General features: G+C 45.6%; 265 protein-coding genes, 7 tRNA genes and 49 pseudogenes (1 of these 321 running past the window's edge). 162 read left to right on the forward strand and 159 right to left on the reverse strand.

The features are described from left to right. A pseudogene (locus JCM11217_RS02265) lies at window positions 1-353 on the reverse strand (aldehyde ferredoxin oxidoreductase); it reaches 1535 nt to the left of the window's first position. Between the two features lie 132 nt (window positions 354-485). On the opposite strand from JCM11217_RS02265, the gene JCM11217_RS02270 reads away from it, so the two are divergent. Further along, entirely contained in the window at window positions 486-872 is a 387-nt protein-coding gene (locus tag JCM11217_RS02270; RefSeq protein WP_054842067.1) for a CBS domain-containing protein, read from the forward strand. 142 nt (window positions 873-1014) lie between these two features. Here the strand turns inward: JCM11217_RS02270 and JCM11217_RS02275 are convergent, their stop codons facing one another. Further along, window positions 1015-1200, reverse strand: coding sequence for a hypothetical protein (locus JCM11217_RS02275; RefSeq protein ID WP_054841934.1), 186 nt, complete (start codon window positions 1198-1200; stop codon window positions 1015-1017). Window positions 1201-1485: 285 nt separating this feature from the next. Here JCM11217_RS02275 and JCM11217_RS02280 point away from each other — a divergent pair, with 285 nt between their 5' ends. The 4 genes and pseudogenes from JCM11217_RS02280 (at window position 1486) to JCM11217_RS02295 (ending at window position 3371) form a co-directional block, all read left to right on the forward strand. Continuing rightward, on the forward strand, window positions 1486-1899 hold the full coding sequence (locus tag JCM11217_RS02280) for an MBL fold metallo-hydrolase (RefSeq protein ID WP_054841935.1): 414 nt from the start codon (window positions 1486-1488) through the stop codon (window positions 1897-1899). Beyond that, entirely contained in the window at window positions 1883-2131 is a 249-nt protein-coding gene (locus JCM11217_RS02285) for a hypothetical protein (protein WP_054841936.1), read from the forward strand. Before JCM11217_RS02280 ends, JCM11217_RS02285 begins: the two co-directional genes overlap by 17 nt. Before the next feature lie 11 nt (window positions 2132-2142). Then, window positions 2143-2505: a hypothetical protein gene (locus tag JCM11217_RS02290; RefSeq protein ID WP_243678082.1), complete on the forward strand. Its 363-nt coding sequence runs from the start codon at window positions 2143-2145 to the stop codon at window positions 2503-2505. A 46-nt stretch (window positions 2506-2551) separates the two neighbouring features. Further along, a pseudogene (locus JCM11217_RS02295) lies at window positions 2552-3371 on the forward strand (SAM-dependent chlorinase/fluorinase). Here the strand turns inward: JCM11217_RS02295 and JCM11217_RS12940 are convergent. After that, window positions 3364-3600, reverse strand: a complete 237-nt coding sequence (locus tag JCM11217_RS12940) for an MGMT family protein (RefSeq protein WP_243678083.1) — start codon at window positions 3598-3600, stop codon at window positions 3364-3366. The pseudogene JCM11217_RS02295 and the gene JCM11217_RS12940 sit on opposite strands and share 8 nt — an antisense overlap. Continuing rightward, window positions 3501-3914: an MGMT family protein gene (locus JCM11217_RS02300; protein WP_243678235.1), complete on the reverse strand. Its 414-nt coding sequence runs from the start codon at window positions 3912-3914 to the stop codon at window positions 3501-3503. The genes JCM11217_RS12940 and JCM11217_RS02300 overlap by 100 nt, the downstream gene beginning before the upstream one ends. Before the next feature lie 51 nt (window positions 3915-3965). Here JCM11217_RS02300 and JCM11217_RS02305 point away from each other — a divergent pair, with 51 nt between their 5' ends. The 16 genes and pseudogenes from JCM11217_RS02305 (at window position 3966) to JCM11217_RS02380 (ending at window position 17227) form a co-directional block, all read left to right on the forward strand. After that, window positions 3966-4247, forward strand: coding sequence for a MoaD/ThiS family protein (locus JCM11217_RS02305; RefSeq protein ID WP_054841938.1), 282 nt, complete (start codon window positions 3966-3968; stop codon window positions 4245-4247). 5 nt (window positions 4248-4252) lie between these two features. After that, the gene (locus JCM11217_RS02310; protein WP_054841939.1) at window positions 4253-4495 is read left to right on the forward strand and encodes a hypothetical protein; all 243 of its coding nucleotides are present in this window, start codon (window positions 4253-4255) and stop codon (window positions 4493-4495) included. 28 nt (window positions 4496-4523) lie between these two features. Further along, entirely contained in the window at window positions 4524-4778 is a 255-nt protein-coding gene (locus JCM11217_RS02315) for a hypothetical protein (RefSeq protein ID WP_054841940.1), read from the forward strand. A 61-nt stretch (window positions 4779-4839) separates the two neighbouring features. Then, a pseudogene (locus JCM11217_RS02320) lies at window positions 4840-6052 on the forward strand (nicotinate phosphoribosyltransferase). A 388-nt stretch (window positions 6053-6440) separates the two neighbouring features. Continuing rightward, on the forward strand, window positions 6441-6980 hold the full coding sequence (locus JCM11217_RS02325; RefSeq protein ID WP_054842068.1) for a THUMP domain-containing protein: 540 nt from the start codon (window positions 6441-6443) through the stop codon (window positions 6978-6980). A gap of 53 nt (window positions 6981-7033) precedes the next feature. Continuing rightward, the gene (locus tag JCM11217_RS02330; protein ID WP_054841941.1) at window positions 7034-7867 is read left to right on the forward strand and encodes an NAD(P)-dependent oxidoreductase; all 834 of its coding nucleotides are present in this window, start codon (window positions 7034-7036) and stop codon (window positions 7865-7867) included. A 32-nt stretch (window positions 7868-7899) separates the two neighbouring features. Beyond that, a complete protein-coding gene (locus tag JCM11217_RS02335; protein ID WP_013337627.1) occupies window positions 7900-8208 on the forward strand; it encodes a 50S ribosomal protein L31e in 309 nt (102 codons plus the stop codon). A 66-nt stretch (window positions 8209-8274) separates the two neighbouring features. Further along, complete coding sequence (locus JCM11217_RS02340; protein ID WP_054841942.1) at window positions 8275-10935, forward strand: AAA family ATPase; 2661 nt, start codon at window positions 8275-8277, stop codon at window positions 10933-10935. 261 nt (window positions 10936-11196) lie between these two features. Beyond that, on the forward strand, window positions 11197-11850 hold the full coding sequence (locus JCM11217_RS02345) for a hypothetical protein (RefSeq protein WP_243678084.1): 654 nt from the start codon (window positions 11197-11199) through the stop codon (window positions 11848-11850). Then, on the forward strand, window positions 11850-12779 hold the full coding sequence (locus JCM11217_RS02350; protein ID WP_054841943.1) for a hypothetical protein: 930 nt from the start codon (window positions 11850-11852) through the stop codon (window positions 12777-12779). Before JCM11217_RS02345 ends, JCM11217_RS02350 begins: the two co-directional genes overlap by 1 nt. Before the next feature lie 53 nt (window positions 12780-12832). Beyond that, complete coding sequence (gene ribC, locus JCM11217_RS02355) at window positions 12833-13297, forward strand: riboflavin synthase (protein ID WP_243678085.1); 465 nt, start codon at window positions 12833-12835, stop codon at window positions 13295-13297. Window positions 13298-13315: 18 nt separating this feature from the next. Then, window positions 13316-13876: a hypothetical protein gene (locus tag JCM11217_RS02360; RefSeq protein ID WP_243678086.1), complete on the forward strand. Its 561-nt coding sequence runs from the start codon at window positions 13316-13318 to the stop codon at window positions 13874-13876. A gap of 6 nt (window positions 13877-13882) precedes the next feature. Beyond that, window positions 13883-15118 (forward strand): glycoside hydrolase family 57 protein, encoded by a 1236-nt coding sequence (locus JCM11217_RS02365; RefSeq protein WP_054842071.1) that lies wholly within the window; start codon window positions 13883-13885, stop codon window positions 15116-15118. Between the two features lie 9 nt (window positions 15119-15127). Further along, the gene (locus tag JCM11217_RS02370) at window positions 15128-15556 is read left to right on the forward strand and encodes a THUMP domain-containing protein (RefSeq protein WP_243678087.1); all 429 of its coding nucleotides are present in this window, start codon (window positions 15128-15130) and stop codon (window positions 15554-15556) included. A 156-nt stretch (window positions 15557-15712) separates the two neighbouring features. Further along, the gene (locus JCM11217_RS02375) at window positions 15713-16900 is read left to right on the forward strand and encodes an ORC1-type DNA replication protein (RefSeq protein ID WP_243678088.1); all 1188 of its coding nucleotides are present in this window, start codon (window positions 15713-15715) and stop codon (window positions 16898-16900) included. A gap of 15 nt (window positions 16901-16915) precedes the next feature. After that, entirely contained in the window at window positions 16916-17227 is a 312-nt protein-coding gene (locus tag JCM11217_RS02380; protein WP_054841944.1) for a winged helix-turn-helix domain-containing protein, read from the forward strand. On the opposite strand, the gene JCM11217_RS02385 is transcribed toward JCM11217_RS02380, so the two are convergent. The 5 genes from JCM11217_RS02385 to JCM11217_RS12960 form a co-directional block, all read right to left on the reverse strand. After that, on the reverse strand, window positions 17190-17777 hold the full coding sequence (locus JCM11217_RS02385) for a CoA ester lyase (RefSeq protein ID WP_243678089.1): 588 nt from the start codon (window positions 17775-17777) through the stop codon (window positions 17190-17192). The genes JCM11217_RS02380 and JCM11217_RS02385 overlap by 38 nt on opposite strands. Further along, entirely contained in the window at window positions 17744-18028 is a 285-nt protein-coding gene (locus tag JCM11217_RS12945) for an aldolase/citrate lyase family protein (RefSeq protein ID WP_243678090.1), read from the reverse strand. The genes JCM11217_RS02385 and JCM11217_RS12945 overlap by 34 nt, the downstream gene beginning before the upstream one ends. A gap of 39 nt (window positions 18029-18067) precedes the next feature. Continuing rightward, complete coding sequence (locus JCM11217_RS12950) at window positions 18068-18313, reverse strand: hypothetical protein (RefSeq protein ID WP_243678091.1); 246 nt, start codon at window positions 18311-18313, stop codon at window positions 18068-18070. Next, window positions 18307-18660 (reverse strand): hypothetical protein, encoded by a 354-nt coding sequence (locus tag JCM11217_RS12955; protein WP_243678092.1) that lies wholly within the window; start codon window positions 18658-18660, stop codon window positions 18307-18309. Before JCM11217_RS12955 ends, JCM11217_RS12950 begins: the two co-directional genes overlap by 7 nt. 94 nt (window positions 18661-18754) lie before the next feature. Further along, entirely contained in the window at window positions 18755-18928 is a 174-nt protein-coding gene (locus JCM11217_RS12960; protein ID WP_243678222.1) for an alcohol dehydrogenase catalytic domain-containing protein, read from the reverse strand. 231 nt (window positions 18929-19159) lie between these two features. On the opposite strand from JCM11217_RS12960, the gene JCM11217_RS12965 reads away from it, so the two are divergent. Genes JCM11217_RS12965 through JCM11217_RS12990 form a run of 6 tightly spaced genes read left to right on the forward strand, consistent with a single transcriptional unit; the run spans window position 19160 to window position 21330 of the window. Beyond that, window positions 19160-19606: a glycosyltransferase gene (locus JCM11217_RS12965; RefSeq protein WP_243678093.1), complete on the forward strand. Its 447-nt coding sequence runs from the start codon at window positions 19160-19162 to the stop codon at window positions 19604-19606. Then, the gene (locus JCM11217_RS12970; protein WP_243678094.1) at window positions 19599-19943 is read left to right on the forward strand and encodes a hypothetical protein; all 345 of its coding nucleotides are present in this window, start codon (window positions 19599-19601) and stop codon (window positions 19941-19943) included. The genes JCM11217_RS12965 and JCM11217_RS12970 overlap by 8 nt, the downstream gene beginning before the upstream one ends. Window positions 19944-19956: 13 nt before the next feature. Then, a complete protein-coding gene (locus JCM11217_RS12975; RefSeq protein ID WP_243678095.1) occupies window positions 19957-20223 on the forward strand; it encodes a hypothetical protein in 267 nt (88 codons plus the stop codon). A 45-nt stretch (window positions 20224-20268) separates the two neighbouring features. Continuing rightward, window positions 20269-20889, forward strand: a complete 621-nt coding sequence (locus JCM11217_RS12980) for a hypothetical protein (RefSeq protein WP_243678096.1) — start codon at window positions 20269-20271, stop codon at window positions 20887-20889. Between the two features lie 23 nt (window positions 20890-20912). Then, window positions 20913-21152, forward strand: a complete 240-nt coding sequence (locus JCM11217_RS12985) for a hypothetical protein (protein ID WP_243678223.1) — start codon at window positions 20913-20915, stop codon at window positions 21150-21152. Next, window positions 21136-21330, forward strand: a complete 195-nt coding sequence (locus JCM11217_RS12990; RefSeq protein ID WP_243678097.1) for a hypothetical protein — start codon at window positions 21136-21138, stop codon at window positions 21328-21330. Before JCM11217_RS12985 ends, JCM11217_RS12990 begins: the two co-directional genes overlap by 17 nt. Window positions 21331-21359: 29 nt before the next feature. Here JCM11217_RS12990 and JCM11217_RS12995 read toward each other — a convergent pair whose 3' ends face one another. The 8 genes from JCM11217_RS12995 to JCM11217_RS02435 form a co-directional block, all read right to left on the reverse strand. Further along, window positions 21360-21578, reverse strand: a complete 219-nt coding sequence (locus JCM11217_RS12995) for a DUF2192 domain-containing protein (protein WP_243678098.1) — start codon at window positions 21576-21578, stop codon at window positions 21360-21362. Next, window positions 21521-22144, reverse strand: a complete 624-nt coding sequence (locus JCM11217_RS02405) for a DUF2192 domain-containing protein (protein WP_243678099.1) — start codon at window positions 22142-22144, stop codon at window positions 21521-21523. Before JCM11217_RS02405 ends, JCM11217_RS12995 begins: the two co-directional genes overlap by 58 nt. Before the next feature lie 65 nt (window positions 22145-22209). Continuing rightward, window positions 22210-22758: a 50S ribosomal protein L16 gene (locus tag JCM11217_RS02410; RefSeq protein WP_054841945.1), complete on the reverse strand. Its 549-nt coding sequence runs from the start codon at window positions 22756-22758 to the stop codon at window positions 22210-22212. Between the two features lie 50 nt (window positions 22759-22808). After that, window positions 22809-23087: a winged helix-turn-helix domain-containing protein gene (locus tag JCM11217_RS02415; RefSeq protein ID WP_243678100.1), complete on the reverse strand. Its 279-nt coding sequence runs from the start codon at window positions 23085-23087 to the stop codon at window positions 22809-22811. A gap of 24 nt (window positions 23088-23111) precedes the next feature. Further along, window positions 23112-23735 (reverse strand): hypothetical protein, encoded by a 624-nt coding sequence (locus JCM11217_RS02420; protein WP_243678101.1) that lies wholly within the window; start codon window positions 23733-23735, stop codon window positions 23112-23114. After that, entirely contained in the window at window positions 23732-24334 is a 603-nt protein-coding gene (locus tag JCM11217_RS02425; RefSeq protein ID WP_054841946.1) for a hypothetical protein, read from the reverse strand. Before JCM11217_RS02425 ends, JCM11217_RS02420 begins: the two co-directional genes overlap by 4 nt. 58 nt (window positions 24335-24392) lie before the next feature. Next, window positions 24393-24842 carry a nascent polypeptide-associated complex protein gene (locus JCM11217_RS02430; RefSeq protein ID WP_054841947.1) on the reverse strand — a complete coding sequence of 150 codons (450 nt, stop codon included), beginning with the start codon at window positions 24840-24842 and terminating at the stop codon, window positions 24393-24395. Between the two features lie 6 nt (window positions 24843-24848). Further along, window positions 24849-25829 carry a thioredoxin domain-containing protein gene (locus JCM11217_RS02435; protein WP_054841948.1) on the reverse strand — a complete coding sequence of 327 codons (981 nt, stop codon included), beginning with the start codon at window positions 25827-25829 and terminating at the stop codon, window positions 24849-24851. A gap of 133 nt (window positions 25830-25962) precedes the next feature. Between JCM11217_RS02435 and JCM11217_RS02440 the strand changes: the two genes are divergently transcribed. Next, window positions 25963-26349 carry a hypothetical protein gene (locus tag JCM11217_RS02440; RefSeq protein WP_243678102.1) on the forward strand — a complete coding sequence of 129 codons (387 nt, stop codon included), beginning with the start codon at window positions 25963-25965 and terminating at the stop codon, window positions 26347-26349. On the opposite strand, the pseudogene alaS reads toward JCM11217_RS02440, so the two are convergent. The 12 genes and pseudogenes from alaS to rpl18a form a co-directional block, all read right to left on the reverse strand. Further along, window positions 26333-29090, reverse strand: a pseudogene (gene alaS / locus JCM11217_RS02445) (alanine--tRNA ligase). The gene JCM11217_RS02440 and the pseudogene alaS sit on opposite strands and share 17 nt — an antisense overlap. Before the next feature lie 109 nt (window positions 29091-29199). Further along, a complete protein-coding gene (locus JCM11217_RS13000; protein WP_243678103.1) occupies window positions 29200-29475 on the reverse strand; it encodes a hypothetical protein in 276 nt (91 codons plus the stop codon). Window position 29476: 1 nt separating this feature from the next. Beyond that, window positions 29477-30076, reverse strand: coding sequence for an MBL fold metallo-hydrolase (locus JCM11217_RS02450; protein ID WP_243678104.1), 600 nt, complete (start codon window positions 30074-30076; stop codon window positions 29477-29479). Between the two features lie 85 nt (window positions 30077-30161). Next, window positions 30162-31222: pseudogene (locus tag JCM11217_RS02455) on the reverse strand (50S ribosomal protein L10). A 134-nt stretch (window positions 31223-31356) separates the two neighbouring features. Then, entirely contained in the window at window positions 31357-32019 is a 663-nt protein-coding gene (locus JCM11217_RS02460; protein WP_054841950.1) for a 50S ribosomal protein L1, read from the reverse strand. A 79-nt stretch (window positions 32020-32098) separates the two neighbouring features. After that, window positions 32099-32617, reverse strand: coding sequence for a hypothetical protein (locus JCM11217_RS02465; RefSeq protein WP_054841951.1), 519 nt, complete (start codon window positions 32615-32617; stop codon window positions 32099-32101). A gap of 86 nt (window positions 32618-32703) precedes the next feature. Then, on the reverse strand, window positions 32704-33141 hold the full coding sequence (locus JCM11217_RS02470) for a transcription elongation factor Spt5 (protein WP_243678105.1): 438 nt from the start codon (window positions 33139-33141) through the stop codon (window positions 32704-32706). Between the two features lie 63 nt (window positions 33142-33204). Further along, window positions 33205-33510: a hypothetical protein gene (locus JCM11217_RS02475; protein ID WP_054841952.1), complete on the reverse strand. Its 306-nt coding sequence runs from the start codon at window positions 33508-33510 to the stop codon at window positions 33205-33207. 48 nt (window positions 33511-33558) lie between these two features. Beyond that, the gene (ftsY, locus tag JCM11217_RS02480) at window positions 33559-34488 is read right to left on the reverse strand and encodes a signal recognition particle-docking protein FtsY (protein WP_054841953.1); all 930 of its coding nucleotides are present in this window, start codon (window positions 34486-34488) and stop codon (window positions 33559-33561) included. Window positions 34489-34499: 11 nt separating this feature from the next. Beyond that, window positions 34500-34706, reverse strand: a complete 207-nt coding sequence (locus JCM11217_RS13005; protein ID WP_243678106.1) for a hypothetical protein — start codon at window positions 34704-34706, stop codon at window positions 34500-34502. Next, window positions 34703-34966: a hypothetical protein gene (locus JCM11217_RS13010; RefSeq protein WP_243678107.1), complete on the reverse strand. Its 264-nt coding sequence runs from the start codon at window positions 34964-34966 to the stop codon at window positions 34703-34705. Before JCM11217_RS13010 ends, JCM11217_RS13005 begins: the two co-directional genes overlap by 4 nt. A gap of 8 nt (window positions 34967-34974) precedes the next feature. After that, window positions 34975-35223 carry a 50S ribosomal protein L18Ae gene (gene rpl18a, locus JCM11217_RS02490; RefSeq protein WP_054841954.1) on the reverse strand — a complete coding sequence of 83 codons (249 nt, stop codon included), beginning with the start codon at window positions 35221-35223 and terminating at the stop codon, window positions 34975-34977. Window positions 35224-35306: 83 nt separating this feature from the next. Here rpl18a and JCM11217_RS02495 point away from each other — a divergent pair, with 83 nt between their 5' ends. The 3 genes and pseudogenes from JCM11217_RS02495 to JCM11217_RS13015 all read left to right on the forward strand — a co-directional run bounded on the left by JCM11217_RS02495 (window position 35307) and on the right by JCM11217_RS13015 (window position 37488). After that, entirely contained in the window at window positions 35307-35849 is a 543-nt protein-coding gene (locus tag JCM11217_RS02495; protein ID WP_054842073.1) for a multiprotein bridging factor aMBF1, read from the forward strand. A gap of 57 nt (window positions 35850-35906) precedes the next feature. Beyond that, window positions 35907-36949, forward strand: a pseudogene (gene hflX, locus JCM11217_RS02505) (GTPase HflX). A gap of 203 nt (window positions 36950-37152) precedes the next feature. Then, a complete protein-coding gene (locus tag JCM11217_RS13015; protein ID WP_243678108.1) occupies window positions 37153-37488 on the forward strand; it encodes a hypothetical protein in 336 nt (111 codons plus the stop codon). A 160-nt stretch (window positions 37489-37648) separates the two neighbouring features. Here the strand turns inward: JCM11217_RS13015 and JCM11217_RS13020 are convergent, their stop codons facing one another. From JCM11217_RS13020 to JCM11217_RS02520, 4 genes and pseudogenes are all read right to left on the reverse strand, one after another. Then, window positions 37649-37900: a hypothetical protein gene (locus JCM11217_RS13020; protein WP_243678109.1), complete on the reverse strand. Its 252-nt coding sequence runs from the start codon at window positions 37898-37900 to the stop codon at window positions 37649-37651. Beyond that, window positions 37828-38822 (reverse strand): annotated as a pseudogene (locus tag JCM11217_RS02515) (FAD-dependent oxidoreductase). The gene JCM11217_RS13020 and the pseudogene JCM11217_RS02515 overlap by 73 nt, the downstream one beginning before the upstream one ends. A 38-nt stretch (window positions 38823-38860) precedes the next feature. Then, window positions 38861-38977 carry an NAD(P)-binding protein gene (locus JCM11217_RS13025; protein WP_243678110.1) on the reverse strand — a complete coding sequence of 39 codons (117 nt, stop codon included), beginning with the start codon at window positions 38975-38977 and terminating at the stop codon, window positions 38861-38863. Window positions 38978-39016: 39 nt separating this feature from the next. Then, window positions 39017-39805 carry a hypothetical protein gene (locus JCM11217_RS02520; RefSeq protein WP_243678111.1) on the reverse strand — a complete coding sequence of 263 codons (789 nt, stop codon included), beginning with the start codon at window positions 39803-39805 and terminating at the stop codon, window positions 39017-39019. 347 nt (window positions 39806-40152) lie between these two features. Between JCM11217_RS02520 and JCM11217_RS02525 the strand changes: the two are divergent. The 14 genes and pseudogenes from JCM11217_RS02525 to JCM11217_RS02580 all read left to right on the forward strand — a co-directional run bounded on the left by JCM11217_RS02525 (window position 40153) and on the right by JCM11217_RS02580 (window position 52968). Then, a pseudogene (locus JCM11217_RS02525) lies at window positions 40153-41386 on the forward strand (gamma-glutamyltransferase family protein). 16 nt (window positions 41387-41402) lie between these two features. Beyond that, window positions 41403-41615, forward strand: coding sequence for a hypothetical protein (locus tag JCM11217_RS13030; RefSeq protein WP_243678112.1), 213 nt, complete (start codon window positions 41403-41405; stop codon window positions 41613-41615). Window positions 41616-41690: 75 nt separating this feature from the next. Further along, window positions 41691-42692, forward strand: a complete 1002-nt coding sequence (locus JCM11217_RS02530; protein WP_243678113.1) for an ABC transporter substrate-binding protein — start codon at window positions 41691-41693, stop codon at window positions 42690-42692. Window positions 42693-42776: 84 nt separating this feature from the next. Continuing rightward, window positions 42777-43765: pseudogene (locus JCM11217_RS13035) on the forward strand (iron ABC transporter permease). 11 nt (window positions 43766-43776) lie between these two features. After that, window positions 43777-44201, forward strand: a pseudogene (locus JCM11217_RS13040) (ABC transporter ATP-binding protein); the annotation flags it as partial. A 15-nt stretch (window positions 44202-44216) separates the two neighbouring features. After that, the gene (locus tag JCM11217_RS13045; protein WP_243678224.1) at window positions 44217-44546 is read left to right on the forward strand and encodes an ABC transporter ATP-binding protein; all 330 of its coding nucleotides are present in this window, start codon (window positions 44217-44219) and stop codon (window positions 44544-44546) included. 68 nt (window positions 44547-44614) lie between these two features. Further along, a pseudogene (locus JCM11217_RS02550) lies at window positions 44615-46471 on the forward strand (aldehyde ferredoxin oxidoreductase family protein). Window positions 46472-46520: 49 nt separating this feature from the next. Further along, the gene (locus JCM11217_RS02555; protein WP_054842075.1) at window positions 46521-47129 is read left to right on the forward strand and encodes a cobalamin adenosyltransferase; all 609 of its coding nucleotides are present in this window, start codon (window positions 46521-46523) and stop codon (window positions 47127-47129) included. 39 nt (window positions 47130-47168) lie between these two features. After that, window positions 47169-48843 (forward strand): annotated as a pseudogene (locus JCM11217_RS02560) (methylmalonyl-CoA mutase family protein). Between the two features lie 41 nt (window positions 48844-48884). Beyond that, window positions 48885-49283, forward strand: coding sequence for a cobalamin B12-binding domain-containing protein (locus JCM11217_RS02565; protein WP_054841959.1), 399 nt, complete (start codon window positions 48885-48887; stop codon window positions 49281-49283). Continuing rightward, window positions 49283-50605, forward strand: coding sequence for a methylmalonyl Co-A mutase-associated GTPase MeaB (gene meaB / locus JCM11217_RS02570; protein ID WP_054841960.1), 1323 nt, complete (start codon window positions 49283-49285; stop codon window positions 50603-50605). The genes JCM11217_RS02565 and meaB overlap by 1 nt, the downstream gene beginning before the upstream one ends. Window positions 50606-50640: 35 nt before the next feature. Then, window positions 50641-51090: a hypothetical protein gene (locus JCM11217_RS13050; RefSeq protein ID WP_243678114.1), complete on the forward strand. Its 450-nt coding sequence runs from the start codon at window positions 50641-50643 to the stop codon at window positions 51088-51090. A gap of 23 nt (window positions 51091-51113) precedes the next feature. Further along, window positions 51114-52436, forward strand: a complete 1323-nt coding sequence (locus JCM11217_RS02575; protein ID WP_243678115.1) for a DUF2070 family protein — start codon at window positions 51114-51116, stop codon at window positions 52434-52436. A 58-nt stretch (window positions 52437-52494) separates the two neighbouring features. Then, complete coding sequence (locus JCM11217_RS02580; protein ID WP_054841961.1) at window positions 52495-52968, forward strand: DUF2153 family protein; 474 nt, start codon at window positions 52495-52497, stop codon at window positions 52966-52968. A 20-nt stretch (window positions 52969-52988) separates the two neighbouring features. On the opposite strand, the gene JCM11217_RS02585 is transcribed toward JCM11217_RS02580, so the two are convergent. Then, complete coding sequence (locus JCM11217_RS02585) at window positions 52989-53369, reverse strand: BlaI/MecI/CopY family transcriptional regulator (protein ID WP_243678116.1); 381 nt, start codon at window positions 53367-53369, stop codon at window positions 52989-52991. 41 nt (window positions 53370-53410) lie between these two features. Next, window positions 53411-54258: pseudogene (locus JCM11217_RS02590) on the reverse strand (class I SAM-dependent methyltransferase family protein). A gap of 97 nt (window positions 54259-54355) precedes the next feature. Here JCM11217_RS02590 and JCM11217_RS02595 point away from each other — a divergent pair. From JCM11217_RS02595 to JCM11217_RS02610, 4 genes and pseudogenes are all read left to right on the forward strand, one after another. Then, a pseudogene (locus JCM11217_RS02595) lies at window positions 54356-55795 on the forward strand (V-type ATP synthase subunit B). Window positions 55796-55894: 99 nt separating this feature from the next. Further along, window positions 55895-56108 (forward strand): annotated as a pseudogene (locus JCM11217_RS02600) (ribbon-helix-helix domain-containing protein). A 150-nt stretch (window positions 56109-56258) separates the two neighbouring features. Continuing rightward, a pseudogene (locus JCM11217_RS02605) lies at window positions 56259-56839 on the forward strand (UbiX family flavin prenyltransferase). A 46-nt stretch (window positions 56840-56885) separates the two neighbouring features. Further along, window positions 56886-58028 (forward strand): TIGR00269 family protein, encoded by a 1143-nt coding sequence (locus JCM11217_RS02610; RefSeq protein ID WP_243678117.1) that lies wholly within the window; start codon window positions 56886-56888, stop codon window positions 58026-58028. A gap of 340 nt (window positions 58029-58368) precedes the next feature. On the opposite strand, the pseudogene JCM11217_RS13055 reads toward JCM11217_RS02610, so the two are convergent. Continuing rightward, a pseudogene (locus JCM11217_RS13055) lies at window positions 58369-58530 on the reverse strand (ACT domain-containing protein); the annotation flags it as partial. Between the two features lie 261 nt (window positions 58531-58791). Here JCM11217_RS13055 and JCM11217_RS02620 point away from each other — a divergent pair. Together JCM11217_RS02620 and JCM11217_RS13060 are read left to right on the forward strand one after the other, a co-directional pair. Then, a pseudogene (locus tag JCM11217_RS02620) lies at window positions 58792-60382 on the forward strand (class I tRNA ligase family protein); the annotation flags it as partial. A gap of 180 nt (window positions 60383-60562) precedes the next feature. After that, window positions 60563-61144, forward strand: a complete 582-nt coding sequence (locus JCM11217_RS13060) for a class I tRNA ligase family protein (RefSeq protein ID WP_243678225.1) — start codon at window positions 60563-60565, stop codon at window positions 61142-61144. Window positions 61145-61327: 183 nt separating this feature from the next. Here JCM11217_RS13060 and JCM11217_RS13065 read toward each other — a convergent pair whose 3' ends face one another. Genes JCM11217_RS13065 through JCM11217_RS13070 form a run of 3 tightly spaced genes read right to left on the reverse strand, consistent with a single transcriptional unit; the run spans window position 61328 to window position 62238 of the window. Continuing rightward, the gene (locus JCM11217_RS13065; RefSeq protein WP_243678118.1) at window positions 61328-61501 is read right to left on the reverse strand and encodes a hypothetical protein; all 174 of its coding nucleotides are present in this window, start codon (window positions 61499-61501) and stop codon (window positions 61328-61330) included. After that, the gene (locus tag JCM11217_RS02625) at window positions 61491-62105 is read right to left on the reverse strand and encodes an MFS transporter (RefSeq protein WP_054841964.1); all 615 of its coding nucleotides are present in this window, start codon (window positions 62103-62105) and stop codon (window positions 61491-61493) included. The genes JCM11217_RS13065 and JCM11217_RS02625 overlap by 11 nt, the downstream gene beginning before the upstream one ends. Beyond that, window positions 62059-62238 (reverse strand): hypothetical protein, encoded by a 180-nt coding sequence (locus JCM11217_RS13070; protein WP_243678119.1) that lies wholly within the window; start codon window positions 62236-62238, stop codon window positions 62059-62061. The genes JCM11217_RS02625 and JCM11217_RS13070 overlap by 47 nt, the downstream gene beginning before the upstream one ends. A gap of 78 nt (window positions 62239-62316) precedes the next feature. Here JCM11217_RS13070 and JCM11217_RS02630 point away from each other — a divergent pair, with 78 nt between their 5' ends. From JCM11217_RS02630 to JCM11217_RS02700, 21 genes and pseudogenes are all read left to right on the forward strand, one after another. Next, complete coding sequence (locus JCM11217_RS02630; protein ID WP_054841965.1) at window positions 62317-62595, forward strand: elongation factor 1-beta; 279 nt, start codon at window positions 62317-62319, stop codon at window positions 62593-62595. A gap of 80 nt (window positions 62596-62675) precedes the next feature. Beyond that, a pseudogene (locus JCM11217_RS02635) lies at window positions 62676-64897 on the forward strand (CDC48 family AAA ATPase). A gap of 51 nt (window positions 64898-64948) precedes the next feature. After that, window positions 64949-65176: a hypothetical protein gene (locus tag JCM11217_RS02640; RefSeq protein WP_054841966.1), complete on the forward strand. Its 228-nt coding sequence runs from the start codon at window positions 64949-64951 to the stop codon at window positions 65174-65176. Between the two features lie 50 nt (window positions 65177-65226). Further along, window positions 65227-66283 (forward strand): annotated as a pseudogene (fen, locus tag JCM11217_RS02645) (flap endonuclease-1). Between the two features lie 57 nt (window positions 66284-66340). Further along, window positions 66341-67532: pseudogene (nuoH, locus tag JCM11217_RS02650) on the forward strand (NADH-quinone oxidoreductase subunit NuoH). 162 nt (window positions 67533-67694) lie between these two features. Next, window positions 67695-67901 (forward strand): hypothetical protein, encoded by a 207-nt coding sequence (locus tag JCM11217_RS02655; RefSeq protein WP_054841967.1) that lies wholly within the window; start codon window positions 67695-67697, stop codon window positions 67899-67901. A gap of 69 nt (window positions 67902-67970) precedes the next feature. Next, a complete protein-coding gene (locus JCM11217_RS02660) occupies window positions 67971-68345 on the forward strand; it encodes a hypothetical protein (protein WP_054841968.1) in 375 nt (124 codons plus the stop codon). After that, complete coding sequence (locus JCM11217_RS02665; RefSeq protein ID WP_054841969.1) at window positions 68338-68736, forward strand: hypothetical protein; 399 nt, start codon at window positions 68338-68340, stop codon at window positions 68734-68736. The genes JCM11217_RS02660 and JCM11217_RS02665 overlap by 8 nt, the downstream gene beginning before the upstream one ends. Window positions 68737-68749: 13 nt before the next feature. Then, window positions 68750-68827, forward strand: a tRNA-Glu gene (locus tag JCM11217_RS02670). 162 nt (window positions 68828-68989) lie between these two features. Further along, window positions 68990-69541 carry an NAD(P)-binding domain-containing protein gene (locus JCM11217_RS13075; RefSeq protein WP_243678120.1) on the forward strand — a complete coding sequence of 184 codons (552 nt, stop codon included), beginning with the start codon at window positions 68990-68992 and terminating at the stop codon, window positions 69539-69541. Continuing rightward, entirely contained in the window at window positions 69504-70100 is a 597-nt protein-coding gene (locus JCM11217_RS13080; RefSeq protein WP_243678121.1) for a saccharopine dehydrogenase C-terminal domain-containing protein, read from the forward strand. Before JCM11217_RS13075 ends, JCM11217_RS13080 begins: the two co-directional genes overlap by 38 nt. Window positions 70101-70216: 116 nt before the next feature. Beyond that, window positions 70217-71080 carry an APC family permease gene (locus tag JCM11217_RS13085; RefSeq protein ID WP_243678122.1) on the forward strand — a complete coding sequence of 288 codons (864 nt, stop codon included), beginning with the start codon at window positions 70217-70219 and terminating at the stop codon, window positions 71078-71080. Beyond that, window positions 71056-71253, forward strand: a complete 198-nt coding sequence (locus JCM11217_RS13090) for a hypothetical protein (RefSeq protein WP_243678123.1) — start codon at window positions 71056-71058, stop codon at window positions 71251-71253. Before JCM11217_RS13085 ends, JCM11217_RS13090 begins: the two co-directional genes overlap by 25 nt. 26 nt (window positions 71254-71279) lie before the next feature. Continuing rightward, complete coding sequence (locus JCM11217_RS13095; protein ID WP_243678124.1) at window positions 71280-71975, forward strand: hypothetical protein; 696 nt, start codon at window positions 71280-71282, stop codon at window positions 71973-71975. Window positions 71976-72361: 386 nt separating this feature from the next. Beyond that, complete coding sequence (locus tag JCM11217_RS13100) at window positions 72362-73015, forward strand: APC family permease (protein WP_243678125.1); 654 nt, start codon at window positions 72362-72364, stop codon at window positions 73013-73015. Between the two features lie 469 nt (window positions 73016-73484). Next, window positions 73485-74249, forward strand: coding sequence for a hypothetical protein (locus tag JCM11217_RS13105; protein ID WP_243678126.1), 765 nt, complete (start codon window positions 73485-73487; stop codon window positions 74247-74249). Between the two features lie 84 nt (window positions 74250-74333). Then, a pseudogene (locus JCM11217_RS02690) lies at window positions 74334-75319 on the forward strand (FAD-dependent oxidoreductase); the annotation flags it as partial. A 159-nt stretch (window positions 75320-75478) separates the two neighbouring features. Continuing rightward, window positions 75479-75790: a hypothetical protein gene (locus tag JCM11217_RS13110; protein ID WP_243678226.1), complete on the forward strand. Its 312-nt coding sequence runs from the start codon at window positions 75479-75481 to the stop codon at window positions 75788-75790. A 106-nt stretch (window positions 75791-75896) separates the two neighbouring features. Next, window positions 75897-76226 (forward strand): DUF2175 domain-containing protein, encoded by a 330-nt coding sequence (locus JCM11217_RS02695; protein ID WP_054841970.1) that lies wholly within the window; start codon window positions 75897-75899, stop codon window positions 76224-76226. 54 nt (window positions 76227-76280) lie between these two features. Then, window positions 76281-76463: a hypothetical protein gene (locus JCM11217_RS13115; RefSeq protein WP_243678127.1), complete on the forward strand. Its 183-nt coding sequence runs from the start codon at window positions 76281-76283 to the stop codon at window positions 76461-76463. After that, entirely contained in the window at window positions 76403-77419 is a 1017-nt protein-coding gene (locus JCM11217_RS02700) for an AAA family ATPase (RefSeq protein WP_243678128.1), read from the forward strand. The genes JCM11217_RS13115 and JCM11217_RS02700 overlap by 61 nt, the downstream gene beginning before the upstream one ends. A 7-nt stretch (window positions 77420-77426) precedes the next feature. Here the strand turns inward: JCM11217_RS02700 and JCM11217_RS02705 are convergent, their stop codons facing one another. The 4 genes from JCM11217_RS02705 to JCM11217_RS02715 are packed head-to-tail and all read right to left on the reverse strand — an operon-like array spanning window position 77427 to window position 79918. Then, the gene (locus tag JCM11217_RS02705; protein ID WP_054841971.1) at window positions 77427-77789 is read right to left on the reverse strand and encodes a hypothetical protein; all 363 of its coding nucleotides are present in this window, start codon (window positions 77787-77789) and stop codon (window positions 77427-77429) included. A gap of 46 nt (window positions 77790-77835) precedes the next feature. Next, window positions 77836-78351, reverse strand: a complete 516-nt coding sequence (locus JCM11217_RS13120) for a hypothetical protein (protein WP_243678129.1) — start codon at window positions 78349-78351, stop codon at window positions 77836-77838. Continuing rightward, entirely contained in the window at window positions 78344-78997 is a 654-nt protein-coding gene (locus JCM11217_RS13125; RefSeq protein WP_243678130.1) for a glycosyltransferase, read from the reverse strand. The genes JCM11217_RS13120 and JCM11217_RS13125 overlap by 8 nt, the downstream gene beginning before the upstream one ends. A 33-nt stretch (window positions 78998-79030) precedes the next feature. After that, window positions 79031-79918 carry an NAD(P)-dependent oxidoreductase gene (locus JCM11217_RS02715; RefSeq protein WP_054841972.1) on the reverse strand — a complete coding sequence of 296 codons (888 nt, stop codon included), beginning with the start codon at window positions 79916-79918 and terminating at the stop codon, window positions 79031-79033. Between the two features lie 163 nt (window positions 79919-80081). On the opposite strand from JCM11217_RS02715, the pseudogene JCM11217_RS02720 reads away from it, so the two are divergent. The 5 genes and pseudogenes from JCM11217_RS02720 (at window position 80082) to JCM11217_RS13130 (ending at window position 84046) form a co-directional block, all read left to right on the forward strand. Further along, window positions 80082-81511, forward strand: a pseudogene (locus tag JCM11217_RS02720) (MFS transporter). A gap of 255 nt (window positions 81512-81766) precedes the next feature. Beyond that, a tRNA-Val gene (locus JCM11217_RS02725) sits at window positions 81767-81844 on the forward strand. 144 nt (window positions 81845-81988) lie between these two features. After that, window positions 81989-83188: a Sip1-related alpha-galactosidase gene (locus tag JCM11217_RS02730; RefSeq protein WP_054841973.1), complete on the forward strand. Its 1200-nt coding sequence runs from the start codon at window positions 81989-81991 to the stop codon at window positions 83186-83188. Next, window positions 83124-83864: a Sip1-related alpha-galactosidase gene (locus JCM11217_RS02735; protein ID WP_243678131.1), complete on the forward strand. Its 741-nt coding sequence runs from the start codon at window positions 83124-83126 to the stop codon at window positions 83862-83864. The genes JCM11217_RS02730 and JCM11217_RS02735 overlap by 65 nt, the downstream gene beginning before the upstream one ends. Before the next feature lie 17 nt (window positions 83865-83881). Continuing rightward, entirely contained in the window at window positions 83882-84046 is a 165-nt protein-coding gene (locus JCM11217_RS13130; RefSeq protein WP_243678132.1) for a hypothetical protein, read from the forward strand. Window positions 84047-84099: 53 nt separating this feature from the next. On the opposite strand, the gene JCM11217_RS13135 is transcribed toward JCM11217_RS13130, so the two are convergent. After that, window positions 84100-84200: transfer RNA gene (locus JCM11217_RS13135), tRNA-Ile, on the reverse strand. 97 nt (window positions 84201-84297) lie between these two features. Between JCM11217_RS13135 and JCM11217_RS02740 the strand changes: the two genes are divergently transcribed. Continuing rightward, window positions 84298-85230, forward strand: coding sequence for a mechanosensitive ion channel family protein (locus JCM11217_RS02740; protein ID WP_054841975.1), 933 nt, complete (start codon window positions 84298-84300; stop codon window positions 85228-85230). Between the two features lie 36 nt (window positions 85231-85266). Here the strand turns inward: JCM11217_RS02740 and JCM11217_RS02745 are convergent. Beyond that, window positions 85267-87146, reverse strand: a pseudogene (locus JCM11217_RS02745) (aldehyde ferredoxin oxidoreductase family protein). Between the two features lie 190 nt (window positions 87147-87336). On the opposite strand from JCM11217_RS02745, the gene JCM11217_RS13140 reads away from it, so the two are divergent. Both JCM11217_RS13140 and JCM11217_RS13145 read left to right on the forward strand, forming a co-directional pair. Then, window positions 87337-87615 carry a hypothetical protein gene (locus tag JCM11217_RS13140; RefSeq protein ID WP_243678133.1) on the forward strand — a complete coding sequence of 93 codons (279 nt, stop codon included), beginning with the start codon at window positions 87337-87339 and terminating at the stop codon, window positions 87613-87615. After that, window positions 87615-87836, forward strand: coding sequence for a dual specificity protein phosphatase (locus JCM11217_RS13145; RefSeq protein ID WP_243678134.1), 222 nt, complete (start codon window positions 87615-87617; stop codon window positions 87834-87836). Before JCM11217_RS13140 ends, JCM11217_RS13145 begins: the two co-directional genes overlap by 1 nt. Here JCM11217_RS13145 and JCM11217_RS13150 read toward each other — a convergent pair. From JCM11217_RS13150 to JCM11217_RS13160, 3 genes are read right to left on the reverse strand one after another with little or no spacing between them, the layout of a single operon-like run. Further along, window positions 87823-88086, reverse strand: coding sequence for a hypothetical protein (locus JCM11217_RS13150; RefSeq protein ID WP_243678135.1), 264 nt, complete (start codon window positions 88084-88086; stop codon window positions 87823-87825). The two genes, JCM11217_RS13145 and JCM11217_RS13150, sit on opposite strands and share 14 nt — an antisense overlap. Before the next feature lie 29 nt (window positions 88087-88115). Next, entirely contained in the window at window positions 88116-88538 is a 423-nt protein-coding gene (locus JCM11217_RS13155) for a hypothetical protein (protein WP_243678136.1), read from the reverse strand. Then, window positions 88507-89139: an MFS transporter gene (locus tag JCM11217_RS13160; protein WP_243678137.1), complete on the reverse strand. Its 633-nt coding sequence runs from the start codon at window positions 89137-89139 to the stop codon at window positions 88507-88509. Before JCM11217_RS13160 ends, JCM11217_RS13155 begins: the two co-directional genes overlap by 32 nt. Before the next feature lie 98 nt (window positions 89140-89237). On the opposite strand from JCM11217_RS13160, the gene JCM11217_RS13165 reads away from it, so the two are divergent. Genes JCM11217_RS13165 through JCM11217_RS13185 form a run of 5 tightly spaced genes read left to right on the forward strand, consistent with a single transcriptional unit; the run spans window position 89238 to window position 92260 of the window. Beyond that, on the forward strand, window positions 89238-89735 hold the full coding sequence (locus tag JCM11217_RS13165) for a hypothetical protein (RefSeq protein WP_243678138.1): 498 nt from the start codon (window positions 89238-89240) through the stop codon (window positions 89733-89735). A gap of 20 nt (window positions 89736-89755) precedes the next feature. Next, a complete protein-coding gene (locus tag JCM11217_RS13170) occupies window positions 89756-90238 on the forward strand; it encodes an RIO1 family regulatory kinase/ATPase (protein ID WP_243678227.1) in 483 nt (160 codons plus the stop codon). 54 nt (window positions 90239-90292) lie between these two features. Beyond that, complete coding sequence (locus JCM11217_RS13175) at window positions 90293-90910, forward strand: hypothetical protein (protein ID WP_243678139.1); 618 nt, start codon at window positions 90293-90295, stop codon at window positions 90908-90910. Continuing rightward, a complete protein-coding gene (locus JCM11217_RS13180) occupies window positions 90888-91367 on the forward strand; it encodes a DUF460 domain-containing protein (RefSeq protein WP_243678140.1) in 480 nt (159 codons plus the stop codon). Before JCM11217_RS13175 ends, JCM11217_RS13180 begins: the two co-directional genes overlap by 23 nt. Beyond that, complete coding sequence (locus JCM11217_RS13185) at window positions 91364-92260, forward strand: hypothetical protein (protein ID WP_243678141.1); 897 nt, start codon at window positions 91364-91366, stop codon at window positions 92258-92260. The genes JCM11217_RS13180 and JCM11217_RS13185 overlap by 4 nt, the downstream gene beginning before the upstream one ends. Here JCM11217_RS13185 and JCM11217_RS02770 read toward each other — a convergent pair. The 9 genes and pseudogenes from JCM11217_RS02770 to JCM11217_RS02810 form a co-directional block, all read right to left on the reverse strand. Next, window positions 92252-93490 (reverse strand): methionine adenosyltransferase, encoded by a 1239-nt coding sequence (locus tag JCM11217_RS02770; protein WP_054841976.1) that lies wholly within the window; start codon window positions 93488-93490, stop codon window positions 92252-92254. The genes JCM11217_RS13185 and JCM11217_RS02770 overlap by 9 nt on opposite strands. After that, entirely contained in the window at window positions 93490-93744 is a 255-nt protein-coding gene (locus JCM11217_RS02775) for a small nuclear ribonucleoprotein (Sm) (protein ID WP_054841977.1), read from the reverse strand. The genes JCM11217_RS02770 and JCM11217_RS02775 overlap by 1 nt, the downstream gene beginning before the upstream one ends. Window positions 93745-93840: 96 nt before the next feature. After that, complete coding sequence (locus JCM11217_RS02780; protein ID WP_054841978.1) at window positions 93841-94047, reverse strand: DNA-directed RNA polymerase subunit N; 207 nt, start codon at window positions 94045-94047, stop codon at window positions 93841-93843. A 73-nt stretch (window positions 94048-94120) separates the two neighbouring features. Then, window positions 94121-94608, reverse strand: a pseudogene (locus JCM11217_RS02785) (30S ribosomal protein S9). Beyond that, window positions 94605-95181, reverse strand: a pseudogene (locus tag JCM11217_RS02790) (50S ribosomal protein L13). The pseudogenes JCM11217_RS02785 and JCM11217_RS02790 overlap by 4 nt, the downstream one beginning before the upstream one ends. A gap of 10 nt (window positions 95182-95191) precedes the next feature. After that, on the reverse strand, window positions 95192-95566 hold the full coding sequence (locus JCM11217_RS02795; protein WP_054841980.1) for a 50S ribosomal protein L18e: 375 nt from the start codon (window positions 95564-95566) through the stop codon (window positions 95192-95194). Window positions 95567-95623: 57 nt separating this feature from the next. Next, entirely contained in the window at window positions 95624-96532 is a 909-nt protein-coding gene (locus tag JCM11217_RS02800; protein ID WP_054842077.1) for a DNA-directed RNA polymerase subunit D, read from the reverse strand. A 125-nt stretch (window positions 96533-96657) separates the two neighbouring features. Beyond that, window positions 96658-98115 carry a sodium:solute symporter gene (locus JCM11217_RS02805; protein WP_243678142.1) on the reverse strand — a complete coding sequence of 486 codons (1458 nt, stop codon included), beginning with the start codon at window positions 98113-98115 and terminating at the stop codon, window positions 96658-96660. Further along, on the reverse strand, window positions 98115-98345 hold the full coding sequence (locus tag JCM11217_RS02810; protein WP_243678143.1) for a DUF3311 domain-containing protein: 231 nt from the start codon (window positions 98343-98345) through the stop codon (window positions 98115-98117). Before JCM11217_RS02810 ends, JCM11217_RS02805 begins: the two co-directional genes overlap by 1 nt. Before the next feature lie 82 nt (window positions 98346-98427). Here JCM11217_RS02810 and JCM11217_RS13190 point away from each other — a divergent pair, with 82 nt between their 5' ends. Next, window positions 98428-98703: a metallophosphoesterase family protein gene (locus JCM11217_RS13190; RefSeq protein WP_243678144.1), complete on the forward strand. Its 276-nt coding sequence runs from the start codon at window positions 98428-98430 to the stop codon at window positions 98701-98703. After that, the gene (locus JCM11217_RS13195) at window positions 98660-99001 is read left to right on the forward strand and encodes a hypothetical protein (RefSeq protein ID WP_243678145.1); all 342 of its coding nucleotides are present in this window, start codon (window positions 98660-98662) and stop codon (window positions 98999-99001) included. The genes JCM11217_RS13190 and JCM11217_RS13195 overlap by 44 nt, the downstream gene beginning before the upstream one ends. A gap of 93 nt (window positions 99002-99094) precedes the next feature. On the opposite strand, the gene JCM11217_RS02820 is transcribed toward JCM11217_RS13195, so the two are convergent. Together JCM11217_RS02820 and JCM11217_RS02825 are read right to left on the reverse strand one after the other, a co-directional pair. After that, window positions 99095-99367 (reverse strand): hypothetical protein, encoded by a 273-nt coding sequence (locus tag JCM11217_RS02820; RefSeq protein ID WP_054841981.1) that lies wholly within the window; start codon window positions 99365-99367, stop codon window positions 99095-99097. Beyond that, the gene (locus tag JCM11217_RS02825; RefSeq protein WP_054841982.1) at window positions 99364-100374 is read right to left on the reverse strand and encodes a hypothetical protein; all 1011 of its coding nucleotides are present in this window, start codon (window positions 100372-100374) and stop codon (window positions 99364-99366) included. Before JCM11217_RS02825 ends, JCM11217_RS02820 begins: the two co-directional genes overlap by 4 nt. 108 nt (window positions 100375-100482) lie before the next feature. Between JCM11217_RS02825 and JCM11217_RS02830 the strand changes: the two are divergent. Further along, a pseudogene (locus JCM11217_RS02830) lies at window positions 100483-101276 on the forward strand (SDR family oxidoreductase). 42 nt (window positions 101277-101318) lie between these two features. Here the strand turns inward: JCM11217_RS02830 and JCM11217_RS02835 are convergent. From JCM11217_RS02835 to JCM11217_RS13205, 4 genes are read right to left on the reverse strand one after another with little or no spacing between them, the layout of a single operon-like run. Beyond that, window positions 101319-102134, reverse strand: a complete 816-nt coding sequence (locus JCM11217_RS02835; RefSeq protein ID WP_054841983.1) for a PAC2 family protein — start codon at window positions 102132-102134, stop codon at window positions 101319-101321. A 26-nt stretch (window positions 102135-102160) separates the two neighbouring features. Continuing rightward, on the reverse strand, window positions 102161-103591 hold the full coding sequence (locus JCM11217_RS02840; RefSeq protein ID WP_243678228.1) for a xanthine dehydrogenase family protein molybdopterin-binding subunit: 1431 nt from the start codon (window positions 103589-103591) through the stop codon (window positions 102161-102163). A 14-nt stretch (window positions 103592-103605) separates the two neighbouring features. Then, window positions 103606-104013 carry a hypothetical protein gene (locus JCM11217_RS13200; protein WP_243678146.1) on the reverse strand — a complete coding sequence of 136 codons (408 nt, stop codon included), beginning with the start codon at window positions 104011-104013 and terminating at the stop codon, window positions 103606-103608. Then, window positions 104013-104300 (reverse strand): hypothetical protein, encoded by a 288-nt coding sequence (locus JCM11217_RS13205; protein WP_243678147.1) that lies wholly within the window; start codon window positions 104298-104300, stop codon window positions 104013-104015. The genes JCM11217_RS13200 and JCM11217_RS13205 overlap by 1 nt, the downstream gene beginning before the upstream one ends. Window positions 104301-104401: 101 nt before the next feature. Here JCM11217_RS13205 and JCM11217_RS02845 point away from each other — a divergent pair, with 101 nt between their 5' ends. The 5 genes from JCM11217_RS02845 (at window position 104402) to JCM11217_RS13220 (ending at window position 107450) form a co-directional block, all read left to right on the forward strand. Continuing rightward, complete coding sequence (locus JCM11217_RS02845; protein ID WP_054841984.1) at window positions 104402-104932, forward strand: gamma carbonic anhydrase family protein; 531 nt, start codon at window positions 104402-104404, stop codon at window positions 104930-104932. A gap of 2 nt (window positions 104933-104934) precedes the next feature. Continuing rightward, window positions 104935-105843, forward strand: coding sequence for a glycosyl transferase family 1 (locus JCM11217_RS02850; RefSeq protein WP_243678148.1), 909 nt, complete (start codon window positions 104935-104937; stop codon window positions 105841-105843). Continuing rightward, window positions 105833-106057 (forward strand): hypothetical protein, encoded by a 225-nt coding sequence (locus tag JCM11217_RS13210; RefSeq protein WP_243678149.1) that lies wholly within the window; start codon window positions 105833-105835, stop codon window positions 106055-106057. The genes JCM11217_RS02850 and JCM11217_RS13210 overlap by 11 nt, the downstream gene beginning before the upstream one ends. A gap of 8 nt (window positions 106058-106065) precedes the next feature. Continuing rightward, window positions 106066-106461 carry a hypothetical protein gene (locus JCM11217_RS13215; protein ID WP_243678150.1) on the forward strand — a complete coding sequence of 132 codons (396 nt, stop codon included), beginning with the start codon at window positions 106066-106068 and terminating at the stop codon, window positions 106459-106461. Between the two features lie 128 nt (window positions 106462-106589). After that, window positions 106590-107450, forward strand: coding sequence for a hypothetical protein (locus JCM11217_RS13220; protein WP_243678151.1), 861 nt, complete (start codon window positions 106590-106592; stop codon window positions 107448-107450). Window positions 107451-107504: 54 nt separating this feature from the next. On the opposite strand, the pseudogene JCM11217_RS02860 reads toward JCM11217_RS13220, so the two are convergent. From JCM11217_RS02860 to JCM11217_RS13230, 5 genes and pseudogenes are all read right to left on the reverse strand, one after another. Continuing rightward, window positions 107505-108432 (reverse strand): annotated as a pseudogene (locus tag JCM11217_RS02860) (M20/M25/M40 family metallo-hydrolase). A 242-nt stretch (window positions 108433-108674) separates the two neighbouring features. Continuing rightward, on the reverse strand, window positions 108675-110738 hold the full coding sequence (locus JCM11217_RS02865) for a M1 family aminopeptidase (protein WP_243678152.1): 2064 nt from the start codon (window positions 110736-110738) through the stop codon (window positions 108675-108677). Then, window positions 110735-111043, reverse strand: a complete 309-nt coding sequence (locus JCM11217_RS13225; protein WP_243678153.1) for a hypothetical protein — start codon at window positions 111041-111043, stop codon at window positions 110735-110737. Before JCM11217_RS13225 ends, JCM11217_RS02865 begins: the two co-directional genes overlap by 4 nt. Before the next feature lie 129 nt (window positions 111044-111172). Continuing rightward, window positions 111173-112066 carry a hypothetical protein gene (locus tag JCM11217_RS02870; protein WP_054841985.1) on the reverse strand — a complete coding sequence of 298 codons (894 nt, stop codon included), beginning with the start codon at window positions 112064-112066 and terminating at the stop codon, window positions 111173-111175. 90 nt (window positions 112067-112156) lie between these two features. Then, window positions 112157-112259: transfer RNA gene (locus JCM11217_RS13230), tRNA-Ser, on the reverse strand. A 104-nt stretch (window positions 112260-112363) separates the two neighbouring features. Here JCM11217_RS13230 and JCM11217_RS02875 point away from each other — a divergent pair. After that, window positions 112364-112630, forward strand: a complete 267-nt coding sequence (locus JCM11217_RS02875; RefSeq protein WP_243678154.1) for an ATPase — start codon at window positions 112364-112366, stop codon at window positions 112628-112630. A 107-nt stretch (window positions 112631-112737) separates the two neighbouring features. Here JCM11217_RS02875 and JCM11217_RS02880 read toward each other — a convergent pair whose 3' ends face one another. The 10 genes from JCM11217_RS02880 to JCM11217_RS02925 form a co-directional block, all read right to left on the reverse strand. Further along, window positions 112738-114075 carry a M20/M25/M40 family metallo-hydrolase gene (locus tag JCM11217_RS02880; RefSeq protein ID WP_243678155.1) on the reverse strand — a complete coding sequence of 446 codons (1338 nt, stop codon included), beginning with the start codon at window positions 114073-114075 and terminating at the stop codon, window positions 112738-112740. A gap of 3 nt (window positions 114076-114078) precedes the next feature. Next, a complete protein-coding gene (locus tag JCM11217_RS02885; protein ID WP_243678156.1) occupies window positions 114079-114834 on the reverse strand; it encodes an RAD55 family ATPase in 756 nt (251 codons plus the stop codon). Between the two features lie 92 nt (window positions 114835-114926). Then, window positions 114927-115027 (reverse strand) — tRNA-Ile (locus JCM11217_RS02890). 137 nt (window positions 115028-115164) lie between these two features. Next, window positions 115165-115350: a hypothetical protein gene (locus JCM11217_RS02895; RefSeq protein ID WP_054841987.1), complete on the reverse strand. Its 186-nt coding sequence runs from the start codon at window positions 115348-115350 to the stop codon at window positions 115165-115167. A 285-nt stretch (window positions 115351-115635) separates the two neighbouring features. After that, window positions 115636-115965, reverse strand: coding sequence for a hypothetical protein (locus JCM11217_RS02900; protein ID WP_054841988.1), 330 nt, complete (start codon window positions 115963-115965; stop codon window positions 115636-115638). Window positions 115966-116075: 110 nt separating this feature from the next. Beyond that, window positions 116076-117125 carry a hypothetical protein gene (locus JCM11217_RS02905; protein WP_054841989.1) on the reverse strand — a complete coding sequence of 350 codons (1050 nt, stop codon included), beginning with the start codon at window positions 117123-117125 and terminating at the stop codon, window positions 116076-116078. Next, the gene (locus tag JCM11217_RS02910; protein WP_054841990.1) at window positions 117110-117457 is read right to left on the reverse strand and encodes a hypothetical protein; all 348 of its coding nucleotides are present in this window, start codon (window positions 117455-117457) and stop codon (window positions 117110-117112) included. Before JCM11217_RS02910 ends, JCM11217_RS02905 begins: the two co-directional genes overlap by 16 nt. After that, the gene (locus JCM11217_RS02915; RefSeq protein WP_054841991.1) at window positions 117415-118164 is read right to left on the reverse strand and encodes a hypothetical protein; all 750 of its coding nucleotides are present in this window, start codon (window positions 118162-118164) and stop codon (window positions 117415-117417) included. The genes JCM11217_RS02910 and JCM11217_RS02915 overlap by 43 nt, the downstream gene beginning before the upstream one ends. 6 nt (window positions 118165-118170) lie before the next feature. Continuing rightward, window positions 118171-118575: a hypothetical protein gene (locus JCM11217_RS02920; RefSeq protein ID WP_054841992.1), complete on the reverse strand. Its 405-nt coding sequence runs from the start codon at window positions 118573-118575 to the stop codon at window positions 118171-118173. A 20-nt stretch (window positions 118576-118595) separates the two neighbouring features. Then, window positions 118596-118991 (reverse strand): hypothetical protein, encoded by a 396-nt coding sequence (locus JCM11217_RS02925; protein ID WP_054841993.1) that lies wholly within the window; start codon window positions 118989-118991, stop codon window positions 118596-118598. Between the two features lie 114 nt (window positions 118992-119105). Here JCM11217_RS02925 and JCM11217_RS02930 point away from each other — a divergent pair, with 114 nt between their 5' ends. Genes JCM11217_RS02930 through JCM11217_RS02940 form a run of 3 tightly spaced genes read left to right on the forward strand, consistent with a single transcriptional unit; the run spans window position 119106 to window position 121214 of the window. After that, window positions 119106-119438 (forward strand): hypothetical protein, encoded by a 333-nt coding sequence (locus JCM11217_RS02930; protein WP_243678157.1) that lies wholly within the window; start codon window positions 119106-119108, stop codon window positions 119436-119438. Beyond that, entirely contained in the window at window positions 119410-120078 is a 669-nt protein-coding gene (locus tag JCM11217_RS02935; protein ID WP_054841995.1) for a hypothetical protein, read from the forward strand. The genes JCM11217_RS02930 and JCM11217_RS02935 overlap by 29 nt, the downstream gene beginning before the upstream one ends. Continuing rightward, entirely contained in the window at window positions 120078-121214 is a 1137-nt protein-coding gene (locus JCM11217_RS02940) for a hypothetical protein (RefSeq protein WP_054841996.1), read from the forward strand. Before JCM11217_RS02935 ends, JCM11217_RS02940 begins: the two co-directional genes overlap by 1 nt. 64 nt (window positions 121215-121278) lie before the next feature. Here the strand turns inward: JCM11217_RS02940 and JCM11217_RS02945 are convergent, their stop codons facing one another. Genes JCM11217_RS02945 through JCM11217_RS02955 form a run of 3 tightly spaced genes read right to left on the reverse strand, consistent with a single transcriptional unit; the run spans window position 121279 to window position 123111 of the window. Then, window positions 121279-122316 (reverse strand): hypothetical protein, encoded by a 1038-nt coding sequence (locus JCM11217_RS02945; RefSeq protein ID WP_054841997.1) that lies wholly within the window; start codon window positions 122314-122316, stop codon window positions 121279-121281. 31 nt (window positions 122317-122347) lie between these two features. Further along, the gene (locus tag JCM11217_RS02950) at window positions 122348-122749 is read right to left on the reverse strand and encodes a DUF86 domain-containing protein (protein ID WP_054841998.1); all 402 of its coding nucleotides are present in this window, start codon (window positions 122747-122749) and stop codon (window positions 122348-122350) included. Further along, complete coding sequence (locus tag JCM11217_RS02955; RefSeq protein WP_054841999.1) at window positions 122737-123111, reverse strand: nucleotidyltransferase domain-containing protein; 375 nt, start codon at window positions 123109-123111, stop codon at window positions 122737-122739. Before JCM11217_RS02955 ends, JCM11217_RS02950 begins: the two co-directional genes overlap by 13 nt. Window positions 123112-123168: 57 nt before the next feature. Here JCM11217_RS02955 and JCM11217_RS02960 point away from each other — a divergent pair, with 57 nt between their 5' ends. Genes JCM11217_RS02960 through JCM11217_RS02970 form a run of 3 tightly spaced genes read left to right on the forward strand, consistent with a single transcriptional unit; the run spans window position 123169 to window position 124402 of the window. Then, window positions 123169-123414 (forward strand): hypothetical protein, encoded by a 246-nt coding sequence (locus tag JCM11217_RS02960; RefSeq protein ID WP_054842000.1) that lies wholly within the window; start codon window positions 123169-123171, stop codon window positions 123412-123414. Continuing rightward, on the forward strand, window positions 123414-123923 hold the full coding sequence (locus tag JCM11217_RS02965) for a hypothetical protein (RefSeq protein ID WP_054842001.1): 510 nt from the start codon (window positions 123414-123416) through the stop codon (window positions 123921-123923). The genes JCM11217_RS02960 and JCM11217_RS02965 overlap by 1 nt, the downstream gene beginning before the upstream one ends. Then, entirely contained in the window at window positions 123857-124402 is a 546-nt protein-coding gene (locus JCM11217_RS02970) for a hypothetical protein (RefSeq protein ID WP_243678158.1), read from the forward strand. Before JCM11217_RS02965 ends, JCM11217_RS02970 begins: the two co-directional genes overlap by 67 nt. 6 nt (window positions 124403-124408) lie before the next feature. Here JCM11217_RS02970 and JCM11217_RS02975 read toward each other — a convergent pair whose 3' ends face one another. Then, window positions 124409-125092, reverse strand: a complete 684-nt coding sequence (locus JCM11217_RS02975) for a TIGR00266 family protein (RefSeq protein ID WP_054842080.1) — start codon at window positions 125090-125092, stop codon at window positions 124409-124411. Window positions 125093-125196: 104 nt separating this feature from the next. Here JCM11217_RS02975 and JCM11217_RS02980 point away from each other — a divergent pair, with 104 nt between their 5' ends. The 3 genes and pseudogenes from JCM11217_RS02980 (at window position 125197) to JCM11217_RS02995 (ending at window position 126789) form a co-directional block, all read left to right on the forward strand. After that, window positions 125197-125607: a hypothetical protein gene (locus tag JCM11217_RS02980; protein ID WP_054842003.1), complete on the forward strand. Its 411-nt coding sequence runs from the start codon at window positions 125197-125199 to the stop codon at window positions 125605-125607. A gap of 26 nt (window positions 125608-125633) precedes the next feature. Next, window positions 125634-126387, forward strand: a pseudogene (locus tag JCM11217_RS02985) (thermopsin). Between the two features lie 42 nt (window positions 126388-126429). After that, window positions 126430-126789: a hypothetical protein gene (locus JCM11217_RS02995; protein WP_054842006.1), complete on the forward strand. Its 360-nt coding sequence runs from the start codon at window positions 126430-126432 to the stop codon at window positions 126787-126789. Here JCM11217_RS02995 and JCM11217_RS03000 read toward each other — a convergent pair. The 3 genes from JCM11217_RS03000 to JCM11217_RS03005 form a co-directional block, all read right to left on the reverse strand. After that, complete coding sequence (locus JCM11217_RS03000; RefSeq protein ID WP_054842007.1) at window positions 126786-127178, reverse strand: hypothetical protein; 393 nt, start codon at window positions 127176-127178, stop codon at window positions 126786-126788. The two genes, JCM11217_RS02995 and JCM11217_RS03000, sit on opposite strands and share 4 nt — an antisense overlap. A gap of 149 nt (window positions 127179-127327) precedes the next feature. Continuing rightward, window positions 127328-127543: a hypothetical protein gene (locus JCM11217_RS13235; protein WP_243678159.1), complete on the reverse strand. Its 216-nt coding sequence runs from the start codon at window positions 127541-127543 to the stop codon at window positions 127328-127330. Further along, window positions 127515-127979 carry a hypothetical protein gene (locus JCM11217_RS03005; RefSeq protein WP_243678160.1) on the reverse strand — a complete coding sequence of 155 codons (465 nt, stop codon included), beginning with the start codon at window positions 127977-127979 and terminating at the stop codon, window positions 127515-127517. The genes JCM11217_RS13235 and JCM11217_RS03005 overlap by 29 nt, the downstream gene beginning before the upstream one ends. Before the next feature lie 73 nt (window positions 127980-128052). On the opposite strand from JCM11217_RS03005, the gene JCM11217_RS03010 reads away from it, so the two are divergent. Beyond that, entirely contained in the window at window positions 128053-128937 is an 885-nt protein-coding gene (locus tag JCM11217_RS03010) for a hypothetical protein (RefSeq protein ID WP_054842008.1), read from the forward strand. A 30-nt stretch (window positions 128938-128967) separates the two neighbouring features. Here the strand turns inward: JCM11217_RS03010 and JCM11217_RS03015 are convergent. Beyond that, a pseudogene (locus tag JCM11217_RS03015) lies at window positions 128968-130953 on the reverse strand (hydantoinase/oxoprolinase family protein). 72 nt (window positions 130954-131025) lie between these two features. On the opposite strand from JCM11217_RS03015, the gene JCM11217_RS03020 reads away from it, so the two are divergent. Continuing rightward, window positions 131026-131727 (forward strand): MBL fold metallo-hydrolase, encoded by a 702-nt coding sequence (locus JCM11217_RS03020; protein ID WP_054842009.1) that lies wholly within the window; start codon window positions 131026-131028, stop codon window positions 131725-131727. Between the two features lie 24 nt (window positions 131728-131751). On the opposite strand, the gene JCM11217_RS03025 is transcribed toward JCM11217_RS03020, so the two are convergent. Then, window positions 131752-132477, reverse strand: a complete 726-nt coding sequence (locus JCM11217_RS03025) for an aspartate/glutamate racemase family protein (RefSeq protein WP_054842010.1) — start codon at window positions 132475-132477, stop codon at window positions 131752-131754. A gap of 119 nt (window positions 132478-132596) precedes the next feature. Between JCM11217_RS03025 and JCM11217_RS13240 the strand changes: the two genes are divergently transcribed. The 3 genes from JCM11217_RS13240 (at window position 132597) to JCM11217_RS03035 (ending at window position 134857) form a co-directional block, all read left to right on the forward strand. Continuing rightward, a complete protein-coding gene (locus JCM11217_RS13240; RefSeq protein ID WP_243678161.1) occupies window positions 132597-132929 on the forward strand; it encodes a hypothetical protein in 333 nt (110 codons plus the stop codon). A gap of 11 nt (window positions 132930-132940) precedes the next feature. Then, complete coding sequence (locus JCM11217_RS03030) at window positions 132941-133915, forward strand: MFS transporter (RefSeq protein WP_243678162.1); 975 nt, start codon at window positions 132941-132943, stop codon at window positions 133913-133915. A 99-nt stretch (window positions 133916-134014) separates the two neighbouring features. Then, window positions 134015-134857, forward strand: coding sequence for a DUF6282 family protein (locus JCM11217_RS03035; protein ID WP_243678163.1), 843 nt, complete (start codon window positions 134015-134017; stop codon window positions 134855-134857). Window positions 134858-135068: 211 nt separating this feature from the next. On the opposite strand, the gene JCM11217_RS03040 is transcribed toward JCM11217_RS03035, so the two are convergent. Then, window positions 135069-136064, reverse strand: a complete 996-nt coding sequence (locus JCM11217_RS03040; RefSeq protein ID WP_243678164.1) for a thiolase domain-containing protein — start codon at window positions 136062-136064, stop codon at window positions 135069-135071. Window positions 136065-136102: 38 nt separating this feature from the next. Continuing rightward, window positions 136103-137269: a thiolase domain-containing protein gene (locus JCM11217_RS03045; protein ID WP_054842011.1), complete on the reverse strand. Its 1167-nt coding sequence runs from the start codon at window positions 137267-137269 to the stop codon at window positions 136103-136105. 109 nt (window positions 137270-137378) lie between these two features. Between JCM11217_RS03045 and JCM11217_RS13245 the strand changes: the two genes are divergently transcribed. From JCM11217_RS13245 to JCM11217_RS13265, 6 genes and pseudogenes are all read left to right on the forward strand, one after another. After that, window positions 137379-137681 carry an A24 family peptidase gene (locus JCM11217_RS13245; RefSeq protein ID WP_243678165.1) on the forward strand — a complete coding sequence of 101 codons (303 nt, stop codon included), beginning with the start codon at window positions 137379-137381 and terminating at the stop codon, window positions 137679-137681. Continuing rightward, entirely contained in the window at window positions 137678-137845 is a 168-nt protein-coding gene (locus JCM11217_RS13250; RefSeq protein WP_243678166.1) for a hypothetical protein, read from the forward strand. The genes JCM11217_RS13245 and JCM11217_RS13250 overlap by 4 nt, the downstream gene beginning before the upstream one ends. Window positions 137846-137862: 17 nt before the next feature. Beyond that, complete coding sequence (locus tag JCM11217_RS13255) at window positions 137863-138141, forward strand: A24 family peptidase C-terminal domain-containing protein (protein WP_243678167.1); 279 nt, start codon at window positions 137863-137865, stop codon at window positions 138139-138141. Window positions 138142-138179: 38 nt separating this feature from the next. Beyond that, window positions 138180-139492, forward strand: a pseudogene (gene hisS / locus JCM11217_RS03055) (histidine--tRNA ligase). A 35-nt stretch (window positions 139493-139527) separates the two neighbouring features. Further along, window positions 139528-139713 (forward strand): hypothetical protein, encoded by a 186-nt coding sequence (locus tag JCM11217_RS13260; RefSeq protein WP_243678168.1) that lies wholly within the window; start codon window positions 139528-139530, stop codon window positions 139711-139713. Between the two features lie 44 nt (window positions 139714-139757). Further along, window positions 139758-140024: a DUF151 domain-containing protein gene (locus tag JCM11217_RS13265; RefSeq protein ID WP_243678229.1), complete on the forward strand. Its 267-nt coding sequence runs from the start codon at window positions 139758-139760 to the stop codon at window positions 140022-140024. A gap of 5 nt (window positions 140025-140029) precedes the next feature. On the opposite strand, the pseudogene JCM11217_RS03065 reads toward JCM11217_RS13265, so the two are convergent. The 4 genes and pseudogenes from JCM11217_RS03065 to JCM11217_RS03075 all read right to left on the reverse strand — a co-directional run bounded on the left by JCM11217_RS03065 (window position 140030) and on the right by JCM11217_RS03075 (window position 141525). Continuing rightward, window positions 140030-140439 (reverse strand): annotated as a pseudogene (locus tag JCM11217_RS03065) (secondary thiamine-phosphate synthase enzyme YjbQ). 54 nt (window positions 140440-140493) lie between these two features. After that, complete coding sequence (locus tag JCM11217_RS03070; RefSeq protein ID WP_054842081.1) at window positions 140494-140868, reverse strand: roadblock/LC7 domain-containing protein; 375 nt, start codon at window positions 140866-140868, stop codon at window positions 140494-140496. 46 nt (window positions 140869-140914) lie between these two features. Further along, entirely contained in the window at window positions 140915-141052 is a 138-nt protein-coding gene (locus tag JCM11217_RS13270) for a hypothetical protein (protein ID WP_243678169.1), read from the reverse strand. Then, entirely contained in the window at window positions 141025-141525 is a 501-nt protein-coding gene (locus JCM11217_RS03075) for an ArsR family transcriptional regulator (protein ID WP_243678170.1), read from the reverse strand. The genes JCM11217_RS13270 and JCM11217_RS03075 overlap by 28 nt, the downstream gene beginning before the upstream one ends. Window positions 141526-141632: 107 nt before the next feature. Here JCM11217_RS03075 and rfbC point away from each other — a divergent pair. Continuing rightward, window positions 141633-142302 (forward strand): annotated as a pseudogene (gene rfbC, locus JCM11217_RS03080) (dTDP-4-dehydrorhamnose 3,5-epimerase). A gap of 41 nt (window positions 142303-142343) precedes the next feature. Here the strand turns inward: rfbC and JCM11217_RS03085 are convergent. Beyond that, window positions 142344-142898, reverse strand: coding sequence for a hypothetical protein (locus tag JCM11217_RS03085; protein ID WP_054842012.1), 555 nt, complete (start codon window positions 142896-142898; stop codon window positions 142344-142346). A 54-nt stretch (window positions 142899-142952) separates the two neighbouring features. On the opposite strand from JCM11217_RS03085, the gene JCM11217_RS03090 reads away from it, so the two are divergent. Then, the gene (locus JCM11217_RS03090; protein WP_054842013.1) at window positions 142953-144209 is read left to right on the forward strand and encodes a tRNA pseudouridine(54/55) synthase Pus10; all 1257 of its coding nucleotides are present in this window, start codon (window positions 142953-142955) and stop codon (window positions 144207-144209) included. Window positions 144210-144219: 10 nt separating this feature from the next. Here the strand turns inward: JCM11217_RS03090 and JCM11217_RS03095 are convergent, their stop codons facing one another. Next, a complete protein-coding gene (locus JCM11217_RS03095) occupies window positions 144220-144561 on the reverse strand; it encodes a 50S ribosomal protein L21e (protein WP_243678171.1) in 342 nt (113 codons plus the stop codon). Window positions 144562-144644: 83 nt separating this feature from the next. On the opposite strand from JCM11217_RS03095, the gene JCM11217_RS03100 reads away from it, so the two are divergent. Beyond that, window positions 144645-144995: an RNA polymerase Rpb4 family protein gene (locus tag JCM11217_RS03100; RefSeq protein ID WP_054842014.1), complete on the forward strand. Its 351-nt coding sequence runs from the start codon at window positions 144645-144647 to the stop codon at window positions 144993-144995. 14 nt (window positions 144996-145009) lie between these two features. Then, window positions 145010-145576, forward strand: a complete 567-nt coding sequence (locus JCM11217_RS03105; protein ID WP_054842015.1) for a DUF655 domain-containing protein — start codon at window positions 145010-145012, stop codon at window positions 145574-145576. A gap of 7 nt (window positions 145577-145583) precedes the next feature. Here the strand turns inward: JCM11217_RS03105 and JCM11217_RS03110 are convergent, their stop codons facing one another. Next, window positions 145584-145985 (reverse strand): translation initiation factor IF-5A, encoded by a 402-nt coding sequence (locus JCM11217_RS03110; RefSeq protein ID WP_054842016.1) that lies wholly within the window; start codon window positions 145983-145985, stop codon window positions 145584-145586. A 100-nt stretch (window positions 145986-146085) separates the two neighbouring features. Here JCM11217_RS03110 and JCM11217_RS03115 point away from each other — a divergent pair, with 100 nt between their 5' ends. Continuing rightward, the gene (locus JCM11217_RS03115; RefSeq protein ID WP_054842017.1) at window positions 146086-146904 is read left to right on the forward strand and encodes an NAD(+)/NADH kinase; all 819 of its coding nucleotides are present in this window, start codon (window positions 146086-146088) and stop codon (window positions 146902-146904) included. Continuing rightward, entirely contained in the window at window positions 146901-147275 is a 375-nt protein-coding gene (locus JCM11217_RS03120; protein ID WP_054842018.1) for a hypothetical protein, read from the forward strand. The genes JCM11217_RS03115 and JCM11217_RS03120 overlap by 4 nt, the downstream gene beginning before the upstream one ends. Here JCM11217_RS03120 and JCM11217_RS03125 read toward each other — a convergent pair. From JCM11217_RS03125 to JCM11217_RS03215, 30 genes and pseudogenes are all read right to left on the reverse strand, one after another. Further along, window positions 147269-147824 (reverse strand): annotated as a pseudogene (locus tag JCM11217_RS03125) (50S ribosomal protein L22). The gene JCM11217_RS03120 and the pseudogene JCM11217_RS03125 overlap by 7 nt on opposite strands. Before the next feature lie 65 nt (window positions 147825-147889). Further along, window positions 147890-149052, reverse strand: a pseudogene (locus JCM11217_RS03130) (M20 family metallopeptidase). Between the two features lie 19 nt (window positions 149053-149071). Beyond that, window positions 149072-149458 (reverse strand): glycosyltransferase family 4 protein, encoded by a 387-nt coding sequence (locus JCM11217_RS13275; protein WP_243678230.1) that lies wholly within the window; start codon window positions 149456-149458, stop codon window positions 149072-149074. Then, window positions 149446-149697 (reverse strand): hypothetical protein, encoded by a 252-nt coding sequence (locus JCM11217_RS13280; RefSeq protein ID WP_243678172.1) that lies wholly within the window; start codon window positions 149695-149697, stop codon window positions 149446-149448. The genes JCM11217_RS13275 and JCM11217_RS13280 overlap by 13 nt, the downstream gene beginning before the upstream one ends. Window positions 149698-149803: 106 nt before the next feature. After that, the gene (locus JCM11217_RS13285; RefSeq protein ID WP_243678173.1) at window positions 149804-150091 is read right to left on the reverse strand and encodes a hypothetical protein; all 288 of its coding nucleotides are present in this window, start codon (window positions 150089-150091) and stop codon (window positions 149804-149806) included. A 42-nt stretch (window positions 150092-150133) separates the two neighbouring features. After that, a complete protein-coding gene (locus tag JCM11217_RS03140; RefSeq protein ID WP_054842020.1) occupies window positions 150134-150916 on the reverse strand; it encodes a sugar phosphate nucleotidyltransferase in 783 nt (260 codons plus the stop codon). Between the two features lie 49 nt (window positions 150917-150965). Then, a pseudogene (locus JCM11217_RS03145) lies at window positions 150966-153263 on the reverse strand (DEAD/DEAH box helicase). A 54-nt stretch (window positions 153264-153317) separates the two neighbouring features. Continuing rightward, window positions 153318-153722 carry a hypothetical protein gene (locus tag JCM11217_RS03150; RefSeq protein WP_054842021.1) on the reverse strand — a complete coding sequence of 135 codons (405 nt, stop codon included), beginning with the start codon at window positions 153720-153722 and terminating at the stop codon, window positions 153318-153320. A 150-nt stretch (window positions 153723-153872) separates the two neighbouring features. Beyond that, on the reverse strand, window positions 153873-154448 hold the full coding sequence (locus tag JCM11217_RS03155; protein WP_054842022.1) for a hypothetical protein: 576 nt from the start codon (window positions 154446-154448) through the stop codon (window positions 153873-153875). A gap of 25 nt (window positions 154449-154473) precedes the next feature. Next, on the reverse strand, window positions 154474-155271 hold the full coding sequence (locus tag JCM11217_RS03160; protein WP_054842023.1) for a homoserine kinase: 798 nt from the start codon (window positions 155269-155271) through the stop codon (window positions 154474-154476). Between the two features lie 207 nt (window positions 155272-155478). Beyond that, complete coding sequence (locus JCM11217_RS13290) at window positions 155479-155889, reverse strand: (Fe-S)-binding protein (protein ID WP_243678231.1); 411 nt, start codon at window positions 155887-155889, stop codon at window positions 155479-155481. Continuing rightward, complete coding sequence (locus JCM11217_RS03165; RefSeq protein ID WP_243678174.1) at window positions 155870-156784, reverse strand: (Fe-S)-binding protein; 915 nt, start codon at window positions 156782-156784, stop codon at window positions 155870-155872. Before JCM11217_RS03165 ends, JCM11217_RS13290 begins: the two co-directional genes overlap by 20 nt. Before the next feature lie 67 nt (window positions 156785-156851). Beyond that, window positions 156852-157985: an FAD-binding oxidoreductase gene (locus tag JCM11217_RS03170; protein WP_243678175.1), complete on the reverse strand. Its 1134-nt coding sequence runs from the start codon at window positions 157983-157985 to the stop codon at window positions 156852-156854. A 4-nt stretch (window positions 157986-157989) separates the two neighbouring features. Next, the gene (locus JCM11217_RS13295) at window positions 157990-158385 is read right to left on the reverse strand and encodes an FAD-linked oxidase C-terminal domain-containing protein (protein ID WP_243678176.1); all 396 of its coding nucleotides are present in this window, start codon (window positions 158383-158385) and stop codon (window positions 157990-157992) included. 150 nt (window positions 158386-158535) lie between these two features. Further along, window positions 158536-158769, reverse strand: a complete 234-nt coding sequence (locus tag JCM11217_RS13300; protein ID WP_243678177.1) for an FAD-linked oxidase C-terminal domain-containing protein — start codon at window positions 158767-158769, stop codon at window positions 158536-158538. Between the two features lie 17 nt (window positions 158770-158786). Beyond that, a pseudogene (locus tag JCM11217_RS13305) lies at window positions 158787-159401 on the reverse strand (FAD-binding oxidoreductase). A 159-nt stretch (window positions 159402-159560) separates the two neighbouring features. Next, window positions 159561-159833, reverse strand: coding sequence for a hypothetical protein (locus JCM11217_RS13310; protein WP_243678178.1), 273 nt, complete (start codon window positions 159831-159833; stop codon window positions 159561-159563). After that, complete coding sequence (locus tag JCM11217_RS13315; protein WP_243678179.1) at window positions 159821-159961, reverse strand: hypothetical protein; 141 nt, start codon at window positions 159959-159961, stop codon at window positions 159821-159823. Before JCM11217_RS13315 ends, JCM11217_RS13310 begins: the two co-directional genes overlap by 13 nt. Window positions 159962-159966: 5 nt before the next feature. Further along, window positions 159967-160410 carry a hypothetical protein gene (locus JCM11217_RS13320; protein WP_243678180.1) on the reverse strand — a complete coding sequence of 148 codons (444 nt, stop codon included), beginning with the start codon at window positions 160408-160410 and terminating at the stop codon, window positions 159967-159969. Then, window positions 160359-160838, reverse strand: coding sequence for a hypothetical protein (locus JCM11217_RS13325; protein ID WP_243678181.1), 480 nt, complete (start codon window positions 160836-160838; stop codon window positions 160359-160361). The genes JCM11217_RS13320 and JCM11217_RS13325 overlap by 52 nt, the downstream gene beginning before the upstream one ends. Window positions 160839-161085: 247 nt before the next feature. Then, window positions 161086-161397, reverse strand: coding sequence for a hypothetical protein (locus tag JCM11217_RS13330; RefSeq protein ID WP_243678182.1), 312 nt, complete (start codon window positions 161395-161397; stop codon window positions 161086-161088). Continuing rightward, on the reverse strand, window positions 161375-162112 hold the full coding sequence (locus JCM11217_RS03185; protein ID WP_243678232.1) for a thiamine pyrophosphate-dependent enzyme: 738 nt from the start codon (window positions 162110-162112) through the stop codon (window positions 161375-161377). The genes JCM11217_RS13330 and JCM11217_RS03185 overlap by 23 nt, the downstream gene beginning before the upstream one ends. A gap of 51 nt (window positions 162113-162163) precedes the next feature. Next, on the reverse strand, window positions 162164-163411 hold the full coding sequence (locus tag JCM11217_RS03190; RefSeq protein WP_054842083.1) for a pyruvate ferredoxin oxidoreductase: 1248 nt from the start codon (window positions 163409-163411) through the stop codon (window positions 162164-162166). A 5-nt stretch (window positions 163412-163416) separates the two neighbouring features. After that, complete coding sequence (locus JCM11217_RS03195; RefSeq protein WP_243678183.1) at window positions 163417-164154, reverse strand: 4Fe-4S binding protein; 738 nt, start codon at window positions 164152-164154, stop codon at window positions 163417-163419. A 2-nt stretch (window positions 164155-164156) separates the two neighbouring features. Then, complete coding sequence (locus JCM11217_RS13335) at window positions 164157-164453, reverse strand: hypothetical protein (protein WP_243678184.1); 297 nt, start codon at window positions 164451-164453, stop codon at window positions 164157-164159. Window positions 164454-164648: 195 nt separating this feature from the next. Then, window positions 164649-165023, reverse strand: a complete 375-nt coding sequence (locus JCM11217_RS03200) for a hypothetical protein (RefSeq protein ID WP_054842084.1) — start codon at window positions 165021-165023, stop codon at window positions 164649-164651. Window positions 165024-165079: 56 nt separating this feature from the next. Then, window positions 165080-167145: pseudogene (locus JCM11217_RS03205) on the reverse strand (minichromosome maintenance protein MCM). Continuing rightward, window positions 167142-167648, reverse strand: coding sequence for a hypothetical protein (locus JCM11217_RS03210; protein ID WP_054842024.1), 507 nt, complete (start codon window positions 167646-167648; stop codon window positions 167142-167144). Before JCM11217_RS03210 ends, JCM11217_RS03205 begins: the two are co-directional and overlap by 4 nt. 68 nt (window positions 167649-167716) lie before the next feature. Next, window positions 167717-167860, reverse strand: a complete 144-nt coding sequence (locus tag JCM11217_RS13340) for a hypothetical protein (RefSeq protein WP_243678185.1) — start codon at window positions 167858-167860, stop codon at window positions 167717-167719. Between the two features lie 137 nt (window positions 167861-167997). Beyond that, complete coding sequence (locus JCM11217_RS03215; protein ID WP_243678186.1) at window positions 167998-168300, reverse strand: hypothetical protein; 303 nt, start codon at window positions 168298-168300, stop codon at window positions 167998-168000. A 937-nt stretch (window positions 168301-169237) separates the two neighbouring features. Between JCM11217_RS03215 and JCM11217_RS03220 the strand changes: the two genes are divergently transcribed. After that, on the forward strand, window positions 169238-169792 hold the full coding sequence (locus JCM11217_RS03220) for a hypothetical protein (RefSeq protein WP_054842025.1): 555 nt from the start codon (window positions 169238-169240) through the stop codon (window positions 169790-169792). 47 nt (window positions 169793-169839) lie between these two features. Then, window positions 169840-170064: a hypothetical protein gene (locus JCM11217_RS03225; RefSeq protein WP_054842026.1), complete on the forward strand. Its 225-nt coding sequence runs from the start codon at window positions 169840-169842 to the stop codon at window positions 170062-170064. Between the two features lie 734 nt (window positions 170065-170798). On the opposite strand, the gene JCM11217_RS13345 is transcribed toward JCM11217_RS03225, so the two are convergent. Genes JCM11217_RS13345 through JCM11217_RS03235 form a run of 3 tightly spaced genes read right to left on the reverse strand, consistent with a single transcriptional unit; the run spans window position 170799 to window position 172131 of the window. Next, on the reverse strand, window positions 170799-170960 hold the full coding sequence (locus JCM11217_RS13345; RefSeq protein ID WP_243678187.1) for a hypothetical protein: 162 nt from the start codon (window positions 170958-170960) through the stop codon (window positions 170799-170801). A 2-nt stretch (window positions 170961-170962) separates the two neighbouring features. Then, window positions 170963-171289, reverse strand: coding sequence for a hypothetical protein (locus JCM11217_RS03230; RefSeq protein ID WP_054842027.1), 327 nt, complete (start codon window positions 171287-171289; stop codon window positions 170963-170965). Then, a complete protein-coding gene (locus JCM11217_RS03235; protein ID WP_243678188.1) occupies window positions 171286-172131 on the reverse strand; it encodes a hypothetical protein in 846 nt (281 codons plus the stop codon). Before JCM11217_RS03235 ends, JCM11217_RS03230 begins: the two co-directional genes overlap by 4 nt. A 403-nt stretch (window positions 172132-172534) precedes the next feature. On the opposite strand from JCM11217_RS03235, the gene JCM11217_RS13350 reads away from it, so the two are divergent. Then, on the forward strand, window positions 172535-172693 hold the full coding sequence (locus tag JCM11217_RS13350) for a 30S ribosomal protein S30e (protein WP_243678233.1): 159 nt from the start codon (window positions 172535-172537) through the stop codon (window positions 172691-172693). 9 nt (window positions 172694-172702) lie between these two features. On the opposite strand, the gene JCM11217_RS13355 is transcribed toward JCM11217_RS13350, so the two are convergent. Both JCM11217_RS13355 and JCM11217_RS03240 read right to left on the reverse strand, forming a co-directional pair. Next, complete coding sequence (locus JCM11217_RS13355) at window positions 172703-173164, reverse strand: hypothetical protein (protein WP_243678189.1); 462 nt, start codon at window positions 173162-173164, stop codon at window positions 172703-172705. Next, on the reverse strand, window positions 173107-174168 hold the full coding sequence (locus tag JCM11217_RS03240) for a hypothetical protein (RefSeq protein WP_054842029.1): 1062 nt from the start codon (window positions 174166-174168) through the stop codon (window positions 173107-173109). Before JCM11217_RS03240 ends, JCM11217_RS13355 begins: the two co-directional genes overlap by 58 nt. A 228-nt stretch (window positions 174169-174396) precedes the next feature. Here JCM11217_RS03240 and JCM11217_RS03245 point away from each other — a divergent pair, with 228 nt between their 5' ends. Next, entirely contained in the window at window positions 174397-174858 is a 462-nt protein-coding gene (locus JCM11217_RS03245) for a nucleotidyltransferase domain-containing protein (protein WP_054842030.1), read from the forward strand. Next, a complete protein-coding gene (locus JCM11217_RS03250; protein WP_054842031.1) occupies window positions 174833-175273 on the forward strand; it encodes a DUF86 domain-containing protein in 441 nt (146 codons plus the stop codon). The genes JCM11217_RS03245 and JCM11217_RS03250 overlap by 26 nt, the downstream gene beginning before the upstream one ends. 1 nt (window position 175274) lies before the next feature. Here the strand turns inward: JCM11217_RS03250 and JCM11217_RS03255 are convergent, their stop codons facing one another. The 3 genes from JCM11217_RS03255 to JCM11217_RS03260 all read right to left on the reverse strand — a co-directional run bounded on the left by JCM11217_RS03255 (window position 175275) and on the right by JCM11217_RS03260 (window position 176944). Beyond that, window positions 175275-175664: a hypothetical protein gene (locus JCM11217_RS03255; protein ID WP_054842032.1), complete on the reverse strand. Its 390-nt coding sequence runs from the start codon at window positions 175662-175664 to the stop codon at window positions 175275-175277. Window positions 175665-175837: 173 nt separating this feature from the next. After that, a complete protein-coding gene (locus tag JCM11217_RS13360) occupies window positions 175838-175987 on the reverse strand; it encodes a hypothetical protein (protein ID WP_243678190.1) in 150 nt (49 codons plus the stop codon). 192 nt (window positions 175988-176179) lie between these two features. Next, on the reverse strand, window positions 176180-176944 hold the full coding sequence (locus JCM11217_RS03260; RefSeq protein ID WP_054842033.1) for a hypothetical protein: 765 nt from the start codon (window positions 176942-176944) through the stop codon (window positions 176180-176182). Window positions 176945-177105: 161 nt separating this feature from the next. Here JCM11217_RS03260 and JCM11217_RS03265 point away from each other — a divergent pair, with 161 nt between their 5' ends. Next, window positions 177106-177972 (forward strand): class I SAM-dependent methyltransferase, encoded by an 867-nt coding sequence (locus JCM11217_RS03265; protein ID WP_054842034.1) that lies wholly within the window; start codon window positions 177106-177108, stop codon window positions 177970-177972. Between the two features lie 56 nt (window positions 177973-178028). Here the strand turns inward: JCM11217_RS03265 and JCM11217_RS13365 are convergent, their stop codons facing one another. The 4 genes from JCM11217_RS13365 to speE form a co-directional block, all read right to left on the reverse strand. Beyond that, entirely contained in the window at window positions 178029-178544 is a 516-nt protein-coding gene (locus JCM11217_RS13365; RefSeq protein ID WP_243678191.1) for an aminotransferase class III-fold pyridoxal phosphate-dependent enzyme, read from the reverse strand. 10 nt (window positions 178545-178554) lie between these two features. Continuing rightward, window positions 178555-178755 carry an aminotransferase class III-fold pyridoxal phosphate-dependent enzyme gene (locus JCM11217_RS13370; RefSeq protein ID WP_243678192.1) on the reverse strand — a complete coding sequence of 67 codons (201 nt, stop codon included), beginning with the start codon at window positions 178753-178755 and terminating at the stop codon, window positions 178555-178557. Window positions 178756-178950: 195 nt separating this feature from the next. Beyond that, the gene (locus JCM11217_RS13375) at window positions 178951-179316 is read right to left on the reverse strand and encodes an aminotransferase class III-fold pyridoxal phosphate-dependent enzyme (protein ID WP_243678193.1); all 366 of its coding nucleotides are present in this window, start codon (window positions 179314-179316) and stop codon (window positions 178951-178953) included. A 113-nt stretch (window positions 179317-179429) separates the two neighbouring features. Next, window positions 179430-180383, reverse strand: coding sequence for a polyamine aminopropyltransferase (gene speE / locus JCM11217_RS03275; protein WP_243678194.1), 954 nt, complete (start codon window positions 180381-180383; stop codon window positions 179430-179432). Window positions 180384-180607: 224 nt separating this feature from the next. Here speE and JCM11217_RS03280 point away from each other — a divergent pair, with 224 nt between their 5' ends. From JCM11217_RS03280 to JCM11217_RS03295, 5 genes are all read left to right on the forward strand, one after another. After that, on the forward strand, window positions 180608-180802 hold the full coding sequence (locus JCM11217_RS03280) for a hypothetical protein (protein WP_054842035.1): 195 nt from the start codon (window positions 180608-180610) through the stop codon (window positions 180800-180802). Between the two features lie 7 nt (window positions 180803-180809). Further along, a complete protein-coding gene (locus JCM11217_RS13380; RefSeq protein WP_243678195.1) occupies window positions 180810-180983 on the forward strand; it encodes a hypothetical protein in 174 nt (57 codons plus the stop codon). Continuing rightward, a complete protein-coding gene (locus tag JCM11217_RS03285) occupies window positions 180980-181570 on the forward strand; it encodes a phospholipase D-like domain-containing protein (protein WP_054842036.1) in 591 nt (196 codons plus the stop codon). The genes JCM11217_RS13380 and JCM11217_RS03285 overlap by 4 nt, the downstream gene beginning before the upstream one ends. A 23-nt stretch (window positions 181571-181593) precedes the next feature. Then, a complete protein-coding gene (locus JCM11217_RS03290) occupies window positions 181594-181899 on the forward strand; it encodes a hypothetical protein (protein ID WP_054842037.1) in 306 nt (101 codons plus the stop codon). Between the two features lie 109 nt (window positions 181900-182008). After that, window positions 182009-182299 carry a hypothetical protein gene (locus JCM11217_RS03295; protein WP_054842038.1) on the forward strand — a complete coding sequence of 97 codons (291 nt, stop codon included), beginning with the start codon at window positions 182009-182011 and terminating at the stop codon, window positions 182297-182299. An 86-nt stretch (window positions 182300-182385) separates the two neighbouring features. Here JCM11217_RS03295 and JCM11217_RS03300 read toward each other — a convergent pair. Both JCM11217_RS03300 and JCM11217_RS03305 read right to left on the reverse strand, forming a co-directional pair. Continuing rightward, a tRNA-Leu gene (locus JCM11217_RS03300) sits at window positions 182386-182491 on the reverse strand. 57 nt (window positions 182492-182548) lie between these two features. Next, window positions 182549-183418: an amidohydrolase family protein gene (locus JCM11217_RS03305; RefSeq protein WP_054842039.1), complete on the reverse strand. Its 870-nt coding sequence runs from the start codon at window positions 183416-183418 to the stop codon at window positions 182549-182551. Between the two features lie 86 nt (window positions 183419-183504). On the opposite strand from JCM11217_RS03305, the gene JCM11217_RS03310 reads away from it, so the two are divergent. Continuing rightward, a complete protein-coding gene (locus JCM11217_RS03310; RefSeq protein ID WP_054842040.1) occupies window positions 183505-184083 on the forward strand; it encodes a class II aldolase/adducin family protein in 579 nt (192 codons plus the stop codon). Window positions 184084-184087: 4 nt separating this feature from the next. Here JCM11217_RS03310 and JCM11217_RS03315 read toward each other — a convergent pair whose 3' ends face one another. The 4 genes and pseudogenes from JCM11217_RS03315 to JCM11217_RS03330 form a co-directional block, all read right to left on the reverse strand. Further along, window positions 184088-184783 carry a CTP-dependent riboflavin kinase gene (locus tag JCM11217_RS03315; RefSeq protein WP_243678196.1) on the reverse strand — a complete coding sequence of 232 codons (696 nt, stop codon included), beginning with the start codon at window positions 184781-184783 and terminating at the stop codon, window positions 184088-184090. Window positions 184784-184972: 189 nt separating this feature from the next. Next, a complete protein-coding gene (locus tag JCM11217_RS03320) occupies window positions 184973-185272 on the reverse strand; it encodes a winged helix-turn-helix transcriptional regulator (RefSeq protein ID WP_054842042.1) in 300 nt (99 codons plus the stop codon). Between the two features lie 54 nt (window positions 185273-185326). Then, window positions 185327-186386, reverse strand: a pseudogene (locus tag JCM11217_RS03325) (hydroxymethylglutaryl-CoA synthase). Window positions 186387-186416: 30 nt separating this feature from the next. Then, window positions 186417-187964 carry a hypothetical protein gene (locus JCM11217_RS03330; protein ID WP_243678197.1) on the reverse strand — a complete coding sequence of 516 codons (1548 nt, stop codon included), beginning with the start codon at window positions 187962-187964 and terminating at the stop codon, window positions 186417-186419. 216 nt (window positions 187965-188180) lie between these two features. Between JCM11217_RS03330 and JCM11217_RS03335 the strand changes: the two are divergent. Then, window positions 188181-190442 (forward strand): annotated as a pseudogene (locus JCM11217_RS03335) (CDC48 family AAA ATPase). Here JCM11217_RS03335 and JCM11217_RS03340 read toward each other — a convergent pair. Continuing rightward, window positions 190425-191158, reverse strand: a pseudogene (locus tag JCM11217_RS03340) (N-acetyltransferase). The pseudogenes JCM11217_RS03335 and JCM11217_RS03340 overlap by 18 nt on opposite strands. Before the next feature lie 129 nt (window positions 191159-191287). Here JCM11217_RS03340 and JCM11217_RS03345 point away from each other — a divergent pair. The 5 genes from JCM11217_RS03345 (at window position 191288) to JCM11217_RS03360 (ending at window position 193342) form a co-directional block, all read left to right on the forward strand. After that, entirely contained in the window at window positions 191288-191800 is a 513-nt protein-coding gene (locus JCM11217_RS03345) for a hypothetical protein (protein ID WP_243678198.1), read from the forward strand. Window positions 191801-191887: 87 nt separating this feature from the next. Beyond that, a complete protein-coding gene (locus JCM11217_RS03350; RefSeq protein WP_054842044.1) occupies window positions 191888-192361 on the forward strand; it encodes a hypothetical protein in 474 nt (157 codons plus the stop codon). An 8-nt stretch (window positions 192362-192369) separates the two neighbouring features. Continuing rightward, a complete protein-coding gene (locus JCM11217_RS03355; protein WP_243678199.1) occupies window positions 192370-192861 on the forward strand; it encodes a hypothetical protein in 492 nt (163 codons plus the stop codon). After that, window positions 192816-192965, forward strand: a complete 150-nt coding sequence (locus JCM11217_RS13385; protein WP_243678200.1) for a hypothetical protein — start codon at window positions 192816-192818, stop codon at window positions 192963-192965. The genes JCM11217_RS03355 and JCM11217_RS13385 overlap by 46 nt, the downstream gene beginning before the upstream one ends. A 41-nt stretch (window positions 192966-193006) precedes the next feature. Beyond that, entirely contained in the window at window positions 193007-193342 is a 336-nt protein-coding gene (locus tag JCM11217_RS03360; RefSeq protein ID WP_054842046.1) for a hypothetical protein, read from the forward strand. A 39-nt stretch (window positions 193343-193381) separates the two neighbouring features. On the opposite strand, the gene JCM11217_RS03365 is transcribed toward JCM11217_RS03360, so the two are convergent. The 4 genes and pseudogenes from JCM11217_RS03365 to JCM11217_RS03380 form a co-directional block, all read right to left on the reverse strand. Further along, window positions 193382-193699, reverse strand: coding sequence for a hypothetical protein (locus JCM11217_RS03365; RefSeq protein WP_054842086.1), 318 nt, complete (start codon window positions 193697-193699; stop codon window positions 193382-193384). Between the two features lie 5 nt (window positions 193700-193704). Beyond that, window positions 193705-195338, reverse strand: a pseudogene (gene lysS, locus JCM11217_RS03370) (lysine--tRNA ligase). Between the two features lie 77 nt (window positions 195339-195415). Then, entirely contained in the window at window positions 195416-195706 is a 291-nt protein-coding gene (locus JCM11217_RS03375) for a MoaD family protein (protein WP_054842047.1), read from the reverse strand. 84 nt (window positions 195707-195790) lie between these two features. After that, window positions 195791-195880, reverse strand: a tRNA-Glu gene (locus JCM11217_RS03380). 97 nt (window positions 195881-195977) lie between these two features. Here JCM11217_RS03380 and JCM11217_RS13390 point away from each other — a divergent pair. From JCM11217_RS13390 to JCM11217_RS13410, 8 genes and pseudogenes are all read left to right on the forward strand, one after another. After that, the gene (locus JCM11217_RS13390) at window positions 195978-196172 is read left to right on the forward strand and encodes a hypothetical protein (RefSeq protein ID WP_243678201.1); all 195 of its coding nucleotides are present in this window, start codon (window positions 195978-195980) and stop codon (window positions 196170-196172) included. 11 nt (window positions 196173-196183) lie between these two features. Further along, window positions 196184-196534, forward strand: coding sequence for an alpha-amylase family glycosyl hydrolase (locus JCM11217_RS13395; RefSeq protein WP_243678202.1), 351 nt, complete (start codon window positions 196184-196186; stop codon window positions 196532-196534). Window positions 196535-196669: 135 nt separating this feature from the next. Further along, on the forward strand, window positions 196670-197407 hold the full coding sequence (locus tag JCM11217_RS13400; protein WP_243678203.1) for an alpha-amylase family glycosyl hydrolase: 738 nt from the start codon (window positions 196670-196672) through the stop codon (window positions 197405-197407). A gap of 177 nt (window positions 197408-197584) precedes the next feature. Next, window positions 197585-198808, forward strand: a complete 1224-nt coding sequence (locus JCM11217_RS03390) for an extracellular solute-binding protein (protein ID WP_243678204.1) — start codon at window positions 197585-197587, stop codon at window positions 198806-198808. An 8-nt stretch (window positions 198809-198816) separates the two neighbouring features. After that, a complete protein-coding gene (locus tag JCM11217_RS13405) occupies window positions 198817-199002 on the forward strand; it encodes a hypothetical protein (RefSeq protein WP_243678205.1) in 186 nt (61 codons plus the stop codon). 15 nt (window positions 199003-199017) lie between these two features. Continuing rightward, window positions 199018-199917: a sugar ABC transporter permease gene (locus JCM11217_RS03395; RefSeq protein WP_054842048.1), complete on the forward strand. Its 900-nt coding sequence runs from the start codon at window positions 199018-199020 to the stop codon at window positions 199915-199917. Further along, window positions 199914-200792: an ABC transporter permease subunit gene (locus tag JCM11217_RS03400; RefSeq protein ID WP_054842049.1), complete on the forward strand. Its 879-nt coding sequence runs from the start codon at window positions 199914-199916 to the stop codon at window positions 200790-200792. Before JCM11217_RS03395 ends, JCM11217_RS03400 begins: the two co-directional genes overlap by 4 nt. Window positions 200793-202213: 1421 nt before the next feature. Then, window positions 202214-203652, forward strand: a pseudogene (locus JCM11217_RS13410) (hypothetical protein). 39 nt (window positions 203653-203691) lie between these two features. Here JCM11217_RS13410 and JCM11217_RS03410 read toward each other — a convergent pair. Further along, window positions 203692-203895 (reverse strand): hypothetical protein, encoded by a 204-nt coding sequence (locus JCM11217_RS03410; protein ID WP_054842050.1) that lies wholly within the window; start codon window positions 203893-203895, stop codon window positions 203692-203694. Window positions 203896-203901: 6 nt separating this feature from the next. Next, window positions 203902-204081 carry a TRASH domain-containing protein gene (locus JCM11217_RS03415; RefSeq protein ID WP_054842051.1) on the reverse strand — a complete coding sequence of 60 codons (180 nt, stop codon included), beginning with the start codon at window positions 204079-204081 and terminating at the stop codon, window positions 203902-203904. 55 nt (window positions 204082-204136) lie between these two features. Here JCM11217_RS03415 and JCM11217_RS03420 point away from each other — a divergent pair, with 55 nt between their 5' ends. From JCM11217_RS03420 to serS, 7 genes and pseudogenes are all read left to right on the forward strand, one after another. Beyond that, window positions 204137-204433, forward strand: a complete 297-nt coding sequence (locus JCM11217_RS03420; protein WP_054842052.1) for an MTH1187 family thiamine-binding protein — start codon at window positions 204137-204139, stop codon at window positions 204431-204433. Between the two features lie 8 nt (window positions 204434-204441). Beyond that, window positions 204442-204900 carry a YkgJ family cysteine cluster protein gene (locus JCM11217_RS03425; protein ID WP_054842087.1) on the forward strand — a complete coding sequence of 153 codons (459 nt, stop codon included), beginning with the start codon at window positions 204442-204444 and terminating at the stop codon, window positions 204898-204900. 244 nt (window positions 204901-205144) lie between these two features. Beyond that, on the forward strand, window positions 205145-205576 hold the full coding sequence (locus JCM11217_RS03430; protein WP_243678206.1) for a 2-oxoacid:acceptor oxidoreductase family protein: 432 nt from the start codon (window positions 205145-205147) through the stop codon (window positions 205574-205576). A gap of 126 nt (window positions 205577-205702) precedes the next feature. Further along, window positions 205703-205983 (forward strand): annotated as a pseudogene (locus JCM11217_RS03435) (4Fe-4S binding protein). After that, window positions 205984-207204, forward strand: coding sequence for a pyruvate ferredoxin oxidoreductase (locus JCM11217_RS03440; protein WP_054842053.1), 1221 nt, complete (start codon window positions 205984-205986; stop codon window positions 207202-207204). A 5-nt stretch (window positions 207205-207209) separates the two neighbouring features. After that, window positions 207210-208115 carry a 3-methyl-2-oxobutanoate dehydrogenase subunit beta gene (locus JCM11217_RS03445; protein ID WP_054842088.1) on the forward strand — a complete coding sequence of 302 codons (906 nt, stop codon included), beginning with the start codon at window positions 207210-207212 and terminating at the stop codon, window positions 208113-208115. Window positions 208116-208160: 45 nt separating this feature from the next. Then, window positions 208161-209618: a serine--tRNA ligase gene (gene serS, locus JCM11217_RS03450; RefSeq protein ID WP_243678207.1), complete on the forward strand. Its 1458-nt coding sequence runs from the start codon at window positions 208161-208163 to the stop codon at window positions 209616-209618. Here serS and JCM11217_RS03455 read toward each other — a convergent pair. Beyond that, window positions 209573-210328, reverse strand: a complete 756-nt coding sequence (locus tag JCM11217_RS03455) for a helix-turn-helix domain-containing protein (protein WP_054842054.1) — start codon at window positions 210326-210328, stop codon at window positions 209573-209575. The two genes, serS and JCM11217_RS03455, sit on opposite strands and share 46 nt — an antisense overlap. Window positions 210329-210395: 67 nt before the next feature. Here JCM11217_RS03455 and JCM11217_RS03460 point away from each other — a divergent pair. The 4 genes and pseudogenes from JCM11217_RS03460 to JCM11217_RS03475 all read left to right on the forward strand — a co-directional run bounded on the left by JCM11217_RS03460 (window position 210396) and on the right by JCM11217_RS03475 (window position 214338). After that, window positions 210396-212121, forward strand: a pseudogene (locus JCM11217_RS03460) (radical SAM protein). Window positions 212122-212205: 84 nt separating this feature from the next. Next, complete coding sequence (locus JCM11217_RS03465) at window positions 212206-213357, forward strand: hypothetical protein (RefSeq protein ID WP_054842055.1); 1152 nt, start codon at window positions 212206-212208, stop codon at window positions 213355-213357. A gap of 4 nt (window positions 213358-213361) precedes the next feature. Further along, window positions 213362-213628 (forward strand): KEOPS complex subunit Pcc1, encoded by a 267-nt coding sequence (locus JCM11217_RS03470; RefSeq protein WP_054842056.1) that lies wholly within the window; start codon window positions 213362-213364, stop codon window positions 213626-213628. A gap of 75 nt (window positions 213629-213703) precedes the next feature. Beyond that, a pseudogene (locus tag JCM11217_RS03475) lies at window positions 213704-214338 on the forward strand (30S ribosomal protein S3ae). Here JCM11217_RS03475 and JCM11217_RS03480 read toward each other — a convergent pair. Next, window positions 214311-214907 (reverse strand): KH domain-containing protein, encoded by a 597-nt coding sequence (locus tag JCM11217_RS03480; RefSeq protein ID WP_054842057.1) that lies wholly within the window; start codon window positions 214905-214907, stop codon window positions 214311-214313. The pseudogene JCM11217_RS03475 and the gene JCM11217_RS03480 overlap by 28 nt on opposite strands. Window positions 214908-215036: 129 nt before the next feature. Here JCM11217_RS03480 and pgk point away from each other — a divergent pair, with 129 nt between their 5' ends. The 4 genes and pseudogenes from pgk (at window position 215037) to JCM11217_RS03500 (ending at window position 218862) form a co-directional block, all read left to right on the forward strand. Beyond that, window positions 215037-216134, forward strand: a complete 1098-nt coding sequence (gene pgk, locus JCM11217_RS03485) for a phosphoglycerate kinase (protein WP_243678208.1) — start codon at window positions 215037-215039, stop codon at window positions 216132-216134. 119 nt (window positions 216135-216253) lie between these two features. Further along, window positions 216254-217305 (forward strand): annotated as a pseudogene (locus JCM11217_RS03490) (type II glyceraldehyde-3-phosphate dehydrogenase). 44 nt (window positions 217306-217349) lie between these two features. Beyond that, the gene (locus JCM11217_RS03495; protein ID WP_243678209.1) at window positions 217350-218312 is read left to right on the forward strand and encodes a M28 family peptidase; all 963 of its coding nucleotides are present in this window, start codon (window positions 217350-217352) and stop codon (window positions 218310-218312) included. A 94-nt stretch (window positions 218313-218406) separates the two neighbouring features. Continuing rightward, a complete protein-coding gene (locus JCM11217_RS03500) occupies window positions 218407-218862 on the forward strand; it encodes a UPF0179 family protein (protein ID WP_054842058.1) in 456 nt (151 codons plus the stop codon). Between the two features lie 5 nt (window positions 218863-218867). On the opposite strand, the gene JCM11217_RS03505 is transcribed toward JCM11217_RS03500, so the two are convergent. The 6 genes and pseudogenes from JCM11217_RS03505 to JCM11217_RS03525 form a co-directional block, all read right to left on the reverse strand. Continuing rightward, entirely contained in the window at window positions 218868-219326 is a 459-nt protein-coding gene (locus tag JCM11217_RS03505) for a 30S ribosomal protein S15 (RefSeq protein ID WP_054842059.1), read from the reverse strand. 125 nt (window positions 219327-219451) lie between these two features. Continuing rightward, window positions 219452-220051 (reverse strand): KEOPS complex kinase/ATPase Bud32, encoded by a 600-nt coding sequence (locus tag JCM11217_RS03510; RefSeq protein WP_243678210.1) that lies wholly within the window; start codon window positions 220049-220051, stop codon window positions 219452-219454. A 37-nt stretch (window positions 220052-220088) separates the two neighbouring features. Then, a complete protein-coding gene (locus tag JCM11217_RS03515; protein ID WP_054842089.1) occupies window positions 220089-221729 on the reverse strand; it encodes a (Fe-S)-binding protein in 1641 nt (546 codons plus the stop codon). 233 nt (window positions 221730-221962) lie between these two features. Continuing rightward, window positions 221963-222757 carry an electron transfer flavoprotein subunit alpha/FixB family protein gene (locus JCM11217_RS03520; protein ID WP_243678211.1) on the reverse strand — a complete coding sequence of 265 codons (795 nt, stop codon included), beginning with the start codon at window positions 222755-222757 and terminating at the stop codon, window positions 221963-221965. Then, window positions 222744-222887, reverse strand: coding sequence for a hypothetical protein (locus tag JCM11217_RS13415; protein ID WP_243678212.1), 144 nt, complete (start codon window positions 222885-222887; stop codon window positions 222744-222746). Before JCM11217_RS13415 ends, JCM11217_RS03520 begins: the two co-directional genes overlap by 14 nt. Before the next feature lie 5 nt (window positions 222888-222892). Then, a pseudogene (locus JCM11217_RS03525) lies at window positions 222893-223689 on the reverse strand (electron transfer flavoprotein subunit beta/FixA family protein). 773 nt (window positions 223690-224462) lie between these two features. Here JCM11217_RS03525 and JCM11217_RS13420 point away from each other — a divergent pair. After that, window positions 224463-225405, forward strand: a pseudogene (locus JCM11217_RS13420) (phenylalanine--tRNA ligase subunit alpha). The last annotated feature ends 42 nt before the right edge of the window (window positions 225406-225447 follow it).

A 225447-nucleotide genomic window follows, 5' to 3' on the forward strand; every position in this document is an offset into this window, starting at 1 on the left:
AATGCCATCGCTTGACAGGAAGATCACCGTTGGCCTCCTCGCCTTACCCGTTATCACCACGCATCGATGCCCGCCCCCCCCATGAACTTATACGCAGCACCGCCCAAGGCAGCTACATGGATTGTCTTCGTCATTGGGCTCTTGAAGACTGCGATTAACCTGTGGAAGCCCGGCATTTTACCGCCGACGAACGGGCCCATACCAATTATGAATGGCACACTTGGGTCAAGTGGGTCTAGGTTCCAGGTCCTCGCTTCATTATGTATCCGGACGCCTAGCGTCACTGGTCCCTGTGCCGTCACATCCTCGATCTTCCAGGAATTCTCATTAAGGTCTAGCCTAAGTACCTTCACGCGTATTGCGTTTTCAAGCCTAATAATAGGCTTTCTTGAGTAATCTGTGAATAGGTAATACCTAACTTAATATGGGTGTTCAGAGAAATACTTATTAACCCATTACACCCAGTTATACTCAGTAGACCCAGCATGAGGATCAAGGAATTGATTAGGGATGGTGTCATATCCTGTAAATCCACCGACCCAATAACCTGTGCCGTTGCGAAAATGTACATGCATAATGTTGGTAGTGTCCTTGTGATTGATGAGGATGAGAAGCCAGTGGGCATATTCACAGAGAGGGACCTGGTCAGGGTTGTGGCTGAGGGCATTAGCCTTGATACGCCATTAATGAAGGTTATGAGCAGGAAGTTAATAACTGCGAATACCTCGGAATCCGTGATCTCAGCAGCAATGAAGATGATTGAGAACAACATAAGGCATTTACCTGTTGTTGAGGAGGGCAAAGCGGTCGGTATGGTGAGCATTAGGGACTTAGTGAGGGCATTAATGGCTCAGGAATTATCCTACCCGTAAGGCGTGTCCAAGTTAATTAAGTAAAACCAATTCCCATTACAGACCATGTTGTAGCTTATCGCACATAGATTAAGGATTTACGTTGAGGAAAATACGTAAATTTATGTGTAATTTTAAGGCAAAATATTTCTAACACCCTGTGTTACGCGGCCTTATACTTTCCGTCAGTCTTTACTACCTTTCCATCCTTTATTAACCTCGTAAGCTGTGCCTTAACGACATTTACCCTCTCCTCACCAACGGCCTTCGCAATCTCCTCCGCGGTGAATTCCTTACCCTTATTGCTCGTGAGGTAATCAAGGATCTTCTTCTTTATTCCCTCGACCATACAATGTAAATACTACTTCTTTAGGTTATAAAGATATTGCCTTTATATTTGTGAAGTATCAACCGTAATTTGCTAGGGCAATTAATGATATAATTAAATACACGAACATCACTAGTTCCTGAATTACTCCCTGGGTAAAATCCCTAGCTCTCCATAATCCCAACATTCGATTTATTGCTAATTTTAGGAGAACGAGTATTATTATTCACCTGTAGAAAGAGTGTCTAATTTTTAATTACCGTGGGCAACAACCTATTATATTAGTTCCAACATTACCTCTCAGTAATGAATGGGTTTAGGGCGTATTATGATGATGGGATTGTGATTGAGCATGGGAATAAGCGTTTCATAATTGACCCATTGAGGAAGCCCGGTGGATCCTTTAATGCCGTGTTAATAACCCATGGGCACAGGGATCACGTGAATCCAAGGGCTCTTCACAAAGTCTCGCCTCTCGTAATGAGTAGCGAGACCGCAGCCATAATTAGGGCGCGTGATGGTGATTACCTCAGGCATTTCGCGGTTGGTCCAGGATCTAGGCTCATTATTGATGATGTAGTGATTGAATCCTTTAACGCCGGCCATGTGATCGGTAGTCTATCCTACGTACTTGACTTTGGAGATCTAAGGGTTGGCGTTACGGGGGGGGACTTTAATGTGGAACCATCAATACTACTTGACGGTGCCAAGGGGGCTTAATGTCGATGTTTTGATAATGGAGGCCACGTATGGCGACCCGGATTACGTGTTTCCAAGTAGGCGTGAGATCTATGATGAATTAAGGGCTATTGCCGAGGATAGCGTTAAGGATGGCATTACGGTATTCATGGGCCAACCACTTGGTCGCGGTCAGGAACTCACAGCGTTACTCAAGGATTACCCAATCTATGTGGAACCCAGTGTTAAGGTGATTAATAATGCCCTGGCTTGAGACATGGCGCCGTGGCCAGCGGCTTACCGCCTGCCGGTTCTATACTTATCACGGGTGTTCCTAGGGATATTACGTGGTTCATTAAAGTCCTGAGGAGTAGGTATAGGAGTGTTAGGATTACCGCATTAAGTGGTATGTACGCTAGGCGTTCAAGGGCCACCCGATTAAGGCAGCTTGGCGTGAATGCAATACCACTCAGTAGCCACTCTGACTTTCCAGGGCTTGTGGACTTCGTATTAAGCAGCGGGGCTAAGCTCGTATACACCGTTTATGGAAACGCCGCGAGATTTGCGAGGTACCTAAGGCATGAATTAGGTATTATGGCTAGGCCGTTGCCTAAGCGTAGTCAATTAACCATGGATTACTTCCTATGATATTATGATATAATGCTTAAATTAATGAATGAGGTCGGAAGCATTAATGAGGCCAATAATAACGTTACTTACGGATTTCGGTTATGAGTCATACTTCGTACCATCAATGAAGGGCGTAATACTTAGTCTAAACCCCCCCAGTGCCGTGATAATTGATATAACGCATGCAATACCGCAATTCAATGTGTATAAGGCGGCATTCACATTATGGGCCTCCTACAAGTATTTTCCCAGGGACACAATACATGTGGTGGTTGTTGATCCGGGGGGGGTTGGCACGTCGAGGAGGGCAATCGCCATTAAGACGAGGAATTACTACTTCGTTGGGCCTGACAATGGCGTGTTGATGATGGCTGCCGAGGATGATGGTATAATTGAAATAAGGGCTATTGAGAATAGGGAGTTCATGAGACCTGTGGTGTCGAGTACGTTCCATGGGCGTGACATATTCGCGCCTGTGGCGGCCTACCTAAGCCTTGGTCTTGATATATCATTGCTTGGGCCTAGGGTTACGGACCCCCCCGTTAGGCTTCAGGGCATTACGAATAGGGTCTCCAGGGGGGGATTTGCCAGCTCAGCCATTATATACATTGATCACTTCGGTAATGCGTACACAGGTATTAGGGAGAGTGATCTTGGGGGGGTTCTTGGTCTTGAGTATGGCAATGAGTTGCGCATAGTCATACCCAGGAGGAATGTCGACCTTAAGGTCAGGTTCTTAAGGAGTTATGGCTATGCCAATGAGGGTGAGGCCTTGGCGCTCATTAATAGTGAGGGCTTTCTCGAGCTCTCAATAAACAGGCAACTTTGCTCAAAGGTTTGGTGTTGAGGAGGGTGATGAGGTTGAGGTCTCGGTCATTAAATGAGTATATTACCTGACGCGTAATTGAGTAGTTCCCTGAAGTTTCTCATTAGTGATGCATCATCAACGATGTACTGCCTGGGTACTTTACCATTAATTATCTTCACGCCCTCCATTTCCAATAACTTAAGTTTTACGTTAATATCACCCGCCGAGTAGCCGCCCAATGAACCGTCGCTCTTAATGACCCTATGACACGGGACAAGAACGGGGAGCTTGTTGGCGCTGGCCAACTTACCGATGGCTCTTGGCTAGTATTTAATAACCGAGCTAATTGGGCGTAGGTGGCGACTTTTCCTCTCGGTATTGATAACATGGCTACCTGCGCCAAGCCAAGCAGGCCAGGGCTTAGTTCTAAGTGCCTAATTATTTCCTGCGGCTTTACTAGCCCCATTATATACCTCATTATAGTCTCGCCAATCGGGCTTATGGTCTCCCTATTAATTCCATCAGTTCCAACCCTAACCCTAACCTCCCGAATTCTATCACCGTAAATACACACCTCCAAGGCGCCAACATCACTAAGAAGCAGTGTTATGCAACGCATTTTAATTCAATTAACTAGGAGGCCTTAAAAACCCTGTCCCGATACACATACGTGGCTGTTAAGGTTAAGTTAGCTGGTGTTTTAAGGGCATTGGCCCTCGGTAAGGAGTACGTGGAACTCAATGGAGTTACTACGGTGAGGGATGTTATTCATGGGCTTAAGTCAATAAATGAGAAGTTATTCAGGAGGGTTTTTGATTCAGCGAGGGGTGAGTTGGCGCCTGACATCTACATCGCGGTTAATGACGTAGATATAAGGTTGCTTAAGGGCCTTGATACGCCTATCAAGGATGGCGATGAGGTTTTAATACTGGCTTACATCCATGGTGGTTAATAACCATGAATTACCTAATCAGGTTGAGTAGCGACATTGGTGACTTAAGGATTTGGCTTGCGACCGTGATACTAACGAGACCCTTCGACGATGAGGTATTGAGTAGGGTTAAGTCGCTGACGAGTGAATGCCCCCCCAATTCATTAATATCAATAGTGCCTGCGAGGAAGGTATTAAGTCCGTGGCACATGATATACCCAGCGTACCTAAGCCTTAGGGATTACGTGAGGGGGTTTATCGAGGTTTAGAGATCCTGGGCTTGGAGCGTTGACTTACATGGCAGGTACAACGCAGTTAAGGAAGGGGTTGAGTATGATGAACCCTATTGGTAATGATCAGTTATCAATCATAATAATGGGTATAAATGATTGCGTGTATGACCTGGTAAACAAGGTAGTTAATATACTTAGGGATTTCATGGAGGATTTAATTATTGGTGTTGGTTGCCATAGGGTTTATGATGGCTTATTTAAGTCGATCGATGATTTCATGAACGCATTAATTAGTAAGTATATTGAAGAGTTCACGTGATCTTTGCGGCAATTCTTGCAGTTAATAATTTATAATTCCAGCGGGGGGGTTCGGGAGGTTAATGGATAGGCTATTCTATACCGCGAGGGATGAGGAGATAATTAATGGTGAGGCTACGGATGTTTATTTCCTAAGGACTGTTGAGGTCCTTAAGGCGGCTGGGCTTGATAAGGTTAGGGTTAGGGCTGAGTTTCACGTTGTTAATTTACCGAGGAATTACAAGTGGGCGGTATTTGCGGGCTTAAAGGAGGTGATTAATATTGCCGTCGCTAAGGAATTGCCAATAACCATATACGCGATGCCTGAGGGTACATTGTTTAGAGCTAATGAGCCTATAATGGTTATTGAGGGTAATTACGTGGATTTCGCCGTCTACGAAACAACGTTCCTGGGAATACTTAGGCATTACAGCTCGGTGGCTAGTAAGGCGGCCAGGATTAAGAAGCTGGCTGGTGATAAGTCATGCATATTCTTTGGTGCCAGGGTTGTGCACCCCGCAGTACAGCCAATGGTTGATAGGGCATCCTACATAGGGGGTTGTGATGGTGTTGCGGGCGTGATAGGGGGGGCTAGGTTAATAGGGATTAAGCCAAGCGGTACAATGCCCCCACGCATTAATGATAGTGTTTAGGCACGCAACCGGTGACCACACGCTCGCCTGGGCCTGGTTCGATAAGGTAATGCCCAGTGACGTACCGAGGATAGTGCTTGTTGACACGTTCTTTGATGAGCGTGAGGAGTCAATGATTGCCGCAAAACTACTTGGTAATAAGTTGTACGGTGTTAGGTTAGACACACCAAGTAGTAGGCGTGGTAATATGGAGGCCATCGCCCGTGAGGTTAGGTGGACCCTGGACCTGGCTGGTTATAAGAATGTGAAGATACTAGTCAGTGGTGGCGTTGATGAGGATGACGTGGTCAAGCTAAGGGATGTCGTTGACATGTTCGGCGTTGGTACATCAATAGCCTTCCCACCAAGTGTTGATATTAGTATGGATATAGTGGAGGCTTATGACGAGAAGAGTGGGCGTTGGGTGCCAATAACGAAGCGCGGTAAATTACCAGGCTTTAAGCAGGTATATAGATGTAGGGGTACCTTAGACGATCAAGTGGTTCCGTGGGATGCCGAGCCCGCGTCTTGCCCAGACGGTTCTAAGCCGGTTCCCCCCCTACTCAGGAAGTTTGTCGATAATGGTAAAGCCGTAGAGTCAATACCCAGCGATCAGGAGATTAGGGATTATGTGCTTGATCAATTGAAATATGCCGAAATGTAGCTATTGCTTATTATTTATTCATCAATTGAAAATTAAACGATAATGAGAGTCTCCAGGGCGAGTTCCGAGCCAAAGAATAGGTTATTTTCTATTTTTAAGGAAAAATCACCGTTAAGCTCACAATTCCTCTTCCCACTCCTCCTCAAATTCCTCCCACTCTTCCTCCTCCTCACCCTCCCATTCCTCCTCTTCCATAACTAGGTTGTTCATGCTCGATCAATGATGACTTAAAAGAATTCTTAAAAAGCATTACCTATATGCTTAATTCGTCTGTATTATCACCTCACGAGGCTCTATCCTTATTCTTTTTACGCTCAATCCTTAATAATTTCATGAGGTAGGTGTGGTTTATAAAAGGTTAAGGCGAGGTATAATAGGGGGGGTTCATGTGGATTTCAATTTAGTCATATCCACAGGAAGGAGGTTAGAGGGTAGGTGCGCTGATGAGCTTAAGTACATTGGTGATTTAGTTGGTATGAGGATTGCCCAGACATCCTTCACGGGCTTTGACGGGCTTATAACGGGCTACGTGGATGGTGACCCAGTGGAATTCACTAGGAGGTTGAGGGAGCTCGTTAGTAGTGGTCGTTATGTTCCGCGCTTTGTGCTTAAGGTCGTGCCTATAATGAGGACCGTGAAGACCGATATTGAGGAGATTAGTAAGGCGGCTGTTGAGTTGGCAGGTAGGTATTTAAGCCCTAACGAGACGTACAAGGTTGAGGTTAGGAAGAGGGGTGTTGACTTGGATAGGATGGAAATCATTGACTCAATAGCCTCGAAGATAAGTAATAAGGTTAAGCTCGAGAACCCAGATAAGATTATTCAAGTGGAGGTATTCCCATCAAGGACTGGGATAAGCATCATTAGGGAGGATGATATTTTCTCTCTTATGAAGATCAACGTAAATACTCAGCAGGGTAATGGGTAATTCATTAATCAACTAACCATAATCCTTTAATTTTCTCACGGCACTCCAATTTGATGGAGGTAACAGTCATTGGAACTGGCAGGATGGGTAGTGCATTAGTTAAGAGATTGGCTAAGCAGGGCTTTGACGTTTATGCATGGAATAGAACCAGGGATAAGTTGAGAGATTTACCTGCAAAAGCCATTGATGATATTTCGCAGGCCAGGGGGGGAATAACGTTCATTTTTGTTTCCGATGACGAGGCGTTAAATGCAGTTAAGGGCGTTGGCGGTGACGTGATCGTGCTATCAGGGACCTATAGCATTAGCGCCGTTACTGCACTCAATGTTAGATTCACGGGTATGGGTAAGGGATTACTTGCGGCTCCAGTTGTTGGGGGGCCTGGTGATGTTGAGAATGGTACGGCAGTATACCTGGTGGGCGGACCCGAGACAACGTATCAAAGGGTTAAGGAAGTATTTGATAAGTTGGGTATTGTGATTAGGCTGCCGACGGCTGAGTCAGCAATGGCGCTCAAATTAGCCTATAACGCATTCTTAATAGGTACAATGGCATTACTCGGCGAGTACATCGTGCTTGGCAGGACATATGGGGGGGTCGATGATGATACATTGAGAGTGTTATTAACAAAGACGGTGTTTAGGGATGTGGCCGAGAAATACCTTGACAGGATGCTTAAGCCTAAATCGCCGCCATCATTCACGCTAGCCCTGGCCGCTAAGGACGTGCATTACGCCGTTAAGGCCGCGGGTGATGCTAAGTCGCCGTTAGTCGTTTCCTCAGCCGTTAAATCACTGTATGAGTTGCTGGCTACCCTTGGCTTTGGTAATGAGGATTACGTCAGGGCCGGCTTACTCGAGCTTATTGGCGGTTTAAAGGAAAAATAATGCTTATTAAGTCCACAGTTTAATCGTGCATGATGAGCGAGAGCGCCAAGGTTGAGGTTGAGAGGGTTTACGTAATTAATCTAAGGAGGACTAGGGAGGTTTCAAGGACTAAGAGGTCTCCATACGCTGTGAGGTTAATTAGGAAGTTCGTGGCTAGGCACATGAAGGTTGATCCTGAGAAGGTTAAGATTGATAATAGTGTTAATGAGTATGTTTGGTCCAGGGGTATTGAGAAGCCTCCCAGAAGGATTGAGGTGAAGGTCACTAAGTATAGTGATGGCACTGTTAAGGTTACGTTGAACGTTCCCGAAAAGGCTGAGGAGAAGGCTGAGTCGAAGTAGCTGTTTATACCTAGTGCTTCCTGAATTAGCCGATTCTTTTTAAAGGGCTTTTTATCCCTCATTAACGTGATTAGTAATAAGACGCTGCAGTTAATGTCTAGGCTTTTCACGGCAACTCTCTACCTGGCAATCTCCCTAATAGCATTCGTAATTGACTTCCCATTCTACCCAGTACCAATTGCGCTACTTATTATTGCAGTGACCACGGCACTCGCCTACTCAGGGCATGTCAAGCTTGGCTTCGCAATCATGGCAATACTCCTAATACCGGCGCTGCTCTATGTTTATAAGTACGCGGCACTTGGTGTTCTGCTTCTCATATTAATCCTCCTAATACTGATTAGAGTCTTTGATTGGTTGGGTGTCGGCGTTGGTATGCTTGCTTGGGAATTCTCAATAATGCCAAACCCACTCTACGTTCTTTCAGTACCGCTAATACTAACTTCACCAAGTCTCACGATTGGAGTTACGAGGAGAGTAACGCCGCTTAAGTCGTTGATTACATTCCTAATACTATACATACCAACGTTACTGCTATTAAACGCTAACAACATGGTTGTTCCCTGGTTTGGCTACGTAAACGCAAACCTAGCACCACTGCAGTCGCTCACTATCAATTCAATAACGAGTGCGTTGAGTAGCATGGACGTGGGGGGGCTTTACGGGCTGTCCCAGGCAATTGATAGAGTTTTTACCTGGACTAGCACTTACGTATTGCCGCCGATAATGGCATTGGCGGCTTACACGGCATATGTCATATCAAGTAGGTTGAGGTCGCATGACAATAAGGTGGTTAGGTTCCTCGCGCCTGCCATTGGCACGATGACGGCCTACGCGTTGATGACCTACCTACTATTTTATATGAATCCGTACTTCGGGCTTTACCAGGGCATTGACGTTAATGCACTAATGCAGGGCTTATTGCCAGCCCTAGTCATAAGCCTCGCCATACTACCATTAATAATGCATTTCAGGCTTGTTGAGATTAAGTTTGAGCAGGAGGAGAAGCAGTCGGTGGTTGCCCTTGAGCGGGGTTATCAATTAATCCTAAATAAGGATGAGCTTAAGTCGCTCGCAAGCGAGTGGGACAATGTGATTGGGCTTGATGACATTAAAAATGAGATAGAGACCTCAGTCATAACGCCACTCAGGGATGTTAAGCTATCCCAGAAGTACGGTTTAATGCCAATACATGGGGTCCTCCTATTCGGTCCTCCTGGTGTTGGTAAGACAATGCTTGCGAGGGCAATAGCCGGTAAGTTGGGTTGGACGACAATAATCATGAACCTTGGAGAATTGCTCAGTAAGTATTATGGTGAGAGTGAGAATAGGCTAACCGAGCTTTTCAAGGCCGCCAGGAACTACGCGCCATCAGTGATAATAATTGATGAGTTTGATGCCATTGGCAAGGCCAGGACTAGGTATGTGAGTGATGATGTTACGCCAAGACTATTAAATATTTTACTTAGCGAGATGGATGGGATAACCAAGAGTAATGAGAATATTTTAGTAATTGGAACGACAAACCAGCCGGACCTCCTAGACCCCCCCGCACTGCTTAGGCCTGGTCGATTCGATAAGGTTATCTACGTGCCACCGCCCAATGAGGAGACCAGGGCTAGGATGTTTGAGGCGATGTTGAGGGGGGGCAAGCCTGTCCAGGGGGGGCCGATTGACTATGCAAGGCTTGCTAAGATGACTGATAGGTTCACGGGCGCGGACATAATGAATGTGGTTAGGACGGCCGTGCTTGAGTCGTTGAAGGATGGTAAGCCAATAACCCAGGAAAAGCTCGAGGAGATAATAAATAGGTATAAGCCGAGCCTCACGTATGACCTGCTGGAGAAGTACGATGCATTCAGGCTTCAGTATAGTAGGTTGAGAACCTATGGTAAGGCGCAGGTCGGTATTCCAGAGGTTACTTGGAATGACATTGGTGATCTTGAGGAGGTTAAGGAGGTCATTAATAGGTATGTGATTGCCACGATGCAGAGGAGGGACGTACTTGAGAGGCTGGGTATTGAGCCAATACATGGAATTTTGCTCTTTGGTCCTCCAGGTGTTGGTAAGACCCTCGTTGCCAAGGCGACGGCTAATACGCTAAAGGCAAACTTCATAGAGCTTAATGGCGCCGAGTTGGCTAGGGCCGGGCCCGAGAGGGCTGCTGCCGTGGTTAAGGACGTGTTTAACATGGCTCGTGATAACGCACCAGCCATAATATTCATCGATGAGATAGATTCAGTGGCGCCGCCCAGGGATTCACCAACAGGTAGTGTTTGGTCCATCGTCATTGCCCAATTACTGACCGAGATGGATGGGCTAAGGGGGCTTAACAACGTAATCGTCATAGCGGCCACCAATAGGCCCTGGTTCATTGATCCAGCGCTTCTTAGGCCTGGCAGGTTTGATAAGGTCATTTACATACCACCACCAAATAGGGATGCCAGGCGTGAGATTGTTAGGATACACATTAGGAATGCGGAGGTTGAGGAGGGGGTGATTGATTGGGTTGCCGAGGTCACTGAGGGCTACAGTGGTGCTGACTTAGCGGCGTTGGTTAGGGAGGCTAAGATGAGGGCTTTGGATAGGGTGTTGAGCGGCGATAATAAGGTTAGGATTACTAGGGAGGACTTTGAGTATGCGCTTGGCAAAGTACGACCATCACTGAATAAGGAGTTGCTTAGCCAGTATGAGGATTTTGTGAGGAGGGTTAACCTAATGATTTAGCCGTTGTGTTTTAACCCTATTAATACGAAGAACATTGTAGGCTTAGTAATTTAAAGGGTGCCCCCCCTCACATTATTGTCATGAGTCAAAAACCTGAAGCATTGAAGAACGTAATTGAGGAAGTTACGAAATTGGTAAAGGAGGGATATTCCTAACGAGCATTGTGAAGGAGGTTACTGAGGCGATTAATAAGGACGTTGGCTTGAGTAAGGTGATATTCAATGAGATAAAGGAGTCCATGGTTAAGATAAGCCTGGCAATGTGCCTGTCGGCTTATTCACGCAATGCGCGTTAATACCGAGTTATTACCTAACCGGTAAGACGCCAAGTATTGATTGGGGTGACGTGACAATGCACTTATTGGGTAAGATGATACATAGCCTGGCAATTGCCGAGATAAAGAATAGGCTTGGTAATAGGTGCATTGAGGGTGTTGAGGTCATGTACACGTACAATGCCTGGACGATGAGGGGTAAGCCAGACCTTGACTGCGGTAATTATTACCTGGAGTTCAAGACCATAATGGGTAGGGTTACGAAGGCTAGGTTATTCCATGACATGATACAGGCAGGTTTCTACTCGGCGGCGGGTAATAAGAACACGTACATACTATACCTAGTGCTTAGTGATGGTGTGCTACGTAACATAGTCCCTATCGAGATAATTCCTGAAGTTGGCTATCCGGTCATTTACGCCTTCAAGCTTTGGGTAAAGGCTGTGGAGGGTGGGGGGGACATTGGCGCATTGACTGTTAAGACAACATCATGCAAGGTATGTAGGTTTAGGAACATATGCATAATGAGGACTAGGAATCCTCATGAGGTCTTCTTACCAGGTAAGGAATTGCTTGATAATTATCTCGATTATGTAAAGCAAGAAGTATCAAAGGCAGGGGGGGTTAAGGTGATTGGCTGATGAGTCTCGAGGAAATAACAGACCTAGCAAATTACCTATTAAATAGGCTGCAACTTAGAGATACGCACTTCGTAACATCGATTGCTAAGTGTTCATTGCTGTCGTTGAGGAGAGACGTTAGTATAATGGATGAGGCCTATAGCGAGTATTTACCGAGGGTCTTAACGGTATGCGCTACGGAGAAGCACGTGGTTAGGGTTGAGGATATGGTGATTGAATTACCAAGGCTCCTCAGGTGCGGTGATTCATTAGTATTACCGAAGCTCATGCTTCTTAAAGATAATGTTAAGTCCCACATAGTCGAGGCGCTGCTGGTGGCTGCGCTACTCAATACGGAGATACAACTGCATTACCTATCTAAGAACATAGACGGCGATATTGAGGAGGGCTTGGCAATAACGATAAATCCTGAGTGGGGTAAGGAATTACTTGATGCGGTCATTAAGTCGTTGAAGAGTAAGGAGGTTGGCGTTAAGACAATGAGTTGCGCATCATGCCCGTTAAGGGACGTGTGCCCGTTTAATAAGCTAGGCGATAAGATTGTACTGCCCGATGAGACTGCGAAGATCGTTGATGAGCTCTATAATAAGTTAATCACAGAGCCGACGACCGCGCAGGAGAAACGCAATGCAGGGGGGGCTTTAACTCCACCGAGCACATTGGATAAAGAGGGCATTAGGAATTACCTGAGGCAGGTGGCTGACTGGGCGCGTTCTCGTGGTAGGACGTGGGTCAGTGTGGCGGTTGGTAAATGCCCAATATGTGGTAGGGAGGGTACGCTGGTGGTTAGGATTACGAGTGGTGGTGAGAAGGTTCTATATAGGCATGGTTCCTCAACGTGCACCATAGGCACGATAGACGAGTCAATAGATAAGATAAGCATTGATAGGTTCCTGGAGATTGAAAGTAATGAAGCGGAAACCGAGTGATTAATCACTGAATGCGTTAATTGTTATAAGGCGGTTATTTAAATGCCAGGTTAATGGTGCTGAGGGTTGGTATTGTCGATACGACATTCGCCAGGGTCGACATGGCTAAGTACGCAATTGAGGAATTAAGGAATAATGAACCCTCCATAGTGATAGAGAGAATAACAGTACCTGGCTTCAAGAATACTCCCTGGGCTGCTAAACAACTCATTAATAAGGGCGTCGACGCGGTCATGGTATTTGGTTGGATTGGGCCAAGTTTAACGGATAAGATAACCTACGCCGTGGCCTCCATGGGCCTTATAATGCTTCAGATTGAGTATGATAAACCGATAATAGATGTGACGGTTCACGAGGATGAAGCAAGCGATGAGAAGGAATTGTTTGACATAGCCGTTGATAGGTCGAGGAAGCACGCCAGGAACCTCATATTAATGCTTAGGGGGGGTGAGCTGACGAGGTGGGCTGGTATGGGCCTTAGGCAGGGTCGCCCGGATGTCGGACCAATTATTAAGTAAAAGCTTTATTAATACCATGTGGGTGTCCTCGTTGTGAGTTCATCCCTTGAGCTTGTGAGGAAGATATTCGATGAATTAATAAATAATAATCTGCTTATCAATGTTAAGGATAGAAAGGACCCACTGGTTTCGGAGTACGTCATTAGGTATGGCGATAAGTGCCCAGGCATTGCCAGTATTGATGAGGACGTGAGCATGGATAGGGAATTAACCTGGTACCAAGTGTTGACGATGGGTGTCGGTTTAAAGCTCAGCATAAGCAGGGTTGGCCTGAATTTAAGTCCTAGCGAGGGGTCCATAAGGATTACATTAAGGTTAATGAGCGGTGATAGGTTGAAGGCATCCGAGGTATTCGTAATAAGTTGTGGTGATGTTAAGGATTCTATTTATGGTAAGTCTATCGTGGATTTATTCATTAACCTTGATGTTATCTCGAGGGTTTTAAATACAGTGAAGGAAAGAAGAAGGTTAAGTGATGATTATATTGATGAGTTATTAAGGTTCCTAGGCAATGCCAAGTCGAGGGTTGAGCAGGATATTAAGAGGTTAGTAAGCACCTATCAGTGGTTTGAGGAGTGATTGGTTATGGTTAGGAAATTAATACTATTCCTTGAGATGCATCAACCCAGGAGGTTGAGGTATGGCGTGCTTGATAAGTTATGTGATTTAAGGCGTGGTGAGGTGGATGAGCCTACAATAAACTCGATAATATTTAATGATGAAGTAAATAGGGAGATATTGAATAGAGTTGCTGATAAGTCATACATGCCCACCCTCGAGTTAATGAGGGATTTAGGCAATGATGGCTTTAGGGCTGCTATATCGATATCCGGCTCATTAATTGATCAATTACTAATGTGGAGGCCTGAGGTTATCGATTTACTGAGGGATTTGGTGAGGAGGGGGGGTATTGTCGAACTTGTTGCTGAGCCTTATCACCATTCCTTAGCGTCATTCGTCAGCGGGGGGGATTTATTTCTCAGGGAGTTGGAGGATCACGTTGAGACGAACAAGTCATTATTTGGTCAGGTACCCCTTGTCTTTGAGAATACTGAATTCCTATATAGGAATGATTGGGGGGGCTTACTAATGGAGAAGGCGGGCGCATCGGTGGTTCTCACGGAAGGGGGGGTTGATTGGGTGCTTGGTTGGAGAAGTCCAACATACCTATACGGCGCACCCAATTCTAGGGTGAGGCTGTTGCTTAGGCATTATAGGCTATCTGACGATATAGGCTTTAGGTTTAGTAATAGGTCTTGGGATCAATGGCCATTGACCGCCGATAAGTACATGGCCTGGATTAGGGCAACCCCCCCAGGGGACTTTGTCTTGGTGGGCTTGGACTTTGAAACATTCGGTGAGCATCATTGGCGTGAGAGTGGGATCTTTGATTTTCTCGCATGGCTTCCTAAGGAGGCGCGTAGGGCAGATGTTGAGTTCATACACCCATCATCACTAGCGAATGAGGAACCCATTGATTATTTAGACATACCCTCAGTGATTTCCTGGGCCGATGTCGAGAAGGACGATAGCGCATGGCGCGGGAATGATCTTCAAAGAATCGCGTTTGATCACGTGATCTCCATAGGCAATTTAATGAAAATGAATAGGCTTGAAAAGACGTGGAGGTACTTACTAACGAGTGATCACTATTACTACATGTCAATGAAGCATGGACCGAGTGGTGAGGTTCATAGTTATTTCAATCCCTATAACTCGGCCTTTACGGCATTTAAGGCCGTGGAAGACATTGTCGTAGGTATTACCTGTGCCCTCGCCAATACGGGCATTAATAGGGCCGTAGGTCATGGAGTCGAGTAATCCCGTATAATGAGCGCTATGGTGAATAAGGTATTAATTACTGTTAAGTCGTCCTTTGAGTACGGCGTGAGACAGGACATTAGGGACTACCTATTCTTCTTTGATAGAGACGTGAGCGTTAGGGCCACGGAGTTTCGGGGGGTCTTAATCGTGGAGACCAATATAGATCCTAAGTATGTGGCTGGTCTCCTTATTAATGCGCCAATACCTGAGAACGTACTTACTTCGATAATTCCGATTATCCATGAGGGGAGTTATAATACGATTAACGATTTAATAGATGTTGTTCGTAGATACGTGAGTAGTGATTGCGAGACTTATGTTGTTAGGTGTAGGTTACGTGGATCATTAATTAGCGATAGTGATTGTGAGTCTTCAATAATTAATTTATTGAGAGGTCTTGGCTTTCATGCGATGTATAGGGGGGGGCGCTTCTGATTGTGCAGTTGTTGTTGAGGGTTTGGGTAATTGGTTTGGTGTTTACGTGGGTCCGAGGACGTTTGTGAGGGTTTAGTGAAAGTTTCAGTTAACCTAGGTCAAGGCTTATATAGTAACCAAAAACTATTTTTTACCTCTCTACTAAAGAAATAGTAAATGCCGAGGATTTTTAAGAACGAGGCTGCATTAACGCCGGAGTACATACCGAGTAAGCTGCCGCATAGGGAGGAGCAATTGAAACAGCTTGAGACGTACTTCAGCGGTTTTCTTGAGGATCCAGGGTCTATGTATCCGAAGGTCGTGCTCATCGGCAGACCTGGCAGTGGTAAGACCGTGACGAGTAGGAAGTTTGGAAATTACGTAGTTAGATCAAGTGAGAGGGTTAGGTATGTTCATGTGTCCTGCTTCCTCAATAGAACACTAAGTTCGGTGCTAAAGGACATTGGTGTTCAATTAAACATTGCAATACCGAAGAGGGGGGGATTCTCGACCGAGGAATTACTTAAGATGCTTCTTGACATGGTTAGGGAGAAGGACATATACGCAATAGTGGCTCTCGATGATGTATTCCACCTAGTTAATAATAGTGGTCCGCATGCGTTGGGCACGTTGATAAGGCTTGGCGAGGAGTATGTAAGTAGGGGGGGTGATAAGTATAGGTTTGGCTTAATCCTTATTAGCCAGGACCTAACCTTTAGGGATCAACTCGATAGGAGTTCCCAGAGTGCGCTTGGTAATGCCGTGATTAGGTTTGAACCGTACACGAAGGATCAAATATTCGAGATACTCCTGGCAAGGGCTCAGGAGGCTTTAATTGATGGTGTGTATGATGAGGAGATACTCGAGATGATAGCGGATGTGGCTGGCGTTGATGAGCACTTAATGGATGAGCATAGGGGGGGTGATGCTAGGTATGCCATTGACATATTATGGAGGGCCTCAAAGCTCGCCGAGATGAAGGGTGCAGATAGGATTCTGCCTGAGCATGTTAGGGAGGCCATAAAGAACACGCTTAGGGGCATTAGGAGCGATGAGTTAAGAATGCTGCCTCTTCATGAGAAGATATTTCTACTGGCCATCGTTAGGAGTTTAATGAAGAATCCAAACTCGCCCTACATACCCTTTGGGACCGCTGAGGATGAGTATCAAATGCTCTGTGAGCAATATGGTCAGGAGCCCAGGAAGCACACACAGTTATGGGAGTACCTTAGGGACTTAAATACGAAGGGCTTTGTTGAGACTAGGACGTCTAGTAAGGGTATGAGGGGGGGTAGGACAACGCTGATCTCAATACCGTCAGAGCCCCCTGGAAACGTTAGAGGAGGAGTTGGAAAAGATAATTAAGGGTGAGTTGGGTACGTGAGTGTCGATTTCATAGAGGACCTATTCTCATCGAGGATTAGGGTTAGGGTACTTAAGGCGTTGATTAAGTATAAGGAGGTGAATATAACGAAGCTCTCCAGGGAGTTGGGCGTTAATTATAAGGTGATTGAGTACCACATAGAGGCTCTTAAGAGACTTGGCATCGCTGAGGAGAAGAGGTTTGGTAGGATAAGGATAATAAGGATTAGCGAGGGCGACCCACGGGTTTTAGCCATTGAACGCTTCTTCACGGAGCTCGAGCAGGCATTCGCTAACCAGGCCGATTCACGAAATCGAGGATCCTCTTAGCCAATTTATAGTGCACGTAATCAACCAACTGACCCTCAAGGCTTATTGCTCCACGACCCTCCTTAACAGCCCTCTCGTAAGCCTCAACAACCCTCCTAGCCCAATTAATCTCCTCCTCACTTGGTGAGAAGACTTCGTTAGCCACGGGTATCTGGCTTGGGTGAATAACCTGCTTTCCAATGAAACCCATGGATTTAGCCTCAACACACTCCCTCCTAAAGCCCTCAATATCCTTAATATCAAAGAACACCTTATCGATTGGATCAACCCCCCCATAAGCCCTGGCTGCGGAGACTACCATTGTCTTAAGGACCTGGTTTTGTTCATAAGTCTTTACAACACCACCAACCGAGAGTGCGAAGTCGGCTGCCCCCCCATAGGACACGGCGGTAACGCCCTCACTCCTGACAACATCCTCAACCTTAAGCAAACCCCCCCTAGCCGTCTCTATGAGCGGCTCTATCTCCCTACCTGTGGCCTTATATACGAAGCTTAAGTCAAACTCGGCCTTTGGAATCACGATGCACTTAACGACATCGATCTTATACACGGTATCAATGTCCGCATAGAAGAAGGGGGGGTCTTTGGGTCATTAACCCTAACACAAACCTCCTTACCACCCCCCCAATCAAGTTGTGGAAGTAATTCCCTTATTAACTTACGTGCCGCTTCCTTACCATCGATTGGCACCGCATCCTCAAGGTCAATAATCACAGAATCAGGCTTCAACTCAAGGGCTGCCTTCCTAATCATGTGCTCATTATTACCGGGAACGAATAATTGGGACCTCCTCAAAACCACAGAGGTGCATAAGGATTAATAACTAATTAATTTTTCCCATTAAAACACCAAAACGGCTCTGCCCAAAACCCTCTGGTTAATTAAGTCATCATATGCCTTATTAACATCCTTAAAGTCATAAATCCTGTAAATAGGCTTAACAACACCTCTATGAAGAAGATTAACAGCCTCAAGAACCTCCCTCCTCGTATACGCAGCCGAACCAACTATCCTGTGCTCCCTCATTACCGTAAGCGCGGGCCTCATTAACCTAATCTCCTCGCCCTCGGTATTGCCTATCAGCACCAACGTACCTCACGCCTTAGCGTCCTGAGACTCTCGTTTATGGTGGCGGCACCCACGATCTCCAAAACAACATCAACATCCCTAACCTTCCTCGAAAACTCCCTATCAGTAACGACCTCATCTGAGTACTTAGCCACAAAATCCGCCTTGGCTGGCGACGTTATTGATATTACGTACGCACCAAGACTCTTAAGGTACTGAATAGTGTGCACGCCAACGCCACCTCCCGCCCCCCCCGTTACAAGAACCCTAGTGCCTGGTCCAACATTGCCCAGCTTACTTGCGTGAATTGCCGTCGCCAGTGGACATACTGCTGCGGCATACTTAACGTAGTCGCCATCCGGCAACTCGAATACGTTGTTTCTCGGCGCTATTACAGCCTCCGCGTAACCGCCAGGCCTGCCTTCACCGAAGAATTGAAGATTAACACATAAATTCTCCTTACCAGCCTACAGTATGGGCATGTACCATCGGTAATAGCTCCAAATACCCCCCGACAGCCCTTCCATCAATCTCGCCGAAAATTTCATGTCCAAGAATTAATGGAGGCTTTAAATTCCTGAAACCACCCCTCCAGATAACTAAGTCGCGGCCACAGATGCCCTCTGCCTTCACCTTTACTACGACATCGTTAGGTCCAGGTTCCCCCAATATCGTACTCCTCAATACTGAAGGGCTTATTGAACTCCCTTAGTACAGCTGCTAATACCCGCATTAATTATTGAATTGAGGGAAATCGATTATTAAACTAACTAATACATACTTTATTTAGATTCGTTTTGCCATGGTGATCAATTCTTTTCTGTCAAAGTAATACTTATTTCTCTTGGTCCTATTACTTATCACGTGGATACGTGCATTGTATTGCCGACGATAAACGAGGCCGACAACCTGAGGATATTGTTACCCATGCTGAGAAATTACTTGGCTAACTATGATTGGTTTATTGTGGTTGTTGACGATGGCAGTACTGACGGTACTCAGGATGTCGTTATGGAATTCGCCAAGGCAACGAACAGGGCTGAATTAATTGAGAGAGGTGTCAGGCTTGGGTTGGGCAGCGCTATTAAGGTTGGCATGAGGGCCTGTCTTGATAAGGGCGCTAACTCCATAGTTGTCATGGATGCCGACCTGCAGCACCCACCTGACGTAGTTCCTAGCCTTATTAAGGCTGTGCTTGTGGATGGCGTGGATTTGGCAATAGCCAGTAGGTATGTTGGGGGGGTGGCGGCATCGTTGGTTGGTCATTTAAGAGACTTGCTATTAGTAAGGGGGGGCTACGTACATGGCTAGGTTATTAATGCCCTGGACCCGCGGCATTAAAGATCCAATTAGCGGGTTCTTCGCCGTAAATGCGGAGAGATTAAGGGGCGTGATTGACTTGCTAAGTGATTCAGCAGGTTATAAACTAATCCTAGAGTTACTGACGTTATTTCACATTAAGTATGGTGATTCTTTCAGGGTTGTTGAGGTACCGTACGTCTTCAGGAATAGGGCTTATGGTGTAAGTAAATTGAGTACTCATGAATTAATTAATTACGCGCTACTCGTACTTAAGCTCAGTAATTACTCCGTGCTTAAGTACTTATCATCTGGCCATTGGGTCCATAGTTGGTTATTTAGTCTTTAATTCATTGTCGAGTGTGAATGCGATAGCCTGTAACTTAATATCCATAGAGTTATCCCTAATCACTGTTATTACTATCTATCAATTATTGATGGGTGTGAAACCACAAATGCGTTATTACGTGAAGTATCACTTGGTTAAGTACGTTGCTGTGGCCGTGAAGTTGACGCTATATATGGCGTCGACGCCCGTGCTTATAGCGCTCATGGTATCGGGCATAATACAGTTGTTAATGACGCTTAGGGTAATAACCATAAATCCAACCATGATACACATGTTATGAATCACGAAAGACCTTTTAACTCAACTATCCCACTGCATTTTATGAATGATGATACTCCTAACGACGGTGCCTGGGATTGAGGATATCGTAATTAGTGAAGTCAGGGAATTATTCAAGGATAGGGTTGTTACAGCTGAGGTGTTTGGGTCGTCTAACGTGACCGGTAAGGTGCTGATAAATGTAGGTAATGTAACCATTAATGAGCTAAAGGCACTGGGTACTGTGGAGCATGTGATAGCGGTACTCGACGTAGAAAACGTTGGTAAAGACATAGGGAGTTTGAGGAATTGCATCTGGAGGTTAAGACTTAATGAACTACTCAACTACTATACTCCAAACACTACAATTGGTGTGGTGGTTGATAGGTCTGGGGGGGATCATGAATTTAGGAGCCCGGACGCGGCGGCACTACTTGGTGAGAGAATTTCCGAATTCCTGACATCCATGGGCATTAAACCCCCCCTCTTCAACCTTGATAATGCTGACCTAACGTTGAGACTTATTATCGACCAGGACAAGTGCGTGCTTGGCATATCAATAACCCGTAAATCACTTAGGAATAGACCATATAGGAGGTTTAATCACCCAGCCGCGATAAATCCCATACTGGCTAATGCAATGTTTAGGATGTTAAGCCAGCCTCATCATCGAGGATTTGTGACATAACCTGCGGTAGTGGTACGATAGTTATTGAGGGTGCCTTAATGAGGAGGGACGTGAGCTTTCTATGCGCCGATATTGACTATGGATATGTTAATGGGGGGGCATTGATGAATGCGCGGGAGGCTGGTGTGGATGCCTTAATTGATTTTGTGGTTATGGACTCAACAAGGCCGGCCATTAAAGATAATGCGTGCATGTATGCCATTTTTAATCCTCCCTTTGGTATTCGTGTTGAGCCTCTTAGGGGGGTTGGCGAACTTCTATGACTCCTTATTAAGGGCACTTAGGGAGGTTCTTAGGGATGGTTCGAGCGCCGTATTTATAACTGTTAGGAAGTCCCTGGCACGAAAAATACTTGCTAAGTATGGGTTTAGGATAATGAGTGAGAGGGTTGTTGAGCAGGGCGGTATCTGGAGTTCTATTTTTAAGGTTGTTAGGGAATAAGGAATTGATTATTTAATTTTAAGGAGTGTCTACTGAGCCTTTGGTATGAATGACCTCTGATCCTCATTGGGAAATAGCTTATCAAGGACCTTCCTAGGCACTTTATACACCCTGAGGGCTATCTCCCTAATTAACTTGTCATGGGGGGGTACGCATTTAGTCATGTTAAGTCTAAGGCAATGCGTGTACTTCATGATCTTCTTCTCCTCAACCTTCTTAATATTACCAAGCGCGATGTCTTCAGCCACTCTAAAGCTACGTAGAACCTCACATACCTCATAAACTTACTCGCCAGGTCTGGGAATGCGGTGCTCAATGCTTTATATGTGCCCACGAAATCCTCCTCGGGGGGGAAGAACCTCATTATCGTACCAGTGAATACGTACCTCAATAACCTAAATCCTCTCTCCTCGGTCTTAGGCCCCCCCAACGCCTCATTATCAACCATTTTCCTAAACTGCTCAGTATCGTTATTGTCATTTAATTGGAAGTTCCTAGCCTTAAGGAAACTATATATTTCATCGCATGCTATTTCCACATTGAATATATTCTTGAAGGCATTGGTTAATTCACCGTCGAGTAGGCCAAGGCCATACTTACCAATTATGTATATTGTGGCTATTTCCTTATCGTAAATCCTAACCTTACTCAAACCCCTAAATGGTTCAATACCCTTCTGCTTATACACTATGTATACTAACTCCTCAAGCTGGTTCCTAGTGCTTACCTCATTCCTCATTATCTTGCTCCATATCTCCGTCGCAGCCTCAATACGGCCCTTATACAGCTGCCTAGCATCTAAGCCACTACTCATATTAGCAATTCACCTACTCTAACTCACCGAAAAACTAGCGCCTTATAATCCTTGTGCTTCAGGGCCTATGACTGGGCAACGACCTTAACCTGCTGTGCCTGCTTTGGGTAAATAACAATCCTCATAGGAAGTGGCAACTTAGACGCAGCCCTCCTAAGGGCCTCCTTAGCATGTGCCAGGTTCTTACCCTCAATCTCCAGGTGCATTATGATTGTACCGGGCCTAAGAATCCTCGCGGCCCTACCTGACGGGACGCCAAAGGCCAGCCTCATACCCTGCTGTAGACGGTCTGCACCAGCCATGGCCAACATCTTATTCTCCCTAATCACATGGAATGGGTAGACATTTATCTTTAGGTAGAAGTTGGGATCACCGACGTACTTAGACAGGTACTTATACGCCATCTGCCTGGCAGCCTCAAGAGCATTAGCCCTTATTTGGCCTGTCTCCTCAGTCACAAGCTCAGCCACGTAATCAAACCTAGCCCTCTCCCTAGGCTTCGTATTACCAAGCTCAAACCTAGGTATTTGAACGTATGGAGCGCCGGCTATGTACTCAGTCCTCGTGTAAGGTCTCTTCAACCTCCTATAGCAACGACCAGGTCTAAGCGGCATAGTGACGTCGAGTTACTGGGGGAGGTGTGGGTATTTAAACACTACGCCCATTAAATCTTATTGATCCTCAACGAACCAACATACCTCTTAATCCATGAAACAAGTTCTTCGTACGTTCTCTCACCATCTCTCGTGAGTCTGACGAAGCCATCACCATCAATGAGAACAAGGTTCTTCTCAATCATCCAATTAAGATACCTCTCCAATTTATCATACGATAAACCACAGGCTGTGGCTAACCTAGTTCTCTTCATAGGCCCATTATTAACCAAGACCTCAATAATGCGTGCTAATACGTACAGGTCAGGCCTGAATTCCCTGGAGCTCATGGTAAAGCCACCTGAGCTCAATAATTAAGCCACTGAGGGACCACAGTCTTTTAACATCATTGACCAAACCATCCCACTCAAGGCTAGTGTTATTGCTATATCAATAATGATGGCCATGACCATCGTATACCATGTCCAATACGTATAACCTAATACCATAATTAATGCTGATGTAACCATAAAAACCACTAGGAAGAGGAGTATTGAGAGTGCCAATAACTTAATTATGATTACCAGAGCATACCCAATCCTAGCTCTATTAATTTTATACTCAATACCGTCAAAGTCTAGTGTTGATAATATCTCAAGAATCCCTGAAATGCCGAGTTGAAGTTTGCTATCCCAATCACTGTAAGTACTCGTACTCTTCATTGATTTATCAATACGTGTATATACGTAGTACGGAACCACCACCAATAATGTAATTATGGTAAGAATACTCAACCCTGATGGTAATAACGTTATTGTTTGTGCCGTTATTATGTATATAATGATGGAGGTTATGAGCGTACCCATAATCACGGCAATAATAATTAATGCATTAATTAGTATCTTTGGTAACTCATCGAGAGCATGATTAATACCTTCAATACGGGTAAGTGTGTCCCTAAGCATCATAAGCTTAGTTTTGGTTTCTTCAATACTCATATAACAAACACCACCCTACTTACCTGGACCATGACCATGGCATTATTACCATTGGTCAGTATTAACAAGTAAGTTCCCGTCCCACATGGAGACATATCCCTAAGAATTGATGAGACCGCCAATGTTAAGTTAAATGACGTTAAGCGTAGCAGCCCAGAATTAAATGTTGATTCATAAATTATGAAAGGATTGCTTAAACTATTTAATGAGTATGCCATTGCTGACGCATTAGGTAGTGAAACCACCCCCCCACTACATTCTGGGTATGCGAGGTAACTGCTTGGTGTGAATAAGTACGTTAGTCTGATGGTACTGCCAGGCCTTAAGGTTATGTTAGTACCGTTACTTAGATAAATCGTTAATGTAGCGTTTGATAATGGTAAGTTTGTTAATGTTATTATGACCTTAGCATAAGCATCATGAGCTACTAACATTAGTATTACAAGCCCTGTGGTTGAATTTATAGTAAATGTACTTGGGATGGTATATGCCCTAATCATTATGTTCTGCCAATTTAGTATTAATAAGGCGGTTTCGGAAATCACGATTATGAGTAACGAAATAATTAATAATCGATTTAGCACCTTACGCCTACTCATTGGTAAGCATTGTAATTATTAATTAATAAACTGAACTCTCCCAGGGAGAGTAAACTCATTACTTAGTGCCTTTCTGTGATTGTACCTTAATTATTGCCTCCGCGATATCGCCATTAGTCTCCTTCAACGCCCTAATCGCCTCCTCCCTTGTACAGCCGGTCTCCTCCATGACGAGCTTAATATCGTCCTCACTCGGTTCGTACTGTGGCGGGGGGGTCTTTACAGTAGCGGCCTGTTGGGGGGGCTGCTGTATTATTAGTGACTGCCTTGGCTGCGGCACCGCTGGTTGCGATTTAACAACTTTAACGTCTGAGTCGCTGGCCTGCACCTGGTATATTGATAATCCCTGAATCTTCATCCTAGCGACCACGGGCTTATTTATCTCGATGGTTGATCCATCACCTAGGTAAATAACAACCTTAGTTACGTTATTAACCTCCTCAAGGTTAAGGTCCTGAATGCCAAACCGCCTAAGCAACCTCCTGACCTCTCTTGGGTTTATTCCCACGATACATTAATGCAAATGGGTGTATTTAAACAATTTTTGTGTTGTGAGGTTATTACCACAGTATGGTCCCAGCATTTGTGCAATCGTTGGTGATGAGCATCCGTATCCAAGTACGTGGGTTGGGAAGTAATGGATAACGTAATAAACATAGCCACTACCAATCATTGTCTCTAAGGATCTGCCGTACATCACCTGGAAGAGTGCGCAGTAGGGGGGGCATTCTGGGTCTAGGAATTCAATAACCGTTATATTGGCGTTGGGATTACCGATCCTTAATCCAGAGGAGATTAACTCATTTATGAAAGATACCTGGGTTGAGTTGGCCTTAAATCCATAACCGAGCTCCTGACCCTGATATACAAATATGGTTATGTTACCCCTTATCGCATCATTAATGGCGTCAAAGACATAGGGTGATGCGCCGGCCAATACGTAGGTCACGTTATTCGCTTTATCAAAGACAATGAATAATGGCGTACCAAGCAGGTTACCTGGTATGTTAAGCGTGTATGCCACAGTATTTATGTTACTTAATGCGCCTAATACGGTATTAACCAGGCTTTGGTCACTCTCGCTCACGGCACAGTCTGGGTATTTACTTGCTATGTATTGGTATTGAGCTATTGGGTACATTAATAGGTACGTTATGTTACTTGTCTCTTCATAATCATATATGTAGCCATAGGCTATCGTGTATATATTGTTCACGGCATTCAACGTGGCATTTCCACCATACTTATTATAAATGCATTCAATGCTTAACCAATTCTCAACGCCTCTCTCAAACGCTGTTGTGGCTAACGATAATTGTGAGGATGCGGAGGACTGAGATGATGAGCTGGATGAGGAGCTTGATTGGCCTGGAGGTATTACTGGTTTTGTTGGTGGTTTAAATGCGAGGAAGTAAATCAACACTGCGGCTAATGCCACGGCAAGTACTATAACGGCTACTAGAAGCATCCTATTTATGTTTTTACTGCTCGACATAATCCCTAATCAATGATTGAATTAAGTTAAAAATCTTACTAACATCTCGCAGTCTCATAAGAAAGTATTAATAATTACCTAATAGTGCACTATTGTAATGGCTATTCGACTGCGGATTAAATTATCCTCGATCATGGGTAGGACGACGGTGACAAAGGCGCTGGTGACCACGGGTTATGAAACCCAGGAGCCGGAGGTATTAATACCGAGGGGGGGTGTTGCCGAGGACCTAAACCTACTGCCCAAGCTGCCCAGTGGTTCTGAGGTTAGGAATTACGTACTGGCCGATGGGACGGTGACTAGGTTAATACTAATTCCTAATGCAGTTCAGGTCTGGGTCCTTGAGAATGATAGGGAGGTTGGTGGTATTATGGCTCATGCAGCGGTCAGTGAGCGTGCCGATGAAGTACTACTGAGTGATAAGTTAGTTAGTAAATTGGGCATTGTTTTGCTGGATATTGGTGAGGGCATCTGGTGTTTTAAGGATGAGATTGGAAAGACTGTTAGGAGGAGCCTATAGACCCTAGGAATGCCTTAATGGCGCTTGTGAAGGTATCTATTGGCGGCTTGCCCTGGGCGAATCCCTGCCCATAAGTCGTTGATCCGCCACCCTTGCCATTAACGCTTGCGTTAAGTCTCGCCATTAATTCCCTAATGCTTACGCGCTTGGCGGTTTCAGGGCTCAGGTAAACCATGTACTCAGTTCCATTACCAACCCTATTAACAATCAACAACACGGTATTGGGCCTCGCGCTTAAATACTCCTTGGCAAACTCCTGTATGTAATTCCTATCCTCATTTTCGTACTCCATGTACGTGAAGCCAACGCCATTTATCGTAGTCTCCCTATCCATGGCCTCGGCAATATCGCCCTTAATAGCCTTCCTGGTTAACGCCTTTATCCTACCCTCCATTTTACCCACATCATTAAGTAATTCCTTAACACCCCTTAACCACATCCTCCCTACCCCCCCTACCAATTAGTTCAGACACCTCATTAATTGAATCCTCAAGGGACTCCGCGTAATTAAGCGCATGCCTACCCGTGGTGAATATGAACCTGACAACACCCTCCTGAATCTTCTCAACCTTAACAATCTTAATCATCCCAATCTCACCGGTATTACTCACGTGCATACCACCACAAGCCTCCACATCATATGGCTTTCATCAGGGCCCACCTGGACAATCCTCAGCTTAGCCCCTGGCACAGCGCCTCCCTGGTATATGTAGACTCCGAACTTCGACTCTGCCTCAGTCCTACCCAACCACCTAATGATCACTGGGTAATTGGCAACAACCATTTGATTAGCCAGCTCCTCAATCTTCCTAATCTCATCCCTACTGGGTAACTTATAATGCGTCACATCAAGCCTACTAAACGGCACATTCTTCTCCGCACCTGCCTGCCAAACATGCCTACCAAGGACACGCCTAATACTCTGAAGCAGTATGTGAGTTGCGGTGTGCATTCTCATTAGGTCGAGCCTACGGGTGGAATCCACAATGCCCTCCACAGTCTCACCCTCCATTGGTGGTTCACCCTCAATAACATGCACGATTACTGGGCCAACCCTCTGAACATCGATAACCCTCGCCTCACCTCTACTATGCTTAATAACGCCGTGGTCAGCCACCTGCCCTCCACCCTCTGGGTAGAACGCGGTCTGGTCTAGAACCACGTACTTACCCCTAATGACTCTAAGAACCTTGGCGTTGAATTGAAATAGCCTCATATTCTCATAAAATAACTCCCTGGTCTGCGGTAGGTCCTGAACCTCCACTGGATTCACATCGACCTTAGGCTTCTCCTCACCGACCTGTCTCTGATACCTAGCGGCCAGCCTTGAGTAAAAGTCATCAGGTACTGAGACGCTTAGTCCAAGCTTTGATGATGCGATATCACGCACAATCTCCGGTGGTAGTCCCTGTGAGTCATAAAGCATCATTAAGTCATCAACGGTGAGCTCCCTCTTGCCAGTCCTCCTCTCCCTATCCCTAACGACCTTATCGATGATGCCTGGTGCCTGCCTAAGTAGTTCCTTAAACTTCCTCTCTTCAAGGTCGACCAGCTCAAGTATCGTCTGTCTTTCCTCATAAACCTCTGGGTAATCATCCCTTAGAAACTCAAGTTCCATGTTCATAATCTCTGTAAGCGGCATTTCAATACCTGCAACATACATACTCCTAAGCATCCTCCTTAGTAATAGCCTACCTAGGTAACCAACGCCTGAATTGCTTGGTATCACGCCATCAGCCATCATCCAGGATAGCGTCCTACCATGATCACTGAGTATATACAGCGTCTCCTGGGCCTTAAGTATGTTCCTAACCTCATTGACATCCATACCAACCTTACTCGATATGTATTCATAGGCCTTCTCAATACTCGTAACCTCAGGGTCAAGCTGCCCAAAGTAAGTTGCCATGTGCATTAGCATTTCATTGCTTGGCTTTGGAAGACCTAACCTACTCCTTAACTTCTCAATGAATGGCCCAAAGACAGCATCATAAACGGTGGGTTTACCCGTGAGTAACCAGTAAATTCTCTCTAGCCCATAGCCCGTGTCCACGATCTTCATGGGCATCTCCACGTACTTACCATTAACGGTCCTATAATGCATAAAGACAAGCGTTGCTATTTCTAAGCCACCCACGAGAACCTCGAGACACTCACCAGCATTACCGCCGCCCTCCCAAATATTCTCTTTATACGTGATTTCATCATCCCTGAGGCCAAGCTCCTTCGTGAAGAACTCATGCGCATACTCAACAGTCTCGTCAATCCAGTAAATGTATTTATCGGGATAATTAAAGGCATGGTGAGCCATCATCTCAAAGCCCGTTAAGTGCCTACCGCTACGGCCAACCTTATCAATATCCGTAAACCTAATGCTGGGTTGGGAAAGGGTCAGTGGATTTGCTGGTGGTGGTACAATGCCCTCAGTGACCCATGCTGGAAGTCATAGATTGAGGCGCCAACTAAGTAAACATCAGACCTCCAACGCGCAACTACTGGATATCTCTTAATCCTAACATGGCCATGCTTCTCGAAGAAGTTCAGGAACCTCTCCCTAACATCCTAATGGACTCAGGCCTGAATTTGCCGGGTGGATTGCCTATGAATAGGTACGGTGTGCAGGGTTGATCACCGCAGGATTCCTGGTCCTTATTTAACGTCCAGAAGTAGTGCTTACAGTATGGGCATTGCTTCCTATAAAACCTCATCCTATCGAATAACCTCGTCCTCAATTCCTCCATAACTTAACGATAAATAAAAATGGGATTATTTTTATATTTTGTTCCTGTCGCAACTAAAATTCACTATTTACGCTTTGTCTCAAGATCTCGGAAGTACTTATACAAACCATCAACAGCCATTCCAAACAGGTGATAATGAGCTCATGTTCCTAAGCCTATCATAAACCCTCCTAAGGTCTTGATCCCTCTCCACGAGAATCCTCTCAAGGTCACTAACACTCAATCCCTCCTTAACAGCCTCCTCAGCAGCCTTACCCCCCCAAACATCCAATTGCCTGAGGTGCCTATTCAATAAGTCGGTGGCGTTGGGAACGAGCAAGTGGTGTGTATAGGCTATGTACCTTGGATTCCTAGCTATTAACTTCTTAACACTATCAACATACATGTCAAATCTGAGGGGGCTCCATTGTGGTCGGTATTATGTAATCGAGATCCTTAACATAAATACCCGCCGCATCCCCCCCAACAATGAGTATGTCCCAAGGCTCCACAATGAAGGATTGGTGATGGCTTGCATGACCTGGCGTGTGTATTACCTCCACGGTAACGTCGCCAACAGTCACCCTATCACCATCCTTAGTCTCCCTAGCATTCTTACTTGGCACCTCGAGTGGCCTACCATATAATTCGCCGAGCCAGCCCATGGCCTCCCTAGCGGGTATCCAAATAATGTCTGGATTTGGTAGGACCTTTGAACCCCCCCTTGGATGGACATAAACCTCGATGTTTGGGTTAAGCTCTGTCAAAGCCCCCCCTGTGCCTCCGTAATGATCAATATGAACATGCGTAATAAATGCGTGGGTAATATTACCTGGTAATCCTCTTAGGGCATTCCTCAGGTCATTGCTAGATATTGCTGGTCCTCCCTCAAACACGATTATTCCCTTGCCAGTGTTTATGGCGTACACCGAGACCAGGTTACTAAATCCACCGGGTTCTAGGTCTATTTGATATACGTTATTCATCACCTCAATTATCCGCACCATAATTAATGACTGGAGATTCTACTTAATAAATTATGCGATAATTACATTATATAAGACAGATTGCGTAGGTATTGCCGCTATATTTTTACGAACCAAAGAGGCTGGAGAAACCTGCTGCGATCTCCTCCTCGCTTGGGCCCTCCTTCTTCTCCTCCGTGGTCTCCTCCCTCTTTTCCTCGGCCTTCTTCTCCTCAGCCTTAGCCTCAGCCTTCACCTGCTGTGGCTGTTGGGAGACTTGAAGCCCAAGCTCAGGGGCTTTCGGCGCTATTACTGAGGCGAGTGCATTAGCCTCCACCACGGCCCTAGCCAATATGTACTGGGCGGTCTCCGGAGTTACATATCTGGCGTTAACGGCTAAGTTCAAGGCCTCCATGTGGGCCTTGGCAATGGACACCCTGAGGACCTCAGGTGTTGGATATGCCGTGTTAACCGCCAGGTTGAATGCGTACCTAACGGCATCCTCAACCATTGATCTATACGTACCAACATCCAACTTCAGGTTATCAACGGCTATCACGTACTTACCTTCAGTATTACTGCCTTTATTTTGAGAGTCTCGAATATGGGCTTTATGTTCAATTTCTTCAGGATCTCAGCGGCATCCTCATTAATCTTATCACCCTTCTTAACAACCACCGTATCCTTAACAATCCATATCTTACCATCCTGGACCTTGATTGGTATCTTCAACTTACCGAACTTACTCATTATTGGGCCTGGGCTCATGTTAGTATTACCAGCGGGTGCCACTAGGTCAAATGGCGCTACATCGCCGGGCATCGCCTCCCTCCTAACTCCTGTACTCCAAATCCACCTGGCTAACTCGAATGGGTTCTCATTCGAGAATATGAGGAGGTTCTCGCCGGTGAATAGCTTCTCAATATCCTCACCGACACTACCCATTAACTGCCTAAGCGCTATTAACACAAGGGTGTTCTTCGCCTTAATAACCCAGGCACCCCCCCTCCTCCTGAGCCAGAACCTATACTCCTGAAGAACCCTGTTGGATGTCTCGTGAATATCTATAATGAATACAGTCTCATACTTACTAAATAATTCCTTCAACTCATTAACAATCCTAACCTTCTTCTCCGGATAGGGCTTCGTCCTAACGTATGTACGCTTAAACACTGGTTGCGAAGCCATACCAACAAGAACCGCCCAAATAATGCACTTAATTAATTTTTCTTCCCAATGGGTAGGCTACGTTACTGATTAATAACGTGAGTATGAAAATATTAAGCGTTATGAATGTGATTAAGTATAACCGCCTTAATTCATTATTTAGATACCAATGGTGAGAACGTTATGGGCGGGCCCATTGTTAACTTCACGCTCACGTCCCCCCCTAATTGCTCAGGTCTAACCCTCTTAAGTATTTCGTCGAGCACCGTCGCTATATTCTCAGCAACCTGCCTTGGATCCATATCTTCAGTGCCTACCTTACACATGACCTGTGGTTGGTCCTTAACCCTAACCCTGACGCTTCTCTTTAGCCTATCAATCACGGCCTTAACGTCAGCATTTGGCTGAATAACCTCGGGCATCTTGTTCCTAGGACCCAGTATTTGACCCATTACCCTACCAATGAGCACCATCAGGTCCGGCGTGGCGACAAAGTAATCATAGGAATTAGCCAGCTTCCTAATCTCCTTCTTATTACCGGACAACTTCTCAATATCTTCCCTAGTTAGTATCGCATCCGCCTTGGCCTCCTTAGCCGCGAGAACCATGGCGCCCGTAGCCATCACGCAGACCTTTGGCTCCTTACCCTGTAATGGATGTGGTAATGCAATGGTTATGTTGAATCTATTAGCTTGATTCTTAACGTCAAAGTCCTTAAACCTAACTATTAACTCGTATGTTTGCTTAAACCTCCTCCTCTTCGCCTTTGCCTTTGCCTCCGTGACTGCCTTAATTATTGCGTCAAGGTTTAGGCTCATAATCGCGTATTGTGGAGAAACCCCTTATTAAAGCATTTTTCCCACTAATGCTGTGTTTTGATTAATTCTCTTATTTAGTTTATAACCTGCCCTCCTGCTTCAACAGCTCTTCGTACTTAGTTATCACATTATTATAAGAGCCTGAATCCAATTCCTTTAGTACTTGCTTCGGGTCCTTACCGTTGATTGTGACACCAATACTCCTGCAGGCACTTATTACCTGCTTAAGGGCATTCTTGAAGTTCCTACTCCTTAGTTCCTCCCACTTTATGTAGGCTATCTCGGCGAGTTTCTCAATGCTTATGTCACCAATCAACTCCTTAACCGCCTGATGACTACCTGTGTCCTTACCAAGAGCCTTCATTATTAGATCAGCGATTGGTGGTAGTTCAGGCTTTACGTCAAAGTTCTTCGTGTCCTCATCAATCTCTATCTCTACGAATACGTTGTTAATGCCGTAATTAGCCAGTATCTTCGTCTTTTTATTGATCTCCTCGGTGACCTTACCGACATCGACGCCATACTGACTTAATTGCTGAACCGCGGGTCCACCCGCCTTACCTGGCGCGACTGTTATCTTAACAACTCTCTTTGCCATATCGTAGGACCCGCCTAATGTAGGTATTTAACGTTTTTGCTATTATTGCTTACTTTCAATTTTCCTAACACCCTTAATATTCACGATTATAGGCATTGTACTGGATGAATCAAGTAACTCCAGGTAAACCTGCCCCCCCTCTGCCTATCGATATCCACGACCTTACCCCCCCTATAACCCTTAAATGGTTCGACGATTATCTCAACCACATCACCAACATTAATCTCCACGGGCTTTGCCAGGCTATTCACTATCTCATCAACACTCATGACACCCCTAACCATGACCCCCCTATAATGCTTAATACCTGTGGCTAGATCCTGGATCTCATAAGGCATTGAACCCTCTACAAACACAAACCCCCCCTTAAGTGCCGGTAGCACTACTATGGCGGTGATCTTAACCTTATCAAGACCCTTATGCTCAGCCCTGGCCTTGAGCATGAAGGCAACATTGTACTCCTGATTACCCACAGCCCTGAGGGCATAAACCCTACAACTCATTGCCTGCTCAGTATTGCTCATTGCCTTCCTCCTAACATAGTGAGTTAATAAAACTTGCCTAATATTGCGGATTGTCCTTAGGCCTTATCTGCGACCAAGGCCTCTCGTACTAAGTAAAACCAGTATGAGCATTACAGCCAGTATTATGACTATTGTAAGTACAACAATTAGGTTAAGCGGATATGGTAGGCTGAAGTTGGCGCTGCTCGTTAGGTATTGCTGGGCCACGCTAAATAAAAATGAGTAAACACCGAGTATCGCGACTATTAATGAACCCAACTTAAGGATTATCATGTAGTTACTTCTGGTGGGTTTCTTGGCTACCTTAAATATCCATGCGAGTGTGCTTAACCAATTCATTATCTTCTTACCTAAGCCCTCATTACTCATTGCACGGATTATGGCTAATTAGTGATTATAAAATTTTCTAACCATTCGTCACAGGATTAACTGCCTAAAGAACTCCGCCTTATTAAATGGTCTTAAGTCGTCGTATCCCTGCCCAACCCCCCCAAGGAAGTAAATGGGCCTCTTTAATTCGTATAGGAAGGTCAGTATGGCACCGCCCTTTGGGTATGCATCAACCTTTGTCACAACTAATCCATCAATCCTCACGTACTTACTATAGTACTTAGCGATATCCAGCGCCTCATTGCCGAGTAATGCGTCGGCTATGAATATCGATAAGTCCGGCCTACTAACCCTCTGTATCTTACTTAATTCATTCATTAGGTTAATGTCGGTGTGCATCCTACCTGCGGTATCAATCATTACGTAATCAATGCCCCCCCTAACCTTCGCGTGGTTTATTGCGTCATAAGCAACGGCGGCCGGGTCCGAACCATATCCATGCTTTATAACCTTAACACCAAGCTTAGCGGCGTGACCCTCCAATTGCTCAATGGCCCCCCCTGCCCTATAGGTGTCCGCTGCCGCCCAGACGGCGGTATAACCCCCCCTCTTCATTAATTGATGCGTTATTTTGGCTATTGTCGTGGTTTTTCCATAACCATTAGGACCAAGGAATAGGAGAACCACGGGCTTCTTCGTCTGAAGAATTCCTATGACCTCGTTCATGAAGTCCACATCAGGTATATCACTAAATAGCTTATTCATTACATCAATAATTCCATTCCTAATTATCGACTCCTTATCACCAAACCTAGGCACCTTAAGACCCCTAAGATAATTAACCATTGCATTACATATTGCATCAGCTACGTCAACAGCTACGTCTGACTCAACGAGCTGCATGAATAGCTCATCGCGTATCTCGTTAAGCTTATCCTCACTTAACTCGGTTGTTGTTATTGAATTAACTATTGTGTTGGTAAATGACTTAAAGGCGTTCTTTAACTTATCAAACATTAAGTAACACCTTATTGTCCGGGTTGTTGCTGTTGCTGCCTAATGGCTGCGCTTATGTATAGGAGGAAGTTATCGATGTCTGTTATCCTCTTAGCTATATCCGCTGATTGAGCATCCAGTTTTGATCTTAAGTCCTCAAATTCCTTAATTCTCTCATCAATGTAATTTATTGCGTATGACACGTCCATCTCAATTACGAAGTTCGCACCAACACTCACAAGGACTTTCTCGCCCTGCGCCGGCGAGGCTTTGATAAAGACTCCCCCCCACCAACCCCCCCAGCGTATGTGTCCTGAACCGCGCCCTTACTTAATAGTGTCAGCATGTCCTTGGCGCTCCTTAACTCATTTATTGACTGCGTCACTAATGCTAGGTTCTGCCTAACAACATCAAGTAGTGCTGCTAGGGAGTTCCTCTCCTCGATTAGTCTCTCAATGTCCTCCCTCGTTATTACTATCCTCTGTGGTTGCTGAGCCATTAATGGCATCACCACTTAACCAGTGACTCCATGGAGAGTAGCTGTAATACTTCGGTGCGTTTAACCTCGTCCTTACCTACCTCCCTAACCTCCTCAATCTTAATCATACTCCTCTTCAGCTTATGCCTACTCCCTAACTCACTATATGCTATTTCCACTGCTTCGCTGGGTTTCGTAGCTGGCAACTCCAGGGAAAACCTCTGCCACCGCATTCCAATCCTCATGCGCCCAGTTACTCTGTAAATCCTAACCGACACGTGATGCGTCTATGTATGAAATATTTAATCTTTTCCCAATATGTTTTTAAAGGAGAATTGCCATTACTAGTCAGGTGATTAGTATGGTCCTTACATGCGATGTCTGCGGTGCACCGATTGAGGGCGAGCCCGTCATCGTGGAGATTGATGGCGCAGTACTAACGCTATGCCAAAAGTGCGCCCGTAAATACACAAACGTTAAGGGGGGGGTCAGGGTGATTAAGGGTCCTTCGCAGGTTCAAGCAACGCAGCAGCCAATAACCGTCACTAGGTATGAATCTAGGAGGGGGGGGATTACGTATAGGGTTAGTAGGCCTAGGGTTAACGTTGATAGGTATGAGGTTGTTGAGAACTACGCCGAATTAATTAGGGAGGCTAGGGAGAGCCTTGGCATGAGTAGGGATGTGTTGGCTAAGGTAATCGGCGTTAAGGAGAGTATATTGAGGAGGATTGAGGATGGCCAGTTAATACCTGATGTTGAGCTTGCCAGGAAGCTTGAGAAGGCGCTTGGAATTAGCCTATTGAGGGAGTCGGAGGACGTCGGTGCGGAGGCTCAGAAGCCCGTTAGTAAGTCGCTAACTTTAGGCGATGTGGTTACTCTCCGTGAGAGGAACAGGGGTAAGTGATGTTGCTTAGTATTTATGGCAATAGTTTTAAATAACGAGTGAGTTAGAGGATACGTAGTGAGTAATAGTAGGGCTAGGGCCTTATTGCTCATTGCAGATGATATTGGAGAGAATAGGATTAGGGAATTCCAGTTACTGAGTGAGGCTGGTGGTTATGAGGTTCTGGACATAGTCGTACAGAGGAGAAAACCCGATACGCGTTATTACCTAGGCATTGGTAAGTTGGGTGAGTTGAGTCGCTCGTTAAGTCCCTTGGGCCTGACGTGGTTATTACGTATCATCAATTAAATCCAATACAGTATGTTAACCTTGAGCGCAGGTTGAGGGTTAGGGTTATGGATAGGATACTGCTTATTCTTGAGATTTTCGAGAAGAGAGCTGGTAGTAAGGAGGCTAAGCTTCAGATTGAGTTGACGAGACTCAGGCTCGAGATTCCAAGGGTTAGGGAGTTCATTAGGCTTGCCAAGATTGGCGAGCAGATAGGCTTCTATGGCGGTGGTGAGTACGCAATAGAGGCTTATTACAGGTACATGATGAGGAGAATCGCCCATATAAGGAGGGAGTTAAACGCTATTAGGAAGAGGAGGGAGATGCTCGTGATTAGGAGGAGGGATTACGGATTACCACAGGTTGCGCTCACTGGCTATACATCGGCTGGTAAGACGACGCTTTTCAATAGATTGGCTAGGGAGAGTAAGTACGTTGATGGTAAGCCCTTCGCAACGCTGGATACGTACTCAAGGCTTGTGAATTTCAATGGATTAAACGCAATATTGACGGATACTATAGGGTTTATTGATGACTTACCGCCATTGCTCATCGAGTCGTTCTATGCAACGATTGCGGAGGTCCTTAATGCAGACCTCGTGCTCTTCATGATGGATGTAAGCGATGATTATCAGGAATTCTCCAGGAAATTCATGAGCTCCATAAAGATATTCAATGATTTAGGGATTTCTAAGACTAAGATTCTGCCCGTTCTTAATAAGGTTGATTTAACGGATGGTATTGATATTAGCGATAAGATAGGCCTTGTGGAGGGTGAGTTTGGTAATTATGTATTGATATCCGCAAAGACGGGGTGGGAATCGATGATTTAAGGAATGCGGTAAGGAGTAGGTTGGAGCCGTTAATGATCGGTAAGAAGCATGATAATAGTAAGAATTTTAACCCAATAGATTAGTCATTCATTGATGGTCGAGGACCTAGAGACGTCATTATTCCTTGAGTACGCGAGGAGGAGGATAGCCTTTGAGTATGATAATGAGGAGATGGGTGAGTTAGCGTTAAGATACTAAAGACATTGAGCGAGAGGAATGAGGCCATACCAGATGAAACCCTAGCCCTAATCCTAGGCATAAGCGCGACGGAGATTAGGAGAATACTCCACGTAATGCATAGGGCGGGCCTTGTAGGCCTTGTTCGTGAGTCCACGGATCAGTATAGGTATGAGTATAAGTGGTTTATTAATAAGGAATTCATTAGAAAATTCCTAATACAGCATATAAATAATGTTGCTTCCAAGCTCATGCACAGGATAAATACGCTAGGTTCAACAACACTATACATATGCCCAACATGCTTCAGGGGCTACACACTCGATGAGGCCTATGAGTATGACTTTAAGTGCCCAAGATGATACAGAATTAGTGCAGGTGGATGTACCCTCGGAAATAACACTCCTAACCACTGTAATTAAGAATTTGCGTAGGGAGGAGAAGGAGTAATGATTTTTATGTGTTTGTGCATTAATGAGGCTTGTTAATACTTACCCTTAGATAGCACCCTGGCTGCTGTAATTAGTGGATGCCAGATGGGGGCTGTTGGCGGTGAGTATGATAGGTCTGCGAAGAAGAAGTCATCGATTGTTGCCCCCCCTTACCTATCAATGCCGCTGCAATGTCTATATAACCAGCAACTATCTTATCTGGCCCAATTACCTGGACTCCGAGGACCCTATTGCTTGGTTCATCCATTATCATCTTAATGTTGACCTGTACACCACCTGGGTAGTAATGGGCCGTGGTCCTGGCCCTAATTGTAGCAGACACAGGCTTAAACCCCCCTCCTCCCTCGCCTGCTTTTCCGTGAGCCCAGTCCTAGCCACATAGAGGTTGAATACCTTAGTCACAGCCGTACCCAACACACCTGGGAACTTCAGGAACCTACCCTTAACGGCATTAGCACCGGCAACCTGCCCCCCCATCTTATTAGCCGGCGGCGCCAGGGCAACATACATCCTCTTCCCAGTAATTAAGCTCCAGGTTTCAGCAACATCACCTGCGGCGTAAACGTTAGGTACTGAGGTCTCCATATACTCATTAACCCAGACAGCCCCCCCAGTCTCGCCGAGCCTTGCACCAGCCTTTACCGCTAGATCCACGTCGGCTTAACGCCAACGCCCATGACCACCTTATCAACGTCATACTCACCCTTCTCGGTAATGACTTTACTCACGTGGCCATTAACGCCCTTAAAGCCAACAACCTTCTCATTAAGGTGTAGCTCAACGCCATTCTTAATGAGCTCATCATGTATTAGCTTAGCCATGTCTTCATCAAACGTCGTTGGTAATACGTGAGGCATCATTTCAAATAGGAGTACCCTCTTACCGAGGTTCCTAAGCGCCTCGGCAACCTCAAGGCCTATGTAGCCACCACCAACCACGGCAACGGTACTCGCCTTCTCGACCTCCTCCCTCAATTTAGGTGCCTCATGCGGGAGTCTAAGCGTCAATATGCCATTTAGGTCGTGGCCCTCCACAGGGAGTGTTATTGGTTTTGCCCCCCCAGTGGCTATTATGAGCACGTCCCATTGATACTTAACCGTTTCATTACCCTCCTTGGCATACACGACCTGGTTCTTAGTGTCCACATCAAATACCTCAGCATTTATTTTAACGGTTATTCTTCTCTCCTTAGCAAACTCCTCTGGGGGGGTATATATCGCTAGGTCCTGAGCCTCCTTAACCACGCCACCTATGTAATATGGTATTCCACAGGGTGCATGGCTTATGAATAGGCCTTATCAAGCATTACAATCTCAGCCTCCGGGTCTAACCTCCTAGCCCTAGCAGCTGCTGACGCGCCAGCGGCGCCACCGCCGACTATTACAACACGTTTTCCCATATAACCTTCAGGACTACTACGACTTAATTAGTTTTTCCATTAACTGCAATCGCCATTGAACCTCATTAATAACTCATTAATTATCTTCCTAGCGGTCAATGCATGTCTCCTTCTGATGGGGGGGTATTGAATCGCTAATTCAGTACCACCTAACTTACTCGCTCTTCCATACTTAATGCACTCAGCCACGTATCTGCTCACGTGGGATGTTAATGTCCACGCTATTAATTCATGAATAACACCATCATCGATAACGCTTGGTATTCTCTTCATCATCTTTATAAACGTTGATGAAACGAGGTACTTCCTATCAAGTATGTAATGGAGGAATTCGTGAACGAAGGTGTCAACCACATTGCTTATATCGTTTAACGTAAGGTCTCCCTTGGAGAGAACGTCATTTAATCTAAGTAGGTCCCAGATTGACAATGCGATTGCCTCGTTCCTATTAATGAGTATTATTTTCCCATAAATAGTCGGGTTATGAGTAAGTAATATCCTTGGCATGTCAGTCTCAAATACCCTACTCATTATCGTTGACGCCTTTAGTATTAATCGAAAGTACGTATCCGCATTACTCCTTGCAATGCTTACCCCCCCATTATCAACGTAATACTCACAATCGTTATTGCACGTGATCATTAACTTAATGAGCAGCGACGGGCTCGCCTTAATAGTTACTATGTATGTACGGCCATGCTCTCTCATACTCTCTATAGTTACGTACCTATTAACGTCATAATCCTTCATGAGCGATTCCATGGTATCTTTAGTGATTAAGGCGTACTCCTCACCATGAGGCATGAAGTCAGGATTAACGGAACCCAATAAATTTAGTATTAGGTCGAGGGAGGATAACGCAATTTTTAATTTAATGCGTTGTCTATTAAGTAAGAATACCAATGTATTTATGGATTTTAAGTTGCTTAGGAGATCATTATGAAGCTTTCCAACATAGTTCCATGATAAGTTAGTCAGCATGTTAATTATCACTGAGGCAGTATTAATTTTATTATCCGTAATTTAAATGATTCTTTTTAGTGCATTGACTATCCTTCTGCGCAATACTATAAAATTTCCAGGTAATGCATCTACCACGTGCCCTTGCCAATAGTCGGTGGTGTTAAGCTCCTTGGATCACAGAATTGGGTGGCGTCGCCTCGGAACACCCCCCCGTGGCCAGTAGGTTGGGTCTTGATGTTCTTAGCCTAGGTGGTAATGCCGTTGATGCTGCAATAACAACATCACTTGCGCTGGCCCTTACGCAACCGCACCTGGGCGGCCTTGGTGGTGACTTCTTCGCAATGATTTACATCGCCAGGGAGGGGAGGGTTTACTTCCTAAATGCGAGTGGGTGGGCACCGCGGAGACTGAGTAGGGAGTTATTAATGCAAAGGGGGTTGAATGCGGTACCAATAAGGGGTCCGCTATCGCCTGTGGTTCCTGGATTATTGGCAGGGCTTCATGCGATGTGGAGGCGATTTGGAACCGATGAGTGGAGATCCTTAGTAAGACCTATCGTTGAGACCGCGAGGAGGGGGTTTTCCAGCAAGTCCAAGCTTCGTTAAGGCCATAGAATCACTTAAGGGTGACATTGTTAATAATAATGACTTCAAGTCAGTTTACCCAATAGATGCCAGGCCCTGGGATGTGATTAGGATTGAGCCGTTGATTAGGACCTTCGAATTAATAATGGAGCATGGACCCGACATACTTTACAGAGGGGAGGTCGGTGAGGCTCTCGTGAATTACGTGCAGTCTATTGGCGGTGTTATGGAAATGAGTGATTTAACCGAGTATGAACCTGAGTGGCGTGATCCACTGAGCATTGATTATAAGGGATTAACGATCTATGAGTCACCACCCAATACCCAGGGCATAACCACATTGATGATATTAAAACTCCTGGAGAAGTTGAATGTTAATGTTAATGCGTGGTCACGTAGTAGGATTGAGACCTACCTGGGCATTTATAGGATTGCCTATGAGCTTAGGGACTCGTACGTCGGTGATCCAAGGTTCGTTGACGTACCAATCAACAAACTCCTTGATCCAGAATTCCTGGTATCCACGTACATGTCTAGGGTTAGTAAGCAATTGAGTGGCTCTGGCGATACCACATACTTCGTGGTCGTGGATAGGGAGGGTAATATTGTAAGTGCCATCCAAAGCTTATACCAGCACTTTGGCTCATTAGTTACCGAGCCTAAGTATGGGATTACACTCAATGATAGGGCCTCGGATTTCTCAATGGATGGTCCTAACGCATTAATGCCAAGGAAGAGACCGCTTCACACATTAAGTACTGTAATAATCACTAAGGATGGAGAACCAAAGTATGCGCTTGGAACCTCTGGGGGCCCACTTCAGGCCGCAGCAGCACACTTTATTTATAACGAACATTGTTGATTATGGATTAAGCCCTGTGGAGGCAATAGACGCGCCCAGGTTCCTGTGGGATAGAAAGTCATTAATCATTGAGGAGGGTTACGAAGTAACGGGCTTAACAGAGCCCCCCCACCAAGTAATTAAGTACCCTGGGCGAACAGGCGTGGCGAGCATAGCCGCATTTCTCAATAATGGTAAGAAACTACTCTACGCCGACATACGCGGAGATGGTCTGGCCCTCGGTCAATAGCCTCATGTTTAGTGACCACGAATGTATGTGCGTGTAGGGAAATGCTTATAAATAGGATATCTATCCTATCACCGTATGTCGAGAGGTATCTCGAAAGCGTTAGTTGTGGGAATAGCCGTAGTAATCGCCGTGATAATCATAGCCCTATACTACGTAACTCAAGCCCATACATTAAGGCAGGGTATGCATAGCGCTGGCGTTAATTATCCAATAACGGTGGTTGACTACCTGGGCCGTAACATCACGATATACTCACAACCAAGTACTATAGGTACTGTAAGCCCTGACTGCACACAAATAATATATGCATTGGGCTTTGGCGATAGGGTTATTCTAATTGACATTTACTCCGAGCAATTACTTAAATACCTAAACGTCACAGTGCCGAGTAACGCCACTATTATTAGCTCGATATATGGATCACCACCAATAGAGCCAATAATAACCGCGCACCCATCACTGCTTTGCGCAGATGCTGGTTTCCAGCCGCAGCTTGCGCAGAGTGTTGGTACGTTAGGTGCGGCTAACATTACCGTGATATTCATAGGTGGTACGAGCAATACGAACGTGACAGGCATAGAAAGCGACATAATGCTAATGGCTAAGGCGCTTGGTGTTCCAGGTAGGGGGGGTGAGGAGGTAATAAGTCACATGAATGCCGTCATTAACTACGTAGTAAGTAAGGTCTCGAATGAGCCCAGGGTGACCGTAGCCTACATATCGTGGTATAACCCAATATACGTCGCGGGTAATTCCTCATTCGTTGGTTACTACATTAATCTAGCCGGTGGTTATGATCCATTCAACGGCATGTACCCCCCCACGGTAAGTCCAAGCCAATTACTCACGGTTAACCCTGACTATATAATCGCCGATGACTTCATGGGCAATTACACGGCAACCCTCCAGGCAATACTCTCAATACCTGGGATAAATAGTACGAATGCCGTTAGGGAGGGCCACGTATACGTACTTGGTAATTTCGCGGAGAGCCTCATTGAGGAGCCTGGACCACTCTCTGTTTATGGGGGCTTTATTACTCGCCATGATACTTCACCCAAGCGCATTCGGCCTTAATTCAACGGCAATACCACATTATATAAGTGCCCAGTGGGTTAATCAGTACGTTAAGCCTAACCTAAACATTACATTAAGTGGTGGGTGATTACGACGGTAAAGGGCTCCACCATTAAATTCCTTTGGATCTTTACTCCATTGTTATTAGTAGGTATAATTCTGAACCTAATTATTGGTGAAGTTACTATTCCATTAAAGGCATTATTTGACCCAACGAATACTTACAAGGTTATAATAATGGATATTAGACTGCCTGAGGTACTTGCGTGCTTAATAGTTGGTAGTAACCTGGCAGTTGCTGGCGCGGTCATGCAGGCCGTGTTTAGAAACCCACTTGCGGAGCCTTACGTGACCGGTACGGCATCTGGGGCATTGCTCGGAGCGTTGCTAGGCTTATTAGCATACGCGGTATTCAAGGTCTCCCTTCTCTCACCAATTATACTCATGCCAATACTATCATTCCTAGGCGCCTACTCGCCACAGCTATTGTGATTATCTTCGGTAGGGGGGGATATTGGTTATCCCTCATCCTGGCGGGTATTGCCGTTTCAATACTATTCTCATCAATTGTAATGATACTAGACACGTACTTACTAACTATAATTCCAACACTGCCAGCAATTATTTACTTATTATTCGGCACGGTAAGTGGTGTTAATTGGAGTGATGATGTTGTTATGCTTAGCGTGAGTTTGCCAATCCTAGTGTACATGGTCATGAGTGGTCATGAGATTAATTTGCTAATGATGGGTGACGAGGTGGCTCAAGCCGGTGGTGTAAGTCCTAGGGCATTTCGAAACATACTAATTACCTTAGTTGGGTTAGTGACTGCGGTATCGGTATCTTTCACGGGTATTATAGGTTTCGTGGGTCTCATGACCCCCCCTCACATAACTCGATTATTAATATCGAGCTCAGATAATTCAAGGGTCATACCATTATCGGTTATTTCGGGCTCCACAATAATGCTCTATGCAAATGTTGTTAGTAAGGTGTTGGTTCCCGGGGGTTGTTATGCCTATAACGGCAATAACGAGTCTCTTTGGTGTCCCAGTATTATTAATATTGCTTAGGGGTGGTCGTAATGGGTGATTACGTGGTTAGATTCGTGAATGCCAGGATTGGTTATGAGGAGCCGATCATTAGGGATATCGCGCTTAATATACCAACGTCAAGCCTAACAACGATACTTGGGCCAAATGGGTCTGGAAAAACCACGTTGCTTAGAGCCATAATAAAGTATGCGAGGCTCTTTGGCGGTTATGTCTACATTGATGGCAAGAGCATTAGTGAGGTATCGATTAGGGACTTACCGAGGTATGTATCGTACTCGCCAGCTGAGATTTACTCGCAAATGGCGTTAACAGTACTCGATGTGGTTATGAGTTCACGAAATGGTAGTGGTTGGGTAAGTAGGATGAAGCGATTGCCGCACTTAAGTACCTGGGCATAGATGGCATTGCGAATAGGATGTTTGATGAATTGAGCACTGGTCAGAAGAGGCTTGTTTTGATAGCAAGGGCGTTGGCTTCGAAGGCTCCATTACTATTGATAGATGAACCAACGTCAAACCTGGACCTCGGTAATAAGTATAGGGTTATCCATACGTTGAGGAGGATCGTTAATGAGAGGAGGGTTACGGTGATAGCTGCTGGTCATGATATTGACCTGGCGTTGGCCAGTGATTGGGTTGTGGCGTTGAAGGATGGTGAGGTTATGGCGATGGGAGCCCCAGATGACATAATCAACGGTAAGGTTTTAAGTGAATTATATGGCGTTGATGTGGAGGTTTTTGACGTGGATGGGCATAGACTTGTCTATGTTCGTGACGACTTCGGAAAATCCCATCATTAGTTATGTTCATTTCATTTTAGATCACTAAGAAAAATTTATTTAATGCGTTGTCCTAGGTAATCGCCGTTATGTTTGGATGGGGGGGTGGGCGCATATTAAGGATTGATTTATCTAAGAGAAAATTCGTTGTTCAATCGCTCGATCCATTACTCGCCCAGAATTACATTGGCGGTAGGGGCTTCGCAATCAAGACCTTATGGGACGAGTTACCACCGGGTGCTGACCCATTAAGTCCATTAAATAAGCTAATATTAGCAGTCGGCCCATTAACGGCATTACCAATACCCAACAGCGGTAAGTTACTCGTAGCCGCCAAGAGCCCATTAACTGGCGGTTATGGTGATGGAAACATCGGCTCATGGCTTGCCATTCACATGAGGAGGGCAGGCCTTGACATGATAATAATCGAGGGTAAGGCAGAGAGACCTACGTACCTATACATCGAGAATAAGGGCGATGAGTTTAGGGTCGATTTTAATAGTGCGGAGGATTTATGGGGGGTCTTGACTCCTTCACCACAGAGGATAGGTTGAAGAGAATTCATGGCAGCGACGTTGGCATGGTACTAATAGGACCCGCTGGTGAGAGGCTCGTGAGATTTGCAACCATTGTTGCGCAGAAGGGTCGTAGTGGTGGTAGGCCCGGTATCGGCGCCGTCATGGGTAGTAAGAACCTGAAGGCCGTGGTCATGAGGGGGGGCCATGGCGATGTTAAGGTTGCAGATCCAGCACTTAGGAAGATAGGCGTTGATGCCATAGTGGCTACGAAGTCCAAACCTAATTACCCATTCTGGATGAGGCAGGGCACCACATCAACTGTGGAGTGGGCTCAGGAGGCCAGTGTGTTACCTACGTATAACTATACTGAGGGTCAATTCGATGAATACGAAAAAATAGGCGGCTTTGCAGTTGAGAGGAGTAAGGTCATGACGAGGTCTTGCCCGCAGTGCATCATGGCGTGTGGTCACGTGGTTAAGGACGCTGAGGGTGAACTTGCGGAGCTTGATTATGAGAATATTGCAATGCTTGGTAGTAACCTCGGTATTGGTGATTTGGCGAAGGTGGCTCACCTAAATAGGATTGCGGATATGATGGGCATGGACACGATAAGCTAGGTTCCACGCTGGGCTTTGCAATGGAGGCCTCGGAAAAGGGCCTTCTTAAGGATAAGATTGAGTGGGGTGATTATAAGAGGGCTGCTGAGGTTGCCATGGACATAGCGCTGCAAAGAACGGAACTAGGTAGGTTACTTGGTAAGGGCGTTAGGGCTGCATCGATGGAGTTGGGGGGGCCCGAGGCCACGGAATTCGCAATGCATGTTAAGGGTCTCGAGATAAGTGCTTATGATTGCCATGCAGCGCCTGATGGCGCTCGCATTCTCCACAAGCCCCCCCATTGGCGCTCATCATAAGGATGCCTGGTTAATATCCTGGGAGGTTCAGAGGGGGTAGGTTTGACTATACCAGGGAGAAGGTTGAGAAGCTCATTGAGATGCAGGATATTAGGGGCGGCCTATTCGAGACTATTGTTACGTGTAGGTTCCCATGGGTTGAGGTTGGGCTTGAGCTTGATTGGTACTTCCGCCTATTTAAGGCTGCCACGGGAATGGACATGAACATGGAGATACTAAGTACAATAAATAATAGGATTTATACACTAATTAGGGCGTTTTGGATTAGGGAGTATGGTCATTGGGATAGGGCTTACGACACACCACCTGCTAAGTGGTTTAAGAGACCGCTAAGTAAGGGTCCGCTTAAGGGTGCTAAGCTTGATTATGATGGCTACCAGAAAATGCTTAGTTGGTATTACGAATTAAGGGGGGGTTGGGATGAGAGGGGGGGCATACCGAGGAGGGATACCTTGAAGCGTTTAGGACTTGATTTTGTTATTCCGCAGCTCGAGTCTAGGGTTAACCTTAATTGAATTTAATAACGAATTAAGTTTATATAATGATTATATGTGATTTGTGGCAATGAGTAATGAGTGCCGCTTACCTTTGTTTGCGGATTGTAAAGAGGTTGATGATAGCATTAAGTGCCCTGGCGATAGTGGCTATAGTGTCATACCATTGTTTGGTAAGAGGGTTAGGGTACGTAAGGACTCAGCGCCAATAAATCTCATGGGTTGTTTAGATGAATTATCAAATACCGCGAACAACGTCAGACTTAACTTTAGTAGTAATGACGTTGGTAGGATTGCGGCTATGGTCATGGCCTTATCCATGCAGCTAAACGCTTACCTGGTTCAGGGTAGTGATGAGAGGCTGGCCAGGGTTAGAAACGTGGAGGAACTATTAATGTCTAAAATTGCTGAATTATGCCGTGGATTCAAGGGACCTCTTGGCTGGATAATAGCCACTACGCCTGAGCTCCAGGCCCTTGACACCATGAGGGTCAAATTGAGGGAATGCGGTAGGATTGCTGCGTCAATGCTTGATGATTACCCATTATCAGTTAACATAATCGGTGTTATGAACCATGCCGATAAATTAATTGCCCAGGCCATGTATTGCCTGGGTGGTCATGTGTTTAGGTCGGTCGATGATGCTATGAATTACTTACTAAGTAATGCCACGGGATAAAGACAGATTTATTAGCTAATAATTATTTGTAAATTATTAATGGAGAGTACGGATAGGATTAAGGAAAAGTATGATGAGTGGGTTAGAGAATTCCTATTACCAACTCTTAAGAAATTACCTGAATGGAGGAAGTTCGCAACGTCATTCGGGATTGAGGTAAAACCACTATACACGCCACTGGATATTAAGGGTGATTACCTGGAAAGATTGGGATTCCCTGGCGAGTACCCATTTACTAGGGTATATACCCAAGCATGTATAGGTCGAGGCTTTGGACGTTCAGGGAGTACTCAGGCTTTGGTTCGCCTGAGGATACGAATAGGAGGTATAAGTTCCTCATATCGCAGGGACAGACAGGCCTGAGTGTTGCCTTTGACTTACCGACACAGTTGGGCCTCGATCCTGACCATGAGCTTGCATATCCTGAGGTTGGTAAGGTCGGTGTTTCAATTCCTGAAGTAGTTTCCATGTCCATACTCTTTGATGGTATTGACATCGGTAAAATAACCACGTCGTTCACGATAAACGCCACGGCGGCGGAGATACTGTCCATGTACATAACGGTTGCTGAGAGTAGGGGGGGTATTGATAAGGCGGTGCTTGATGGTACTATTCAGAATGACATACTCAAGGAGTTCATAGCGAGGAACCTATACATCTATCCGCCGCTTCACTCAATGAGGTATACAACGGACATAATAGCCTACACCTCTAAGAACCTACCCAAGTGGCACCCAATAAGCATCAGTGGTTATCACTTTAGGGAGGCGGGCGCCACGGCGGTTCAAGAACTCGCCTTCACGTTGGCCGACGCCATTGAGTACACTAATTGGGTTATAAATAGGTGGAAAATGAACGTTGACGACTTCGCACCAGGCCTATCCTTCTTCTTTGCAGCAACAACGAATCTCTTCGAGGAGATTGCGAAGTTTAGGGCTGCCCGTAGGCTCTATGCAAGGATTATGAAGGAGAGGTTTGGAGCCAAAAAGCTTGAGTCCATGAAGCTTAAGTTCCATGTACAAACATCGGGGGCTGCATTAACGGCTCAACAGCCCGAGGTTAACATCATTAGGACGACGATACAGGCATTAGCTGCAGTACTCGGTGGTGCCCAATCACTCCATGTTAATGCCTATGACGAGGCATTGGCATTGCCTACGGAGAAGTCCGTGAAGCTTGCGTTAAGGGTTCAGCAGGTAATTGCGTATGAAAGCGGAGTTATTGATTCAATAGATCCGTTAGGTGGTTCGTACTACATTGAGTGGCTTACGGACACGATAGAGGAAGAAGTCATGAAAATAATTGATTATATTGACAGGCTTGGCGGTATGACAAAGGCCGTGGAGATTGGCTACCCACAGAGGCTATTGCCGAGTCCGCGTATCAGTATCAGAAGATGGTTGAGGAGGGTAAAATAGCCGTGATTGGAGTCAACATGTTTAGGGAGGAGGAGGAACTCCACATAGAGCTTCATAAGGTCGACCCAGTGTCTAGGGAGAGGAGCATTAGGCGTGTCAGGGAGGTTAGGGAGAACCGTGATAAGGAGGCCTGGGAGAGGGCACTCAATGAGTTGAGGAGGGCGGCTGATAGGGATGATGAGAATGTGTTCCCGTACATACTAAATGCGGTTAAGGCTAAGGCAACCGTTGGCGAGATATCGGGCGTATTACGTGACGTCTGGGGGGGTGAGTATAAACCACCGTCCATTTACTAAGGAAAGATTTTTAGGGCATGATTCACGTCTAGTGATGAGGTATGCCTAAGCCCAAGATAATCATCGCCAAACTTGGTCTTGATGGGCATGATAGGGGGGGTGCTAAGGTCATCGCCAGGGCCTTGGCTGAGGCAGGCTTTGAGGTTGTTTACACGGGTATTAGGCAGACGCCTAGCCAGGTCGTTGAGACTGCGATTCAGGAGGATGCGAAGTTAATAGGTATTAGCATATTGTCGGGCTCGCACATGGAGCTTGTGGGTGAGTTAATGAGGATTATGAGGGAGAGGGGGGGTTTGAATATACCCGTGCTTGTTGGTGGAATAATACCTCCTGAGGATAGGGATGCATTACTGAAAATGGGTGTTGCGGGTGTTTATGGACCAGGCACACCACTTAAGGAGATAATAGAGATCGTAAAGAAACTCGTGGGTGTGGCATAATGAGTGCAGGTATTAACGAGTTAATCGAGAGGGCGCGAAATTGGGATAAATCGGCCATAGCTAGGTTAATTACGTTAGCTGAGGATGGCGTTGAATTACCGCTAAGTATTCAACGTAGGAGTCACGTAATCGGCATAACGGGGGGGCCTCCAGGCTCAGGTAAGAGCACGTTAATTTACGCAATGGCTAGGAAAATACCCCAGGATAAGAGGATAGCCATTTTAACGATAGATCCCTCAAGCCCATTCACCGGTGGCTCCTTCATGGGTAATAGAATTAGGATGCAGGAGCTTACCTCAAGACCTAATATATACATTAGGAGTATGGCTACCAGGGGGGGTATTCGTGGTGGGCTTAATTATGCAACAATAGCTGCGGTGAACATACTTGAGTATGCCGGTGCGGATTACATACTCATCGAGACTGTCGGTGCTGGGCAGTCCGATACCGATGTTAAGTATGTGGCTGACACAATACTCGTCCTAGTACCACCACTCTCTGGTGATGAAATTCAAGCGCTTAAGAGTGGTCTTATGGAGATTGGGGATATATACGTCGTTTCAAAGTCCGATAACCAAGCATCTGAATCGACATATAGGGATTTATTAGCTATGGTTGACATGATGAGGGAGGTTAAGGGTGATTCCTGGAGACCTACCGTGGTTAAGGTGTCCGGTTTATATGGTTATGGAGTTGATGAGTTGCTTAGGTTGATTGATGATAGGTTCAGGGAGTTGATTAATAATGGTAAATTGAATGAAACCCTAACTAGCAGGAGGTTACTTGAAATGAGGCTTTACGCATATGACCTACTTGAGAAAAAGCTTATTGAAAGTAAGGAGCTTGAGAATGAAGTTATTAATGGCAAATTATCACCTCAGGAAGCCGCAAGGAGGTTATTAAGTATGGAGATGCCAAGGCTTGACCATGTGGCCATTGCGGTTAAAGACCTCAACAGCGCTGTTGAGAAGTTCAGGAGATTGGGGGGGCTTAAGGTTAGTGACCCTGTAATTGTTGAGGAGCAGGGGGGGGTTAAAGTCGTGATGGTGTGGCTTGGTAATACTAGGATTGAATTACTTGAACCACTTAATCCAAGTTCCACAGTGGCTAAGTTCCTGGAGAGTAGGGGGGGTGAGGGCATTCATCACATAGCCCTTGAGGTTGATGACTTGGATGAGTTCATTAAGAGGGTTCAGGAGGCAGGTCTTACACTTACTGGTAAACCAAGTAAAGGCGCTGAGGGTATAGTCACGTTCATACACCCAAAGAGCCTTAATGGTGTTCTCCTTGAGTTAGTTCAGCGTAAGGCTTTCAATGAGTGATCTTTAAATAATCTAGAGGTGCAGGTTCAGCTTGCGTGAAAAAGAGTAGGTCATTTGAGCGTGGCTACACAATCGTGTTTAGAGGAGGGGGGGATTCAGTAAAGTATTCATTAATATTACTCACAATAATAGTTCCCTACTTAATGAGTCTATACGTACGTGAAACAATAATTACGTACCTTAAGTCGTTAATTATTTACGGTGTGATGTTCCTATCAGTGCTTATAACCCTTAGGGCTATGGTCTCCATACAATCATATAGGGGCTTTGGTACAACGCTATCGCTATTTAGTACCGCGCTTGCAGTTATAGTCGACTTACTAATAACATTGGTTACTCATAAGTTTGTGGTTGGTTTTGGCGCATTATCATTCGTCTTACCATTAAGTGCCATGATAATGGTGTTAAGGGGGGGCCTTGAACATAACGGAAACTCCATGAAAAAGTACATACTATACCACTGTATACCCTGCCGAGCATATTAATCATACAATTAATTTCATTCCTCATGATCGGCACAATAAGCCCTCTGAAATACGTGATTTTAGACCTGGCATTTTACACATTCTCCTTCCTATTTATTTACTACGTAATTTTTAAGTTCGAGGCATCATATGGAGGCGTTGATATACTTAGGTTATTTAGTTCATACTTATATACGGCCCTCTTCGAGTACTCAGAGCCATTTGAGAGGGAATTGAGCAAGAGGTCTGTGATTAAAGACGTTAAGGTGCACCTATTCATGCTTAATCACGACAATAATGTCTATACAGTCACAATACCTGAGCTGCATGCCGGTCCAATAGCCAAGGTAGGCGGTGGCTATTTAATTAGCGACCTTGTTAACGAGTTAAGTCGCTATGTCGACCCAGTGGTTTATATGCATGGTGTTGGTAGTCATGAGCTGGATCCGGCGACGAGGATTGATGTGCGTAGAGTGGTTAGGGCGGTGGCTAGTAAGGTTAGGGAGTATTTAAGTGGACATTACGTAAGTGATGAGTGCATTGGAAAGATGCCCATTCAGATACAAAGTCGTAACTTTAGGGTAACGCATATACCACTTTGTGAGCGGTCACTCGTGATTGTTAGTCGACTTATCAAGTCCAGTGACGATATTCCTCTTAATGTTTATGAGGAATTGAAAAAGAGAGTAAAGCTCAATTGGGATAATGTAATATTAGTTGATGCTCAAAATTATTATTCAGATGATAATACGTGGGACGAGGACGACATTAACGAACTAGCATCGTTACTAAGTAAGATTGGGGGGGAATTGGAAGACCAAAGGCTCGAAGTAAGATCATGTGTAAATCACGTACCTAAGCACGCCTTTGGACCAATACAGTTTGAGATTGGTGATAATGGCTTAATAACATGGGGGGGCTTAGATATAAATGGTAAAAAAGTCCTGCTGGTTATATTTGATGGTAATAATCTAAGGAGGGAATTGGCTGATGCAATAATCAATGAGTTTAAGGGTATTTTTGATATTGTCGAGGTCCTAACCACGGATAATCACCAGTACACGGGCATTGCCAGGTTCACGAGAAGTAGGGGGGGGTATAAGATCGTTGGTGATTCGATAAGCCATGAATTAATAATGAGAAATGTAAGGAGAAGTGTTAAGCATTGCCTCGGTAACCTGGCAATAACCCATGTGAAGTATTACCCAGTCATTGTTGAGGGTGTTAGGTTGATAGGTGATTCATTTAATAACATGGTGAGGGCTGCTGAGAGGGGCACTATGGATTGGAAGAAGCACTTCACAGTATTGATAATACTGCCGATACTAACGATGATGATCCTAGGAATAATACTCGGTATTCTTTAATACTTAATAAATACAAAAGGTTTAATAGAGAGGTCTACGTGATTAATCAGGAAGGGATATGGGTTCCGAGGATCTAAAAAGGCAGGCAATAAGGGCTCACATAGTTGGATTAATAACCAGACTTGAGAATTGGGTTAAGGATCAGAAGAAGTTCATGGATGAACTGCAGAAGTACGGCGACTACATAGTGACCCAGGATAGGTTATCACTATTACTTTCAGCACAGGCAATGCTATACTACATAGAAAGGACGCTCAAGGACTTCGAGTCCTGGTTAAACAACCCAATGATAACATCGATAATGCCTATAGACATGCTAAAGGAGTTGGAGGAGAGGCTTAGGGATATAGCAATTGAGTTCGTAAAGCTCGATATAGACCATACGAGCAAGTACGTGGATATACTCAAGAAAATGGAGAATGAGAATGAGATACCAGACATACTAAGGCTCTATATTGAGCAGAGGGGGGGTATTGTGCCGCAGAGGGGGGGTCAGCAGGGAGAGCAGGGTGAGGTACCGAGGTTCATGTAATCAAATTAATACCATTTCCCTTATTTTTTCTCGCTAATTTCATTTAAATAATCCCTAATTATCTGAATAGCGTCCTTACCAAACATCTTAATTATTAAACCAATATGCTCCCTAATTATCTCACTCTTAACCTCATACGGTATTGATAATTCATAGACGAACTGCCTAACGTTATTAATAACCTTCTCACGCTTATTAATAAATCCCCCCCTGGTGTATAATCTGCTCAATACCGTGAGCACCGTGGTGTAGGCAGTCTTCCTACCCCCCCTCCTCGTCAACTCCTCCCAAATCGTCATTGCCGTAGCCTCCTTAAGCTCATTAAGTATGCCAATAACCTCAGCCTCAAGTGGTCCAATCATCAGTAGAAGCCTTCTTCTGCGCTCACTTTGCTCCATCATGTGGATTTACACGTGTAGTTTTATAAACCTAACACACAGGTCTAAAACTTACCAACTTTAATATCTAGCCTAACCTTATACACATATGGAGCATAATCTCTAACAATCCTCCTATTAATAACGTTACACTCATAACCCAATTCGCCACAATAACTCTTAACCAAGCTCTCAGCCTCGCCGTAGGGATTCTCCTCAGTACCTAGGTGATAGAAATGTATAATACCGCCATCTTTAACACACATTAATGATTGCTTAAGGAACCTATGGGCGCCCAAGGGAAGTGTTAGTATAACCCTATCAACGTCGTGGAATAACCCATTAGCCTTGCAGCATCACCAAGCAGTGGTAATACCTTACCCTCAAGCCTATTTAACTTAATATTATCAAGCATGTAGTAGTAGGCATGCTCATTAAGCTCAATGGCAATCACCAACCTAACCAATGGTTGCGCCTTTAAAATGGCGATTGCGTAAGGACCGACACCAGCAAATGGGTATAAAATAACCTCATTAGGCCGTACCTGCCTAGCAATATCCTCCCTATCACCCTGATCCCTAGGTGAGAAGTAAGCCTTAGTGGGATCCACCTTAATTAGGTAGTTGCCCTCTTTATGAATAACCTCCGTAGGTCCAGGAACCAGGGCTTCATACCTATACAGCCTAAACTCGCCCTCCCTAGCCCCCCCAATTCTCCTAAGCACGGTTTTAACATGCTTATTCAACTTGATTATTGCCTCACCTATCACGAACTTGTAACTCTCAAGCTCAGGTGGTATTTCAATAATGGCAATCGCGCCAGACCTAGAGCCAACTATGTCGAAACTCCTTGGTATTTTGTCCCAAAGCTCCCTAGGTATTAATGGCTTAACAACCTCCTTAAGTGTTGGCACTACCTAATGATGAAGTGTGGGTGCACTTAAATTTGATTTAGTCCGCGGTGCCCGTGTAGAATAAAAATTAATAAGTGCTGTAAAACTCTGTAAATCGATGAGCAAGATCATAGAGTCTGTACCAGGCATTGTGTCTTACAGTACGGTTAGGGAGGTTAAGGGCCCATTGATTGTTATCGAGAAGACTAGGGGGCGTCGCCTATAACGAGATTGGTGAGGTTACTGGGCCTGATGGTGAGCCGAGGATGGTTCAGGTAGTTGAGGTTGGTGATAATTACGCAGTTGCCCAGGTACTAACCGGCACGCTTGGTTTGCCGGCCAAGGGCAGTACTGTGAGGTTTTATGGGAGGACCCTTAGGATACCAGTTAGTGAGGATTTACTGGGTAGGGTACTCGATGGTAAGGGGGGGCAGCCTAGGGATGGATTGCCACTACCGCCTGCTGAGGAGTACCTGGACATAAATGGCGAACCACTCAATCCATATGCCAGGGAGTACCCTGAGGAACCAATAGAGACTGGTGTCAGCGCAATTGATGGGTTAAACACCATGGTTAGGGGTCAGAAGTTACCTATATTCAGTGGCACGGGGGGGCTTCCGCATAACATGCTTGCTGCCCAAGTCGCTAGGCAGGCAACGGTTAGGGGGGGTCATGAGGAGGAGTTCGCAATAATCTTCGCGGCAATGGGCCTTAAGTCTGAGGAGGCTCTATTCTTCCTTAATGAGTTTAGAAGGACCGGTGCATTGAGGAGGTTGGTCATGGTTTTAAACCTGGCTAGTGACCCAATTGCGGAGAGGATATTAACACCAAGGACTGCATTAACAATCGCTGAGTACCTGGCATGGTACAGGGATTACCACGTACTCGTCATACTAACGGACATGACAAACTACGCAGAGGCTCTTAGGGAGTTGTCATCATCAAAGGGTGAATTGCCTGGTAGGCGTGGTTACCCAGGTTACATGTACACGGACTTCGCGACTATTTATGAGAGGACTGGCAGGGCTAAGGGTAAGAAGGGTAGTATTACCCAGTTCCCAATACTCACGATGCCTCACGACGACATAACACACCCAATACCAGACCTGACCGGCTACATAACTGAGGGTCAATTAGTGCTTAGTAGGTCACTATGGGGTAAGGGCATTTACCCACCGTTTGATGTGATAATGAGCCTATCGAGGCTCATGAAGGACGCGGTTGGTGAGGGTAAGACGAGGGATGACCATAAGTACGTGGCTAACCAATTAATTGCTGCTACTCAAGGGCGTTGGACGTTAGGAACCTAGCCCTACTCGTTGGTGAGACCAACCTGAGCTGGCGTGAGAGGAGGTACCTTAGGTTTGCTGAGCAGTTTGAGCGTAAATTCATCAACCAGGGCTATTACGAGAGGAGAACCTTTGAGCAGACACTCGATATTGCTTGGGATGTTATTAGTATATTACCTGAGGATGAATTAACGAACGTACCACCCGACATATCCAAGAGGTATTATAGGCGTTCAATATTTGAGTCCATAAAGGACGTGGGCGCATAAAATTAGCACTTTGTAAATAATGTTAATTCCTTCGATCGAAGATACTTACATAGTTCACGGCAGAGAATCTTAATAAATCCTGTAATTATCTAATTCTCCATGCCAAAGACTAAGGCGAAGGAAAAGATGGTGCTGATAAGCGTGCACATACCCAAGCAAATGCTTGAGGAGCTAGATGAATTCGTGAAGCAGGGAATATTCCCCCAGCAGGAGCGAGGCAATTAGAATAGCAATAAGGGACTTGCTCTATAGGGAGAATTCGAGAAGCAAGACGCAGAATGTGGAGGATCTAATATTATTACCTGGTAGGTAATGATAAGTATGACCGTAGTGAGATCAATAAAAATAATAAAATGCAACGATCAATTACTTCTTTTAAAATAATTTTATATAAGAGTATATATTATACATAGTTAATACACTTAGACATTAACGTTATTTATAGGCTCTCCTTAATAATGATGTGAGGAGAATAATAGTGGGCATAACAGGGGGGGCAAGCGGCGTTATTTATGGCGTTAGGTTTCTGGAGATGGTTAAGAAATACGCAACAGACTCAGAGATACATCTCATTGTGAGTAATACAGCAATTGGCATATTAAAGTACGAGGTTGGGCTTGATAAAGCATCATTATCAAAATTCGCCGACAGAAGCTATGACGAAAATGAATTAGACGCACCAATAGCCAGCGGTTCGTTTAAGCATGATGGTATGGTAATCATTCCCTGCTCGATGAAGACCTTGGCATCCATAGCCCATGGAATAACAGATAACCTAATCACTAGGGCGGCCGATGTGGCGCTGAAAGAACGGAGAAAGTTAATCTTAGTAATTAGAGAAACGCCGCTCAATTTAATACATATTAAGAACATGGAATTGGTCACGTTGGCCGGCGCCATTGTAATGCCCGCAGCCCCCCCGCGTTTTATAATAGGCCGAGGACTATTGATGATATGGTGAACTTCATAGTTGGTAGGGTCCTTGACCTACTGGGTATTGAGAATGACCTTTACAGGAGATGGAGCGGCTACCCCAGTGAGTAGCATAGTAATTTAAGAATGGGTTTGTTAAAACGGTATCAATAGGATTATGGATGTTCCAATGTGCACGAGGTGCGGCAGGAGACCAGCAAACTACTATAGGGTATCCAGTGGTGAGAGGCTTTGTCTCAACTGCCTGTTTAAGTCTATTGAGGATACTGTGCTTTGGACTATTAGGAGGTATCGATTAATAAGTGATGGTGATAAGGTTGGTATCGCGATAAGTGGTGGTAAGGATAGCCTGACCCTAATGTACCTACTGGGTAAGTTTAGGAGGCAGGGCAAGATACCTAGGGATGTTGAGTTAATAGCGTTTAGCATTAATGAGGGTCATCCCTATAGCTGTTTTTATAGGATGGCTAGGGTTGATTATGTGCAGAAATTGAGTGAGGAATTCAACATACCCTATAGGGTATACACCTTCAAGGAGTTATTCGGTGTAACCGCCAGTGACGTGGCGCATGGCCTATGGTCCAGGGGGGGTATTAATGTGCACATGTGCACAATAGATGGCGTGTTAAGGCGTAGGGCAATGAACATAATTGGTCGTCAACTCGGTCTAACGAAGATAGCCACTGGGCACAACCTGGATGATGAAGCTCAGACAGTATTACTTAACGTACTTAGCAATGACTTAGATAGGTTTGCGTGGTTCGGCCCAAGGCCGGAGGTGGATAGGGAGGGTTTCATACCAAGGATTAAGCCCCTTCGCTTCGTTAGGGAGGAGGAGATCGCGATATATGCCTATTATCACGGGATACCGCTAATGGAGCTTGAGTGCCCCCCCTTCGTATATAGTAACCCTAGGTATGAGCTTAAGTTCACACTTGCCCGCTGGGAGAGGGATAACCCAAATATTAAGTATTCCCTGGTATCCTTCGGCGATTCACTAGCAAACCTAATGGGTGAGAAGGCTGTGAATGTGCCACTAAAGAGGTGTAGGTACTGTGGTGAACCAACATCAAGCGATGTGTGCAGGGTTTGTGAATTAATGAATAGGGCAGGTTTATTGGAGAAGTACCTGAATCATTTAAGGACTCTGAAACTTATAGATACGCAATCCCCCCCTCGTAGCTCTTACCCACGGCCTCAACATTACTCTTTAGGATCTGTGATAGGAATCCCGTGTAGTACTCAATCATTAATTCCTCCATTACGTGCTTATCATTCAATTCGGAACAGGACCTTATAGTAATGGTTCCATTCCTTTCAATTAATACGACCTTGCCTAACCCCCCCCTGAACTGCCCAATCTTAATTAGCTCACCGAGATTGCTATTACGTAGGAGTGAAGCATCGTAGGCTCCAAGGTCCCTAACTATCCTCCTAAACTCAGGGTTTGTTAATAAGTCCTTAACCCTCTCAAGTTCCACCACCAGCACTTGCTTATCCCTGAAGGTGGGCATTATCATTGACGGTACCATAAAGGCCTCCTTCTCAACAATCCTATACCTAACCCACTCAACGAAGGAGAATTTCTTCAATTCCTTCTCCAGGTCATTTAATGATGTGTCCATGTTTGTGAGGTCAACAACGAAGTGCAGGAGTAATTGTGTCCTATTGACTGATATGTTGAGTATGTTTATTCCGTGATCAGCGAAGACGTTGGATAGGGCAGCGAGTATTCCCGGCTTATCTGCGGTGAACTTAATTAGGAATTCGCCAAGTACCTTGTCCTTACCCTCAAATGACATTGCAAAGTCCCTATACAATACCTCCACAAGCAACCCCCCCCAAGAAGCCATGGTTTAAAAACTTATTTGCTATGTAATTCACGAGATATATCCAACGTTGGTTCACGTATTATTGCGCAACATGGATGAGTTATCTTTTAAAGGTGCTCTGAAGTTAGGTGTTGGGACCTCTATTGGTATGGAGTTTAAACCAAGCTTCAGGAGAAGAGATGGGACATTTCAAAGGAGATAGAGTTGTTAAGGAAGTGGGAGGAGGAGGGCTTGTTTGATATCAATATTGACGAGAAGAGACCAACACTAGTAATTGATACGCCACCGCCATACCCATCAGGGAGACCCCACATAGGCGGCATAGCGCATTATGCACAGATTGATATGATTGCCAGGTTCTTCAGGATGAGGGGTTACAACGTGATATTCCCATTCTATGCCGATAGGAATGGATTGCCTGTTGAGGTTCAGGTGGAGAAAACGTATGGCATAAACATGTATGAAGTGCCCAGGGAGAAATTCCTCGAGCTGTGCAGGAGGTTCCTTGATGAATATGAGGGTGAGTTCGTGAGTATATTTAGGCGTTGGGGGGGCGGTTCCTTCAGTTACTGGAGGAATGGCACGGACAGTGAGGAGTACAGGAGAGTTACGCAGGAGACATTCATTAACCTATGGAATAAGGGCTTGATTTATGAGACAAGTAGGCCAACACTATGGTGTCCAAGGTGCAGGACCGCATTAGCTGAGGCTGAGGTTGAGTATAGGGAGGAGGACTCATACCTAAACTACATTAAGTTTAGGGTTAAGGAGACGGGTGAGGACATAATCATAGCGACCACAAGGCCTGAGTTATTACCGGCCACGGTGGCCGTCGCCTTCAATCCAGGTGATAGTAGGTATAAGAGATTGGAGGGCCTGCACGCCATTGTTCCTCCGTTAAACCAGGAGGTTCCCATTGTGGCGCATCCATCGGTTAAGCCTGACTTTGGCACGGGCCTTGAAATGATAAGCACGTTTGGCGATACCAGGGATTTGATGGTTGTTAATGAGTTGAAACTACCCATGAAGATCGTGGTTAATCCAGACGGTACATTAAATGAGTTAGCTGGCAAGTATAGGGGGGGCTGAATGTTAGGGAGGCTAGGGAAGTGATAATTAAGGACCTCCAGGAGCTGGCCTGCTCGTTAAGAGGGAGCCTCTTAGGCACACAATACCAATTTGCTGGAGGTGTAAGACGCCGATAGAGATAATAGTGACTAAGGAGTACTTCCTAAAGCAGCTTCAGTTTAAGGATGAATTAGTAAGGCTTGTGCAGAATGAGATGATTATTAAACCACCTGAGTATGCACAAACACTAATTGATTGGATTAAGTCCCTTGAATTCGACTGGCCAATATCGAGGCGTAGGTACTACGGCACTGAAATACCGATTTGGTACTGCATTGATGAGGAGGGTAATGCAAAGCCCATTGTTCCAAAGCCAGGTAAGTACTATAGGCCGTGGAAGGATGATCCACCACCTGAGGTTAAGGAGCAGTGCCCAAGCGGTAAGTTGGTGGGTGAGGATAGGGTGTTGGATACCTGGTTTGATTCATCAATATCCTGGATTTACGCCACGGGTTATACCAAGCCTAATATAAGGGTCTTTGAGAAAGTCTACCCACACAGCATACTTAGGCCTCAGGGCTATGACATAATTAGGACTTGGCTATACTACTCTGTGGTTAGGGCATACCTACTCTATGGAAAGCCACCCTTCAAGTATGTAAGGATAAGCGGTATGGGACTTGACGAGAAGGGTGAGGCCATGCATAAATCCAAGGGCAATATAATAGATCCAATACCACCTGTGGAGAAGTACGGCGCGGATGCGGCGAGGTTCTGGGCTGCGGCGTCCGCAAAACTCGGTAGTGATTATAGGTATAGTGAGCAATTGATAAGGACGGGTCACGACTTCGCGGTTAAGTTATGGAATATTGCTAGGTTCGTTTCGTCATTCCCCGAGGTTAATGACAACTATGAATTAACACCCCTTGACCTAATGATACTGGCTAAGTTGAATGAGGTTGTCAGGGACTCTTTAAATGCGTATAATGAGTTCGATGTTTACGTACCTGCCAACACGCTTTATGACTTCGCATGGCATGTCTTTGCTGATCATTACCTCGAGGCCGTTAAGTCAAGGGCCTATAATAGGGATGGCCTATTCACGGAGAGGCAGCAAAGAGGTGCCTGGTTCACTTTGTATAAGGTCCTAAAGACGGTGCTTAAGCTTCTTGCGCCCATAATGCCCTTTGTGACGGATCAAATATGGAGGAGCTTATACGGCGAGTCGATACATAGGCAGTTAATTGAGGATCCAGACCCAAGATTCGACAATAAGGAATACCTTAATATGCTTGAGCCATTCATGGAATTCAACAGGGCAATATGGACGTATAAGAATAAGGCTGGTTTAAGCCTTAATGAGCCCATTGAGGGAGTCATATACGCACCCGAGGTCCTTAAGCCCCTGGAGATTGAGCTAAAGGCTATGCATAAGATTAGGGAGATTAAGTTCGGAAAGCCTGTTGGAAACTACGAAGTATTGGATGAGTCATTGCCAGTATACCTTGTTAAGTAATTTTTCGATAAAATAGTAGCGCCGCCCCGATAATTACTAATACCATTGATGTAATACCTATAATTAGTAGTGTTTCTGGGAAGTTGTAATATTGAAGTAGAAAACCAATTACGTATGGTGATACTGAACCACCTAATTGACTCATGAAATTGAGGAATCCACTGGCTGCTCCAATGTTCGGTGCTAGCTTGATATTGCTATTGAGGGTGCTGCATAGAAGCCGTAGAAGAAGCCCAGAAGTAACATTAGGAAGGCCAGCAGGTATATAATTGATAGCCTAGGTATAACCGAGACTATAATCGCCAACAGTAATGAGGATAAGATACTCGGCAATGCATACCCCACCTTATCGCCCATGTACCCACCAATCACCGCACCAATAGACCCCCATTATGGACGCCAGGAAGGCATAGAAGCCGCTAAGCGATGGTGAAACCTTAAGTACGTGAACAACGTAGTAAGTTGACCAACTGAGGAAGCCGAGGTATGAGAAGCCCGAGGACAGCCTAATGAAGCCCATACCCAATATCCTAAGGTCACCAGGGCCTATGTAAATGGTACTACTAACCCTACCGCTCCTTGGAACCCTAGTCACTAGTATTGCTGATAAGATGACTATGATTGAGAAGGTGATGAACGGCGCAAATGTATTTGTCGAGAATAATAGTGGTGACACCATTATCGAGATTGATGATGCCAGGAAAAACATGCTCTGGTAAATACCAGCGCCAAGACCTCCCCTACTATAGTTTGATAAAACCATGCTTATTAAGGCCACATAGGTCACTGCGAGTAACGAACCCATAACAAACTGAATAACCAACAATAGGTAGTATTGATCAATAATAACTGGGTAAAGAGCATTAATTATTGAGATTAATATTAAAACATAAATCACAATGTTATATCCATACCTATCGACCATTAAACCACCGATTACCTGGAAAATCGTGTAACCCACCCAAAGCGATGAGACTATTAAACCCCCCCATCACTGTGTTAATGCCATTTAGCCCTATTAGGTATGGTAGTAGTGATGGTATGGAGAACCTCACGAGTACAACGGAGAAAAAGGCTAGCGATGCTATCAGCACTATTGCCAGTCCCCCTCTCCATTCATATTACCGTCCATAGAAGGGTTAATAAATGCTTAATTTTACCACGCCAATGCTATGGCGGAGGTATACCTCGTTTACAGAATAACACCGAGCAAATCAGACATTAATTACGAAATATTAAAGAGCGAGATAAAGAAGGCGCTTGAGCCTAAGTATAAGGTTGATAAGGTTGAGGAGGAGGACATAGGCTTCGGCATTAAGGCGCTCAGGGTCTACATAAGGATGCCTGAGGAATCTGAGGAGCACTCAAGCGATGAGGTTGAGAACATACTAAGTGGTATTGAGGGAGTTGGTAGTATTGAGCTTGAGTACTTCACTAGGCTGGGCTTTTAATGCCTGAATTAAATACAGGTCAGTGAAAACTAATAACGCAATAAGTTTTTTAATTCCACGGAGTAATAGGGTGTAGGAGTATGATGGAGGGTAGTCATGCTGATGAGTGGATTGAATTGATAGTGAAGGAGGCGAAGCAGAGGGATGCGCAGAGACCGATTGTTAGGGTTGATCCTGAGGTCATGAGGAACTACGGTATTGAGCCTGGCATGATACTGCTCATTGAGGGTAAGAGGAGGACTGCGGCTAAGGTTTGGTATGGACTTCCTGAGGATGAGGGTAAGGGTATCATTAGGATGAACGCCATTATTAGGAAGAACGCAAACGTGGAGATTGACCAGAAGGTTAGGGTTAAGAAGGTTGAGGCGAAGAGGGCTAACACCGTTAAGTTAGCGCCTGTTAACATGACGATAAGCGTTGATCAGAACTTTGTTCAATACACAAAGCAGAAGCTTAGGGATTACGTGCTAATGGAGGGCGACCTAGTGCAGATACAGGTGCTTGGACAACCATTAACGTTTCAGGTAGTGCAGGCTAAACCAAACGATACGCCGGTGATAATCGATGAAGATACTAACCTAGTGATCTATGAGAAGCCCGTAGAGAACGTGAACATACCGAGGGTTACCTGGGAGGACATTGGCGATTTAAAGGAGGCTAAGGAGAAGATTAGGGAACTCGTTGAATTACCACTTAAGCATCCAGAGATCTTTGAGTACCTTGGTATTGAGCCTCCTAAAGGTGTCCTCCTAATCGGTCCTCCTGGTACTGGTAAGACTCTTTTGGCTAAGGCGGTTGCGACTGAGACCAACGCCTACTTCATAGCCATTAACGGGCCTGAAATTGTCTCAAAGTACTACGGGGGGGAATCCGAGGCTAAGTTGAGGGAGATTTTTGAGGAGGCTAAGAAGAATGCTCCTGCCATAATCTTTATTGATGAGATTGATGCCATAGCACCAAAGAGAGAAGAAGTAACTGGTGAAGTTGAGAAGAGGATAGTGGCGCAATTATTAACGCTCATGGATGGTCTTCAGGAGAGAGGTCAAGTAATCGTAATCGGAGCAACAAACAGACCAGAAGCCGTAGACCCAGCACTAAGAAGACCAGGAAGATTCGACAGAGAGATCTGGATTAACCCACCGGATACCGAGGGTAGGTACGAAATACTCCAGGTACATACAAGGAATATGCCCCTTGCTAAGGACGTTGACTTGAGGAAGCTTGCCGAAATAACCTATGGCTACACCGGCGCAGATATTGCAGCTTTGGCCAGGGAGGCTGCAATGAGGGCCCTGAGGAAGGCGCTTCAGTCGGGTGTTTTGGATGTTAATAAGGAGGATGAGGAGATTAGGAAGGATCTTGAGAAGATTAAGGTCACGATGAACGACTTCCTGGAGGCCATGAGGGAGATTGTGCCAAGTGCGCTTAGGGAGATCCACATTGAGATTCCGAAGGTTAGGTGGAGTGATATTGGTGGCCTTGAGGAGGTTAAGCAGGAGCTTAGGGAGGCCATTGAATGGCCATTGAAGTACCCGGAGAGGTTTAGGAAGATGGGCATTAAGCCTCCTAAGGGTATTTTGTTGTTTGGTCCTCCTGGTACTGGTAAGACGCTTTTGGCTAAGGCTGTGGCTACTGAGTCGAATGCTAATTTCATTGCTGTTCGTGGGCCTGAGATACTGAGTAAGTGGTTTGGAGAAAGCGAGAGGGCAATCAGAGAAATATTCAAGAAAGCCAGAATGGCAGCACCATGCGTAATATTCTTCGACGAAATAGACGCAATAGCACCAGCAAGGGGGGGTTATGCGGAGGATTCACCTGCAATGGATAGAATAGTAGCTCAGTTGTTGGCTGAGATGGATGGTGTGTCGAGGCTTGATAATGTGGTTGTGATAGCGGCAACAAATAGGCCCGACATTGTTGATCCGGCATTGCTTAGACCTGGTAGGTTCGATAGGATAATCTACGTACCACCACCAGACCTCAGGGCTAGATTCGAAATACTCAAAATACATACTAAGAATATGCCGCTCGCTAAGGATGTCGACTTGGTGGAGTTGGCGAAGATGACTGAGGGGGGTACACAGGCGCTGATATTGAGCTTTTGGCTAGGGAGGCAGGTTTGTTGGCTATGAGGGAGGTAAATGGCGCTGGTGAGGTGTCGATGAAGCACTTCATTGAGGCCATGAAGAAGATTAAGCCATCAATAACGCCTGAAATGATTAAGTTCTATGAGGCTTGGTACGAGAGGATGAAGCAGACGCTGACACGTGAGAGGCAGAGGGCACCAACGCTCTATGTGTGAGGGATTAAAAATAAAACATTCCTTATCAGGGGCAGTCTTGGTTAAGAAAATATGAGGAGACCTGTACCCATTGAGGCTTTGATTATGGACTTAATAAGGGATAAGGGCGACATGTGGTTTAATGACTTAATGCAGGCATTGAGAGCTTGGTATCCGGATGTTACGGAGAAGGAGGTCTTAACGGCACTAATGAGGCTTGAGCTCAGTAGGTTAATAATAGTTCAAAAGGTTGTTAGGAAGGATGGAGCCACGTACCACATAAGAATCGTTAAGGATTAATTAGGGAAAGAGATAAAGGTAGCCCTTACTATATTAATTGGGTTACCTAAATGGGTGTTACTGAGCTTGGTAAGTTAATACCAGACAGTGTTAGAAAGACCGTAGAATTCACGCAATTATCAAATAGGATAGTGGCGCTAGACGCTTATAACGCTCTTTATCAATTCCTAGCATCGATTAGGCAGCCAGATGGCACACCACTCATGGATTCCAAGGGGGGGAGAATAACAAGCCACTTAAGTGGTTTGTTGTATCGAACAATAAACTTCCTCGAGAATAGGATATGGCCTATATACGTATTTGATGGTAAACCACCCGAGGAGAAGACCCTGGAGATCGCGAGGAGGAGGAAGGTTAGGGAGGAGGCCATGGATAAGTGGGTTAAGTTGCTTGAGGAGGGTAAGAAGGAGGAAGCTAGGAAGTACGCGCAGAGGGCGTTATTCCTAACTGACGATATGGTTGAGGATGCAAAGAAGTTACTGAGGTTAATGGGCATACCGGTGGTTCAGGCGATGGCTGATGGCGAGGCGCAGGCGGCCGTGATAGCCAGGGAGGGCAAGGCCTGGGCTGCAGGTAGCCAGGACTATGACTCATTACTGTTCGGGGGGGCGCCCAGCTTGTTAGGAACCTCGCCATAACAGGGCGTAGGAAGTTGCCGAATAAGGATGAGTATATCGAGATTAAGCCCGAGATAATAGAGCTCAATGAAGTTCTTAAGGCGTTGAAGCTTAGGGATAGGACGCAGTTAATAGACTTGGCGATACTCCTCGGGACTGACTTAAATCCTGATGGGGTACCGGGTATTGGGCCGCAGAGAGCCCTTAGGCTAATTCAGGAGTTTGGTAATCTCGAGAAGTTACTTCAGGGCCCATTAAAGAATGCGCAATTCCCAACGGACCCACTGAAGATACGCGACTATTTCTTAAACCCGCCATATAATCCGAATTATAAAATAGAGTTTGGGCAGCCCGATGAGAGGGGGGCATAATCGAGTTCCTGGTTCATGAACATGATTTCAATGAGGAAAGAGTTAGGAACGCGATCGAGAGGTTGAAGAAGGCCATGGGTAAGAGGAGGGAGTCAACTCTTGACTCATTCTTTGGCTAATCCATTGGTGGGTTAATCTTTAAATAATCAAGGTCCTTAACCATGCTGGGTATTTACATGAAGCCAGTATTATCGATAATTAGTTCACCGCTTAGTTGGGTATCGAGTATAGTATCATCTGCGATTCAGTTACTTTATTCAATAATTCAATACATACTAACAAGGCCTGAGGTTAACATACCATTCCTATGGCCAATAATAAACTTCCTGAATCAAGTACCTGTGATAAACATAATAGTTCACCTAATACTCTGGAGACCAATTTTCGATTTACTCTTTGTGCCGGGCCTTGTCTCGGTTCTGATAGCCCTAATATTCATAATATGGTTCGAGAGAAAGTTAACGGCTAAGGTGCAATGGAGGATTGGGCCCCTTGAGGTTTCGAGAAGCATAGGCGGTTTCCTACAGCCTTTTGCCGATTTGTTTAGGTATACGTTTCAGGAATTCGTAGTTCCCCTACAGGCTGATAAGAATTACTTCATCTATGCGCCAGCGATAGTATTTATACTATCAACACTGCCCGTCTTCTTTATACCGATAGGGCCCATGCAGACTAATAGCGTTGTTAATGGGATCTACGGCGTGTATACGGGCTATGACGTATTAATAGCGATAGCCCTGGTGACACTATTCAACGTAGGCATAATACTAATTGGCTGGGCCAGTAATGATAGGTTCACGTACATAGGCACCGTAAGAGAGGCACTGCTTTACACTGGTTATGAGGTGATCCTAATACTATCAGTCGTTGCGATACTCCTCATTTACGGGACTGCAGACCCATTTAAGATAGTTAATTGGCAGGTAACGCACCTACCGGGTATAATAGCAAACCCACTGGCCTTCCTGGCCTTCCTAATAGCCACGCTCATGGCAACCTCAAGATTCCCCCTTCGAAATACCCGAGGCTGATACCGAGATAGTACTCGGGCCGTACACTGAATATAGCGGTATTGTCTACGGCCTAGTCATGACCATGAGCTATGAAAAACTATATGTACTTAGCATGCTAATGGTCCTATTGTTCCTAGATGGTTGGGCAGGACCATACATACCACCACTTGGGGGGGCTTTATCATATGCAATATGGTTTGGTATAAAAACATACATAGTAATGATGGTAATGGTATTCACGAGATCCGTATACGGCAGGTACAGGCCTGACCAGGCGCTGAGAATGAGTTGGTCATCATTACTCGGGTTAGTAATGGCTGCCTTACTACTCTCCCTCGCAATTAAGGTTTTCTAATTATTTTAAATTTAAATAATATTCGGTTAAAAATTAATTATAATAGAAATATTTTAGGGAAATACTCATTAAGTCATTAAAAACATCTTCATTAATAGCTCAATCCATTAACAATTAGACTAACCACTAAATTAATAAGGAGGCTTTCCAGGACTCAAGACAATGGTCATCTGCCCCGTATGCGGTAAGGAGTATGCGAACTCTAGTTCGTTGCTAAAGCATGTTAAATTGAAGAGTAAGTACGACCCAATGCACATGGCCTTTTGGCTCGAGTTCCAAAAGTACATAAGCACGCCAAGGGAGGATTGGGCAATGCTGACGAAGACGGATTTATTCAGGGAGTTCCTTCGTGAGAAGGGACTTCTTTAAAACTATTGATAAACACTACATCACTAACTTAACTAATAACCTAATTAATAACGCATTACCAACAATCCCGTGGTTAAGAAAAGAGTTAAGGGAATTATCCAGGAGGCACTCGATTATCAATTAAATTGGCCGATTAAGCTAAGGGAGTTATCAATAAGGCTTCAGGATAAATCGTATAAGACGGCCCAAGAGGCAATTAAGCTATATGTCAATGGATTATTGAGCAAGGACGCAGTCATAGAGATAGTAAGGTTAAGCGGTGTCTCATTGAGTAAGTACGTAAATCCTAGGAGGTACCTGGTTTATGATGGCAATGATGAGGTGGTTGAGAATATGGATGACGTAGTTATTAATGAGTTTGATGAGGTTGGTGATGATGTTAAGGAGGTTGAGGAGGAGTACGTTGGTCAAAGAATCATTAAGAGGTTGATGGGTAATGATTGACGAGTTAATACGTAGGTATGGGAGGTACATGGGAGGAATAGATTATGAGAAGGTGCTAAATGACATAATTAGTGAGGAGGATAGGCTTAGGGAAATAGAGAAGAGACTAATAGGCATCGAGACCGGGCAGCAGATGAATTACGAGAAATTGAGGGAACTTGAGAGGAGACAATTAATCCTAAAATACGTAGAACTAAAGAATCAGGAAAGGAGCATGCTCGAATTAATTAAGGAACTGAAGCTAAGGGGATACACAAAAACCGAGGTAACAAAGGCAATAAGGAAACTAAGAAGGATAAGAAGGCAAATACGCATAATAAAGCAGGAATTAAAACCAATCAATGAGGAATTCACAAACGCAACAAAAGGCTTAAAAAACCGACGTATTTAATGATTAACGAGCCCCCCCGGTCGTATAGCCCGGTCAAGTATGCGGGCCTCTCGAGCCCGTGACCCGGGTTCAAATCCCGGCCGGGGCACCAATTTTCAATTTATAATCCCTTATGTAATCCTTGATTAACTAATTATCATCTTAAGCGAGGTGGCACTGCGTACATAGACGTAGAAATAATATAATTCAATTAAGTTCTTATCATATGAGCGTTCCATGAAAAGTTTAAAATTCATCGCCTGCTCGTTATCTCGTGGTTTCAATTGGTGTTGTTGGTTTGGGTCCTATGGGTCGTGCGATTGCTTATTACTTGGTTAGGCATACTGGTCATGTTGTTAATGGTTATGACATCAGTGATGAGGCTATCAATGAGGCTAGGCGGCTTGGCGTTAACAATGCCGTTAAGGCTGATATCAGTAATTATGAGGATTTAAGACGCATCGCCAATAATAATGACGTAATCATCAGCGCAGTTCCACAGTCAATAGCTGACCAAGTAGTCCTTGGACTTCATGAGTTTGGTAAACCCATTATTGACCTAATATTCATGTGGAAGTATAATGAGGATTTAGCACGTAAGTTGAGTAGTGGATCCATTATTATCCCAGCCTGTGGCTGGGCTCCTGGTCTAACTAACTTGCTAGCCATGGCAGCGGCCAGTGAGTTAGAGAGGGTGGAGGAGGTTGGTATTCACGTTGGTGGTAATCCTGTTGATCCAAAGCCACCGCTTTATTACGAGCTCCTCTTCTCCCTTGAGAGTACGGTTGATGAGTACGTTAGGCCTGCAACAATCATTAGATGGTAAGGTAGTCAATGTTGAGCCACTTACGGAGATCTTTGACTTCAGCACTTGGCTTGTTGAGGGCGAATTCGCGGAGTTCTACACTGATGGTCTAAGCACGCTATTAATTACATTACCCAAGTACTTCAGGACCTTAAGAAACGCCTACGAGAGGACTATTAGGTGGAGGAAACACTTGGATGCAGTGAGGGCTCTCAGGGAATTAGGACTTTTGAGTGATTTTGAGACAGCTAAGTACATCTTCTCTAAGTTATTGAGGCCAGGGACTAATGACTTCTCAATAATGGTTGTTGAGGCGAGGGGTGAATTAAATGGTGATAAGGCAATCGTTAGGTTCGAGGGTGTTGATTATGCCCAGGGAGGCTTCACATCAATGGCTAGGCTCACGGGCTTCACAGCAGCCATTGTGGCGGACCTAGTGGCCAAGGGCGAGATAAAGGGCGAGGGGTTAACACCAATTGAGGAGGCGTACATGAGGAATAAATCCATACTAAACCAAGTAATAAACGCATTAAGGAAAGAGAACATAAAAATATACAAAACAAAAACAATGATAGAATAATAAATAAATTATATATTGGACAATGATAAAACTTAAATTTTTTATTTATTTAAAAATGAATCTTTAATATGACCTCGAATGCTCAATCTCAGGTTCGACTTAGGAGAGCTTTAACCGTGACTGATTATTTCATGTTGGCATTTACGGGTATGGTTGGTAGTGGTTGGTTGTTTGCGGCATTAGGTGCTGCTGGTGCAATGGGGGGGCCAGCATCACTCCTCTCTTGGATAATAGCTGGCGTGTTCTTTATATTCATGGTATTTCCCTTCGCGGAGCTTGGCGGTCTCTTCCCATTTAGTGGTTCTTTAGCTAGGTATAACCATTATAGTCATGGCACGATCAGTAATTACTTATTGGCTTGGGCATATACGTTGGGTGCTGTTACCACCGTTAGTGTTGAGGCGGTGGCTATCGTCGAATATGCCAGTTACTATGTACCGCAGTTTTGGAATTCGTCCATTGGGGTATTAACACCACTTGGTTTAGTCGTAGCGGCATTGTTAGTTTTGGTCTTTCTTGCGATTCAATTAATTGGTGTCAATGTCTATGGTTGGTTCAATAGGTTCATAACCGCCTGGAAAATATTGATACCCGGCTTAACAATAATATTGCTAATCGCATTATACTTTCACCCGGATTATGTAATTGGTAAGTTACCAGGTGGTTTTGTACCGTATGGTTACTCGGCGGTCTTTGCTGGTATGATTACTACAGGCATTGTTTGGGCATATGAAGGGTTTAGGCAAGGTCTTGAATATGCCGGTGAAGGCAAGAATCCGCAGAGGGATGTACCGTTAGGTACCATACTTGCATTGATATCTGCAATAATACTTTATATATTACTTGAGATTGCATTTATAGGTGCGATTAATTGGAAAGCAGCTGGTGTAGAGCCGGTAATTGGCAAGCGCTCGCATCAAGCAGTTGGCAAGCTCATCCATTCGCCAGTGAGGCTATGGCAACTGGAATACCGATATTAATGGGTCTCGCCATATTGCTTTTAATTGATGCTGTCGTTTCTCCCGCAGGCACATTAGCCGTTTATGTCGGAACCAGCGGTAGGAACATATACGGTATGTCCAGGGTTGGTTACATACCTGAGTTCTTCTCAAGAATACATAGGAGGTTTCAAACACCCTGGATAGCCTTATAATCGCCGCAGTAATAGGCATAGCGTTTATGGCGCCATTCCCAACGTGGTATGCGATAATGTCTTATTCGTCAGTGATGACCATTTATGGATACTTACAGGTCGGTGTAACTAATCATGCACTTAGGAAATTAGCTCCTGATATAAAGAGGCCATTTAACCCACCTGCTTGGTACATCTTCTACCCACTTAGCTTCATTGTTGCGTCATTGCTTATTTATTGGTCTGGCTGGTCCTACGTCAATGCAATAATAGCAGGCGTCATACTTGGGTTCCCACTATTAATTCTTGGTCCGTATAGGTCAGAGATTAAATTAACACGTGCGGCATCGGTAATATTTGCAGTGGTTTACTGGGTGATTTCATCATTATTAATCGCTGGTTGGTACCTGAACTGGTTTACTGGTCTGGGCGTGATTGGTTCATTCGCTGTTTATTGGACGCTAATCTCCCTAGTTCAAATACTGAGTTTGCTCTATCTATGGTTTAGGTCGAGGCATCCTGATGTTAAGGCAGCCTTCTGGGTACCAATATATAATGTGTTGCTGGGTATAATATCATACGTAGGCTCGTTAGGTCCATTATCAACGCCGTTAATACCATATCCATGGGACTACGTAACATTCGCAATACTAAGCCTAGTGGTCTACTTCATAGCCGTAAACCTAGCCTATGAAACAAAGGATCTAAAGCAGGTAAAGGAGAAGGGATTACCAATAGAATAAATAGGAATAAATATATGCGATAAAGATTAAACCGTGCTCTTTTATTTTTCTATTGATCAAATGATAATGATCATTTTTCTGTTTAATCAATAAATTTAGCACAAAATATAAACTCTAAATTTATTCTTAAGCATATTATTTAATTTTATAACCTTAATTTATTATTAAAATAAATTATTGTCTTTGTCAGTTATTGGACATTTTATGTACTAAGGAATACTCATGGTAAGTTTAAATCCAGCGCTTTTTCTCTTTTTCCTTATTTTCTATTTCTAATATTCGTTATCTATATATTAGTATGTAGGAAAAATAATAATGTTTATCATTAATTTTTACTATTCTATAAGGAGGAAATGCTTTAAAAGATCATTATGAAAAGTAATTTCATGGCGAACCCACCTGAGGCAGGGCCTGAGGTTGGAGAAAGTAAAGCTGTTCAAAGCGATAAGCAGTTAAGGAGGGCCCTGAGTCAATGGGATATTGCGTTCCTGGTAATTGGTGCAATGATTGGCAGTGGTTGGTTATTTGGGTCACTTGGTGCGGCATCTACGGCAGGCCCTGCTGCCATTCTTTCCTGGTTAATTGCCGGCTTTCTTATGATTTTCATAGCCCTGGCCTATGCAGAGATTGGTGGCATGCTTCCTAAAAGTGGTGGTATTGTTAGGTATCCGCAGTATACCCATGGTGGCTTTGCCTCATTCATAATGGGTTGGGCTTACTTCCTAAGTGCTGTCACGGTCGCGCCGTCCGAGGCCATAGCTGCCGTGACCTATATGTCGAGTTATCTACCGCAGTTAATGTCTAATGGCTTATTAACGCCACTGGGCACCTTGGTGGCTGCTGTATTAGTGGTGTTCTTCTTCTTCCTTAATTGGTATGGCGTTCATGTTATGGGTAAGACGAATACTGGCGTTGGTTGGTGGAAACTAATAATACCATCACTAACCTTCATCTTGCTGATGGCGCTCGCAATGCATACCGTAAACTTCTCAGGCTTGCTGGCGGTTTCATACCGTATGGTTGGTCTGCGGTTTTCCTAGCAATACCAACCACAGGCATCGCCTATGCCTACCTCGGCTTTAGGCAGGGCATTGATTATAGTGGTGAGGCTAAGAAGGCGACTGACGTGGTTTGGGGTACGATACTTGGCTATGCTATCGTGATGTTCATTTACGTAATGCTCCAGGTGGCGTTCGTGGGCGCAGTCAATTGGAGCGCTGCCAAGGTTAGTCCAGGTAATTGGCAGGCGTTATCCTCCTCGGTGTTAAGTAGTGGCCCATTCTATGAAATAATGGCTACCAGCGGCATAGCAATACTGGCTGGGTTTGCAATAATCCTATTAATAGATGCCATAGTCTCACCATCAGGCACAGGCTGGATATACATAGGCACAACCGCAAGGACAATATATGGCATGGCAGCGACGGTCACTTACCATCAGCATTCCTAAAGCTAAATAGGTATAAGATCCCACTATGGCCAACAATTGCCGCATTAATACTTGGACTATTGTTCTTACTGCCATTCCCAACCTGGTTTGCAATATCATCATTCATAACTACGACGACTGTGTTCACATACATAATTAGCGGTCCATCGTTAATGACACTTAGAAGGACAGCGCCAAACGCTAATAGGCCAATTAAGTTACCCGCTGCTTCCGTGATCGGCGCAATAGCTACAATAGCCGCATTCCTAATTGTTTACTGGTCAACCTTTTACTACCTATGGTTCGCAATAGCCTTGATACTCGCCGGCTTACCATTATTCTACATGTACACGATGGTTAATAGATACGGTGCGAGCAGGGTTGCCGGCATAGTCTCTGGTGTGGTATATTGGATTGTGCTTATTGTGGCCACGTATTACCTAATATACCTACCATTCGCTGCACCAACTGGTTGGCCTGCCTCATCCCCCCCGGTCACAATGCTTAAGTTGCAGCCTACGCACATAATTGATTTTGTAACTTACGTAGTTGTGATGGCAACAGCGACTGTTGGGTTTACGCTGTACGTCGCCTCCACGGCTAAGGATCGTGAAACAGCCATGAAGCATGTGAGGGCTGGTTGGTGGGTTGTGGCTACGATATTCGCGGCATTCGTATTATCATTCCTGGGCTCCTTCAGCGTCTTCCAGACGCCTATAATACCATTCCCATGGGATACCATAATAGCCGCACTTGTAGCCCTTGGGCTATACCTCTACGGTTCCTACAGCGGTATATTAACCGAGGACCTAGTCGTTGCGTTAAGGGAGCTTGGCGGTGTCTAGCGTTTTAATTAATTAAATATCTCTTTTAATTAGTCAAATTTTTGACTTAAAAACAAATAAACCCGGCACTTTTCTGTCATATTCGTGCTCGGTAAATACCCCCCCGCATTCCCACCCACAGATAGTGAGTTTGAGGATCCACCAAAGCTGGATAAGTACGATGTCGTTGTTATAGGTGGTGGAGGAGGTGGTTATCACGGAGCCTTCGAGTTAAGTAAGGGCGGTCTTAAGGTTTTGATGGTTGATGATAAGGGAAACCTCGGTGGTAATTGCCTATACGAGGGTTGTATACCGTCTAAGGCTGTTTACATGACGATCTACCTAATGGAGAAGATAAGGGGTATACTAAACAGCGTTGGTAATAAGGACATAAATGCAGTTAGGGTTCTTTGGGAGAACGCGATTGATCATAAGGATAATATACAATACATTAGATACCTACAGCACATTAGGGAGATTAAGGAGCACGAGAATGTGGATTTCGTTAAAGGTATTGCCGAGATCATTGATGAGCATAGGGTTAGGGTTAGGGCTGTAGATGGTTCCTGGACTAAGGATGTTGAAGCAAAACAACTGCTAATAGCGACTGGGTCAGTGCCAATTAGAATACCCGTACCAGGCGCTGACCTCGCCATTGGTAGTCAGGAATTATTTGGTTATAAGACGAGTTATAGGAAGATACCGAACGATGTTGTGATTATAGGCGGTGGTTACATAGGTGTTGAGGTCGCCTCAGTACTTGGTTCCATGGGTATCAAGGCAACAATAGTCGAGATGTTACCTAGGATACTGGCTGGTTGGGATAACGAGATTGTTTCCAAGATTGAGGAGAAGCTAAGGTCTAAGGGTGTTGAGGTTCTCACGAACTCGAAGTCGTTGGTATTAGGAGCGAGGGTGGCAGAAGATCGTTGAGTTTGAGAGACCAGATGGCAGTAAGGGTTATGTGGCCGGTTCTGAGGTTATAATGGCAGTCGGTAGGAAGCCCTATGTGGAGGGGGCTTGATAGGTTAGGCATTATTGAGAAGGGGCATGTCGAGGTCGAGTCATCGATGAGGACTAAGGCGCCAAACATCTATGCGGCCGGTGATGTAATTGGCAAGTACATGCTCTATCACGCAGCTGTTAAGGAGTCCGTGGTTGCGGCATGGAATATACTACACGGCATGCCCATTTACGAGATTAACTTCAACTCAATACCAATGACTATATTCACGGAACCAGAGGCGGCCATGGTTGGCTTAAATGAGGATGCTGCTAAGGCTAGGGGCATTAATTACGTAACCGTGTCATACCCACTCGAAGATGATGCCTACGCCCAAATAATGGGTGTTAGGGAGGGCTGGGTTAAGTTAATTATTGAGAGGGAGAGCCAGAGGGTTATTGGTGGTGTCGTTTATGGCGAGGCTGCTTCGCTAATTATTAATGAGATAGCATTAGCGGTAGCCGTAAACGCCAGAGTTAAGGACATAGCGCTACTTGCGCATCAGCATCCGACGATATTCGAGTCCATTGACAGGGCTGCCATTAGGTTCTCACTGTGATTATATATTCATAACTATTTATAATTATTTAAAAGAATAATTACATATTCACTTAATTTAGAAACCAACTAAGGAAAAATAAATCCATTGGTGTGGTGGGAAGCGTATGAGTAGGAAGGTATGGAAGTGTTATAGGTGTGGTGAGGAGATTGTTGAGGGTATGAAGTTTACGTTCACTAGGCAAGGCCCAATTCATTGGGAGTGCTTTAGGGCTGAGGTTAGGGACAGGTTCGGTGGGAGTGTCCCTGAGGATGTAAATGTTATGCTTGAGCTGCTGGATTATCTGGCGGATGGTATTGTTAAGATTAAGGAGCTTGAGACCAGGGCTTCCTCTGACGAGTTAAGACAAACGCTCGTGGCTAGGAGGAAGATTATTGAGGGTGAGATGGCTAAGCTTATGAGTGAGTTAAATAGGATACTTTATGGCAGTGCTTAATCATATCTTAATTTATGAGGAACGTTTAAATTCTAGTATTTAACGTATTAAATCGTGAGTGAGAGTTACTTTGATAGGATTAGGAATGTGTATGTAAAGTTGAATAACATGTTCTTTAAGTACGAGAATGAGGTCCTCGGTGCGTTAATGGCTACCTATCCAGGGAAAACTACTTATTGGTTGGTCCACCAGGTACCGCAAAGACAACATTGGTATACGCACTGTCTAAGTTATTAAATGCCAAGTGGTTTTATAGGCAGTTAACGAAGTTCACAGACCTTGAGGAGATCCTAGGCCCAATAAACATTGCCAAGCTACTTGATGGTAAGGTGGAGAGGATATACGCAAACTCGATTGTTGAAAGCGAATTCGCACTGCTTGATGAGATATTCAATGCCTCAAGTGCGATACTGAATACTCTATTGTCCATATTGAATGAGAGGGTTGTCTATGATGGTGAGAAGGTGGTCCCAGTGAAGACCTGGACGGTCTTTGGTGCAAGTAATAGAATACCTGATGAGGAGGAACTGCAGGCACTATATGATAGATTCCCACTGAGGGTGTTCACCGAGTGGGTTAGTCCTGACGATACCGAGCCATTAATAGTAAAGGGTTGGGAATTGAGGATGGACCTGGAGAGGATGGAGCCCCCCCTGGCCACGATGGATGATGTGCAGGCCGTTAATAAGATAATTACGCAATACGTATATGATCACATAAAGGACATTTCGAAAATAATAAGTCCAATAATAGCCAATTACGTGGAGCACATACCAATTAGTAACAGGACTAGGGTTAAGGTGCCCATGTACGTGGCCACGTACCTAATGCTACACGGTATAGACATAGGCCGAGTTGAACTGACACCAGCATTGTTAAGGGTGGGTACGATAAAGGTATTGAGGTATCTAGTTAATAATAAGGATCAACTTAATGAGTATAATTCCTTCGCAACAGTTCACATGCCTGAGGATCTATTAAGGCTTAGCGAGCTACTTAGTGAGGCTAAGGCTCTGATAAATAATGAGGTTTATGATGAGGCTAGGCAGAGGATAAGGGACGCCAAGGAATTATTAAATCAAATAAAGAGTAAGTGGGATGATGTAATGGCTAAACTATACGCCGATGAAATTGCGGAGCTTGAGGAGTTATTAAAGAGACTTGAGGATGCATTAACAGAGAATAAACGATAATGCTGATTCACCTAGCTAATTTCAGTATATCGCGTACTATGGAAACCACGGCATTCATAAGTTTAGGTGGCGCGTCATACAATCGCATATCAGTCAGTACATCACCCATAAGCTCATTTAACCCCCCCTCCACAAATACACCGGAAGTTCCTAACTCCCTCAATTCCTGATACAGCACCTTCAGGTATATGTACGAGACCACGAAAAACCTAATCCTAAAGTCATCATTCTCACCTGGCGGACAGTTAAACTCCCTGATAGGCTCCTCCCTACAAAATTCACTAATATCAATGCCAAGATCTCTTAAGTAATTAATCAATAGCTGTGGGTTTCTGACCATGGCCCAAAAGGCTTCACGGACATTAACCATGAAAAATCACCCAAGGGGGGGTTTCTCTCTCATTAACCTCGCGGCGTCAATCACCGTGAATACACGGCCCCCTCCAATTAATTGATTTAGTGGACATTGTCTTAATAATTGCAAGCCAGGAGAAGTAGACGTTCAGTATTGACGTTAGAGCAAGGAGTATTAAGTACATCCTCGTTATATTAACACCATAGAATTCATCAAGTGCCCTAATACTGCTTACCCTTACGTAATCCTTTACCACGCCAAGAATAAAGGGTAAAAGTCCAAGGGCGAGAAACCACGTATTAACGAGTGAGAGGGACACGGCAATGGGCAGCGTGATAACATACAATGTGTAAGACGCAGCATATAGTAAGAACCCTCTAAACCCATAAACCCTGACATACCACAATTGCCTAACAGACCAGGTAAAGGCCTCCCTAATGTCTATATCCTCAAGCGTCAAAACCAGGGATTCGGGGACAAAGTCTATGGTCAAGCCCTCCCTATGCATAAAGTGCGTGATTACGTAGTCATCACTAAGGTAGTAAGGCAGGTAATCACGGATCCTCCATTTATCCAATATCCATTTCCAAATAGCCGTAGAGCCACCCCCAGGTAAACCTAGCCACTGGATTCTGCATTGCCGTGATACCAATCATGTTAAAACTAGCCCTTAATAATGAGCCAAGGCCAAGTCTCCTAAGTGGTACGTAGAATCTATAAGTTGTGGCTGCGCCCGAGCCATTAACTAATGAAGATACTAAGTTCCTAAGCCAATGCCTATGAACAAGGGCATCACTATCTACGAAAACAACTACATCACTACCTGCGCGACTTAAGGCAAAGGCCAACGCCTCACCCTTACTACGCCCACCCCCCCTGTTAATTAATATCGAGGCATCAACATTAAACTCCTTAATCAAATCCTTAATGATACCATACGCAGGGTCATCATCACTATCTAATACAAAGATATAGCTCCTACGGCCTGGATAATCCTGATCCAAAACACTAATGACGTTGCTCCTAAGATTCTGATCCAAACCTCTCATGGGCATTATCACGGTAACCCAGGGATAATTACCATTGTTGGTCAGCCTATTGACCTTCTTCCTACTCCTCCAGTACCTAATTTCGAAGTAAAGGGATAGTAGTGAGGATAATGCCGAGGCAGTGATAATTAATGTGCCAATTATCATTAATATTAGTAATAATGGTATTATCATTAATGAGGGATTACGATAACGATTTTTAAGCTATTACTGCTTAGTCAATACCTTCAGAACGGCGGCAAAGTCCTCCTCGGAAAGGCCCATTTTCTCGGCCATCCTATAGAACTGGAGGGCCAATGACGCCATTGGTATTGGAACACCACGCATCGAGGCCTCCCTATTAACTATGTCCAGGTCCTTACGCATGTGCTTAAGGGCGAACTGAACTGAGTAATCCCCCCCACTGAGCATCTTAGGAACCTTCAACTCGGAAGTTGGTGATCTCGCACTCGATAACTTAGTCAATACATCTAAAATGATTGAATCACTCAAACCAAAGGCCTTACCTAATTGTACAACCTCGGCTAAGGCAACGACGTAGGAACCAAGCAAGGCATTGTTTATGAGCTTAGCGTAGAGTCCGAAGCCGTTCGGCCCAACGTGAATTATGGTCTTAGCGGTATACTGCAGGACATCCTTAGCCCTATTAAATGCCTCCTCAGAACCACCAACAAGCACAACTATCTCCTTTCTCTCAACAGCCACGGAAGTCCCAATCACTGGCGCATCAACCATCTCACCACCCCCCCTTGACTTAATGGTGTTTGCAAGCTCTATTGAAACGCTTGGTGATATTGTGGACATATCAATCACTAAAGAGCCAGGTCTTAAACCGCTCAATACGCCATCGTTACCTGCAATAACGTTTTTAACAGCTTCATCATCACTAAGCATTGTGATTATCACGTCAGATGCCTTGGCAAGCTCGCTCGGTGTCTTAAAGGCCTCAACACCAAACTCCCTACTAAACCTTAGGGCCTTATCAAACGTCCTATTATAGACCCCCCCAATTAATAAGCCCGCCTCTCTTAGGTTCTTAGCGATTCTCCAACCCATTACGCCGAGACCTATGAGACCAACTCTAACGTTGGTCATACCACACCCAGCGTTACTCCCCCCCGGTTTAAATAACAATCTCGGGCTGTAATTACCCGTGCATGGAGTAAGTGATTTATAGTTTCTAAGTCATAAGCATGACCTGATGCAGTATAAATGGATTGTCCTTTCTAATACCACCATTGGTACATTACTCGCATTCATGAATAACACGATAGTCATAATCTCACTACCAGCCATATTCAATGGAATTAGGATAAACCCACTAAGCCCAAGCGCCTTCCAGTACCTACTATGGGTCTTAATGGGTTACAGCCTCGTCACAGCATCACTCCTAGTCACACTAGGCAGGCTAAGTGATATGTATGGTAGAGTGAGGCTCTATAACCTTGGCTTCCTAATATTCACAATATGCTCGGTACTACTATACCTTACACCAAACACCGGCTACTTAGGTGCGCTGGAGATCATAATCTTTAGGTTGGTCCAGGCCGTGGGCGGTGCGTTACTAATGGTTAATAGCGCTGCCTTATTAACGGATGCGTTCCCACCCAATGAAAGGGGCTTCGCATTAGGCACTAATCAGGTGGCTGGCTTGGCGGGTAGCTGGCTGGGTTAATAATCGGTGGTGTGTTAGCGACTTATGACTGGAGGTACGTATTCCTCGTATCGGTGCCTTTCGGGATCTTCGGTACCGTGTGGAGTTACCTAAGGCTTAAGGAGATCAGGAAACCAGTTAGGGAGGAGATTGATTGGCTAGGCAACCTAACATTCGTCATCGGATTAACATTAATCCTACTTGCGCTGACCTACGGACTTGCACCCTACGGCTCATCACCACTGGGTTGGGACAGCCCATTGGTAATAGCTTCCTTCGCGCTGGGTTTCGCATTCCTAGCCTTATTCCCATTCATTGAGGTAAGGGTTAAGGCGCCGATGTTTAGGCTCGAGCTATTCAGGATTAGGATGTTTACAGCAGCCACATTAGCTACGACACTTAGATTCCTAGCTTATGGTAGCTTAATGATAATGCTAACCCTTTGGCTGCAAGCCATTTGGCTACCGCTTCATGGCATTCCCTACGCAGATACACCGCTTTGGGCTGGAATATACCTAATACCACTAATGCTGGGCTTCCTACTAACTGGCCCGGTGAGTGGTTGGCTCTCGGATAGGTATGGGCCCAGGTTATTGGCGACCCTCGGCATGGTCATAATGGGCATTGGATTCCTAATCCTAGCCTCAATGCCCTACAACTTCCAGTACTGGGTATTTGCCTTGGTCATCTTCATGATCGGTGTTGGCAATGGCATGTTCTCATCACCAAACACAGCCTCAATAATGAACAGCGTACCGCCACAACACAGGGGGGGCGCCGCGAATGGCATGAGGACTACACTTCAAAACACGGCGCAGGCGATAAGCTTTGCCCTGGCCTTCACAATAGTCATACTGGCCTTCACGAACTACCTACCACAGGCACTGGCTAATGCACTGTCTAGTGCGGGGGGCCACGGCATTAATACCGTACATAACCAGAATACCACCGACAGTCGCCCTATTCGCTGCGTTCCTGGGCTACGACCCAATAAGGACCATGCTCTCGATGATACCGCAAAACATAATAAATGACACACCACAGCAGGCAATAAACACAATAACTAGCTAACCTGGTTCCCAAACGCCATAGCCCCGGCATTTATGGACTCACTACACATCCTCTTCTACATAAGCTCAGCCTTAGCCTTCACAGCAGCAATAGCATCAGCATTGAGAGGGCAGGTATACATATACGAGGAGGAAATACAACATGCAAATAAGTAGAATCCACGCCTTTACATAAGGCAACGGACAAAAAACTTAAATTCTTCATGAAGCCAATCACCCGGGCCCGTAGTCTAGCCTGGTTAGGATGTCCGCCTTACGAGCGGGAGGTCCCGGGTTCAAGTCCCGGCGGGCCCACCATGATTGATAAATCCTCATTCCCTACTTAATTGGAGCGAGTTTCATTGTTTCATTAAGGGTACACATGTTTTATGAGAATTACTGCGTAATGCAGCATCTAAGGGAACATTGCATTTAATAATTTAGGACTGCCATGGATAGGATGTGGGCTTGTCTGAAGGGTCATTAATTGTGAGGTTTGTTGATGGTGAGGAATGCACGTTTAAGGTTCTTGAAGGCTCCTTTAGACTATGTAGTTCCGAGCTTTCTCTCAATATATTGAAGTATGATTATGGAAGTATAATCGAAATATCCGTAAGATCCGGTGGAACCGACCTAGATGAGTATCCAGTCTTAATGGACCTTGACCTTGATGAACAGGCCCAGGGCCTATTAGCTTTAACCCTCCTAAATCTTTCAGGTTCTTTCATGAACAAAGCCTTCAATTACTATAATTATATTGCCCAGGGTAAGATGCCGAAATCCGAACCACCACCCGAAAGACCTGAGTATCCAGGTGATATTAACTACGTTGGTAAGTGGGAGCATGACTCAGTTAATAGCTGGGCGTTTCCAATGTTTCCAAGAGACCCTGGTAAAATACCGCCTTACACAGTATTTCTATTAACTAAGCTAGGTAATTCATACAGAGCCTACTTAGCGCTGTCCTCGGATCAATTAACGGGCTTCATAGGGCCTGGTCCTAAACTAGTAACGTTCACCGGTAAGCCTAGCCAAAACATTAAGGGTTGGCCCTTGGTAGTGGGCATTAGTAGGGATCCTTATGAGGCTGTTGAGAACGCCGTTAAACTAGCCTCAATGGTTACTCCCATCAAGCATAGAAGGAGTAAGGTTAGGCCGAGGTTCATGAACGGGTTAGGGTGGTGTAGTTGGAATGCCCTATTAACGGAGGATTTGAATCATGAGAATATTGTGAGAATTGTTAAGGGTCTTAGGGATAGGGGGGGTGTGCCAATTAGGTGGGTTTTGATTGATGATGGTTGGCAGGAGTTGAGGAACGGAATCCTCAATAGTGTTAAGCCGGACATGTCTAGGTTTCCCAAGGGTTTTAGGGCCCTTATAGATGAGTTGAAGGCTTTAGGCATTGAGGATGTTGGATTATGGTTTACAGTAAATATGCACTGGAGAGGCGTTACTGAGGACTTCCTGAAATCACTAGGTGTGGAGGGTTATAGGGTGGGTGAGGGTTACGTACCCATGCCCAATCTTGAGGGTGCGTTTAAGCTCTATGATGCTTGGTTCAGGGTACTCAAGGTTGAGGGTTTTGGTTTTGTGAAGGTTGATAATCAGTGGATTATCCATAGGCTTTATTGGGGGCTTTGTAAACGATGCCGAAGCCTCTAGGGCTATTGAATTAGCTCTTCAATTAGCCGCCGTCTCGAATGGCTTAGACGTATTGAATTGCATGGATATGGCTCCTGGGAACTACAGTAATTACGCACTGAGTAATGCCATGAGGGTTTCCCAGGACTACATACCAATGTGGCGTGCAGATGCTAAGTTACACACGTTATGGAGCGTTTACAATAGCCTGCTCTACAGTCACTTTGCGTATCCTGATTATGATATGTGGATGAGTTATGACCAATCAACCAGGTTAATGGCAGTAACGAGGGTTTTCAGCGGAGGCCCTATTTATATCGCTGATCGTGAACCGGAAAGGACTGATGTCGAATTAATTAAATGGATCACACTCAGTAATGGTGAAGTTATTAGGGTGGATGAACCCGCACTGCCCACGAGGGATATCCTATTTAGGGACCCATATAATGAGGCTGTGCTTCTCAAACTTGCGTCAACGGTTAATGGATACCCAGTAATTGCGTTCATGAACATTAATAGTGATGGCCTAAGAATTAGTGAGGAGTTTAAGTTAGATAACATGCCCATGAGATTAAGCGGTCGATACGCATACTATAAAGTTATTACTGGTGAGTGGGGGGGGATCATTGAGGCTAGTGGTTCAATTAAGGTTGAGCTAAATGAACTTGAGGTAGAAGTAATAGTGCTAGCGCATTAATTAATGGTAACAAGACCGTGATAGGTATGGCAGAGAAGGTATTACCACCATACCCATTAAATCTTATTAAGATAAACGACAGAATTATTGCAAGGGTTAGGGACGAGGGTACGCTACTGTACGTTAAAGATAATACATTGAATAAGGCCAACGTTAAAGCTGGTGATATTATTGAAGTTTAATGGATATTAAGAATACGATGTAATTAAGTTTCCTGGAAAAACAATGCCGTGATTGGTGGGCCCGCGGGATTTGAACCCGGGACCTCCCGGTTATCAGCCGTACGCGGGGGGGCTGCCGCCCCAGGGCGCTCCAACCTGGCTGAGCTACGGGCCCTCAGGTTAATGCCTTATTCGTGTTTTTATGCTTTTCTTCCCTGCCCATCATGTGAATAACCTTTATTATTAAATTCTGTATCATTTTTGTGTTGGGTATGGGTAGCGGTAATACCGCTGTTGGTGTTGGTAGGCTTATTGCTAGGTTGCTACTTGAGTGGATTCTTCTCGCCATAATTGGTGCCTTAATTTACGTACTTTACATAAACATTGTTTTTTACTTAATACCCACTAGCTGGAAGAGTGTTCTCCTGGCCTACGATAGTGTTGTTAGGTCTGTGATTATAGTCACCATTGGTGCAGTTCTCGTTTGGGATACTGGGAGGAGAATTAGTGACTACATTAGTAAGTATGATAGGGTTAGGGGGGGTACAGTGCTCAAGTTCGTGCTTGACACCGTGCTCATAGTGGCTATATTAATAGCCTTGGCCATAACCTTTGAGAAGTTTGGCCTATCGGTGGCCGCCTTCTCAGGCACTGCGGTTGGTATTATTGTTGGTCTCGCCGCACAGCAAACGCTATCAAATGTCATTGCTGGTATAGTAATTATAATGACCGGTAGGTATAAGCCAGGTGATAGGGTCACAATCGTTAATTGGAGGTACGGCATAATAAGGGCTATGTATCCGCATGAGGGGTTGCCGAATGGTTTTACCGGTGTCATTAGGAATATAACGCTGATGTTCACAGAGGTTATTAGTGATAGTGGCTGGGTATATACCATACCCAATTACGTGATGCTTGACGCCTTAATAATACATAGAGATGTTGCACCATTTAAGCGTATTAGGGCTAGGATTGACGTACCATCGAGCATTGATCCCTGGGTCTTCGAGGAGAGGATTAAGGAGGCCCTTAGAGATGGTAGGATTAAGAGTGTTAGGGTTAAGGTTGGTGAGACTTGGCAAAGCACTAATCTTTACCAGGCAATAATTGAGGTTTTAGCTGACGGTAAGGCTGATGGTGAGGAAATAAAGGATTTGGTGCTTAGGGAGGCTGTGAGGATTAGGAACGAGTTAAGCAAACAATAACAATAATTTTAATTATGAATATTTTAGTTAGCATTTTTATAGCAAGTACTCGAATTCCTCAAGACCTAGCCTCTTCAGCGTGTCCCTTGTGGGTTTACCATCAACCCAACCCCCCCTAAGCTTATAATACACCTTTATTCCCTCATCAAACATCTTAGCCGCTGAGTGACCCTTAGCTGGGCCGTCCGGTATTGGCTCCCTCATCCTAGGCGGTAACTCATCCTTAACCCACTTACCCTCCCTAACCCAGTGCAGCCTCTCAACATTGAATATCCTCTCGCCAATCGTTAACACGTCCTGAGGCGTTAAGTCCCAACCAAAGGCCGCGTTGTATAGGTCTGCAAAGTCCTTCTCAGTGTCTATGTTGGGCATTAGGTTCTCGAACTTGCAGAATATCGTCGAGTCAACAACCGCGAATAGGTCTTGGTTCCACTTAACGAGTCTAGCCTGCTTCTCGATGCACTCCTGCGTCTCGCAGAATGGGTCAACCTTCTCAGGGACGCCGAACACCTCCCAAGTCGGTGTGTAGGCCTCTAGGTGGTCACCACCCTATTAGCCGTGTAGTAGGCTATTGCGAAGCCCTTTAGTGCTCTCGGGTCGTATGCAGGTAATCCCTGACCCCTTGAGCCACTAAATAATTGTGGCATTCCATACTTAACAGCTAACCTATAATCGCCCTCCGCTAAGTCGTCACCAACGCCATCCCTATAGGCAATTTTATAAATTAAGTACTCAATGGCGCCAGGATCACCCCCCCAATCAACGTCTAGGTTCAGCTTACCATTCTTTGCTAGCTCCACAGCCATCGCCAACGTGTTGCCAAGGCTTATTGTGTCGAGTCCAAGCTCATTAGCCAACTTCTGGTACTTAAGGTCAGCCTCTGGGTCTGTTATGCCTATGTTGGGTCCAAGGGACCAGGTATTCTCATACTCTTGCTTAACGTATTTCTCCGTAACAGAGAACTTAAATGGACCAGACTTAATTATAGGCATTTGTGTACAGCCTATTGGGCAGTTATAGCAACCATGAACCTCGGTTGGGTAGTGATCCTTAATGTACTCCTCACTGACCGGAGTAACGTCCTTAAGCTTCCCAGTCCCACCGAAGTTGTAGTGAGGTAATGCACCTATTGATTGTATTATGTTCATTAACACATTTGTACCGTACTTATGAAGCACCTTGGTTGTGTCGTGTGTCGCTATCCTCTTGACTATATCCGTGTTAACCTTCATGAACTTAGCCCTATCAACGAGTTCCTTGCTTAGGTCCCTCGTACCCCCCCAAACTAGTATGCCCTTAAGTAACTTACTACCCATCACTGCGCCGACGCCACCCCCCCTACCTGCAAACCTCTCATAGTCACTAAATCTAATGCCGGAGATCTTAACCAGGTTCTCGCCTGCTGGCCCAATCACTGCAACGCCTGCCTTGGTCTCATCTGGTGGGAATCCATTCTCCTCAAGTATTATCTTTGTGGAGGCCCCCCCAGTCCACTTGCCCCCCCAAATGTGCTTTGCAGGCTTTAGCTTTGGTTCTCCATCCTTAATAACCAGGTACACCGGTTCATCAGCCTTACCCTCGATTATTAAGCCATCATAACCAGACCTCCTAAGCCAGTAGGAGAAGTTACCACCAGCATTCGAGTGCGTGTAAACGCCATTTAATGGTGACCTGGTTGTTACGTTTATCCTGCTCGAGGATATCGTTGCAATACCGCTCAATGGCCCTGAGAATATGAATAACTTATTGCTTGGGTCGAGTGGGTCAATGCCCCCCCTTGGTATTTCCTTAAGGGCTAAGTACGCGGCTAATCCCCCCCTACCGCCCAGGAATTTCTTTAGAAGGTCTTCCTTAATCACTTCCTCAGTGAAGTGCTCTCTTGATAAGTCGACTCGCAGTATTCTAAAAACTGTCATAGATCAGTTGACTAAGTGGTGGTATTTAAGTGCGTTGTTATCGGTAATTCAATAATATTCAGTTAAATATATTCGCATAAATTATAACCACAATAATTTAAGTAAATGAAATAAACTAAGCCAAAAATCCCAACCAATCCCTAAAGAGAATAAGTATTAAAACACTGAGTCCTTTAGGTGTTAAAGCGCGATGGTGAAATTCCCGTACTGGGTAATCGAGGGCGCTTTGGCAGGCTCGTCAATGCCTCTTGATGAGGATACGGTGGCCATGTGGCATAGGATGAGGATTAGGGCCGTGGTGATACTCGTTGAGGAGTGGGAGTTTGCCATGGAGGGTTGGGACTTCAATGAGTATGTAAATACGTTGAGGAGGTTTGGCATGGATTATCTGCACGTCCCAACGAGGGATGCTATGCACCGCCTGAGGATGTTCTTTATAATATTGTTACCTGGATTGATAAGAATATAATGAGCGGTAAGCCAGTTCTCGTTCATTGCCATGCTGGTATCGGTAGGTCACCCACCGTCATAGCTGCATACTTAATGTATAGGAGGGGTTTGAGCGCCGATGATGCCATCGAGGTTGTTGGTAGGTATAATGATGAGTTTTCAATAACGAATGAGCAGTATTTAACCCTCGTTGCTTTTGAGCATTATTTACGAAGTATTAAGAATGCTAATACTCCTTAGTCCTTATTAGTGAGCCAAGTATTACGAGTAATGCGCCAACTATCATCATGACTGATCCATATATCGCGAGCATCATGGGATTACTCGGCGATGAGTTGAGGAATAGTATTACGGCCATCGTTGTTAATGGGCCTATGGAAGCATTTATGTTCCACCCAAAAGCCACGGCGCTCCACCTAATCTCTGTTGGGAATATTGACGTGAAGTAAAGTGTCTGTGGTGCTGCGGCTAATCCGAAGAGTATACCCATTAATAGGCTTGCGTAAGTCGAAGATGGGTTTAATGTGAATGCCAGGTAAACAATGAGTGGCTCAACACCAATAGGAGTGTTGATGGTGCAATGAAGGACCTCCTAAGGCCCAACGCCCTTATCAGGAATCCACTAAGTAACTCACCAATCACGGCACCTATACCACCATACATACCAAGCACTAAGGCCCAGGTATACGCCTTATTAACAGGTAATTGAAGCTTTGGCGCAATTATTCTTGGCATTACGTACGCCCAATAGCCCGACCCGCCGTAGTAGTAAATCGTTAATCCAAGATTAATCAGTATTAATGCTATAAATGGTACCCAATAACGGGAAAGAACAACGCCTAAAGGCACCTTAACAACGCCCTTAGACCTAACCTGCTCAATCCACTCAAGGGATTCCGAGCCCCAGAGCCTAATTATTAAGGCTATCAGCTGGTATGGCACCTGTTATGAAGAGTATTCTCCAGCCATACACATTAAAGGCCTGGTGCATCGCAGATTTAACGCTCAGGGTTACGAACGATGTTAGGAACACGGCCCAGGAAAGCCCTGAGTACATAACGCCATTTATGTATGGCCTAATACCCCCCCTAGGCGTTAGTTCAAGGGCCCAGGAGGCGCCACCACCAGCCTCACCGCCAAGTCCAATGCCCTGCAGAACCCTCATTAAGTATAGAAGTATTGGCGCCATAACCCCCCCAGCCGTGTAGTACGTGGGTAACAAACCTATTGCTAGTGTTGCTAATCCCACGAGCGCGGCATCCGATATAGTCGCCAGCCTCCTTCCACGGACATCACCAACCCAGCCAAATATTACTGCGCCAATGGGTCTGACGAAGTATGTCGTTGCAAAGGCACCCCCCCAGGTCTCTATGGCACTTACTATGGCTACCCTTGATGGGAAGAAGTACATTTCAAGTATTGGCGCTAGCGACGCGAAGAGTATGATGTCGTAATACTCAAGGCCCCCCCAAACAAGCATCGTACTAATGGCGGCAAGTATGCTCTGTCTAAGTGTTAATTGTTTAGGTGCGTAACCAAACACATGATTACGTACCGGCGCCGTTTAAATGCTTTTCCCTGAATTCATTTTATAGTTTGATTTAAATTGGGCGTATTAATTCTAGCAACTGTGGTGATTAATTGAGTATTAAGAGCCTTGTTGATGCGTATGATCAACTGGATCCCTTTGATCTCAGGGTACTTAGAATCATAGAGATCGGCCATAGGAAGTTCGAGTTCGTCCCACTCGAGGTCATTACGGATTGGAGCAAGAGGTCTGAGGAGTTGGTTGGTAAGTCCCTTAAGAAGCTCAATGCGCTGGGCATGGTAATTAGGTACAGGGGTAATTACACTGGTTATAGGCTCACCTTCATGGGTTACGACGCACTTGCACTACATACGCTTGCCAAGAGGGGCATTATTGAGAAGGTTAGCCCAACACCGATTGGTGTTGGTAAGGAGTCTGACGTATATGCAGGTGACGCTGTTGGTGACGGCAAGGTCGTGCTTAAGTTCCATAGACTTGGCAGGACGAGTTTTAGGCAAATTAGAAGATTCAGGGCTTGGATTGGGAATAGGAGACACATAACCTGGCTTTACGAATCGAGCTCTCAGCCCATGCTGAGTACAAGGCACTGATCCTCGCATATAATGCTGGAATTAACGTACCCAGGCCAATAACCGTTAATAGGCACACGGTAGTGATGTCCTATATAAACGGTGCGCAGCTATCCGAGGTCGGGGATGCCGATAATCCCGAGGACCTGTACTGGGGCATTATTGAGGGTATTAAGAAGTTATTTGCAGATGTTGGCATTGTTCATGGGGGGGACTTAAGCGAGTTTAATATAATGATTGACCTGGACAATGGCGAGCCATACATCATCGACTGGCCTCAGTGGGTACCAAGGAATGCGCCGGGTGCCTTGGATATGCTGCGTAGAGATATCACTAATGTGACCAGGTACTTCGTGAAGAGGTTTGGGCTTGATGTGGACATTGATGAAGTTTATAATTACGTGGTTGGTAATGTGGAGGTTAGGGAGGAGAGTCTTGAGGAGGCCCTTGAGGAGCTGCTCGGTAGTGAGGGGTTGAGCGAGCTCATGGGCTCGGAGAAGGAGGAGGAGTTCGAGGATACGTAGTGAGTCGTGAATAAACAAATTTAAGTAAGGTTGATAGTAATCTTAGCTTAAGTAATGCTTATTGAGGAGTTGAGTTCAGGGCCGATAATTGGGATTGACATCAATGGCAGGAGGTTCTCATACGCAATACTTAGTAATGGCGAAATAATTGAGAAGGGGGTCATTGATCCTCAAGACTTAATAAAGATAGTTAAGAAGGTTAGACCTAAGGCCATAGCCATTGACAATATCGGCGAATTAATGGAGTTGAGCCCCTCAATCATTAAGAGACTCGGTAGGCTCCCATTTAATGTGTACCTAATCCAGGTAACGAAGGTTAGACCTGACACTGATGAGACAATGGAGCTCCTCGTTAATAAGTACTTTGGATTGAGCGTGGCTAAGCTCGACCCAGATTCAACCGCTGAATATCTCGCAAGGCTATGCGCGATGGGTGTTGGTTCCATAGTTAAAGTCTACGAGCCTGAGACTAAGATAATCATTAAGGCCGCGATATCAACGACGCCCGGTGGCATGAGTAGGAATAGGTTTGAGAGGAATATCGCTCATAGGATTAAGTACCTGGCTAAGGAGATTAAGGAGAAGTTGGAGAGTAACGGCCTTGATTATGACATATTCATAACGCCGGAGAGTGAGGGGGTTGAGGTCCGTGGTATTCATCGTATATGCTGACAGGAGTCTCGTTAGGTCTGTGGTTAAGCCTCGTAAGAGTATGGACGTTAAGGTAATAATAGAGTCAGTGCCGACTGATTCGATAAAGTTCGTGGGATTGACGGAGCAGGAGGGCACTGAGGGCATAGGCTCGGCTAAGGATAGGAAGTTGATTGTTGGTATTGATCCAGGCATAGTCACTGGTGTGGCTGTTCTTGATTTAAATGGTAACGTACTAACGCTGCAAAGCGGTAAGAACTTGAGCAGGAGACATGTGCTTAGGATCGTGTATCAGTACGGCACTCCAGTACTGATTGCCGTGGATACGGCCAAACCCTCAGACTACGCCAAGAAGTTGGCCGCAATGGTTGGTGCAGTAATTTACTACCCAGATAGGGACTTGAGTATTGCGAGAAGAGTGAGATTGCAATTAAGATTTCCCGTGAGCAGGGAGTTACGGTTAAGGATCCGCACATGAGGGATGCCCTGGCGGCGGCATATAAGGCATTCATTCAATTGAAGCCTAAGCTTGATAGGGTTGAGGAGGAGGTCAGGAGAGCTTATGCCAAGGCTATTGATGATGCGAAGGCACTCGTTATTAAGGGTGCGTCAATAAGGCAGGCAATTGATGAGGTTAGTAAAAGGATTGAGGTTCAACCACAGCAGGAGGTCAGGCTACTGACCACTGAGAAGTGTGAGTGCGAGTGTGATAAGCTGCGTGAGGAGTATGAAAGCACGATAAGGACTTTAAATGCTGAGATTGAGAGATTGAATAAGTTATATAGCGAGACTAAGGAGAAGCTTGAGGAGTTGATTAATAATTACGATGCTGAGGTTAGGAAGGACCAAGTCGTTAGGTCGTTGTATGCCAGGATTGAAATGCTTGAGGGTGATATTGAGAAGTATAAGCTTAGGATTAAGGAGCTTGAGAGTAATATGAGGACTCTAATGAATGACTTCCTTGAGTACCTAAGGGGGGGTAGTAAGTACGTGTTGATAAGGTACTCCGAGGGGCTCGACCTTAACTCAGTGGTTCAGATACATAATTCCATCCTTATGATGAGTATTGGGGGGGAGTTAATGAATGTGGGTATTGATAAGTTAATTGGCATTGGCATAAACTCCGTGGTTCTCATCGATGTTACTGAAAAGAGTATGCTAAGGCCAATATGGAAGAGGGGGGGTTTGAGGGTTATACCCATTAGCATGATTTATAACGGTTCATTAAGTGATGTCTTATTCATTGATAGGTCGGTAATAAATAATGCCATTGAATCCCTTGGTAAGGAATTCCTCAGCGCCCTTGATGAGGATCAGTTAAGAAAGATGATAAATGAGTATAGGCGTTTAAGGAGTGGTATGTTAGAATAATGACACCTTACTCTTAACTACGAGCTCCGTCAACGACGTTATGTTATCAAGCTCCTCATTAACTATACCGTCAATCTCATTCCTAACCTCACCACTTAATGTGGCACCTGGTTCTGGAAGAACCTCCACATTCGCAACCAGTGGCTCATTTATTGGCTTGCCAATCTGGCTAAGCAGATAAACGTAGACCTCCCTCAATCCCTTAACCTCGCTATAGATCCTCTCTGCGATCTTATTGGCGAGTACGTTGTAGAGCTTACCAATGTGGCTAACTGGGTTCTTACCTGCCGTAGCCTCCATGGTCATGGGCCTCATTGGCGTTATTAATCCATTGGCCCTATTACCACGTCCAGTGGCTCCATCATCGCCATGCTCGGCGGATGTGCCCGTAACCGTTAGGTAGAATATGCCGTGCTCAGGCTTGTCCGCGGCGTTTACTGTCACGTCAACTGTTAGGTTCGGCGTAATCTTAGCCGCTAGGTCAAGAACCTTATTCTTAACCTCCTCCTTAACATTAAGGTAGTGATCCTTGTCCTTAACGAGGGATGAAATCATTGCTGAGGCTATTGTTAACTTCACGTCTTTGCCGATCCTCAAACCCATGACCTTCACATCCTCGCCAACCTCAGGTAGCTTAGCCTTAAACTCCCTGGAATTAAGCAATCTCTCTGTCTCAAGAACTAATCTCTCCGTGTCAGTTAATGGTGCAAAGCCAACGCCGATAGACGTGTCATTAGCCAGTGGAATCTTTGTTGCTTTGACACCGAGCTCGTAAACACCGACTAAGTCCGTTGACCCCCCCATGCCAACCCTATAATCAATGACCACGTGCTTATCCGGATCAAGGAACCTAAAGTTGTTCTTAATCCAATCCTTAATCGCTGATATTATTATTGTGCCTATTGGCACCTTCTCAACGCCTGTGGCGGTCTTAACCTCGGTTGTCACCCTACCAGCGACGAGTATGTATATTGGCTGAATGACATCTCCACCGCCAAACCGTGGGCTAGCTTGACCACCAACAACGAGTACTTTATCCACATTATGATGGAGTATCACACCATACTTCTCCAGGTAGTAATTAGATAACGCCTTACTAACGGCTTCAGCCGAGGCATCAGCGATATAATCTGGGTGGCCAAGGCCCTTTCTCTCGACTAACTCAACATTTAATTCCGAAACAGGCTTCCTATCTATTGTATTTATTGTTATTGTCCTGGCCATGCCCATCACCCCCCCATCGCCTCCTCAGACGTTATATATAGTATCTGCGTACCCCCCCTAATTACTAACCTGCCATACTTAACAACCACATTCTCACCCTTCTGGTCGAGTTCCTCACCCTCATCAATGATCAAATTCATGCAATCGTCGTAATTCACGAGAACTCCCCCCCTCAATACCTTATTATTCTTAAGCCTTATTGTTACGTGTTTACCAACCAACTTTTGCAATGTTTTCATTGGTTGTTGGGGCCTTTCCATTAATGACGTGTCGAGAAAGCCTATATTTAAATCTTAGCACCCTCTAAGAGTGTTAAAAGTAACATTACCAGGGCTATGTATATTATATACTTGGCGTTACTCACTTTCAATTTTAGAATACTCAAGAACCCTATCAATAAGCTCAATATGAGCCAATAAAGTCCTCCTACAGCAATAACGCGTAACACCGAGGTCATCAAGGACCTTCTCAGGATTCTCGCCATTTAAGACCCTCTGCTTAAATGGTTCCCATAAATGACCAAGTGGTCGCCCACAGGTCCAGCACCTAATGGGTACAATCATTAAGTACGCAGTAATGACCCCCCCTTTAAATTGTTTTTGTAATGAAATTGGGAAATAGGAAGTACTAGGGAATTTACCTATATGCCTTCTGACGCTTACTCCTTGCATGCTTTAAACCAGGCTTCTTGGGCTCAGTCCTCCTCGGGTCTCCCTTAATCATTGATGGGTCATAGGCCATGTAAAGCTCAAGCAACTTCGAATTCTGGAAATACTCAACGAGGCCCCCCCTGGCTATCGCCATCCTAACGGCAGTTGCCTGCCCCCCCATAAAGCCTCCACCCCCCCTCACTGTAACATCGATGTCCACCTTACTCGTTAACTCCTTACCCGCGAGCAGCAGTGCTCCATCATCCTCATCCTAGCCATCTCAATGGGCCAGATCTCGATTGGAACGCCATTAACCCTAACCCTGCCAATTCCAGGCCTAATCACTGCCTTAGCTATGGCGGTCTTCTTCTTACCAACGGCAATTACAACCCTAGCCCCCCCAGCTACCTCCTGAACGGTGGCGTTAGGTACAGACCTGGGTAAAGCTGTTGACTCACTACCCTGCTCACTCATGCACTACCACCCTTACTCTCAGCCTTTTTAAGCTTCGCCATTCTAGCCTCCCAAGCCTCCTTAGCCCTCCTCCAAGCCTCATATTGCTTAGGCTCTATGTGGCTCCAAAGCTCCTCCAGCGTCACGTATTTAGCACCGGGCCTAACAGATAATAATGCACCCTTTATTACCACCTTATCAACATTCATGTACTGCGGCGGAACACCCATGAAACCCTAACCCTCCTATACGCCTGCCTACCCCCCCTAAACTCCTTCCTTGGAAGCATACCCCCCCTGATAACCCTCCTCAAAATCCTGTCTGGCTTCCTAGGAATCTTTGGACCAGCCTTCTCGGGGGGGTTATAATGCGTCAACCACTCGCTTATCCTCGTCTTATACCAATTAAGCACCATGTTAAAGTCCCCCCCAGTAACGACTGCCTTCTCCGCATTAACAATGACAACCCTCCTACCCTCAAGCGCCCACTTAGCCACCACTGAGGCGAGCTACCAACGACGTGATTCGTAGCATCAACAACGATTTCATTTAGTTCGGGTGGATTCCTCTCTACGACAATCACCTTACTGCTCATGACCACCACCTTAAATTATTATCTTAACGTTACTACCCCCCCTATTATTCCTCCTAACAAGCTCAGGTATTGTGATTGCCTCGGCACCAGCCCTCTTAATGGCATCAAGGGCACCCCCCCTGGAGAAGGACCAAGCGGCTATTGTTACCTTCTTACTCAATACGCCATAACCAAGCACCTTACCTGGCACTATAACCACGTCGCCATCATTAACGAGCCTATTTATCTTGCCAACATTAACCTCGACCCTACGCCTAGTGGGCTTTTCAAGGAGGTCAGCCACGTAATCCCAAATCGCAGCCTTATACTCATTAGCAGCACGCCTAAGGAATCTAATCAACATTCGAAGCTCCACATTAGTGGGACCCGTTGGGTTTGGCGGCATGCGTGTTAACGCCAACGCAACCCTTTTTAAATAATTCGCAGCCGTAAATACCAATCATCACTCCTCGCCTGGGCCCTCCTCAGTGCCGAACTCCTCACCAGTAACTTCTGCTGATTCCTCCGCAGCCCCTCCAGCGGCTAATTCGCCACTTGGTGCTTGCCCTCTTGATAGTTCAAGCTCCAGTTCGTTAACGAATTCCTGGAACTTACCCTTAAGAATTCTGAAGCCCTCCCTAACCATGTCCTCAACAGGCATGTTTCCGAAGCTCTCGACCCAAAACACGTACTTATTCTCATCCCAATCAACCTTCAATGCCGGGCACACTTGCTCGCAAGTCTTCCACTTGTTAAATGTACACTTGAGCACGTCATTGATCACTATCGAGCCATCATCCCTAATCTCGAGGGCGCCATTACATACCTCAAGGCAAACCCTGCACTTATCATCAGCCTTACCAACAACACTAACCTTCGGGTAGTAGTAATACGACGCCAAACCCGCCTGCCACTTGGCGTGGTTCCTAGCCCTACCAAGCTTTGCGTAAGCCTCAAGCACGATCTTCTGGCCAGGTACTAATTTAACAATTGGTATGTCCTCGTACACAGGCCTAACCTCAGGATCGTCCGACTTCAAGTCCCTGCTATAGACTACCATTGGCTCCTTAGCCTCAACATTAAGCTCAAACCTAACCTGGCATAGGCTTGGGTCGACTAATTCCTGCTCGCACTCCTCGATCTTCGGCAGCTTCTTTAGGTCTGTCTTTATGGGTATCATGGATAACCTATGGGCAAGTACCTCGTCGTAAAGCACGGAGGTGTTATCCAATATTATTACTTCGTCAATCGCTAGGACGGGAACGTCGGAGATAAGGACCCTACGTAGTGAGTTAACAAGCGGTGGTGTGACTCCATCCACAACGGCCTTCAGGTACAGGTCTGACTTCTCAATAACCTTTACCAAGACCACGAAATGAGTGGTTGTGATTTTGAGTAAATAAACATTTCTTAGCTCTATTGCATTAGGCCCTTCCTCCCTGATCGCCATGGCAATGCCAGTACCGATGAGGACTATTAGTAGGTTAATGGCCAGTGCTATAACGCTATGTAAACAGGATGCCCAAGCAATGGATATAATGGGGGGGATTCATGCGCAGCAATAAATAGGTAAATACCGAGGCTTAGGCCGGTGGCCCACCCAACCATTAATGAGTACTTGTCAAGTTTATTAGTTAGTAATCCAAGGAAAACTGAAGGCAATGTCTGTGTAATTATTATACCGCCTAATAATTGAAGCCATATTGCGTAGGTGGCAGGTACTATGAATACGAAGCCTAACGCTAAGAACTTGAAGATGACTGAAGCCCACTTGGCGGCTCTCGTCTCTCCCTGAGGCGTTATCCTCGGATAAAGCGGCTTAATTATATTCCTAACCAATAGGTTCGCTTGCGACATAGCCATTATCGCAGCAGGTACAAGGCCGCCAATAAATATGCCAAGTAAGGCTAAGCCTGCTAATCCTGGTGGTAATACCGTAACGGCTAATGTCGGTATTGCTAAACTACCACGTGCGCTGACTGGGAATAGACTCAATATTTTCATTGCGGCGGCATCACCATAAACTAATATACCATACATTGCCAGCAGCGCCAATCCAATGCCATAGATGGGAAGTAAGGCAGTACTTATAGCTAATTTTTTATCACTCTCCGCACTTAATGCACCATTAACCGCATGCGGGTATAGGTAAAGCGCCAGTGCACTACCAACCCAGAGAGTCGTGTATGCAGCTATGAATGGGGTCTTAAGGAAATACACTCCGCTAACTAGGGGGGGTGGATCCCCCCCTCCTGATGCTACCAATGATGCCTCCTTAAAGGCAGCAGCGAAGGCGCCGGGTATTACCATGGGTGCGGCAATCAAGATTGCTATTATACTGAAGAAGATTATGGCGTCCTTAAGGACCGCCGTTAGTGTAGCTCCTCGCAGTCCGCTTGTGTATGTGAATGCCGCGAGTACGATAAACGCTATGGTTAATGCTAAGTCGCTCACTAATTTGATACTCTTAACTATGCCCAGCAACATTATTGTAAGTACTGCCTGTAAACCAATTATTTGCAATGCAATGTATGGGAATTCAGCGATTATGCCTGTGATCGCCACAAACGCAGCTAATAATTTACTGTTAAATCTATCCTGTACGAAATCAGCAGCTGTCACGTAACCACGTTGACGAGACCAACGCCAGAGCACAGGCATCGTAACCGCAGCGACGGCGAAGGTAGCCGATACGTAAGGCACTGCAAAAAAGTATAGCGCACCTGTGGCAAATACGCCAGATGGCACGGCAATAAAGGTGTAAGCCGTGTATAAGTCGGCGCCAACGAGGAACCACGCTAAAAATGTACCTAACCTACGCCCAGCTAATGCCCACTCATGCAATTGACTAAGGTCACCACGTCTCCATCTAGCTCCGTAAAAGCCAAGGAATACGAAAATTATGAAGAATGTTAGGAATACTCCCCAGTCAATTATTGAAACCACAGGCTCCATCACTCACCACCCTTACCTGGATATAATAATAGGACTGCTATTAGAAATAGAACGGCAGATATAAATAACCAAAGTGTTTGGTACCAATAAAAGAACGGAACGCCACCCAACTCAGGTTGTGCAGTATTGTACGCTGGGTAAGCCAGGTATACTATCCATGGTATTATAAATAATACACCAGCGATGACTTTACGCCAAGTCGCCACTCTTTTACCTACTTCCGCCGTCATATAATTAGTATTGGTATTATTAATTTTTAAGCAATACCTAAGGAGGAAACTTAATTTAGATGTCATAATTTGGTAAATGCTGATGGGTGTTAAAATATTACATATATCTGATGTTCATGGTGATATGTATTATATAGATTTAATAAGTGGCGTTATAAAGAGTGTCAATGCGGTAGTTGTGAGTGGTGACTTTGAGGATCCTGAGATATTAGACGTATTAAGTAGTTATGGTAAGTCTGTGTACGCGGTTATGGGTAACATGGATCCTTATAGCATTAGATCAAGGGCTCAGAAGTACTTAATTGAGGGGGCGTGTGGTACCTATTGGGTCGTTTTACCTGGCTGGTTATCCAATTAATACGGAGGGCATTAAGGATCTTGGTTCTAGGTTAATACTTGTATCCCATTACCCACCCTATGGTACGAGTGTGGATAGAGCTTGGAGTGGTGCGCATATTGGTAGCAAGTCTGTAAGAAAGTTCGTGGAGGATATTAAGCCATTGGCAGTTTTGTGCGGTCATGTTCATGAATCCCGCGGTATAGATAGGTTAGGTAATACTATTATTGTTAATCCAGGTCCATTAGCTAACGGATACTACGCAATTATAAATATTAATGATGATGGCACAGTCAATGCTGAATTAAATAAGTTATGACCCGCCCAGGCCCAGGGCCTGGGCGGGTCTTGGTGTGGGTGCATGCAGGGGGGGCATTATTGATTCCTTAATGGGTTAATTTATTAGTATTGGTTAAGACTCCTGCTTCGATGGTGAGAAGTGTAGTAGGTCATCGTCCATCGTGATTGTTCCCTTCTTTCTCAGCGACCATAGTATGTCTACTATGTATGGTCTCACCATTGCCTCTAAGTCATCGCTTAAGTTTACGCCCCCCCTTTTCCTGAGCTCTTCAATTACTGAGTTAACGAAGCTTAAGGTCTCGGTCTTACCCTTAATACTACTTAATTTGTTCATTGTTACCTCCTCAATAAGCTTCCTTAGGTCCTCTGGTATGTTTATGCTCATTTAATGTTCACCCAGGTAAACTTCATGCAGACCTTATTTAAGGGGCACTCGCTGCACTTAAGTCTTGAGCAGTATTCATGGCCTATCCTGAACGCGCCCCCCCTCTCATAGGTTATTGGGTCGTTGCTCAACCTACCTACTGCCCTAACGAGCCCCCCCTTAACCTCATCTACCTTTATCGTAACCCCCCCACCATCCTTATTAACCAATATCTTATTTAGTATCTTCATTGCATGGTCATTGTTCAAGGCCAGAAACGCGCCGCTCCTTATCGTGACCATGGTACTATAGACATCCGCAATCATTGTATAGCGCCTATGCCCACCCCCCCTCGAAATTATGCCGAGCGCCACTGGCAGGTTGGTTTCATGCGATACCCACCTGATGAACGTCCTAATTGCCCTCTTCCTCCTCTCATTGGCCCTCGGTGGATAGAACATTGTTAGTGCCTTTTCAAAATCGTTCATATCGCGAAACTTGGGTATCCACCTAAGCAGTGTTGTTCCGTAGGCCTTTGTCAACTTCCTTAAGCCATAAACGAAGCCATGAACCGCATTACTCACTTCCTGAATGTCCTCACCCTTAATACCCTCACCCTCATAATCATTTAACAACTTCATACTTACATCATTAATCAATGAGTATTCAGGTCTTGAGATTAAGTGACTTATCATGTCATAATTTCTACGTATAACCCTATATATCACTTCATTTCTCAGGTTTCGAAATCCCATGAATAATACCGTGGTCAATAGCAAGTACCTCAGGAGTTCCTCTGTCTTGGGCACATTCATGTATAATTGAATGAGGGAGTTAACGTCAATCCTACCCTTACTCCTCGTTGTTTCCTGAATATATAATTCACGTACTCTCTGATATGGAACCATTAATTCATCAGGTAAATTCTCAAATACCGCCTCCTTTACCGATGACCCATATTCACTAATACTCCTTATTATATCCTCGTATCGATCCTTCCTTCGCAAATCAATTTCGAGAGAACTCATTGTCATTTACGTGAAGGCACTAAAATATAAATCTTGGCATTGCATGCGTTATTGACGAATTAGAGAGTCATATTGAATAAGGGGGGGTAAATACAAAGGCTAATCTGTATGGACCTGGGATTAAAGGGTAAGGTCGCGCTCGTGACGGCCTCAAGTAGGGGGGGTATTGGGCTTGGTATAGCCAGGGTACTTGCCCAGGAGGGCGTCAAGGTCATCATTAGTGCTAGGCGCGAGGATGAGCTCGCCAGGGCTAGGGAGACCATCATTAAGGAGAGCGGTGCTGAGGTGCTAGCCGTCAGGGCTGACTTAACGGTTAAGGATGACGTAGATAGCTCGTCAAGGAGGCAATGAGTACCTTTGGTAACATAGACATTTTGGTCTTCAATGCAGGACCGCCAAAGCCAGGCACGTTCTCACAGTTAAATGAGGATGATTGGGAGTACGCAACGAGACTATTACTCCTAAGCGCCGTGTGGCTCACGAAGCGTGTCGTTAATAACATGGTCAGCAGGAGCTGGGGTAGGTTGATTTACGTAACATCGCTAACCCTTAGGCAACCAATACCGAACCTAGTGCTCTCGAACACAGTCAGGCTTAGCCTAGCTGGTTTGGTTAAGTCATTGGCCGTTGAGTATGGGCCGTATGGAATAACGGCTAATGGGATAATGCAGGGCTACATAATGACGGAGAGAATAAATCAATTGGCACAGGAGGAGGCTAGGGCCAGGGGTATTAGCGTTGATGAGGTTATTAAGGCGTGGAGTAAGGAGATACCGGTTGGCAGGTACGGGAAACCCGAGGAGATAGGTTACCTAGTGGCATTCCTAGCGAGTGATAAGGCGGCGTATATAAATGGATCGATGATACTAATTGACGGTGGTTATGTGAGGTGTGTATTTTAATTCACTGGTATTGAACGCTTTTTAAATCACGCCTAAATCACACTAGTAATACACAGGCACCTCCTCCTTTGGAGGCTTCATGTATGCCTCAAGGTTCTTATCAATTAGAAATGCATACTTACTCGCATGCTCGGCTAACTTATCCGTTGGTATTTCAAAACCAACAATTTTACTTAAGGCCCTTATTAGTTTAAGGGCTGCGGTTACGTCAGGTCCATACTTACCAATGGTTTGGTTTAGGATTACGAGCACGTCCTTATGACTTGATAACTTCCCGCTCTCAATCAACCTATTTATTGCGGTCAATACCTTTGATTCGGCCAGTAGTAATACGCCGTTTATGTTTCGAGAAAGCACCGAATCAAGAAATACGGCCTCGATACCCGTTATTGTAGCCTCATGAAGCGGTATTAAGCCCAGTTGCTTATACTCATCGACATGCCCCTCCTCACTCACGAAGTATACATTATCACTTTCCTGCTCACCGAGGAGTGACGTCGATGTTAAACACACGACCCTACTCACGGCATTATCCTCAGCCCAATCCAGTATTTTATCCACAAACTGCCTATAGAGCGTCGGTGGAATCGGCACATGCTGTCTAATCACCACAATTGCGTGCTCCTTATCGAAGAATAACCTATAGGGTAACTTAGCCGCGCCGTCGATGACCGTAACGATAGGTATATGGCCCCTTGGCTTTATTGAACCAATCTCCTCCATCTTGAGGGTCTCCACGAGATATTCAATGGCCACTATGGATGCTAATGATGGTTCAGGGCACGCCATTATGAGTGTGTTTCGCGGGTCACGTGGAATTGATTTGATCTTAATATCGAATGCCGCGGTTGTGGACATATCATGCCTAACTAATACCTATAATTTTAAATACTTTCTGCGAGTAATGATGGGTCAATGGGCACCTTATCAATCCTAACCTTACTACCCCCCCTCCTCCTTAGTATGTCCTCCACGGCGCTTGTCACGGCAGCTGCGGCCACGCCCACGGGCACCTCACCAATCCCCCCCTTAACACCCATTGGAGTCACTGGGGATGGCGATGGGACAAGGTGAACCTCAATCTCCGGGATATCCATGGCTGTTGGTAGCCCATAATCGCCTAGGCTTAGCGTTAGTAGGTTACCATCTTCATCGTACTTATAGGCCTCATAGAGCGCCAGCGAGATTCCTATTGCGGTACCGCCCATTACCTGCTCCTTAACGAGCTCCTCATCTATTACATTGCCCGGGTCAAGATAAACCACGTGTTTAATGGGCTTAAACCTGCCATCCTCATACCTAACAACAGCAATGTCACAGGCAAATGGGTATGCTATGTACCTACCGATCTTCGCCTCCGCGGTGTATGTGAAGGTGACCTCCTCATCACCAAGCTCGAGAATACTGACCCTCCTACCATCACTAGAGCGGAAGTGCCCCCCCCTCTCATACGTAATGTTACTACCGAGCACCTTAACGGCCTTGTTATACAGCCTAGCCCTCAATTCCTCGACGGCGCCAAGCACGGCGCCTGCCGTGAACACTGCCATGCGGCTACCACCAGGCCCAAAGGCCTCTGGGCTCTCATCACTTGGTAAGTACTCATAGGTGACCCAGTCCATGGGCACATCAAGGAGTTGAGACACGAGCTTAACAGCCGTGTGCTCATTACCCTGGCCCTCACCACCAAACCCAAGACCCACGACTATCTTACCATTCCTAATCCTCAACTTAATGCCCTCAGTACCCTGCGGTGTTGATGGGTCTGTCGATACGGCAATACCAACGCCCGTATTCCCATCCCTTAGGGAGAATAGGTCATTGCGCGACAGGGCGAGCTCGAGAAGTCCCTTTGGATTACCTGAGTCATAATACGCGTAGGGTGCCTCGTACGGGAATGAGTCAATTAAGTTCCTCCTCCTTACCTCCGCCCGATCCATGTTGAGCTCATCGGCTATCGCATCCATGACTCTTTCCAAAGCCCAGGTATGTGGGGGCGTTCCAGCACCTCTAAAGGCACCTGCGGGGGGGTTCTTGTTGGTTGCCACGACCGTGGCGTTATACCTCAGGTTCCTAATCTTGTACGGGCCAGCCAATATGCCCAAGGGTTTAAAGGCCTGCCCACTACTCCTACTTGCGCCCGCATCCTCCCAAATACTGATGTCCAGTCCCTTGATAACGCCATCACCGTCAAAGTAAGCCTTAATCCTAAACCTCCTCTCAGGTCCACTTGAGTTAGATGCCATTAGGTGCTCGGTTCTCGTCTCAACCCACTTAATCGGTGTCTTGAATTTATAGGCGGCGTATGCAAGGATTATTAAGTACCTGATTAGGGAGATCTTAGAGCCGAAGCTACCCCCCCATGCCTCACTGGGACATGCTTAATGGGTATACCCAGCGACCTCTCTATCTCGGCGATTATTGATTTACCTCCCTGCAGGTTGGAAATTATTGTGACCCCATTACCCTCCGGATATACTATGGCCGCGAAGGTCTCTAGGGGGGGGTTCCCAGAACTCCTTGACCAATAAAGGTTAAGCTCTAATTCCCTTGGCCCACTGGGCATTTGGCCGTACTCAATCACCTGCGATTGAACAATATTAGTACCCAACTCCTCAAAGACCAACGACTCGTTTTTCAAGGCGTCATCTATATTACGCACGGGCTTTAGCGGCTCATACTGAACATCAACGAGCTCCGCAAGATCCATGGCCCTGTAAGGGTCATCAGCAATCACTAGGGCACTGGCTCGCCTTGGTAACGGGCCTTATCAACCGCCAGAGGTGATGCCTCGAGACCGGCGCCCTCCCTCTCTATTGAACCCAGGGTTCTCGCTATGAAGTCCTTACCAGTGAGTACGAGGGCCCCCCCCTCGCCAACTGCCTTTGATGCGTCAATGCTTAATATCCTGGCATGCGGGTATGGGCTTCTAATGAATACTCCGAACTTCCCCCCCTTATATGGATAATCGTCCAGGAACCCACCCCTACCAAGTAATGCGTTGAGTACGTCGATTCTCGGCATACTGTCAATGATCGCTCAACGCCCTTTTAAGCGTTTAAGCGGCATTACTTTACGTGATATATGCCTTAATACTTTAAATAATGCAGATTAATGATTAGGCTATGCCCATCGTGAGGGTTGGGAATAAGGTGCCGAGGATTGGCAGGAATGTCTTCATAGCGAGTACTGCCTATGTAATTGGGGGGGACGTGGTTATTGGGGATAACGTGAGTATTTGGCCTCACGCAGTCATCAGGGGGGGTGATGAGGATAGTATTGTAATTGGAGATAACTCAAATATTCAGGACGGCGCTGTGATACATACAGACGCTGGATTCCCAGCAAGGATTGGTCGTGGCGTCACCATCGGACATAGGGCTATTGTGCATGGCGCCACGGTAGAAGATGAGGTAATAATAGGTATGGGCGCCATAGTGCTTAACGGCGCGGTAATTGGCAGTGGTAGTATTGTGGGGGCTGGCGCCGTAGTTACCCAGGGAACCAAGGTACCACCTAATAGTATCGTTGTTGGTGTGCCTGCCAAGGTCATTAGGCAGGCCACGGATGCCGATAGGGAGTACATTAGGAATAATTATCAGGCTTACCTAAGGCTTGCGAGAATGTACATGGATAATGGGGGGGTTAACCTATAACCATGCCATGCATATCATTAATAACTGACGGTATTGACGGCATAGTAGGCCCTATCAGAGTCGCGTATTTACTGGGTGGTTTTCTCGTTAAGGCAGGTTTTAACGTTAATGTGGTGTCTCCGTACGTGAGGGATGATGTGAGGAGGGAATTTGAGTACGCCGGTATTAAGGTGAGGAACCTGGGAATTAAGTCTTTACTTCCTGGTCAGGCTGGTCACTTCTTGATGTGGCTGATAAACGGTATAAAGGGGGGGCTGATTGAGTATGATGATGGCTGTTTATCAATTAATTTATCCTTTGAGCTGCCGATACCATCAACTATCTTCTACGCTCAGGGTTATGTAAGTGATTTACTTAGGGATTTAAGTAAGGAATTCCCCATGCACTATAAGCTGGGTTATTACGTAGCAATGCCGTTAATAGGCATTGCCGACTCCACATATCACAAGGCACTTTCCCTCTCTAATTATGTAATAGCCAATTCAAGATATTCCGCGGAGTCTGTGATGCTGAGGGGGGGCGTGAGGGTTTGGGGGGGTGTGATACACCCACCAATTGATACGGAGTTCTTTAAGCCAGTACCTAATCCTACTCAGGATTATGTATTGACTTACGTGGGTAAGGAAACCCAGTTCAACGTGTTAAGGGCCCTTGCTGATGCAGGCATTAAGATAGTTGCCTTTGGTTCCAAGGTTCCCTGGATACCTCGTTGGTTCACCAAGCATCAAAACATTGATTATAGGGGGGGTAGAGTTAATGATGAGGAGTTAGTTAAGCTCTACGCTAATGCCAAGTTCACGGTATTTCCATTCACACATGAACTTCGGTACGTACCGTCGAGTCCATGGCATGCGGAACACCCGTCCTCACTTATAATAAGCAGGGGGCCTGGGGGAGACAGTGATCAATAATGAGACAGGCTGGCTCGTGAGCGATTCCAGGGAACTTATTAAGTTAGCTGTTAAGTTGTGGATTAGTGATTATGACGAGTCAATGAGGATTAAGGCTAGGGATAGGGCTATGGTCTTTAGCGTCACTAGAATAATTAATGAATGGCTGGTCATAATTAATGGTCTTATTCACGATGAGTTAGAGGATAAAAATAATAAGGAACCAACATACTGAGCTAGGGAATGAGCAATAAACTCACGTTTCATTTTGGAACTGATGGTGTACGCGGAGTAATTGATGAGGAATTTACTGAGTTCCTGGTAGCCGTGCTTGCCGAGTCCACGTTTCGTTATTGGTCACGTAAATATGGATTACATAAAGTCCTCGTTAGTTTTGATGCGAGAAGAAAGTCCAGGGACTTCGCACACATAGTAGCTAGCGTGGCCATAAACCATGGCTTAGATGTCGTGATGGTTAATAAGCCAACCCCAACACCGACCGCGGCTTGGTACGGTTCTCGCTTTGGTTTTGATCTCACGATTCAAATAACCGCGAGCCATAACCCGCCAATGTACAATGGCTTCAAGGTAATAACGAATAAGGGATCACCAGCCAGGAGGAGGATACTGACGAGATAGAGCGGCTCTATAATAATGAGTATGAGGACATTAACAAGTCAGTAAGAACACTTGAGTTAAGGCCAGTACCAACGGTAGATCCAGCCCCCCCCGAATACATCAATTACGTATACGAGAGTGTAACTAAAATGTTTAAGCCGAGGAGTATATTCAGGGTTATTATAGATCCGATCTATGCAACCTCCATTGGCTACACGAGTGAGATTATGAGGAGACTTGGAATGGAGGTTACGGAAATACACAATAACTATGATTCAAGCTTTGGAGGTAGGGACCCAAACCCAGAGCCTCAAAATATCCCTGAGCTCATTCAGGAGGTGACGGCTGGTAAGTACGACATCGGCATATCACATGATGGTGACTCAGATAGGATAGCCCTCGTTGATAAGGTACATGGTTACCTAAGCGCAAACGACATACTACCAATAGTCGTTGAGAGACTGGCATCGGCATCAATGATTAAGAGGGGGGGCATCGTTAGGACAGTATCCACAACCCACATACTCGATAATATAGCCGCTAAGTACGGCTTTAAGGTCGTTGAGGTTCCCGTGGGCGTTAAGTACGTGGCCAGGGCAATACTAAGTGGTGAGGCTGACATGGGTGGTGAGGAGAGTGGTGGACTTGTCTACTCATGGCATATACCTGATAAGGACGGTATATACACGGCATCCCTAATAATAGCCATGGTGTCCGAGTATGGAGGCTTAACGAACTTAATAAGTGATGTTAGGAGTAAGTATGGTAGGGCTTATTTCAAGAGGGTTGACCTAGACATGAGGAACTCGAAGAAGTTCGTAAACGACAATAAGGAGGTACTCCTCAAGATGCTCGGTTCATTAGGTCCAAGCCCAAGGTTCATAACCATTGATGGTGTTAAGGTCGTTTTTAGTGATGGTTCCTGGATCCTAATTAGGGGGGGTAGCGGTACTGAACCTAAGTTGAGGATTTATAGTGAAGCCTTAGTGCGGGTAGGGTTGAGGAGTTGATAAATAATGCAATAGGCATTGTTAATCAATTATTAAGGCAATAAAATCACTAATTCACACCTGCCTAGCCTTAATGGTCTTCTCCCTAAGACTCTGAACGAGCTTCTCATCAGCCCTAGACAACGCCTCAGTTAGTAATTTAGCCGCATTAAGCGCATCGTTGATGTTTAGTAATTCCACAGGGCTATGAACGTACCTAGTGGGTATCGATATTGTGGTTGCGGGTATACCATCTCTTCTAAAGGCTATTCCTAGGGCATCCGTTGTACCGCCAATCAATACCTCCAGTTGATAGGGTATTTTCAATTCCTCCGCAACCGAAACCAAGAAATTAGTCAGCGTTGGGTGGGCAATGAAGACGCTGCCTCTCGAGCCATCCATAACCTTAATCGCGGGTCCCTTACCAATTTTAGTCACGAACTCTCGCTCATTAACGCCAGGCACGTCAGCCGCTATTGTAGTATCAAGGGCTATTGCGAAGTCTGGGTAAACCCTGTCGGCAGCGACCTGAGCACCCCCCCTAAGACCAACCTCCTCCTGAACAGTGGCTACGAAGTACACAGTAACCTCACTATCCTTCAGCTGCTTAGCCGCCCAAAGCATTACGGCGACACCAACCCTATCATCAAATGCCTTACCCGTGACGGCATTCTCATTGAGGACCTCAAAATTCCTATCAAGAACTGCCACGGAACCAACCCTAACGCCTAGTTTCCTGACCTCATCATCACTTGAGGCTCCAATGTCTATGAATAAGTCCTTAAGCTCAGGGGGGCCTCCCTTTCCTTACCCGGCGGCGTCACGTGAGGCGGCCTACTGCCGATTACACCTTGATCTTCCTACCATCGGCGGTCTTAATGACAACCCTCTGGCCGACCAGGGTAACCTCATTCCAGCCACCAATAGCCCTAAATCGTAGGAAACCACTCTTGTCTATGCTATCGATTAATAAACCAATCTCGTCAATGTGAGCTGCAACCATGGCCTTCAAGTCCTTTCTCCTGCCATATTTAACGCCAATTACGTTGCCCCACTTATCAACCATTAAGTCATCGACGTAGGGTTCCAACTCCTTAATGACTAAATCCCTAACCTCATCCTCAAAGCCGGAGGGCCCAAAGGCCTCGCTTAATCTCCTGAGTAGGTCTATGAACTCCTGAGACGCATCATAATTAGAATTTGGGTCCTCAATTTAAAGGATAATCCACTAATTTAGTGTTCGCCTTAAATACTACTCGCCAACCGTGAGTACGCACTTAAAAGCTCAAGTCCAGCCTTGATTCCCATCTCAATGCCAGGTATGTTCAACTCTCTTAAGAACCTACCCACCCTATCCTCCTGCCCAATGCCTATTAACGGTATTGAGTACGTAATTACCCTAGACAACACGCCGGGATCGCCGTAAGCATCTATGAAACGCTTATAATTATTCATAAACCACCCCAGGTTAAGGTCGCGCACATACGGATTCCTAGAACCAACTGTGAAGAACTGAAGATCCTGCCTCTTAACCTCGCCAGATATTAGGAAGTCCAGGGACCTCTGATACTCATCCCTATTGGTTATACTTAGCATGGCGGCCAAGACCTTACTCTTATCCTCATCGGTCACTAACGACCTATAGAGCTCCCTAAGGGTTTCAAATGGTTTATCACCAACAACGGCATAGGCGTTAACAACCGCCTGCCTCATGACGGGATTTAAGCCCTGATAATCCTTAATTAAACCAGCTATTGACCTTGCGTAATCCTCATCCACCAATGCACGGCGGGAAAGCACTAACTCCCTAACATCATCCATGCCAGAGACACCCTCAAGTAAGGTGCTCTGAGTCCTCAGGTACTCCGTGAATACCTCCTTAACGGCGGATGGCTTTATCGAGTATAGGGTACCCAGTTGGGATATTACCGTAGTCGTCAATAGGTAATTAACTATGTCACTAACGGACTTAACCAAGCCCAGGTACTCATTTAGTCCAATAGAGCCCTGGAGCAGGTGGGCATAGGCATCATTTATCACACTCCACCTTTCAAGGTGATTAGACGCATTACTCAATGCCCTAGACCAATCACTATACCTAACCCTGTAGTAGCCACTACCATTAACATTGAGGAACAGGGACTCTGATGAACCGCTAAACATTAGCGTATCGCGCTCCATGAGTACGGTATTCACAGCGCCATTAAACCTATAGACAATGGGTATGGGCCAGGTATCGGCAATATTACCACTAAGTACAAACCTCGACTGCCTAAGTGTAACGCCCTTACCGGACTCTTCAACGACTATGACTGGGTGCCCCCCCGGCTTATCAACCCAGGCCTTCATGACCTTCATCACAGGCTTACCACTAACCTCCTCAATACTACTCCATAGGTCATCCTCGGTGGCGTTTGAGTACGCATATTTCCTAAGGTAGTTACCCAAGCCCCCCCTCCTGAAGTCCTCCTCACCAACGTAGTTCTCAAGCATCCTAAGGAGTGAGGCGCCCTTACCATAGCTAATGTCATCAAATATCTCGAAGGCTTCCTCCTCACTACTTATGGGTACGTGAACGGGGGGGTGCGTACTCATTAGTGAGTCCCTGAGCATGGAGCCCGTAGTCTCATCAGCCAGGAACCTATACCAAACACCCCACTCTGGGAAGAGCTTGTCCATTGCCTTATAACTCATGAATGTGGCGAAGGACTCATTAAGCCAAAGGTCATCCCACCAACGCATCGTGACCAAGTTACCAAACCACTGATGAGCAATCTCATGGGCAACAACCTCCGCAACCCTCCTCCTAGTCAACTCAGTACTGCCCCTACCCACCAGTAGTGCAGTCTCCCTAAACGTTATTGCGCCCCCCCAATTCTCCATAGCACCAGCCGCGAACTCAGGAACATGGATCAGGTGAAGCTTGGGTAGTGGGTATGGTATTCCAAAGTAACTACTGTAGAATTCAAGCACGCCCTTGGCGACATCAAGTGCAAACCTGCCATCCTTAACCCTATCCCTAATCGGCGTGGCGAAGATCACGTCAACACCGCCAACCCTATCCCTAGACTCAAAGAACCTGCCAATGCCCAGGTAGAGCAGGTATGTGGACATCCTAGGGGGGGTCTCAGCAAACTCAAAGACCTTCCAGGGACCATCCCAATAAACCCTGACCGGCGGCGTGTTGAATATTACGTCGTAATCACCATCGACAGAGACCCTAAACCTAAACCTAGCCTTGGCGGCTGGGTGATCAACGCAGGGTATGAAGTACCTGGCACCCGTGGGCTCGAACTGCGTCGTTATCATGTAGCCACCCCCCCATACGGAGCCCTGTAAATACCCAACAACCTATCACTAACCCTACCCTCAAACACAACCCTAACAACACCATTAATGGGGCCCCCCCGAACTCTCAAAACCCTACCGTCGTAGGAATAATCAACGGGCCTACCATCAACCTCGACGTTTTTTACCTTAAAATCAACGGCATTAAGCACCAAGTCGCCCGCGGAATTAGCATGAACATCCACAACACCCTCATAACTCAAATCCCCCCCAAACCTAAACCTAAGATCAACCACGTACAACTCAATACTAACATTAAACGACACATGGAAACAAAATGCACGCATTATTAAGCATTAAGTGTATGACGTTCTTAATCACATCCTCGTGAACCTCGCAACATCTCTACGGCATTACTACCTTCCGCATCAAATACATCACTATTAATTACTTACTTACCAGGGCCAACAAAATATGTTATAAACAATGCACCACCACAGTGGTTCCTGCGGAAATAGCTCCACTGTTATATTCCCAGCATTAGTATGAAGTACGACATAACCATAGGGTATTTGAGCTATGTCCGTTGGGAAACGGTAGTTCTGCGTACAAACAACATTTTTCGTAGGTGTCGTTGGGAGATTTATTATACGTAGATCCATCGCCCTTATCACCTTTGGGGGGGTAGTTAAATTACACGAGACCAACTCAGTACCACTATAAGAGTAAACTGAATATCCATTCACGTCTATAATGCTTGATGATGGATTCACAAATTCAAGCGATAAGTAGGTTGTATTTAATAAATACACGGCGAAACCGAATTTGCTTAAGGACGTTGTCTCGGTAACGTTGGTAATCACCTTATTAATTGTGATGCTATAATTAATCAGGTCACTAATACGTAACGTAATACTAACCCTTTTATTCAGGAGTACATTTACGGAATTAATAAAGCAATTAATGCATCCCAAATACGTTGGTGTAAGCCCCACATACCAAATCACATTCTGCGTAGCATTTATGACCGCTATTGCCAATGGTACTTGCACGGTCTCATGAGGAGGTACTAACACCTTAAACGCCTTAACCGTGAATACCGGCGACTTAATGAATAATACCGTTATATTCAACGGGTCATCCGTCAGATTCGTTATGACCAGGTAAAGGGCAAAGGTATCATTCCTTGACGGGTACGAGTAAAGCTCAAAATGAATTATATTCGCATAAGGCTGTCTCAATTCATTAATTACATGCATATACTCATTAAACACCACATTCAAGTAAATACCAAGAACCACCATGGCGATAACGAGAACTACAATAATATAAAGATACGCATTAGACACACCACTAAGTAATCTATTGCCCCTTTAAACCCATCGCCATTATAACCCTAAACCCACAACACCAGACATAAAGCCAAGCAACAAACAATTTGGTGCCGGGGGGCGGGATTTGAACCCGGGCCCTTGCGGGGGGGACGGACTATCTGCCTACGGTAGCAGGCCCGCGCCTTGGACCTGGCTCGGCCACCCCGGCGTTTTCTTGGTTGGTTTTGTTTGTTTTAAGTTTTTTGTGTTGTGGGTTTCGTGGCTTCTTTTCTGGAATAAAATTTTAATAATGTCTTATGTCTTGCTTCGTTGATGGTTAACAGGGGGGGTGTTGTCAGGGCCTTGGTAATGGCAATGCTGGTGCTTAGTCTCGCGGCTTTAATAGTTCATGCCCAGGCCACTGACCAGGCACAAGTTGAGGCAGCTAGGTACTTAGGCGCCGGCATTGGTTTTGGTCTTGCAGCCCTTGGCGCCGGTATTGGTATAGGGCTGACTGGCGCTGCCTCAGTCAGCGCTATGATTGAGAGGAGGGAGTTATTCGCGATGTACCTGCTATTCGTTGCTTGGCAGAGGCTATAGCGATCTACGGCTTCGTAGTATTCTTCCTACTGATTTAAGGCCATAAACCACTTAAAAATAAAATAAAATAAAACAAAACTTAATTATTAATAATTAAGGAAGTCCATTCATGAGGAAATTAATCTCCTAACAAGTAACGAGTAAAACCTACTCGTCAACTCCAGGGACTTCACGCTCACGTACTCATTAGGCCCATGCTCATTGCCGCCTATAGGTCCGAAGTCTATTGTCTCAATACCGAGTGGCGAGAAGTACCTGGCATCGCTTGCGCCTGCCATCTCCATGACCCTAGCCTCAAGACCAAGCTCATTAAGTACCTCGCTGGCTAATTTAACGAGCCTTGAATCACGCGGAGTGTATAAGTAACCCCCCCCACCACCCTCACCCTCAACCCTAACCTCAATTCCCTGGAAATCCTCCCTCAACGCCTCATTCATCGCCTCCTCAATGGCCTTCGCATCATCTGTCATAGCCCTGACATTAACCACGAACTCATGGTAATCACCGACAACCCTATACACGTTTGGTGTTGCTGTGATGCCATAAACGCTCTGAGCCTTAACCCTGGGCACAAACCTAGTCAACGGAAATAAGGCCATAATAAGCCTCGTGAGCCCCCCCACATCAACCTCCTGCTGCGGGCAATCACTGCAGGGCTTAACCACGTCAGCCTCAACCCAGGTGGGCGTGACATTACTCTTGACAAAGCCACCCCTAAGGCTAATTACGTACGCGTCGTTGAGCCATAAGTATTGGGAGAGGGCAATGACTGGGTGCGTATCCACGCCGTGTATGAAGTAAGCAGCGTGGTATGGAGGCGTGACCTTATAATCAAGTTGAAACCTAATGGTCTCCCTACGCCCATTGACCACCGCCTTCTCAACCCTAGACCTGACCTTGGCGTTAAATACTGCCCTCCTCCTGTTTATGATGACCATCGAGTGCCCATCAGCATTAATAACGTAGCTAGGCCTAAGACCATTACTTAATAAGTAATCCCTAACTACCCTAGCCCCCCCATTCTCACCACCAACCTCCTCATCCGTGGTGAACGCAGCAATAACCGTACCCCCCCTATCAATACTCACTAAGTCCTCGAGCGCCCTGAGCACGGCAGCTACATTACCCTTATCATCAAGTGCACCACGTCCATAGGCAAGGTCGCCCTCAATCGTTAACTTAAGCGGATCGTACTTCCACTCACTACGTATGAACGGAACAACATCGAGGTGCGCCAGAAGAAGTACGCGGGGCTCGCCAGAACCAACTACACCAACCACGCTCCTATACCCATGACTAACGAGAACCCTCGTCTTAATGCCAAGCCCATTCAACACGCCCTCGACGAAATCAACAATGCTGGGGGGGTCGGGCATTTTACCATTGTCTGGGTCATTCACTGTGTTAAATTCTACGAGGACTTCGAGCAGTTTAAGTGGGTCCATGGATCACTGACCACCCTGCACCTGGATCCCTAGGCTTTCCAGGGTGTTCTTCAGCATGTTCTTTATTTCGTTGATGTCCACGGGGGGGACTATCGTGCCCTTAGCCGTGGTGAAGTAGTACCAATTCATTGAGTGTGACACCCCCTTCATCCTCTTAATCCTCATCCTCCTGACCGGTATGCCTAGATTCGCCATGTTCTCATCAAACTCCATCTCAATTACACCATCAAACACATACTCAATACTATTGAGTAGGTTGTCTATGTCCTCCGTTGTTACGTGGGCAACTATGAACGTTATCATGTTGTAAAGCCTCGATAAAGACTTAAACTGCTTAAGCATGGCGATTAAGCCCCTCGGATCAATGTTAATCAGTAGGTCATTGATTGAGTCGATTATTAAGCCACGGGCACTCCTTGAGTACACAGCCTGGCCAACCTTACTAATTAATTGCCCAGGATCAAGCTCGGTGATCACATCGATAACGTTCGGAGCCCTAGCCCTACGCTGATCACTGAGTGTGAAGCCATCAATTATGAAGAGCCTATTACTAAACTCCTTCAAGTCACTGACCACGGAATCCGGGTTATCATCAAAGGACACGTAAATAAGTGGGTAATTACTCATTATACTCCGGGCAAGCAACTTAACGAGAAGTGTCTTACCCATGCCAAGGTCTCCACGTATGAGAATGAGGTAACCGAAGGGGAAGCCCGTGGGTAATAAATCCTCCAAAACCTGGCACTTAAGGAAGTCCATAACAACCAAGGAATAACCGAAACAAAATAATTAAGCATTACCCAACCCACCATAAGGAAACCACCATTAACTTTGACAGGAAATTGAAATATTGGTGGGCCCGCCGGGATTCGAACCCGGGACCTCCCGGTTATGAGCCATACGCGGGGCTGCCGCCCCCCCAGGGCGCTCTACCTGGCTAAGCTACGGGCCCTATGGAGACTGGTTTTATGGCAAAATTTAAGCTTTTCGTCTCGGAAATCGCTGAGGTAAAGCCGTGTAACTCACGGCATTTAATTTTTAAACTATTACGAGTAGCCCTAATTTCTCATGATGAATTCCTGATGTGAATTAATTCATTAGTTGTGATTTTAATTCTAAAGCTTCGTCGTTGATTGTGTTTGTAATTTTCAATTCAAAGTCTAGGTTTACGAGTATTTCCCAAAGCCTATCAAGGGCCTCATCACAGGGTATTTTGCCCATCCTCGCCCTGCCAATTATTATTAGGGCCTCGTCAATGGCCTTCGCCGGACTCATAATTGAAAGTCATGGATAAGCATGCGTTTTAAGCTTAATTGTCCTATTCCTGAAAAGATGTTTTCTTTCAACTTGTTATTTTAAATGAACAGTAGTGTTTTTGAGCCTTAACGCAGTTAATTGAGTAGTGATGACTCATTGCAGTACTGATCAGTGAGGAGACTGACCTGCCCTGAAACAAAAATGCGTACTATATACGTTAATTAAGAGATCAGTGTATAGCCGCTCATCAAGCATCAGGCACCTCCTCTCTCTTCACCTAGGCATTAATTAATTAAAGCACTTTTAAGTCCTTATTGAGCTAACGATACGAAGAAGCTCCTTAACAACCCACGCCTTTACAATCACGCTTTCCTCACCCATCGTGACAACCACGTCAACGTAATCACCAACCCTAAACACGTCCTTCGGCTTAACCACGGCATTATTAATTATAATCCTAATATTGGTTAGGGTGCCATGCCTATTCAGCAACTCCCTCAAGGCCTCGCCAACTATTATCGTAGTCAACTCCCTATCAATTAATCGAAGAATGCTAAACCTGGCATTAATAATTACCAACGCGTCCAATGGCTTACTCAGTGAGTGCCAAACCTCATCCACAGCATCAATCACGTACTTATCAACACCCCCCCTAATAACCGACTTAAATGCCAGGTATAGCGCAACGCCTGGACTTAGGTAATTCTTAATGGCGTTATAGACCCTTGAGACGTCGCTAACCTTTAAACCAGGTACCTAGCCAATGCATTAACTCCCTGTCGAAATAGTGGGTTTACCAACGAGTAGGGCCTAAGGACTAGGCTTGGCGATAACGTAACACCCACCACAGCCCTTAATGCCTCTCTTACGTACTTCCTCTCGATCATCGACACCCTCCTCATTAAATACTCCCTAGCTAGAGATACACCATAGAGTGTTGGTAATAGGACATGAGGCGCAGTTGAGATCCTCGGTAAATCCCTAACAGCCCAATACGCAGTCTTGAGCGCATGCCTTGCGTATCTACGCCTAGTCAGTTCATAAACCCTCCTCAATGTGGCGTACCTCCTCACGAGACTCTCACGCTTAGCACTATCCCTAGTGACCATCGATACCACTGGGCTCGCGATCGTAACCAGGTCCTCATAGCCAATGCCAAGCTTAACCTTAACCACATCCATTAACCTAGCCCAATGCCTAATCCTTGGAGCCATGGCGACTATGCCGATGAAGCCCAGGAGAAGCGCTGAGTAATAGGTGGCGCTTATGAATAGGTTTATCAACACGCCTAGGTTAAATGGGTTTAGCCCAACGTTTCTAATAACCATTAATGAGTTGTTAAACCAGGTTATGTACGTGCCACTCCATAATGCGTAGTAATTCAAGCCGTATGGCTCAACACCAATGACCAGTATACTTACGTCGGTACCATTGCACATGCCGTGGCACCTAAACGATGCAGAAAGCCTAATGCTCCTTAGTTCATGGATCACGGACGTATAATTACCGGGGGGGCCACTGCAGTAATTATTTACAGTGCTTAAGATGGCGTTCATAACCTGTGGTGGTGCCGCGAATCCCTGGTACATGGTTAGTGGGTTTACTACCTGCTCAAGGCCCTGGCAGAATGATTCATGGTCGGAGATTACGTTCTTCACCCAGGACTGCGAAACAAGGCCTACGGGCGTACCCTCACTCATGGAGTACGTTACCGAGCAATTGTCGTTGACGGGCCCAACTAATCTTAGCATTACCTGCGAGGCATACGCCATTAAGGTTAGGTTGCTTGGCACGGCGTCGTCACGTTAATGATGGCATACCCATTGTTTAGGTTAATGCCCACATTGCCGTTACCTATCCACGTATAGTTAAACAGCGCAACCAACGAGTCATCATTAAACACGGCAATCATCGGCAACCTGATGATCACGGTGCTGGCGTTAGGGTATATACTTGGCATGATGATTCTATCAATGCTGAATCTAATGAATAGGGACACCACGCAATAAACCCTGTAAAGAATCGGCCCTCTCCTCATCACATAAGCTGGTAACGCAACAACGCCAGCACCATTGGGTAGGCCTATGGTTTCGTTATATGGAAACCCATAACCACCAACGCACAATACGGCCGGTAAAGGCTACCCAGCTCGTCGAGAACCTCGATGCTTGTGAAACCCAACCCATTGGGCGTGGTGAGGGTTTCGTTAAACGTATTTACTAATGGAGGCGGGTGTACCGTATTTATACCGAGAGGTAACGCAACGCCCAGTACTAGGTAGAGTGCGGCGGGTATTACAGCTATGTTCCTAACCCTTGGTATAACGAGGAAGAAGGCCATGTATGGTAGTAAGCGCCTAAGCCCCGCACCAATAATCACGGCATACCTAATAAGCCACAGTGCGGCAACAAGCATTGAGAGCACGTGAACCACGTAATTAATCGTTAGGGTAATTAGGCGCTCAATAACGTCGATAATGATCGCTATTGAGCCAAGACCTGACCCAGTGGCTACGTACATTGCAGCCTCAGCTATGGGTAGGCCCACATCAACGGCCACAGCAAGTAGGGCATCCGCCAAACTCAATGAACCTATCAATCCATTGTAAGCACCCAGTAATTTATTGACTATACCCAATGCGGCACTGATTGAGTAGAGGCGAGTTGGTATTAAATTGAAGAAATTCGTAACCAGGGCGAGGGCTATGGCGTACCAGGCAAGATCCTCAGCATCAACCCTAAACTCCCCCCCGCCCCCCCTAACTACGGCATTCAACGCCCTAACAATCAATGAACCAGCTATTGCGGTTACAACAAGGACTAGACCAAGCATGGAAGGTCACGACAACGCGGACCTAATGGCGTAAATAACCGCAAAGAGTAAGGCATAGAGTATTAGGATTATCGTATCTGCTTGGGCGATATAAACAGCAAGCCTATTGTAGGCGCTAAGTACGTTACCAAGGCCATTTATGCTAAGGCCCACGTTCTCACACCACGTGGTCTCGAAATTCCTCGGATTAACTATGTATGAAATAGCACCATCATTAACCATGGCTGTATAAAAGGGCTGCGAAGCTATTACGGCAGCACCACCAACAACAACCACATAAAGCCCAAGACCCACAGCAATGAGTAGGGAACCAATATTCCTAAGCCTCGATACGGATAGACCAAGGCCAACGGCAATTAGAAGGGAAGATAGACCCGGCACCCACTGGGCCAGGTAGATCATGGGTACCACGTCCTCCGTGGACTCCAGGATCAGGGTGCATTCTCAGTTTGCACGCTCCTAACGTCACACCAAGGGTAAGTCAATGGACAAGTACAGGTGTTCCAAATGAGCCACGCCCTAAACCTAACGGCATTCCATGCGTAATCATAAATAGTCTTATAAACTGTAACGGGATCTATGGTTAGCGAGCCGACGAGCACCTTATTCACTATGGCTATGGCCAACATGACGCCCCCAATTATGGCTAGGTAATTAACAACCTCGTCAATGAAGTCCCAAATCTCGTTTGGCCTACCCATTAGGTATAGGGCCACGGTTATTATGCCCATTATCGCCAGGGCCGCTATGCCTATGTACACCATGTCTGTCGAAACCAGTAGGTTGAGTACCTGGGATACCGTAACCATCCACTGAGCAGCCGACATAAGTAATCAATCTTGGAACCCCCTTAAAAGCAGTAATGCTTTAATGCCCTGTTAAGTAATTATTTATATGTCGAGGGGGGCTTCACGATAGGCGGCATAGTAGTCCTCGCACTATTGATAATCACCGCATCACTAATCATCTACCTAATGGGTGATTACCTATACACGGCATATCAATCATCTACGATGGCGGGCAGGATAAGCGGTAAGGTCATTCAGTTGTCAAGGTCCTGCACCGCCTACCTAGTCAATAACACGCTTTACTTCCCATACGGTGCCTATGTCGAGTACTCAGTACCGAGTGTGGTGAAGCCCGGTTATTACCAATCAATGGATCTATCGGGCATTAATGGTGAGGTGTTGTTATTCCTAAATGGTTGCGTGATTGTCGTTAAGTCCGTGGGTAATGCCACGGGTTATGAGGTGCTTGGTTATGGCGCTGGCTGACCTGGTCCTCGAGGGGGGGCTCACGTTGATACTGGCCATTGCACTTGGCCTGGTGCTAATTGGCGGTTTAACCTACCTAACGATCACCGTGTCGACGGCCAACAACGCGAGGCTCGCCTACACGGGCCTATACATATACCTGCCACAGCCGGTCTACGCGAATGGGACGCTGTACGTACCAATGTACAACATTGGTTATTACAGGGCAGTGATTAAGTACGTATACGTCAGGGGCGTCGATGGCTCGATTCACGAGTATGCACCAAACCTGGTGCTAGGCGTGAATCAGTACTACGTTTACACCCTAAGCCTAAGCTACGAACCAGCCTCAATAACCGTGCTAGTCTCACCAACGGACTACCCAGGCATTATTAAGGAATTCAGCGCCAATGTATCGACGGTGAACTCAATACCATTAATACCTCAGTTGCAATTACAGCCCAGTTCTGGCCTCATAGATGTAGCCGTTAACGACCCATATGGTGCCGGTTGGGAGGTTGCGTGGAACTACGCTGGTCAGTCCTACTCAGTGAGCCAGAGCCAGTCATACACTTGGTTCATAAACCCGCCTTACGTCCCAATCCAAATAAGCTTCACGTCATCAATAACAAGCACGCCGCAAGCTACAACTGCCAGATAATGCCCAGCAGCACCAGCGGAACCTACAGCGCCGGGAGCATAGTCACCTTCAACGTAACATGCACCAAGTACACACCACCCCCCCCACCGCCTCCACCGCCACCTCCGCCAGGCGGTAGCAACTCAATAAGCGTTAGCGTGACTAATGACACACTTGGTGCTTCGTGGCTCGTCTCTTGGCATGATGCGTGGGGGGGCTCTATTAACCCGGGCCAGGAGAGTGGTAGTGGCGATTATAGTTGGTCTGTGAGCGCACCCAGCGGTGATAGGGTCTACTTCCAGGCATCAATAACAAGCAACCCAAGCGGTTACACATGCACAATAAGCCCAACGAGCACCAGCGCCAACCCAGGAGGCTCAGTCACATTCACAGTAAGCTGCACAAGCAATGGCGGCAGCCAACCACCGCCGAGTAACACGGTCTACGGCTGCTACTTTACACTCAGCGTTGGGTCGAGCCCGAGTGGTGCGCCAAGCCCTAGTGCAAGTCCGTATGGCTCTGGCACGTACTTCATTCAGTCTGGTGACTCGCTGTTTACCACCTTGACCGCATCTTCATCCCAGTCCATCAGCCAGGATGAGTGGTGGCAATTCCTCTATTGGTCAAACTCATTTAGTGGGCAGGGCAAACTGTACATAAATGGGAAGCCCTGGTACTACTACAGTAAATACTACGGCTCAACCGAGTACGTAGACTACGACTGCCCAAGCGGATTAACGCAAAACGTGACGGCGACGTTCACAGCAACCGCCGAGTACTCTGAGGACTACGTAAAGCTAAAAGGATACACAAGCGTAAGCCTGAATATATACAAGACGTCGGCCAGCGTGCCCTATCAACTCTCCTGGAACCTAGACCCATACTCAGCATCACAGGCCGACTGGAGCCTAAGCTGGAGCCAGGGAGCAACTCAATACATGGTGAGCGTAACACTGTACACCGCCAACGGTGGGCAATACCCAGCCGGCTTCACGACATACCTACAATGCAGTGTATCGGGCTACCAGCTATCAGTGAGTAGCGTAACCTTCAGCAACGGCCAAGACACACTGAGCCAGTCAGTCTCAGGCACGAGCGGATCAACAACAGCCACAGTAGACATAACATACGTATGCTCAAGTTATATTGCTAAGTGAAATCGATTAATTTTAATGCTTCAATTTTAAATTAATATCACGTAATTTTTAATAATATTTCATTCTATTGCACGGGCCAGGGTAGATTGGTTATGTTTAACGGTGGGTAGCTTGTATTCCAAACCCACGCACCCCCCCAAGTAATTCCCCCCCAACCTGGTGCGCTATAATTGCCAAAGACTACGTAGTAAGTTTCCTCATTTAAAACGTAACCCATTGGCGCTGGTAGTCTTAATGCGATTTGTGGGTTTACTGGGCCTATTATTGTCCAGTTGCATGGTATTGCGAGGGATGGTGCGTGGGTTGCCGAGAAGAACTCTATGATTATTGGGTACGTCCTATTGACAGGCAGTACTATGGTTGTGTAGTTCCTGAGGGGCAGTAACCATGGTAAATAGAGGCTCCAGGTGTCTAAAAGCACCTCAGTGCCGTTGTCTATGCCCCCCCAGTAGTCATGCCAATTATACATCACGGGCCCTACACCCATGAAGTCCCCCCCAATGTATATCATGTTTATCCAGTTGGGCTGTGGCGTGTTGGGTATCGCGGTTATGAACTCCATGCCGCTAAAGTAGGCGGTACCCAGCCCAGGGAACACGGCAAATGTAGTGTATTCAGTGTACAGCTCCTGGCCGTATGGGACTGCCGGGAATTTTCCCCCCCACTCAATTATCGTGCCATTCTGTAGGAATAGGTTCCAGGCCCACTGGGTGGGTATCCAGTAGCCAAGCGTCCAAATAGTGCCGTTCGGGAGGACTAGGCTGTATAGATGGCAAACCCCCCCAGTATCATTGTAGATGGGTACCCCCCCAAAGGAGGCGTTGCTCGGCACATACACATAAACAGTCCTATTCACGTACACAGGCACAGTCTCATTCACATAGACGTACTTAACCACTGTCTGGTTTACGTAAACCGTGTGGTTCACGGGCACGTAAATCGCCTGCACCTGGGTTAAGCCAAGGGACTTATCTATTGCTTGCAGCGGCTTTACGTGTGGGCTGGCTATTATTATTGCTAAAAGGGCTATTGCGACAATTCCTATTATTGTTATTGCCTTGGTTGCCGGTCCTGTGTAGTACCACCAATCGCTTAGTCCCATGATGCATTACTGCTTTCCTGCCTTAATAGCTTTATGGGTCGTTGATCCTGCTGGCTATTTTCCTGGCGAGTTCCGTAACCTTCCTATACTCCTTATTCGCTATGATCCTCCTAATGACCTCGAGATCAACTACCGCGTATTGATGAACAACTATGTTCCTAAAGGTCACTATGGACTTGTAGAGTCTCAGGTCCTCAGGGCTTATCACACCGAGTATGCTTAGCTTCTCGCCGGCGTCCACGTAGCCGCTGACCTCCATACCCATTAGCGTGGCCGCCCTCTGGGCTAGGTCGATTAGTGCCTGGGCCTGCGTCTGTAGTAGGTATATGGCTGAGTAGTACGTCTTAATATCGCTTAATTCATCGGGTGAGTACCTATCGAGTAGTGCCTCCCTCTCCTCTATTATCCTCAATAACCTGCCTATAACGGCCATGGCGGCTCACCGAGGCCGAGCTTCCTCATGCTTATGAAGAAGTCGACGCATGGGTTCTGAAGCCTAAACCTAATGTCTAGGTACTTCCCAATGTCCCTAACGTATATTGGCCTGTGGCGGAATATCTCGATTATTAATTGGCAGGGCAGCCTATGATTAAGCGGTATCAGGTCCACCAGGTCCTCCCTAACACCTAGGAACCTGGCCAGTGATGCCAATAGGTCTGCGTACTCGTTGATGTCATTAAACCAAACCGCGATGTCCCAGTCGCCCTTAATGATCTTCCCACCTGCCCTTGAGCCGAAGAGTATTGCGAATTCTATGTTGAATTCCTGCCAGGGGAATTTGGTTAAGTCCTGCATTCCCCCCCATTGCCAGTTAAATTAAGTGTTATTAAACTGTGGCGTTAGTAATTACCTGTGGTTAATCCATTAACTGGTATCGACATTGGTGAGTTGACTAGGATTGTTAAGGGCTATGGCGCGTACTTCGGGGGGGGTGTCGTTGGATTCCCAATAGCCTTTAGGGATAGGGAGTTGGAGGTTGAGAGACTTGTCAATAGGTTAGTTGGCGTTAAGATTGTTTATGGGCCATTGGGTTGTGGTAAATCAACGCTACTCATGAACTGGCCAGGGCACTTAGCGAGGTCAAGAGTGACGTCATAGTGATTTACGTAAATTTCGAGGAGAAGGGCTTCATGAATGCTATCAGGGCTTATATACCCGGCCTAGCTGGTGGTGTTAGGGATTCAATAATTAGGGCTGTGGAGAGGGACGTGGAGCCGGTACTTGATAGGATTGGTCTTAGTGCGGTGGTTGGTGTTGGTAGGTTGTTTATGGATATCATTAAAGGTGTGAGTGATGAGGCGGTGATTAGGGATAAGTACGTTGTGCTCATCTTTGATGAGCTAGATAAGTGGTATAGGTCCATGCTTAATGCACCCGATAATGCCCAGGTTGGTTATGGGCCTATTGAGGGTGAGGTTATGAGCTATGCGGAGCATTTTGAGAACTTCCCAACAATGGGCAAGGTCCAGGCTTATCTGTCGTATTTGGCTTTAGTGATCAGGGCGCCGTTAATATGGTTAGGAAATATGGCGGTAAGGGGTTGCTCGAGGGGTTACTGCTCTGGTATATACCAAAGGCCGACTTCATGGACATACTCAATGAGGTAATAATGAAGGTTAAGCCAAGCGGCTCAATAGATGCGGAGCTCCTCTGGCAATTAACTGGCGGCAACCTCAGGGAGTTGGCGAGGATTGTGTTTAACAATGATTGGAGTATCGAGAAGTGGCTTAGGGATGTGATAATTAAGTTGAGCGGCGTTAATGGCATACTGGCCCTCCTTGAGGAAGTTAGTGAGTATGGGCTTAATATTGCCGAGGCTAGAGCTCATGGGCTTGGCAATGCAGCCCGCATGGCCCTTGATGAGCTTCTTGCTATGAACGTTTTCCTTAACGTTTATGACTATGAGTTGAGACTGAGTGAGTTACCTAATGAGCCCTGGGTTAGGGATGTGAATACGGGCAATGTAATAACCATACTGCCCCCCCAATTACCTGCCTATTACTGGGTGCTCAGGGTTATGGCGAGCAAGAGGTCGATAGGTGTTGAACCAAGTGACGTTATTAGGGAGATCACCAAGAACGTTTAACCCGTCCTAACTCGACCTCACCACATTGGCCAGCTCCGGCATCAAGCCCATTATCATCTGCTGCCTACTAAGTGTCCTTAGCCAAACCCTGCCGGGTCCCTCAACGTGCGCCAGCCACAGTCCCTCCTCGCCGAAGAGCATTGTCCTCAAGCCACCGACACGCCTAACGCCAACCCTCATGTCCTCATCAAAGGCCAGTACGTGACCGGCCTCAACATCGAGGCTCTCGCCAGGGCCAAGCTCAAGCATTAGGGCATCACCAATTGCGTGTAGGAATACTCTCCCATAACCATGAAGTCTAGCCATGAGCAATCCCTCACCACCAAGCCAGCCGAAGCCTAAACCAACCAGCTTAACGTCGTAATTCACCGTGGGTTCCATGGCGAGGAAGGCCTTGTGCTCAACCAGGATGCCATTACCATTGAGGTTAATCTCCACGATCTTACCTGGCGCAAAGCCCGCGATATCCACGGCTCCAGGCCCCCCCTCAAGCTCCAGGACAAAGAAGCTCGCTCCCGTTATCGCCCTCTTCAACCCAGCAAGCAGCCCTCCCCCCCCTGTCGTTGCCTTTATGTTAACGCTTGAGGACTTCCAAATCAAGTGCCCACCCTCGGCATATATCTTCTCGCCTGGACCAAGCTCGACGTATAGGTGTTGAATGTCATTGCCCATTATTTTGAAGTTCGCCATGGTTCCCACTTTGTATTTAATTATTTTAAAGGTTAATTTCACGAACTGAGGAGTTAGGTTACAGTGAGTTTAGTTTATTAATAATTCACTACATTAACTGTGTAATGAGGTTGGGAGGTGCGGTATTAATAATCATTATTGCATTGGTGGCACTGGCGTTTCTAGTGAATCCATCGCTTAATAGCCTAGTGCTTTCCGGAATTAATTATGTAATTACTCATGCAATTAACAATACGATGAGCATACCAATGTCAAGCACAGGAATTACCGGTGGCCCTTGTTCTTCCTGGGGGGGCCTTGTTAATGTCAACTTAACGGATGGTGAATCCCTATTTATTGAGGTTGTTAATGGCTCATACGTTTACCTACTCACCAATTCTCACTGCGTTCATGGGGGGGTGGTGGACCTAGGGCGCCAAGTAATTATACCTGGTTTAGTTCTGTGCCTGGCATTTACGTGGTTAGTCCCGGCCCTGGTAGTTATGGCTTACTGGTCTGTGGTAATACCGGGATAGCCTATAGGGTTCTTAATTACACGGCCATGGGCATCGCGGCTTACTACGGGCCGGGCTATAGCAATATAACGACTGATTCCGTGCTTGGGTTCTTTAACATAACTAATGCCTACATCGAGAGTTCCACGGGCTCCGCAGCGCCCGGCTTCTCTCTTCAGTTGAATGCCTACGTGGTCATTAAATACGGTGATAATTACATCATTCACTGGGTTCAGGATGCCCTCGTTGTGATTGGTGGTCAGTATTGGTTTCAGGGTGAGATGGATGTCGTTAATTACATTGGTTCATCCAGGAACGTTATTTATGAGCAGGGTAGGTGCGTACTTGGGTGTTTCGAGACTCCAATGGCTGGTTTATTAATAATCTCCGTTAATTCAACGGGCTATGGCGTAGTCATTAACTTCGGATATGCACTGCTTCAGTTGGGTAATGAGACCTTCACCCCAAGGATTGATTGGTTCGCCCATGAGTTAATACCAATCCCAAACGCCACAGCCTACATAGTGACCAGCCCCCACCGAGGGACCTTATGGTTGGCCCATGGATACGGAATTCGTAATCGGCGGACCAGGTAATGGCGGTGGTGTTGAGTTTAGGGATTTAAATGCGTACCTATCGCTGCTTTATTGGAATGGGACCTCATGGGCGCCATACCCAATAACCTACTCCTTCGGTGTATCCACCGGCGAGTATGCGGTTAACGTTTATGTGCTGCCCATTGGGCCCTCAACGGCCGAGTTAGTTGTCGGTCATAATAATTACCAGGAGTTGAGTGGTTAGTAACCACAGCGTTTATTAACGCCTGCATTACCAATGCTGTGTATGGCTAATGAGGATATTGAGAGACTTAAGAAGAATCCCGAGTTGCTCATTGATGCTTTAAATGACCTGCTAGTGACAAACCCAGAGGCATTGGTTAGGGCGTTGATGAATAGGCCCGAAACCCTAATTAGATTAATAGCGCTCACCGCATCACTACCTCTTGCAGTGCCGGCAATGCTCCTTAGGATACTTACTGCCCTTGCAATACCACCTGGGCATTACGGCGATGTTGATGCACTGAGGAGTAGAATAAATGATGTGGAGAGAAGGCTCGATGAAATTGAGAGCAAGATGATTAAGAGGGAGGACCTTGAATCTTTAATTAAGGAATTGATTAGTAAGTACGGTATTAAGGGTTAGAGACCCCCCCTATGAATTACGCTATGCGTTGATACTGAGTGCACGTAATCAACAAGTCTACCCAACTCCCTAACCCTAGCACCTATGAAGTCGGCATTACAATCGGTCTGTGAGAAGCATTTAATCAGGAAGTCCCTTAAATCAGAACTAACCACGTCATTTGGTATGAAGTTATGGACAACCTGGCTTAAGTGTTCAGGATTCCTAACCCTAATGCCCCTAACAGCTAGGAAAGCATTTATGGCATTGTCATAGATTGATAGGCTTAGTTTCACGATATTACTAAGGATGGCTGCGTCCTTAGTCCGTTCATAACTATTCATCAAATCCACCACTGTTTGAAGGTCTCTCCGTGCGTTATTAACCAGTGATATTGGGTCTGACTCCACGTATTATCACACTAAATCCAATTTTTAAGGCTTAAGCTATAGAACATCTTTTTCTATAGTTTCTTGAAGCAAATACTGCCTGACACAGGATTAATTATATAAACAATAAAGAATTTAATAATAATATAAATAATCTACTTTGATTAAGGTCAACGCACACTATAGACTGCATCCCAAAAGGCCTTCTCATAATTCTGTATGATATATGCCATGTTCCTGGCCCTCACAATAGACTGCTCATCAATACCTCTAACTACCTCAAGGGCTTTATTCTCCAATTCCGTGAATGGACCTCTAAAGGCCTCGAAGAACCCAATTTCCCTAATACCGTACTTACTACGTAACGCATTGCCAAGCCTGACCACGTTTTGACCCCCACACTGGCATGTTGACGATTATTGCCAGCGCGAATTCCTGAATAGTGGCGTAGTTGGCCAGCCAGGCTAGGTAATGCGTGTACTGCACGGCCTCTGGTACCACCTCGAGCATCAATGGGTCCTTAATCTCTATATTCAGCTCCCTCATTAACTTCATTAACTCATGAAGTGCGCCGTAATCACCATCAAGTAGCATCTTCATGAACTCAAGTTCCGTGATGTTCCTAGTTCTGCTCAGGGCTATGGCTAGCGACCTCAGGTCGTGGTTGACTATGTACCATTGATTCATTACAAATGCCCTAATTGTATTTATTGGTAAACGCCCCCCCTCCTCAGCATCCCTAATCATTGGGTGATTTAGTATCGCCTCATTGAGCGGTTCCAGGGCCTTTCTAATGCCTTCAAGTAGTTCCCTGGGCTCCACGGTTTAAATTAATCAGTTTAATTTAAAAGCGTAGTATCACTTTGCACTATGGCGCGGCTCTATTGGTGATTGAATGGTAATAAATACGGAGGGCCTTGATAATGCCAAGGAATTTAGGATGTTACTTAAGGTATTGATTAATGGTGAGCATGTTGAGATTAATCAAGGCATTATTGAACTTGCCAGACTTAATAAGGTGTTGCTTCACGTACTTAGAGCCGTTAATTATGATGGCGAATTACGGCAGAGTCAGGAAAATGGGCTTAGGAGAGTTATTAACATGGTCTCTGAGGTTGAGGATGCGCTTAACGGTATTGAGCACGCCTTCATAAAATTAATTAAGCCTGTCGTCTACGTGCCGGCAGATGTCGATGTCCTGGTTAGGAGGGACCAGGTTCTATTGGCTGCGGCTCGATTAATTAAGCGTGGTTATAGGTTGCTTCTTTATGAGCCTTACACAATAACTCTTGTTAAGGATGGTATTAACGTGGATCTATATGTACACCCGTCAGTTGCCGACCTCACCTACGCCAGGGGTGAGGACTTCCTTAAGTTAAAAACTCTTGGTGAATATCATGGCATTAAGGTTAGCGCGATTGATAGGAGTGCCGAGGTCGTTTTAACGATACTCCACGCCATCTATAAGGAGGGTATTGTCACACTTAATGATGCATTAACAATAATAACCTGGTTAAATGATGATGCGGTTAGGCTGTGTGAGCGGTTGAAGTGTAGGCGTGCAATGGAGCTGGCACTATCCATAGTACTATCCTCAATTGCAGGGTCGTTGGTATTGCCGTACAAACTATCAATGGGTCTTTGGGCCGTGAACCTACTAATGAGGGTGTTGGGCCATGGTGAGTATGCCCCCCCGTCAGTGTTTATGGGGATTAGGAGAATCGGCGATTCCAGGTCAATGACCCAGCTCATTAATCGCATTATAAGAGTAAGCTACTAATGGTGGCGTTACAACTAGACCTTCATGGGTTTAATGCGTTATTCTTACCTCCCCCCCATACATCCCAACTACGGCTCTCCATCTTGGTGGGACTACTATGGTTGATCCGTACTCCTCGATTATTGCCGGCCCCCCCTCAATTACCTGGTTCATTGGTATTTCCTCGCGCCAGTAAATAGGCGTCTCAACCCAATCATCAAAGAACACCCTCCTAAAGCTCCTTGGTTTAGCCTCGCCATTGGTCCTTGGCGCCCTGAATCTCGGTTTAACCCTCGTTATTACCGCGAATACCCTAATGGTAACGACCTCAACGGCTTATTCAACTTAAAGCCGTATGTCGCGTAGTGCCTCTCATTAAATGCCCTCTCGACATCCCCCCATGCTCGCCGGCCTACCGACAGGTATTGTTAACTCCCAACCTGCCCAACATACCTAACATCGGCATACCTAAGGAAGTAATCAACCCTACCCAACCTACTGAGTAACTCATCCTCAAGTCTCTTAAATCCATCCTCAAGATCCCTTGGGAATGACGACCTAGCCTCAAACCTCTCATCAGCCATCAACAGGCCAAGGCGCTGAAGGCACCTGGCTCAGGCGGCACGATCACGGAGCCAATCCCCAACTCCTCAGCTATGTAAGGTGCGAATTGAGGACCAGCGCCACCAAAGGCCATTAACGTGAAGTCCCTCGGGTCGAGACCTCTCTCGACAGTCACAAGCCTAACAGCCCTAGCCATCTCAACAACCGCAAGTCTAATGGCCTCAAGGGCCACGTTGATGGAGTCACCGAGTCTCGCCAATCCCTTAACCGCAGCGTCCCTATCAAGCCTCATCTCACCACCGAGTAGGTACTCACCAATCCTTCCAAGGACAACATTTGCATCAGTCAGTGTTGGTTCCTTACCACCCCCCCTACCATAGCATATAGGCCCTGGATCAGCCCCCCCGGCACTAATGGGGCCGACCCTAAGGCCCCCCCTGCCTCGTCACGCCAAATAATAGTCCCACCACCACTCGAGACCTCCGCCAAGTCAATGAATGGGAACCTAACTGGGTAGCCACTGCCCTTGACTAGTCTCCCGTGGTGTACCTCACCACCGACCTCGTATTCCGTGGTCACCTCAGGCTCATGCCTGAGTATTGAGGATGCCTTAGCCGTGGTACCACCCATGTCGAAGCCGATGACGTTCTCAACACCAATTAACTTAGAGAACTCCGCAGCAGCCACAGCGCCGGCTGCGGGACCAGACTCGATTAATTGAACGGGCCTCTCCACAGCCTCATTTGCATCCACAAGACCACCCGCACTCGACATTATATAGAACTTACCAATACCAAGCTCCTTAAGGCCCTCGGAGAACCTTGCTATGTACTCGCTGACTATTGGCATGAGGACAGCATTAACGACTGTAGTCGAGGTCCTCTCATACTCCCTAGGCTCTGGGGGGGCAACCCTGCTTGATAGGCTTACGTATTTGAAATACTTCCTAAGTACATCGCCCGTAACCTCCTCATTACTTGGGTTAATGTATGAATGAAGGTATGAAACAGCCACACTGACGACACCCATTGACCTAGCCTTAACGGCGTACTCCTCAACCTCACTAGGATCAACCTGCTTAGCCACCGTGCCATCAGCCAAAACCCTCTCATCAACCTCAAACCTAAGCTCCCTAGGGACCAGGGGCCTCGGCTTATCGAAGAACAAGTCATAAAGCCTAGGCCTATTTTGACGGCCAATCTCGATAACGTCCCTAAAGCCCCCCCTCGTGGTAAATAAAGCCACCTTGGGGATCTCAAGACCAACCTGCCCAAGCAGGGTATTAGTGCCAATGGTAGTCGCATGAAGAACCTCAGAGATAGGTTCCTTAATCCTCTTCAAACCATCAAGCACAGCAACCTCAGGACTCCTCGGAGTACTAAGAACCTTAATTGAGTATATGGTACCATCACCCCCCCTAAGAATTACGAAATCCGTGAACGTACCACCAACATCTACGGCAACCACCGCCATTATTTATCGTAAATTATGATAGTTACGTTATTTTTATATTTTTGCTATAAGACAAGCTATTGTTGATTAAACATGCATAAATGGGAGATATTACTACCGGGTATTCCCATAACTACGAACTTAGGATTCCTAGGTCTTTGTAATGTCGTCCTAATAAGCCTTGATGATGAGTATGTGATCTTTGACCCAGGTCACTATGGAAATAGAGAACCATTACTTTCTACATTACGTAATAAGGGATTGAGTGTTAATGATATCGACTATGTTGTGTTATCTCATCTTCACTTTGACCATGCGGTAAATACGCTATTATTTCCTAAGGCGAAGATTATTATTTCAAGAAGTGAAATAGAGTATGCGCGATCTAATCCTAACGATCCATATCTAGCAACATACTTAATCGATTTAGTCAGGGATAGATTGATCGTTGTTGATGAAGGTGATGAAATCCTTGGCGCGAAGTTCATATTATTACCTGGACACACAGGTGGAACCATGGGACTTCTACTTGAGGATAAAACCTTACTTGTAGGCGATGCCATTAAGTACGTGTCCGAGGCATTGAGTAGGAGGGCGTCATTCGCCTATTATAATGGTGAACTTGCTAATGAAAGCATTACGAAGGCTTTAAGCATCGCTAAGGTAGTGGTTCCAGGGCATGATATGCCCTTTATTATTGATTCCGGTTCGATACGATCATTATTAAGTGAGCCCTTTAATCTTCAATTAACTTTAAGGGGGGGACGTATAAAATTAACAATCATTAATGAATGAGCAACAACGAAATAATTAAGTATCTTATTGAATATCGCTAAATAACATTCCTAAATCATAATTTAACTTTACGCGTATTCCCAGCTCCCTCAAAACTGACCATAATGTTGCACTATTACTACTTACTACGGGCTTGCTTATTCGTCTCTCAATGGCACCAATAACTTCGAGCGTTCTCCAATTAGTACATGATATAAATAACGCATCAAAGTCCGAGCCAAACTGATTATATGCATTTAGGGCTGCTTCATAGGCGGTCCTTGGATCAAGCGAGCCGATTACCGTGTTATCCACAATACCGAGTCCACGTATACTAACGACCTTAAACCCATGAGCTTCAAGAAATTCCTTCTCCTTAGTATTTAATTCATCTATGTATGGTGTAACAATCAATACCTTATTAGCGCCCAACCTCTTAAAGGCATCGATAACGGCACCCGCTGTAGCCACAGCCTTAACCTTAACTAAGCGTTCAATTCTTTCCTTAATCTCAATATGATGATTTGGACCCTTGAATAAACTACCCGTTGTACATGCATAAGCAATTATGTCTGGATTAATCGTACTTAATTCCATGGCAGCCCTCTCGGTCTCCCTCTCCATCTCCTCAAGACCCTTTAATGTAACCTCCCTAAGCGTAATCCTAGAACTATGTATAGTAACCTCCGGCTCTTTAATTGCACGGTTAAATTCACGCTCAACAGTAGTATTTGATGATGGGATTATTACGCCAATTTTGAACCAAGTCATTATCCCATATTTTTATCACGAGTTATTTAAATTTTCAGCTAGCTTTAATATAAAGAAATGCTAATTATTAACAAAGATAATGCTTTAAAATATAGCTATAATTAATTATTTGATTAAGTATGGTGTCCATGAGAACACTTGCAATAATAAGTACAAGTATAGGTATTGGGTTTGAATGGTATGATTTCTTCCTTTATAGCCTATTAGGACCAGTCATAGCGGAGCTATTCTTTCCATCGAAGGTTGCCATTCTTTCTCTATTACTGTATTACTTAGTATTCTTGATAGGATTTTTGGGTAGACCACTTGGTGGTATTATTTTTGGTCATATCGGTGATAAACTTGGTAGGATTTACGCCCTTTACTTTACATTACTATTTGCTGGTGCGTCTTCACTCGTAGTGGCTGTTCTACCCACTTACTATCAAATAGGCATTGTAGCCCCCCATTAACACTTGCTGCGATGAGATTTCTTGACGGCGTCGCGCTCGGCGGTGAGTGGGGTGGTTCGTTCTCATTAACGTCAGAGTACATAAATCCGAATAGGAGAGGTCTTTATTCAGGTATTCTTCAGTCAACGGTGTCGATTGCATCATTAATGATAAGCGGACTAACATTACTATTAACGTCTATATTAGGGCAATCAGGATTTAAGGCAATAGGTTGGAGAATATTATTTGGTATAGGCTTCATAATTGCAATATTAGGCGTTTTCATCAGGCTTAGAGTTGAAGATTCACCGGTATTTAGACAGCTACAGAGCAAGGGTCAAATAGTTAAGAGTCCCTTAGTTGAGGCTATTAGAAAATATTGGAAGTTAATATTAATTGGCTTATTCCTTGTTGGTGTCTTTAATGGCATTTGGTATTACATGAATTATGCATTCTCCATATCCTATGCAACCCTAATAGCTAAAGAATTTGGTAAGCCCTATGTATCGTACACGGTAACCCAGTTAGGAATTCTAATTGTTTCTATCATCGGCATATTTGCATCCGTACTCTTTGGTTACTTATCAGACTTAATAGGTAGAAGGCCTCAGATGCTGGCTGACGCCGTTATTGGAATTGTATTTGCCGCACCGTACTTCTTAATGTTAATAAGTGGTAACCCAACATTAGTAATTACGGCCATAATATTGGGTGGATTATTTGTTTACTACCTAGCAGGTGCAATAACGCCAATAGTACTAGTTGAGATGTTCCCACCCCCCCAGGTTAGGTATACTGGCATATCAATGGCTTATCAAATAGGTGTTGGGTTCCTTGGTGGTTCTGCACCGCTAATAATGACTTACCTAATCGCAGTAACTCACAATATTTATTCACCAATATACTTCATGATTGGTACTGGGGTGTTAGTATTGGCAATGGCGTTATTGGTCGGCGAAACCAAGGGAAGACTTTACATGGGTGAGGAAATCCTTAAGCAACAGTAAAATTTAGTAGTTAATTAAATTAAAATCAATTAATATGATTGATGTTAGGAATTTGTTGAGAGGTGCCTTTGATCTTCATGTTCATAGTGCCCAGATATTGTGCCTAGGCTCCTTGATGATGTTGACTTAGCCAGGCTTTATAGGGATTATGGCTTTGGTGGTTTCGTAATTAAGAACCACTACTCACCAACCTATGATAGGGCTTACCTGGTTAGGAGAGTTGTGGATGGTATTGAGGTCTTTGGTGGTGTTGTGCTTAACAACTCTGTTGGTGGTTTAAACCCAAGGATAGTGTATGTGGCTGGTAAATCCGGGGGGGCTAAGATTATTTGGTTCCCAACCGTTGACTCGACAAATGAGAGGTCATCACTACTTAACTGGCGTGGTAAGCCCAACTCACCGGCATGGGCTAAGGCACAACTTGAGCTTCATGATAGGGGGGGATTACTTGGCAATGCTCTAGGTATATTTGATGAGGATGGTAGGATTAAACCTGAGGTTGATGAGATCTTGGATTTAATTAGGGAATTTAACATGATACTCGCCACAGGCCACCTAAGCCCAAGCGAGGGCATGCAGTTGGTTAAGAGGGCTGTGGAAAGGGGGGGTGTTAGGAAGATAGTCATTACACACCCTGAATTCCCAACGACTAGGTACAGCATTGAGCAGCAGAGGGAACTGGTTAATTACGGTGTTTACTTTGAGAGATGTTACGAGTCCGTACTTACAGGTAGGGCGAGCATTAATGATGTCGTGAGGGCAATTAGGGAAACCGGCATTGAGAGGAACATATTATCAACAGACCTAGGCCAGGCGCATAATGAGCCACCCCCCCCACAGGGTTATGTAGAGTTCGTAGAGAAATTAATCGAAAATGGCGTCACTAGGGAAGAGATAGAAATAATGACGAGAGAGAATCAAAGGAAATTATTATATGAATAAGTTAGCATGTTGAGATAATTAAACCCTCATTACTACTACGGTGCTTGCCTGCATCAAGTCCCCCCCCAGGCGTGAGCGAGACCAGTATATACAGGTTTCTTAACCTGTCTCTTACCTGCCTTACCAGCTAACTGCCAGTAGATTTCGGCAACCTTCATTACGCCAGCGGCGGCTATTGGATTACCAACACCGAGTAGTCCACCTGATGGATTTATTGGTAAGTCACCATCCTTTGAGTGACACCTTCCTTTGTTAGCTTTGGTGCCTCACACTTCTTAGCCAGCCCAAGGCCCTCCATGTGGTGTAATTCCTTATAGTCGAATGGATCGTAAACCTCTGCAACGTCAATCTCCTTCCTCGGGTTTGTTATGCCTGCCATCCTATAGGCCATTTGGGCGGCTACATTGGCATACTCGGGGGGGAATGCCAAGTCCCTGTTAGTCCAGGACGTTGTGTCTAGGGCCCAGCCGACTCCATCAATCCAGACAGGCGTGTCCGTCTGTCTCCTCGCCACATCCTCGCTGGCAACCACGAATGCAGCTGCTCCATCACTCACGGGTGATATGTCCAGTAATTGGACAGGCCATACTAACACCTCGCTCTTGAGTACGTCATCTACCGTTATGTTAGCGGCTACTTGGGCCGCTGGGTGGTCGAGGGCGTTACGCTTATTCTTAACGCTGACTAGGGCTATGTCCTCCTTCTTAACGCCGCACTTATACATGTACCTATGCATTTCCATTGCGAAAATCCAGATTAGGTTTGGCTGTAATGGTACCTCAGTGACTGGGTCCCATATGTACCTAAAGACCGCTTGTGGGTGTGGTATATCAGCATCGCTCATTTTCTCCTCAGCGACGGCTAGCACAGTCTTACAGTGCCCGCTAGCCACGTGCCACCAGGCGGCTATTGGAACCATCACGCCGGTAGCACCACCAACGAAAACCCTCATTGTTGGCTTACCAACACCGCCAGCCCCCCCATCAGCCAGGTACTCGCCCTTCATGTGAACTCCATCGAATGTGTCTGGCGCCGAGCCGATGACTACGCAGTCAATGTCCTTAAGCGTAAGCCCAGCCTCGTCAAGTGCTTGTTTGGCGGCTATCCAGGCAAGTTCCTTGGGCGTCTCGAGCATCCTCCTCCTAAATAACGTTAATCCCGCGCCGATTACGGCGGGTCTGTGCTTAACGTAAATATTCCTACTCATAAGATACCACCCATGGCTTAGTTCTTAAGCATTACCAATCACCTACTTAACACTGCGACGACGCTCGTCGTGGTCGGCACACCACGCCATGAATGAACAACAGCCTTCTCAGCCTTACTTAATTGCATCCTACCAGCCTCACCCCCCCTCAGTTGTAGTACTGCATTGACTAGCCTGGCGAGACCATGAACCTCAAGTGGAACGCCCTCACCAAGTGCGCCACCGCTCGGATTCACTGGGAATAGGCCATCCCTATCAAAGGCGCCCTCCAGGAGTAGTTTATGAGCCTCACCAATTGGGGCCAGCTTTAACGCCTCAATGAATTGCAACTCCTTGAAGCTGTACCTTGCATCAACTTCTGCGAAGTGTAGTTCTTTAATTGGGTCCTGAATACCAGCCATCTTATACGCCGCCTCAGCGGCCCTCATAGCATGTACTGGGAATTCCCAGTTATGGAACTCGAGGGATGGATCCTCGGTAATCCAATGTATGCCGTCGACCCACACGGGGGGGGTGTCCGTGTATCTCCTAGCTACGTCTTCACTGGCGAGGACTACTACGACGGCCGCATCAACAAATGGTGCAATATCTAGTTTTGTTAGTGGTGATACGGCATATGGTGAATTTAATACTTCGTCAATGGTTAGGTTAGCGCCATAACTGGCTTTATCGTTATAAAGGGCGTTCCTCTTATTCTTAACTACTACGTAAGCCAATGCCTCCCGTGGCACGTTGTAACGCGTCATGTAAGCTTGAGCCTCTAATGCCGCTAACGCGTGATAATTGGGTGTGTTTATTGCCCTTATAGTTATTGGATCCATGGCGAAGAGCATGACATCATGCATGTTAATAATGTCGCTAGGCTTTGCGTGCGACTCCACAGCGACAATATCAAACTGCCCAGTTTTAATCATCATATAAGCGTTGGCCACGCATTGAAGCCCATCACCCGGCGTCGTGAATACGGGCTTCAACGTACCGCCAATAGGCTCTGGCGCGAATTCGTCGGCTATGGCTATACCCTCCCAAAAGTCCTCTTGGCAACTTGCGAAAGCATCAACATCAGTCCTTGGGTTTAAACCACCGGCATCTTCATAAGCGCGGGTTGCAGCCTCAAACATCATCTCCCTAAACGACGCCTCCTCAACCACAGGCCTAAACCCGTACCAGCCAACCCCCCCTATAATTGCAACTCTCCTTGACATAGTAATTATGGTACCAGGGACCTTTTAATTTATTACCCATATACCCATTGTTAACCTGCCAAACATTAACCTTAATAATTTCCTTAAGGACCAGATTAATCGTAAATCCATGGTAAGCCCATACACACTACTCTTAGTGGATTACCTGTTGGCGCTTGCTGTACAAGTTGCGGCGTCAATACAGGACTTAAGGACCAGGGAGATCAGTGATTGGACGTGGATAATAGGCTCAATAATATGCATACCACTGAGCCTATACGCAGTGATCATGCTTAATCAATTAATTCTGTACATAATTAGTGTGGTCGTTGGTTCGGTATTTGCATTAGCAGTTTATTGGCTGAGGGCAATGGGTGGTGCTGACTCTAAGTCCATAGCCTTCATATCGGCCTCAATACCACGCTACCCATGACCAGCCCAGCACTAACCGTGATAAACATCACGCCATTATCAGTACTAATTAATTCACTAATCATAGCTTTAGCAATATACATACCCTACAACATAGTTCAAAATATTAAGTACGGCAATATTGCGAGGCCCTATCCAGGGTTAAGGGGGGGCTTAACAAGGTAATATACTTAGTGACTCTCATGTGCGTACCTGCACATAGGGTTTTTAGAAACCCCAATAATTACGCAATATCCCAGGAACCCGCCGATGGTGGATTTCAACCAGTGATTAGGCTTGGTCTTGAGGTTGATGACCCAAGGGAGTTACTAACTGAGTGGTTGTCCCAGGGTAAGATCAACGTGGATACACCGGTACTGACTTCATACCACATACCATTCATAGTACCCATAACCCTCGGCCTAATTATGTACATAATAACCCATGCAAACTTCCTAACGCTTGCCCTGTCCTCATTATGAACACGAAAATTTTTATTTAACCGCTATATCGGTGATCTGTGGTATTTGACGATAAGGACCTAAGGCCTGTCAGGGGGGGAATGAGGGACCTAACGCCTGAGGAGTATTACCCAATGCTTCAAATCTTTGATAAGTTGGCTAGGGTCGCCGAGTCCTTTGGCTACCTAAGGGTTGAGACGCCAGCCCTCGAGCACTATGAAATACTTAAGGCCAAGGCGGGTGAGGATGTGATAAACGAGATTTATTACTTCAAGGATAAGGCTGGTAGGGAGGTTGGGCTTAGGTTCGACATGACCGTGCCTGTGGCTAGGGTCGTGTCGTACAGGGTTGACGTGCCGAAACCAATTAGGTGGTATTACATAACGAAGGTTTGGCGTTATGACGAGCCACAGCACGGTAGGTATAGGGAGTTTCACCAATTCGGTATTGAATTCATAGGTTCCTCAAGCGTTAGGGCTGACGCTGAGGTACTGGCCGTTGGTGTTGAGGCCCTCAAGGCCCTTAGTATTGGTGATTTCAGGATTAGAATAAACGATAGGAGAGTCATTGATCAATTATTGGGTAAGTTAGGGATATCTGGCGAATTGAGGCCGAGCGTTCTCAGGATCATGGATAAGAGGGGTAAGGTGCCTGATGATGAATTACTAAGGATGTTGAGAGACCTCGGGTTGAATAATGACACTGCACAGGAAGTTCTTAGGCTCGCCAATACGAGTGAGAGTATTGATAAGGTCATTGACTCGTTCAGGGAGTTCGGCGTTAGTGATGAGTTTATTAAGTATTATAGTGAATTGATAGACCTCCTGGACATGTATGGTATACGTAATTACATGGACCTTGACATGGGTATCGTGAGGGGACTTGATTATTACACAGGCATTGTATTTGAAATGTACGTGCCAGACTACAAGTTGTCCGTGGGGGGGGTGGCGGTAGGTATGATAATCTAATTGAGATTTACAGCGGAAAGCCAATGCCAGCCTCGGGATTTGCCATGGGCATTGAAAGATTGCTTGAGGTACTTGAGCAGAGGGGGGGCTCGCTTAAGCGTGGTTCTCCACAGATTGATTATTACGTGTATGTCCTGGGTAATGACAGGAGTTACCTGGCGCTCGGTTATAAGTTAGCCAGTAACTTGAGAGTTCGTGGTAATAAGGTCCTTGTTGATACTGGAGAGAAGAGTCTCAGAAGTGCGCTTGAGTACGCTTCGAAGATAAACGTTAGGTACTTCGTAATAGTGGGTCCTAAGGAGGTATCGCAGGGCTTTGTTAAGGTTAGGGATATGAGTAGTTGGAGTGAGAGAGAGGTCCCATTAACTGAGTTCGGGATTAATGCCAGGGGGGGTGAATAAGTAAATAAAGGGGGGGGTTGTTTAATGTTAGTATAATGGTTAGGGAAGGGGGGGGTTCGGGCAATTCAAAGTACCTAAAGGCTGATCTTCTTGATGTAATTGAAATACCGGAGGAGGGCGTTGCAGTGATGCTCTTCACAACCGAGGAGTGGGAGGATAGGGTCCTGCCAATTAGGATAGACATAACAGCCTCATTCTCAATAAAGAAGGCCCTAGGCTAGTCTCATTTCACAGGCCATTAACCCACGATTTACTCGTCGACTTAATTAATAGGCTCGATGCCGTTGTCGAGAAGGTAACCATCGACGCCATGATTGACGGCGTTTACCTAGCCACAATATTCATTAAGGATAATAGGACAAACGAGACATTCCAACTAGATGCCAGGCCAAGCGATGCCACCGCAATAGCCGTGAGACTTGGAGCACCTATCTACGTAGCTGAACACCTCGTAGCCTACACAGAACCTCTCGAAAATTATAGGGAATTAAGGCTAGGTACGGCTTCAGTTTTAATAAGAATTTCTAATTAAGGCATTCACTCACCGAGCGCCACAAGGACAACCCTCCTACTCCTAGGCCCATCGAACTCAGCTAGGAAAACCTCCTGCCAAGTTCCGCGGATAAGTTCGCCATTCATTACTGGCAATACATAGAACTGCTTAAAGATTGACGTGAGGAGATGGGCGTCGGCGTTATTATCTATCTCATTGTGGTGGTAATTACCGTTGGCCGGTACTAACCTTTCAAATAAATTCTCATAGTCCTTCCTTATCCTTGGCTCATCCTCATTGGCGAACAGGCTGATGTTGCGTGCGGTAGGAAGACTAGGACTATGCCGTTCCTAATTCCGGAATTCTTAACGAAATCCTCCACCTGATCCGTTATGTTAATGACCTCCCTACGCCTCCTACTTTGTATTGTTATTTCCCTCGTGATGACCCTCATAACACATTAATTAACCCGGAGCAATTAGTAAAACCTTATCCGCATAATCAGTCATTACCTTAATTGCTTCTGAATAAGCGATATGAGCCTATCCAACTCAAGCATTGTAAGCCCTATCGTTGAGTCATCACCACCCTGCACCAAGATGCCAATTGCAAAGTCCCTAAACCTCTTAATTATTATGTAGCCCGTACTCGCCTGAACAATTACGTGGCTAGAATCCTCATTGAGCAACTCCTTACTAACCCTATCGCCCACTGCACTTAGTGATGCGACCATTGCGGCTACGCGGTCCGGGTCAACATCAATCCTTGATGCATGGGCCACCAGGAGCCCATCAAGTGATGCTATATACACGCCGCTTATATTATCGGTGCTGTTTAGGAAATCCTTAACAACCTTACCCAAGGCTTCACTGACCTCCTCCATTACCTTATTATTCAATTCCTAAGAGAATATAAACATATCTTCCAATCTACTTCCTAACGATTATCCTCCAGCCACTCTTAAACCTCTTAATTAAATCCCTCCTAACTAACTCCCTAAACAGCTCCACATAAGCCTCACTAGGCTCGGCACCCCCCCTTAGCTCAATCCCGTACCTCCTCGCCAAGGACTTAACATTATTGACGCAGTCTGCCTGAGCGGGCAGGTTGAGCAGTAGTTGGTTAGGGGCTCGCCGTTGATTATCACGAGTCCGTGAATTGGGTCTATGAACGCACCCTTATTCATTGATATGCTAAGCACTATCTCTCCATTAACATCGTGTATATCATAAACTACGTAGATGCGACCACCGGGCAGGTACTTATTACCGCTCTTAATAACCCAACCGGAGTTTAACAGTCTCTTTAAATGCCTTGATAACTTACCCCCCCTCTGAATATTCGTTCTCCTCATGATCTGCGTAAAGGTGTTATACCCACTCAACACGGCAAGCATTATCTCGAGGTTCGTGCCATCAAGTATCACGTTGAAGTCCCTCTCCATCATCAATACGTACTCATTATCATACCTTGGGGGGGTCGCGCTTACGCGCTCGCCATTTATCGTAACCACTATTTCGGGCTTAACGACGGCGTTCATTAAGTAACGTGGTAATGCCCCAGCTTATTAACCAATTTCCAGAAATCACTCTGTTTAGTAAGTGCTCGTAGGTATTACTTTAAATTATTAATTTTCATGGTTTATTCATGCCGTTTAAGAACTTTATAAGGCTTGAAATACCCGATGTAATACTCGTGGAGCCCGTCGTGTTTCCAGACGTTAGAGGATTTTTCATGGAGCTTTATAAGAGGACTGACTTCCTAACGGGTGGTGTGCCTTACGACTTCGTCCAGGTAAGCCTAAGCAGGTCAAGGCGTGGTGTTGTCCGTGGCCTGCACTACCAGCTTAAGCCCATGGAGCAGGGTAAGCTCGTTACCGTAGTTAGGGGGGGCGCGTGGTTGACGTTGCCGTTGACGTTAGGAGGGGGGGCTCTCCCTGGTTCGGTAAGTACGTAATGGTGGAGCTCTCTGCAGACAGCCCAAGGCTTCTCTGGATACCACCAGGCTTCGCCCATGCTTCCAAGCCCTTGAGGATGACACTCTATTCCTGTACCTACAGACCAAGGAATACAGCCCACAGCATGAGAGATGCATTGCCTGGAATGACCCTGAAATAGGCATACCATGGCCAATTAAGGAGAATGTAATAATTAGTGAGAAGGATAGTAAGTGCCACCGCTTAGGCAGGCTGAGACGAACTTCGATTATCCGATATAATCAGCCCTCACACGCATCAGCACCGGATAAGCCTGTTAAGCCTCATCACACTAAAGCTTATTATGTGGATAACTTAAATTTAAGTCATATGATGAGTTGAACCCACGCAGATAAATGAAGATGCCTAAACCGACTGACCCATTACTCCCTAATGATTATTATTGGTTCGCCAAAGGATGAGTAATGCCTACTCCACTTATTCCTTAGGGCTATGTTCAGTTCCGGGTCCAAGTGAGGCCTTATCGTCTTAATAAACCTAGCTATCGAATCCCTCTCGTGAATCACGAGGTAAAGCCTCCCATCACTGCTTGGAAAGACACCACTATTAATGCCCAACAACTTTAGTATGATCCTTAAGGTAAGCCCAAAGGACTTACTCGGTATCCTAATGCTAAGTACGAAATTAGGCATGTCGAGCCCTGGCTCTGGATCAATCAATTCCCCGTAAAAATCATAAAGACCCCTCAACATTTTAACCCAATCATTAATGTTGAAGAACATCAATAACCTGATCGGCTTCTGCATGACCTTACTAACCTCATTGCATATATTATTTGCCGCATTCACCGTATTACCAACCACCGTGATTCCAGGTTCTAACGACCTGGCATAATCAACTGCGTCGGAGAATCCCTCAATACTCCTCCACTTCACCGAGCATTCATTCAGGAAGGCGCCAAGTAGGTATGGATCCACGAAAAGTGATTCCCTATATGCTTTAATACACTTACTACGCAGGTAGTACGATATATGAGTATTGAGAGGGCCATGGAGATACTGAGGAAGTACCCGCTCTGTGATCATTGCCTTGGCAGGTTATTCGCTAGGTTGGGCACTGGGCTTAGTAATGAGGAGAGGGGGGGTAGGGCGATTAAGGACTATCTATTAATGAGGATTCACGAGAGGATACTGAATGAGGGATTGAGCGATGAGCTGCTTAACGATGTTAGGGCATTGGCGCTAAGTGGCCATGAACCAAGTATAAAGTTCCTAGGTAATATGGGGGGGATTAATGTATCACCAGCTAAGTGCTACGTGTGCGGAGATGCCATTTTCAATAGGCTTGATGAGTGGGCGAGCGCCATTGCGAATAGCCTTAGGTCTCTCGGCATTGAGTTTAGGTCGTTTAGGCTTGGTAGTAGGGTGCCGCTTGATGTACTAAATAGGGAGTTGAGTATAACCACGGAGTTTAATATATCGAGTGCTGAATCAATTAAGCGCGAGTTGAATAGGGAATTGGGTAAGAGGGTCTCCGCAGTGCTTGGAGTTCCCTTCAGTAGGGAAGAACCTGATGTGGAGGCAGTCATAGATGTGAGCACGGGCTCCGTGGAGACGCAGGTAATGCCAATATACGTATCGGCTAGGTATAGGAAGGACCATAGGCTAGTTAATGAGGAGACCCAGGTAAGGTGGCCCATTGACAGGGTGATACAGGCCTATGGGGGGGCTCAAGACGTGGTGATACACGCTGGTGGTGAGGATCCAAGGGGGGGTGCCAGAGTTCTTGGTAATGGCAGGCCAGTGATACTGCAGATTGTTAGACCCAGTAAAAGGCCTGATGTAAATGATGTCTCTTTATTACTCAAGGATTCAAGTTATGATATTACTCTCAATAACCTATCTAGGGTCAGGGCATCTGCCGTAGTTAGGATGAAGGCTAGGGTTAGGGATTATGTAATTACCTATAGGGTCCTGGCAATTACGAGTAATTCAGTCACTGATGAGAATATTAAGTCTCTGCATGATTACTTCAGGAATAGACAAGTGGTTCAGGTGTTTAGGCGTGGTCGTAGGGTTAGGAAGAGGGTTAGCATGGTTTATGAACTCGATGGTAGGGTTGTCAGGGGGGGTAAGCTTGTGGAGTTCTTAATCAAGTGCCAAGGAAACCTATACATTAGGGGGGGTTTTGTCCATGGTGGTTTTGGCAGTGTTGAACCGAGTATCGCCGGCACGCTGGGCTTCAACGTTAGGCCTGTGGAAATCGACATACTTAACATAAGTGATTAACTTTTGTTAATCACGACGTAGGCGCCTTGGTCTCGGTTGACTGAGCCTTGAAGGGAACTATGTGGTCTGGGGTCGTTATTATGACTTTCCTCTTACCGCCAACATAAATCTCGATTTCGTATGCCTTACCCCCCCTCCTACCAATTATTGTACCCACCTTACCCTGGTACCTCCTGTGAGGTGCCGTGGTTATGAATGTTGGGTCTATGTCGATTACGACCTTATCACCGACATTATACTCATAGAGCCACCTGGAAATCCCTGGTCTACCCTTCTCCCTAGGCTTTTTTGTCAGTAACTTCCTCGACTTATAGCGTAGCCCATGTGTTCGGTGCACGACGAACCCCCCCAAGCACCACAATTCTATGGAGTATTTAAGCATTCCCTTCATTAATGACCTTAAATTTAAATAGGGATTTTTATTAGGGTTTAATTGTGGTTAAGCGTATCATTAATTCTGAGGATATCTCCATGGCTGAGGCACTCAGGATTCTCGAGGAGAAATTACTTAGTGTTAATCCTGGCATTACCGACGAGGTTGTGAACAACACCCTGGACTACCTGAGGAAGTTCTCCAAGATTAACCCAGATAAGGCGAGGGAATTAATTTCGGAATTAATGAAGAGGTTTGGCCTGGCTAGGTTGACTGCTATTCAGATAGTTGATTTAATGCCTCAGACTGCCGATGAGCTTAGGGTGCTGCTTGGAGCTGAGAAGAGGGAGTTTAGTGATAAGGATGTGGAGGAGATCCTAAACCTACTGAAGAGTGCCAGGGGGGGTTCTTAAGGGGGGTGTTTTGAATGGTTAAGAGGGAGGACTACGCATACATACTCGACATAATACCTCCGGAGCAAATGCTCATTAAGGACCCATCCCTCATCAAGAAGGGTTTTCCGAGGAATGAGGCCTATGTACAGGCTATTGGTGAGCAGTTCTTCACGCTCCTTGAGTTAACGCTTAAGCCTAACGCAACAGCTGAGGTTGGTGAGAGGGTTTACATAGGTAGTGGGACTAGGGATAAGGTGAATAAGATTGTTAGGAGGATTAATTATGACGAGCTCACTAATGAGGCTAAGAATGCTCTTCCTGAGATTGTCGCTAAGATTGTTAAGGCTCAGGAGAGTAGGTTCGTGGACTTCTTCAATAAGGCTGGGCCAATAACGCTTAAGATGCATAGTCTCGAGCTTCTCAGGGGGGGCATTGGCAAGAAGACTCTTTGGCAGATACTTGAGGAGAGGAGGAAGAAGCCCTTCCAGTCCTTTGAGGATATTAAGAGTAGGGTTGGTATTGACCCAGAGAAGTTAATTATTGATAGGATATTGAGGGAATTACAGGGTGTTGATCAGTATAGGATCTTCGTGGGCTAATTTTTAACTACCTAACCCTAATTATCTTCCTCCTACCGGCAATATCCCAAACCTCAACCTCAACCCCCCCAGGCTCAATCCTACCCTTAACCTCCTCCTCCATCTGGTCCTGACTAACCTCAAAGGTACTGTAGTTCCTAAGGTCCATCAACTGCCAGGAATCACCAACCCTAGCCACGACCTGGGCAACGAACTTCTCAATAATCGGCACCTCGACCTGGGCATCAGCAGGCACTATTAAAGTCCTCTTAACATTGTCAAAGACACCAATACCCACTATCCTCACCTTAGCAGAACCATGCTTACCAGTCTTACTCTTCTCAACCTCAACCACCTTACACGGCTCCCCATCAATCATTATATAGCTACCTTCCTTCACCGAACCTGCCTCTGTTGGCTTCGTCGACATACAAATCGACATAGCTAGAGCTAATAAAAGGTTTTCTATCGAGTAATTCCCTGAGAAATTACTTATTAATTCACTTGGTTATGCATTAGCCTGAGTATTAATGAGGATATTGATATACATTGGTAAGTACGAGGATTACGCACTGGCGAAGCTAATAATCAATAGGCTTAGTAGTAATGGAGTTGAGGTTGTTGCCGCTAGGGATGTGGAGGTTAAGAACCTAGGCATACCCAAGTGGGATGGTTCTCAGGACGTTGACATGGCCATGGTGATTGGCGGTGACGGGACAGTACTTAGGTTTATTCACGAAATCACAAACTCCATAAGTACCCCCCCTATACTTCACATAGGTACTGGCAGGGTTAATTACCTAAGTGACGTGAGTGCCAGGGAGTTACCCCCCCAGGTTCTTGATAAGATAGTTAAGGGTGAGTACACGATTGAGGAAAGGCTCACGCTGAAGGCTGTGGCTACGGACTTCGAGTGCACGGCATTAAATGAGGTATTGGTTAAGGGTGTTGACCCAGGTCATTTAATAAACGTAACCATCGTTGAGGATGGTGGTGAGGAAGTAATGAGAGCTAGGATGGATGGTGTCATAATAGCAACGCCCACGGGCTCCACCGCGTATGCCTTAGCGGCAGGGGGGGGTCCTGCGGTCGATAGTAGGTTGGCCGTGAAGTTGATAGTGCCCCTCGCACCATTTTCAAGGGCTTTAGTCCCCCCCATTGTACATCCATACGAGGTACCCATTAAGGTATTAACGAGTGAGGTGGCCCACATACTCTGTGATGGTATTGTTGCGCAGAGGGGGGGTGCCGAGATACGCATCACCCCAGGTGATAGGAAGGTGAGGTTTATCAGGACGCGCCAATACAGGATGTATGATAGGTTATTTAGGAGGTTATTCATACCATGAGCACTGAAGGTACCATAATACTCGATACATCCGCGATATTACACATGAGGGATTTACGCCCATTAATGGGTATGGGAAACCTGATAACGACAAATTACGTAATTAATGAGCTGAAGGATGCGAGAGCCATTGTCGTGCCTGAGATACTGAACATAAGCGTTTATGATGTTGGTGAGGATGAAATAATACTTGCCAGGAGGAACTATCACTTGCCAAGACTATTAAGTGATGCCGATGTTTCGTTAATAGTCTTAGCCCTGAGATTAAGGGATAAGGATCCTGTGGTGATTACTGATGATTCGTTGCTAATAAAGTTCCTTAGGAAGTTGGGGATCAGGTATTCAGTGATTTTCCTGAGGAAACGTCAGTAGGGCTTTGGTTTCAGCTTAAGTCTCTTTGGCACATTCTCCTCGGGTATCTCAGCACCAGCCAGCTCTATCGTTACGGTGTCTTGGAACCAGGGTGTTGACCTACCGAAGGCTCTGGGCATGTAATTCCTGATCTTACGACCCTTATGAACGGCAGCGTGAACAATAACCACGTTATCAACATTAAGGCCCCCTATAACTCGCGTTATTCTCAAGGTTCTTAAGAACCTCCAGGTAGGCCTTGGCAACCTTAACAGGCCACTTGGCCACTGGCCAGCCTTCCCAGGGCGTTGTGTGGTGTGCCTGCTTCTTGGTGAATCTCCTTATTGGTATTGGAGCCTTCATCTTAATGACGTTGTTCAGATACTCCTCGGCTTGCTTAATTGTGAAGCCCCTAATGAACCTAGCCACCTCAACAGCTTTCTTCCAACTAATCCTATACTCATAACCGAGGGCCTTAACCACCTGATCCTCGGTAATACTCGCTCCATAAATCTCCTTAACCCTCTTGATGACGTCCTCCGCATCAATGCTCCAATCAATCCTAGCCATACCCAAACCAGCGTGAGCAATGCAATATAAAAATATTTACCTACCGTAATTCATAGACGGAAAAACTACGCATCACCATAGACCTCCATAATTAACCGTGAATACACATCCACGGACTTAATAATATCACTAACCTCTATGTATTCGTCAGGTCCGTGGGCACTAACGATACTGCCAGGCCCATAAGTCAGTGCATCTATGCCAGCCCTTTGTAAGTAACGTGTATCAACTGGAACCCTCGATATACCTACCCTAGGACTTACATGCAACGTATTACTTATTATCCTCATTAATTTACTTAGCAACCTTGAGCCATTGTTTATTGACGACTCTATCTTACTTATTACGTAGATATCCACGGATGAATTAATATTACTCCTTAATCCATTTATGTAATCAATCAATTCCTCAAGCGAATCCTCAGTATCCTCACTCGGTAATATTCTCCTATCTATTGAAAATTGAAAGTAATCAGGCACGATATTACGAGAAACACCACCCTTAACAAGCCCTCCCAACGTGATGGTCGCCCTTTCGCTCATGAATTGCCTATTCTCGATCTTAGGCTTCAACTCCTTAATTAATGCATAGGCGACCTTAATGCCATCCTCGAAGGCGTTATTGCCATACCACGGTTGTGAGGCATGACTTGGTATACCCCCCCTAACAACAATGTCTAATTGCAGTATCCCCCCCATGCTGCCAATCCATACCGTGTCAAGTCCCGTGGGTTCAGCTACGATTGCATAGTTTGGTTTACTGATCCTATTAATTAAATAGCCAATACCCGTTGCACCGCCAAGTTCTTCGTCTGGCGTGAAGGAGAATTCCACACATCCATAGAACTCCCTTAACTCACCAAGCCTCTTTGCGAGTAATACCAGGCTGTCACGCCACCTTTATCATCAGATGCGCCTCTGCCATAGACCCTACCGTTAATGAGCACCGGCTTAAATGGTTCCGTAACTAACCAGCCACCTCCTCCAGGAACCACGTCATAATGAGCGTTGAAGTGAATCCTCTCATTCCTGGCATTGCACAGCTCAGCCAATAATATGTATCTTGGGTAATCCGCATACTCAGGGTAACTCTCATTAACGATGGATTTGGGAACCTCGATAATATTCGTACTCAATCCATAATCGGTTAATAAATTGTCTAGGTAATTGATTATCTCTAGGTAATTCTCGCCGGGTGGTGCTACCGTCCTCAGCCTAATTAGGTCCATCAATACATCGATTACTTGCTTAATGGACTCGCCCATTCTCACTTAACTCATTATATATTGCTAATAATTCCTTACCAACAATACTAGGCGAGTGTCTCTGGGCAACGATTGCCTTAGCCCTGGCGCCAAGTTCCATGGCATACTCGGGAGAATTGATGAGTTCCTTAACGCTGTCTAGGAAGCACTTAGTATCGTTAACCTCACATAGTATACCTCCATCACTCACCACCTCGGGTACTGAATCCACGTTTGATGCAACCACGGGTATGCCCATGCTCATAGCCTCAAGTGCCGTGAACCCGTAAGCCTCACCCCCCCTGGTTGGGAAGAGAAGCACGTCAAACTCAGCCATTAACTTAAGCAGTTCATCCCTCCTCATTGGTTTATGATACTCTACACCCTCAATCCTCCTTGGGCTTTTACCAACATAAACCTTCCTAACGCGCTTGGCAGCTTTGACATAACGTCCTCTGCAATGTCACCACCCTTCCTATGATACTCAACACCGATGAATCCCACCGTTATCTCATTATCGATTTTCCTAAAGCTCGTCACCATTGGTGGCGGCACAACCCTAACATCCCTAAACCCCCCCTCCTCCTCAAGACCCTCCTTACTCCATTGAGTCCAGGTTATCATCACCACATTATCCCTATTGAATAAATACCTGAAGGTCTTTATAGCTAGTCTATATAACGAACTCTTCCTCGACTTACCTATGTATTTCTCGAATAGGTTAAATATTGGTTGGTCAATCTCCTGTACCCAGGGTGTCCGTGGTATGAATAGGTTCAGGAAAAAGGCGTGGGTTAACCCCCCTCAGCTTAAGTGAGTATGCCGGCTCTATTAATGCCTTAAGAAACCACTTGGTTGTTGTGTCTCTGGTTATGTAGAAGTCGTTAGATGACGGTGATAAATCAACAGGTTCATTAATAACCCTGTAATACACACCAGGCGGCGGATTCTCAAGTCTTAACCTAATTCCAGTCCTTATCTCACCAGAAACCCTGTTCCTACTTACAATAATATTTACAAGCATAAGCTAAGCCGTAAATGAGTAAACCAGGGCTATTATTAAATATTAGTCTCCTTCATGTAAGTTAAATGTTCTAATAATGGTGTTGAAGTAGCTCTCAGGATCGCCAACACTAAGCCAGGAATCATCACTGAGTAACAATCCATAGACCTCGCCACCGCTATTAATCACGTTCTCAATACCGTACGTCAACTCAAGCTCCCCATCCGCCTTGGCCGACTTAAGCCCGTCGAATATTCTCCTATTAAATATGTAAACTGCCGATATGGCAATATTGGACTTGGGATTACTCGGTTTTTCCTCGACATTTAATACCCTAACTAAGCCATAACCATTATACATCCCCTCATTCCTAACAACAGCAATGCCATACCTACTGGGATTATTAACCCTCCTGAGGAATAATACGGCGTCTGGACTCAACTCCTCATATAACTTAACTCCTTCTAAGTACCCTCTTGTTAAAATGCCATCATCTGCGTGAACGAAGAATGGATCGTTATTAACGAAGTCCTCAGCCCTAAGCACGGCATCACCAAAGCCAAGAGGCTTCTCCTGAAATGTGAATGATATTTGCGCCTTTAGTGAGTCCGTGAATAACTTATCCATTAGGTAATCAATTAATGGCTTCCCATTCCTACCAACGACAATCATGAACTTAGAAACACCAACCTCCTGAAGGCGCGCTATTATTAAGTCAATTATTGGAACCAGCATGGGCATTTCATTCCTGCGTATTAACGGTAATAACGCCTTCGGCATTATGAGGGTCATATTCCTCATCCTTGTGCCAAGCCCAGCGGCAGTGATGACTGCCTTGCTAATCATCAACAGGCTAGGTCTGTGGTAATAATATATAAGTATTTCACTTTCGATATCAAAGGTAATCAAGAAGCGAACCTCTCCTCCTAGTATACCCCTGCCTACCGCCCTCCTCCTTACCTGCATTAATCATCGACAGTTTAACCACCTTACCCTCCTCAATTAATTTCCTGGCTTGTTCAATTATTGAACGTGCAAGCTTATCACCAAAGCCCCCCTAATCATGCCTATGGCCCTCGGATCCGCATTGGCGATGTCCTCGACACTCTTAAATCCGGCGTTGTATAATGCCCTAGCCCTAGCCCTACCAACACCCTCGAGATTCACCACTAACTCTATCAATTCATCCTTAACTCCATAGGTCAGTCTCCACCTGAGTATATTCAATCTCTCCTCATGCCTCCTCATACCCAATGCGCCGGCTAGTCTGGTTACGGCACTCGCCAGCCAATCCATTAAGTCACTATATACTCTTAAATCGCCGGGTCCCACGTCATAGTTCTTATACAGCTCATCCTCGGAAACCTCGTTAGCCCAGTCAAGGAGCATCACCGCAGTCTTCACTGTGGATAGGTAATCCTCAACCTCCTCATCCTCAAACTCTCCATTCTCAATTTCATCCCTCGTGATCGGCGGTTTAATTAATAAATAGTCCCAATTATCAAGCACCAGTTCCAGGTAATCATCAAACTCATTCCTCCTAACCCTAAGCCTCGGCACCTCAGGCGATTGAATAATTAAGTGAGTGTAACCCAAGTCATTCGTCTCATCCCTAGCTTTAAGCCCACGAATATACGTATTCGCCGTGTATGGATCCAGGTAAAGATTATTCAGTAATGAACCTAGAGACGTCGCAGCCACATAGCTATCCCTCCTCTCGAGGAATCCCGACTCAACTAGGAAATTAATCACGTCATCAATCTTCCTCCTTAACAGGTCCCTAAGGAACTCATTCCTGTGGAAACCACTCTGAATGTACCCTAGTTGATGATACGAATCTCATCACATCATCGATACTCGAGGCATAACCGCTAGCTATTGCCGATAGCACGTGCGTGGCCAGGTTCTTATCCGTCAGAAACTTGGACTTAACATCCTCTACTCTTGCATTTACGTAATTCCTAATTAGGTAATCAATTTCATCCTCACTCCTGGCGATGAGCACGGCTTCGCCATATGGATCAAGCCCAGGCCTGCCCGCCCTACCAGCCATCTGCTTATACTCCATTACAGGGAGTTCCTCCATTCCGATGCCCGGCTCGTACCTCCTATACTCATGGATAATAACCCTCCTCGCCGGTAAATTAACGCCGGCAGCCAGCGTCGTCGTTGCAACAACAACCTTAATCAGCCTATCCCTAAAGGAATTCTCAACTATTGATCTTGTATCCATGTCAAGGCCTGCGTGATGAAATGCAACACCGCACTTAACAATCCTAGCCAACTCCTCACCAAGCAACTTGGACTGTGAGGTCTCAATGATCGAGCTTGAGATCTTCGTTAACGCACTCGGCTCTATAAGCTTTGTCCCGTAATTACATATGTAATGAGAAATTTGCTGGGCCAGCTTGACCGTGTTTGATCTGGAGTTTGTGAATACGAGGGCCTGGCCACCATTAATTATTGTATTCATCACAAGTGAGAGCACGGGATTTCCCAAATCCTTAATCAATGCCCTGGACCCATCTGCGTAGTAAATAACACCATCATAATAGACACCCTCCCTAAGCTTGACAGGTCTCCAATCGGAGACCACAAGCTCGGCATTGAGGTAATTCGCAATCTCCTCGGCATTGCCTACGGTCGCTGACAGGGCCAATAATTGCGTGTTGAGACCGAGCGCCTTCACCTTTGCGATTATTGATTCTATAGTTGGTCCCCTCTTATCGTCATCAATATAGTGAATCTCATCAATGACCAAAACACCGACTTGCTTAAGCCACTCAGCCTTATGCCTCAGTAGGCTGTCGAGTTTCTCGTATGTCGTAACCACTATGTCATAATTCATGAGCCAAGCATCCTCCTTATCATATTCACCGGTTGTTACGGCAATCCTAACGCCAAGTCTCTCGTAAATCCTCAAATCCCTAGCCTTCTCATAGGCCAGGGCCCTCAGTGGGACGGCGAGTATGGCCTTAACACCCCCCCTGGTGAGCACAGCATTTACCATAACCAACTCCGCCATCAGCGTCTTCCCAGTCGCGGTGCTCGTGCACATGACCATGTTCCTACCGTCAAATAGCCCCTTACGCACAGCCTCCTCCTGCGGTGGATAAAGTTCCTGAATACCCCCCCTTTCCCTGATTACGAAATCCTTTAGTACGTCGGGAAGCGGCAGGTCAGCGATGCGCAACGTAACCAACCAGACATTAATTCCCAACAGAATTAATAAAGAGTTCAGGCCGCATTAAACGCATAATTCATGCGCCTCAACACTGATGTCCCAGGTGCTCGGCCAATTACTGCCAAATCTATCTATGAGGTATGGCCTTGCGTAGTCAGGCCACGAGCCACTAAGCACGTAATTAACCACCGCCAAGGCCAATGCAGGCCCCACCTCAGCCCCATAACCATTAAACCCACCAATTAATAGTAGGTTACTTGACCCGATAGTGCCAACCAAGGGCCTCATGTCAGGCGTAACTTCACAATAACCAAACCTTGACCCAATAAGCAACGCCCTACTAACCCTGGCCCTAACCTTACCCTTGAGCTCATTGAGGAATTCACGGTCAACACCGACATCCTTACCTGGCTCTGTAATCTTTGAATTACCATCTCCACCAACGATTATTGAAAGCCCCCAAGCCACTTAGTGCATTATCAATTATTGAACCGAGGGGGGGTCTCATGTAAATGTTGAGTACGTAATCATAAACAATATCACTGACTTTCCTGGCCATGAATGCCGCTGCCTGGCACTTATACGGTAATAATGGTGCCCTCAGACCAGCGTCCTTAATTACTGTTGAGTTCCAAGCCCCCTGCAGCGAGGATTATGTAATCCCCCATACAATTCCTCACTGTTTACTAAAACTTTAATGCCGTCATTACTAAATTTAATAGCGGCGGTACCTCTAACATAATTGGCATTGTTAATCTTACGAACTTGTTTAATCAGTGATGGGTAATTAACGAGGTTATCACCATTAATACTTAGAATGTATATCTCCTGGTCATTAACCCTCCTAAGGCCGTACTCACTAACATCACTAACCACATGCACTTCAGCGCCGGCGTCACGCCACATACCCATTATGTGTGATACATCGTTATAACACGTCTCTGGTATTATGGTTATTGATCTCATAGGTCTTAATACATTAACTCCCAATTCTGTCGATAACTCATTATACACGTCCTCACTAATCCTCGATAATGCAATGTCCTCAGGAAACCTAAGAAGCTTTGAGTGAATGAGTGGAAACCTTGGTCTTTGAAATCCTGAGTTGATTAATGTAACGTTAACGCCCCTTAATGAGAACAAGTGCGTTAATACTGTCCCTATAACTCCCCCACCAATTACTATAACGTTCATGCCAACCTAAGGCACATAGCGTATATTAAGTATTAAGGTCCTCACAGGGTATTTCGTGAACACCGACATTACTTGGCCGCGTAATGATTAAAGTATAGTCCCTCAAGCCATGGTTCCTCAATAAGTTATTAATAGCTTCCTTAGATGGTTCGAAGTCGAATATTCCGAATAATGATGGGCCAGCGCCAGCCAGGGCAACGCCAATAGCGCCAGCCTTTAGTAACGCCTCCTTAACCGCGTCATAGTGTGGGTAAAGCTTAGCCCTCACAGGCTCAATAACCGCATCGCCCATCAACGCCTTACCCAACACACCCCTATCGCCAGTAATCAGTGAGTAGACGAGCATTGATGCATAGGCGGAGTTATTCTTAAGGCTTGCCATGTCCACGGCATTAGGCAATAACTTACGCATCTCCCTGGTGCTGGGTTTATTACCGGCTATGACTATTGATAACCAATAATTACTAGGTACGTCAATCCGAACGAAGTCCCCAGTAATTGGATTAATAATGACTAAGCCACCCAATAGGGATGCAGCCACATTATCCATGTGCGGAGTACCCGCTGCCGCGATTTCACCGAGCGCCGCAATCCTAATCAACGACTTATGATCAAGGCCGGCATTAAGTAACTTATTGAGGGCATAGGCAATGGCCGCCGCATCAGCGCCACTGCTACCTAAACCACTCGCCGGTTTAATATCCTTTTTAACCACAACGTTAATGCTAAAGTTAATACCAGTAATCCTCCTAAACTCCTCAATTACCGGGTAAAGCGTGGTAGCTCTATAGTCACTGGGTAAATAATGAGAATAATAACCCATAAAGCTTATATGATCATCCCCCCCTGACCTAACTCAACGTAGACATCATCATAAGGCTCAAGAATAGCTAGTGATAATACATCGAATCCAGGCCCTAAATTAGCTATAGAGGCTGGACCCCCCCTAACACATATGGCCATCGAAGCTAAATATAGTGCCTATTTATAATTATTAACTTAAGTAAGTAATCCCTATTACCCTAAGTCACTAAATACTTACGCTTTTAAGCTCTTCATAGCCTGGATTTCTGCCGGACATATACGATGCATCAAGTAATTCTGTTGGGTATAACAATTTAATACTTAGATTATTATCTCTGATTATGTTTGTCCAATGGGCTTTGCAGGTTACGCTTTCCAGTATTAATGCCTCGGGTTTATGGCGCATTACATCCTCAATCTTCTGCCTAGTTATTTCCTTAGCAATGTCTGGATGCCTATCTGGGTACATCATGCCAGCCCCCCCACAGCAAATATCGGCGGTGTCTAAACCCCCCCTTATTTCAAGGCCTGGTATCTTACTGATTACGCGTAATACTGCATCGTGGGCCTTCGCAACATTCATCAAGTGACAACTGTGCTGTATTGATACTCTCATCTTAACGGGGGCCGAGTTCACCAACAAGCCCAACCTTATCAAGGAGTTGTAATGTGTTCATAACCCTCTGCTTAAGGTTCAGTTTTGCATTAAGTAATCTCTCGTACTCAAGCCACTGAGCCTGGCAACCACCTGAGTCTGGGACAACTACGTAATCTATGCCATATGCCTTATCATACTTATCTAGTACATCGATATTGTGTCTCGCAAGCTCAAGGGCTTTATTAAACATGCCCATGTGCATGTATGGCGCACCGCAGCACTTGAATTCCCTGGGAACTACCACTTCAAAACCATTCCACGTCAATACCCTAATTGTGGCATAGACTAGATGCGTATGGGATTGCCAGGCGACGCATGAGTTCGTCGTAAATAGCAATACCCTACCCCCCCTAACCGGCTTATCTCTCGGTACCTCAAACACCCTGCCAAGTACATCATCAAGCCTTTCAACGTCCCTAGATCTCGCAAACCCCCCCTTCATGTGCCTCGGTATTCCAGGTAATGAGCTGGACACCGACAGCGCCAGTTTTATTACCGTTGGGCTCTCAAGAAGTTTAAACCCGGTCCTTACGTACCATGGATATCCATAATCTATTAACTTACTGCCCAGGTAGGCATACGCAGCCTCAAGGACCTTACTATACTGAACACCCGATGGACATGCTGTCTCGCATCTCCTACAAATTACGCATGCATCCAAATGCTTAAGCAGGGTCTCGGTGGGTTGTAACTTACCCGTTAACAATGCCTTGACTAGGTATATCCTACCCCCCCTTGGACTGTCTGCCTCATTCCATGTAGCCCTGTAGGTTGGGCATGTTGGTAGGCAGAAACCGCAGTGCACGCACTTATAGGCTTCATTGAGCCCCCCCTCCTCAACGAACTTCCTGTATAGGTCGTCACCACTCATCATAGACCACCCACGAACCTCCCAGGGCTCATTATACCCAATGGATCAAAGACGGATTTCAGCTTAGACATTATGTCCAGGTTTTGGTTAAGACCCCAAACGTCAATTCCACGCTTAAGCTCAGGGGGGGTGCCTTCAAAATCATTAAGTAGCCGCCTAAATCACCCACTTTACCCCCCCTAATTGTGTTCAATACGTTAACGTCAATATTATTAACGCCTAGATAAGCCTCACCAATCATGGGCATCTTAACAAGGTAACTACTCTGTAATTCCTTCAAGGCATTATTCAACCTTGCCTGTGGAGTTACTACCTTAATAACAATATTGTAATTACTGAATAATTCATCCATCGACGTTAATCCATACCATAATTCCTCAGCCTCATTGCCGTAAAATACATCAAATCCTGAAACCTCACTCAATTTGCCCAGTCTGTACTCAACCTCCTCCTTAACACCCTCAAACCTGAGGTACATGGTGCCATTAACCACGATTGCACCGTAAGGCTTTAACCTCCTCGTCATGAGTAGATCAAGCTCCTTATTTAACCTTGCAATGGCTATTACGTCGGGTATTGCCGCAATCCTAGACATAACCTCATAGATTATACCCAGGGAACCACAGGAACCAATGAAGAGTCTCTTCACATTATAGCCGGCCACGTCCTTAATCATTCCAGTACCCCCCCACCTAACCACTGTTCCATCAGGCATCACAGCCCTAACCCTAAGCGTTATGTCCCTCGTAGTCATGAAAGTATAGGCCAACGGGCCAAATAGGTTACATGAAAACACACCACCAATACTTGAGCGGCTTGATAGTGGTGGGTCGATAGGTAGTCTCCTACTTACCCTCCTTAACGTCTCCTGAACCTCACTAAATGGCGCACTAACGCCGTAAACCCCCCCAACCATCTCCTCTGGGTCAGGTTCTATGGCTCTGTGTATGCGGCTTAGGTCAAGGGCTACATCATAGGACTTGGGTATATTACCCATGAAGGTCTTAGTGCCATTAACCATGGGTATTACGCTCAGTTTCTCCTTACTTATACTCCTCATCATTGTACTAAGTTCATTAACATCCCTCGGATACAACACCACCTTAGGCATTAAACCATCAATAACATACTTACTCGTCGGTTCCCTGATTGAGTCGTTACTAACCTCTCTCTCGATGTCTTTAAGTGCCGTCTCAAGCGCCATGTAATCACCCTGGGAATATCTTACCTGGATTCATGATGCCCATTGGATCGAAGACGGACTTTATGTTCTTCATTACATTCAATTCGTAATCAGTATAAAGCAAGCCAATGAGGTGCTTCTTGTAATACCCAACACCGTGCTCACCGGTTATTGTACCGCCAATCTCAACGCACATCCTAAGTATCTCATCCTCAGCCTGTAAGGCCCTCTCCCTCTCGCCAGGCCTCCTCTCATCATATAGAATGAGTGGGTGTAAGTTGCCATCACCTGCATGGAATACATTGGCAATCCTAAAACCATACTTATTACCAATCTCCCTAATCCTGCGCAGGGCCTCCGGCAATTTCTTCCTTGGTATGGTACCATCACCAGTTATGTAATTCGGGCCGACAAAACCCATAGCGCCAAAGGCCTGCTTCCTCGCATTCCACCACCTATTGGCCTCAGCCTATCCTTGGCAAGCCTAACCATGTACGCACCTGAGGACTTCAAGATCTCGATTATCCTGTTGGCTTCCGCATTCGTACCCGGTTCAGAGCCTCAACATCGATTAGGAGTATGGCCTCTGCATCGGTAGGTAATCCACCACCCCCCATGGACCCGCCTCAATAGCATTAACGGCTATTTTATCCATGAATTCAAGGGCCACGGGCCTAATCCCAGCACTTATGATTCTGGACACGGCCGTACCTGCATCCTCCACCGAATTGAATGCGGCCAATATCGTCTTAACAGACTCATAATTACTAACAATCCTTAGAACAGCCTCTGTGACTATGGCCATCGTACCCTCAGAACCACTTATAATGCCGGCAACATCATAGCCAGGCTCTCAACAACCTTACCGCCAAAGAACCTAACCTCACCATTTGGGAGAACTACCTTCAATCCACGTACGTTATTAACCGTAACACCATACTTAAAGCACTTAACACCACCAGCATTATGGCTTATGTTGCCACCTATCGTCGAAACCCTCTGACTACCTGGATCAGCCGGGAAGTAGTAGCCAAGGTCTATTGTATTGGTAATTAAGCTTAGCTAATGCATCACTAACCCATAGGTTAATGACCCCCCCGCCTCAACCGTGGCCGTCTCATTCTCGACATCAAGCTCAAGAACCCTATTCATCCTGGTCAGGGAAATCACAATACCACCCTCAATGGGCAAGGCACCACCACTAAGGCTCGTGCCAGAGCCACGGCCAATAATAGGTATCCTATTCTCCCAGGCAACCCTAACAACCCTAGCAACCTCCTCAGTGGACCTAGGAAAAACGACCACGTCGGGTTTAGCCGTATACACGAAGGAGCCGTCAGCCTCGTAAACCGTTAGCTCAACATCATCAGTAATAATATTATTGCTACCAACAATTTTCTCCAGCTCAGCAATAATACCTTTAGTTATCCCCCCCATATAAATATGTATGAATAGATATTTAATAAATATTGCCTAAATAATATTTTTATCTATAGCTATTAATTAATAAAAAGATTTATATTTATTCATGAAAATAATGAAATAAAATAATTATTTATAGTTAATTTTTAATTAATTTTTGACGTATCATAACCATTATGACTTCTTTGGAGGCTTTGGTATTTTCCAGAGTAATGGTATGGCTAGTAATGCGGCTATTATGCCGAAGAGCCCAGACACCACCATTGTGTTTATCCAGCCGAGTGACTCAATCATTATTGCCGTGAGTACACCACCATAAATTGCGCCACTGCCCTTGGCAATTGCGTAGAGTAGGCCGTAGTTGTTACCTGACGCTACCTCACCATAGAAGTAACCTACAGCTGCTGGGTTAACGGTGTATATTGATGCCCAGGTCAGTATTGCCAAGCCACGGAGACTACGAACCCAATTTCATTATGTATGACACCAAATAGGATGCTTAACAACGTGAATATACCGGATAAGGCATAGAATAGGATGAGCGTTTTGATAACGCCAATAGCATCAGATACCACGCCGGTTATGAACTTACCCAGCCCGCCATGATTGATGATCCGAGGGCCGCAGCCACCGCTACGACTAGGGCAAAGTGGAAGTAGAGACCGTATTGAACAGCCTTGGAGACTATGGTCAATCCCTCAGACGCCACCAGGAGGAATGTTATGACTAATATCCAGAATTGCCAGGTCCTCACGGTTTCTGAAAACGTGAATTGATAATCAGTAGCACGTATAAGCTTCGACCTAGAAGCTTGCGGGTTATATGTGGGTGGTTTCCAACCCTTCGGTGGATCCCTCCTCATTAGAAACGCCGAGATGAGAATTATCACAAATGAGACAATGGCGAGACCGAGCATTATGGACTTGAACACGGCTATAGGGTGTACTTTTGGCAATATACCGATTAACAGTATTATCGGTATTGAACCCCCCCAGCTAAAGCCTGCCGATATTGTGCCAGCCACGGTAGCCTATAGTCAGGGAACCACTTATTGGCGACGGTGACGCTGTTATTATATACAATGCCAGCCCCCCCAATACCACCAATGACGGCATAAACCCATAGGAGGAGTGTTGGTGAACCAAATATGGCTGCGAAATAGCCAATGCCAACGAGAAACGCCGCTATTAATTGGAGGAGCCAGGGACCATACCTATCCCTAACAAAGCCCGCAGGCCAACCGAATGCTGATTCTAGGAAGACATTAACGGTAAATACCGTGCCAAGGAAAACAGCACTAATGTGGAAGAATTGAGCAACATCATGAGAGAAGGCGCTAAAGGCGTATTCATAGGGGCTAATCATAAACATAGCCAGGAAAGCTCCAACGAAGGCAAACCATCTACTAAAGCCGAGTATTTGTTTATCTGTTAATTGAGGATGACCTGCCATATTATTGATTAATTATTTTAGATAATTATAAATATATCTAGAAATATATTCAATAATAAACGTGATAAAGAAAATATTAGTAATTATTAATAATAGCTCATCATAAATAATAATTACGAAAGGTTAAAAAATATTTAATAGATTTTTAAAAGAATATAATTATTTTAGCATTTATGGTTAAATTTCTTGACTAAATAAATACATAAATCAAATTTACTTTGATTTTAAATTGATAATAAATTCAGGACTATCCAGTACCTGCCTTGGTGACCTCTGGATATGGTAATTCCTTAGTTAGTGGTATTAGCCCTGGTATCAACCACTTCTCCCACATCTCATCAACCTTCCTCTGTATATACTCAATATCCTCATCAGTCAGGTGCTTGAACCTCGTCTGTCTCCTTAAATACTCCTTAACGGGCTTCCTCTTGATTTCGCCGCTTGCTATTCTGGCGCTCGTGCTCGTTAGCTTAAACTTACCATCCTCTATCTCGAAGAGAGGCCATATACCCGTCTCCACTGCCAGCCTACCTATTTCATGGCTGTACTTGGGGGTCATAACCCCCCCAGCCCTTTGGGCATGGGTCTAGGGTGTGTATGAATGTTGGTCCACCAATCTCCAGGGCCTTCTTTACCTTATTGTATAGGTCTATTGGGTCTGACGCTATTGCCGTGGCAACGTACCTAACCTCTGGGTGTCCGACGGCCATCATCGCGGCCATGTTCTTCTTCCACCTATACTTCATGATCCTTACTTGCTTACCGCTTGGGCTGAAGGTTGTAAGCGCTCCGTATGGTGTCATTGTTGTTTCCTGTATATCCGTGTTTGCGCTGGATTCGTTGTCATACATTAGTATTAGGAAGTTATACTTTGTGTGGGTCAATGCATTAGAGACCTCTGACAATCCTGCATCAGCGCATCCTAGGTCACCGCAAATGCCTATCACGTTTATCTTTTCATTGGGCAACTTGCCCTTCTCCATAAGCGCCTTCAACGCAGCTGCCGTACCAACCACGGCCGACCCAGTCCCAGACAGTTGGGTGTGTATCCAGGGTAATGCCCAAGCCGTTGTGTAATACGTCGTGTTGGCAACGTACATGCATCCAGTCGCTCCAATAACAATTGTGTTAGGGCCGGCTGCCTTAGCAACCCACCTAAGCACCATTGCAGACTCACAGCCCTGGCAAGTCCTATGACCAGCATCAAAATACTCAGTCTGAGCCATCTGTAACAGGTCCTTAACTGTCCTGGCGAGCTTAATCGATATTGTCACACCCAATCACCCCCCCATACCTTCCTTATAAATTTTTCTTCTTTTCCCATTTTATTCTCTAACTCCATACCAAATCACCCTCTGCTCAACCTTACCTTTTCTAGCTGCATCCAAAGCCATATTGAACATATTAATCGCATCGTTATAGGTGATCTCCCTACCACCAAGACCACCAATGAAATTCATCATCAATGGCCTATGCTCTGCCTCGTACAATGCACTCCTAATCTCCGTGAATACCGCACCGCCATCAAATGGCGAACCGAAGGAGTAATCCCTATCCACGACGGCCACGACCTTAACATCACTTAAGTAGCGTATTATATCATCAGTTGGGAATGGCCTGAACCACCTAATCCTCAAGAAACCAACCTTTTCACCCTTAGCCCTCAACCTCCTAACGGCCTCCTTAATTGGCTTAGAAACGGTACCCATGCCAACCATGACCACATCAGCATCCTCAACCATGTACGGCTCAACAAATGGATTACCATAATCCCTACCGAAGATCTTCGCGAAGTCCCTATAGACCTCCTCAATAACCTTCCTCGCATTCTTCATTGCCTCATCCATCTGCTTCCTAATCTCCGTAACCCAATCCTCATTGACCTGCGGCGCCACACTAATCACATTACTTGGGTGTAGCTTCCTATTGCCCAGGTCGTATGGTGGTAGGAACTTCTGAACCTTGGACTTAGGCGGTATCTTAAACACGTGCTCACTATGCGTCAGGAACGCGCCATCCATTGATATACCCACGGGAAGCATAACCCTCGGGTCCTCAGCAACCCTGTACGCAATTAACGTAGTATCTAAGGCCTCCTGAGCCGTATCAACCCAAACCAAGAGCCAGCCCACGTCCCTAACCATTAATGCGTCATTATGCTCGACACCGTATGCACCAGGGTCATCCAGCGCCCTATTGCCTATCAACGCAACCACTGGGTACCTATCGGTGCTTATGGCCACGATAGCCTCAATGGCCAGTAACCAACCAACACCGCTTGATCCAACGAATGTCCTGGCACCAACCGCGGATGCGTGCTTAACAATCTCGAATTGATCATGCTCGTGAGCGGCTACTATGTACTCGGCCTTCATGTAACCATCAGCTATTAACCTAGCCACAGTCTGCATAACACCGCCATAGGGCCTTATTGGGTATGCTGACGTCACGTCAATATCGGCAAGCATTAATGCGTAAGCAACGGCGTCGGTGCCCGTACCTACGACCTCCACCTCCTCATCTCCCTTAAGCACTGCCTCAAGACGTTTGGATTCAAGTGCGGTGACGGACATACCCATCACCTCTTCCTCACACTTATTACCTGTGCCTTTGGTAATAATGACTCAAACCACTTCCTATAGGCTTCCCTATTTTCCTTCCAAGCCCTGTACTCATCAATGAACTTCCCATAGCCATCCTCAAACTCCATCTCATCAACCATAATTATTGTGTCGGGTACTGGGCATACCTCAGCACATATTCCGCAACCCTTGCAGTAGGCTAGGGCTGGGTTGAAGTAGCCGTCTGGCGTAACATCAAATACGGAGTCTGGGCAATACTCCCAACACAGGCTACACTTTATGCACTTGTCGAAGTTAATCACGGGTCTGTAATGCTTGGCAGTGCCACCCGTGAAGTATGGGTTCCTCTGGTTCGGCTTTAGGCCTGGTATTGCGCCGCCAATCATCATGTCCTTCCAACCAGGTAGGTGCGGTGGTTCGTACTTATACGGTAAGCCCTCGCCAGGTTTAACCTCCCTCAACTTAACGAGTGATTGGTAAGCCTCTAAAGCCCTGTTAACCCTCTCACTGGGCTTATCAAGGCTCTCCAGGTATTTCTTGACATCATCAAGAGTGAGTATATTGGGCATTACCTTAGCAATGGCGCCAAGGACCCTCTCCACAGTCCCATCGTCTGGGAATGTCCAGAAATCACCAATACTCCTCTCACCATAAACCACGACTAGGGTATATGGCGAGTCCCTGGCGGGTATGAACTTAAGCAATTCATCGGGGGGGCTTCTCTTAGAAACCACGATTAATAATCCACCAGCCTTAACTTCAGGTGGACTGGTTGAATGCCCTGCCAGGCCCAGGACTCAACACCCTTGAGTATTGTGTCATCAAGCACTATCGAGACATCCACGTAGTCAGGCTCAACCCTAGCCGCCTCGGCATCAAGGATCTCCTCATTGGCGCCCTTAGCCACAACCACAAAGTACTTAGCTGGCACACCATCTCTCTCCGGATCATCACCATACCTCTGATAAGATAATGCGACATTACCCGCCATCCTGGCCGCATAAACAATCCCCCTGGATAAATTCCTCGCCAAATGCCTCTGGTGTATTCCCCCTGTAGATGATCTCTATCGTGTATATACTTGGAGCTTGAACAGACATTTTAATCAATCATTACTAATATTGTACTTTTAAAGTAATGCCTTCCTAGGTATATTAAAAATAACACACTCGATACGTGATTTACGTAGACTCCGGTTTATAAACAATAATATATAACGTATATAGATTTACGAAACTAACTGCTCGATTCTTTCTCTGACACGGGCGAGGGCCTCTACATTCTCCCTGAAATCATCCATTAAGTTATTTACGAAGTTTTCATCAATCTCCTCGGGCCTAGCTAGGGCTTCTCGTACCATCTCTTCGAGCGTGGCGCATCTCCTGAATACGTAATACATGGCGTCAATATCGGCATCGCTTAGGCTTATTATCCCGGCCTCCATTGCCTTAGAAATCACGCCCCCCCAACCCCCCCAATCACCTATGGTTCTTTCCTCAGGAACTTCTATATTTTCCTCCCTTAATCTTTCAAGCAACTTCTCCACGGTAAGCGTTACGGCATTTCTCAACCCAGTAATTATTGCATTTAACCTATCAATCACAGCCATACCTAGAAATTAATGGATATAAGTATTTCGTGTTATAAAAATAAGGCCACTTATATGAGCACCCTCTTCACGTAGCCGGGCTTTGGCATGTAAATATCCCCCCCTGACTTAAGGAGCATGTTTATTGCCTTATCCACCGCCTGCCTATCAAGGCCTGCGGCCTCAGCCTCCTTATACAGGTCCTCAATCCTAACTGGCTTACCACCACTGGACTCCTCCAACTGAGCCAATAAGTTCATTATGAGCGCCATCCTCTCCTGAGTCGACTTGGGCTTTCCAGTCATTATTATGTCGATGTCTATCTTTCCTGACTCAACATCGATACCAACACTACTAAGGTACTTCATGAATAGCCTAATGGCCCTATCGGCATCCTCAGCCTCAACACAGGACTAAGCCTCATCTTAGCCTCAGCCTCAGCAAGCCTAATCAAGGCTTCCAACTGCCTAGCTGTTATGGCAATTGGCGAGTCAGGTTCCCTGGACTTTGCCCTCATCTGCACGTAGAACTGCACAATTCTATCTCTAGCCTCTGGAGTTAATACGGGCTTAACGTGCTTACGGGCATAGGCAATGTACTTCCTAAGTAGGTCAGGCGGTATTACGTCTACGAAGCCCTCGGGAACCTCACCAGCGTGTAATGTGGTTATGTGCTCAGCAATCGCCTTATCCCTATCGAGTTCGGCTCATCCCTAATGATGAATATTAAGTCAAACCTGGAGAGCAACGTCACCGGTAAATCCACGTTCTCAGCCACGGTTCTGTTGGGCAGGTACCTACCAAAGGCTGGGTTGCTGCGGCCAATACACTGCACCTAGCATTTAGTGTTGCCACAATGCCTGCCTTAGCTATGGAGACGGTCTGCTGCTCAAGGGCCTCATGAATCGCGACCCTATCCTTAGCATCCATCTTATCAATCTCGTCGATAACGGCCACGCCCGTATCCGCGAGCACCAACGCGCCAGCCTCTAGGTAAAACTCACCAGTGTCCTTCTCACGCACGACAGCCGCCGTCAAGCCGGCTGCTGAGCTGCCCTTACCCGTGGTGTATACGGCCCTGGCGCTATCTTTGTCACGAACCTTAGCAGTTGTGTCTTGGCCATACCTGGGTCGCCAACGAGTAATATGTGTATGTCACCCCCCCTAACCCTAATACCGTCTGGGTAGACCTTGGGTACACCGCCGAATAATAGGCATGCTATTGCCTCCTTAATGTCCTCCATGCCGTATATGGAGGGCGCTATTGACTTGATTATCCTCTCCCTAACGTCGGGCATCTTCGAAAGCTCCAGTATCTTCTTCTCATCCTCCGGCGTAATCTCGATCTCCACCAACTCCCTCTGCTGGCTCTCCACGTAATTAACCTCCATGAAGCTTGAAACAACAGGTGGTTTACCCTTCTTCAGGTCCGCCAGATCTAGATTCATGACACCGACTAGGTAAACCCTATCACCAGGCTTCACCGTATCGACCATGTCATCGAGCAGTATCGCCTCAATACTCCTAGGCAATTGACCAGGTGGTAGCTCCTCAGGCTTCTCCTGAACGATTATCTTCTGCCAATCAATGAACTCACTCCTCTCCTCAACAAACACCATACTATTCAACGCACCACACTTGGGGCAACGCTTTGGCGGTTGTACGAACCCAGTGGTGGGCTGTGGAATCTCAACTTCATAACCGCACTGCGAGCACCTAAACACGGACTTCCTGAGGTAGTGCTTTGGTGGTGTCTGCCTAGTTATTATGCCCTCAACCATTATTAACTTACCCAAGACCTCACTTCTCAACCTCCTAATGGGTAGCGACTCAGGGAGTCTCCTAAACCTCATGTAGAAGTTCCTAACGGACTTGGCAAGTTCTGGATCCCTCTCAGTTATCGCCTGCCTAACAGCCTCAGAGCCAGCCTGAATAACCAACTGAGGTCTCTCAAGGAGCATGTCGGCGAGGTCCTTATTGCTAATTAGTAGGTCGTGGAAGTCAACAACGAGGGATCTCTTCCTCTGTATGATCATGTTATTAATCTCATCAACATACTTATCGCTCGACTCAATAAAGCCCCTAAGTCCTTGAATCAATGAGTCAAGACTAACCTCAGCGGTTTCTGGCGTAGTCATTGTAGGCCCACCACTGCATTGAGGAATTCCTTGATTATTGGTGCGATGGATTTGACGAGTTCCTCCTCCTCAATGGTGAGCTTGTCCAGGAAGTCCCTGGAATCCGCGATACCAGGGTTGACAGCAAGTAACGTGAGTATCTTCCTAAGCCTCAACTGGGCGAGTTCCCTCAATTGTTGGGCGTATATCCTAACGCTCTTCTGGTCACCGCTAACCATGCTAAGTCTAGCCCTAATGTAGAAGTCCCTGGGCAACTCCCTTAATTCGCTAGGAGCCCTATTCTCGAGCCAAACCCTCTTAAGAATCTCCTCACTACCGACTTTATCCTCGTCAAGCAGAGAGGCAACACCGCGCTTAATCAGGACCTCAAGCACGTTGGGTGGTGCATTAATTACGGAACCAGCCTTGGCAGGGGCAATACTGATTATGCCTAGGTTAACCCCCCCATCAACGTCCCGTGTCAACACAGCCCTAACGCTAGGCATTAAGTACGAAAAACCCATCAAAAGTAACTACCACAAACCAATTAAAAAGGCACTACAGGAAAAGGATAAGTAATATTGATGAGATCCTAAGATGCGAAATCACGGCAATCCCCCCCATCCATCACCTCCTCAATGGCTCTCTCAATCTCCTCAACAGTGATAGAACCACCAAGCCTAATCACAATCCTCCTCTTAGCAGCGTCCTTAGCCATGCCCTCACTAGTTGGCATATCAAGCCACTAAATTAAGCATTCGCCTAAGACCCACAACCTAACCCAACTGCTGGGATTTGGTAACATCCATGTAATCAACCTCAACCACATCCCTAGGATTAACACCAAGGGACCTACTCAGATGGTCAAGCACGTCAAGCATAATCAGCACTGGCGCCATAATCGGAGAAGGCGGAGAACTGAAGGCCAGAATGTGCAATAATCCTAACCTCAGTCTCTGAACCACGCTCAATAACTAAGGTCATGCAGGCGAGGTAATGACCAATCCTAAAGAAGAGCTTCTGCCCAAATGCAACGGTAACCCTGGGGGGGCTCGTGCTCAAAACCGTGAAGTAAATATTAGATGCAGGGTCATAATCCTTAATCACGTTAATGACGGAATCAAAACCCACCGGAAATATCGCCCTAATTCCGTGAGCCAAAACCCTACTACTCATTAAATCAGCTTGAATCAAGCTATTCTTAAAGATGTTCGTCACATTGTTACTCTTAGATAAGTTAAGGATGTTCTTAATTACGTAATTGACATACTTAAGCTAACATTCTGAGGAAGGTTAATAAGCAGTGTTAATGATTAAGTAATTAGATGAGCTTCTCCCGTCCCCCCCACTGAATACGATGATGTGAACCGGGCCGGCAGTGATCAACCTCTAGTAAATCAACACATTAATGTTAATGCTCATCTAACCCCCCCGTCTCATCACACCTCAGCCTAGGATGCCCCCCCAATCACCATCACTCAACGCCCAAAATGCCTCATTAACCTTGCCCAGGAATTTTTCAAAATAACTCCGACAATTATATTATATGAGGTATGGCGTCCTCATAATAGTCCTAGACATGGTAATAGCAATCCTCTCAGTACATCATGCACAACTTCCATGGTTAGGAGGTGGTGCATGAGTAGTTATCCCATGGTACCCATAAATCCTCTTTGCAGTCCTAGTCATCTCTCACCTTGTTAGGCTATGTAATTTTACCCGTTCTACTTCTCAACCAGTAATGGTGCCATATTCATAGTCACCATCTTAATCCTGCTATTGTTCGGTATTGTAGGTATTGGTTAGGTCTTCGGCAGTGATTTAGCTTCTTGCGCACCTCCTTTACGGTGATAGGAAATTCCTCATTGACCTAACGCTTATTCAGCACGTGTTAATGACCGTTTATAGGATATCCTGAACTCGTAATAAACGGCAATAAGGCCATTATCAGGGCGCCGCTGAGTAAAGACGCGAGTATTAAGCTAATGAACTATCTAAATCAATACATGAATAAATCAATAGAAGAAGATTATAAATACTCCCGTTGGTGCTTGGTTTTTGTCTCACCATATTTTAAAATAGGCTTTTTAACCCGAGAACCAGTTTATTACTAGTGGAGCTTAAGGATGAACTCCTACAATTACTAGAGCGGGATAAGGAGCTTAGGTATGCGGTGATGGGGGGGCTACTTGGGATTACTGATGTTCAATCAAGTCTCAAGCAATTAGTTGATGCACTAAGTAAGGTGCTTAATGCCGTTGATGGTCTCGCCAGGAATCAAGCAGTCATGGTAGATACATTAAATAGAGTACTCGAGATTACTAAACGGCTGGCAGAAACAGAAGAAAGCCATCTGGAGATGACGAGGAATGCCCTAGAGATTAGCCAAAGGCATCTTGAAATAAGCCAAAAAATACTTGAAAACCAGGAGAGGCTATGGCAAGATGTGGAGAAGTTATGGCAAGAGGTTAGGAAGACGAATGAGAATATTGAGAGAATGTGGAGGAAGGTTAGCGATATTGAACGTAGACTTCGTGATCTCTCTAAGAATTATGGTGGTCTTTCTAAGAGTATTGGTTTATTGATTGAGCGTGATACTAGGCACTACCTACCACTTGGGTCGGGAGAAGACTTAACCTCAGTATTGAGAGACTTGAAAGACGCGTAATCGAGGATATAGGTGAATTTGATGGTTATGCTGATGTTGGTGATAAGGTGGTTGTGGCTGAGGTTAAGACTACGCTTAGGTTTAGGGATGTGGAGGACTTCGTGGAGAAGGTCAATAAGTTAAGGCGAGCGATGGCGGGCAAGGAAGTCATTGCCATAATCGCCTACGTATTCAAGGCCAGGGACTTCAGCAAGGCCGTGGAGCTAGCCAAGGCCAATGGCATAAAAATTATCAGGCACATCCACGAAGAAGACTTCGAGGAAATTACGTAGATTTAACGTTAACGTGGTTTCAATAGGGTTGCTCATTACTAGGGCTATTATTACCGTAGAAGCATCTCTGATTAACAATGGTACTCAGCACCATAACTGGTTATGGAGTGTTACTAACGTGATCAACCTACTATCCACATAAACGCCCACAAGCGTGTCACCACACTTATTCGCCAACTTCGAAGACGCACTCATCACTCACTAATTATCCTTACAGGGAACGATACAAATGCCATTAATCACAACACTACCATGTGAGTAATAATAAAGAATGACCATTAAATTACCGAAGTACTATAATATTATTGCCGCGGTGGAGATATCCATAATAAATGGCATCAATGAAAATGGGGATTGGGAGGACTAGGCAAAACCCCCCCGTAGAAACAGAATTAATAATAAGTAAGGGCAACAACCGCAATGGTTATCGTGCTAATCGCAATCAACCCTCAAACCCAAGCCCTACCACCCACTACTTACGAGTACCCTTTATGAGTCATAACGTGAAGAACACGAACACACCAATGACGCGCCTCAAAATAAATAGCCAAAACAGTGCAAGGCTCAGCGATAAACCACTACTGAGGCGCCACAGCACTAAGGGCATTAATGAGCAACTCCCTATCCTCACCATTACATACTATCACCGTACCCAACCACCTTACGAACCCTAACACCAAGCCCAACAAGCTCATCCCTAAGTCTCCTCGCCTTCCCGGAATCACCCAGTGAAATTAATACGCAGGACTCGGTATACCCGTAGCCCCTCCCATTACGGGCCTGGACGTGTGCACATGCCACCTCCTGATATTGTATCTCCTAAGCACACCAACCACATCATCAACGCTCGGCAACCTCCTCGGCTCACCATAAAACCTCTCATAAACACCGAGCATCCTCAGGATGCGCTTAGTGTCCTCAATGGGAACGTAAATCTCGAACTCACCATCACGCTATTAACACTGACGTTGAATCCAGCCTTTCTCAAATCATTGGCTATGGCCATCGCCAGGCCACCGTCGCTAGTCGACCTGCTCAGGTACCATCCACGCCCCATGTTGTGCTTCCTCAATATCAATTCATGACCAAGCACGTTAATGACTGGGTACTTGGCGTAGGTCAGGCAGGGCGTCGAGTACTTAACAGCATCCACCAACTTAACAACCCTATCAGTAAGCCCGTACGTAGGCCACGAACCAGCCAAACCAACGATGTCACCAATCACCAACGCCTTAACCGGGCAAAGAACATAATGCTCACTACCCCCCCTACCCGAAGAACCACCAAAGAACCCACCAGAACAACCATAAAGCCCACACAAAACTCATCCATAAACCTCCTAACAGGCTCATCAACAACAAACGAAAAACCAATGTCAAAGGAACCACGACCAACATGACCAAGAACACCATCACCCAAAAACCAACCAAACAACGAAGCCCTACCAATAAAACCATTAACCGCATAATAAACAAACCTGACCTGCTTCTTCACTTTAACACTGCTCCAGTTACTTATGATGTTTCTGAGCCAGGGGGTTAGGTGGTTGGGTATCTTAGGATTATTGAGGAGATCTTGGGCTTTGATGTTATTAACCCTGAATATGTCTAGGTCGTGCTTATTCGCAATAACTACGTGGTATGAGACGGATAGTCCTCTCTTTCCTTCTGCCGCTGTTATGTAGAAGCGCGCTGTCAATTTCTTCTCACGTAGGTAATTCCCCACCGCGAATATAAATGACGATATTAAGTGCGGATCTGGCGTCGATATTGATGTTATATTGCCACTTAAGTACACGTCACTTATTGCGAGCCCTGCTAAGACCTGCCTTAAGGTATCATGGTCAAGATTCGCCTTATCTAACTCAATATTTAATTTGAACGATTCACTTAACTCGTGCATCCTAGTGCCTAATCCTGAATTTCGCACATTCTTAACGCTATTGCGCTTTATTTCATCCCAATTATTTACTATCTCATTGCTTAAGTTCGTCAGCAAGTTGTTGAGCTCTGACAACCTAATCTCTGAGCCATGTAGGTCCTTCGCTAGGTCCCGAATTGTGGCCATAGTTGATGCCCTTAACCACGGGTATTTAAGCATTACCCCAATTGGTGTAATGTAAAATTGAACATTAAATAAAGGATAGCATTATAAAGCCTTGCACTAAGTTAGGTGCAATGGTCTACATAAACACGGGCATAAGAATTCGCTGCCCCCAAATGTGGTAATTATGGAACATTAATCATAAAGACTAAAGGTAAGTATAGGCAGGCCTACGTAATCCACTGGCCAGATAAACAGCACTACATATCAAAGTTCCTCCTCCTCGAAATGGGAATAGACATTGACAAAATCCCTCCCGCAACTGATAAGGCGGAGAATCACCGTTAAATCAAATAATCCTCATTTTAACCAATGAAGAAACACTTATAAATAATAGGACCCCCCCATAAAAGTGCGGTGATAGAATATACCATCCCACGGCAGTCTTACAAAGGCAGGCAAGGTGAGGAGTCAGACGCCTAGGATTCCGCCTAAGCCTAGGAAGAATCTTATTCCTAGGAGGAGGAATAGTCGTAATTATAGGCGTTTGCTTTATAGGCTTGGTCAGGGTCAGCAGGTTTCGTGATTTTGTTGTTTAAAATTTGTTTTGTTTCTTTTGTTTTGTGTGTTTGATTTGTATGGTTTCGTATAGTGTTGCTAGTAGTGTTAGTAGTGTTGTTGTGGTGAGTGTTGGGTAGGGCGTGTCGCTTATTAGGTAGTACCATTGGTCTTTGATTAGGGTTTTTGGTGTTGTTAGGTATGTGGTGCAGTGGCCTAGTTGGCATTGTGTGTATATGATTGTGTTGTTGCTGGTGTAGTCCATGTATAGGCTTGGTCCTAGGTCTCCGCTTATCCCTGACCATGAGAACCTGGTTACCCTGGTCAGCACTTCACCGTTATTCACATTAACTATTATGAGTGCCTCGGGTAGGCACACGTAACCGCTCGCTGTGTACGTTAATGCGAATGGGCTTGCCAGTACTAGGAAGTAATCGCCCACTAGGTGGATTGCACCGGCGCTGAAGGAGTATATCTCCACGGCGTAGCTCGTGCGCACCAGGGTGGTTTGTAGCTCCAGATCGCCCTGTCCATGAGTACCGTGCCGTTTGGAGCCACTGTGCTCATGATAAGCGTGTTGTCGTTCATCATTAGTACTATGGCCTTATCTCCATACGTCGTTACAGAGGTTAGATAGCCCATTATTGGTATTGACCAGGTCTCGTTGGTCACCATGTTCGTACCGCATATGCGGGTCCCGCATAGGTAGATTACCGTGTTGTTTATTACGCCGTAAATCCTGGCGACGCTTGATGGCGACGTAATGAATATACTCCTTACCACCCCCCCGCCGCTTGCCCTATTTAGTAGATATACGTGTATTGTCTTGTTGCATGGCACGGTCATTAATACGTATTTGGTGCCTTCATGGATTCCTATATTACCTGTTGTGCTGTATGGACCACATACGTCAGTTAATGTTTGGTTCCAGGATAATGTGACGTATGGTGGTGAATTACTTAGCCTATAGTAGGTGATGACCATGCTATTAGTTGATGGTGGGAATTCCAGTACGTATACGTGATTATTGACTACATTAAATATGATGATTTCTGGCGTGATGGCAATCGTCGTGGAATTCGTGATGATACCCGTTAATGTGTTTATCACGGTCACGTTTATTGTAGTTACTATAAGAGGCGGTTGTACGTGATCCTCGTACGTTATAACGAATAGTTCACTACCAACTAGTGAGAAGGTAATCAATGGTTGTGCGAGGCTGCTTGACATTATTTTCGTTACCCATAGTGTTTTGCCATTGACCATGTTAACGCCCTTAACACCTATTATGGTGATTAATCCATAGCGCGTAGGCACTGATTGTTCATAATACAGTATTGCCTCGCTACTTGATGCAGCGGCCACCTGGTATGGACCTAGACTTAGTGTTCCTATGTATGGGAGTGGACTCCCGAATGCGTACATGTATATCGCATAACCATCAAGTGCCGCTAGTATTACTACGGCGATCAGCAATGCCTTACGAATAAATTGCCCACTCATTAACAATGACTTACTAATGGAGTTTCTTATAAAGTATTGCCAATGCCGTCAATAGCACCATTATTGTAAGTGCCATGTATGGCATATCGTTTTACTAGGTAATATAGCTGATTCTCGATATTGATCTGTTCAACCATTTTGGATAGTCCCCCCCTTATTCCTTAATTCTTTTTCGCGTTCATGCATAGCCGTAAGTACTTTTAAATTGGCTATTGCCCTTGATTTTAAATGAATGCATGCAGTGAGCAATGCCTTAGGGTGTTGGGTGTTGTTAGAGATTTAATTATTAATAATTATAAGGATTTTATTCGCTTTGCCGTGCTTTTTGGTTCGTTAGTTTATGGCGTGTTTGGCTCCCTTAGTGATGTGGATGTTGCCGTATTGTTTAGGGATGGTGTTGATATTATTGATGTGTTACCCATGTTCATTAGTGACCTTGCCCTGGCTTTGAGCCTTCCTGAGGGTAGGATTGACGTTGCCGTGCTTAATGACCCGTTACTGCCCTTTGAGGTTAGGTTTAAGGCTTTGACTCAGGGCGTGCCCATTTACATTGGTGATCGTGGGATATTCATTAGGGAGGTTGTTAGGGCAATTAGTCTTTATGGTGATTACCAAGTGTTTTTACGGGTTAATGGATTTAATGAGTTGATTAGGAGGAGGGTTGGTGATTTGCGTGGGTCGATTAAGTGATTTGTTAGCGGTTATTAAGAGGAATGTTGATGAGGTCGACACCCTGGTCTCCAGGTACGGCGTTAATGAGTTAATTAGTGATTATGTGCTACTGAACGCTATACTGCACATGCTTCAGGTTGCAATACAGGCGTTAATTGACATGGGCTCGCACATAATGGTTGAGAAGGACCTTAAGGCGCCATCTACGTACTCAGAGATACCCATTTACCTGAGCCAGACCGGTGTTATAAGTGGTGATGATTCAAAGGTCTTTAGGAGAATGATAGGCTTTAGGAACGTCTTGGTGCATAACTACTCGCAAGTCTCTATTGATGTCCTCCGCGAAATCCTGGCTGAGGCCCTTTACAGGGACTTATTGAGAATTGCCCTTAAGCTTTATGATTATGCCGTGAGTAATAACATCGATGCGTAATTCATTGCTTTGGCGTCGGCATTATGATTATTGTGTTGGTCTCATTAACATTCGTTGAGTAGTAGTACTGCACGGTTATAGTACCGACTAAATGCGCGATTCCAGTCCTCATGCCTATTGAATACACGTTCATCACTAATTCAATACCGCTTACGTAGGCAATTACGTAATTACCAACCCTAGTCGTGTTAACTATGAACTCCTCACCAGACAGGAAAATCTTATCACTGCCAATGAATCCTTCGATGACTGGTATACCCATTATTAAGATCCTCGTATTACCATACAACGTGATTAACCCAGCCTCGTCATAGGTGAGGAAACGTAGTAACAACCTCTCAATACTACATGCCCTATCCCCCCCCTGGGCCACTATCCTCGATGGTATCATAATTACAGAATCACCACTACGCGCGACAATGCAGGTATAATTAACGATGCCGGACGGTGTTGTTATGCCTGTGATCTGTGTGCATTCTATTTCATTGATTGATTGAATGAAGGTTATTGGTGGAGTAAGCCTGGGAAGTTATCGCAGCAGGGTATCGGCCAAGCCTCGGCATATCAATTATGGTAGATTAACTTATTTCCATAGTACACGTAGGTGTTATACACGTTATTTAGTAAGACCGTAGGGCACATACAGATCATGGGCCTTGTTAGGTATTGATATGCGTAGTATGTCGAGACAAGCATTAGGACTGTTATGACCATAATTAATAATACATATGTAAGTTTCATTTTATGAGGTAGCTAATTTCGCATTTTTATTCCTAACTAAAAAATGCTCTAGATAGATTAGTAATTATGCCGTAAGCTTAATGCTAGCATCGATATTGATTAATTAGAGAAGAGTTAATTAGTTAATGTGGAGGTAGGGTATGGAGATTATGCTGTGTAGGTCGTTTAGGCCTCCTCGGGCGTTTCGTACCACCTAACCCTCTCTCCAATGGCTGCTCTCATTCTCCACTTCATGCTCTTTGGCGCCTTATCCATGGCTTCTCTAATCCTATTTAGGTTGCTCACGACCTTGTCCTTGACCTTCCCTGGCAATTCAATGGTGTTTAGGTAATTTAGCGTCCTCTCTATGTTTACCGTGGTTGTCTTATAGAGTCCCCAGTCGTCTGAGGTCAGTTCTATTATCCTGCCTAGGTCTATGGTATTCATGTCATCCTTATCGCCAAGCTCAAACTTATAGAGCATGGCTACTATGTCCTTGAGGTCCTTCTCATTAATCTCCCAGATCTGGAACTTCGTCATTAATAAGTCGCTTGGCGGTAATGTTGGGCTGAACTTGTCAAGCCTATCCTTAAGCTCTATCACGTGGCTCTCCCTAAATATGTCAAGGAAGACGTCAACCCTCGTGTTCATTTGAGTATCGAAGAATTTAAGTCTCTCCGCACCATGAAGCGCATTAAACCTAGCATCAGCCTTTAACCCAAGCCCCCCCTCAAAGATCCTCGTTAGCTTTCCCGAGTCCTTTCTATGCGCGGCTACGTCAATATCCTTGGGCTCACGTGAGAGCATGGGTAATTCTGCGTATATATCGCGTACCAGGTAAACCACAGCCACACCACCGAGTAACCTACACGTTACCTTATTACCATCGCAGGCATTAACAAGCAACAAACCCCCCCTCTTGACCCTCTCCTCAGTAACGCCTTGCGACATCGTAGTCTTACTAAATCGTTGATTTATAAAATTTTTATTTCTGCGAAGCCCTATGTGATGCCACTTTCTCAATTTGCATTTTACAAAACAGCTATAGAAATTATGAGATATATACTATATTTACGCAGTAGAAGACTTTATTAAGCCAGAGGCATCTAGTTATGGATTGGGAGGTTGAGGTGGAGGGTGACGATCAATCATCTAGTTACGAGTCAATCGTAAGCACCGTATACGACGAACTAGCACCCGTTTATGAAAGAGTCTTCCTCAGGCTGTCCCAGTATTATAGGCATGTGTATAATGAGTTGTACGAGGTCTTTAGGGATTACTTTGATGGGGTTAAGATACATAGTAAGGTTCTTGACCTAGGTAGCGGTACTGGTGTTTGGACAATGCTGCTTAGGAAACGTGGATATCACGTGGTCAGCCTAGACATATCCCGTGCATCACTCATTAAGTGTGCCAGGTCAAGGAGGTGCAGTGACCCTGTGCAGGGTGATGCCGTAAAGTTACCGTTTAAGGATGGCTACTTCGACGCGGTCATCGCCTACGGTAGCGTCTTTAATCATATCGTGAAGTCTGAGGATGCGTTTAGGGAGGTTTCGAGGGTTTTAAGTAATGGTGGTTACTTACTTTTCGATGCTGATAACCTAATCTGCCCTGACATGGCCTATGAGGCGCTACTCGGTGGTGTGTCAATGATGGGTTTCCTCAAGGGCTTAATTAGTGGTAGGGGGGGTCATGTTGGTTATTGGTATGGCCATGGCAGTGAGGCAATACCGCTAAGATTCTTCACGATTAAGGAAATACTGAGTATATTGAGGAGTTATGGGTTTGAGGTGGTAAACCTAAGGGGCATTCATGTGGTATCCAACGTAATTCCATCCAGGATACACCAGTGGAGTTATGGTGGAATTACGAAGTTAGCATCAGTACTGTACTCACTTGATGATATCTTAGGTAGGCATGTGCCGTTTAAGTACATGGCGACCACATTCCTCATCATCAGCAGGAAATTGGGTTCATAACGAACATCAGCCTTGGTATTGTTCGTCTAATTTCTTGATTGCTTGGTCTATCTTCTCTATCCCCCCTCATCAATCTGTTCCCTAGTTATTATCAGGGGCGGCGCGATTATGAACCAGGACGGACCATTAAACACATAAACACCCATGTTGAGTAACTCGGCAGCCACCTTATCAACCGGCGTGGCCACGCCCCTGTACTTATCCTCATACGTGCCAAAGGGCGTCTTCCTGCTATCCTTAATGAACTCAATAGCCCAGAATAAGCCGACACCCCCCCTAACATCGCCAATGCTCTTGTGTCTCTCCTTCAACTCCTCAAGCCTCTTAGCCAAGTACTCGCCCATGGTCCTAACATGACTAAGCAGGTCAAGTCTCTTGTACTCCTCAATAACCGCGGGTATCGCCGCCAAAGAAACTGGATGAGCCTCAAAGGTGTGTCCATGCGCGAAGAACTCATCCTCGAAGTAATCAGCGATCTTCTTACTCACAGCCGTTATTCCGATGGGTACATACGAAGCCGACGCACCCTTAGCTGTTGTCAGCATGTCTGGCTTAACACCCCATAGGTTCACGGCCCACCAATCACCGACACGGCCCCCACCCAGTCATAACCTCATCGGCAATGAACAATACATCATTCTCCTCCGCGATCCTCTTAAGCGTTGGTAAATACTCCTTAGGTGGCACAACAACACCGTTAGTCCCAGTTATTGGCTCAACAAGTATCGCAGCAACATTCTTCTCATTCTTAATAACATAATCAACATAATTGGCACATGCCAAACCACACTCAGTACTTAAGACCGAGCGGGCACCTGTAGCAGTATGGCTCGGGTACCCTAACAACACCATGCATTGTGTGCGGCTCAATGAACCAGCGCCTGTAGTCACCTGTCATTGATATTGAGGCGAGTGTTGATCCATGATATGACCTGTACCTAACGATTACCTTGTAGGCGGGCTTCTTATAGAGCCTTGCTATCTTAACAGCGGCCTCATTAGCTCGGTACCCGACGTTGAGAAGAAGAACTTCGTCAAACCCTCAGGCATTATCTCAAGTAACGCCCTGGCAGCCCTAGCCCTCGCCTCAGTCGCGAAGGCTGGCGATATGTACTGCAGAGTCTCCAATTGCCTCTTAATCGCATTAATCACGCTCTCATTACCATAGCCAAGATTAACATTAACGAGCTGGGACGAGAAGTCCAGGTACCTCCTACCCTGGGAATCATAGAAATAAACACCCTCAGCCCTAACAACATTCAGCGGCTCCCAACCCCCCCTTTGCCTACGCCAGGTACCGAATAAGTGCTCACGAACAGTCCTACTAACGTCCTCACCACTCATACTTATTAGTAATAACTATGAAACATATTAATAAATTTTATTAGAGTATTTTTAGAAACTTATCAAGTAATTACGTAATGATTTAAAGAATTTAATAAATCACGATATGGCGATCACGCTGGTAGGAATGTTGGGTTTTTATCGGTTGCGGGCTTTATCGACTCATCATTTAATACGGCCCTTATATGCTTCGGCAATATGAACATCGCCCTATGCATATCGCCCTCATAGAACTTAAGTTCACCACCTACCCTCTCCCTAATCCTATTGTTAACCTCATCCGGCGTCAGTGTTGTTGGGTCGTACTTTTTAGACCCAATCACGAAACCCCACGTACTGTCGTACGAATGCATGTATACCTGGTAAGCCCTGGCTATTGGGAATACCGAGGCTACCGTCCTATAGATCGTGGCAAACGTCCTGAGTGAGTATGAGGTTGATGTTGCTTGTGTCACCATTATGCCATCATCACTCAGCCTATCCTTAACAATGCTGTAGAACTCGATTGTGTATAGTAAGTATGATGGACCACCCTCAAGTGGGTCTGTAAGGTCCAGTATTATCACGTCGTACCTATCCCTCGACTCCTCAAGGAACTTCCTACCATCCTGAAGTACAAGCTTAAACCTCGGATCATTAAATGCGCCCTGGCTCATCTCAGGGAGGTACTCCTTAACGAGCTTAATCACCTCATCATCAATGTCAACCATGATCACCTCCTCAACACTCCTATGCCTAAGCACCTCCCTAGCAGTAGCACCCTCACCACCACCAAGAATGAGAACCCTCCTCGGGTTTGGATGCGTAATCATTGCAGGGTGAACGAGCGATTCGTGATAAACGAACTCGTCATACAACGAACTCTGTATCTTACCATCAAGCACCAACGCCTTACCCAAATCCTCAAACTCAACAATGGCAACCCTCTGATACTTAGTAACACCGCTATACAAAACCCTCCTAATACCCCCCCTAACATGGTAACTAAATGGCGTATTAAACTCAATAAACCACGTACCCTCCTTACTCATTTTCTCAAGGCTCATCATGTGAATTATAACGCTCAACTTTTAAGCATTTTTAACACCCATCCTCTAACGCCGCAAAGTCCGTGTCATTGAGTGTAATGAATTCCTGGAGCTTATTCTTAATGTTTTTAGATCTTTCCATGTTAATTGCCTGCCCCTACCAATGCCTATTAATAATTTTATTCTTTGGAAAATTGATCCTTGTCTTGATAGCGCATTGTCGATGCGCATTACTTAAAATTAGGTTTTGTTTATCTGTCTTGATGAGGCGTTGGGTGGCTGTTTTGGTTGCTTTGGTTGTTCTCGTGGTTGGTGTGGTTTTGAATCTGAGGTATTTACCGCCTTACTACGTATTGCCTAGGTTTGTTAGGTACTTCGTGGATGCAGCTCTAATTGGTACTGTGATGTACGCATTCGCTAGGGTTGAGGAGGACAAAAGCAAAGGCATATGGCAGTGATTAGGGCATGGCGTATAGAGTCCATGAGACCTTAAATAAGCGTGTTTATATCGGTGATGAGGTTTCAAAGGTCTTTAATGCTCTATTTGATGCCCGTGAGGCTCGGGTCGTTAGTCCATGGATTAAGGGTCAATACGCAGAGAAGTTGATGAGACTCGTTAGGAGGGTAGAGCTTACGTGATAACTAGTGAGGATCCGAGTGAGAATGACTTCTATAACCTGGCAATGAGTGAGTTGGGGGGGAGGATTGTTGAGGAGAGTAAAAGCGCTATTGTTATTACTAAGGAACCAAGTGGCAGTAATTGGGCGCTTGCGCTCACCCTCTCACTATTTTCAGCATTCATAGGCATAGCATTAATGGCTGCTGGAGGGGGGGTTGAATCGCTAAGGGGGGGATTGGGTATATTCCTACTCATCATGGGTATTATTGGGATTGGCATATCACTAAGTAGGCGTGGAGGTGGTAAGGCCATTGATTGGACTAGGTTTGTTAGGGTATCACCACCGCAGGGTGAACCTGGTTTCATACACGTTAAGCTATACATAATTGATTATGACGCATTCATAGGTTCAGCAAACCTAACGCCATCAGCCGTTAACAGGAATATTGAGGTCTTAGTCAAGATACCGCATGACTTAGCAACGGACATATTCCAAAAACTATGGGAAAGGGCAAAACCAATAAGGAAGCCAGAAATATCACAATACATAGCACAACCTAAACAATCAACAAACGAAGTAGGAGCAAACAGTATAAAGAGGAACTGAAACAAAACCACAGGTGCATCGCCGTGAACCTTGTTAAGCTCCTCTCGCGTGTTTGGGTTGGTTTTGTTCTCTTTGGTTTGCTCATTCCGCTTGTTGATGCGTTGGCTGCGGTATTCATATTCGTGATGGGTGTAGTCGAAGTCATCGGTATTGCCCTTGGCCCATTCGGCGCATTCTTCGGCGTATTCATCGGCATCGCCCTTGGCGCCTACGCCGCTTACAGGGTCTTTAAATGGATTGATGGTAAGATGAGGGCGGTAGCGTTAACAAGCTCAGGAAGTTGGGAATCAACATCGATGCTAAGGGGGGGCGGGCATCTTCGGCCATAGGTACTACACACTGCTCCTGCCCACGCCCGAGGTTGAGGAGGAATTCAAGAGGAGATTTGATGAGTTAAGCACGAGGTACAAGGCTGCAGTAACCGCGGGCTTCTACTACGTGGCTTTGACCACACTCGTGGTCATAGCCTTTTACCTAGGTAATGTGTTCTTCACGGCGATATCCATCGACTTCCTCACACAAAGCAATGTGGCAATCCCGGCAATGCAGTGGCTCGCTGGACTCTCAATATGGCTATTCCTCCTAGGTCTCGCAAGCGGCTACGCATACGTCAGTGAGGAACAAAAGACAGTGGTACTGAGGAGACCGGAGACAACGGCTGAGGAAGCAAAGAAAACAATGAAAAACATAACCCAGGGACTGCTTGATCTGCTGTTCTACCCACCGTAAAAATGCTTTGCTTATTCTTACCAAACTTAAAGGCCCACGATAAACAAAAACTGCAAATAGAAATCTGACTTTAAAACCGTAATGCGTGGTGCGGGGGGGTGGGATTCGAACCCACGCAGGCCTTCGCCAGCGGATGTCTTACTTATAGCCTTAAGTCCGCCCCCCCCTTTGACCAGGCTCGGGCACCCCCCCCGCAGGTAACTAATTCCTACGGGATTTTTAAATCTTAAATCACATTACTACGCATATCTATCTGTTTCTTGATAATGGCTTGAGTATCTTCCTTGGGTTATCATCAACTATCTTCTTTATTGCCTCTCTTGGGATTGGTATGCTTAGGAACTCCTGAAGATTCGCCTTTATGTCGTGAACTCCAGGTCCTGGGTAGTCACTCCCATATATTGATTTACTGCTTATCTCTGCAAGTCTTGGTATGTAATCGAGGACTCTCCTTGGTGGTATGCTTGATAAGTCGGCGATTATGTTTGGCCTTATCCTGATTAATTGAAACGCTGTGGCAACCCAATTTGGTCTACCCACGTGTGACATTATTATTGTTAGCCTTGGGAAGTCCACCGCAACATCATCAACAAATATTGGATCTCCATACTTATTCCTAGCCCTCGAGAAGGCACTCGTACCTGTATGAATGTACACGGGCAATCCATGGTCCTCGGCAAACTGATAGACAAGCTCAAGCTGTCTCAATCCACCCTCCTCAGGCCTATAGGCGTTTGGTTTAAGCCACATGTGAGGTGGATGAACCTTAATCGCACTGATGCCAGCCTCATACTGCTTCTCAAGCCAGTACCTGGTTTCTTCAATAGACAACTCATTAGCCTCCACACCGCCTATTACGGCGAATCTATCCGCATAATCCTTAACAGCATTAATCACCTTTATTGCGTAATCCTCCTTCGCAATACCCAATTTCCTGGTCGGATATGCCATAATGCCCACATAATCTATATTCGCGTCATCAAGGATCCTCACGACATCCCCAACACTCATCAATAAGGTCTCACGCGGCGCACCCCACTCCCTTAATGCGAAGTTCATTAGTTCCTCGGTTATCGTCTCCCTAAATACTATGTGGGTGTGCGCGTCGATATAGCCCATCAATTACATGCCACCCATGCCAATACTTATACGTTTTTGTGATATATAGGGTATGTTTTTTATGCCTATAGCACACCGCACCTTGTATGAATGAGGCATCCCTGAGAAGGGTAATTGTTGAAATATTTAGGCTGGCGTACGCGAGGAAGCTCGTGGATCTACTTGGCGGTAATGCAAGTGCCAGGTTGGGCAGTGATGAGGTGTTAATAACGCCAACTTCAATGCCTAAGATACTCATAAAGCCGCAGAGCATTGTTAAGATTAGGCTTGATGGTACCGTAGTGTCCGGAGGCAATCCCAGTAGTGAGTGGAGGATGCACGTGGGCATTTACAGGGTTAGGGATGATGTGAAGTTCGTACTTCATACACATCCACCCAATATATTGGCATTGACTAAGGCAGGCCTTAAGATTGACCTATCCCTTAGCGAGGCGATTTCGTACGTTGGTGAGATAGCCGAGGTTCCCTACCTAAAGCCAGGTAGTGCTGAGCTTGCCGATGCGGTTAGTAGGGCGATATCTAGGAGGGGGGGTGTTACCGCCGTGATTCTGAGGAACCATGGATTGGTTACGGTGGGTTCAACGCCGTATGAGGCACTTAACAGGGCTGAGGTCCTTGAAAACCTGGCATACATAACACTACTTTCGAATTGCTTTGCTAAGTAATTATTCACAGTGTTACCAACACCTCAATCTCATCGCCATCCTTAAGGCCAAGCTTATCCCTTAATTTATAAGGCGATATAACCTCTATGGTGTCAGGCCCGTGGTGAGTCCTCTCGATTAGTAGGACAGCGCCAGGCAATCCCTGAATCATTGCCCTGAAGCACTTAACGCCACCGTAAGTCCTAACACCATTACTAAAGCCCTCTATGTAAATACCTGGCAATGCGTCTAAGTAAAGCCTATACTTAACGTATTCAGGCTTCAACCTAATATTGAGTGTCCCAGGGTATGGTTTAAACCCAAGCTTCTCAACGAACTGCTTAACATAGCCATCAAGGCTCATGTAGAAGCCACCCTCACCAAGCCCGGAGACCACATTACCAACAAGCCTAATCACCAGCCTCTCATCAAGGTAATGCCTAATTGTGTCAATTACGAATTGAAGTGCCTCAGAAGCCCTCTGCGTGAACTTAATCGCCAATTGACCACTGACGGCGGACTTAATTATCAACCCCCCCTCCTCAGCAAGCCTATTTATTATTTTAAATACGTTCTGCGGTGTTGTGCCTATGTCGTTGGCGAGCCTCGTTAGGTTTATCGTGACATAATCCTTATCGTTAATGCCGTACTTAACAAGGAGTATTAGGTATGGTATTCTTCGAAGGAGCTTATAATCAATTCCCAATGAAGCGCGGCTCACGGTACTTCCCATACGCTTCGTATTGGCGTAAAGAACCTATTTATTAACGCTTCCTTCTAAACATGATGAGGTGAATCCTTGAAAACGAAGATTATGAACACTAATCAGTGTGAGACAGTTTCGTCATTTTTACGGATTCTGCCCGCCTCATCACCTAGCAACCCCCCCTATTTTAAGAAGTTAAAAAGCCTAAGTCTCCTCCGTTGATTCCCCCCCGCCCTCCATGACCTCCTCCCTAACCTCCTGCTCAAGCGTCTTAAGGGCTTCCTGGGCATTATCCGCAGCCTTCCAATAGGCCACCTTACCCCCCCTCTTAATCTCCCTGATTAACCCATCCCTCTGAAGAAGCTTTAACGCGTAAAAGACTTGGCTGTGGCTTAGGTTTGTCTTCTTTACAATCTCGTTCGTCGGTAACTCACCCTCCTTAATTAATAACTCAAGTATTTCCTTCTTCCTCTCCACAATTCGAACAGTCTGTTTGCGAGGCATTGCGATGATTTTTATCTGATTGCTTTTAAAGATTAAGATGCCGACAAATCGATATTACTGAATTACCTTAATTAAATTCCTAAACCTCAGGTAAAGCGCGTAGTCTATGTATGTCTTATTCTCAAGGTAGTAACTAACGGTCCTAGCCCTACCCACCTTCTCAGGTAGTAAATCCGTGGTAACCAAGCTGAAGGCGTTTGAACCAGCGCCACTGCCGAAGGAGACCATGAGTATTCTAGATCCTGGCTTGGCATTCTCAAGTATGTTTGCAAGCCCTATTAACACCGCGCCGTTGTAGGTATTGCCGATCCTATCAACCACGATACCAAGCTTAACCTTCTCAAGGGGTATACCGAGCATTTGAGCAACCCTCACTGGGAACCTAGCATTTGGCTGGTGGAATACCGCGTAGTCGAAGTCGCTTGGTTTGAGTCCCGTAGCCTCCATGAGCGCCTTCGCAGCATTCACAATGTGCCTAAAGTACGCTGGCTCACCCGTGAATGACTCACCATGAACCGCGTATGGTATGCCATCCCTACGCCAGAAGTCCGGTGTGTCTGAGTTATATGCGTAAATGTGCTCTATTTCAGCCACAACGCCGTCAGACCCTATGATGTAGGCCGCCGCACCGCCAGACACCGTATAGTCAAGGTGATCCCCTGGCTCTCCATGGCTATGGTCAACGCCAACCGCGAGTCCATACTTAATTAAGCCACTCTTAACAAGGCCTGTCGCATTAACTATGGCGTCCGAGCCAGCTTTACATGCGAACTCCATGTCAACAGCAAACGACTGCTTCCTCATTCCAAGAGCCTCAATTAGTATTGAAGCTATTGGCTTAACCGCATAGGGCTTCGACTCAGTACCAACAAATACCGAACCCAACTCCCCCCCAGGATCAATACCCGCCCTCCTCAACGCATTTCTCGAGGCCTCCACCGCCATTGTAACCGCATCCTCATCAGGACCACCAACGCTCCTCTCCTCAACCCAATAAAGGTCCTTAATCCTAAGCGGATCATCACCCCCCCCATACCCTAGCGATCTCCTTTGTGCTTATTCTGAACCTTGGTATGTAGACGCCCCCCCAGCCGACAATGCCTACCTTGCCCACAGACTGTATTGCTTTATTTCCTTTTAAAATTTAAGGTTCGCAGTCAATTTCTTTTGATGATGATAACTTCATTAATGCACGTATTATCTTCGCTCTTGTCTTCTCATTCTTAGTCTTCTTAAGTTTACTGCAAAGTACCCTATGTATTGCATTTCGTAATTCATCATTCCTAATTATGGCCTTGAATGGTATACTCACAATCGTGTATCCCTTCTTCTGCCTTATGGAGACTTTTTCGTATGCATTCCTTAACTTCTCATAAATCCTTAATGCCCTGATGGAATTCTTCGTTGAAAGTACGAGTCTTAGGTTATTATAGTCTATCGTGAATCTCTCGCCATATATTTCAACCTGTGACTCACCTCGGATATACTTAAACTCCACATTAGAGATCTTCTTTATACCCAACCACTTATCGCTTTCTAATGCGTCCAGGACCTCTCCTAGAATAGGTGGTACAGCATTTAATATGGCCCTTGCTAATTTAACAGCATGGCTGTCGTAAAACGATATATTTGCAACGTTGTTCTTGCTATTTAGATTATATTTAACATTTAATGATTTACTTAATTTCTCAAGTATTGCCTTCCACTCCTCTAACTTTTCTTCTAGCTTTGCTGCGTTTACCGTAATCTCTATCCTCGCCCTTAACCTGTTTCTCCTCAGATACGCATTTGCATAGCCGTCACCCAATATGCTTGTTAATAAAAAGATCAATAACGTCTTTTCATCAAGGCCTTTAGCGATCTTAAGTGCATTTTCTTTATATGATGTGTGGTTGTTAGCCGTGAGGGACCACGTTATTGTTACGTCTTCAACGTTTACATTAATTGATTTTATATTTATGTATACATCTCCTGGATAAAGAAGTGCCCAAAATACCGCTTGCCATAGGCGTGTTGTCCTCATCCTGGGTTTATCCTTATTTTCTCCCTCATCTGTATTAGCAAGACCCAGCTTTGCTGCAAGGAGTATTTTAGTGAGTTCTTCGTATTTACTCCTATTTTTCATAAACTCCTTGAAGACGTCTGGTATCCTTATTGTTATGCCTGGAAAGTCATTAAGTATTTGGACTATAACATCCCTATTCCTAATAATTTCTAAGGTGATGCGGCTTCCACGTACCGTGATTGTTAATGAGCTCTCCGTCCTCCTAACAATTACTTCAGCCCTGCCGTTTATTAAATCTTCGATGACCCTTCTTAATTCATTAGATACTCTATTCCTAATCCAATAATCATCATATTGATATAAGTACTTTAACATCTCATTAAGAATATCATCAATCACCTTAGCCACCTTATCGTTTATTGTCTTAATTTTATCCCTACTATTGAATATTTTGATTTTCTCCTTATCTAACCACCATGGTACCCATACTCGCCAACGTAATAAACGGTAAAGAACTTCAATAAGTATTATAATAACCTCATTAATCGTCTTTAGATCATCGATCTCCCCCCCACCGCACTTATACTTAGAATCATCCCTTTCACCCCCCCAGCACAATCTGTTTTTCCTAATTAAATCCTCATCAATTTTAATACATGCAATTTCTAGATCCTGAGCAATACACATCGGTAATTTAATTTTTAAATGATTAATAAGGTCCTCAGGATGATTGTTAATGAACACGAAATATTTTGTGAGATTAGTATGTGCTGTGCAATAATTTAAGTTAAGTATGTGAAATTGAACTTATTAGTAAACGCATGGCATTGGACCAGTGAGTTGGAATGATGAAGATAATTATATAAGCTGAGTTGGGGGGGGTTTAAGCAATGAGGATTAGTCATGGGTTCTAATAATGAGGTTAGTCTTAGGGTTGCGGAGGCGAGGACTAGGGATGTTGGTAGGTTAATTGTTAGGATACCGCAACGTTACATGAGGGTGCTTGGTATCGAGCCTGGGGAGTACGTAGAGATCGTTGGTAATAAGCGTAGTGCCTATGCCCAGGTATGGCCCGCCTACACTGACGATGAGGATAAGGACTACATAAGGATGGATGGTGTCTTAAGGCAGAATGCCGGTGTCAGTATTGGTGACGTTGTTAAGGTCAGGAGGGCCAATCTAAGGTCTGCGCAGAGGGTCACGATAGCGCCTGTTGGTGAGTACATTAGGGTTGACCCTGATTATCTCAAAAGGGCTTACTTATTGGGTAAGCCCGTTTGGAAAGGTTCAATCATTGAGATACCGTACTACACAGGCTCAATCAGGTTCATGGTCACGAGCGTAACCCCCCCAGGGCCTGCCGCATACGTTGGTATAGACACGGAGGTTCAGGTTAGGGAGGAGCCTGTTAGGGAGATGGAGTTAACAATGCCGAGGGTTACCTGGAGGATATTGGTGACCTTGAGGAGGCTAAGAGGAAGATTAGGGAATTGATAGAACTACCATTGAGACATCCCGAGATATTTAAGCACCTTGGTATTGAGCCTCCCAAGGGCGTTCTTCTAATTGGTCCGCCTGGCACCGGCAAGACACTCTTGCAAAGGCCGTAGCCTCAGAGGCCAATGCCTACTTCATATCGATTAATGGCCCTGAAATAATGAGTAAGTATTATGGTGAGTCTGAGGCTAAGTTGAGGGAGATTTTTGAGGAGGCTAAGAAGAATGCTCCCGCCATTATCTTTATTGATGAGATTGATGCGATAGCGCCGAAGAGGGAGGAGGTAACCGGAGAAGTGGAGAAACGCGTTGTTGCCCAACTCCTAACATTAATGGATGGTCTTCAGGAGAGGGGCCAAGTAATCGTAATCGGAGCAACAAACAGACCAGAAGCCGTAGACCCAGCACTAAGAAGACCAGGAAGATTCGACAGAGAGATATACATAAGTATGCCCGATAAGAATGCGAGGAAGGAGATACTCCAGGTACACACTAGGAATGTGCCGCTGTGTACTGAGGATGATGTTAAGGAGAAGATATGTGATCCAGGCGATATTGTGAACATCGATGAAATTGCGGAGATGACGCATGGCTATACGGGGGGGCTGACCTGGCGGCGTTGGTTAAGGAGGCTGCAATGATAAGGCTTAGGGAGGCTATAGACGTTACTAAGGAGATTGACCTTGATCAACCACAGATACCGCCTGAGCAGTTGGCCAGGATTAAGATTAGGATGAGGGACTTCCTGGAGGCCATGAAGTACATACAGCCAACGGTTCTTAGGGAAGTCATTGTTGAGGTCCCCCCCGAGGTTCATTGGGATGATATTGGTGGTTATGAGAACGTGAAGCAAGAACTTAAGGAGATGGTTGAGTGGCCGCTTAAGTACCCAAGGTACTTTGAGGAGTTAGGTGTTGAGCCTCCTAAGGGTATTTTGTTGTTTGGTCCTCCTGGTACTGGTAAGACGCTTTTGGCTAAGGCTGTGGCTACTGAGTCGAATGCTAATTTCATTGCTGTTCGTGGGCCTGAGATACTGAGTAAGTGGTTTGGAGAAAGCGAGAGGGCCATCAGAGAAATATTCAAGAAAGCCAGAATGGCAGCACCATGCGTAATATTCTTCGACGAAATAGACGCAATAGCACCAGCAAGGGGCTTGAGGGTTGATAGTGGGGCCACTGATAGGATTGTTAATCAATTATTAGCTGAAATGGATGGAATCGCGCCGTTGAAGAATGTCGTGGTTATTGCAGCGACGAATAGGGCCGACATAATAGACCCAGCGCTTCTTAGGCCCGGCAGGTTTGATAGAATTGTTTATGTGCCACCACCGGATGAGAACGCGAGGTTTGAGATACTTAAGGTTCACATTAGGGGGGGCTTGAAGCTTGCTGATGATGTTAAGGATGGGGGGGATTATAAGTACCTCAGGGACCTGGCTAGGAGGACTGAGGGCTACACGGGCGCTGATTTGGCGGCGCTTGTTAGGGAGGCGGCAATGCTGGCTTTGAGGGAGACCATTAGGAGTAATACTAACCAGGTTAAGCCTGTCGGCATCGAGCATTTTGAGGAGGCGCTGAAGGTCGTCCCACCATCATTGTCCAAGCAGGATATTGCCAGGTTTGAGGAGATGGCTAGGAATCTCAGGAGAACGTTAAGGGGGGGCCTCTGACCTTTCATACTCAATCCTCTTCCTAATAAAAATATCAACAGTGTAGATAGGCCTGGCAGGCACGCCGGCAACGACCTCCCCCCCTGGCGGCACGTCCTTAGTCACGACAGAGCCCGCCGCAACCACGGAGTTCTCCCCCCCAATCTCAATACCCGCTATCAAGGTTGCGTTAGCGCCAATTACGGCATTCCTCCTAATCTTAACACCATCAAGTCTCTTACTCGGTGGGTACTTATCGTTAGTTATCACGACGTTAGGCCCTAGGAACACATTATCCTCTATGACCGTGCCCCCTCGGTATGTAGACCATGCTCTGTATACTAACGTTACTGCCGATCACCGTGTCCCCCATCAATAATAACCCCCCCAGACCCAATCCTAGTATTCGCGCCAACCCTCGTGTTTTCCCTAATCAACGCGTTATGCCCCCCCGTCTCAACACCATCGCCGATCTCCACATTCTCATAGATAATGACATTACTCCTAATAATGCAGTTCCTACCAATTATGGCACCACTACTGACCTCATCCATTAAATGCTCAATAACGGAATCCTTATCCCTCACGCCCAGGAGTTTTGACCTGATTGGGTGGCCTATAATGACGAAGGGCTCAACTATAGTACCCTCGTTAATTATTGATGGACCGAGCACTACGACATCCCCCCCACCCACGTTTCTACTTAGTATTTTTGCCCTTGGGGATATGTATGTCATTGATTGATAGTCACAAGATAAATATTTAAGTAATTACTAATTGATATTATTCGCAATGGGTTATTACCCAGCGCCACCCCCCCACCCCCCCCACGTGAGGACCCAATAGCCAGGATTCTCAGGGAGTTAATGAACTTAAATAGTAAGGTTGATCAAATGTCCAGGAACCTGGCGGACCTAAGTACTAGGGTTGAGAACCTGGAGAGTAGGGTTAATGATATTGAGAAGTCCCTATCCAGCCTAATAAAGGCCCAGGAATTAATCAGTGGAATAACTCCGCAGAGCATGGCTGAGTTGGCTGGCATGCTGTCTAATACGTTGAGGGAGTTGACGAGGATTGAGGCTTCGCTAATTGCATATAGGGATTCAATATCGTCATTGCAGGGTAAGATTGAGAATGCGGTGGATTTGTTGGCAAAGACCGCGATGGATTTGAGGGAGTATAGAACCCTTGATGTTAACCAGGTTGTTGAGATCACGAATCAATTATCCAACGTTGCGACGCGGCTTAATGAACTTCAGAAATTAATTGAGGAGCAAGGCATTAGGTTGATCTCTGAGTATAGAAAAAGTTCTGAGACGATTGAGGGGCTTAAGTCAGTTATTTTGGATGTCCTGGGTAAGGGCGCTGGCAAGTCTTAGTTTTATGTTGTTTTTCATCACGTTCAATTTCATTTAGAATAATAAAAGCAAAATATATTAGTTCCCCCCCTGTTTAAAATACGTACCGTGTTCAGGTCTAAGGAGGCATCAGAGCTTTACCAGAGGATTAACGAGATAAGCAATTTACTTCAGGCGTTACAACAGAATGTACAAGCACTAATTAATAACGCCAATCAAATGCAGAAGAATCTTCAGGCTATTTCAGCCGGAATTGAGAGGAATGACAAGACACTACAGGATGCGATTAAGGTCATAAACTCATCAACCACAGACATAGCCAGCAGGGTTGCCCAAATGAACACCATCGTTAATCAATTCAACGACACTAGTAAGAAGCTCATGGATTCCTTGTTCGATGCACTTGAGAAAATAAACAACCTCCTAGACAGGCTCCAGGGATTATCAAGCAACATGCAGCAGAGCCTCGTAAGTGCCACCACAACCCTTGAATCAATTAATAATAATGTTAAGGACTTAAACACTAAAATTGAGAGCGGAGTTGATAAGGCATCAGCCTTGTCTCAGAGGTATCTAAGTTGAGTAATTTATTGGCGGAGTTGAACAAGGTGTATAACGAAGTCCTTAATAGGGAGAAGGACCTGGAGAATAAACTACTCGATATAAGTAGGAGGGAGAGCGACGTTTCGGTTAGGGAGAAAAGCCTTGAGGAGCTTAGGCAAAGACTGGAAAGCGATAGGAAGGCAATTGAGGAGGAGAAAGCTAAGTTGGCTGAGATGAGTAACGTGATGGCGTCCCTTATGGCTCTCTCTAATCAGTTAACAACGAGACTTAGCGACCTCGATAATAAAGAGAAGGCCTTGGCTGAGAGGGAGAAGGCACTTAATGAGAGGGAGGCTAAGCTTAGGGATTGGGAGGTTGAGTTAAAGTCCCGTGAGCAGAGGCTTGAGATGGAGGCTGTGAGGATCGATGCGAGAATGCAAGGCTTAGGGAATTGGAGAAGAAGGAACAGGAGGTTAAGGAAAGGCTTGATCAGTTGGCTCAGAGGGAGGCTGAACTTAAGGAGCTTGAGAAGAAGTTGAATGAGAGACAGGAAGCGTTGAATAAGCTTGAGGCTGAACTTAAGGATAAGGAGAGTAGGCTTAATTCCCTGGAGAACCTGCTTAAGGAGAGGAGGATACGCTGAAGAAGCTTGATGAAGAGATTAATAAGAGGAGGAGGGAACTCATGGATAAGCTTGAGCCATTAATAACGAAGCTTGTTGAGGAGGAGAAGAGACTCACGGATTGGGAGAAGAGACTTCTTGATAAGGAGAGGGAGTTGATGAATTACCAGAGGGCCTTAATAATTAGGGAGAACACGCTGGTTGAGTTGAGGGAGAAGCTTGATAGGGAGAGGGAGGAGTTGGAGAGCAAGATGAAGGAGATTAATAAGATTGAGAGTGAGTGCCAGGACATACGTAAGAAGTACGAGCAACTACTTAAGGAGAGGGAGGAGTTAATGAAGATTATTGAGAGTAAGGATAAGGAGCTTAATCAATTGAGGGCGCTGATCAAGAAGTAATCGAGTTGAAAATAAGTAGTTATACAAATTTTATTTTATTTAAATAACCACGATGAGTACGTACGCGAAAATCAGGATTATGTTAATAATATTCAGACCCAGCGAGAAAAACGCTAGAATTCTCTTCAACTTTCCAATTATTAACTCCCTATCCGTATATGCGGTATTCACGTCATACCACGTCTGCTTAATTGATAGAAATGACACAAAGAAGCTAATTAATGCGAGTATAAGTACGGTGATTTCCAGGGCAAAGTTACCCCCCCTACTGGGTAAGTACGTACCTGCCAGCGACGATAATAGAACCGTGTAAACAATCACTGCAAGGACGATGGCCGCCACTAATAGCCTGGACATGATCATCACCTTAACGCATCCCTTAACCTATTAATTACGAAGTCTCTACCAAGCATTGCGAGGTAGGGCGCTATCCTTGGGCCACTTGGCTTACCGAAGAATACTAAGTATGTAGCCTCAAAGAACGCCTTCTCAATGCTTTTATTCTCCCTGGGAACCCTCTTCATCGCCTCCTTGATGTTGTCCTCATTCCAAACATCGACCCTCTCAAGCTCCTGAAGCAGTAATCCCAATTTGTTCCTTTGGATATCCGTTAATGACGCCCTTATTGATTCAGGCAACTCCTCAAGAACCCTAATCCTGTATGTCTCAGGTGCGTACTTACTGACCCAGTTACGGGCCCTAATCAACCTAGACTTAATCCTCTCACGGGATAGGTCATCCAAATCCTTAGTTAGTATTTTCGTCTCTTTCAATCTCTTAATGACCCTCTCCATAAGCTCGTCCTCACTTAACGACTGCGGCAATGTCTGTATCAGAGCAACTGCATGTAGGTACGGCAGCTGAAACGGCATCTCCTTAGGCAGTGGTCTCCTCAACTGTGCATACTCATAGGACTTAATAATTAGGTCAAGGTAATCCTTTTCCTTAGGGCTTGGCTTATCAACACCGTAGTAAAGACGCTCAGCCCTGTCATAAATATCCACGTATTGATAAACCGAATCAAGACTAAAGGTAAGTCTCTTTGTCGGTTCATGGAATATGTATATGTACCTAAGAACCTCGGGCTCCGCAACCTCAACCCACTCCCTCGGCGTAAAGCCTATGAAGTCACTACTACCCATGTCACCCACGTCCTTACCATTAACCACATAACCAACCCACTCATACCAGGTACCCAATGGCGGGTTAATGCCATAGACCGTCTTTGCAATCTCAACCGCAGAGTCCCTGGAACCACCTGGCATTGCGTGGTCCTTTCCATAAGGCTCGAAGTCAACCTGCAACGTGTACCAAACACCAACCCACTCAACCCTCCACGGAAGCTTACCATCAGTCAACTTAGCCCTACCAACATGCCCACAGTACGTACACCTATACTCAACCTCATACTTATCAAGGTCTAGTTTCGTGACCTCCGCAGTGCCGATCCTACCACAGTTCTCGCAAATTGGCTCGAAGGGTATCCAATCCTTCGGATACGGATTCCTACCCCCCCTATACTTATTAATGACCTCAATCAACCTCTCCCTATTCCTCATAGTCATTACTATGAACTCCCTCATCCTAGGATGCTCCCTATACATTTCGCCGGTCGTTATAACCTTAACATTCTTCGCGAAGTAATCAAGGTAATCACCAAAGTCCCTCCAGTAATGATCAACCCAGGACTTATGACAACCCTTGGGATCCGGGACACGCTCGAGAGGCCACTCAACATACTTCCTACCAATCTCGGGATTCAAAAACTGCTCAAGCTGCTTATCCTTACCCTTCCAGGATCCACCGTGTACAGGGTCAAGACCTGTCTAACCCTTAATCCCGCATCCCTTAATTTCTCGGCAATGACACTATTCAGTATTATCTCACCCCCCCTAAGCCTACCAATGTGTTGAAGTCCAGAAACGCTAAGACCGCCATTAAGTACGCACTCATCCTTACCCTCACTACGGCACCTCTCAAGAACTTGGTTCGCTATCCTATCAACCCAATGGTATAACTCATTACTGTGAGAAGAACCAGCTACTAATTTATAAGTTATCCCAAGCCAACAGCTTAGCCACCCTCCGCAGGCGGTAGAAACACTACCTCATCATTATCATTAAGCTTCGTAGCAAGCCCATTAAGCCACTCAATGGCCTTACCATTAACCAGGACCACGTACTCACCCCCCCTAAGTCTGCCGTCACCATCAAGCACGGCTTCGGCAAACTTAGGATTAAACGTATGAGAAATGAGATCAATGAGATCACGCACTGAAAGGCCGTTTGGGGGGGTCTCAAGTTCAATTCTAAATGCACCAATCAACTCATAAAGATCACCAAAAAACTTAACCCTAACCCTCACAAATCCAGGGAGACTATGAGCAGCATAAAAATTTAACTCAGTCTATAGTTTGGTAATGATATTTAATAAATTGAAAATTGGTGCCCCCCCGGCCGGGATTTGAACCCGGGTCACGGGCTGTCTCCGCTTAAGCTCGAAAGGCCCACATACTTGACCGGGCTATACTACCGGGGGGGCTCGTTAATCATTAAATACGTCGGTTTTTAAGCCTTTATGCTGTCATTTCCCATTGGGTTAATTAATTTAAGTTCGTATTTTTGCGGTTGGTTTAATGCCCATCACCGTATTTAGGAGTGGCGATCTTTACTTCATTAGATTTTCAATAAATAGACGCCCTAGGAGGGCTGCCTTCGTCATTGGTAATTTTACAGCATTCATGAAACCCATCGAGCTTGAATTTTGCGGCTTTGACTACTGCGCATATGTCTCATTACCCCCCCAGGTAAATATTACTATAGGTACTTAATCGATGGTGAGGTGGTCCTCGATGATGGCCCTACGGAGAACGGGTTTAACGTGCTTAAGCTCAGCGGCCCTGTTAGGAGGATTCGTGAGAGTAGGCGTAGGTTGTTCAGGGCTATTTACGGCATTTTCGTTGATAGGTTTGGGTGTAAGAGGGAGGGTGGTCCTAGGGATAGGCTTGGTGGTGATTTATACTTCATTATAGACAAACTTAGTTACATTAAGTCCATGGGCTTTGATGCTATTTATTTAACGCCGGTCTTTAGGGCAATGTCTTACCATAGGTATGATGTTATTGATTATCTAAATGTTGATGATGACCTGGGCGGTAATAAGGCATTTAAGGAGCTGCTGAGGAGCTCATGACCTCGGTATTAAGGTCATACTGGACCTGCCCATACATCATACAGGCTCCGACCACCCAGCCTTTAAGTCCGCCTTAAGCGTGACCAGGAGTATTCCCGTTGGTATTATATCTATAATGGAGATTATGAGAAGTTTATGGATGTTAAGAGGATGCCTAAGCTTAACATGAAGTTCGCCGGTGAGTGGGTTAAGGGCATAGTACTTCATTGGGCGTTGATGGGTGTTGATGCCTTTAGGATTGATGTTGGTGCCGGCATACCACCCTGGTTTTTGTGGGACCTGAGGAACTTCATCAATAAGCCGTTAATTGCTGAGGTCTGGGGGGGTGATCCATTCCTATGGAGGAATGCCGTTGATGGCGTCATGAATTATCAGGTCTGGGAACCATTAATTAAGTTCCTACATGGTGAGGTCAGTGCTGAGGATTTTGCTCAAGTACTTAAGAGACAATTAAACGTATTACCAAAACACTTCCTAATCAATTCCTGGCTCTTTGTGGATACACACGATACGCCAAGGACAATAACGATATTTAACGGCGATATTGAGAAGTTTAAGGCAGCGTTGGTATTCACATACACCTGGATTGGGACCCCCCCAATGCTCTATTACGGTGATGAAATTATGCTTGAGGGAGGCCCTGACCCTGATAATAGGAGGTGCATGGATTGGAAAAGAGTCAATGGTCCCAACACCCTTCATGAATTCATAAGAAGACTCTCAAGATTAAACCTATTGCCCAGGCGCGTAACGGCTGATTCAAGTGAATTGACTTACTACGATGATAAATTCGAGGTTAGATTAAGTAATGAACCAAGGAAGTACAGTGGTGGTATCATAAGTGGCGACTACTTCATTATTAAGGGTAGATGACTCGACAAGAATTATTGGTACTTAACGGTCATTAATAACTGCATATTAATGGGTATACCTAGGTATAAACATATAGATAAATATCTAAGTTTTGTCTTCTTTATTTATGGACATTCATGAATTATATAAATCAATCACGGTAATGCTTTTAAACCTATTCATAATACCTGAATGCGTATGAACAAGCTTGGACTATCCACAGGGGGGGCTATAATAGGCATAGTCGTTGCCGTAATAGTCATAATAGCCGCAGTGGTGGCCGTGTTTTACCTATACAAACCCTCAGCACCAAAACCAACAACGCCACCCGGCTTCGTAATACCAATAAGTGACTTCACACCACAAAATGTGTATAGCCCTAGCTTCGCACAAACCTTCTGTTCTAAGGTCGGTAATGTAACGATAACGGTGTGGGACACCTACAGCGTTAGCGAGAACCAAGCATTCAACGCCTCACTGGCATCCTTTGAGCAGTTATACCCATGCATACACGTTGAGGTTACCTACGGCGTGGGTATCGCCACGAGCAACTTCATATCAGCAGCGAAGGCCGGGCAGGCACCTATTGTCTATAGGGACACGAGTGATGATGCTGGTAAATTATTCGCAGCAGGCCTACTGCTTAACCTAAGTGAGTATCTGCCGCCATCAGTTTTTGAGCAGTACCTACCCACGGCCGCCCAAAACTTCTACTTAAACACGCCAAGTGCCCATGGTTATTATGGCTTACCTGATAACATAAACTACATAGTCATGTTCTACAATAAGCAATACATAACATCACCACCAAACACCACTGACCAACTAATTAATATGTGCCTTCAGGTCAACAGTACGTACACGTGTGGTGCATTGCCTATGGCGTCGGCTCTGAGTGGGGGCTATAGGTTCGCCGCCTGGTTCGCCGGCTTTGGTGGGCAGATATTCGGCCCTAACAACATGCCGCAACTCAACTCAAGCGCCATGGCTAACGCCCTGGAATTCTGGTACAACTTAACGTACGACCTGCACATAAATGCTCCAGACATGAACCCAAGCCTTGAAGGGCAGTTATTCACAAGCGGGCAGGCTGCAATAATATTCGATGGTCCATGGGATTTAGGTACGTACTTCAAGGCTCTTGGCTGCAACCTGGGTGCCGCACCACTACCCGTGGTTAGTCAGACTGGCCTACATGCGAGCCCGTTAATAGGTAGTACTGGTTGGGTTATCGCGGCGCCGCAGGCAAGTGGCGCCACGCCACAGCAGTTGGAGGCTGCGTTAGTATTCATACTATATATGACAGGGCCACAGGCAGAACTTAACCTGTGGAATTACGCCCATGACATACCTGCCAATCTGCAGGCTTATAACACAGCGGTTAGTCAATTGAAGGCTGGGCAGTTAACGCATCGTGCCTAAACGACATTATGGAGGGCATATTCGCCCAGGCCCAGTATGGCCAGAAGTTCCCCAACATACCCGCAATGGCTTACTACTGGCCGGCATTCCACCAGTACGCGACTGCCTACTTCGCTAATCAGACGACTGCCCAAGCCGCCGCCCAGGGCATGGAGCAATACATGCTCCAGCAGATGGCTCAGTCAAGCGGTTAAGTTAGGTGACTAATAATGGATCCCCCCCTTCAAAAACTAGATCGTGTCTTTATCCAATACCTTTACCTCCTCCCCCCCATCATTGCCATTGCATTATTCCTATTTCTATACCCGGTGGCTTACGCCGTGTATATATCATTTACAAACTTCGATCTTTATCACTTATTTTATTACACGTTTGTTGGATTAAGGATATATCAGGAAATATTAACTAGTAATACCTTTTATACGTTATTGTTAAACACGGTGATTTGGACAGTGGGTAGTTTAGTCCCGATGGTGGTTACCGGATTCATACTGGCCCTAATACTTAATCAAAGGGATATTAAGGGTAGGAATGTATTCTTTACGTTACTCCTAGTACCCTGGGCATTTCCTGCATACATCTCATTAGTAATTTGGTATGGCATGTGGAATTACGAGTATGGAATCGTCAATAAATTCCTCGGCTTATTTGGAATCCCACCAATTAACTGGTTAACATTCACAAACACCGCCTGGGCTGCGTTAATACTAACGAACCTGTGGTTATCATTCCCATACTACACGGCGGTCTTCCTATCAAGCCTACAGAGCATACCGAGTGAATTATACGATATTGCCGTGGTTGATGGTGCCAACGCATGGCACAGGTTTAGGTACATAACACTACCCCCCCTAATGAGGAGTGCCATAGCCTTCGTCAGTGTTGGTGGCTTCGTTTTTACATGGAATAATTTCTACCCAATATACATACTGACTGGTGGTGGCCCAGGTATATCAACTGATATATTAATTGTTTATACGTACCAGGAGGCATTCTCATACGGCTATTACAACATTGCCGCTGCTTATTCCGTTATCTCAACAATAATATTGACGATAATGGCAATACTAATGCTCAGGGTTGGTAGGGTCCTTGAGGTGATAACATGAGTAGTAAGTATAGTCTGAAGAACAGGGTAGCTAATTGGGTTAGGCTTGGTATATCATACATAATACTCGCTATAGTGGCTGCTATAGCCGTATTCCCAATATACTACATAATAATCACTTCCGTAAATCCAATACCAACACTAGCCTCAATAACCCTACGCTCGCTCCTACCCGAGAAACCGTCCTTAGAGGCGTATTACTACATATTGTTTAAGGAACCATTCCTGCTATGGTTAAGAAATAGCTTGATCCTAGCGGCAGGTACGATAGCGATCACGGTTATTGTAGCCTTCATAACAGGGGGGGCTGCCCTATCTAGGTTTAACGTGCCTGGAAAGACCACATTAATGGTGACCATTTACGTAATGACATTCTTCCCATTCGCAGCGACAGCGCTACCCCTATACTTAATGTTTGCATCACTAGGAATGCTTAGAGGGTGGTCCACATACGTAGGGTTAATACTGGCCTATTCAGGTGGTACATCAATATTTAGTTCATACCTAGTTAAGGTATTCCTCGATAGGATACCTAAGGACTATGAGGAGGCTGCGTTAATCGATGGATTAACTAGGCCCGGGGGGGCATTCTTCAGAATCCTTCTACCAATGGCTAAGCCAATAATTGCATTTGTTGCGCTTCTCGCATTCATGGGGGCCTATACTGATTATGCATTAGCTAATGCATTCATAACACAGGGCAGCATGTGGACCCTGACCCTGGGCATGTATTACTTGGCCTTCGTGAATAGGGCAACACTGTATAACGTGCTTGCCGCGTTCTCCGTGCTCATGGGAATACCTATATTCGCAATATTCATTGCCTTCCAGAAGTACTTGGTGCAGATATACGCGATGGGCGGTGTTAAGGCATAAGGGATTGAAAATATTTAAAAGAATAATTGAAAAGAAAAGTTTAAATATCTAAGAAATACCCAAGTAATATGACAATTAAAATAATATACCCGTTAATTCTTTTACTAATAGTAGCAGCACTACTCGCAGCACCCATAACTCATGCTCAAAGTTCATGCCCATACGTAGTGTCCTTTAATGTGACACCAACGTCGGGTCCCGCGTACATAACGGTGGCAATAACAGGACTGCCGGAGGGCCATGAGGTCTATCTGCACTGGGGGGGTATTGAGCCGTACCCACAGGGGGGGCCCTGGTCAAGCGTTACTGACACACTAATGACTTGGAATGGAACCAGTTACGTAGCCACAATCGGGCCTTTCCAACCAGGTACTTGGGTTGCCTGGGTATTTCATGATGCAACCACAAATACCTGGATTAACTATCAATGCGTACCCTTCTGGAACTGGAACGTTGATGTTAATCCACCGAACCAGGGCTATACATGGGCCTACGTCTATCCAAACGGTTCAATATTAATAACCGTACTTGGCAGGGCGCCAGACAACATACTCCTCTGGTACGGCCTAACCTCAGGCCCTGGGAATGTTCCTTGGTACACCACGAGTGGTACGCCTGGCGCCATGAATGCAACAATGACGTTTAATCCACTCTGGGGGGGTAATTACTCAGTTATGATAGGTCCATTCCAGCCAGGGCAGTGGATCCAGTGGGTTTACTGGGATACAACGACTAATACTTGGCTACACTGCTCAGCTAACCTAATAAGCGGTACAGTAACCTGCACACCTAACGGGAACTTCGCAATACAGGACGTATACTCACCACTGGTATTCATAAACGCGACGTATAATAGGTATGTTTACCTGGTTGGACAGAACGCCACTGTCTACGTTCTTTTCCAAAATGAGTTTGGCAAGCCTGTTACGGTTAATATGACACTTACCGTAAATAATGAGGAGTTTAATTACTATGATGTAACGATAATGCCAGGTTACTACACTGTGGCGTTAAACTTCACCGTGAATATGCCGCAGGGTATATATACGCCTATGCTCACGGTGTATAGCCTGGGTACCGTGTTAACCCAGGCATCATTGCCGAGCCTCTACGTACTCAATACAACGGGTAAACCACCGCTCAGCCTAGTCATTGTTTGGAACATGCACCAACCACTTTACATCGAGCCAAATGGAACGTGGGAACAGGCCTGGGTCTTGCTTCACACATGCCATGACTTCCTATGGAATGGAACGTGGGTTGGCGCTTATGAATTACAGGCCATCCTACTCAATGAGTACAACGTGAGCGTTACCATAGACTTCACGCCAGTACTTCTATATCAGTGGGAGACAATACTGACTGAGGGTACGTTCCCATACTCACCGGTTTGGCCAAGCCCATCAACACTCAACGTAAACATGACCCAGTGCCTCGAGGCCATAAACTACACAATCAGCCTATATAGGGAGCTTGCCCAGGAGGGTAAGGTCGAGATTCTCACCGTGCCGTTCTACCACCCACTGCAGGCAATAATTTATGATAATGGTTGGCAGAGCGACTTATTGGCTCAAATACTCATGGGTGAGGAAATGACTGAGGAGGTATTCGGCGTTAAGGCAACTGGCGCCTGGACGCCGGAGATGGCATTCAATATGGCTTAGTCCACCTATACAATGAGACTGGCATTGAATTCACGATACTCGATGCCCAGGCGTTCCTGCCCTACGCAACGGTTGTTAGCGGTACCCCCCCATCACCCTATGGACCCATAATTGTTGAGGACTCAACTGGTGAGCAGATAATAGTACTGTTTAGGGACACAGACCTCTCCAACGCATTCTCCTTCGCTTACTTCAGTCAACCACCGCAGGTGACCGCCAGAGAATTGATTCATTACCTTGCCAGGATATACATGCAGAACCCAGGCGCTGTGGTCGTCGTAGCATTGGATGGCGAGAACCCACTAATTTTCAACCCAACCACGGGACCCGCTGATCTACAGGCCATTTACCAAGTACTCTCTGAGTACCAGGGTACCTGGTTCATAACGCAGACGGCTAGCGAGGCCATAGCCACCCACAAGCCCATAGCGGTACTGACTAATTTGCCCGAATCCTCATGGGCCCTAAACCTAAATAACTGGAATAATGGCTATCCAGGTAAGGTCGAGATCTGGCGTTCAGTTGCCTTGGCGAGGGAGTACCTTGTGGCGTTTACGAAGGCTGTGGGCATGCCAATATCGCCCGTGGTACCACTACCCTTCAACATAACGCCAAACTCAACAAACCCAATATACACACTGTGGAATTACCTATACGTTGCCGAGGGCAGTGACTGGACTTGGCAAACTGGTCCTCCGAACTACGGCCCAGCTTGGTTCCAGGAGCAGGCGTTAACGTACACGAGCGCCATAATCAATACCATAGAGAATTGGCTATCTGAAATTAAGCTTGTCAAGTACGTGGTTGAGGATGATGCCGTAGTACTGCAGATATACAATGGCTTGAACTACACATTATATGTAACGCTAGTGGTGAGTAATGGCACGTATGCAATTGCTAAGCCCATAGTGTTGATGCCTAACCACATAACAACAATACCCATTATAGGAATTGAGAATGCAACAATAGCCCAATTATACTCGCCAGTTACTGAGTACGAGCTTGGCGATCACCCAATACCGATTAATCAATACGGATTCCCACTGGTCACATTCACGCTATCTCACGGAAATTCACAGGCAGTATCAGCGATGCAAGGAGGATCTAATGAATTGATAACAAGCTTAATAGCAATTCTACTTAGTGCATCGGTTATAGTGATGATTATACTAATTCAGAGGGGCCTACTTAGGTGATTACCGTCAATAACAATACTTAACTTAAATTAAAATTAATTAAAATTGCTTTTCTTCTTTAACCGATTCCTTAGAAACTAATGAGTAGTACCTACTGAGTACTGGGCATCCACGGCCACCATTAAGGCAGAAATTAATGAACTTACTCCTACTTACCCTCCAGTCCTCAGGCGGCATGAGTATGCAACGCTCGCCATCATACGTCCTCTGATAAAAAACGCACCTATTCCCGCTGGATGACACAGTAGGTCACGGCGCACCAGCCTTATTTTTATTACTCCGGCTTAATTTCTTCTTCAATTTCCTCATACAAGCTTCACAGCATAGATAATACGTCCTCCTACCCCCCCTCCTATATATTGTTGGCACTGTTATGGGCCCACCGCAGTAATCACATACTAAACCAGCACTAACCAATTGCCTACTCATTAAGAAATTGCTTATAGTAAGTCTTAATAACAGACTTAAGCTTTAATTATTTTGTATGAGCGTAATCGTGGAGATAGCGGTTGATCCCATAGGAACTGGCTCACCGAGTGTTGGCGATTACATTAAAATCGCGATAGATGTGATTAGGAGGTCGGGTTATAAGTACGAGATTGGGCCCATGGGAACTTCAGTTGAATTACCAAGTGTTGAGGCGCTAGGTAAATTACTCCAGGATATCCACGACACCCTCTATAAAGCGGGCATTAAGAGAATTGTGACTACTGTTAGGATAGACGATAGGAGGGATAAGGCAATCACAATGGCTTATAAGGTTGAGAGAGTTAGCAGGTAGTTGTGGTTATGGTTAAGATACGCATTAAACTTGGCACTGTATTTGATGACCCTGAATTCTTCGAGGTTAAAATGAACTGTACTAAGTGCGGTAAGTGCTGCCTAAACACACAAATGGAACTCTTACCTGAGGATATCGAGAGGATAACTAGGCTTGGTTATAGGCTTACGGACTTCGCAGTATTTGATGGCGAGGTATGGAGGTTAAGGAATGTGGATGGGCATTGCGTCTTCTTTAATCCACAGACCATGCAATGCACAATATATGAGAATAGACCAATTGGCTGTAGATTATATCCATTGGTTTATGATGATGTTTATGGCCCATATATCGATAAAGAATGCCCTGCATGGAATACAGTAAGTCAGGGAGAGGTTAATAGGCTTAGCAGGTACTTACCATTATTCATAGCCAGGTCATACCAAACAAGTCAGTGGGTTAGATTGAAGTACGGTATTCGTTCCTGACAATTTTACTTAAGTAAATAACGCTCTAATGAATTATTACCAAAATATCTTTTGATGACACCATTATATTAATTTAGGTATGTTTTTAGATATGGTGGTGGTTAGTTTTATGTAATTCATAACTTATTTATTAAGTCATTTCAATAATCCTATGGATTTATATTTAACTATTTTTACCATTTAGAGATAAATAACCTACCAGAAGCATTTATAAAGCCCTAGTGCTTACGGTTCATGAGATAGTATGGCTGAGGTAACCGAATTCATAATCTTAGGCAGGGGTGGGCAAGGCGGCGTCACTGCCGCCAGGATCCTCGTGTCCGCTGCGCTCAAGGATGGTAAGTGGGGCCAGGCAATTCCTGAGTTTGGCGCTGAGCGTAGGGGTGCTGTTGTTAAGTCATATGCGAGGATTGCGGATAGACCGGTGCCATTGCATAGTAATGTTAGGAGGGCTGATGTGTTGGTGGTTCTTGTTTCAAGTGTCCTTGATCTAGTGAATGTTGATGATCTTATGAAGAGTAGGGACTCCATAATTATTGTTAATTCGCCATCACCAATAAGGACTGGGTATAGGACTTATTATGTTGATGCAACATCAATAAGTGAGAAGCTTGGGCTCGTGATTGCCGGCTGGCACATAGTGAGTACTCCATTATTGGGCGCGTTGCTAAGGTAACGGGTGTCGTGAGCCTTGACTCAATAATTGCCTCATTACCTGAATTTGTTGGTAGGGAGAATCTGGTTAAATTGAATGCTGAGGCCGTTAAAATGGGTTATGAGTTAGTCAGGGGGGGTGAGTGACATGAGCGTTGCCGAGAAATTAAGGGGGGGACTCTTACTGTCAACACCGGCGGAGGGTGCCGGTGGTAGGACTGGAACATGGCGTGTTTATAGGCCTGTGATTAATTATTCCAAGTGCACTAAGTGCGGTATTTGTTGGCTTTACTGCCTGAGAATGTTATTGAGTGGCTTGAGGATAAGAACGTCAGGATTAACTATGACTATTGCAAGGGCTGTGGAATATGCGCGGATGTTTGCCCTGTTAAGGCTATTGACATGGTTAAGGAGGGGGGGGTGGTGTGAATGAGCAGGCAGATATCTCTCGCGAGACAGGTTAGAAAGGTCTTGGTTGGTGATCACGCAGTTGCCGAGGCTGTGAAGCTGGCTAGGGTTAATGTGGTCTCGGCATATCCAATAACGCCGCAGACACTCATTGTTGAGAGAATCAGCGAGATGATTGAGAAGGGTGAATTAAAGGCTGATTACGTGAGGGTTGAGAGCGAATTTGCTGCATTGGCCACGGTATACGGCGCCGCCGCAGGAGGCGCTAGGGCTTTCACCGCAACCTCAAGCCACGGCCTATTCTACATGTATGAGATGCTTTGGTGGGCCGCAGCTTCAAGGGTCCCATTCGTTATGGCCGTGGTCACAAGGGTCGTTGGGCCACCATGGAATATACATGATGAGCACACCGATTTATTAGCCATTAGGGATAGTGGTTGGATAATCGGCATGGCACAGAATGTTCAGGAGGCATTCGACATGACATTAACGGCATTTAAGATAAGCGAAGATGAGAGAGTGTTGTTGCCCGTTGCGGTGGGCCTTGATGGCTTTATCCTAAGCCATACAGCTGAGCCCCCCCTTGATGTTCCATCACAGGAGGATGTCGATGCTTGGTTACCACCAAGGAACCCGAGGATTCCATATACCATTGAGCCTGGTGGTGAGGCCATTACAATGGGTAATTTACCAGGTAATGATGTATACCACGCATTACTCAAGAAGTATATGGATGAGTCCATGGAATCTGCGAAGAAGGTTATCGCAGAAGTTTATGACGAGTACGCTAAGTTAACGGGTAGGAGGTATGGACCATTGACCGAGTGCTACAGGTGTAGTGATGCTAAGTACCTGGCGATATCGATGGGTGCGTGGAGTGGTGATATAATGAACGCAGTTGATAGGCTTAGGGATGAGGGATACCCAATTGGATTATTGAGGATTAGGTACGTAAGGCCATTTCCAGAGGAGGATGTTACTGGGTGGATTAATGGCATGAAGGGCGTAATAGTGTTTGATAGGGACTACTCAGCAGGTATGGGTGGGGGGGTATTAGCCAGCGAGGTAAGTGGTTTCGTACCTAGTAACGTGTCCTTCGAAGGTGTCTTAGCCGGTATTGGCGGATTTGATGTGTCATCAGACGAGTTTAAGGCGATAATGAAGGAATTCATTGATAAGGTTGAGCGTGAGGGACAGGTGAGGATTAGGAAGTATTGGTATATACCGAAGATCGAGAGGTGATGGGCATGGTCACGATGAACGAACTACATAAGTATGGAAGGACAAAGTTCATAATGCCTGGCACAGCAGCGTGTCCCGGCTGCCCATTGCAAATCGGTATGAGGCAATTAGCGATGGCCCTGGATGGTAAGTTCGTCATGGTAATACCCGCTGGCTGCTCAAGTGTGATACCGGGCTCTGCACCATACACCGCATACACAGTGCCCGTACTCCACGTACCATTCGCATCAAGCCCGGCGGTGGCGAGTGGCATAGTTAGGGCTGTTAGGCAGAGGGGTAATAATGGACCTGTGGTTGTTTGGGCTGGCGATGGCGCAACCGCGGATATTGGATTTGCCACGCTAAGTGGCGCCGCCTATAGGAATGAGGATATACTCTACATAATGGCTGATAACGAGGCGTACATGAACACGGGAATACAGGCAAGCGGTACAACGCCCTGGATGGCTTGGACAACAACATCGCCGAGGGGTAAGACTGAGGATAAGAAGGATGTGGCGTTGATAATGCTCATGCACAAGGTGCCTTACGTAGCCACAGCAAGTATTGCCTACCCAATGGACTTCATCGACAAAGTTAGGAGAGCAATGCAGGTCAAAGGCTTTAAGTTCATACACCTCCATGCGCCATGCCCGCCTGGCTGGAAGATGGACGATGCATACACGATAAGGGCGGCTAGGCTCGCTGTCGAGACCGGTGCCTGGATTCTCTGGGAGTATAATCAGGGCAAGCTGACAATAAGTCCGCCAAGCCTTCCATATAAGGATAAGTCTAGGAGGAAGCCGTTGGAGGAGTACATAAAGATTCAGGGTAGGTTTGCGCACCTTAAGCCTGAGGATATCAAGATCATGGAGGAGAAGATAGATAGGCAGTGGGACTTAATACTCAAGTTGGCTGAGATTTTCAAATAATCATTTCAAATAAAATTTAATAATTATGCAAATCCTAGAACCGCAATGAGCTGGAGCTTATTGGATGCATTAAGGAATAAGCCAGACGTTGTCAGGGACTCACTTAAAAAGAGGAGGATGGACGTTAGCGTTGTTGATAAGTTCATTGAACTGGATAGTAAGTGGAGAAGCCTTAAGGCGGAGATCGATGAGTTGAGACATAGGCATAACGTAATCACTAAGGAGGTTAGTAAGTTGAGTGGTGCTGAGAGGGAGAAGAAGATAATGGAGGCTAAGGAATTATTGAATGAGATTCAGAAGAAGGAGGAAGAGCTAGATAGTATTGAGAAGGAGAGGGAGAGGGTGCTTAGGTCAATACCGAACCTAGTCCATGAGAGCGTACCTTACAATTGCCCAGAGGGTGTTGACTCAATACCAGTCAGGTTCTATGGAACACCCAAGGTTTGGGTTGGGCACATTAAGGAGTTTAAGGATCAAACGGAACGTTTTGGATTTAACGTGCCGTACGAAACCATTGATTGGAAGCCCATAGGCCACGCTGACATGCTCGAGGTCGTGCTTGGCATGGGTGATACACTTAAGGCAGGTGAGGTGGCTGGGTCTAGGTTTTATTACCTATTCGATGACTTAGTAATGCTTGACATGGCGCTGATTGCCTATGCCATTGACTATATGACTAAGAAGGGCTTCAGGCTCGTGCTCCCACCGTACATGCTTAAGTACGAAGTACTCTCTGAGGTCCTTGACATGGAGACGTTCAAGGACATGGTGTATAAGGTGGAGAATGAGGACCTATACCTAATTGGTACTGCCGAGCACCCAATAGCCGCATACTTAAGACGCACTGAGCTCCTTGAGGATCAATTGCCGTTACTATTCGTTGGAGTATCGCCAAGCTTCAGGAGAGAGGCCAGTGCAGGTAATAGGGATATGAAGGGTATCTTTAGGGTTCACCAGTTCCATAAGGTTGAGCAGTTCGTGTTTTCATTACCTGAGGAGAGCTGGAAGTGGCATGAGGAATTGATAAGGAATGCCGAAGAGCTGTGGCAAGGCCTTGGCCTGCCATACAGGGTAGTACTGCTTTGTGCCCATGATATGGGTAGGTGCGCCGCCAAGCAGTATGACCTTGAGGTTTGGATGCCGGCGCAGGGGGGGATGTATAGGGAGATGGTTTCATGCAGTAACTGCACTGACTGGCAGTCTGCTAAACTTGGAATTAGGGTTCTTAGGAAGGACATGAGGAGGGAGTTCGTGCATACTCTTAACTCAACGGCCATAGCGAGCACAAGAGCTATAACCGCAATACTCGAGAATTATCAAGAGCCCGATGGCACCGTGGTAATACCAAAGGTCTTAAGGAAGTACCTTGAAATATTTAGTAAGGGGGGCCGACCGACGCCATATATCCGAGGAAGAAGGTTAAGAGGGATGAAAAGGGTAACCCAATCATTGAGTAATCACCGCTGGAATATCTCTGCGTCATTCCATAGATTATTAAAGTAGGTTTTCGCTATATCAATTATGTAGTCCTGCCTTGAGAATAGGCTTATATAATCCACGCCATGCTTAATGATGAGGACCACACCACCAACACCAATAAAGCCGCCGCCGAATAGTTTATCCCTAACCCTAATGTGTATTCTGGGTGGAAGGTCTTTAACGTGATTAATAATATCGCGAGAAACCAACAGTCTTACTTCGTTATTACGTGATATATCCTCAACCATTGACAGTACTCTATGATCAAGCAACTCCATGTATGGGGGGGTCGCGACGTCAAGACTTCCGTAGCCCATGGATTTCATTATCAATTCCTTAGTACTATCAAGACCCCCCCTAACAACGTAAAGCAATTCACTTTGGGCGGTTACCCTACCCTTATAGGCTGATTCGTACATTAATTGTAACGAATCTATTAAGGGCTTTACTGAATTCACGTAGTCGGAGAACCTCTGGATTAATTTATTGAATATGTCCGTTGGTGATACGGCATAGAAAAGCTCAGGTCTCTTCTTATCATCAATCTCCACATAACCTAATCTATACAGCTTATGAAGTACTGAGTATACCTTGGATGATGGTATGTTCGCCTTCATCGCGACGTCTCTTGCGGTTAATGGGCCATTCTCTACAAGCGCTATGTACGCCTTTATGTCATAGCTCGTTAATCCTATGAACCTGGCGAGCTCCTGAAGCCTCTTCTCAATGCTCATACTAAAACACTTCTGAGAGTATCAATTGGTGACAAAGCTTTTAAATAATTAACCCTCAAGTTCCGTAATGGTTCAGGTAGCGGCTGCAAAGACGGAATTGATTGAAGTGCAAAAACCGAGAAGGCCCCTCGTGGACCTAAGCAGGTTCAAACTACCTAGACACTACAGAAATGCGCTGGAGAATGAAAGACTACAGCAGATGTGGAAGAAGCAATTTGGTTTACCAGATCACGTTAGGGTTGTTAAGGTCTCGGTATCTGTATGCCCAGTCTGTAATAGGCAGATACCAATGGTTGTTTATGAGGAAGATGGAGCAATATGGCTGAAAAAGACTTGCCCAGAACATGGAACATTCAGGGACTTGTACTGGGGGGGCGATGCCGAACTTTACTACTACTTCCTCCAATGGGATTCTCCGGAGTATATTGGTAATGGTACTGCAAACCCCAATACAGACCTAGATTACTACATAACCACCAGCGGTTGTCCATTCGCTTGTGGATTATGCCCTGTCCATAAGACTAATACCGTACTTGCAATAATCGACGTAACAAATAGATGTAACATGAAGTGCCCAGTATGCTTCGCCAACGCCTACGCGGCTGGCTACGTGTATGAACCAACACTCGAGCAGATCGAGTACATGCTTAGGACACTCAGAGCCCAAAAGCCCTGGGCACCGAATGCAATTCAATTTAGTGGCGGTGAGCCCACATTAAGGAATGACTTGCCAGAAATCATTAGAATGGCTAAGGCGCTTGGTTTTGATCACATAGAGGTTAATACTAATGGTATAAGACTAGCAAACGATATTGACTACTATAAGAAGCTTCTAGATGCTGGTATGTCAACCATCTACCTACAGTTTGATACGATAGATCCAAATAACCAGGGCGTATGGAGCATAGGCTTTATGACCCAAGGGCATACGTAGCCGTTAGAAAGAAGGTTATTGAGAACGCCAGGAAGCTCGGTCATAGGTCCGTGGTTTTGGTGGTCACGATGGCCAGGAACTATAATGATAAGGATATTGGTAAAATAATCGACTTTGCGGTTGAGAATAGGGATGTGGTTAGGTGGATTAATATACAGCCTGTGGCCTTCGCAGGCAGGGCTAAGGAGTATAGTCCTGAGGAGATTAGGCAGTTCAGGATAACGATACCCGACGTAATAAATGAAATTGAGACCCAGACAGGCGGTAAGATAAGTAAGTGGGACTGGAGACCTGTTAACTGGCCTGTGGCGCTTGGTAAATTGGTTGAGGCAATAACGGGTAGTCCAAAGCCAATATTTGGTAATAACCCAGTCTGTGGTGCATCAACGTTTATCTACTACGATGAGGATACCAAGGACATACTACCAATAACCAAGGTTGTTGATGTTGATGGTTTCGAAAAGACCGTTTGGGACCTACACAGTAAGGCTGTTAGGGGGGGTGGTGTTTGGAGGGGGGGAATAGCCGCGGTAGAGACCTTGAAATTGCTTAGGTATGTTAAGCACAAGGCTTTAGGAACATACTCGCTAATTTCCTGATAAAGAAGGACTATGAATCGCTGGGTCAGATCATGTTTAACGTGATTGGCCTTGGGATAATGCACTTCATGGATGTCTTTAACTTTGATGTGCAGAGGGTTCAGAGGTGCGACATACACTATGCAACGCCTGATGGTAGGATAATACCCTTCTGCACAATGAATAACTTCCACAGAGATAAGATTGAGCATAGCTTTAAGATGGACGTGAAGGACTGGCTTAAGATAAAGCTTGCGAAGAACACGTCGGTCTACATATGATTTGCAACCTCATAAAGATTTATCCGTATTTATTCAACCTATACCCAAGTAATTATTAATAAGTATTCTTTACTCACAAGTAATGTGAAATCAAGAGGTAGGCTTATCCTGGATTCAATCATAAACTCATCAGATAACCTACTCATAGTAGTACCGCCATTCATAAATTCCCTATTTTCAGCCATGACGATCTTAATGGAACGATTTAATAGAGGCTTATTAACGCATGTGACATTACTAACGTTGGAGTCATTAAATGACTTGAGAAGAGACGTAATAGGTAGGTACAACTCAGTCCTACTTATCGACCCACCCACTATCATGAGACTTGATGAACTAGCCCACTCCTTCAATGGCAAGAGAGTATTCGTAATCGGTAAGGAGAGTATTGACTGGGTCAGTGCAGATGCCTATTTGGAGTCCACGGACTCAATGCCTCAATTAATATGGCAATTGCTAAATAATGAGTTGAGTCAGGACTCAATGAAATTCCTGGAGACTGCCATTACCTACGAGTTTTCCGTAACACCCGATTACAATATCTCATTATTTAATGGTTGGTTAACAACAGAACTCATTAATTACCCAGCATTACCAGGCATACTCAGGCTGCCACTAAGCACCTCACTCTCACGCGCCCTCTCACCCATAATACCTAATATCACGGGTAATGAGGCTGAGGCCAGGAATCTCGTAAAGGCCATTGCCAAGAGAGGTGATGCGTCGTATAAGGACCTTGGCGAGGACGAGGTAATGACCCTGCTAAAGTACATTAGCGATTACATGTTGAGGGCTGGGTTTAGAGGTGATTACCTTGATAAGCTCGTGCTCATGCATAGGAGGTGGATTAACACTGATGTCGATGTTTTAGAGACAATACTTGCCGTAGAGTCTCAATTGGTGCTTTGGGAATACGCAGGTGGCTTGTTAAACCCGGTACTTAATCCGCAAAGTGTTAAGGATATGGATAATACACTTGTCAAGTACATAGCCGTGGTTAGTGAGTATGTAAGGCAATTGGATAGGGATAGTATTACGGTGAGGCAGGGTTATCAACCATTAACGCTAATTGATAGATTATGCTCAATAGTTAGCTTCAAAACCGAGACTGGGAGTAAGTCCTTCACTATTGAGAATGAGCCATTGCAATTAATTTGTGCGTTTAATGAGGATATCGCGGATGCGGATTTAATGTTTAAACGCGGTAATTACTCAATAGCTGTGAGGGGGGGTTAAAGCAATGATTATTAGGGGGGGCAGGGTTATCCTGGAAATTACTACGAAAAGTAATGAGGATTGCCGAGTAATCGCATCATCATTGTCACCTGATGAAAGAGGACTACCGCAGGGTGTCACATCAATTATTAAGTGCGTTGATAATAGGCTGATTTACGAAGTTGAGTATGACGTTGATGATGATAGATTATTGAGTGTTTATAATACGATTGATGACTTCATTAGAAATTTGAAGGTCGTGATGGAATCCCTCAGTAGTTTAGGAAGGTAAAAATATAAAAAGGGTTTTTTGATCAACGATAAGATCAACGTGTCTGAGCAGAAGCAGGTTAAGACAGGTAAGTGGATGATTAAGAAGTGGTTCACTGTGTATGCACCCGCGTTATTCAATGGTATGGAGATTGGCGAGGTACCTGCCAACGAGCCTAACGCCCTTATTGGCAGGACGATTGAGGTAACATTATTTGACATAACGAGGGATCTCAGCCACCTCCATATAAAGTTGAGATTTCAGATAGATAGGGTCGAGGGTGAGAGGGCGTATACGAGGTTTAAGGGTATGGAGTTAACGAGAGATTATATAAAGAGCTTGATCAGGAGGGGGGGTTCAAGTCTTATTCAATTAATTCAGGATATAAATACCACGGACAATGCATTACTTAGGGTCACAATACTCGCCATGACACCGACAAGGTGCAAATCAAGCCAAAGAGGGCAATTAGGAGGGAATTCTCTAAGGCTTTAAATGAGCTTGCTAGTAAGGTTGACTTTAATGGGTTCATAAAGGCCGCGGTATTTGGCGATGTAAGCAATCAATTATTTGCTGTTGGAAAGAAGATATACCCACTAAGGAAGGTCGAGGTTTATAAAATAAAGGTATTGAGATACCCAATGGGTGGTGAGGTTAAGCCAGTAGGTGAGGAGGTTAAGGTCGCAGAGACAACTGCTGAGTCTCAGCCTTCTTCCTCACCCTCCTCATAATAACTCCTACTCAACCTCTCCATCAACTCCCTATACCTACTCTCCCTCCTCCAATTCTGAATCCACCTATACACCGTGGCGTGCTGCTTACCGCGAATTAACATCTCTATGGCCTCCCTAGCCACCTTAACGTTCTCGTAAAGTCCGAGAATTGCTATGTACTTATCACCAATTACTATGTTCGTATCCGTTAACTCCTGGAGAACCCTCTTGGCCCTACCATCTTCACCAATTATCCTAGCCTTAATCCTACTAATGTGGTTGGACTTATCCTTATTGACATAGTCCCTCAAATCAATTATCTCAAGGGTATAATCATCACTCCTTAGGTTTTGGGCATCATTATAATCAAAGCCGTATGATATGGCCTCAATAATATTTTTAGCCTTCATCAACTGATCAAAGTTTGTATTACTACCTGGAATTATCGTAACCTCACCTTTATCATTATCAACCATTACCTTAACACCAAATTCCTCCTCAATCGCCTTTATCGAATCGCTAATCGCCTTCAACCTATTCTTCTCAACCACGAGCTTAAAGCCTCCCTTCATGTAGTCACTTATCATGTTCCCATTTACATAACCTCCTCGGATTAAAAATCTTGCTTTCTCCGTGAATTTGTAAATTATTAATAATTATAATTATTACTATGGTAGGAAAATTTTAAATATACTACCTAGCCATAATTGGGTAGTATGGGTTTACCCAGTTTACCCAGTTCACTCCCAACAATAAACCTATGCAGTAAGGGCAGGGTGTTAGTTAGGGTTGACATGAATGTCCCAATAAATAGGGACTCTGGCGAAATACTTGATGATTATAGGATTGAGGCTCACTCAAAGACCATAAAATATCTCGTTGATTTAGGTCTACCTGTTGTTGTGGTGACGCACCAGGGCAGACCTGGAGACCCAGAGTTTGTGTCCCTTGAAACACACGCTAAGGTTCTTAGTAAGTACCTGGGTATGGATGTGCGCTTTATAGATGATGTTATAGGGCCTAGGGCACGTGAAGAGATAAGTAAATTAAGGCCTGGTGAGGTGTTGATGCTCGATAACCTTAGGTTCATCAGTGAAGAGGTAATTGAGGGAGAGCCACAGAAGCTTGCAAATACATACCTAGTGAGGAAGTTAGCACCATTATTTAATTACTTCATTCTTGATGCCTTCGCCACGGCGCACAGGTCACAGCCAAGCATTGTTGGGTTCCCATACGTATTACCGAGCTGTATGGGCATCATAATGGAGAGGGAGGTCAACGCATTAGGTAAGGTGCTTAATGCGAGGGGGGGCGTGTCCACGGTATTAATCGCCGGCGGCGCTAAGGTTCCAGAGACTGTGAAAGCCATTAAGGCATTATTAACTAAGAACCTCATTAATAAGGTATTAATTGGCGGATTAGTTGGTCAACTATTCCTGGCTTTGAGGCATGGCAATAATAAGTTACTTAGTAATGTTAAAGTTGATCAGGGCACGATTAATGACGCGATGGACGTAATGAAATTATTCAGCGATAAGATAGTACTTCCGGTAGATGCTGTTCAGTCAGATGGTAAGGTAATTGAACCAAGCAATGCACAGTCGATGCTTGATATAGGGCCTGGGACCATTGAGCTGTTCAATAAGCATATACTAACAGCGGACATAGCGATAATGACAGGGCCTCTTGGCTTGGTTGAGGTTGATCAGTTTGCGGTAGGTACGAGGGAGGTGATGAGGGTTATGGTTGATAATGCGCAGTTCACCATAATCGGTGGTGGCCACACGATAATGTCTGCCAGGAAGTTCGGTTGATAGATAAGATAAGCCATGTATCCACTGGCGGTAGGGCATTTATTCAATTCCTAGCAGATCCATACCTACCCGGTATTAAGGCCCTTGAACTCTCCAGGTCTAGATTCTGGGTGTGAGCCATGACGGTTAAGGTAGGCATAGTGGGTTATGGAACGATTGGGAAGAGGGTCGCTGACGCGGTAATGAAAATGGATGATATGGAGTTAATTGGTGTAATTAAGCAAACACCCGATTATGAGAGTGAGGTTGCCATAAGTAAGGGCATTAAGTTATATACTTATGAAGATAGGGTTGGTAAGTTCGAGAAAGCCGGGATTAAAGTCGCGGGGGGGACTATTAATGACCTTATTAAGAACGTTGATGTAATTATTGACGCAACGCCAGACGGCGTTGGCGCGGAGAATAGGGCTAAAATCTACGAACAGCTGGGTTAAGGGCCATATTCCAAGGCGGTGAAGAGGCCGAAGTTGCCGAAGTAAGTTTCAACGCGCTCGCCAATTACGATGTGGCCGTTGGCAAGAGGTTCATTAGAGTCGTTAGTTGCAACACAACCGCTCTCTCGAGATTAATAAGTGCCTTCCTGATCCATGGTTATAAGATAAGGAGGGTTAGGGCATACCTAGTGAGGAGAGGTGCCGACCCTAGGGAGTTTAAGAAGGGGGGGCCTATTAACGATGTCGTGTTTAACCCAGCCACGGTACCCAGCCACCACGGTCCTGATGTGCAGACCGTGATACCAAACATCGACATAATTACCATGGCGGTGGCCGTACCCACAACAATGATGCACTTACACATGGTTAACATAGAGTTTGATGGTCAGGTAAGTAAGGGTGAGGTTATGAGGATTCTCGAGGAGACGCCTAGGATATTATTGTTTAATTCCGCATCGAGGAAGTTCGAATCACTTGCACAAATAATTGAGTGGGCTAGGGACATGGGTAGACTTAGAGGTGATGTGATGGAGAATGCGGTAATTGAGGACTCAATAACCGTGTTTCAGAACGAGTTATTCCTAATGCAGGGTGTTCATCAGGAGAGTATTGTGGTTCCTGAGAACATAGATGCCGTGAGGGCCATGTTTAAGCTCTCCAGTAAGTGGGACTCGATTAGGAAGACTGACTTAATGCTTAATCTCATAACCACAGGCAAGAATTACAACCTTTCTTGATCACAGGTTCAAAGCTTTTAAGCCTTAGTAATCCCTGTACTTGTATGGACATTGACATACTGGGTCGATTATCAACGGAGGTGGGTCCTTCAGGTTTCGAGGATAGGGTGAGGAGGATCATTAGGGGCTTCGTGGGTGATTACGTAGATGAGGTTATTATTGATAATATGGGCAACCTAATTGCCAGGGTTGGTAATGGCCCATTTAAGGTCCTAATTAGTGCCCATATGGATGAAGTTGGAGTTATGGTTTCCCACATAGACCAAAGGGGCTTTCTAAGAATAATACCTATTGGCGGTTTAGATCCATGGACACTCCTTGATAAGGAGCTTGTGTTTATGGGGAGGAACGGTGATATAGTTGGTGTTGTTGGTGTTGATCCACCGCATCTACGTAAGGAGAAGCCACCATCAAGGTTTGAGGAGCTATATGTCGATGCAGGCTTTAGCAGTAGAGATGAGGCCTTTAAGAGCGGTGTAATGCCGGGCACTCCGGGCACGTTTATTGGGAACTTTAGGCAGAGGGGGGGTTCCGTGGCTATTGGTAAGGCATTTGATAATAGGGTTGGCTGTACAGTTCTAATAGACACGCTTAGGGACATTAGGAATAAGGTTAGTGGCGATGTATCGCTGTACTTCTCATGGAATACCCAGGAGGAGGTTGGCCTCAGGGGCATTAATGCGGTTGTTCACCAGGTTAATCCCCACATGGCATTTATCGTGGAGACCACGGTTGCCGCTGACGTACCAACAAGTAGTGAGGATGTTTGGATAACGAGGATTGGCGGTGGCGCTGCATTGAGGGCGTACGATAGGTCTATGATTGCTAATCCTAGGCTACTATCAGTAGCTATTGAGCTGGCTGAGAACAGCAATATTAGGTATCAGGTTCAGGTTAATCCATACGGTGGTACGGATGCGGGGGTAGTGCATACCTACGGTACTGGTGTGCCGTCATTAGTGATATCAACCCCCCCGCGAGGTATATACACTCACCAGCCTCGTTAATAAGCATTGATGATTTAATGCAAGTCGAAAGCTTATTAAGGACTCTATTATTAAACCTCGACTTCATAAGGAGCAAGGCCATTATTAGTGAGAAATGATGGAGACCAAGAGGGTAATGACATTAATCGGTAAGGAGCAAGCCGTCGTTGGTAAGACCTTTAGGCTATACTCAATTCCAAATGAATGTAGACAATGCAAATTATTTAACATATGCGTGGCTAGGCTTAAGCCTGGCAGGATCTATAGGATCGTTGAGGTTAAGCACGTTGGCCTACCGCAACCTAATAAATGCCTCTTAACCGGTGAGGACATGGTTCCGATAATCGCCGAGGAACTCCCAATAATCATCCCTGTACCGACCAAGCTATTTATTGAGGGTGTTGTTATTACGTATACAAAGTCATTAATCACGTGTAATGACGCTAGGAGGTACTTACCCAGTGATAATGTGCTTAAGGACGGCACTAAGGTGAAGATTGTGAGAGAGACTGGCCGGGTTAAGTGTAATAATGAGGGTTATGTGCTCGCTGAGGTAATACCACTTGATTAATCACGTTATGCAAGCATTGAGAATGCCTCAGGCGTGTATGTGAAGTCCTGAGGCAACTTACCAACACGCTTATAATACTTAATCAACCTGTGTATCTTTGACTCAACAAGGTTCAAGCCCCCCCTCCTTGCACTTAGATCCTTTGGATGCTCCTCAAGGTGCTTCCTAATCTTCACGGCTCTCCTGATGAGGTTCATTAGATCCTCAGGTATTTGCGGAGCCAGTCCATGCTCCTGTAATACCTCGGTAATGCTCTTACCAAGTATTGGCTTGACAAGTGGTATGCCGTATTGGTCCCTAAGTATTATGCCTATCATCGATGGCGAGAAGCCCCCCCTCTTAGCTAGCTCAATTACTAACTGCTCAACCTCCTCCTGGGTGTATGAAACCCATGAAGGCGTTACCTTAGACACAGGCCTTGTACTTCCACTTCTACCGTGCTTATGCCTACTACGGTGAGGCACGCCTAACGATATCTAGAGAAGTTTTAAAGCTTATTTGTTCGTGAGGATGACGAGTAGATTACCTAACGGCATACCTAACCATCCTCCTTAACCTATTAACGATTGACCCAACCCTACTCGTCAATTCATGCCCCCATGGCCTCCCTATACCCATTAAGGAACTCAGTAAATAGTAACTGACTTTGATCTTTACGCAATGCCTCAAAGGACCTTAAGGTTACATTAAGGTCAAGGGCCAGCTTATACAGCATCCTAATGTCCTGCGCGTTAGGTGCTCTGCCAAGGATCTCAGATAAACCAAAGTCTATTAGGTATAACTCGCCATTAACTATTAGTGCATTAGCCGGCGTTGGGTCACCATGCACTATCCCACTCCTATGCAGTACACCTAAGTAATTACCCATAGTTCTTACGTAATTAATCACCGCATCATTAACCTCATTACCCATTAGTAACTTAACCAGCGGCATCCCATTTAGGTATTCCATCCTAATCCTCATGCTAACCAGGTCAACATCGTAGATCCTGGGTACGGGTATGCCCAACTCCCTAGCCCTTATCATAGCCCTAGCCTCATTAATAGTTCTCAATCTACGAATGTAATTATCAAACTCAGCCCTCCTATAACCCTTCGGTACCCTCTCCTTAACTAGAACAGTCATCCCAAGCCAATCCTCCAGGTAGAGCACGGCCTCCGCACCAATGGCTATCGGCTTACGATCCATTAAATTAAGGGATTAATTTAGGTTGAAAATTTTTACTTTAGGATGCCTTAACCTCCTCTGGCTTGATTATTGAGGCCTTAACGATCTCGGATATATCCAGTATCTTAACCTTATCCTCAACACCCTTAACCCTCGCCGCGTCAGTAAGCATGGCATTGCAGAATGGGCATAGCGTCACTATTGTTTGGGCATTCGTCTCCATCAGCTGCTCAAGCCTTATGTGGCTAATCCTCTTCTTCTCAGGCACATCATACCAATAATTTGCGCCACCAGCACCGCAACAGAAGGTTTGCGTTCCATGCTTTCTCGCCTCCCTTAATTCACCGAGTCTCCTAACAATATTTCTTTGAGGCTCAACGACACCATTGTATCTGGCTAAGTAGCATGGATCATGAATCGTGAAGACCACGTTATTCTTACCTACCTTTATCCTACCTTCATCAATTAATTGCTTCAGGAACTCTGAATGGTGTAGTACCTTCACGTTACTCATCCAGGGATCAATCTTCGGATAATCATTCTTAAACGTATTATAACCATGTGGGCATATCGTTATTATGTTCCTTACATTATACTTCTTAAATAACTCAATATTATTAAGCGCCAATTCCTGGAACCTACCCTCCTCACCGAGTCTCCTTGCTGGGTCGCCGCAACACGTCTCTTCATCACCGAGTATTGCCACCTTATCCAGAAGACCCGCTGATTTTAGGATGTCTATTAGCGACGTGATTATTTCCCTAGCCCTATTATCAAAGCTACCCATACAACCAACCCAGAGTAGGTACTCGAAGTCTGGATTCTCTTGGACTGTCTTAACACCAAGTTCCTTTAACCAGTCATGTCTACCATAGTTCGGCATACCCATTGAGTTATTATACTGAGATAGGTTCAGGAGTAAGTTGGATTTCTTCTGGTCAAGTTTACCTAACTCAACGAGCTTTCTCCTAAGATCCATTATTATGTCAATATGCCTAACACCCACTGGGCAACTATACGTACATGCGCCACAGGTCGTGCATGCCCACAACTCGTCCTCATTAATGACCTTAAACGCCTCCGACTCAAGCCCAGATGAATCCTTCAGTATCGCTAATTTCCTGACAAGGACTCTAGGTGATAGCGGCCTACCAGCAGCGACTGCGGGGCAAGCCTCCTCACAAGCGCCTATTTCAACACATGAGCTGAAGCTATGTACCTCATAATCCTCAAACTCACTTAACTTCTCAACACCCATTTTAACCTGACTTGCATCGACCTTACCATCAATCACATCCTTAATATTAAACGGCATGCGTATGTTGGGAAGACCTCTATCGAAGTCCATGAATAGGTTAACCTCAGGCCTTGCATAGAACAGCACAATTAGTAAATAGTCAGCTATCGTTATTGTTAACTTAACGTCAATGTAAAATAACGATGGTAATATGGTCAATACAAGGGTTGATGTGGTCAGCAGTATTATAGCCATGAGAATCCCTTGAAGCGTTAACGATTTACTCCTGAACTCCTCAGACACTCCTAGGAAATTATGCACATTAATCGCCCTAATAAATACCTGCACTCTCCATGCGAATGCTGCCAGTAGTCCCACAATGAATGGTAAGGCTATGGCAAACATCACGTAATGCGCAATGACGTACTTGTAAATCCATGGATAAAGAATTGTATAAAGCATTGATAGGGAAACACCACCCAGTATGGAGAAGTGAAGTGCATCAACATAGCTTCTCCTTATACCATTAATTTCATACTTAACGAAGTTTATTAACCGACCTATAGTTAATTGTATTTTGCTTACTCTAACCTCGTGGTAAAGCCGGACGATCAATGCGATTATCAATGCCAAGTCTACTGCGTATAAGGAATAAAGTAAGTAAATTAGTATGGTTTGATCCATAAATTAATCCCTCACTTCTTAAGCAACTCCTTAAGTCTCTTCGTTAAGGCGGGTACGAATTTATATAAGTCCTCAACAACGCCATAGTCACAGTTCTTGAAGAACGGCGCATTGGGGTCGTTGTTTATTACAACGACGGTCTTAGACTCCATCATGCCTGCTAGGTGTTGTGGTTGTCCACTTATGCCTATTGCCACGTATAGCTTTGGCCTGACCTTGTGACCGCTCAGTCCAACCCAGTGGTCCTCACTAAGCCACTTAAGGTCTGCGGCTATTGGCCTTGAACAACCAATCTCAGCCCCCCCAAGAACCTCAGCCAGCTCAAAGGCGAGCTTAAGATCATCCTGCTTCTTAAAGCCCCTACCAACAGAAACAATTAACTCAGCATCCTCAATCCTAACCTTACCCTTAGGCTTCTCCTCAGTAGAAACAACCTTAATGCTAGGGATGGCCTTAGGCTGTAGCGTCTCCGTGGATATCGCTGTCGCCTTCTCAACAGGCTTAAAGCGCGCTGGCGGTGCCATTAAGAACGCCCTATCAGTCACCTTGACGGTCACCTGAGCCCTATTCCCAATGCCATTATACGTTACCTCAAGGACATTACCACTTTGCTTTAGATCAATTACATCGACTATTAAGGGTGCCGATAACTTCTGCGCAGTAATAGCTATTGCAGTCTTGAAGAACTTGCTCACGGGAACGGCTATTACCGAGTAATTATTGGCATTGATTAAATCCACAAGCGTCTCTGAGAATGATGCCTCATCGATCTGCGCACTCAATATATAGGCCTTAGCGACCCCCATACTTACCCAATTGGGTTGCATCCCCCCCAGTTCCAAGTAGTAAATAATGAATTTCTGGGCTCTCCAGCTTCTGCGCTAGACCTATTAATCCCGTATCATTTATTGAGCCAATCACGAGGACCTTCGCCATGCCCATCACCTCGGAGTTATTATACCCTCCTGAATCAATGCTTGCACGAGCTTCTCCACCTTTTCATCAACACTACCCTCCTTAATAATCACGCCCTTCCTCTTAACCTGTATAGGCGTGATGTTTCCAACCTCAACAGGTGACTTTACGGAAATACCAAGGTCAGCAAAGCTAAACCTATTTATGGGCTTCTTCATTGCTGCCCTTATTTGGAGTAGGGGTGGTATTCTCGGTACGTTAATCTCCCTAGTAACCGTCACTAATACCGGCAATTGAGCTTCAACAGTTTGCACTGCCTCCTCAAGGTCACGCTTGGCAACGACCTTATTACCCTCAACCTTCAACTCCCTAACAAAGGAGATTACGGGTATCCCGAGTTCAGCAGCGACCCTGGGCCCGACTTGACTCGTATAGCCATCTATTGTTGCCTCACCAGCAATTATTATGTCGTAATTACCCAACTTCCTTATTGCCGCGGCTATGGCCTTAGCGTTAGTAATTGATCACTATTTATCAAGGCATTATCAACTATTAAGTAGGCCTCATCAGCGCCCATAGCCAACACCTCCCTAAGCAGGCTCTCAGCCTCCTGCTGCCTCTTTGCCAGTGGACCATACTTAAGTGCGGTTATTACGCGAACCCTACCGCCAGCCTTCTCCTTAATTCTAACGGCCTCCTCAACCGCGTTTCTATCGATATCACTTATCTTAAGTGGTGTGGCTTCGATATCTACCTTCGTCTCGCTAACCCTTAGTTGCCCCCCCGTGTCGAGAGCCAGTTTTACGAGTGCCAATATCTCCATTACGTATATGGTTTAACATGTGTTTTTTAGCATTATCCATTATTTATATTATATAGCGTCTCTAAAGGCAGGATTACCATAAGTAATCCTTATAAGGTACGGGAATTGCCTATCAACGTAGATTAATGAGCGAAGATAAAAATAGAGAATTAATACTACCTCAGCAGGAGTTTGAAATACTGAGATTGTTAAAGGATAGCACCACGCCTGTTAGAGTGGATGATGTCGCGTCTAAGCTAGGTACTGACGCGAATTCCCTCATGAGAAGCATCGCTGAGCTTGAGAACCTAGGCTTGATACGCATTAATAGGGTTATGAAGAGAGTCATAGAGTTGACGGATGAGGGCAGGAGATACCTTGAGGTGGGGGGGCTTCCCGAGGTTAGGTTGGCAAGGGTATTATTGAGCTGTAATTGTAAACCAAGTATTAATGAGGTTCCCAGTATCGCGAAGGATTATGGTATTTCATTAATGATTAACGAGGTTAATTACGCAATATCATCACTTAGTAAATTAGGTATCGTTAGAATTAATAGGGGGGGCGTTATCGAGCCGGTTTCTCAGGACAAGCTTAACAGCGTGATCAATAGGCAGGATGTACTTAACCAGGTTAGGAATGGGGTCTTTGAGGATGAGTTACCCGAGGGCATTAAGCCCATTATTCAGGAGTTCCTTAGGAGAAATATCGTTAAGGCGAGAGAAAGGAGCGTTATTGAGTTATTGATTACGGATGAGGCCCGCGACCTCATGGATAGGGGCTTGATAAAGGTGGGTATGGTGGTCACGGCATTAACTCCCGAATTAATAACAAGTGGTGCCTGGAGAAATGTTGTTATTAAGAAGTTCGACTTATCAATACCAACACCGCAGGCACCCATCGTAACTAAGCACTTCTTCTCTGAGTTCATTAAGTTCGTTAAGGAGGTCTTCATATCGCTGGGCTTTGAGGAGGTTTATGGACCACATGTGGAGCTTGAGCTGTGGAATTTCGATGCATTGTTCCAAGCACAGGATCACCCTGCCAGGGAAATCCACGACACGTACTTCCTCAAGTACCAAGCACGGGTAAAATACTCGATAATGAATTAGTGAGTAGGATTGCGCATACTCATGAGGATGGATGGATAACAGGCTCGAGGGGGGGGTGGGGGGGCTATAAGTGGGACCCGAGTAGAGCTGTTAGGCTTGTGTTAAGGACCCAGACAACTTCCGTCTCTGTAAGGACACTGTATAAACGCGGTGATGGCGAGTACAGGGCATTCACAATCGATAGGGTCTTTAGGCCTGAGGTCCTTGACCCGAAGCACTCCATGGAGTTTCACCAGGCTGATGGTATCGTCGTTGGTGAGAACCTAAGCTTTAAGCACCTACTTGGGGGGGTGCTCGAGGCCTTAGCGAGGGGGGGATGGGGGGGTTGAAGAGGGTCATGTTTAAGCCAGCCTACTTCCCATTCACAAGCCCATCTGCCGAGGGCTACGCATATCACGAGAAGCTTGGTTGGATTGAGTTTGTGGGTTCCGGAATATTTAGGCCTGAGGTGGTGATGCCACTCGGACTTAGGAGGAGTAGGGTTTTGGCATTTGGCATGGGCCTTGATAGGATTGCCATGATACTCATGAATATTGAGGACATTAGGGACTTGTTTTCCAGGGATATCAACGTAATTAAGAGGTACTGGACGAACTACTCAAGATTCATAAATAACCTAAACCGCTGAGGTTAGTTAAGGTTATAAATCCCGAGGAGCCAGTAATGACCT

Origin of the sequence: Vulcanisaeta distributa JCM 11217, from assembly GCF_001316005.1 — an archaeon.
GTDB classification, from domain to species: domain Archaea; phylum Thermoproteota; class Thermoprotei; order Thermoproteales; family Thermocladiaceae; genus Vulcanisaeta; species Vulcanisaeta distributa_B.

Bases quoted from the DNA above. Each gene is read 5' to 3' on its own strand.
- JCM11217_RS02270 (WP_054842067.1), top strand. From the start codon at position 486: ATGAGGATCAAGGAATTGATTAGGGATGGTGTCATATCCTGTAAATCC.
- JCM11217_RS02275 (WP_054841934.1), bottom strand. From the start codon at position 1,200: ATGGTCGAGGGAATAAAGAAGAAGATCCTTGATTACCTCACGAGCAAT.
- JCM11217_RS02280 (WP_054841935.1), top strand. From the start codon at position 1,486: ATGAATGGGTTTAGGGCGTATTATGATGATGGGATTGTGATTGAGCAT.
- JCM11217_RS02300 (WP_243678235.1), bottom strand. From the start codon at position 3,914: ATGCGTTGCATAACACTGCTTCTTAGTGATGTTGGCGCCTTGGAGGTG.
- JCM11217_RS02310 (WP_054841939.1), top strand. From the start codon at position 4,253: ATGAATTACCTAATCAGGTTGAGTAGCGACATTGGTGACTTAAGGATT.
- JCM11217_RS02315 (WP_054841940.1), top strand. From the start codon at position 4,524: ATGGCAGGTACAACGCAGTTAAGGAAGGGGTTGAGTATGATGAACCCT.
- JCM11217_RS02330 (WP_054841941.1), top strand. From the start codon at position 7,034: ATGGAGGTAACAGTCATTGGAACTGGCAGGATGGGTAGTGCATTAGTT.
- JCM11217_RS02335 (WP_013337627.1), top strand. From the start codon at position 7,900: ATGAGCGAGAGCGCCAAGGTTGAGGTTGAGAGGGTTTACGTAATTAAT.
- JCM11217_RS02350 (WP_054841943.1), top strand. From the start codon at position 11,850: ATGAGTCTCGAGGAAATAACAGACCTAGCAAATTACCTATTAAATAGG.
- ribC (WP_243678085.1), top strand. From the start codon at position 12,833: ATGGTGCTGAGGGTTGGTATTGTCGATACGACATTCGCCAGGGTCGAC.
- JCM11217_RS02365 (WP_054842071.1), top strand. From the start codon at position 13,883: ATGGTTAGGAAATTAATACTATTCCTTGAGATGCATCAACCCAGGAGG.
- JCM11217_RS02370 (WP_243678087.1), top strand. From the start codon at position 15,128: ATGAGCGCTATGGTGAATAAGGTATTAATTACTGTTAAGTCGTCCTTT.
- JCM11217_RS02375 (WP_243678088.1), top strand. From the start codon at position 15,713: ATGCCGAGGATTTTTAAGAACGAGGCTGCATTAACGCCGGAGTACATA.
- JCM11217_RS12970 (WP_243678094.1), top strand. From the start codon at position 19,599: ATGGCTAGGTTATTAATGCCCTGGACCCGCGGCATTAAAGATCCAATT.
- JCM11217_RS12980 (WP_243678096.1), top strand. From the start codon at position 20,269: ATGATGATACTCCTAACGACGGTGCCTGGGATTGAGGATATCGTAATT.
- JCM11217_RS02405 (WP_243678099.1), bottom strand. From the start codon at position 22,144: ATGAGTAGTGGCTTAGATGCTAGGCAGCTGTATAAGGGCCGTATTGAG.
- JCM11217_RS02410 (WP_054841945.1), bottom strand. From the start codon at position 22,758: ATGCCGCTTAGACCTGGTCGTTGCTATAGGAGGTTGAAGAGACCTTAC.
- JCM11217_RS02415 (WP_243678100.1), bottom strand. From the start codon at position 23,087: ATGAGCTCCAGGGAATTCAGGCCTGACCTGTACGTATTAGCACGCATT.
- JCM11217_RS02420 (WP_243678101.1), bottom strand. From the start codon at position 23,735: ATGAGTATTGAAGAAACCAAAACTAAGCTTATGATGCTTAGGGACACA.
- JCM11217_RS02425 (WP_054841946.1), bottom strand. From the start codon at position 24,334: ATGAGTAGGCGTAAGGTGCTAAATCGATTATTAATTATTTCGTTACTC.
- JCM11217_RS02435 (WP_054841948.1), bottom strand. From the start codon at position 25,829: ATGTCGAGCAGTAAAAACATAAATAGGATGCTTCTAGTAGCCGTTATA.
- JCM11217_RS02440 (WP_243678102.1), top strand. From the start codon at position 25,963: ATGGGTAGGACGACGGTGACAAAGGCGCTGGTGACCACGGGTTATGAA.
- JCM11217_RS13000 (WP_243678103.1), bottom strand. From the start codon at position 29,475: ATGTATGTTGATAGTGTTAAGAAGTTAATAGCTAGGAATCCAAGGTAC.
- JCM11217_RS02450 (WP_243678104.1), bottom strand. From the start codon at position 30,076: ATGGTGCGGATAATTGAGGTGATGAATAACGTATATCAAATAGACCTA.
- JCM11217_RS02460 (WP_054841950.1), bottom strand. From the start codon at position 32,019: ATGAGCCTAAACCTTGACGCAATAATTAAGGCAGTCACGGAGGCAAAG.
- JCM11217_RS02465 (WP_054841951.1), bottom strand. From the start codon at position 32,617: ATGGCAAAGAGAGTTGTTAAGATAACAGTCGCGCCAGGTAAGGCGGGT.
- JCM11217_RS02470 (WP_243678105.1), bottom strand. From the start codon at position 33,141: ATGAGCAATACTGAGCAGGCAATGAGTTGTAGGGTTTATGCCCTCAGG.
- JCM11217_RS02475 (WP_054841952.1), bottom strand. From the start codon at position 33,510: ATGAGTAATGAGGGCTTAGGTAAGAAGATAATGAATTGGTTAAGCACA.
- ftsY (WP_054841953.1), bottom strand. From the start codon at position 34,488: ATGTTTGATAAGTTAAAGAACGCCTTTAAGTCATTTACCAACACAATA.
- JCM11217_RS13010 (WP_243678107.1), bottom strand. From the start codon at position 34,966: ATGGCTCAGCAACCACAGAGGATAGTAATAACGAGGGAGGACATTGAG.
- JCM11217_RS02495 (WP_054842073.1), top strand. From the start codon at position 35,307: ATGGTCCTTACATGCGATGTCTGCGGTGCACCGATTGAGGGCGAGCCC.
- JCM11217_RS13025 (WP_243678110.1), bottom strand. From the start codon at position 38,977: ATGGGAAAACGTGTTGTAATAGTCGGCGGTGGCGCCGCTGGCGCGTCA.
- JCM11217_RS02530 (WP_243678113.1), top strand. From the start codon at position 41,691: ATGTCGAGAGGTATCTCGAAAGCGTTAGTTGTGGGAATAGCCGTAGTA.
- JCM11217_RS02555 (WP_054842075.1), top strand. From the start codon at position 46,521: ATGAGTAATGAGTGCCGCTTACCTTTGTTTGCGGATTGTAAAGAGGTT.
- JCM11217_RS02565 (WP_054841959.1), top strand. From the start codon at position 48,885: ATGCCTAAGCCCAAGATAATCATCGCCAAACTTGGTCTTGATGGGCAT.
- meaB (WP_054841960.1), top strand. From the start codon at position 49,283: ATGAGTGCAGGTATTAACGAGTTAATCGAGAGGGCGCGAAATTGGGAT.
- JCM11217_RS02575 (WP_243678115.1), top strand. From the start codon at position 51,114: ATGATCGGCACAATAAGCCCTCTGAAATACGTGATTTTAGACCTGGCA.
- JCM11217_RS02580 (WP_054841961.1), top strand. From the start codon at position 52,495: ATGGGTTCCGAGGATCTAAAAAGGCAGGCAATAAGGGCTCACATAGTT.
- JCM11217_RS02585 (WP_243678116.1), bottom strand. From the start codon at position 53,369: ATGATGGAGCAAAGTGAGCGCAGAAGAAGGCTTCTACTGATGATTGGA.
- JCM11217_RS02610 (WP_243678117.1), top strand. From the start codon at position 56,886: ATGGATGTTCCAATGTGCACGAGGTGCGGCAGGAGACCAGCAAACTAC.
- JCM11217_RS13060 (WP_243678225.1), top strand. From the start codon at position 60,563: ATGATACTGGCTAAGTTGAATGAGGTTGTCAGGGACTCTTTAAATGCG.
- JCM11217_RS13065 (WP_243678118.1), bottom strand. From the start codon at position 61,501: ATGGGCGATAAGGTGGGGTATGCATTGCCGAGTATCTTATCCTCATTA.
- JCM11217_RS02630 (WP_054841965.1), top strand. From the start codon at position 62,317: ATGGCGGAGGTATACCTCGTTTACAGAATAACACCGAGCAAATCAGAC.
- JCM11217_RS02640 (WP_054841966.1), top strand. From the start codon at position 64,949: ATGAGGAGACCTGTACCCATTGAGGCTTTGATTATGGACTTAATAAGG.
- JCM11217_RS02655 (WP_054841967.1), top strand. From the start codon at position 67,695: ATGGTCATCTGCCCCGTATGCGGTAAGGAGTATGCGAACTCTAGTTCG.
- JCM11217_RS02665 (WP_054841969.1), top strand. From the start codon at position 68,338: ATGATTGACGAGTTAATACGTAGGTATGGGAGGTACATGGGAGGAATA.
- JCM11217_RS13080 (WP_243678121.1), top strand. From the start codon at position 69,504: ATGAGTACGTTAGGCCTGCAACAATCATTAGATGGTAAGGTAGTCAAT.
- JCM11217_RS13090 (WP_243678123.1), top strand. From the start codon at position 71,056: ATGGCAACTGGAATACCGATATTAATGGGTCTCGCCATATTGCTTTTA.
- JCM11217_RS13095 (WP_243678124.1), top strand. From the start codon at position 71,280: ATGGCGCCATTCCCAACGTGGTATGCGATAATGTCTTATTCGTCAGTG.
- JCM11217_RS13100 (WP_243678125.1), top strand. From the start codon at position 72,362: ATGGCGAACCCACCTGAGGCAGGGCCTGAGGTTGGAGAAAGTAAAGCT.
- JCM11217_RS13110 (WP_243678226.1), top strand. From the start codon at position 75,479: ATGGTTGGCTTAAATGAGGATGCTGCTAAGGCTAGGGGCATTAATTAC.
- JCM11217_RS02695 (WP_054841970.1), top strand. From the start codon at position 75,897: ATGAGTAGGAAGGTATGGAAGTGTTATAGGTGTGGTGAGGAGATTGTT.
- JCM11217_RS02705 (WP_054841971.1), bottom strand. From the start codon at position 77,789: ATGGTTAATGTCCGTGAAGCCTTTTGGGCCATGGTCAGAAACCCACAG.
- JCM11217_RS13125 (WP_243678130.1), bottom strand. From the start codon at position 78,997: ATGATAATACCATTATTACTAATATTAATGATAATTGGCACATTAATT.
- JCM11217_RS02715 (WP_054841972.1), bottom strand. From the start codon at position 79,918: ATGACCAACGTTAGAGTTGGTCTCATAGGTCTCGGCGTAATGGGTTGG.
- JCM11217_RS02740 (WP_054841975.1), top strand. From the start codon at position 84,298: ATGGGTAGCGGTAATACCGCTGTTGGTGTTGGTAGGCTTATTGCTAGG.
- JCM11217_RS13140 (WP_243678133.1), top strand. From the start codon at position 87,337: ATGGTGAAATTCCCGTACTGGGTAATCGAGGGCGCTTTGGCAGGCTCG.
- JCM11217_RS13145 (WP_243678134.1), top strand. From the start codon at position 87,615: ATGAGCGGTAAGCCAGTTCTCGTTCATTGCCATGCTGGTATCGGTAGG.
- JCM11217_RS13150 (WP_243678135.1), bottom strand. From the start codon at position 88,086: ATGGGTATACTCTTCGGATTAGCCGCAGCACCACAGACACTTTACTTC.
- JCM11217_RS13175 (WP_243678139.1), top strand. From the start codon at position 90,293: ATGCTTATTGAGGAGTTGAGTTCAGGGCCGATAATTGGGATTGACATC.
- JCM11217_RS13185 (WP_243678141.1), top strand. From the start codon at position 91,364: ATGAGGGATGCCCTGGCGGCGGCATATAAGGCATTCATTCAATTGAAG.
- JCM11217_RS02770 (WP_054841976.1), bottom strand. From the start codon at position 93,490: ATGGGCATGGCCAGGACAATAACAATAAATACAATAGATAGGAAGCCT.
- JCM11217_RS02775 (WP_054841977.1), bottom strand. From the start codon at position 93,744: ATGGAAAGGCCCCAACAACCAATGAAAACATTGCAAAAGTTGGTTGGT.
- JCM11217_RS02780 (WP_054841978.1), bottom strand. From the start codon at position 94,047: ATGATTGTACCCATTAGGTGCTGGACCTGTGGGCGACCACTTGGTCAT.
- JCM11217_RS02795 (WP_054841980.1), bottom strand. From the start codon at position 95,566: ATGCCGCCAAACCCAACGGGTCCCACTAATGTGGAGCTTCGAATGTTG.
- JCM11217_RS02805 (WP_243678142.1), bottom strand. From the start codon at position 98,115: ATGGAGCCTGTGGTTTCAATAATTGACTGGGGAGTATTCCTAACATTC.
- JCM11217_RS02810 (WP_243678143.1), bottom strand. From the start codon at position 98,345: ATGACGGCGGAAGTAGGTAAAAGAGTGGCGACTTGGCGTAAAGTCATC.
- JCM11217_RS13190 (WP_243678144.1), top strand. From the start codon at position 98,428: ATGGGTGTTAAAATATTACATATATCTGATGTTCATGGTGATATGTAT.
- JCM11217_RS02820 (WP_054841981.1), bottom strand. From the start codon at position 99,367: ATGAGCATAAACATACCAGAGGACCTAAGGAAGCTTATTGAGGAGGTA.
- JCM11217_RS02825 (WP_054841982.1), bottom strand. From the start codon at position 100,374: ATGAGTTCTCTCGAAATTGATTTGCGAAGGAAGGATCGATACGAGGAT.
- JCM11217_RS02835 (WP_054841983.1), bottom strand. From the start codon at position 102,134: ATGTCCACAACCGCGGCATTCGATATTAAGATCAAATCAATTCCACGT.
- JCM11217_RS13205 (WP_243678147.1), bottom strand. From the start codon at position 104,300: ATGCCGAGAATCGACGTACTCAACGCATTACTTGGTAGGGGTGGGTTC.
- JCM11217_RS02845 (WP_054841984.1), top strand. From the start codon at position 104,402: ATGCCCATCGTGAGGGTTGGGAATAAGGTGCCGAGGATTGGCAGGAAT.
- JCM11217_RS02850 (WP_243678148.1), top strand. From the start codon at position 104,935: ATGCCATGCATATCATTAATAACTGACGGTATTGACGGCATAGTAGGC.
- JCM11217_RS13215 (WP_243678150.1), top strand. From the start codon at position 106,066: ATGAGCAATAAACTCACGTTTCATTTTGGAACTGATGGTGTACGCGGA.
- JCM11217_RS13220 (WP_243678151.1), top strand. From the start codon at position 106,590: ATGTTTAAGCCGAGGAGTATATTCAGGGTTATTATAGATCCGATCTAT.
- JCM11217_RS02865 (WP_243678152.1), bottom strand. From the start codon at position 110,738: ATGATAACGACGCAGTTCGAGCCCACGGGTGCCAGGTACTTCATACCC.
- JCM11217_RS02875 (WP_243678154.1), top strand. From the start codon at position 112,364: ATGGTTAACAGGGGGGGTGTTGTCAGGGCCTTGGTAATGGCAATGCTG.
- JCM11217_RS02880 (WP_243678155.1), bottom strand. From the start codon at position 114,075: ATGGACCCACTTAAACTGCTCGAAGTCCTCGTAGAATTTAACACAGTG.
- JCM11217_RS02885 (WP_243678156.1), bottom strand. From the start codon at position 114,834: ATGGACTTCCTTAAGTGCCAGGTTTTGGAGGATTTATTACCCACGGGC.
- JCM11217_RS02895 (WP_054841987.1), bottom strand. From the start codon at position 115,350: ATGAGTCCGGCGAAGGCCATTGACGAGGCCCTAATAATAATTGGCAGG.
- JCM11217_RS02915 (WP_054841991.1), bottom strand. From the start codon at position 118,164: ATGCTTGGTCTAGTCCTTGTTGTAACCGCAATAGCTGGTTCATTGATT.
- JCM11217_RS02925 (WP_054841993.1), bottom strand. From the start codon at position 118,991: ATGTCGGCTGCTCAGTGGATGGTTACGGTATCCCAGGTACTCAACCTA.
- JCM11217_RS02935 (WP_054841995.1), top strand. From the start codon at position 119,410: ATGAGGTGCTTGGTTATGGCGCTGGCTGACCTGGTCCTCGAGGGGGGG.
- JCM11217_RS02940 (WP_054841996.1), top strand. From the start codon at position 120,078: ATGCCCAGCAGCACCAGCGGAACCTACAGCGCCGGGAGCATAGTCACC.
- JCM11217_RS02945 (WP_054841997.1), bottom strand. From the start codon at position 122,316: ATGGGACTAAGCGATTGGTGGTACTACACAGGACCGGCAACCAAGGCA.
- JCM11217_RS02950 (WP_054841998.1), bottom strand. From the start codon at position 122,749: ATGGCCGTTATAGGCAGGTTATTGAGGATAATAGAGGAGAGGGAGGCA.
- JCM11217_RS02955 (WP_054841999.1), bottom strand. From the start codon at position 123,111: ATGCAGGACTTAACCAAATTCCCCTGGCAGGAATTCAACATAGAATTC.
- JCM11217_RS02975 (WP_054842080.1), bottom strand. From the start codon at position 125,092: ATGGCGAACTTCAAAATAATGGGCAATGACATTCAACACCTATACGTC.
- JCM11217_RS02980 (WP_054842003.1), top strand. From the start codon at position 125,197: ATGAGGTTGGGAGGTGCGGTATTAATAATCATTATTGCATTGGTGGCA.
- JCM11217_RS02995 (WP_054842006.1), top strand. From the start codon at position 126,430: ATGGCTAATGAGGATATTGAGAGACTTAAGAAGAATCCCGAGTTGCTC.
- JCM11217_RS03010 (WP_054842008.1), top strand. From the start codon at position 128,053: ATGGTAATAAATACGGAGGGCCTTGATAATGCCAAGGAATTTAGGATG.
- JCM11217_RS03020 (WP_054842009.1), top strand. From the start codon at position 131,026: ATGCATAAATGGGAGATATTACTACCGGGTATTCCCATAACTACGAAC.
- JCM11217_RS03025 (WP_054842010.1), bottom strand. From the start codon at position 132,477: ATGACTTGGTTCAAAATTGGCGTAATAATCCCATCATCAAATACTACT.
- JCM11217_RS13240 (WP_243678161.1), top strand. From the start codon at position 132,597: ATGGTGTCCATGAGAACACTTGCAATAATAAGTACAAGTATAGGTATT.
- JCM11217_RS03030 (WP_243678162.1), top strand. From the start codon at position 132,941: ATGAGATTTCTTGACGGCGTCGCGCTCGGCGGTGAGTGGGGTGGTTCG.
- JCM11217_RS03040 (WP_243678164.1), bottom strand. From the start codon at position 136,064: ATGAGTAGGAATATTTACGTTAAGCACAGACCCGCCGTAATCGGCGCG.
- JCM11217_RS03045 (WP_054842011.1), bottom strand. From the start codon at position 137,269: ATGTCAAGGAGAGTTGCAATTATAGGGGGGGTTGGCTGGTACGGGTTT.
- JCM11217_RS13245 (WP_243678165.1), top strand. From the start codon at position 137,379: ATGGTAAGCCCATACACACTACTCTTAGTGGATTACCTGTTGGCGCTT.
- JCM11217_RS13250 (WP_243678166.1), top strand. From the start codon at position 137,678: ATGACCAGCCCAGCACTAACCGTGATAAACATCACGCCATTATCAGTA.
- JCM11217_RS13255 (WP_243678167.1), top strand. From the start codon at position 137,863: ATGTGCGTACCTGCACATAGGGTTTTTAGAAACCCCAATAATTACGCA.
- JCM11217_RS13260 (WP_243678168.1), top strand. From the start codon at position 139,528: ATGGTTAGGGAAGGGGGGGGTTCGGGCAATTCAAAGTACCTAAAGGCT.
- JCM11217_RS03070 (WP_054842081.1), bottom strand. From the start codon at position 140,868: ATGGAGGAGGTCAGTGAAGCCTTGGGTAAGGTTGTTAAGGATTTCCTA.
- JCM11217_RS03075 (WP_243678170.1), bottom strand. From the start codon at position 141,525: ATGAACGCCGTCGTTAAGCCCGAAATAGTGGTTACGATAAATGGCGAG.
- JCM11217_RS03090 (WP_054842013.1), top strand. From the start codon at position 142,953: ATGAGTATTGAGAGGGCCATGGAGATACTGAGGAAGTACCCGCTCTGT.
- JCM11217_RS03105 (WP_054842015.1), top strand. From the start codon at position 145,010: ATGGTTAAGAGGGAGGACTACGCATACATACTCGACATAATACCTCCG.
- JCM11217_RS03110 (WP_054842016.1), bottom strand. From the start codon at position 145,985: ATGTCGACGAAGCCAACAGAGGCAGGTTCGGTGAAGGAAGGTAGCTAT.
- JCM11217_RS03115 (WP_054842017.1), top strand. From the start codon at position 146,086: ATGAGGATATTGATATACATTGGTAAGTACGAGGATTACGCACTGGCG.
- JCM11217_RS03120 (WP_054842018.1), top strand. From the start codon at position 146,901: ATGAGCACTGAAGGTACCATAATACTCGATACATCCGCGATATTACAC.
- JCM11217_RS13285 (WP_243678173.1), bottom strand. From the start codon at position 150,091: ATGCTTGTAAATATTATTGTAAGTAGGAACAGGGTTTCTGGTGAGATA.
- JCM11217_RS03140 (WP_054842020.1), bottom strand. From the start codon at position 150,916: ATGATTAGCAAGGCAGTCATCACTGCCGCTGGGCTTGGCACAAGGATG.
- JCM11217_RS03155 (WP_054842022.1), bottom strand. From the start codon at position 154,448: ATGAACGTTATAGTAATTGGTGGGGGAGTTATAGGGACAGTATTAACG.
- JCM11217_RS03160 (WP_054842023.1), bottom strand. From the start codon at position 155,271: ATGGGTTATTATTCTCATTATTTACCCAGTGACTATAGAGCTACCACG.
- JCM11217_RS03165 (WP_243678174.1), bottom strand. From the start codon at position 156,784: ATGATGAGTGGTGACGACCTATACAGGAAGTTCGTTGAGGAGGGGGGG.
- JCM11217_RS03170 (WP_243678175.1), bottom strand. From the start codon at position 157,985: ATGGCGCTTGAGACGGCACTTAAAGACATCGAGAGAGAGGTTAGTAAC.
- JCM11217_RS13295 (WP_243678176.1), bottom strand. From the start codon at position 158,385: ATGGGTTTTGTCGGCCCGAATTACATAACTGGTGATGGTACCATACCA.
- JCM11217_RS13300 (WP_243678177.1), bottom strand. From the start codon at position 158,769: ATGGCCATAGTCACAGAGGCTGTTCTAAGGATTGTTAGTAATTATGAG.
- JCM11217_RS13325 (WP_243678181.1), bottom strand. From the start codon at position 160,838: ATGGCAGGTCATCCTCAATTAACAGATAAACAAATACTCGGCTTTAGT.
- JCM11217_RS13330 (WP_243678182.1), bottom strand. From the start codon at position 161,397: ATGACCCCCAAGTACAGCCATGAAATAGGTAGGCTGGCAGTGGAGACG.
- JCM11217_RS03190 (WP_054842083.1), bottom strand. From the start codon at position 163,411: ATGTCCGTCACCGCACTTGAATCCAAACGTCTTGAGGCAGTGCTTAAG.
- JCM11217_RS03210 (WP_054842024.1), bottom strand. From the start codon at position 167,648: ATGGGTTTTTCGTACTTAATGCCTAGCGTTAGGGCTGTGTTGACACGG.
- JCM11217_RS13340 (WP_243678185.1), bottom strand. From the start codon at position 167,860: ATGCCAACTAGTGAGGGCATGGCTAAGGACGCTGCTAAGAGGAGGATT.
- JCM11217_RS03215 (WP_243678186.1), bottom strand. From the start codon at position 168,300: ATGAGTAGTAGGGTTTTGGCTCACGGAATTAGGGCGATATTTCCGGTG.
- JCM11217_RS13345 (WP_243678187.1), bottom strand. From the start codon at position 170,960: ATGCTCGGTGTTTATGAGAGGTTTTATGGTGAGCCGAGGAGGTTGCCG.
- JCM11217_RS03235 (WP_243678188.1), bottom strand. From the start codon at position 172,131: ATGGCCACAATTCGGGACCTAGCGAAGGACCTACATGGCTCAGAGATT.
- JCM11217_RS03240 (WP_054842029.1), bottom strand. From the start codon at position 174,168: ATGAGTGGGCAATTTATTCGTAAGGCATTGCTGATCGCCGTAGTAATA.
- JCM11217_RS03245 (WP_054842030.1), top strand. From the start codon at position 174,397: ATGAATGCATGCAGTGAGCAATGCCTTAGGGTGTTGGGTGTTGTTAGA.
- JCM11217_RS03255 (WP_054842032.1), bottom strand. From the start codon at position 175,664: ATGATACCATCGAGGATAGTGGCCCAGGGGGGGGATAGGGCATGTAGT.
- JCM11217_RS13360 (WP_243678190.1), bottom strand. From the start codon at position 175,987: ATGGTCATAACAGTCCTAATGCTTGTCTCGACATACTACGCATATCAA.
- JCM11217_RS03260 (WP_054842033.1), bottom strand. From the start codon at position 176,944: ATGTCGCAAGGCGTTACTGAGGAGAGGGTCAAGAGGGGGGGTTTGTTG.
- JCM11217_RS03265 (WP_054842034.1), top strand. From the start codon at position 177,106: ATGGATTGGGAGGTTGAGGTGGAGGGTGACGATCAATCATCTAGTTAC.
- JCM11217_RS13375 (WP_243678193.1), bottom strand. From the start codon at position 179,316: ATGAGTGGTGAGGACGTTAGTAGGACTGTTCGTGAGCACTTATTCGGT.
- JCM11217_RS03280 (WP_054842035.1), top strand. From the start codon at position 180,608: ATGAGGCGTTGGGTGGCTGTTTTGGTTGCTTTGGTTGTTCTCGTGGTT.
- JCM11217_RS13380 (WP_243678195.1), top strand. From the start codon at position 180,810: ATGGCGTATAGAGTCCATGAGACCTTAAATAAGCGTGTTTATATCGGT.
- JCM11217_RS03305 (WP_054842039.1), bottom strand. From the start codon at position 183,418: ATGGGCTATATCGACGCGCACACCCACATAGTATTTAGGGAGACGATA.
- JCM11217_RS03310 (WP_054842040.1), top strand. From the start codon at position 183,505: ATGAATGAGGCATCCCTGAGAAGGGTAATTGTTGAAATATTTAGGCTG.
- JCM11217_RS03320 (WP_054842042.1), bottom strand. From the start codon at position 185,272: ATGCCTCGCAAACAGACTGTTCGAATTGTGGAGAGGAAGAAGGAAATA.
- JCM11217_RS03330 (WP_243678197.1), bottom strand. From the start codon at position 187,964: ATGTGTATTGCTCAGGATCTAGAAATTGCATGTATTAAAATTGATGAG.
- JCM11217_RS03345 (WP_243678198.1), top strand. From the start codon at position 191,288: ATGAACTTAAATAGTAAGGTTGATCAAATGTCCAGGAACCTGGCGGAC.
- JCM11217_RS03360 (WP_054842046.1), top strand. From the start codon at position 193,007: ATGGATAAGCTTGAGCCATTAATAACGAAGCTTGTTGAGGAGGAGAAG.
- JCM11217_RS03365 (WP_054842086.1), bottom strand. From the start codon at position 193,699: ATGTCCAGGCTATTAGTGGCGGCCATCGTCCTTGCAGTGATTGTTTAC.
- JCM11217_RS13390 (WP_243678201.1), top strand. From the start codon at position 195,978: ATGCCCATCACCGTATTTAGGAGTGGCGATCTTTACTTCATTAGATTT.
- JCM11217_RS13400 (WP_243678203.1), top strand. From the start codon at position 196,670: ATGGATGTTAAGAGGATGCCTAAGCTTAACATGAAGTTCGCCGGTGAG.
- JCM11217_RS03390 (WP_243678204.1), top strand. From the start codon at position 197,585: ATGAACAAGCTTGGACTATCCACAGGGGGGGCTATAATAGGCATAGTC.
- JCM11217_RS13405 (WP_243678205.1), top strand. From the start codon at position 198,817: ATGGAGGGCATATTCGCCCAGGCCCAGTATGGCCAGAAGTTCCCCAAC.
- JCM11217_RS03395 (WP_054842048.1), top strand. From the start codon at position 199,018: ATGGATCCCCCCCTTCAAAAACTAGATCGTGTCTTTATCCAATACCTT.
- JCM11217_RS03400 (WP_054842049.1), top strand. From the start codon at position 199,914: ATGAGTAGTAAGTATAGTCTGAAGAACAGGGTAGCTAATTGGGTTAGG.
- JCM11217_RS03415 (WP_054842051.1), bottom strand. From the start codon at position 204,081: ATGAGTAGGCAATTGGTTAGTGCTGGTTTAGTATGTGATTACTGCGGT.
- JCM11217_RS03420 (WP_054842052.1), top strand. From the start codon at position 204,137: ATGAGCGTAATCGTGGAGATAGCGGTTGATCCCATAGGAACTGGCTCA.
- JCM11217_RS03425 (WP_054842087.1), top strand. From the start codon at position 204,442: ATGGTTAAGATACGCATTAAACTTGGCACTGTATTTGATGACCCTGAA.
- JCM11217_RS03430 (WP_243678206.1), top strand. From the start codon at position 205,145: ATGGCTGAGGTAACCGAATTCATAATCTTAGGCAGGGGTGGGCAAGGC.
- JCM11217_RS03440 (WP_054842053.1), top strand. From the start codon at position 205,984: ATGAGCAGGCAGATATCTCTCGCGAGACAGGTTAGAAAGGTCTTGGTT.
- JCM11217_RS03445 (WP_054842088.1), top strand. From the start codon at position 207,210: ATGGTCACGATGAACGAACTACATAAGTATGGAAGGACAAAGTTCATA.
- serS (WP_243678207.1), top strand. From the start codon at position 208,161: ATGAGCTGGAGCTTATTGGATGCATTAAGGAATAAGCCAGACGTTGTC.
- JCM11217_RS03455 (WP_054842054.1), bottom strand. From the start codon at position 210,328: ATGAGCATTGAGAAGAGGCTTCAGGAGCTCGCCAGGTTCATAGGATTA.
- JCM11217_RS03470 (WP_054842056.1), top strand. From the start codon at position 213,362: ATGATTATTAGGGGGGGCAGGGTTATCCTGGAAATTACTACGAAAAGT.
- JCM11217_RS03480 (WP_054842057.1), bottom strand. From the start codon at position 214,907: ATGATAAGTGACTACATGAAGGGAGGCTTTAAGCTCGTGGTTGAGAAG.
- pgk (WP_243678208.1), top strand. From the start codon at position 215,037: ATGGGTTTACCCAGTTTACCCAGTTCACTCCCAACAATAAACCTATGC.
- JCM11217_RS03495 (WP_243678209.1), top strand. From the start codon at position 217,350: ATGGACATTGACATACTGGGTCGATTATCAACGGAGGTGGGTCCTTCA.
- JCM11217_RS03500 (WP_054842058.1), top strand. From the start codon at position 218,407: ATGATGGAGACCAAGAGGGTAATGACATTAATCGGTAAGGAGCAAGCC.
- JCM11217_RS03510 (WP_243678210.1), bottom strand. From the start codon at position 220,051: ATGGATCGTAAGCCGATAGCCATTGGTGCGGAGGCCGTGCTCTACCTG.
- JCM11217_RS03515 (WP_054842089.1), bottom strand. From the start codon at position 221,729: ATGCTTTATACAATTCTTTATCCATGGATTTACAAGTACGTCATTGCG.
- JCM11217_RS03520 (WP_243678211.1), bottom strand. From the start codon at position 222,757: ATGGGGGTCGCTAAGGCCTATATATTGAGTGCGCAGATCGATGAGGCA.
- JCM11217_RS13415 (WP_243678212.1), bottom strand. From the start codon at position 222,887: ATGGCGAAGGTCCTCGTGATTGGCTCAATAAATGATACGGGATTAATA.